The organism is Streptomyces sp. CB00455 (genome assembly GCF_001905445.1).
Lineage (GTDB): Bacteria > Actinomycetota > Actinomycetes > Streptomycetales > Streptomycetaceae > Streptomyces.
Genome location: NZ_LIVQ01000006.1, coordinates 57,672 through 287,164, shown reverse-complemented (window position 1 = coordinate 287,164; position 229,493 = coordinate 57,672). Strand labels below are relative to the sequence as shown.

General features: G+C 73.0%; 190 protein-coding genes, 4 tRNA genes, 2 pseudogenes and 1 riboswitch (1 of these 197 only partly in view). Of the genes and pseudogenes, 113 read left to right on the top strand and 83 right to left on the bottom strand.

Going from position 1 to position 229,493, the window contains the following annotated elements; translation table 11 throughout:
* Both AMK16_RS24755 and AMK16_RS24750 read left to right on the top strand, forming a co-directional pair.
* On the top strand, positions 1-304 hold the 3' portion of the coding sequence (locus AMK16_RS24755) for a DoxX family membrane protein (protein ID WP_073919479.1). 149 nt of this gene lie to the left of the window's left edge; only the last 304 of its 453 coding nucleotides appear in the window; its start codon lies beyond the left edge, outside the window; its stop codon occupies positions 302-304.
* Positions 301-768 carry a Zn-ribbon domain-containing OB-fold protein gene (locus AMK16_RS24750; protein ID WP_073919476.1) on the top strand — a complete coding sequence of 156 codons (468 nt, stop codon included), beginning with the start codon at positions 301-303 and terminating at the stop codon, positions 766-768. Before AMK16_RS24755 ends, AMK16_RS24750 begins: the two co-directional genes overlap by 4 nt.
* On the opposite strand, the gene AMK16_RS24745 is transcribed toward AMK16_RS24750, so the two are convergent.
* Positions 717-1,391, bottom strand: coding sequence for a pyridoxine/pyridoxamine 5'-phosphate oxidase (locus AMK16_RS24745; protein WP_073919473.1), 675 nt, complete (start codon positions 1,389-1,391; stop codon positions 717-719). The two genes, AMK16_RS24750 and AMK16_RS24745, sit on opposite strands and share 52 nt — an antisense overlap.
* A gap of 202 nt (positions 1,392-1,593) precedes the next feature.
* A complete protein-coding gene (locus AMK16_RS24740) occupies positions 1,594-2,817 on the bottom strand; it encodes a thiolase C-terminal domain-containing protein (RefSeq protein ID WP_073919647.1) in 1,224 nt (407 codons plus the stop codon).
* 213 nt (positions 2,818-3,030) lie between these two features.
* Here AMK16_RS24740 and AMK16_RS24735 point away from each other — a divergent pair, with 213 nt between their 5' ends.
* Entirely contained in the window at positions 3,031-4,365 is a 1,335-nt protein-coding gene (locus AMK16_RS24735) for an acyl-CoA dehydrogenase family protein (protein WP_073919471.1), read from the top strand.
* 146 nt (positions 4,366-4,511) lie between these two features.
* On the top strand, positions 4,512-4,964 hold the full coding sequence (locus AMK16_RS24730) for a nitroreductase family deazaflavin-dependent oxidoreductase (protein ID WP_073919469.1): 453 nt from the start codon (positions 4,512-4,514) through the stop codon (positions 4,962-4,964).
* A gap of 75 nt (positions 4,965-5,039) precedes the next feature.
* On the opposite strand, the gene AMK16_RS24725 is transcribed toward AMK16_RS24730, so the two are convergent.
* Positions 5,040-5,687, bottom strand: a complete 648-nt coding sequence (locus AMK16_RS24725) for a TetR family transcriptional regulator (protein WP_073919467.1) — start codon at positions 5,685-5,687, stop codon at positions 5,040-5,042.
* Between the two features lie 487 nt (positions 5,688-6,174).
* On the opposite strand from AMK16_RS24725, the gene AMK16_RS24720 reads away from it, so the two are divergent.
* From AMK16_RS24720 to AMK16_RS24710, 3 genes are all read left to right on the top strand, one after another.
* On the top strand, positions 6,175-6,972 hold the full coding sequence (locus AMK16_RS24720; RefSeq protein WP_073919465.1) for a VOC family protein: 798 nt from the start codon (positions 6,175-6,177) through the stop codon (positions 6,970-6,972).
* Positions 6,973-7,195: 223 nt separating this feature from the next.
* On the top strand, positions 7,196-9,607 hold the full coding sequence (locus AMK16_RS24715; RefSeq protein WP_073919462.1) for a serine/threonine-protein kinase: 2,412 nt from the start codon (positions 7,196-7,198) through the stop codon (positions 9,605-9,607).
* 68 nt (positions 9,608-9,675) lie between these two features.
* Positions 9,676-10,173: a peptidylprolyl isomerase gene (locus tag AMK16_RS24710; protein WP_073919646.1), complete on the top strand. Its 498-nt coding sequence runs from the start codon at positions 9,676-9,678 to the stop codon at positions 10,171-10,173.
* Between the two features lie 85 nt (positions 10,174-10,258).
* On the opposite strand, the gene AMK16_RS24705 is transcribed toward AMK16_RS24710, so the two are convergent.
* From AMK16_RS24705 to AMK16_RS24695, 3 genes are all read right to left on the bottom strand, one after another.
* A complete protein-coding gene (locus AMK16_RS24705; RefSeq protein WP_073919460.1) occupies positions 10,259-10,630 on the bottom strand; it encodes a DUF6193 family natural product biosynthesis protein in 372 nt (123 codons plus the stop codon).
* 9 nt (positions 10,631-10,639) lie between these two features.
* On the bottom strand, positions 10,640-15,496 hold the full coding sequence (locus AMK16_RS24700) for an RHS repeat-associated core domain-containing protein (RefSeq protein WP_073919457.1): 4,857 nt from the start codon (positions 15,494-15,496) through the stop codon (positions 10,640-10,642).
* 78 nt (positions 15,497-15,574) lie between these two features.
* Positions 15,575-15,997: a hypothetical protein gene (locus tag AMK16_RS24695; RefSeq protein ID WP_143196859.1), complete on the bottom strand. Its 423-nt coding sequence runs from the start codon at positions 15,995-15,997 to the stop codon at positions 15,575-15,577.
* Between AMK16_RS24695 and AMK16_RS24690 the strand changes: the two genes are divergently transcribed.
* Positions 15,990-16,361, top strand: coding sequence for a hypothetical protein (locus AMK16_RS24690; RefSeq protein WP_073919451.1), 372 nt, complete (start codon positions 15,990-15,992; stop codon positions 16,359-16,361). The genes AMK16_RS24695 and AMK16_RS24690 overlap by 8 nt on opposite strands.
* Before the next feature lie 210 nt (positions 16,362-16,571).
* On the opposite strand, the gene AMK16_RS24685 is transcribed toward AMK16_RS24690, so the two are convergent.
* Genes AMK16_RS24685 through AMK16_RS24675 form a run of 3 tightly spaced genes read right to left on the bottom strand, consistent with a single transcriptional unit; the run spans position 16,572 to position 18,974 of the window.
* Positions 16,572-17,348 carry an enoyl-CoA hydratase/isomerase family protein gene (locus AMK16_RS24685; protein ID WP_073919449.1) on the bottom strand — a complete coding sequence of 259 codons (777 nt, stop codon included), beginning with the start codon at positions 17,346-17,348 and terminating at the stop codon, positions 16,572-16,574.
* Entirely contained in the window at positions 17,345-17,809 is a 465-nt protein-coding gene (locus AMK16_RS24680) for a Zn-ribbon domain-containing OB-fold protein (protein ID WP_073919446.1), read from the bottom strand. The genes AMK16_RS24685 and AMK16_RS24680 overlap by 4 nt, the downstream gene beginning before the upstream one ends.
* Before the next feature lie 13 nt (positions 17,810-17,822).
* Positions 17,823-18,974 (bottom strand): lipid-transfer protein, encoded by a 1,152-nt coding sequence (locus AMK16_RS24675; protein ID WP_073919443.1) that lies wholly within the window; start codon positions 18,972-18,974, stop codon positions 17,823-17,825.
* Positions 18,975-19,076: 102 nt separating this feature from the next.
* Between AMK16_RS24675 and AMK16_RS24670 the strand changes: the two genes are divergently transcribed.
* Positions 19,077-20,939: a FadD3 family acyl-CoA ligase gene (locus AMK16_RS24670; RefSeq protein WP_242438884.1), complete on the top strand. Its 1,863-nt coding sequence runs from the start codon at positions 19,077-19,079 to the stop codon at positions 20,937-20,939.
* Here the strand turns inward: AMK16_RS24670 and AMK16_RS24665 are convergent.
* The 3 genes from AMK16_RS24665 to AMK16_RS24655 all read right to left on the bottom strand — a co-directional run bounded on the left by AMK16_RS24665 (position 20,936) and on the right by AMK16_RS24655 (position 25,467).
* Positions 20,936-21,754 (bottom strand): class I SAM-dependent methyltransferase, encoded by an 819-nt coding sequence (locus tag AMK16_RS24665; protein WP_079191697.1) that lies wholly within the window; start codon positions 21,752-21,754, stop codon positions 20,936-20,938. The genes AMK16_RS24670 and AMK16_RS24665 overlap by 4 nt on opposite strands.
* A gap of 274 nt (positions 21,755-22,028) precedes the next feature.
* A complete protein-coding gene (locus AMK16_RS24660) occupies positions 22,029-22,217 on the bottom strand; it encodes a hypothetical protein (RefSeq protein WP_073919441.1) in 189 nt (62 codons plus the stop codon).
* A gap of 175 nt (positions 22,218-22,392) precedes the next feature.
* Positions 22,393-25,467, bottom strand: coding sequence for an AfsR/SARP family transcriptional regulator (locus AMK16_RS24655; RefSeq protein ID WP_073919439.1), 3,075 nt, complete (start codon positions 25,465-25,467; stop codon positions 22,393-22,395).
* 132 nt (positions 25,468-25,599) lie between these two features.
* Here AMK16_RS24655 and AMK16_RS24650 point away from each other — a divergent pair, with 132 nt between their 5' ends.
* Positions 25,600-26,886, top strand: coding sequence for an amidohydrolase family protein (locus AMK16_RS24650; RefSeq protein WP_073919436.1), 1,287 nt, complete (start codon positions 25,600-25,602; stop codon positions 26,884-26,886).
* 130 nt (positions 26,887-27,016) lie between these two features.
* Here AMK16_RS24650 and AMK16_RS24645 read toward each other — a convergent pair whose 3' ends face one another.
* From AMK16_RS24645 to AMK16_RS36730, 7 genes and pseudogenes are all read right to left on the bottom strand, one after another.
* Positions 27,017-27,607, bottom strand: coding sequence for a hypothetical protein (locus AMK16_RS24645; RefSeq protein ID WP_073919434.1), 591 nt, complete (start codon positions 27,605-27,607; stop codon positions 27,017-27,019).
* Positions 27,604-28,863: a DUF7224 domain-containing protein gene (locus AMK16_RS24640; protein WP_073919431.1), complete on the bottom strand. Its 1,260-nt coding sequence runs from the start codon at positions 28,861-28,863 to the stop codon at positions 27,604-27,606. The genes AMK16_RS24645 and AMK16_RS24640 overlap by 4 nt, the downstream gene beginning before the upstream one ends.
* Before the next feature lie 3 nt (positions 28,864-28,866).
* Positions 28,867-29,607 carry an ATP-binding cassette domain-containing protein gene (locus AMK16_RS24635; protein WP_073919428.1) on the bottom strand — a complete coding sequence of 247 codons (741 nt, stop codon included), beginning with the start codon at positions 29,605-29,607 and terminating at the stop codon, positions 28,867-28,869.
* Positions 29,608-29,730: 123 nt separating this feature from the next.
* Complete coding sequence (locus tag AMK16_RS24630; RefSeq protein WP_073919426.1) at positions 29,731-30,150, bottom strand: hypothetical protein; 420 nt, start codon at positions 30,148-30,150, stop codon at positions 29,731-29,733.
* 86 nt (positions 30,151-30,236) lie between these two features.
* Entirely contained in the window at positions 30,237-30,659 is a 423-nt protein-coding gene (locus AMK16_RS24625; protein ID WP_073919424.1) for a hypothetical protein, read from the bottom strand.
* A gap of 446 nt (positions 30,660-31,105) precedes the next feature.
* Positions 31,106-31,417 (bottom strand): annotated as a pseudogene (gene tpg, locus AMK16_RS37455) (telomere-protecting terminal protein Tpg); the annotation flags it as partial.
* Between the two features lie 13 nt (positions 31,418-31,430).
* Positions 31,431-31,748, bottom strand: coding sequence for a hypothetical protein (locus AMK16_RS36730; protein WP_199885556.1), 318 nt, complete (start codon positions 31,746-31,748; stop codon positions 31,431-31,433).
* Between AMK16_RS36730 and AMK16_RS36725 the strand changes: the two genes are divergently transcribed.
* A complete protein-coding gene (locus tag AMK16_RS36725) occupies positions 31,741-31,890 on the top strand; it encodes a hypothetical protein (RefSeq protein WP_206780522.1) in 150 nt (49 codons plus the stop codon). The two genes, AMK16_RS36730 and AMK16_RS36725, sit on opposite strands and share 8 nt — an antisense overlap.
* 1,456 nt (positions 31,891-33,346) lie before the next feature.
* Positions 33,347-33,976, top strand: a complete 630-nt coding sequence (locus tag AMK16_RS24610; RefSeq protein ID WP_242438883.1) for a trypsin-like serine peptidase — start codon at positions 33,347-33,349, stop codon at positions 33,974-33,976.
* Positions 33,977-34,014: 38 nt separating this feature from the next.
* On the opposite strand, the gene AMK16_RS24605 is transcribed toward AMK16_RS24610, so the two are convergent.
* On the bottom strand, positions 34,015-34,455 hold the full coding sequence (locus AMK16_RS24605; protein WP_073919415.1) for an NUDIX hydrolase: 441 nt from the start codon (positions 34,453-34,455) through the stop codon (positions 34,015-34,017).
* Positions 34,456-36,017: 1,562 nt separating this feature from the next.
* Between AMK16_RS24605 and AMK16_RS24600 the strand changes: the two genes are divergently transcribed.
* On the top strand, positions 36,018-36,833 hold the full coding sequence (locus AMK16_RS24600) for a L,D-transpeptidase family protein (protein WP_073919412.1): 816 nt from the start codon (positions 36,018-36,020) through the stop codon (positions 36,831-36,833).
* Here AMK16_RS24600 and AMK16_RS24590 read toward each other — a convergent pair.
* Entirely contained in the window at positions 36,805-37,587 is a 783-nt protein-coding gene (locus AMK16_RS24590; protein ID WP_242438882.1) for a transmembrane-type terpene cyclase, read from the bottom strand. The two genes, AMK16_RS24600 and AMK16_RS24590, sit on opposite strands and share 29 nt — an antisense overlap.
* Positions 37,588-38,028: 441 nt before the next feature.
* Between AMK16_RS24590 and AMK16_RS24585 the strand changes: the two genes are divergently transcribed.
* The 7 genes from AMK16_RS24585 (at position 38,029) to AMK16_RS24555 (ending at position 47,044) form a co-directional block, all read left to right on the top strand.
* Positions 38,029-38,937 carry an LLM class F420-dependent oxidoreductase gene (locus tag AMK16_RS24585; RefSeq protein ID WP_242438881.1) on the top strand — a complete coding sequence of 303 codons (909 nt, stop codon included), beginning with the start codon at positions 38,029-38,031 and terminating at the stop codon, positions 38,935-38,937.
* Between the two features lie 10 nt (positions 38,938-38,947).
* Positions 38,948-39,733: an SDR family NAD(P)-dependent oxidoreductase gene (locus AMK16_RS24580; protein WP_073919410.1), complete on the top strand. Its 786-nt coding sequence runs from the start codon at positions 38,948-38,950 to the stop codon at positions 39,731-39,733.
* 120 nt (positions 39,734-39,853) lie between these two features.
* A complete protein-coding gene (locus AMK16_RS24575; protein WP_073919408.1) occupies positions 39,854-40,975 on the top strand; it encodes an LLM class flavin-dependent oxidoreductase in 1,122 nt (373 codons plus the stop codon).
* A 537-nt stretch (positions 40,976-41,512) separates the two neighbouring features.
* Positions 41,513-43,252, top strand: a complete 1,740-nt coding sequence (locus tag AMK16_RS24570) for an N-acyl-D-amino-acid deacylase family protein (RefSeq protein WP_073919405.1) — start codon at positions 41,513-41,515, stop codon at positions 43,250-43,252.
* Positions 43,249-44,742 (top strand): aldehyde dehydrogenase family protein, encoded by a 1,494-nt coding sequence (locus AMK16_RS24565; protein ID WP_073919403.1) that lies wholly within the window; start codon positions 43,249-43,251, stop codon positions 44,740-44,742. The genes AMK16_RS24570 and AMK16_RS24565 overlap by 4 nt, the downstream gene beginning before the upstream one ends.
* A 281-nt stretch (positions 44,743-45,023) precedes the next feature.
* Complete coding sequence (locus tag AMK16_RS24560) at positions 45,024-46,589, top strand: APC family permease (RefSeq protein ID WP_073919400.1); 1,566 nt, start codon at positions 45,024-45,026, stop codon at positions 46,587-46,589.
* A gap of 173 nt (positions 46,590-46,762) precedes the next feature.
* Positions 46,763-47,044 carry a hypothetical protein gene (locus AMK16_RS24555; RefSeq protein WP_242438880.1) on the top strand — a complete coding sequence of 94 codons (282 nt, stop codon included), beginning with the start codon at positions 46,763-46,765 and terminating at the stop codon, positions 47,042-47,044.
* An 89-nt stretch (positions 47,045-47,133) separates the two neighbouring features.
* Here the strand turns inward: AMK16_RS24555 and AMK16_RS24550 are convergent, their stop codons facing one another.
* From AMK16_RS24550 to AMK16_RS24540, 3 genes are all read right to left on the bottom strand, one after another.
* The gene (locus tag AMK16_RS24550) at positions 47,134-47,703 is read right to left on the bottom strand and encodes a hypothetical protein (protein ID WP_073919394.1); all 570 of its coding nucleotides are present in this window, start codon (positions 47,701-47,703) and stop codon (positions 47,134-47,136) included.
* A 274-nt stretch (positions 47,704-47,977) separates the two neighbouring features.
* Complete coding sequence (locus tag AMK16_RS24545; protein WP_073919392.1) at positions 47,978-48,226, bottom strand: DUF397 domain-containing protein; 249 nt, start codon at positions 48,224-48,226, stop codon at positions 47,978-47,980.
* On the bottom strand, positions 48,223-49,059 hold the full coding sequence (locus tag AMK16_RS24540) for a helix-turn-helix domain-containing protein (protein ID WP_073919390.1): 837 nt from the start codon (positions 49,057-49,059) through the stop codon (positions 48,223-48,225). Before AMK16_RS24540 ends, AMK16_RS24545 begins: the two co-directional genes overlap by 4 nt.
* Before the next feature lie 129 nt (positions 49,060-49,188).
* On the opposite strand from AMK16_RS24540, the gene AMK16_RS24535 reads away from it, so the two are divergent.
* Positions 49,189-49,617, top strand: coding sequence for an ATP-binding protein (locus AMK16_RS24535; RefSeq protein ID WP_073919387.1), 429 nt, complete (start codon positions 49,189-49,191; stop codon positions 49,615-49,617).
* Between the two features lie 4 nt (positions 49,618-49,621).
* On the opposite strand, the gene AMK16_RS24530 is transcribed toward AMK16_RS24535, so the two are convergent.
* The 4 genes from AMK16_RS24530 to AMK16_RS24515 form a co-directional block, all read right to left on the bottom strand.
* Complete coding sequence (locus AMK16_RS24530; protein ID WP_073919384.1) at positions 49,622-50,482, bottom strand: TIGR03619 family F420-dependent LLM class oxidoreductase; 861 nt, start codon at positions 50,480-50,482, stop codon at positions 49,622-49,624.
* A 105-nt stretch (positions 50,483-50,587) separates the two neighbouring features.
* Complete coding sequence (locus AMK16_RS24525; protein WP_073919643.1) at positions 50,588-51,715, bottom strand: ADP-ribosylglycohydrolase family protein; 1,128 nt, start codon at positions 51,713-51,715, stop codon at positions 50,588-50,590.
* A gap of 439 nt (positions 51,716-52,154) precedes the next feature.
* Complete coding sequence (locus AMK16_RS24520; RefSeq protein WP_073919382.1) at positions 52,155-54,752, bottom strand: bifunctional FO biosynthesis protein CofGH; 2,598 nt, start codon at positions 54,750-54,752, stop codon at positions 52,155-52,157.
* Between the two features lie 40 nt (positions 54,753-54,792).
* Positions 54,793-55,575: an SDR family oxidoreductase gene (locus AMK16_RS24515; RefSeq protein WP_073919379.1), complete on the bottom strand. Its 783-nt coding sequence runs from the start codon at positions 55,573-55,575 to the stop codon at positions 54,793-54,795.
* A gap of 939 nt (positions 55,576-56,514) precedes the next feature.
* On the opposite strand from AMK16_RS24515, the gene AMK16_RS24510 reads away from it, so the two are divergent.
* A complete protein-coding gene (locus AMK16_RS24510; protein WP_073919376.1) occupies positions 56,515-57,375 on the top strand; it encodes a hypothetical protein in 861 nt (286 codons plus the stop codon).
* A 240-nt stretch (positions 57,376-57,615) separates the two neighbouring features.
* Here the strand turns inward: AMK16_RS24510 and AMK16_RS24505 are convergent, their stop codons facing one another.
* From AMK16_RS24505 to AMK16_RS24495, 3 genes are all read right to left on the bottom strand, one after another.
* Complete coding sequence (locus AMK16_RS24505) at positions 57,616-57,825, bottom strand: DUF397 domain-containing protein (protein ID WP_073919373.1); 210 nt, start codon at positions 57,823-57,825, stop codon at positions 57,616-57,618.
* A 201-nt stretch (positions 57,826-58,026) separates the two neighbouring features.
* Positions 58,027-58,911 (bottom strand): helix-turn-helix domain-containing protein, encoded by an 885-nt coding sequence (locus tag AMK16_RS24500; RefSeq protein ID WP_073919370.1) that lies wholly within the window; start codon positions 58,909-58,911, stop codon positions 58,027-58,029.
* Positions 58,912-59,258: 347 nt separating this feature from the next.
* A complete protein-coding gene (locus tag AMK16_RS24495; RefSeq protein WP_073919367.1) occupies positions 59,259-59,993 on the bottom strand; it encodes a GOLPH3/VPS74 family protein in 735 nt (244 codons plus the stop codon).
* 1,228 nt (positions 59,994-61,221) lie between these two features.
* On the opposite strand from AMK16_RS24495, the gene AMK16_RS37450 reads away from it, so the two are divergent.
* The 3 genes from AMK16_RS37450 (at position 61,222) to AMK16_RS24480 (ending at position 65,182) form a co-directional block, all read left to right on the top strand.
* Positions 61,222-62,820: a D-alanyl-D-alanine carboxypeptidase family protein gene (locus AMK16_RS37450; RefSeq protein ID WP_242438879.1), complete on the top strand. Its 1,599-nt coding sequence runs from the start codon at positions 61,222-61,224 to the stop codon at positions 62,818-62,820.
* Between the two features lie 85 nt (positions 62,821-62,905).
* The gene (locus tag AMK16_RS24485) at positions 62,906-64,867 is read left to right on the top strand and encodes an MFS transporter (RefSeq protein WP_443333602.1); all 1,962 of its coding nucleotides are present in this window, start codon (positions 62,906-62,908) and stop codon (positions 64,865-64,867) included.
* 114 nt (positions 64,868-64,981) lie between these two features.
* Positions 64,982-65,182, top strand: a complete 201-nt coding sequence (locus tag AMK16_RS24480; protein WP_242438878.1) for a hypothetical protein — start codon at positions 64,982-64,984, stop codon at positions 65,180-65,182.
* 126 nt (positions 65,183-65,308) lie between these two features.
* Here AMK16_RS24480 and AMK16_RS35885 read toward each other — a convergent pair whose 3' ends face one another.
* From AMK16_RS35885 to AMK16_RS24465, 4 genes are all read right to left on the bottom strand, one after another.
* Entirely contained in the window at positions 65,309-65,539 is a 231-nt protein-coding gene (locus AMK16_RS35885) for a hypothetical protein (protein ID WP_143196858.1), read from the bottom strand.
* Positions 65,510-65,582: transfer RNA gene (locus AMK16_RS24475), tRNA-Arg, on the bottom strand. Before AMK16_RS24475 ends, AMK16_RS35885 begins: the two co-directional genes overlap by 30 nt.
* 489 nt (positions 65,583-66,071) lie before the next feature.
* Positions 66,072-66,467: a TOBE domain-containing protein gene (locus AMK16_RS24470; protein ID WP_073919361.1), complete on the bottom strand. Its 396-nt coding sequence runs from the start codon at positions 66,465-66,467 to the stop codon at positions 66,072-66,074.
* 166 nt (positions 66,468-66,633) lie between these two features.
* Positions 66,634-67,911: a M6 family metalloprotease domain-containing protein gene (locus tag AMK16_RS24465; RefSeq protein WP_073919359.1), complete on the bottom strand. Its 1,278-nt coding sequence runs from the start codon at positions 67,909-67,911 to the stop codon at positions 66,634-66,636.
* A 403-nt stretch (positions 67,912-68,314) separates the two neighbouring features.
* On the opposite strand from AMK16_RS24465, the gene AMK16_RS24460 reads away from it, so the two are divergent.
* The 4 genes from AMK16_RS24460 to AMK16_RS24445 all read left to right on the top strand — a co-directional run bounded on the left by AMK16_RS24460 (position 68,315) and on the right by AMK16_RS24445 (position 73,113).
* Entirely contained in the window at positions 68,315-69,058 is a 744-nt protein-coding gene (locus AMK16_RS24460) for a TetR/AcrR family transcriptional regulator (RefSeq protein ID WP_079191695.1), read from the top strand.
* Between the two features lie 71 nt (positions 69,059-69,129).
* Positions 69,130-70,674: an MFS transporter gene (locus AMK16_RS24455; RefSeq protein ID WP_073919356.1), complete on the top strand. Its 1,545-nt coding sequence runs from the start codon at positions 69,130-69,132 to the stop codon at positions 70,672-70,674.
* 108 nt (positions 70,675-70,782) lie between these two features.
* Positions 70,783-71,601 (top strand): dioxygenase family protein, encoded by an 819-nt coding sequence (locus AMK16_RS24450; RefSeq protein WP_073919353.1) that lies wholly within the window; start codon positions 70,783-70,785, stop codon positions 71,599-71,601.
* Positions 71,602-72,126: 525 nt separating this feature from the next.
* Complete coding sequence (locus tag AMK16_RS24445; protein ID WP_073919351.1) at positions 72,127-73,113, top strand: sigma-70 family RNA polymerase sigma factor; 987 nt, start codon at positions 72,127-72,129, stop codon at positions 73,111-73,113.
* Positions 73,114-73,360: 247 nt separating this feature from the next.
* Here the strand turns inward: AMK16_RS24445 and AMK16_RS24440 are convergent, their stop codons facing one another.
* Positions 73,361-74,359, bottom strand: coding sequence for a helix-turn-helix transcriptional regulator (locus tag AMK16_RS24440; protein ID WP_073919639.1), 999 nt, complete (start codon positions 74,357-74,359; stop codon positions 73,361-73,363).
* 63 nt (positions 74,360-74,422) lie between these two features.
* On the opposite strand from AMK16_RS24440, the gene AMK16_RS24435 reads away from it, so the two are divergent.
* From AMK16_RS24435 to AMK16_RS24420, 4 genes are all read left to right on the top strand, one after another.
* Positions 74,423-76,075 (top strand): MFS transporter, encoded by a 1,653-nt coding sequence (locus AMK16_RS24435; RefSeq protein WP_073919349.1) that lies wholly within the window; start codon positions 74,423-74,425, stop codon positions 76,073-76,075.
* Between the two features lie 132 nt (positions 76,076-76,207).
* Entirely contained in the window at positions 76,208-76,969 is a 762-nt protein-coding gene (locus AMK16_RS24430; RefSeq protein ID WP_073919346.1) for a DeoR/GlpR family DNA-binding transcription regulator, read from the top strand.
* Positions 76,966-77,916 carry a 1-phosphofructokinase gene (pfkB, locus tag AMK16_RS24425; protein ID WP_073919344.1) on the top strand — a complete coding sequence of 317 codons (951 nt, stop codon included), beginning with the start codon at positions 76,966-76,968 and terminating at the stop codon, positions 77,914-77,916. Before AMK16_RS24430 ends, pfkB begins: the two co-directional genes overlap by 4 nt.
* A 20-nt stretch (positions 77,917-77,936) precedes the next feature.
* Positions 77,937-80,165, top strand: coding sequence for a PTS fructose transporter subunit IIABC (locus tag AMK16_RS24420; RefSeq protein WP_073919342.1), 2,229 nt, complete (start codon positions 77,937-77,939; stop codon positions 80,163-80,165).
* A 178-nt stretch (positions 80,166-80,343) separates the two neighbouring features.
* On the opposite strand, the gene AMK16_RS24415 is transcribed toward AMK16_RS24420, so the two are convergent.
* Entirely contained in the window at positions 80,344-81,117 is a 774-nt protein-coding gene (locus AMK16_RS24415) for a DUF6227 family protein (RefSeq protein WP_073919339.1), read from the bottom strand.
* A gap of 192 nt (positions 81,118-81,309) precedes the next feature.
* On the opposite strand from AMK16_RS24415, the gene AMK16_RS24410 reads away from it, so the two are divergent.
* Positions 81,310-81,951, top strand: a complete 642-nt coding sequence (locus AMK16_RS24410; RefSeq protein WP_073919638.1) for a vitamin K epoxide reductase family protein — start codon at positions 81,310-81,312, stop codon at positions 81,949-81,951.
* A gap of 105 nt (positions 81,952-82,056) precedes the next feature.
* On the opposite strand, the gene AMK16_RS24405 is transcribed toward AMK16_RS24410, so the two are convergent.
* Positions 82,057-82,467, bottom strand: coding sequence for a rodlin (locus AMK16_RS24405; RefSeq protein WP_073919336.1), 411 nt, complete (start codon positions 82,465-82,467; stop codon positions 82,057-82,059).
* A 271-nt stretch (positions 82,468-82,738) separates the two neighbouring features.
* Here AMK16_RS24405 and AMK16_RS24400 point away from each other — a divergent pair, with 271 nt between their 5' ends.
* Together AMK16_RS24400 and AMK16_RS24395 are read left to right on the top strand one after the other, a co-directional pair.
* Positions 82,739-83,182, top strand: coding sequence for a hypothetical protein (locus AMK16_RS24400; protein WP_073919333.1), 444 nt, complete (start codon positions 82,739-82,741; stop codon positions 83,180-83,182).
* 160 nt (positions 83,183-83,342) lie between these two features.
* Entirely contained in the window at positions 83,343-83,582 is a 240-nt protein-coding gene (locus AMK16_RS24395; protein ID WP_073919331.1) for a chaplin, read from the top strand.
* A 103-nt stretch (positions 83,583-83,685) separates the two neighbouring features.
* On the opposite strand, the gene AMK16_RS24390 is transcribed toward AMK16_RS24395, so the two are convergent.
* From AMK16_RS24390 to AMK16_RS24375, 4 genes are all read right to left on the bottom strand, one after another.
* A complete protein-coding gene (locus AMK16_RS24390) occupies positions 83,686-84,039 on the bottom strand; it encodes a hypothetical protein (protein WP_073919328.1) in 354 nt (117 codons plus the stop codon).
* A gap of 178 nt (positions 84,040-84,217) precedes the next feature.
* Positions 84,218-85,258 (bottom strand): chaplin, encoded by a 1,041-nt coding sequence (locus tag AMK16_RS38160; protein ID WP_073919325.1) that lies wholly within the window; start codon positions 85,256-85,258, stop codon positions 84,218-84,220.
* 120 nt (positions 85,259-85,378) lie between these two features.
* Entirely contained in the window at positions 85,379-85,612 is a 234-nt protein-coding gene (locus AMK16_RS24380) for a chaplin (RefSeq protein WP_073919322.1), read from the bottom strand.
* A gap of 238 nt (positions 85,613-85,850) precedes the next feature.
* Positions 85,851-86,261: a rodlin gene (locus tag AMK16_RS24375; protein WP_073919319.1), complete on the bottom strand. Its 411-nt coding sequence runs from the start codon at positions 86,259-86,261 to the stop codon at positions 85,851-85,853.
* 287 nt (positions 86,262-86,548) lie between these two features.
* Here AMK16_RS24375 and AMK16_RS24370 point away from each other — a divergent pair, with 287 nt between their 5' ends.
* From AMK16_RS24370 to AMK16_RS24325, 9 genes and pseudogenes are all read left to right on the top strand, one after another.
* The gene (locus tag AMK16_RS24370; protein ID WP_073919317.1) at positions 86,549-87,640 is read left to right on the top strand and encodes a DUF3344 domain-containing protein; all 1,092 of its coding nucleotides are present in this window, start codon (positions 86,549-86,551) and stop codon (positions 87,638-87,640) included.
* A gap of 19 nt (positions 87,641-87,659) precedes the next feature.
* The gene (locus tag AMK16_RS24365) at positions 87,660-88,850 is read left to right on the top strand and encodes a glycosyltransferase (RefSeq protein ID WP_073919315.1); all 1,191 of its coding nucleotides are present in this window, start codon (positions 87,660-87,662) and stop codon (positions 88,848-88,850) included.
* Complete coding sequence (locus tag AMK16_RS24360; RefSeq protein ID WP_073919312.1) at positions 88,847-90,397, top strand: exopolysaccharide biosynthesis polyprenyl glycosylphosphotransferase; 1,551 nt, start codon at positions 88,847-88,849, stop codon at positions 90,395-90,397. The genes AMK16_RS24365 and AMK16_RS24360 overlap by 4 nt, the downstream gene beginning before the upstream one ends.
* A complete protein-coding gene (locus AMK16_RS24355; RefSeq protein ID WP_079191693.1) occupies positions 90,397-91,791 on the top strand; it encodes an O-antigen ligase family protein in 1,395 nt (464 codons plus the stop codon). Before AMK16_RS24360 ends, AMK16_RS24355 begins: the two co-directional genes overlap by 1 nt.
* Positions 91,792-92,375: 584 nt before the next feature.
* Positions 92,376-94,097 carry a murein biosynthesis integral membrane protein MurJ gene (murJ, locus tag AMK16_RS24345; RefSeq protein WP_443333601.1) on the top strand — a complete coding sequence of 574 codons (1,722 nt, stop codon included), beginning with the start codon at positions 92,376-92,378 and terminating at the stop codon, positions 94,095-94,097.
* Positions 94,087-94,863: a polysaccharide deacetylase family protein gene (locus AMK16_RS24340; protein ID WP_073919306.1), complete on the top strand. Its 777-nt coding sequence runs from the start codon at positions 94,087-94,089 to the stop codon at positions 94,861-94,863. Before murJ ends, AMK16_RS24340 begins: the two co-directional genes overlap by 11 nt.
* Positions 94,860-95,981 (top strand): annotated as a pseudogene (locus tag AMK16_RS24335) (glycosyltransferase); the annotation flags it as partial. The gene AMK16_RS24340 and the pseudogene AMK16_RS24335, both read left to right, overlap by 4 nt.
* 391 nt (positions 95,982-96,372) lie before the next feature.
* Positions 96,373-97,128: a lipopolysaccharide biosynthesis protein gene (locus tag AMK16_RS24330; protein ID WP_073919303.1), complete on the top strand. Its 756-nt coding sequence runs from the start codon at positions 96,373-96,375 to the stop codon at positions 97,126-97,128.
* Positions 97,125-98,267, top strand: a complete 1,143-nt coding sequence (locus AMK16_RS24325) for a GNAT family N-acetyltransferase (RefSeq protein WP_073919300.1) — start codon at positions 97,125-97,127, stop codon at positions 98,265-98,267. Before AMK16_RS24330 ends, AMK16_RS24325 begins: the two co-directional genes overlap by 4 nt.
* A 5-nt stretch (positions 98,268-98,272) precedes the next feature.
* Here AMK16_RS24325 and AMK16_RS24320 read toward each other — a convergent pair whose 3' ends face one another.
* Together AMK16_RS24320 and AMK16_RS37430 are read right to left on the bottom strand one after the other, a co-directional pair.
* Positions 98,273-99,844, bottom strand: coding sequence for a glycosyl hydrolase (locus AMK16_RS24320; protein WP_073919297.1), 1,572 nt, complete (start codon positions 99,842-99,844; stop codon positions 98,273-98,275).
* 51 nt (positions 99,845-99,895) lie between these two features.
* Positions 99,896-100,111, bottom strand: coding sequence for a hypothetical protein (locus AMK16_RS37430; RefSeq protein ID WP_242438877.1), 216 nt, complete (start codon positions 100,109-100,111; stop codon positions 99,896-99,898).
* Between the two features lie 27 nt (positions 100,112-100,138).
* Here AMK16_RS37430 and AMK16_RS24315 point away from each other — a divergent pair, with 27 nt between their 5' ends.
* The 5 genes from AMK16_RS24315 (at position 100,139) to AMK16_RS36720 (ending at position 105,529) form a co-directional block, all read left to right on the top strand.
* Positions 100,139-101,458 (top strand): carboxylate--amine ligase, encoded by a 1,320-nt coding sequence (locus AMK16_RS24315; protein WP_242438876.1) that lies wholly within the window; start codon positions 100,139-100,141, stop codon positions 101,456-101,458.
* Between the two features lie 178 nt (positions 101,459-101,636).
* Positions 101,637-102,911, top strand: coding sequence for an NAD(P)-binding domain-containing protein (locus AMK16_RS24310; RefSeq protein WP_073919292.1), 1,275 nt, complete (start codon positions 101,637-101,639; stop codon positions 102,909-102,911).
* 24 nt (positions 102,912-102,935) lie between these two features.
* Positions 102,936-103,181, top strand: coding sequence for a hypothetical protein (locus AMK16_RS24305; protein ID WP_073919289.1), 246 nt, complete (start codon positions 102,936-102,938; stop codon positions 103,179-103,181).
* Positions 103,182-103,193: 12 nt separating this feature from the next.
* Positions 103,194-105,281: a SpoIIE family protein phosphatase gene (locus AMK16_RS24300; RefSeq protein WP_107417232.1), complete on the top strand. Its 2,088-nt coding sequence runs from the start codon at positions 103,194-103,196 to the stop codon at positions 105,279-105,281.
* A 71-nt stretch (positions 105,282-105,352) separates the two neighbouring features.
* Entirely contained in the window at positions 105,353-105,529 is a 177-nt protein-coding gene (locus AMK16_RS36720) for a hypothetical protein (protein ID WP_199885549.1), read from the top strand.
* A 111-nt stretch (positions 105,530-105,640) separates the two neighbouring features.
* On the opposite strand, the gene AMK16_RS35270 is transcribed toward AMK16_RS36720, so the two are convergent.
* Positions 105,641-106,063 (bottom strand): DUF6299 family protein, encoded by a 423-nt coding sequence (locus AMK16_RS35270; protein ID WP_107417231.1) that lies wholly within the window; start codon positions 106,061-106,063, stop codon positions 105,641-105,643.
* A gap of 173 nt (positions 106,064-106,236) precedes the next feature.
* Here AMK16_RS35270 and AMK16_RS24290 point away from each other — a divergent pair, with 173 nt between their 5' ends.
* Positions 106,237-106,878 (top strand): DUF4352 domain-containing protein, encoded by a 642-nt coding sequence (locus tag AMK16_RS24290; RefSeq protein ID WP_073919281.1) that lies wholly within the window; start codon positions 106,237-106,239, stop codon positions 106,876-106,878.
* A gap of 56 nt (positions 106,879-106,934) precedes the next feature.
* Complete coding sequence (locus AMK16_RS24285; RefSeq protein WP_073919278.1) at positions 106,935-107,429, top strand: DUF5949 family protein; 495 nt, start codon at positions 106,935-106,937, stop codon at positions 107,427-107,429.
* A gap of 103 nt (positions 107,430-107,532) precedes the next feature.
* On the opposite strand, the gene AMK16_RS24280 is transcribed toward AMK16_RS24285, so the two are convergent.
* Positions 107,533-108,798 carry a cytochrome P450 gene (locus AMK16_RS24280; RefSeq protein WP_073919275.1) on the bottom strand — a complete coding sequence of 422 codons (1,266 nt, stop codon included), beginning with the start codon at positions 108,796-108,798 and terminating at the stop codon, positions 107,533-107,535.
* 114 nt (positions 108,799-108,912) lie between these two features.
* Complete coding sequence (locus AMK16_RS24275) at positions 108,913-110,097, bottom strand: low temperature requirement protein A (protein ID WP_073919272.1); 1,185 nt, start codon at positions 110,095-110,097, stop codon at positions 108,913-108,915.
* A 212-nt stretch (positions 110,098-110,309) separates the two neighbouring features.
* Between AMK16_RS24275 and AMK16_RS24270 the strand changes: the two genes are divergently transcribed.
* The gene (locus AMK16_RS24270; RefSeq protein ID WP_073919269.1) at positions 110,310-110,534 is read left to right on the top strand and encodes a hypothetical protein; all 225 of its coding nucleotides are present in this window, start codon (positions 110,310-110,312) and stop codon (positions 110,532-110,534) included.
* Between the two features lie 22 nt (positions 110,535-110,556).
* On the opposite strand, the gene mscL is transcribed toward AMK16_RS24270, so the two are convergent.
* The 6 genes from mscL to AMK16_RS24240 all read right to left on the bottom strand — a co-directional run bounded on the left by mscL (position 110,557) and on the right by AMK16_RS24240 (position 116,666).
* Positions 110,557-111,057, bottom strand: coding sequence for a large conductance mechanosensitive channel protein MscL (mscL, locus tag AMK16_RS24265; RefSeq protein WP_199885548.1), 501 nt, complete (start codon positions 111,055-111,057; stop codon positions 110,557-110,559).
* Positions 111,058-111,180: 123 nt separating this feature from the next.
* Positions 111,181-111,426 (bottom strand): hypothetical protein, encoded by a 246-nt coding sequence (locus AMK16_RS38340; RefSeq protein WP_338014470.1) that lies wholly within the window; start codon positions 111,424-111,426, stop codon positions 111,181-111,183.
* A 660-nt stretch (positions 111,427-112,086) separates the two neighbouring features.
* A complete protein-coding gene (locus AMK16_RS24255) occupies positions 112,087-112,920 on the bottom strand; it encodes an S-methyl-5'-thioadenosine phosphorylase (RefSeq protein ID WP_073919260.1) in 834 nt (277 codons plus the stop codon).
* 71 nt (positions 112,921-112,991) lie between these two features.
* Positions 112,992-113,300: an FmdB family zinc ribbon protein gene (locus AMK16_RS24250; RefSeq protein WP_073919257.1), complete on the bottom strand. Its 309-nt coding sequence runs from the start codon at positions 113,298-113,300 to the stop codon at positions 112,992-112,994.
* A 67-nt stretch (positions 113,301-113,367) separates the two neighbouring features.
* On the bottom strand, positions 113,368-114,702 hold the full coding sequence (locus AMK16_RS24245) for an MFS transporter (RefSeq protein WP_073919254.1): 1,335 nt from the start codon (positions 114,700-114,702) through the stop codon (positions 113,368-113,370).
* A 425-nt stretch (positions 114,703-115,127) separates the two neighbouring features.
* Positions 115,128-116,666: a potassium/proton antiporter gene (locus AMK16_RS24240; protein WP_242438875.1), complete on the bottom strand. Its 1,539-nt coding sequence runs from the start codon at positions 116,664-116,666 to the stop codon at positions 115,128-115,130.
* 215 nt (positions 116,667-116,881) lie between these two features.
* Between AMK16_RS24240 and AMK16_RS24235 the strand changes: the two genes are divergently transcribed.
* On the top strand, positions 116,882-119,734 hold the full coding sequence (locus AMK16_RS24235) for a penicillin acylase family protein (RefSeq protein ID WP_073919252.1): 2,853 nt from the start codon (positions 116,882-116,884) through the stop codon (positions 119,732-119,734).
* Positions 119,735-119,736: 2 nt separating this feature from the next.
* Here the strand turns inward: AMK16_RS24235 and AMK16_RS24230 are convergent, their stop codons facing one another.
* Positions 119,737-120,351 (bottom strand): 5-formyltetrahydrofolate cyclo-ligase, encoded by a 615-nt coding sequence (locus AMK16_RS24230; protein WP_443333600.1) that lies wholly within the window; start codon positions 120,349-120,351, stop codon positions 119,737-119,739.
* 95 nt (positions 120,352-120,446) lie between these two features.
* On the opposite strand from AMK16_RS24230, the gene galU reads away from it, so the two are divergent.
* From galU to AMK16_RS24190, 8 genes are all read left to right on the top strand, one after another.
* Positions 120,447-121,349 (top strand): UTP--glucose-1-phosphate uridylyltransferase GalU, encoded by a 903-nt coding sequence (gene galU / locus AMK16_RS24225; RefSeq protein ID WP_073919247.1) that lies wholly within the window; start codon positions 120,447-120,449, stop codon positions 121,347-121,349.
* 4 nt (positions 121,350-121,353) lie between these two features.
* Entirely contained in the window at positions 121,354-122,739 is a 1,386-nt protein-coding gene (glp, locus tag AMK16_RS24220) for a molybdotransferase-like divisome protein Glp (RefSeq protein ID WP_073919244.1), read from the top strand.
* A gap of 74 nt (positions 122,740-122,813) precedes the next feature.
* On the top strand, positions 122,814-123,293 hold the full coding sequence (gene moaC / locus AMK16_RS24215) for a cyclic pyranopterin monophosphate synthase MoaC (protein ID WP_073919241.1): 480 nt from the start codon (positions 122,814-122,816) through the stop codon (positions 123,291-123,293).
* A gap of 149 nt (positions 123,294-123,442) precedes the next feature.
* Positions 123,443-123,934, top strand: coding sequence for a MogA/MoaB family molybdenum cofactor biosynthesis protein (locus AMK16_RS24210; protein WP_073919634.1), 492 nt, complete (start codon positions 123,443-123,445; stop codon positions 123,932-123,934).
* 17 nt (positions 123,935-123,951) lie between these two features.
* A complete protein-coding gene (locus AMK16_RS24205; RefSeq protein ID WP_073919238.1) occupies positions 123,952-124,581 on the top strand; it encodes a GNAT family N-acetyltransferase in 630 nt (209 codons plus the stop codon).
* Positions 124,582-124,777: 196 nt separating this feature from the next.
* Positions 124,778-125,824: a divisome protein SepX/GlpR gene (sepX, locus tag AMK16_RS24200; protein ID WP_073919235.1), complete on the top strand. Its 1,047-nt coding sequence runs from the start codon at positions 124,778-124,780 to the stop codon at positions 125,822-125,824.
* A 79-nt stretch (positions 125,825-125,903) separates the two neighbouring features.
* Positions 125,904-125,977: transfer RNA gene (locus AMK16_RS24195), tRNA-Ala, on the top strand.
* Between the two features lie 298 nt (positions 125,978-126,275).
* Complete coding sequence (locus AMK16_RS24190) at positions 126,276-127,616, top strand: CoA transferase (protein ID WP_073919233.1); 1,341 nt, start codon at positions 126,276-126,278, stop codon at positions 127,614-127,616.
* A 74-nt stretch (positions 127,617-127,690) separates the two neighbouring features.
* Here AMK16_RS24190 and AMK16_RS24185 read toward each other — a convergent pair whose 3' ends face one another.
* Positions 127,691-128,185, bottom strand: a complete 495-nt coding sequence (locus tag AMK16_RS24185) for a GNAT family N-acetyltransferase (protein WP_073919230.1) — start codon at positions 128,183-128,185, stop codon at positions 127,691-127,693.
* A 148-nt stretch (positions 128,186-128,333) separates the two neighbouring features.
* On the opposite strand from AMK16_RS24185, the gene AMK16_RS24180 reads away from it, so the two are divergent.
* Complete coding sequence (locus AMK16_RS24180) at positions 128,334-129,137, top strand: exodeoxyribonuclease III (protein ID WP_073919227.1); 804 nt, start codon at positions 128,334-128,336, stop codon at positions 129,135-129,137.
* On the opposite strand, the gene AMK16_RS24175 is transcribed toward AMK16_RS24180, so the two are convergent.
* The gene (locus AMK16_RS24175; RefSeq protein ID WP_242438874.1) at positions 129,119-129,916 is read right to left on the bottom strand and encodes a MerR family transcriptional regulator; all 798 of its coding nucleotides are present in this window, start codon (positions 129,914-129,916) and stop codon (positions 129,119-129,121) included. The two genes, AMK16_RS24180 and AMK16_RS24175, sit on opposite strands and share 19 nt — an antisense overlap.
* A gap of 195 nt (positions 129,917-130,111) precedes the next feature.
* Between AMK16_RS24175 and AMK16_RS24170 the strand changes: the two genes are divergently transcribed.
* From AMK16_RS24170 to AMK16_RS24155, 4 genes are all read left to right on the top strand, one after another.
* Positions 130,112-131,725, top strand: coding sequence for a flavin-containing monooxygenase (locus AMK16_RS24170; RefSeq protein WP_073919633.1), 1,614 nt, complete (start codon positions 130,112-130,114; stop codon positions 131,723-131,725).
* Positions 131,722-132,660, top strand: a complete 939-nt coding sequence (locus AMK16_RS24165) for an alpha/beta fold hydrolase (protein WP_073919224.1) — start codon at positions 131,722-131,724, stop codon at positions 132,658-132,660. The genes AMK16_RS24170 and AMK16_RS24165 overlap by 4 nt, the downstream gene beginning before the upstream one ends.
* Positions 132,657-133,541, top strand: coding sequence for an SDR family oxidoreductase (locus AMK16_RS24160; RefSeq protein ID WP_073919221.1), 885 nt, complete (start codon positions 132,657-132,659; stop codon positions 133,539-133,541). Before AMK16_RS24165 ends, AMK16_RS24160 begins: the two co-directional genes overlap by 4 nt.
* Before the next feature lie 85 nt (positions 133,542-133,626).
* The gene (locus AMK16_RS24155) at positions 133,627-133,815 is read left to right on the top strand and encodes a hypothetical protein (protein ID WP_073919218.1); all 189 of its coding nucleotides are present in this window, start codon (positions 133,627-133,629) and stop codon (positions 133,813-133,815) included.
* 144 nt (positions 133,816-133,959) lie between these two features.
* On the opposite strand, the gene AMK16_RS24150 is transcribed toward AMK16_RS24155, so the two are convergent.
* Complete coding sequence (locus AMK16_RS24150; RefSeq protein ID WP_073919215.1) at positions 133,960-137,238, bottom strand: S41 family peptidase; 3,279 nt, start codon at positions 137,236-137,238, stop codon at positions 133,960-133,962.
* Between the two features lie 167 nt (positions 137,239-137,405).
* Between AMK16_RS24150 and AMK16_RS24145 the strand changes: the two genes are divergently transcribed.
* Both AMK16_RS24145 and AMK16_RS24140 read left to right on the top strand, forming a co-directional pair.
* On the top strand, positions 137,406-137,996 hold the full coding sequence (locus AMK16_RS24145) for a TetR/AcrR family transcriptional regulator (RefSeq protein ID WP_073919212.1): 591 nt from the start codon (positions 137,406-137,408) through the stop codon (positions 137,994-137,996).
* Between the two features lie 140 nt (positions 137,997-138,136).
* Entirely contained in the window at positions 138,137-140,395 is a 2,259-nt protein-coding gene (locus tag AMK16_RS24140; RefSeq protein ID WP_073919209.1) for an MMPL family transporter, read from the top strand.
* An 82-nt stretch (positions 140,396-140,477) separates the two neighbouring features.
* Here the strand turns inward: AMK16_RS24140 and AMK16_RS24135 are convergent, their stop codons facing one another.
* Complete coding sequence (locus AMK16_RS24135; RefSeq protein WP_073919207.1) at positions 140,478-140,921, bottom strand: SsgA family sporulation/cell division regulator; 444 nt, start codon at positions 140,919-140,921, stop codon at positions 140,478-140,480.
* Between the two features lie 170 nt (positions 140,922-141,091).
* Between AMK16_RS24135 and AMK16_RS24130 the strand changes: the two genes are divergently transcribed.
* Genes AMK16_RS24130 through AMK16_RS24115 form a run of 4 tightly spaced genes read left to right on the top strand, consistent with a single transcriptional unit; the run spans position 141,092 to position 144,917 of the window.
* Positions 141,092-142,141 (top strand): energy-coupling factor ABC transporter permease, encoded by a 1,050-nt coding sequence (locus AMK16_RS24130; RefSeq protein WP_073919204.1) that lies wholly within the window; start codon positions 141,092-141,094, stop codon positions 142,139-142,141.
* 1 nt (position 142,142) lies between these two features.
* A complete protein-coding gene (gene cbiQ, locus AMK16_RS24125) occupies positions 142,143-142,904 on the top strand; it encodes a cobalt ECF transporter T component CbiQ (RefSeq protein ID WP_073919201.1) in 762 nt (253 codons plus the stop codon).
* Positions 142,892-143,707, top strand: coding sequence for an energy-coupling factor ABC transporter ATP-binding protein (locus AMK16_RS24120; protein WP_073919198.1), 816 nt, complete (start codon positions 142,892-142,894; stop codon positions 143,705-143,707). Before cbiQ ends, AMK16_RS24120 begins: the two co-directional genes overlap by 13 nt.
* A gap of 28 nt (positions 143,708-143,735) precedes the next feature.
* Positions 143,736-144,917 (top strand): serine hydrolase domain-containing protein, encoded by a 1,182-nt coding sequence (locus tag AMK16_RS24115; protein WP_199885544.1) that lies wholly within the window; start codon positions 143,736-143,738, stop codon positions 144,915-144,917.
* A gap of 116 nt (positions 144,918-145,033) precedes the next feature.
* Here the strand turns inward: AMK16_RS24115 and AMK16_RS24110 are convergent, their stop codons facing one another.
* Positions 145,034-146,671 (bottom strand): penicillin-binding transpeptidase domain-containing protein, encoded by a 1,638-nt coding sequence (locus tag AMK16_RS24110; RefSeq protein WP_107417230.1) that lies wholly within the window; start codon positions 146,669-146,671, stop codon positions 145,034-145,036.
* A gap of 175 nt (positions 146,672-146,846) precedes the next feature.
* The gene (locus AMK16_RS24105; protein WP_073919193.1) at positions 146,847-148,613 is read right to left on the bottom strand and encodes a dolichyl-phosphate-mannose--protein mannosyltransferase; all 1,767 of its coding nucleotides are present in this window, start codon (positions 148,611-148,613) and stop codon (positions 146,847-146,849) included.
* A 78-nt stretch (positions 148,614-148,691) separates the two neighbouring features.
* On the opposite strand from AMK16_RS24105, the gene rsmI reads away from it, so the two are divergent.
* The 13 genes from rsmI to AMK16_RS24040 all read left to right on the top strand — a co-directional run bounded on the left by rsmI (position 148,692) and on the right by AMK16_RS24040 (position 165,401).
* Positions 148,692-149,600, top strand: a complete 909-nt coding sequence (gene rsmI, locus AMK16_RS24100) for a 16S rRNA (cytidine(1402)-2'-O)-methyltransferase (protein ID WP_073919190.1) — start codon at positions 148,692-148,694, stop codon at positions 149,598-149,600.
* Positions 149,601-149,760: 160 nt separating this feature from the next.
* Positions 149,761-150,270, top strand: a complete 510-nt coding sequence (locus AMK16_RS24095; RefSeq protein WP_107417229.1) for a hypothetical protein — start codon at positions 149,761-149,763, stop codon at positions 150,268-150,270.
* 10 nt (positions 150,271-150,280) lie between these two features.
* Positions 150,281-151,168 carry a TatD family hydrolase gene (locus tag AMK16_RS24090; RefSeq protein ID WP_073919188.1) on the top strand — a complete coding sequence of 296 codons (888 nt, stop codon included), beginning with the start codon at positions 150,281-150,283 and terminating at the stop codon, positions 151,166-151,168.
* 969 nt (positions 151,169-152,137) lie between these two features.
* Positions 152,138-153,475 (top strand): resuscitation-promoting factor, encoded by a 1,338-nt coding sequence (locus AMK16_RS34360; RefSeq protein WP_242438892.1) that lies wholly within the window; start codon positions 152,138-152,140, stop codon positions 153,473-153,475.
* Positions 153,472-154,374, top strand: a complete 903-nt coding sequence (gene rsmA, locus AMK16_RS24080; RefSeq protein ID WP_073919630.1) for a 16S rRNA (adenine(1518)-N(6)/adenine(1519)-N(6))-dimethyltransferase RsmA — start codon at positions 153,472-153,474, stop codon at positions 154,372-154,374. The genes AMK16_RS34360 and rsmA overlap by 4 nt, the downstream gene beginning before the upstream one ends.
* Positions 154,371-155,282: a 4-(cytidine 5'-diphospho)-2-C-methyl-D-erythritol kinase gene (locus AMK16_RS24075; protein ID WP_073919185.1), complete on the top strand. Its 912-nt coding sequence runs from the start codon at positions 154,371-154,373 to the stop codon at positions 155,280-155,282. Before rsmA ends, AMK16_RS24075 begins: the two co-directional genes overlap by 4 nt.
* 217 nt (positions 155,283-155,499) lie before the next feature.
* Complete coding sequence (locus tag AMK16_RS24070) at positions 155,500-156,834, top strand: acyltransferase family protein (RefSeq protein ID WP_073919182.1); 1,335 nt, start codon at positions 155,500-155,502, stop codon at positions 156,832-156,834.
* A gap of 28 nt (positions 156,835-156,862) precedes the next feature.
* A complete protein-coding gene (locus AMK16_RS24065) occupies positions 156,863-158,665 on the top strand; it encodes an ABC-F family ATP-binding cassette domain-containing protein (protein WP_073919179.1) in 1,803 nt (600 codons plus the stop codon).
* A 154-nt stretch (positions 158,666-158,819) separates the two neighbouring features.
* Positions 158,820-160,475 carry an outer membrane protein assembly factor BamB family protein gene (locus tag AMK16_RS24060; RefSeq protein WP_073919176.1) on the top strand — a complete coding sequence of 552 codons (1,656 nt, stop codon included), beginning with the start codon at positions 158,820-158,822 and terminating at the stop codon, positions 160,473-160,475.
* A 43-nt stretch (positions 160,476-160,518) separates the two neighbouring features.
* Complete coding sequence (locus tag AMK16_RS24055; protein WP_073919173.1) at positions 160,519-162,231, top strand: outer membrane protein assembly factor BamB family protein; 1,713 nt, start codon at positions 160,519-160,521, stop codon at positions 162,229-162,231.
* Positions 162,232-162,358: 127 nt separating this feature from the next.
* Positions 162,359-163,048, top strand: coding sequence for a response regulator transcription factor (locus tag AMK16_RS24050; RefSeq protein ID WP_073919171.1), 690 nt, complete (start codon positions 162,359-162,361; stop codon positions 163,046-163,048).
* 124 nt (positions 163,049-163,172) lie between these two features.
* Positions 163,173-164,132, top strand: a complete 960-nt coding sequence (galE, locus tag AMK16_RS24045; protein WP_073919168.1) for a UDP-glucose 4-epimerase GalE — start codon at positions 163,173-163,175, stop codon at positions 164,130-164,132.
* Positions 164,133-164,630: 498 nt separating this feature from the next.
* On the top strand, positions 164,631-165,401 hold the full coding sequence (locus tag AMK16_RS24040; protein ID WP_073919164.1) for a LuxR C-terminal-related transcriptional regulator: 771 nt from the start codon (positions 164,631-164,633) through the stop codon (positions 165,399-165,401).
* Here AMK16_RS24040 and AMK16_RS24035 read toward each other — a convergent pair.
* Complete coding sequence (locus AMK16_RS24035; protein WP_073919162.1) at positions 165,360-165,857, bottom strand: MarR family winged helix-turn-helix transcriptional regulator; 498 nt, start codon at positions 165,855-165,857, stop codon at positions 165,360-165,362. The genes AMK16_RS24040 and AMK16_RS24035 overlap by 42 nt on opposite strands.
* Before the next feature lie 160 nt (positions 165,858-166,017).
* On the opposite strand from AMK16_RS24035, the gene AMK16_RS24030 reads away from it, so the two are divergent.
* On the top strand, positions 166,018-166,884 hold the full coding sequence (locus AMK16_RS24030; protein ID WP_073919160.1) for a trans-aconitate 2-methyltransferase: 867 nt from the start codon (positions 166,018-166,020) through the stop codon (positions 166,882-166,884).
* A 71-nt stretch (positions 166,885-166,955) separates the two neighbouring features.
* On the opposite strand, the gene AMK16_RS24025 is transcribed toward AMK16_RS24030, so the two are convergent.
* A complete protein-coding gene (locus AMK16_RS24025) occupies positions 166,956-167,624 on the bottom strand; it encodes a TetR/AcrR family transcriptional regulator (RefSeq protein ID WP_242438891.1) in 669 nt (222 codons plus the stop codon).
* On the bottom strand, positions 167,624-168,604 hold the full coding sequence (locus AMK16_RS24020; protein WP_073919156.1) for an acyl-CoA desaturase: 981 nt from the start codon (positions 168,602-168,604) through the stop codon (positions 167,624-167,626). The genes AMK16_RS24025 and AMK16_RS24020 overlap by 1 nt, the downstream gene beginning before the upstream one ends.
* Before the next feature lie 469 nt (positions 168,605-169,073).
* On the opposite strand from AMK16_RS24020, the gene ppc reads away from it, so the two are divergent.
* Complete coding sequence (gene ppc, locus AMK16_RS24015) at positions 169,074-171,821, top strand: phosphoenolpyruvate carboxylase (RefSeq protein ID WP_073919629.1); 2,748 nt, start codon at positions 169,074-169,076, stop codon at positions 171,819-171,821.
* A 78-nt stretch (positions 171,822-171,899) separates the two neighbouring features.
* Here the strand turns inward: ppc and pth are convergent, their stop codons facing one another.
* The 5 genes from pth to AMK16_RS23990 all read right to left on the bottom strand — a co-directional run bounded on the left by pth (position 171,900) and on the right by AMK16_RS23990 (position 176,142).
* Positions 171,900-172,490, bottom strand: a complete 591-nt coding sequence (gene pth / locus AMK16_RS24010; protein WP_073919154.1) for an aminoacyl-tRNA hydrolase — start codon at positions 172,488-172,490, stop codon at positions 171,900-171,902.
* Positions 172,491-172,588: 98 nt separating this feature from the next.
* A complete protein-coding gene (locus AMK16_RS24005) occupies positions 172,589-173,173 on the bottom strand; it encodes a 50S ribosomal protein L25/general stress protein Ctc (protein ID WP_073919151.1) in 585 nt (194 codons plus the stop codon).
* A 182-nt stretch (positions 173,174-173,355) separates the two neighbouring features.
* The gene (locus tag AMK16_RS24000) at positions 173,356-174,333 is read right to left on the bottom strand and encodes a ribose-phosphate diphosphokinase (protein ID WP_073919148.1); all 978 of its coding nucleotides are present in this window, start codon (positions 174,331-174,333) and stop codon (positions 173,356-173,358) included.
* A gap of 134 nt (positions 174,334-174,467) precedes the next feature.
* A complete protein-coding gene (gene glmU / locus AMK16_RS23995; RefSeq protein WP_073919145.1) occupies positions 174,468-175,913 on the bottom strand; it encodes a bifunctional UDP-N-acetylglucosamine diphosphorylase/glucosamine-1-phosphate N-acetyltransferase GlmU in 1,446 nt (481 codons plus the stop codon).
* Positions 175,914-176,070: 157 nt separating this feature from the next.
* A tRNA-Gln gene (locus AMK16_RS23990) sits at positions 176,071-176,142 on the bottom strand.
* 159 nt (positions 176,143-176,301) lie between these two features.
* Here AMK16_RS23990 and AMK16_RS23985 point away from each other — a divergent pair.
* Entirely contained in the window at positions 176,302-177,648 is a 1,347-nt protein-coding gene (locus tag AMK16_RS23985) for a sensor histidine kinase (RefSeq protein ID WP_073919142.1), read from the top strand.
* A gap of 430 nt (positions 177,649-178,078) precedes the next feature.
* On the opposite strand, the gene AMK16_RS23980 is transcribed toward AMK16_RS23985, so the two are convergent.
* Together AMK16_RS23980 and AMK16_RS23975 are read right to left on the bottom strand one after the other, a co-directional pair.
* Positions 178,079-178,588 carry an SUKH-3 domain-containing protein gene (locus tag AMK16_RS23980; RefSeq protein WP_073919140.1) on the bottom strand — a complete coding sequence of 170 codons (510 nt, stop codon included), beginning with the start codon at positions 178,586-178,588 and terminating at the stop codon, positions 178,079-178,081.
* Between the two features lie 2 nt (positions 178,589-178,590).
* Positions 178,591-179,163 carry a YwqJ-related putative deaminase gene (locus AMK16_RS23975; RefSeq protein ID WP_079191688.1) on the bottom strand — a complete coding sequence of 191 codons (573 nt, stop codon included), beginning with the start codon at positions 179,161-179,163 and terminating at the stop codon, positions 178,591-178,593.
* A gap of 230 nt (positions 179,164-179,393) precedes the next feature.
* Between AMK16_RS23975 and AMK16_RS23970 the strand changes: the two genes are divergently transcribed.
* The 3 genes from AMK16_RS23970 (at position 179,394) to AMK16_RS23960 (ending at position 184,055) form a co-directional block, all read left to right on the top strand.
* Positions 179,394-180,425 carry an SMI1/KNR4 family protein gene (locus tag AMK16_RS23970; protein ID WP_073919138.1) on the top strand — a complete coding sequence of 344 codons (1,032 nt, stop codon included), beginning with the start codon at positions 179,394-179,396 and terminating at the stop codon, positions 180,423-180,425.
* Between the two features lie 7 nt (positions 180,426-180,432).
* Complete coding sequence (locus AMK16_RS23965; RefSeq protein ID WP_073919136.1) at positions 180,433-183,030, top strand: SUKH-4 family immunity protein; 2,598 nt, start codon at positions 180,433-180,435, stop codon at positions 183,028-183,030.
* A gap of 122 nt (positions 183,031-183,152) precedes the next feature.
* Positions 183,153-184,055: a DivIVA domain-containing protein gene (locus tag AMK16_RS23960; protein ID WP_073919134.1), complete on the top strand. Its 903-nt coding sequence runs from the start codon at positions 183,153-183,155 to the stop codon at positions 184,053-184,055.
* Positions 184,056-184,070: 15 nt separating this feature from the next.
* Here the strand turns inward: AMK16_RS23960 and AMK16_RS23955 are convergent, their stop codons facing one another.
* A complete protein-coding gene (locus tag AMK16_RS23955) occupies positions 184,071-184,931 on the bottom strand; it encodes a hypothetical protein (protein ID WP_242438873.1) in 861 nt (286 codons plus the stop codon).
* Positions 184,932-185,007: 76 nt separating this feature from the next.
* Positions 185,008-186,474, bottom strand: coding sequence for an MFS transporter (locus tag AMK16_RS23950; protein ID WP_073919626.1), 1,467 nt, complete (start codon positions 186,472-186,474; stop codon positions 185,008-185,010).
* Between the two features lie 574 nt (positions 186,475-187,048).
* On the opposite strand from AMK16_RS23950, the gene AMK16_RS23945 reads away from it, so the two are divergent.
* Both AMK16_RS23945 and AMK16_RS23940 read left to right on the top strand, forming a co-directional pair.
* Positions 187,049-187,825 carry an ABC transporter ATP-binding protein gene (locus tag AMK16_RS23945; RefSeq protein ID WP_443333599.1) on the top strand — a complete coding sequence of 259 codons (777 nt, stop codon included), beginning with the start codon at positions 187,049-187,051 and terminating at the stop codon, positions 187,823-187,825.
* Positions 187,822-190,407, top strand: a complete 2,586-nt coding sequence (locus tag AMK16_RS23940) for an ABC transporter permease (RefSeq protein WP_073919128.1) — start codon at positions 187,822-187,824, stop codon at positions 190,405-190,407. The genes AMK16_RS23945 and AMK16_RS23940 overlap by 4 nt, the downstream gene beginning before the upstream one ends.
* Before the next feature lie 68 nt (positions 190,408-190,475).
* Here AMK16_RS23940 and AMK16_RS23935 read toward each other — a convergent pair whose 3' ends face one another.
* Complete coding sequence (locus AMK16_RS23935) at positions 190,476-191,897, bottom strand: DUF2079 domain-containing protein (RefSeq protein ID WP_443333598.1); 1,422 nt, start codon at positions 191,895-191,897, stop codon at positions 190,476-190,478.
* Positions 191,898-192,206: 309 nt separating this feature from the next.
* On the opposite strand from AMK16_RS23935, the gene mfd reads away from it, so the two are divergent.
* From mfd to AMK16_RS23920, 3 genes are all read left to right on the top strand, one after another.
* Positions 192,207-195,743: a transcription-repair coupling factor gene (gene mfd / locus AMK16_RS23930; RefSeq protein WP_073919122.1), complete on the top strand. Its 3,537-nt coding sequence runs from the start codon at positions 192,207-192,209 to the stop codon at positions 195,741-195,743.
* 319 nt (positions 195,744-196,062) lie between these two features.
* Positions 196,063-196,680 (top strand): hypothetical protein, encoded by a 618-nt coding sequence (locus AMK16_RS23925; RefSeq protein ID WP_073919119.1) that lies wholly within the window; start codon positions 196,063-196,065, stop codon positions 196,678-196,680.
* The gene (locus AMK16_RS23920) at positions 196,677-198,182 is read left to right on the top strand and encodes a serine/threonine-protein kinase (protein ID WP_073919116.1); all 1,506 of its coding nucleotides are present in this window, start codon (positions 196,677-196,679) and stop codon (positions 198,180-198,182) included. Before AMK16_RS23925 ends, AMK16_RS23920 begins: the two co-directional genes overlap by 4 nt.
* Here the strand turns inward: AMK16_RS23920 and AMK16_RS34355 are convergent.
* A complete protein-coding gene (locus tag AMK16_RS34355) occupies positions 198,179-200,776 on the bottom strand; it encodes a YfhO family protein (RefSeq protein WP_079191687.1) in 2,598 nt (865 codons plus the stop codon). The genes AMK16_RS23920 and AMK16_RS34355 overlap by 4 nt on opposite strands.
* 179 nt (positions 200,777-200,955) lie before the next feature.
* Between AMK16_RS34355 and AMK16_RS23910 the strand changes: the two genes are divergently transcribed.
* Positions 200,956-201,579: a SurA N-terminal domain-containing protein gene (locus AMK16_RS23910; RefSeq protein WP_073919114.1), complete on the top strand. Its 624-nt coding sequence runs from the start codon at positions 200,956-200,958 to the stop codon at positions 201,577-201,579.
* A 55-nt stretch (positions 201,580-201,634) separates the two neighbouring features.
* Entirely contained in the window at positions 201,635-202,690 is a 1,056-nt protein-coding gene (locus tag AMK16_RS23905) for a MazG family protein (protein ID WP_073919113.1), read from the top strand.
* Between the two features lie 28 nt (positions 202,691-202,718).
* On the opposite strand, the gene AMK16_RS23900 is transcribed toward AMK16_RS23905, so the two are convergent.
* The gene (locus AMK16_RS23900; protein WP_242438872.1) at positions 202,719-203,930 is read right to left on the bottom strand and encodes a globin domain-containing protein; all 1,212 of its coding nucleotides are present in this window, start codon (positions 203,928-203,930) and stop codon (positions 202,719-202,721) included.
* 121 nt (positions 203,931-204,051) lie between these two features.
* Here AMK16_RS23900 and AMK16_RS23895 point away from each other — a divergent pair, with 121 nt between their 5' ends.
* From AMK16_RS23895 to AMK16_RS23855, 9 genes are all read left to right on the top strand, one after another.
* A complete protein-coding gene (locus AMK16_RS23895; RefSeq protein WP_073919108.1) occupies positions 204,052-205,326 on the top strand; it encodes a cytochrome P450 family protein in 1,275 nt (424 codons plus the stop codon).
* Positions 205,327-205,429: 103 nt separating this feature from the next.
* Entirely contained in the window at positions 205,430-206,500 is a 1,071-nt protein-coding gene (locus AMK16_RS23890; protein ID WP_073919105.1) for a LysM peptidoglycan-binding domain-containing protein, read from the top strand.
* Between the two features lie 282 nt (positions 206,501-206,782).
* Positions 206,783-206,955: riboswitch (cyclic di-AMP (ydaO/yuaA leader) on the top strand.
* Positions 206,956-206,958: 3 nt separating this feature from the next.
* On the top strand, positions 206,959-207,663 hold the full coding sequence (locus AMK16_RS23885; RefSeq protein WP_073919102.1) for a LysM peptidoglycan-binding domain-containing protein: 705 nt from the start codon (positions 206,959-206,961) through the stop codon (positions 207,661-207,663).
* Between the two features lie 279 nt (positions 207,664-207,942).
* Positions 207,943-209,229 carry a phosphopyruvate hydratase gene (eno, locus tag AMK16_RS23880; RefSeq protein ID WP_073919099.1) on the top strand — a complete coding sequence of 429 codons (1,287 nt, stop codon included), beginning with the start codon at positions 207,943-207,945 and terminating at the stop codon, positions 209,227-209,229.
* A gap of 100 nt (positions 209,230-209,329) precedes the next feature.
* Complete coding sequence (locus tag AMK16_RS23875; protein ID WP_073919096.1) at positions 209,330-209,818, top strand: FtsB family cell division protein; 489 nt, start codon at positions 209,330-209,332, stop codon at positions 209,816-209,818.
* Positions 209,819-209,877: 59 nt separating this feature from the next.
* Positions 209,878-210,432 (top strand): DUF501 domain-containing protein, encoded by a 555-nt coding sequence (locus AMK16_RS23870; RefSeq protein ID WP_073919093.1) that lies wholly within the window; start codon positions 209,878-209,880, stop codon positions 210,430-210,432.
* Positions 210,429-211,418, top strand: a complete 990-nt coding sequence (locus tag AMK16_RS23865; protein WP_073919090.1) for a Ppx/GppA phosphatase family protein — start codon at positions 210,429-210,431, stop codon at positions 211,416-211,418. The genes AMK16_RS23870 and AMK16_RS23865 overlap by 4 nt, the downstream gene beginning before the upstream one ends.
* 454 nt (positions 211,419-211,872) lie before the next feature.
* Positions 211,873-213,258 (top strand): NAD(P)/FAD-dependent oxidoreductase, encoded by a 1,386-nt coding sequence (locus AMK16_RS23860; protein ID WP_073919088.1) that lies wholly within the window; start codon positions 211,873-211,875, stop codon positions 213,256-213,258.
* Between the two features lie 291 nt (positions 213,259-213,549).
* Positions 213,550-214,938, top strand: a complete 1,389-nt coding sequence (locus AMK16_RS23855; RefSeq protein ID WP_073919085.1) for an SAM-dependent methyltransferase — start codon at positions 213,550-213,552, stop codon at positions 214,936-214,938.
* A gap of 125 nt (positions 214,939-215,063) precedes the next feature.
* Here the strand turns inward: AMK16_RS23855 and AMK16_RS23850 are convergent, their stop codons facing one another.
* Both AMK16_RS23850 and AMK16_RS23845 read right to left on the bottom strand, forming a co-directional pair.
* A complete protein-coding gene (locus AMK16_RS23850) occupies positions 215,064-217,616 on the bottom strand; it encodes an ABC transporter permease (protein WP_073919082.1) in 2,553 nt (850 codons plus the stop codon).
* A 92-nt stretch (positions 217,617-217,708) separates the two neighbouring features.
* Positions 217,709-218,473, bottom strand: a complete 765-nt coding sequence (locus tag AMK16_RS23845) for an ABC transporter ATP-binding protein (RefSeq protein WP_107417243.1) — start codon at positions 218,471-218,473, stop codon at positions 217,709-217,711.
* 439 nt (positions 218,474-218,912) lie between these two features.
* Here AMK16_RS23845 and AMK16_RS23840 point away from each other — a divergent pair.
* Positions 218,913-218,994, top strand: a tRNA-Leu gene (locus AMK16_RS23840).
* A 157-nt stretch (positions 218,995-219,151) separates the two neighbouring features.
* Positions 219,152-220,009: a Bax inhibitor-1/YccA family protein gene (locus AMK16_RS23835; protein WP_073919076.1), complete on the top strand. Its 858-nt coding sequence runs from the start codon at positions 219,152-219,154 to the stop codon at positions 220,007-220,009.
* 125 nt (positions 220,010-220,134) lie between these two features.
* Here AMK16_RS23835 and AMK16_RS23830 read toward each other — a convergent pair whose 3' ends face one another.
* Positions 220,135-220,365, bottom strand: a complete 231-nt coding sequence (locus AMK16_RS23830; RefSeq protein WP_073919074.1) for a DUF4287 domain-containing protein — start codon at positions 220,363-220,365, stop codon at positions 220,135-220,137.
* Positions 220,366-220,466: 101 nt separating this feature from the next.
* Between AMK16_RS23830 and AMK16_RS23825 the strand changes: the two genes are divergently transcribed.
* A complete protein-coding gene (locus AMK16_RS23825; RefSeq protein ID WP_073919072.1) occupies positions 220,467-220,829 on the top strand; it encodes a hypothetical protein in 363 nt (120 codons plus the stop codon).
* On the opposite strand, the gene AMK16_RS23820 is transcribed toward AMK16_RS23825, so the two are convergent.
* The 3 genes from AMK16_RS23820 to AMK16_RS23810 form a co-directional block, all read right to left on the bottom strand.
* On the bottom strand, positions 220,813-221,646 hold the full coding sequence (locus AMK16_RS23820) for a hypothetical protein (RefSeq protein WP_199885567.1): 834 nt from the start codon (positions 221,644-221,646) through the stop codon (positions 220,813-220,815). The genes AMK16_RS23825 and AMK16_RS23820 overlap by 17 nt on opposite strands.
* A gap of 628 nt (positions 221,647-222,274) precedes the next feature.
* Entirely contained in the window at positions 222,275-223,495 is a 1,221-nt protein-coding gene (locus AMK16_RS23815; protein WP_073919066.1) for an acetyl-CoA C-acetyltransferase, read from the bottom strand.
* 280 nt (positions 223,496-223,775) lie between these two features.
* The gene (locus AMK16_RS23810; RefSeq protein WP_073919064.1) at positions 223,776-224,813 is read right to left on the bottom strand and encodes an SGNH/GDSL hydrolase family protein; all 1,038 of its coding nucleotides are present in this window, start codon (positions 224,811-224,813) and stop codon (positions 223,776-223,778) included.
* Positions 224,814-224,946: 133 nt separating this feature from the next.
* On the opposite strand from AMK16_RS23810, the gene AMK16_RS23805 reads away from it, so the two are divergent.
* Positions 224,947-226,332: a cystathionine beta-synthase gene (locus AMK16_RS23805; protein WP_073919625.1), complete on the top strand. Its 1,386-nt coding sequence runs from the start codon at positions 224,947-224,949 to the stop codon at positions 226,330-226,332.
* 401 nt (positions 226,333-226,733) lie between these two features.
* On the opposite strand, the gene AMK16_RS23800 is transcribed toward AMK16_RS23805, so the two are convergent.
* On the bottom strand, positions 226,734-227,114 hold the full coding sequence (locus AMK16_RS23800; RefSeq protein ID WP_073919061.1) for a hypothetical protein: 381 nt from the start codon (positions 227,112-227,114) through the stop codon (positions 226,734-226,736).
* A gap of 148 nt (positions 227,115-227,262) precedes the next feature.
* On the opposite strand from AMK16_RS23800, the gene AMK16_RS23795 reads away from it, so the two are divergent.
* Positions 227,263-228,105 (top strand): MurR/RpiR family transcriptional regulator, encoded by an 843-nt coding sequence (locus AMK16_RS23795; protein WP_073919058.1) that lies wholly within the window; start codon positions 227,263-227,265, stop codon positions 228,103-228,105.
* 3 nt (positions 228,106-228,108) lie between these two features.
* On the opposite strand, the gene AMK16_RS23790 is transcribed toward AMK16_RS23795, so the two are convergent.
* Positions 228,109-229,470 carry a diaminopimelate decarboxylase gene (locus AMK16_RS23790; RefSeq protein WP_073919055.1) on the bottom strand — a complete coding sequence of 454 codons (1,362 nt, stop codon included), beginning with the start codon at positions 229,468-229,470 and terminating at the stop codon, positions 228,109-228,111.
* Positions 229,471-229,493 lie beyond the last annotated feature (23 nt).

Here is a 229,493-nt window from a genome sequence, read left to right as displayed (position 1 = left end):
CAAACACCGCTGGGCCTTCGTCAAGGGCGGCTTCGAACGGGTCGTGACACCGCGGCCCAGGCTGATGGCGTACGTCGTCGTCTACGCCGAACTCGCCCTGGGAATAGGTTTGGTCGCCGGCTTCCTCACCCCGGTCGCCCTCGTGGGCGGCCTGCTCCTGAACCTGCTCTACCTGGTGCTGATGATCCACGACTGGGCCGAGCAGGGGCAGAACGCGATGATGGCGCTCATCTCGCTCGTCGCGTTCTTCACCATGGCCTGGCAGACCTGGTCCCTCGACGCGGCGATCGGCCTCTTCCCGTGAGCGGCCCCGCACGCCACGACCTCCCGGAGGCGGACGATTTCACCCGCCCCTACTGGGACGCGGCGGCCGAGGGCCGCCTCCTGCTGCGCCGCTGCGCGCAGTGCGGGCGGGCGCACCACTACCCGCGGGAGTTCTGCCCGCACTGCTGGGCCGGCGAGGACCGGGTCCTGTGGGAGACGGCGAGCGGGCGCGCGACCCTCTACACCTGGTCGGTCGTCCACCGCAACGACCTCCCGCCGTTCGGTGCGCGCGTCCCCTACACCGCGGCGGTCGTCGACCTGGCCGAGGGCCCCCGGATGATGACGCAGGTCGTCGACTGCCCGGCCCCGCAGCTGCGCATCGGCATGCCCCTGGAGGTCGGCTTCGGGCAGCTCGCCGACGGGGTGTGGATCCCGGTCTTCCGGCCCGCGTCTCAGGGCCAGAGCAGCTCACGGACCCAGGAGCCGTTGGCGCGGCGGCGGTAACGCAGCCGGACGTGGCGGCGCGCGGCGTCGCCCTGGAAGAACTCCACCTCCACGGGGTCGAGCACGTACCGCGTCCACGTCGGCGCCGGAGCCTGCGGCTCGGCCCCGGCCCGCTCCCAGGCGGCCGCCGAAGCGCGCGCCAGCTCCTCCACCGAGCCCAGCACCTCGCTCTGCCGGCCGGTGAGCGCGGCGGCCAGCGCCCCGCGGGAACGCACGGCCAGATCGGCCCGGCTCTCCTCGGCGCCGCAGGCGGTGACGGACCCGCGGACGCGTACCTGCCGGCCCACCGACGGCCAGTAGAAGCCGAGCGCGGCCTGCGGCCGGCCGGCCAGCTGCGCGCCCTTGGCGCTGGTGGCGTGGGAGGCGAAGTGCCAGCCGCGCTCGTCGGCGTCGTGCAGCAGCAGCACGCGCACGTCGGGCCGCCCCTCGCCGTCCACCGTCGCCAAGCTCATGGCGTGCGGCTCGGGCTGCCCGGCCGCCGCAGCGTGAACGAACCACTCCCGGAACAGCGCGAGCGGCTCCCCGGGGGCGTCCCCGGTATCGAAGCCGGGAAGCGGCGAGTCCCACACGCGCAGGGCATGCAGGACCTCACGGAACTGGGGGGCGCGGATCTCACGGGTCATGGGGGCCAGGGTAGGGGGCGGGGGCTTCGGGGGGCGGGGGTGGTGCTGGGCGGGTCCGTGACCCCGACCGGCACCACCCCCGCCCCCCGAAGCCCCGCCCCGCCACCCGATCCCGACCACCACAGCCCCCGCCCCCCGAAGCCACCCCAAGCCTCACGTGATGCCGACCGCCGTAGCCCCCGCCCCCTCACCCCCGCCCCCCTCACCCCCGCCCCAGGATCACCGTTCCCGATGAGCAGAACCAGCCGCCCGTGCCCGAGGCCAGGGCTACCTCCGGGAGGCGGCCGCCGGGTTTGGTGACCTGCCCCGGGCCTGCCTCGCCCCGTAGCTGGCGGACGGCCTCGACCAGGAGGAACAGGCCCCGCATTCCGGGATGGCAGGCCGAGAGGCCGCCGCCGTCGGTGTTGACCGGGAGTTCCCCCTCGCGCAACAGGCGGCCCTTCTCCACGAAGGCGCCGCCTTCGCCCTTGGCGCAGAAACCGAGGTCCTCCAGGGTCACCAGGGTCATGTAGGTGAAGGCGTCGTAGATCTCCGCCAGGTCCACGTCCGCCGGGCCCAGGCCCGCCCGCTCGAAGGCCAGGCGGCCCGAGACGGCCGCCGGGGAGACCGTGAAGTCCTCCCACTCCGACATGGTGGTGTGGGAGACGGACGTACCTGCCCCCAGGACCCACACCGGGGTCTTGGCGGTGTCGGGGACGTAGTCCTGCGCCGCCAGGAGGACCGCGCAGCCGCCGTCCGAGCGGATGCAGCAGTGCAGCTTCGTGAAGGGGTCCGCGATCATCTCGGAGGACAGCACCTCCTCCACGGTCAGCGGATCGCGGAACATCGCGCCGGGGTTGGTGGCCGCGTTCGCCCGGGCCTGTACGGCCACCGAGGCGAGCTGCTCCAGGGTCGTCCCGTACTCGTGCATGTGGCGGCGGGCGGCCATGGCGTACTTGGCGATCAGTGTGTGCCCGTAGGGGACTTCGAACTGCAACGGCCCGCGCGCCCCGAAGGAGAGGTTCGAGGTCCGGCGGCGCGCCTTGATGTCCGCACGGGCCGTGGATCCGTAGACCAGCAGCACGGCGTTGGCGTGCCCGGCAGCGATCGCGTCCGCCGCGTGGGCGGCCATGACCTCCCAGGTCGAGCCGCCCACGGAGGTGGAGTCGACCCAGGTGGGGCGCAGCCCCAGGTACTCGGCCACCTCGGCCGGCGCCAGCGTGCCGAGGCCGGCCGAGGCGAAGCCGTCGATGACCGCGCGGTCGAGGCCGGAGTCGGCCAGGGCGCGCCGGGCGGCCTGCGCATGCAGCGCGTAGGGGGTGGGGCCGTCGACCCAGCCGCAGTCCGAGAGCGCGACGCCGACCACCGCGACCTTCCGGCGGGGGGCGGGTGGGCGTGTGGGCGCGGGTGTGGGTGCGGGTCCGGGCGTGAGTCCAGGTCCAGGCATGAGGGGACGGTACATCTGACGTTACGTCAGATGCTAGCCCCTCCGGTAGCGCCCTCCCGCAGCTCCCGCAGCTCCCGCAGGCGCGCTCCGTCGGCGCTCCCGCCGGGCGCCCGCCCGCGCCCCCGCCCGCCAAGCCCCCCGGCCCGCCCCCTGGGCATCTGGTGTCCCCGGCCCTAACATGACGCCCCGTCAGATACGGGGAGGAGCCCGACGATGGATGCCGCCTTCACCACGGAGCAGGACGAGATGCGCCGTACCCTGCGCGAGATCCTGGGCAAACGCTGCGGTCCGGACCAGGTCAAGGCCGCCGTCCGTACCGAGGCCGGGTACGACCGCGAGCTGTGGCAGCAGCTCGCCCAGCGGCTGGGGCTGCCCGGACTCGCCGTCGCCGAGGAGTACGGCGGTGTCGGCTGCGCCTCCGCCGATCTGGCCCTCGCCTGCGAAGAGACCGGGCGGGCGTTGCTGCCCTCGCCGCTGCTGGCCACCGCCGCGCTGTGCGTGCCCCTCATCACCGCCCTCGGTACCCCCGCCCAGCGCGCGGCCCTGCTTCCGCCGCTGGCCGCCGGAGGGCTCACCGCCGCCCTGGCCGTCCCCGGCCCCGCCCTGGCCACCGCCCTTGCGCTGACCGGCCACGACACCGCCGGGCAATGGTCCGGCGGCGGCCGTGCGGGCGGGGTGCAGGCCCGCGGCGACGGGGCCGGCGGCTGGCGGCTGTACGGCGAGGCCGCCCAGGTGCTCGACGGGCACAGCGCCTCGCTGCTGCTGGTCGCCGCCCACACCGGCGGCTTCGCCCGCAGCCGTACCCTGCTGTTCCTCGTGCGCGAGGACGCGCCCGGGCTCGTCCGGTCACGGCAGGCCGTACTGGACGAGACCCGTCCGCAGGCCAGGGTCCAGCTGCGCGACGTGCCCGCGGAGCTGCTGGGCGACGGGACCACGGCCGCCCCGGAAGGTGCGGGGGAGGCGGGAGGCGCGACTGCCCCGGAAGGGGCGGCGGGAGCGGACGGCGCCGCGGAGGGCTCCGGCGCCCACCGGACCCACCGGACCCACCGGGCGCACCCGGCCGGACCGCCCGGCGGCGACGCCGTGCCGGCCGCCCTCGCCGCCGCCGGCCGCACCGCCGCCACCGTGCTCGCGGCCGAGGCGGTCGGCGCGGCCGACCAGGCGCTCGCCCGCACCGTGCAGTACGTGCGCCAGCGCGAGCAGTTCGGCCGGACGATCGGTTCCTTCCAGGCGGTCAAGCACCGCCTCGCCGACCTGTACGTGCAGGTACAGGCGGCCCGCTCGGCGGCCTACTACGCCGCCTGGGACCCGCGCCAGGGCGGCCTCGCCCTCGCCCAGGCCCTGGAGGCCCTGCGGGTGACCGCCGGGGAGGCCATCCAGCTGCACGGCGGCATCGGCTTCACCTGGGAGCACGACGCGCACCTCTACTTCAAACGGGCGGCGGCCGACGAGCTGCTGTTCGGGCCGGTCCACCGGCTGCGGGCGCACGCCGCCGACGGCGCGGGCCTGTTCACCTCGCCCATACAGAGCCGGAAGGTGGCCGTCTGATGACTCGCGAGGCCCGGGAGAATCCCGAGGAGCATGTGGCCCGTGTGCCTCCGGTATCCCCTGCATCCCCTGCATCCCCCGCATCTCCTGCATGTCCCGCATCCCCAGCGTCCCGTGCGCCCCGTCCCGCTCCCGGCGTGAAGCTGATGCAAAAGGTCTCCTCGACCATGCTCTTCGCCAAGATCGCCCCGCATGTCATCCCCGCCCTGGACAAGGCGGTGCACAAGCTGACCCGCGGCAAGGTCATCCTCAGTGCCCGGATGCTGCCGGGCGTGATCCTCACCGCCAAGGGCGCCAAGACCGGCGCACCGCGCACCACCCCGCTCGCCTGCATGCCGGAGGGCGGCGGGGCGAGCTGGCTGCTGATCGGCTCCAACTTCGGCCGGCCCGGGCACCCGGCATGGACCGGGAACCTGCTCAAGCACCCGGACGCGTCCGTCAGTTGGAAAGGCCAGGACATCGCCGTACGCGCCCGTCTGCTGGCGGGGGAGGAGCGTGCGGCGGCGTGGCGGGCGGCGCTGGAGTTCTGGCCGCCGTACGCGGCGTACCAGGCGCGCATCGAGCGCGAGATCCGGTTGTTCCGCCTGGAGCGTCGCTGATCGCAGGCGCGCGAGGCGGGGGAGGCGTGAGGGCGCGAAGGCGCCCGGGGCGGCGGACCCTGGAAGGGTCCGCCGCTACTTGGACGGCTTCTTGCCGGTGATGCCGAGGTGGACGAGCAGCGCCAGGTTCGGCTTGAGCTCGGCCTGCTTGACGCCCCAGGTCTGGAAGCCCTTCTGGTGCGAGGCGACCGCGGCCAGCATGGCGACCAGCGATCCGGCGACCGCGGCAGGGCTGACGTCCTTGTCGACCTTGCCCTTGGTCTGGAGCTCCTTCATCGACTCCGTGAGGGAGTTGGTGACCGAGTTCAGGATCTTCATGCGGATCTTGTAGAAGCGCTTGTCGCCCTCGGCGGCGCCGAGGTCGACGACCCGCAGGATCGCGTCGTTGCGCCGCCAGAAGTCCAGGAAGCCCTCGACGAGTTCCTCGGCGGTGGCCCAGGCGGACTTGCCGACCCAGGTGCGGCCCTCGACGAGCGAGGTCAACTGCGCCCCCTCGGTGGCCATGTGTTCGGCGATCTCCAGGACGGCGCCCTCGACGTCCGGGAAGTACTGGTAGAAGGTCGCGGGGGAGGTCCCGGCCTTGCGGGCGACGTCGATCACCTTCACGTCGCGGTACGGCGAGGAGCTCAGCATCTCGCCGAGGCAGTCGAGCAGCTTCTGCCGCGTCGCCTGGCCGCGCCGGCCGGCGACACGCCCGTCGACGGTGCGTACTTGTCCTGTCATGCCGTCAGCTTACCGAGGGGTGATGGGCGCGCTATTCGGCCGCCTGCAAATGGGGTTACGGGGCCGCCGGCCTGGGCGGAAGCGGGTCCCGGAGGCCCGTGACGGCGGAATCCAGCCGCTCACCGGCCCCCGCCCGGCCCGGCCGCCGACCCGGCCCCGACCCCGGCCCCGACCCCGGCCCTGACCCCGACCTCGGCCGTCGCCCCCGGCCGACCCTCGCCTCCGGCCCCGGCCCGGTCGCCGCCTGACGTCCCGGTCGGTCGGCCGGCGTCCCGGGCGTCCGGCCGGCGGCGGTTCGGGCCGCCGGGCCGCCGGGCCGCTGGGCGGCCTGCCCCCGGTCCGCCGGGCCGTCCCGGGCGCGTCGCCCGGTTCCTCGGACTTTCCCCCGAATAGTCTTATCAACAGGCTGTGGACAAGTTTTCGGGCGGACTATGGCTGGGAGAGGTGGGAAGGCGCATATTCCCGCACAACGGAAGGAACCGGGCTCATGGCCGCATTCGCGGAAGGCGCACCCTGCTGGGTGGACGCCCAGCTTCCGGACGTCGAGGCGGGCAAGCGCTTCTACGGTGAGCTCTTCGGGTGGACCTTCGCGGCCGGCGCGGGCGCCGAGTACGGGCACTACACGCAGGCCTACGGCCCCGGCGGCCGCAACGTCGCCGCCCTCGCCCCCAAGCCCGACGGCCGGATGCCCACCGTCTGGGGGGTCTACCTCTACACGACCGACGCCTACGCCTGCGCCCAGCGCATCCGCGCCGCCGGCGGCCAGATGGTGATGGACCCGATGCCCGTCGGCCCGTACGGAACCGCCGCCATGGCCGCCGACCCGGGCGGCGCCGTCTTCGGCCTGTGGCAACCGGGCACCCACCACGGCTTCGAGGCCCAGCAGGAGCCGTACGCCTACTGCTGGACCGAGGTCTACACGCGCGCCCGCGACGCCGTGGACGCCTTCTACGCCAAGGTCTTCGGCTACGTCCCGCAGGACCAGGACGACGCGGGCGTCGAGTACCGCACCTGGTCCCCGCCCGGCAGCGCGCCCGGCACCGCCACCGCCGTCCTGGGCCGCAGCCTGATCACCGACGCCTTCCCGGAGATCATGCCCGCGCACTTCCTCGTCTACTTCGCCGTTCCCGACTGCGACCGGTCCGCCGCCACGGTCCGGCGCCTGGGCGGCCGGGTGACCGCCGACCCCTTCGACACGCCGTACGGCAGGATCGCCGTCGTCGCCGACAACCAGGGAGCGGTCTTCGGACTGCTCTCGGAAGCCCGGACGGAGCCCGCCGGCTAGCCCTCGCGACGGCCGCCCCCGCTTCCCGGAGATCCGTACCGGTCTGCGGGCCCTGCGCCGTGCCGGGGCCGGACCGGGCGCGGGCCTGACAGAATCGGGGTTGCGCGACCCGGGCGGCCCCCGGAATGAGACGCTGCGCGGGGCAGGGCCCCGCGCCGGCTCGCACGCGCTGGCGGAAGCGGGTCCGGACGAGGACCCGTACGGGGAGGTGTGGAGGCGAGTGGTGGAGCAGCTGACGCAGCACGACCCGAGACGGATCGGCCCCTTCGAGGTGCTGGGACGGCTCGGCGCCGGCGGCATGGGGCTGGTCTATCTCGCGCGGTCCGCGTCCGGACGGCGGGTCGCGATCAAGACGGTGCGCACCGAGCTCGCCGAGGACCAGCTCTTCCGGGTCCGCTTCACCCGTGAGGTGGAGGCGGCCCGCGCCGTGTCCGGCTTCTACACCGCGGCCGTCGTCGATGCCGACCCGCGCGCCGCGGTGCCGTGGCTGGCCACCGCGTACGTCCCCGCGCCCTCCCTGGAGGAGATCGTCAACGAGTGCGGGCCCATGCCCGCCCAGGCCGTACGGTGGCTCGCGGCCGGGATCGCCGAGGCGCTGCAGTCCATCCACGGCGCCGGCCTCGTCCACCGCGACCTGAAGCCCTCCAACGTCCTCGTCGTCGAGGACGGTCCGCGCGTGATCGACTTCGGTATCGCCAGCGGCGTCTCCAACACCCGGCTGACCATGACGAACGTGGCCGTCGGCACGCCCGCGTACATGTCACCGGAGCAGGCGAAGGACTCGCGCAGCGTCAAGGGCGCCAGCGACGTCTTCTCCCTCGGCTCGACGCTGGTCTTCGCGGCGACCGGGCATCCGCCGTTCCACGGGGCCAACCCGGTGGAGACGGTCTTCATGCTGCTGCGCGAAGGCCCCAACCTGGAGGGGCTGCCCGAGGAGCTGCGGCCGCTCATCGAGTCCTGCATGCAGATGGACGCCACCCAGCGGCCGACCCCGGCCGACCTCCAGGCGCAACTGGCCCCTCACCTCTTCGACGGCGGGGACGACAGCGGCACCGCCTCGGCGTGGCTGCCCGGGCGGGCCGTCGCGATGATCGAGACCCGGCGCGCGGGGACCCGTACGCCCTCCGCGGCCGTGGTGCCCGCGCCGGGCGCCGGCCGGGACGGCGCCGCCGCCGCCCGCCGCGGGCCCGTCTCCGGTCCGGTCTCCGGGCCCGCCACGCACCGCCGCCAGCGCGGCGCGGACTCCTGGGTCGACCCGCGCACCGGACAGGCCGTGCCGCAGCGCCCGCACCACCCGCCGATGGCCCAGGTGCCCCCGGGGGAACCGGTCCGCCTGGGCGGCTCCGCCGTGCCCATCGGGCCCGGCCCGCGGGCCGCGGCCCCGGCTCCCGCCGCGCACGCCTCCGCGGACTCGGCGACCGGCTGGGTCCGGCCGCCCGGCGGGTCGGCGGTCGCGCCCCCGGTGGCGGGCACCGTGCCGGCGCCCGCCCCGGCCCCCGACAGCGGCCGCTGGCGCCCGTGGCGCTTCCGCATGTCGAACGAGGTCTGGGGCACCCCCTCCGTCGCCGGAGACCTGCTCTACGTCACCTCCTTCGAGGTCCACGCCCTGGACGTGGCGAGCGGCCGCCGCCAGTTCAAGACCCGCGACGTCGCCTGGTCCATGGCCGTCGCCGACGGCCGGATCCACGCCTCCGACGGCCCGTCCCTCTACGCACTGGACGCCACCGACGGCTCAGAGCGGTGGCGGCTGTCCGCCGACGCCTGGGTGTACGCGCTGCGCGCGGAGCACGGCACCGTCGTCTCCGCCACCCGTGGCGGCGGCGTACAGGGCTGGGAGGCGTCGAACGGCCAGAAGCTGTGGGAGCTGACCGGCGCCCAGACCGACTTCGAGACCCCGGAGGCGGCTCCCGTCCTGCACGACGGCACGGTGTACGTGTGGCAGGACGCCCGGCTGCGCGCGCTCGACGCCCGCAGCGGCCGCGAGGCCTGGTCCTACCCGGTCGGCGACGCGGCCTCCTGCGGCAATGTCCCCGTGCGCGTCACCCCGGCTCCGGACGGGAACGTCTACGTCTCGGCCGGCACCCGGGTGCTGTCGGTGGACCGGGCCTCGGGCCGGGTCCGCTGGCACTTCGAGGCCCCCGCGGTCTTCCTGGCGCCGCCGGCCTTCGCCCCGGGCGCCGCGGTCACCGGCGGCGGGGTCTACCTCGCGGACTACCTGGGGACCGTCTACGCCCTCGACGCGGCCACCGGCCAGGACCGCTGGCGGATCGCGACCGAGGCCAGGTCCTCCTCGGACCCGGTGCTGGTCGCGAACGGCAACGTCCACCTGGGCGCGGGCAGCGCGCTGTACACGCTCGACGCCGTCACCGGCACCCCGAAGTGGCGGTTCGCGGCGGGCGGCGAGATCACGGGCCTGCCCGCGGTCGCGGACGGCCGGGTGCACTTCGGCTCGGCCGACCACTGCCTCTACACGCTGGACGCGGCGGGTGGCCAGCTGCGCTGGAAGCTGGCCACGGGCGGCGAGATCACGGGCGCCCCGGTGGCGGAGGCGGGCGTGGTCTACGCGTGCAGCAAGGACCGCTGCGTGTACGCCCTGGACGCGGCCAAGGGGACGGGCACCCGGACGAGCGGCTGACCTGCCGGTAGGCGGGGCTGCGGCCCCGCCTGGCAGCGCACCGCACCGGGAGTGACAGGATGGACCCCATGAGCAACGTCTACTTCGACATCACCATCAACGACGAGCCCGCGGGCCGCATCGTCTTCAAGCTCTTCGACGACGTCGTCCCGAAGACCACGCAGAACTTCCGCGAGCTCGCCACCGGCGTGCACGGCTTCGGCTACGCGGGCTCGCCGTTCCACCGCGTCATCCCGCAGTTCATGCTGCAGGGTGGCGACTTCACCAACCAGAACGGCACCGGCGGCAAGAGCATCTACGGCGAGAAGTTCGCCGACGAGAACTTCCAGCTCAAGCACGACCGCCCGTTCCTGCTGTCGATGGCGAACGCCGGCCGCAACACCAACGGCTCGCAGTTCTTCATCACCACCGTCGCGACCCCGTGGCTGGACGGCAAGCACGTCGTCTTCGGCGAGGTCGTCGAGGGCTCGGACCTCGTCACCAAGATCGAGTCCCTGGGCTCCCAGTCCGGCGCCACCCGCGCCAAGATCGCCATCGCGGCCTCGGGCGTAGTCGACGCCGCCTGATACCCCACCGGCCGGCCGGCCCCGCCCCCACCGTGGGCCGGGGCCGCCGCCATGCGGGGCCGCGCCGCGGCGCGGCCCCGTGCGGTCAGAGGTCGTCCGGGGTCCCGTCAACGGCGGGCCCGCAGCCCTCGGGGAGGGTAGCGGCGATCAGCTGATAGGCCTCGTCGAGGGTTTCCGTCACACCGAGGAGCGTGTTGTCGGACTGCCGGCGCACTCGGTAGCCGCCGCTCGTTTGCGGGAACGCGGTGCCGACATCGTGGGTCCACGGATACCGGGTGCACCTGCTCAGGTACAGCACGCCGTGGCTGACCGCGGGAAACAGTTCCCTCAGGGCCGGGTGGTTGTACGCGGCCCGCGGCACGGCGGGGTCAACCCGCTCGGGACCGTAGGCCAGGATGGTTTGCCATTCCTTCGCCACGATCTCAGAGGCGGTCTGGGGAGTCTCGGCGTTCGTCATGTGGTGATGTCACCTCTTTTTCGGCAGGTTCGAAAGATCCGGCTGGATCTCCGGGATATCCGGCTTGGGGACGTGGATTCGCTGGTTCTCGGAATACCAGTGGATCTCCTCCCAGGGCCGTCCCGGACGCTCGTGGTCAGGATCGCCCCAGGCAGCGGCCCCGTCGTACTGGGTAACGGCCGCGGCCACCCGGCTCATCTCCCAGGCCGTGCCGTCACCGCGGCGCGGGTAATTGTCCTCGTGCAGCGTATTGAACGGGGCGCCGTGCCTGGCTGCCGTCTGGAACGCGTCAACGATGTCCTCCGGGGTGTTCCAATTGCCCACATGGCCGCTGCTGTTCGGCATGCCGTCCAAGGTGATCGACAAAGTTGTCCCCCGGTCGCCGATGGCGTCCATGACGTTGGTCATCCATACCGGACCGCCCGCCTCCTGCCCCGCGTAGGCAGGACCGTTGTATGTGTGGGCGCCGGGATCTCGCGGTCTGGTCGGGTCGTGGTAGTCCGGGTCGCCGGGATCGTTGCGCAGGTACCGCGCCAGCGTCTCGGAGGCATGCTGGGGAGCCACGTCGACTCCCAGCACCACGCTGTGCCGGTGCTCGCCGTTCTGGCGGTGCGGGCACATGGCCAGGCCCAGCGGGTCGGTCCACCGCGTCGGGTTGTCGACGTACGCGAACGCGTTCGGGGCCGGGGCCAGGCCCAGCGGGTCCGGCGAGACGTAGCGGCCCGAGGACGGGTCGTAGTGGCGGTGGCGGTTGTAATGGAGCCCCGACTCCGGGTCGAAGTACTGTCCGGGGAAGCGCAGGGGCGTGTAGGCGCCCGCGTCGCGGTTCCAGGTGGTGGAGCCCCAGAGCGTGGCCCGGGTGTACCAGGCCACCTCCCCCTGCTCGTCGACGAGCTCGCGCGGGGTCCCGATCAGGTCCGTGGCGATCGCGAAGAAGCGGCTGTCGACCTCCGACCGGCCCAGGAACCGCCGCTCCACCTGGGTGACCGGCGTCATGCCGTCGTGGTCCCACGTCAGCGCGACCGATTCCGGTGAGCCGGGTGTGCGGGTCACCTGTTCGACGAGGACGTCGCCGTCCCAGGTGAAGGACACCTCCTCGGCGACCGATGTCCCGTCCGCCGCCAGGCGCTGCTTGGCGATGCGGCGGCCCAGGGCGTCGTACAGGTACCGCCAGCGGGTGCCGTCCGGGGTCGTGACCGCCACCAGGCGGTCCTCCACGTCCCACTCGTACCGCCATGTGTCCGGCTTGCGCGAGAGACGCTGCTTCTGGCGGAGTACCACGCGGCCCTGTACGTCGTGCTCGTAGCGGACGGAGCCCGCTTGCGTCAGCCGGGTGCCCGCATAGGACCGCGCGCCCGTGGCGGAGTCGTCGTCCGCCGGCCAGACGGCCTCCGTCTGGTTGCCGGCGGCGTCGTAGGCGTACCGCTCGGTCCACTGCGCGGCGGACACGCCCGTGACGCGGCCCCCCGGCGTCAGGTCGAACCGGCGCCGTCCGGTGAGGCGGTCGCCGACCTCGGTGAGGTGTCCGTCCGGCCGGTAGGTGTACGAGCGCTCTTGGACGGTCCGGTCATCGGCCGCCCGGATCAGCTGACCGGTGAGGCGCCCCTGCTCGTCGTAGGCGTGGTCGATCGTCAGGGCTTCGCCGATGCGCCGCGTCGTCTCGCGGCCCGACTCGTCGAACCGGAACGTCACCTGCCGGCCCGAGGCATCGAGGCGCGCGCTGCGGTCACCGGGGAAGGCCCAGGTGCTGACGGCTCCGGTCGGCGTGACGCGACGCGTGCGCCGTCCGGCCTCGTCGTGGGTGTGGACGAGTTGCCGACCGTTGCACAGCTCGCGAAGAACCCGGCCCGAGGCGTCCCGTACGTAGGTGAGCTCCGCGTCGGGGCTCACGGCGCGGGTCAGGCGTCCGGAGTCGTCGTAGGTGAAGTGGGTGAGTGCGCCCCCGGCGTCCTTGACGACCACCCGTCCGGCGCTGTCGCGCTCGTAGCGGATCGTCTGGCCGAGCCCGTTGGTACGGCTGGTCAGCCGGCCGGACAGGTCGTGCGTGTAGTGCAGGCTGCGGCCGTCGAAGTCGGTCTCCGAAGTACGGCGGCCGACCGCGTCATAGGTGTAGCTCCACGTCTGGCCGGACGGGTTCGTGACCAGGGTGAGGCGCAGCTCGGTGTCGTAGGCGAAGGAGTGGCGGGCGCCCTCGGGCGTGGTGCGTGCTGCGATCAGGTCGAAGTGGGTGTACTCGAAGCGGGACTGCCCGCCTGCCGCATCCGTGTGCGTCAGGCAGTTCCCCTCGCCGTCATAGGTCCAGGCCTGCGTGGAGCCGCCCGGATCCGCCCGGCGGGCCAGCTTGCCCTCGACCGTCCACTCCAGCTCCGTGGCCCGCCCGTGCGGGTCGGTGATCAGGGTCGGGCGGCCGAAGGCGTCCCGCACGTAGCGGGTGACGCCGCCTTGTGCGGTGCGGATCGCGAGGGGCAGGCCCGCCGGGTCGCAGTGGATGCGTTCCGGTCCGTCGAGGGAGTCGTCCACACCCGTCAGGTGTCCCTGAGCGTCGTGGAAGAGCCGTGTCGTCGTGCCGTTCGGCCGGGTGAACAGGGTCGGATTGCCCCGCTCGTCGTATTCCTGCCGCGACGTCGCGCCGTCAGGGGTGCTGACGGCGGTGAGCTGGTGCCTGTCGTTGTACGCGACGGTGACCGCGCTGCCGTCCGGGTGGACGATGCCGACGAGGTCGCCGCTCCCGTCGTAGGTGTAGGTCGTGGTCCGGCCCTGGGGGTCGGTGTGCGCGAGCAACCGGTCGTACGGGTCCCAGAGCCGGCTGACCGTGTGCCCCAGCGGGTCGGTCTCGGAGATGACCTGGAGGTGGTCGTTGAACCGGAAAACGGTGGTCGCGCCCGTGGAGTCGGTGTAACGGGTGGTCCCGGCCGCCGTGTCGTAATCGAAGGTCGAGGAGAGGAAGCCGTCCGGACCGATCGTGCGCACGACGCGGCCGGCGGTGTCGTAGACATAGCGAAAGGTGGAGTTGTTGCGGTCGGTCCAGGACGTGACGCGGGCGTGCTCGTCATAGGTGAGGAGCTGTGGCAGGCCGGAGGAATTGGTGAGGGCGGTCAGGTTGCCGGGCTCGTCGTAGCCGTACGACATGACCGGGACGGGCCCGTCGGCAGCGCGGACCGCGAGCTCCGCGACCCGCTGGTCGCCTGTGGCGACGTCGACGGTGTAGCCGCCGCTGTGGGTGACGCCGGTGGGCGCGCCGTCGGCGGCCCGGGCGAAGGTGATGGCGTTGGCGTTGCGGTCTTCGATCGCGGTCAGCCAGTATGCCGTCGAGGCGCGGTAGGGGCTGCCCGTGAAGGACCTCTTCAGCCCGGTGCGGTCGTCGGTGACGGTGTACGTCGTCTCGCCGCCGTCGTCGCCGGCGTGAGCCAGGGCGAGCCGGGGGCCCTCGAGCGGCAGCACGGGCTCGTCGCCGGTGCGCGGCAGGCGCGGGTAGACGAGGAGGGAGCCGTCCTCGCGGGCCCAGACGGCGCCGAACCCGACCGGATCGGGCTCCAGGCGCTCGTCGAGGGTGGAGGCCCAGCTGCGGCCGAACCACTTGCCGTAGCGGTACCCGGACAGATGGGTACGCCTGAGGACCAGGGGCAGGGTGCCGGGCAGGGCGAGGTCGGTCTGCGGCAGGGTCATTTCGCCGGTGACCACGTCGATCGGGTCGTTTTCGCAGCGCTTCTTGTCCAGCGAGATGGCGTTGCGGCGCGGTTCGTCCTTGGCCCCGTGCAGGGCATCGGGCCTGGTGCGGCTGCTCGCCCCGCCGTTTCCGGCACTGCGGTCCGCCTTGCCGCTCCCGTCGCCGCCGTTCTTCTTCAGGCGGTTGAAGTCGTCGTGGATCGCCTGATCGTTCTTCTTGTGGTCCGTGGAGATCTGCTTGACGGCCTTGGGGAGGGTCTTTCCGACGTGGTCGCCCATGGCTTTGGTGGCTTTGGTGAGGGCGGCCATGGCCTTGTCGGCGACCGGGTCGATGGCCTGGGCGATGGAGTCGCGGCCGCGGGTGCGGCCGTGGTGGTGTTTGGCCTTGGCCAGTTTCGCGGTGGTCTTGCCGTGGATGCCGGTGCTGACGTGGGTCAGGTTGGTGCCCGCGCGGGTGTGCTCGGAGTGCTCGATGTGGAGGTCGACCAGGCCGGTCCCGCCGCCGGTCCCACCGCCGGCGCCCGCCGAGGCCAGGTGCAGGGATTCCTTGCCGGACTGGACGCCGTCGTGGAAGCCGTCCTTGCCGGCGGTCTTGGCCTGGTCGAGGTCGACGCCGTCCTGGAGACCCAGCGCCATCGAGCCGAGCTGGACGACGAGGTCGGCGGCCATGCCCTCCAGCGCGGCGACGGCGGGCTCGGTCATCGCCGAGACGATGTAGCCGACGGCCTCTTCGACGCACTCCTTGATGAGGCGCTTGATGACCTCCTGGGTCGCGCGCATGGCACCGGCGCCGATCAGCATCGACAGGCCGCCGGTGACCGGTATGAGGGAGAGCGCGATCCCCGCTTCGCTGGCGAGGTAGCCGAGCTGGACGAGGGCCGCGGTCTTCATGCCGACCACGGCTCCGGCGGCCAGGTCCATGGCTCCGGCGATGGTGCGCGCCGCGCTCGCGATGTCCTTGAAGTGGCGGCCCTTGACCTTGTTCCAGTGCTGGTTCAGCGCCTCGATCGACTCGCCCTTGCTGGCCGACAGCAGGCGCTCGACATGGTTGTTGGCGAGCTGGCCGTCATCCAGCAGGTCATCGGCGAATTCGCGGAGCGAGTCGGCCATCTCCCGGTAGGCGTCCTCGTCGACATTGGGCCAGGCCACGCCGATCAGGTCCAGCAGTGTGTCCGCCCAGTCGGGCACCGTGACCGACATGCCCCCACCCCCCGTACCTGTGAACGTTCCCCCGATGCTTGTGCGAACCCATCTTTCCATGACGGTCTGACAGTGCCGCTACGCAGGAGGGAAGTTGGCCGACACGCCCCTCGTGGTGGGCAGGAACCGGTGCCGGGGTGTGTTTGCGGGGGCGACCCAGGGGGTGGTGCGCAGGAAGACGGGGTCCGGGGGCGAGGGCGTGCGGGTGGGGGAGGGGGCTGGTAGCGTGACGCGCCGTTCGTCCGAGGGGGAGTGGTCGGTCATGGTGGCTGGACGTCGTATCAGGTTCACCGCGGTGCTGGTCGCCGTCGTCTTCGCGCTGACCGGGTTCTCGTCCACGGGCGGCAGCGGGAAGAGCAAGAGCAGCAGCAGTAGCGGAGGCGGCTGTTCCAGCTCCAAGTCCAAGAGGAAGAAGAGCCACAGCGGCAGCAGCGGCAGCACGGCGTCGTCCTCGCCGTCCGCGAGCCCGAGCGGCGACCCCGCCACGGCCGTGGTGGTCACCTGCACCAGCGGCGCCTCGCCCGTCACCACCGTCAGGGTCACCTCCCGGCTGAGCCGCAAGGCGACCTTCGAGGTCTCCCTCTCCCGGGAGGCGGCATCGGCCGCCGTCGTCGAAGCGTCCACCCTGGAGGTGACCCTCGACGCCCGCGAGTCCCGTTCGGTGGACGTGCCCCTCAAGGACCCCGTGCGCGCCGCGGACGTCCGGACCTGCCGGATAGGCGACGTCAGGCTCACCTCCGGCTCCGCCCCGGCGGCGAGCTCGCCCCCGACCGGCGGCTCCGGCTCCACGGGCGGCGGCTCCTCGGGCGGCTCCACGGGCGGCTCCACGTCGAAGCCCCTTCCGAAGCCCGCCAAGACCCGCTAGGCAGGCAGGCCCGGCCGAGGCCGGGCGTGACCTCTGGCCAGGCCGGCGCCGCGCCTATCCAGGCCCCGCGCCGCCCCCACGCAGGCCCCGCGCCGCCCCCACGCAGGCCCCGCGCCGCCCCTGCGCAGGCCCGGCCCAGGCTCCTGGCCGCCGCCCCCCGCGCCGCCCCCCGCCGGCCCGGCGTGACTCCCGCCAGAGCCCCGCGCCGGCTCAGCGCAGCCGGAAGTCCGTGCCCGGCCGGCGGGCACCGAACAGTTCCGCCTGGCGTTCCGGCGCCGCGTTGCCCAGCGCGATCAGCGCCGGGGCCTGCGCCAGCGCCTGCTGCAGGGCCGCCTGCTTCGCCGACCACAGGGCCCGTACGGTGCCCTGCACCGCCTCCGTCGGGAAGCCCGCCAGCGTCCGCGCCGCGCGCAGCGCCGCCGGCAGCAGCTGCGCGGGCTCGGCCAGCTCCGAGACGAGCCCGATCTCGTAGGCCCGCTGCGCGGAGAGCCGCTCCGCCGTGCCCATCAGGGACATCCGCGCGGCCTCCCCGAAGGGAATCCGCTGCGCCATGTAGACGGCTTCGTAGGCGCTGACCATGCCGTAGGCGGTGTGCGGGTCGAAGTACGTCGCCGCCGACGAGGAGATGATGAACTCCGCCTCGCCCAGCAGGTAGAACGCACCGCCGCACGCCATGCCGTTGACGGCGGCGACCACCGGCTTCCACAGGTCGCCCGCCTTGGGGCCGATCGCGGCCAGCGGATCGTCCACCGAGTACGGGGACGGCGGCTGCGGCACCTGCACGCCGCGGTCGATGCCGGTGCAGAAGGCTGCCGTACCGGAGCCCGTCAGCACCACCGCCCGGACGTCCGGGGCGGTGCGGAACTCCCGCCACACCGCTGTCAGCTCGCCGGCCGTCGCCAGGTCGATGGCGTTGTGCCGGTGCTCCCGGTCCAGTGTGACGACGGCGACCCCGCTGTCCCCGTCCCGCTCCACCCGCAGCGTCATGCCTTCTCCAGCGTCCAGCGCGGCACGGCCATCCCGCCCGTGTCGGTGAAGACCACCTGCACCCGTGCGCCGATGCGCAGCCGGGCCGGGTCCACCGAGTTCAGCGGGGCGTCGGCCGAGGTCACCAGGTTCCCGGCCAGCCGGATGTGCGGGGCTTCGGCGAGTTCCACGAGGATGACGTTGTACGGGGCCTGCGCCGCGTACGCGGGGAGCAGCGGCGGGTGGGGCAGGACGTAGGACCAGATGCGGCCGCGACCGCTCACCGGGCGCCACTCGCTGTCGAAGGACTGGCAGTGCGGGCAGCAGGGCCGGGGCGGGAAGCGCAGCCGGCCGCAGGCGGTGCAGGCCTGGATGCGCAGTTCGCCCCGGGCCGCGTGCTTCCAGAAGGGGGCGCCGTCCTCGTCGGGGACGGGCAGCAGGAGCGCTTCTGCGGCGGCGGCGTGCGCGGCGGTCGTCGTCATGGCGCGGTTCTCCTCAGGCTCGAAGCAGGATCGCGGACGTCGGGACGCCTTCGCCCGCCGTCACCAGGCAGGTCGCGGCGTCCGGCACCTGGGCGGTGGAGGTCCCCCGCAGCTGCTTGACCCCCTCGTTGATCAGGTTGAAACCGTGTACGTACGCCTCGCTCAGTCCGCCGCCCCCGGTGTTGATCGGGAGCCGGCCGCCCATCTCCAGGGCGCCGCCCTCGGTGAAGGCGGCGCCCTCGCCGCGGTCGCAGAAGCCGTAGCCCTCCAGCGAGAGCGGGATCAGCGGGGTGAAGGCGTCGTAGATCTGGGCGACGTCCACGTCCGGGGGGCCGAAGTCGGCCTGCTTCCACAGATGGCGGGCGGCCGTCCAGGCCGGCCCGGACAGCGGGTCGTCGTTCCAGTAGTTGACCATGCCGTGGTGCTGGGCGGGCAGGCCCTGGGCGACGGAGTGCACGTAGACGGGGCGTTGGCGGCAGTCCCGGGCCCGCTCGGCGGACACGATCACGCAGGCCAGGGCGCCGTCGGTCTCCAGGCAGTTGTCGAACAGGCAGAGCGGGTCGCTGATCATGCGGGAGGTCATGTACATCTCGCGGGTCAGCGGGCGCTCGTACATCATCGCGGCGGGGTTCTCGTTGGCCCGGTTGCGGCAGGCCATCGCCACGTTGAAGAGGTGGTCGCGCGTGGCGCCGTACTCGTGCATGTAGCGGCGGGCCAGCATGCCGATCTCATCGGCGGGTCGCAGCAGGCCGAAGGGGCGGGTCCACTGGCCGGGGGTGGGGAGCTGGACGGCGGTGTTCTTCCAGGGGCGCGGCCCGGACCCGCGTTTGCGCGAGCGCCACGCGACGCCAGCGGTGGCCTGGCCGGTGGCGACGGCGGCCGCGAGGTGGCCGACGGTGGCGCAGGAACCGCCACCGCCGTAGCCGACCTTGGAGAAGAAGGTCACGTCCCCGGCGCCCACGGCCTTGGCGACCTCGACCTCGTCGGTCTCCTCCATGGTGTAGGAGGCGAAGGCGTCGACCTCGCAGGGCTGGATGCCGGCGTCGGCGAGCGCCGCCAGGATGGCCCGGCAGGCCAGTTCCTTCTCGGACTGGGGGAGTCGTTTGGCGAAGGCGGTCTGCCCGATGCCGACTATCGCCGTAGCGTCTTTGAGCGTTGCCACCATCGCCCACCTCCGGTGTGCACCAGTGCTGACAGCCGCGAAGGGTACAGCTAATCTGACGGATAGTCAGCTACTGCGGTACCGGGTACGGGGGAGGAACGGGCCATGGACGAGGACGGACGCGGGGAGCCGGCCGGGAACGGGGACGGGGGCGGATCCCGGCACGGGGGCGGGGGCGCGGGACCGGGCGGGGGCGGGGGCGGGGGCGCGGGACCCGGCGGAGGCGGATACGGGGACGCGGGCCCCTGCCGGGACGAGCCCGCAGCCGGCCTCGCAGCCGGCCCCGCAGCCGGCCCCGCGGCCGGCCCCGGAGTCGATACCGGAGCCGGAGCCGGCGCCGACACCCCCGAGGACCCCCGGGGCGACCTCCGCTGGGGCAGCCTCGCCGGACTCGTCAGGGACGCGGCGGCCCGGTACGCGGAGCGCGAGGCCGTCGTCGACGGCCGCGTCCGCATCGACTACGCCCAGCTCGGCGCGCGCGTCGAGCGCGCCGCCGCCGCCTGCATCGCCGCCGGGATCGAACCGGGCGACCGGGTCGCCGTCTGGGCCCCCAACACCCTGGAGTGGATCGTCTCCGCCCTCGGTGCCGTCTCCGCCGGCGCGGTCCTGGTCCCCCTCAACACCCGCTTCAAGGGCGCCGAAGCCGTCTATGTCCTCCAGCGCAGCCGAGCCAGACTGCTCTTCGTCACCGGCACCTTCCTCGGCGCCTCCTACGTCGCCTCCCTGCGCCGCGCGGCCGCCGAAGGCCCCGGCTCCGGGCCGCTGCCGGGGCTCCCGTACCTGGAACACGTCGTCGTGCTCGCCGAGGACGCCCCCCACTCCTTCCGCACCTGGAAGGACTTCCTCGCGGGCGGGGACCGGATACCGGCCCGGACCGTCCGCGAACGGGCCGGGGCGATCCCCTCCGACGCCCCCTCCGACATCGTCTTCACCTCCGGCACCACCGGCAGCCCCAAGGGCGCCGTCATCACCCACGCCCAGTCCCTGCGCTGCTACGCCGTCTGGAGCGAGCTCGCCGGCCTGCGCGAAGGCGACCGCTACCTGATCGTGAACCCCTTCTTCCACACCTTCGGCTACAAGGCCGGGATCATCGCCTGCCTGATGCGCGGGGCCACGATGGTCCCCCAGCCCGTCTTCGACGTGGACACCGTCCTCGCGAACGTCGCCGCCGAACGGATCTCCGTCCTCCCCGGGCCGCCCACCCTCCACCAGTCCCTCCTCGACCATCCCCACCGCGACCACCACGACCTGTCCGCCCTGCGCCTGGTCGTCACCGGTGCGGCGATCGTCCCGCTGCGGCTCGTCGAACGGCTGCGCGGCGAGCTGCGCGTCGCCACCGTCCTCACCGCCTACGGCCTCTCCGAGGCCAGCGGCATCGTCACCATGTGCCGCCGCGGCGACCCGGCCGAGGTCATCGCGGCGACTTCGGGGCGCCCCGTACCCGGTACGGAGCTGCGCATCGCCGGCCCCGACGGGAACGCCCGGCCCGCCGGCACGGCCGGCGAGGTCTGGGTCCGCGGCCACCACGTCATGCAGGGCTACTTCGAGGACCCGGCCGAGACCGCCGCGGCCGTCACCCCCGAGGGCTGGCTGCGCACCGGGGACGTCGGGGTCCTCGACAGCGGCGGCAACCTGCGCATCACCGACCGGATCAAGGACATGTTCATCGTCGGCGGGTTCAACGCCTACCCCGCCGAGATCGAGCAGCTCCTCGGCCTCCACCCGGACGTCGCGGACGTGGCGGTCGTCGGCGTTCCCGACCCGCGCCTCGGAGAGGTCGGCAAGGCGTACGCCGTCCGGCGGCCCGGTTCCACCCTCACCGCCGACGGCCTGATCGCCTGGTCCCGCCGGGAGATGGCCAACTACAAGGTGCCGCGCGCGGTCGAGTTCGTCCCCGAGCTGCCGCGCAACGCGAGTGGAAAGGTGCTCAAACGCGAACTGCGGGCCCGCCCGGCGGCCCTGCCCTAGGGAGTGTCGGCCGGACGCTGCCCACCTGTGTCCGGGCAGTCGGCGTCGGGGCCTCCGGTGTCGGGGCCGCCTGCGTCCGGGCCGCCGGTCTTGCGGGCCAGGACCAGCCGCCAGCGCGGCGCGCCCCCGGGCAGCCGCCCGAAGTGCTCCAGCGCCACGGTCGTCACCGCGAAACCGGCGGCCCGCAGGTCGTCGCGGACCCCGCCCAGCGGGAAGGTCCGGTAGTACATGACGAAGGGAGGCCGCCACACCGCGTTGCGCACCCGCATCGCCGCGTCGAATCCGGCCAGCGCCCACCACACCGGGGCGGACGGCGAGAGCGGGGCGCCGATCGGGAAGGCGAAGAGGCCGCCCTCGCGCAGCGCGCAGTGCACGCCGCCGAAGACGGCAGGCCGCTCGGCCGGCAGGAAGTGGCCGAAGGCACCGAAGCTGACGGCCAGGTCGTAGGAGTCGCGCAGTGCCGACGGCAGGGCGCGCGCGTCGGCCCGTACGAAGTCCACCGGCGGCGAGCCGGGACCGTGCGCCCGCGCGGCCCGGGCCAGCATGCCCGCGCTGAGGTCCACCCCGGTCACGCGCTCCCGGCACAGCCGCCGCAGCATTCCGGTCGCGGCGCCCGTGCCGCAGCACAGGTCCAGGCCGGCTCCGAAGGAACCCTCCCGCTGGGCGAGGGTCTCCTCGACGGCGTCGAGGATGCGGTCCGGAGTGCGGAAGGGCGTGTGGTCGAACTTCGGCGCGAGCAGGTCGTAACCGCGCTCGACGGAGGAGAGGGCCTGCACGGCGAGTTCGCGGACGCTCGGCCCGTGGGAGGAGAACACGACCCCAGACTAGTGACCGGGCCGGCCCCGGCGGCGGGATCACGACGGCCGCACCTGCCGGAGCCGGAAGGACGGCGGCGCCCGACCCCCGCTGCCTGCGGGAGACCGCGGGCAGCGGACACACGGCGGCGGCCGCGGTGGCTTCCCCTCCAGGCCACCGCGGCCGCCGTTCCCCCGTACGTTCCCCCGTACGTTCCCCCGTACGTTCCCCCGTACGTTCCCCCGTACGTTCCCCCGTACGTTTCCCCCGTACGTTCGTGTACTGCGCCCGCTGCTACGGACGCGGGCCGGACGCGTGGTTGTCCAGCGTCTGGATCTCCTCGTCCGCCGCGTTGGTGTCCAGCGGCTTGATCCCGATGCCCGACGCGTGGTTGTCCAGCGTCTCGATCTCGACCCCCGAAGCGTGGTTGTCGAGCGGCCCGAGCGGGCTGTCGGTCGGCAGGGTGTTCTCGTTCGTCGTCATCGGTTCTCCTGATGGATGGGTAGGGCCCGTTCGGCGATTCCCCCGCGGACCGCCGAACGGGTAGTCCTCCAACCGACCCGGATGCCCCCCCGGCGCACCGGGTCGATGTCCTTATGGTGCCGCGAGACGATAAACGAACGATGAACGCCTCGTTCATCGCGCACCCGGCCGGGGCTCAGGCGGCGATTTCCGTGGCCAGCAGGGCCCGGACCTCGGCCAGTTCCGACGATCCCAGCTGCGCGAACACCGTCTCCGCGTCCCGCCAGCACGCCCGCGCCCGGTCCGTCTGGCCCAGCCGCCGCAGCGCCTTCCCCAGCACGGTCAGCACCGTCGCCCGGCGCCACTCGCCGCCGATGCCGCGCAGCGCGATGGCCTGCTCGGCGTGCGAGGCGGCCAGCGTGGGACGGCGCGCCGCCAGATGGGCCTCGGCGAGCCGGAAGTGGGTCACGCCCTCCCACAGGCGCTGGCGGTTGTCGTGGAACAGCGACAGCGCCTCGGCGAGCTGCGACAGCGCCTCGCCGAGCCGGCCCGCCTGGGTGAGGGCGATGCCCAGCGCGTAGCGGCCGTTGGCCAGGCGCAGGGTCAGCCCCATCCGGTCGTAGATGGCGATGCCCTGCTGGGCGAGGTCGATGGCGCTGGTGAGGCGGCCCAGCTCCACGTGGATGCGGGAGAGGTTGCACAGCGCGCTGGCCTCGCCGACGTTGTTGCCGTCGGCGCGGAAGTTGTCGATCGCCTCCAGCAGGTAGCGCTCGCCGTCCGTGTGGCGCCCCTGGTAGAGGGCGATGATGCCGCGGTCGTTGGGGGCCCAGCAGCTGGGCAGCGGGTCGGCGGCCGCGCGGGCGAGCGCCATGGCCTGGCGGGCCTCGTCGTCGGCTTCCGTGAAGCGGCCCGTGAAGAGGTGGACCATGGTCAGGGTGGTGCGCGCCCGGCCCTCGGCGCGGGGGTCCTCGGCGGCCCGGGCCGCGTCGCGCAGTGCCATCGCGGCCGACTCGTACTGCTTGGAGTTGGCCCCCGACTCGGCGAGGTCCTTCGCCGCCCACAGCAGGTCGACCGCCCGGCGCAGGACGTTCGTCCCGCCGGTGCCTTCGCCGATGCTGTCGCCGGTGCCCGTGCTGTCGTCGGGGCCGGTGCCCGTGCTGTCGTCGGTGCGGGCGGCTGCCTGCCGGACGCAGGCCAGCAAGGGGTCGGCCTCCGCGTACAGCCAGTCCAGGGCGGCCCGCGGATCGGCGAAGGCCAGCCCCGGGTAGTGGGTGTCGGACAGGTGCGCGGGGAGCCGGTCGCCGGGGCGCTCCAGGGCGTAGACCCCGGAGGCGGTGGCCAGGTAGAAGTCCAGCAGCCGGTCCAGGGCCGCGCCGCGCCGGCTCGGCGGCTGCTCGTCGCGCTCCGCGCACGCACGCGCGTAGAGGCGTACGAGGTCGTGGAAGCGGTAGCGGCCGGGGGCGGCGGATTCGAGGAGGGAGCAGTCGACCAGGGCCTCCAGGAGGTCCTCCGTGTCGTGCTCGGCTAGGTCGAGCACGGCGGCCGCCGCGGCCAGCGAGATGTCGGGGCCGTCGGCGAGGCCCAGCAGGCGGAAGGCGCGCTGCTGGGCAGGCTCCAGCTGCCCGTAGCCGAGCTCGAAGGTGGCCTTGACGGCGAGGTCGCCGGCCTGGAGCTCGTCCAGGCGGCGGCGCTCGTCGGCGAGCTTCGCGGCGAGGACGGAGACGGTCCAGGTGCGGCGCGCGGCGAGGCGGGAGGCGGCGATGCGGATGGCGAGCGGCAGGAAGCCGCAGGCGCCGACCACGTCGAGTGCGGCCTGGCGTTCGGCTCCGACCCGCTCGGCCCCGACGATCCGGGTGAAGAGCTGGAGGGCCTCCTCGGGGCTCATCACGTCGAGGTCGACGAGATGGGCGCCGGCCAGACCCGCCATGCGGACGCGGCTGGTGACCAGGGCGGCGCAGCCGGCGGTGCCCGGCAGCAGCGGGCGCACCTGGGCGGCGTCGCGGGCGTTGTCGAGCAGGACCAGGACGCGGCGGCCGTCCAAGGTGGAACGGTAGAGCGCGGCGCGGTCGGCGGGGGAGTCCGGGATGGCGCTGTCGGGGGTGCCGAGGGCGCGCAGGAAGGAGCCGAGGACGGCCTCGGGTTCGGCGGAGCCGGCGCCGGTGCCCTGGAGGTCGACGTAGAGCTGGCCGTCGGGGAAGTAGGGACGGGCTGCGTGCGCGACGTGCACGGCGAGGGTGGTCTTGCCGACGCCGCCGATGCCGGCCAGCGCGGAGACGGCCATGACCTGGCCCTCGGCGCCGCCGGAGAGGATGGCGCCGAGCTCGTCGACGAAGCCGGCGCGTCCCGTGAAGTCGGGCACGGTAGCGGGGAGTTGTGCGGGGCGCACGTGGACGGCGGCGGCTGCCGGCGCCGGGTCCTCGGCGCGGGCCAGGTCCGCGTCGGCGTTGAGGATGCGCTGCTGGAGGGCGGAGAGCTCGGGGCGCGGATCGACGCCGAGCTCGTCGGCCAGGAGCCGGCGGGTGTCGGCGTAGACGGCGAGCGCCTCTGCCTGCCGGCCGCTGCGGTAGAGGGCGAGCATCAGCAGCTCGCGCAGGCGCTCGCGCAGGGGGTGGGCGGCGGTGAGGGCCGTGAGTTCGGAGACGGCCTCGGCGTGGTGGCCGACCTCCAGGTCGAGGTCGAGGCGGGTCTCCAGCAGCTGCAGGCGCCACTCGTCGAGCCGGGTGCGCTCGGTGGCGGCGGCGGGTCCGGGGACTCCGGCGAGGGACTCGCCGTCCCACAGGTCCAGGGCGCGGGCCAGCAGCGTACGGGCGAGGGCGCGGTCGCCGGCTGCCCGGGCGGCCTCGGCGTCGGCGGCGAGGCTGCGGGCGACCCCGAGGTCGAGGGTGGCGGCGCTGCGCAGGCGGATGGCGTAACCGCCGGACTCGGTGACGAGCATCCCGGCGTCGAGGACCTTGCGCAGGCGGGAGGCGTAGGTGCGGATGGTGGCCAGCGCCTGCTGCGGCGGGTCCTCGCCCCAGATGGCGTCGATGAGTTCGGGCGCGGTGGCGGTGCGGCCGTCGCGCAGCAGGAGCGTGGCGAGCAGGGCGCGCTGCTGGGGGGTGCCGGAGGGCAGCGCGTCGGCGCCGCGCCAGGCGCGGATGGGTCCGAGGACGGCGAAACGGGACCCGCCGGAGGCGGCCGGCGCGGGAGCGGACGCGCTCGCGCGCTCGGAGTGGCTCCGGGATGCCTCGGGGTGGTTTCGCGGGTGCGGGATGGCCGGTACGCCGTCCATCTGTCGTCCCCCCTGCCTTCCGTCGGTGTCGTGGTCAGTCTGCCCTGTCTTGCGCGTACACGTCAGCCTGTCACGGACCGATCGATCCGCAACTAGCTGACGATGCGTCAGATCAGCGCTACCGTAAGGGCCATGGAGACCTTCCCGAAGATCATCTCGGTTGACGACCACACGGTGGAGCCCCCTCACGTCTGGCGGGACCGGCTCCCGTCCAAGTACAAGGACACCGGCCCCCGGGTCGTCCGCGCCCCCTTGAAGGAAATGACCTTCCTCGGCGGCAAGTTCGCCCCCGTCATGGGGGCCAAGGGCGACGACGGCCCGATCGGGGACTGGTGGGTGTACGAGGACCTGCACCGGCCGCTCACCCGGCTCGACACGGCTGTCGGGTACGACCGCGACGAGATCAAACTGGAAGTCATCACCTACGAGCAGATGCGCCCGGGGTCCTTCTCGGTTCCCGAGCGGCTCGCGGACATGGACGTCAACCACGTCCAGTCCGCCCTCTGCTTCCCCACCTTCCCGCGCTTCTGCGGCCAGACCTTCACCGAGGCGACGGACCGCGAGCTGGGGCTGCTGTGCGTACGGGCCTACAACGACTGGATGGTGGAGGAGTGGTGCGGCCCGGACGCCCGCGGCCGGCTGATCCCCCTGACCCTCATACCGCTGTGGGACGCCCAGCTGGCCGCAGCCGAGGTCCGGCGCAACGCGGCGCGCGGCGTCCGCGCCGTCGCCTTCTCGGAGATACCCCCGCACCTGGGCCTGCCGTCCATCCACACCGACGCGTGGGACCCCTTCCTCCAGGCGTGCGACGAGACCGGCACGGTCATCGCCATGCACATCGGCTCCTCGTCCCGCATGCCGTCCACCTCGGCGGACGCCCCGCCGGCGGTCGGCTCCACCATCACCTTCGCCAACTGCTGCTTCTCGATGGTCGACTGGCTCATGAGCGGCAAGTTCGAGCGCTTCCCCGCCCTGAAAATCATGTACGCGGAAGGCCAGATCGGCTGGATCCCGTACATCCTGGAGCGCGCCGACGTGGTCTGGGAGGAGAACCGCGGTTGGGGCGGCGTGGCGGACAAGGTCCACCGCCCGCCGTCGGAACTCTTCGCGGAGCACGTCTTCGGCTGCTTCTTCGACGACGCCTTCGGCCTGAGGAACCTGGACGCGATCGGCGCGGGCAACGTCCTCTACGAAACGGACTACCCCCACTCGGACTCGACCTGGCCCAAATCCCGCGAGGTCGGCGAAGCCCAGATGGGCCACCTCCCCCCGGACACGGTGGACCGCATAGTCCGCGCCAACGCGATCGCCTTGCTGGAGCTGACGGGGACGGGGCTGTGGGCGGGGTCGGGGTCGGGGTCGGGGGGCGGATCGGGGTCGGGGTCGGAGGGTGGGAGCCGGGCGGGCGGCATCACGTGAGGTGAAAAGTGAGGCACGTTGATGTCCCGATCGCCGACCGCCTGCGAGGTCCGTAGAGTGCGGACAGGCCGCCCCAGGTTGAGTGGGGCGGCCCGTCTTGTTGGTTGTGTGGTCAGTGGAGGTCGGTCTGTTAGAGGGCGCCGCGTGGCGGCCTGAGGCTGCTGAACGTCGCCCCGGCAACCAGGACCGCGACGCCCGCCAGGAGAGCGGGCATGCTGAGTGCGGGGTGCAGGACGACGGCCCATGGCTGCGCTCCGCGGCCGCCGCTCTTCCATCCTCCGACGGCGAGGACCAGGGGTATGGCGGTGACGACGGGGGCTGCGATCCGGGCGCCGGTGAGGGGGTTCAGGATGAGCGCCAGGCCTAGGTAAAAAGCAGTGTTCCGGCCGATCGCCAGGGCCACGGCGTCGGCGCCCGCGAAGTGTCCGAGAACGGCCATGCTCAGGGCGAGGGTCGCGCAGGCGGCGGCGAGGGCGGTATCGAAGCGGTGGACGGCCCGCACAGCGACCGTTTCAGTGGCATCGCGGGCGCGGCCGGTGAAGGCGAGCCATGTCACGGCGGGGATGACGGTGATCAGCGCGGCGAGAAGGAACTGTCCGGCCCCGCCGACCATCGCGGGTACGGGGATGCGGCTTTGTCCGAATGCCAGGCCTGCGCCGGCCGTCACTACGGTGACGGCGGCGAGGGTGAGGACGTTGCGAGATGCGGCCCACCAGTTCACCGACCTGCTCCTTCAGGGTTCAGGCTCGGCTTCTGGTCGCAGCCTGTGAGCGCGGCCCGGTTTGTTTCGTACCAGGCGTGCTGACGGTCGGAGGGCAGCGTGAGAACCTTCTGGGCGAGTTTCGCGTCGTCGGGTGAGACGCGACCCTGGACCGCCGCAGGGGGAGCTTCGGTGGTTATGGCGGTCAACCATGCGGTGAGCGGTCCCCGGGCGGGGAACGCCGGGTACTTGTGGCTGGTTCGGGCGCACTCGGGGATGGGGGGCAGAAGTGTGTTGGTGAGGTTGGCAGCGATGTCCTGCTCGCGGACCCGGCCTTTGCCTCCGAAGCCGGCCTGTCCGGGCCTGAGGTCACTGTTTTGGGTGAGGGAGGCGAGCACGGGAAGCCCGGCGTCCTTCAGGCGGCCGCTGTAGGTGCGGGTGGTCGCCACGATCCGGGAGCGTCCCGGGGTCTCGGGCCACAGGCACACTTCCGGTACGCCGGCGTTGTCGCAGACCAGAGCGTCGGGGTTCCGGTCGGCTACCGGGTCATAGCCCATGTCCACTACCAGGAACACCGAGGCTACAGACGCGGCAACCAGGGCGGCCAAAGGCTTCCAGCGGCCGGCCTGGGCGATCGCGAGGAGGCATGCGGTGATGATCCCGCCTGTGAACAGGAGCGGCGCCCACACGGCCACGGGGTCGATGACCGATCCGACCGAGCAGCAGCTGTCGTAGGCGCCGGCGACCAGGTGGCGGGGCCACGGGGTGTCCCAGGATCCGGGGAACGCGGTCAGGCAGAACCCGGCGACCATTGCCAACGGTGCGGCCGCAAGGTGCGGAAGACGGCCGCCCAGGAGGTATCCGGCCAGCGTGGCGGCCGCCATCAGCAGTGCGTACACCACGAACATGCCCAGGTGGGAGAACGGCGGAAGTGTTCCCGCGGCCGAGACCGCGACACCGACCGCTATGAGCATCCCGGCAACGCCCATCGCCCACACCGGGACCAGCAGCGGTAGCGCGATGGCGAGCCGGCTGCGGGAAGGAGCCTGCCCGAACACATTGCCCCGGCGCAATCGTGAGCTTTCCCACGCTCCGCTCGCCGCGCACGCGGCGGCGGCGAAGGGGATCGTGTAGGAGGCGTTGCCGAGGGCGGACGGCCCGTAACCGGGGACGGTGCCCGTGGTGATCGGTTCCGACAGGAGCAGTAGGACGTAGCCGGCGAGGAAGACGAGCATGAATCCGGCGGAGGAGGACCGCAGGAGGGTGGCGGTACGCATCGGTCAGATCTCCCGTCCGACGAGCATCACGTAGGCGGCTTCTGCCTGCTCGCGTCCGCGTGTGGCGGACGGTGCCAGGGCGTGGAAGTCGGCGGGGCTGCCCTGGAAGCAGATCTTGCCGTGGGCGAGGACCGCCACGTGCGTATACAGGTCGGCGAGGTCTTCGGTCTGGTGGGTGGAGACGATCACTTGCACGCTGCCGGCGAGGTCGGCGAGGAGCTCACGGAACACCAGGCGCTGTGTGGGGTCGAGGCCGGCGGTCGGCTCGTCCATCAAGATCAGCTCGCTGCGGTGGGTCAGTGCCCCGGCGATCCCCATGCGGCGGAGCTGCCCTCCGGACACCTGGTGGCTCTTACGCTCCGCGAGGCGGGTGAGGTCGACGCGGCGCAGCGCGTCCTCGGACGCTTTCCACGCCAAGTCTTTCGGCATCCCCTTGAGCCATCCTGCGTAGGCGACCTGTTCGCGCACGGTCAGCCCGGGCATGGGGGTGATCTGCTGGGGGATCCACGCCACGCCTTTGCGATAGGAGGCCAGTTGGCGGCCCTTTGCGGTGCCTCCGTTGAAGGTGACCGATCCGGAGGAGGGGGGCAGGTGGGAGGCGGCGATGGCCATCAGTGTGGACTTGCCGGCTCCGTTCGGGCCGAGGAGGACGGTCGCCCGCGCGTCAATCCGGAGACTGAAGTCATGGAAAACGGGTGTCTTCCGCCCGTACCGAAACGAAACATGATCAAAAATCAGAGCCATGGAGGAACGCACAATCCGCCACCCCACCGCCAGTGGGATGGCTTTGGTTGTGGGACAGTGGACAGGAGAGGGTCCCGGTGCTGAATCCACCGGGACCCTCGTATTACTTGTTCAACAACGGTACTACCAGGCGACCTTCACGTAATCGACGGAGATTATCGTGCCGTGAGACACGTCCGTCAGCGCGAAGTAGTAGTTACCCGCGTCGTTCGGGTCGCCGTAGTCCACCCACCCGCAGTAGTTCGTCCGGGTCCCCTTGGAACGGTCTGGGGAGGCAGGGACGTCCTTCCACAACTGCAGCCCGGCGAAGTTGAAGCCGCCACCGCCGTCCGCCTCACAGCCCGAGAAGTAGATACCCGTGTAGTCCGAGGTGTCGTTGTTGTCCCACCAGCGGCGGGACTCGTTACCCGCGCGCCACCCGCTGATGTGCGACTCGAACTGACCCTCCGCCGTCACGCCGGCGTGCGCCGGAATCACCGACACCGCACTCAGCAGGGCGGCTCCGGCCATCGTCCCGGACCACGACTTCAAACCGATCTTCACTTGATCCCTCTTCCGTGTTTCCGGCGCCGCCTCTGCCGGGCGGCACCCTCGCGGGTCGGAAGTCCGACCCATGATCCGGATTGCGACTACCAGGCGACCTTGACGTAGTCGATGTTGATGTAGTCGCCGTTACCGACGTCCGTCAGCGCGAAGTAGTAGTTACCCGCGTCGTTCGGATCGCCGTAGTCAACCCACCCGCAGTAGTTTTTCCGAGTGCCCTTGCTGCGGTCCGGGGCGCTGGAGATGTCCTTCCACAGAGTCAGTGACGCGTAGTCGTAGCCGTAGCGGTCGTCATCCGACTTGCATCCCTGGAAGTAGATGCCGGTGTAGTCCGAGGTGTCGTTGTTATCCCACCAGCGGCGGGACTCCGTCGGAGCCGTCCACCACGAGATGTGAGACTCGAACTGGCCTTCCGCGGTGACGCCCGCGTTCGCTGGCGTGATGCCGCCGATCCCGAGGAGCGCAACACCTGCCATCAGAGCGGCCGCTTGCTTGCGCCGTGTACTCATCGATTTCTCCTTCCCTTGCTCATTAGCCCTGGTGAGGGCATGACGGAGGGAAGAGACGTTGTATGCGGCCTCCCCCCCGAGGCGAACTGAACGCTAACCGCGGAACACTCCATTCTGCGAAAAATTTTTCAGGTATGGCTCAAATGCGCACCCACCTCTACTCCGCAAGGACAAGCCACATCCCTAGATCATCACTCATTCCGCCCCTCCCAGCCCCTGTGCAGCTTTGGCCGAGACTGATTGCCTCCTGGAACCCGTCTGCACCGCCGCCGACGAGACCCAAGCCCTCGGGACTGGCCGACTTCAGCGAGAAAGGGCAGGCCAATTACCCGGCGACAGTACGGGCATCGGAACGTGCCTGGAGCGAGACGGTGCCCGTCCTCGGCTTCCGCCCCGATCGGGATGATCATCTCGACCACCAACGCGGTCGAGCCCTTGAACACTGGCTACCACTGCTCGACCAACGCTTGCGGGCATTTCCTCAACGAGACCGCCGCTCTCAAGCTGCCTCTACCGGGCCACGCTCGCCAAACGTGCCTCGGCTCACATCGACGGCGGCCGTGATCCTTGAAGTAGATCTCTTGGACGCCCTCGGCGGCGATGTCGAGGAGCTGCTGCTCGGTGGCGCCCTGTTTCTGGGCTTCGAAGAGGCGGGCGGCGTAGGCCGGGGGCAGGGCCTGGGAGAGGTGGCGCATGCGGTCGTCGTCGGTGGTGCCGGTGGCGGTGTAGCCGAAACGGGCGCGGGTTTCGATGAGGAGACTGCCGACGGTGTCAGACGATCACCGACGCGGCGGCCGGTCCTGTCGCCGGGTCGGCCGCATCTGGGCCATTGCCGGATGACACCACCACGGCGCCGGTCTCGTCGGCGTGGCAGGCGGCGTATGGGCGAAGCCCGGATGTGGCGCGCGCGTACAGCGAGTCCATCAAGGCGGTCGAGTCCGCGGCGCATGCCGTTATACGGCCGAACAACGCGAAGGCGACCCGCGGCACGATGCTCGGGGAGATCGGGAACACTCGGCGCAAGCTGAGCACCACGATCTCCACGACGAGCGGTGACCCCATCGCCCCGGTGGAGGCGATGATGCGCATGCTGTGGGTGGGGCAGACCTCACGCTACGGCGCCCAGAGCGCGACCGTGCCCGAGACCCTGGAAGCCGCCAGGGCGGGAGTCCACCTTGCCGCTGCCCGGGCGCAGTGGTTCTTCTCAGGAGCAGTGATCCGCACGCCCTGAGCTGGTGCTCCCTGGCACAGTCATCGGCCCCGCCCGCCACCTCCAATAGAGGCAGGGCCACGCGTGAGCGGATGCGGAAGCGCAGCTCCCAGGCCGCGTGGCGGATGTCCTCGGCCTGCTCGGTGTCGTCGAGCAGCCCAAGGAGCATCATCATGGCCCGCGGCTCGTTTTCGCTGATCAGCTTCAGGCGCGGCTCGGCGGCCCCGTCGAGGAGCACGTCCAGCAAGTCGTCGTCCATGCCCGGAACAACGCCGGAGCTGACCCGAGCCTTGAACCACCGCGAATTACCATACGGGGCGAGGATATTTCCGTCGTGGCCACAACTAGCTCTGCACCTGTTCCCGGACACCTTCCGCGAGACACGCAGAGAGAGATGATTGACCCGTTCGGTATCACATGGGACCGAAAGGCCCTTGTCAGGAAACCGTAGCGGGAGAAATGGGGGTCGTGGGCCTAGGGCCGCACCCTGTCGGGATCGGCGCTGAAGTCGTAACCCTTTCAGTAGATGAGGCTTGGAGAGGCAAAAGCGCATCCGCATCCAGTGCAAGCAACACGCGCTCACGGAGTCATCATGACTCCCACGGCCCGGGGGCGAATCCCCCGGCTTATCTGCGCTTCCTGCATCAGCAGCGCACTACTCATATCCGCAGGCGCCACCACAGCCGTAGGGAAGCCGCCGGGGCCGTCGTACTCGTTTGCCACGGCTCTCATGCAGTCTCTGCCAATCCAGCACCGGCTGCAGCAGTCGCCCTTTCCTTTGCCTTCCTGACCCAACAACCCGCTGCCGGTAGAGGGATAGGTAAGGGCCGTGGGCGACTTGTGACGTTTATGTCCAGCCCCGAGCGAGTGGTAGTCGCTGAGCTGAGAGCAAGTGTGTAGTGATCTGATGCGCCTCCCGACCCGGAGCGTGCTTGCCTATGAGCCCCTGACGGGAATGTGCCCGCCGAAGCGGGCAGTCGCCTCCCTGATGCCCTGTGTCTATGTCTTACAGCCGGCCCGTTCCTTTGGGGGGTTCCCGGCAGTCTTCGTATGTCCGGGGCGGGACGGGCGGTCAAGGGTGGCCGAAGGCCATCGCGAAGCGACGCGACCGCAGGGAGCGCCCTTGAGGGCCCGGCCCGACACGGAGAGACGATGAGACTGACGGGAAACCCCCAACCCACCCCTCCCAGCCCCGCCCCCGGCCTTGCACCCGCCCCCGTGCCCGGGGCATGCTTCGCCGGGGCAAAGCGGAGGGGTGATCATGCCGGTGGACAAGCGGACCCTGGTGACGGTGGTGCTGTGTGCTGCGGCGGCTCTGGGGGCTTCCGCCGCCGTGGCCGAGCTGGTGCCGCCGCCAGAGGGGGCTCCGCCCGCGCGGGCGAAGGCCGCGCCGACGGGTTCGCCGGCCGGGCCGTCGCGTTCGCAAGCGGCGAAGCCTCAGCCCTCCACCCCGCCCGGCGGTACGCTGCCGCCCGCCGTGACCCCCAAGCCCGGCGGCCCCGCCGCCTTCACCGGGGCCCTCTTCACGAACGGTCTGGACAGTGACCACTTCTGCACCGCCACCGTCGTGCACAGCCCCGGCCGCAACCTGATCGTCACCGCCGGGCACTGTCTGCTCGAAGGGGATCGCGGCGGCGGCACTGCCGTCTTCGCTCCTGCATACGCCAATGGCGTCGCCCCGTACGGCACCTGGAAGATCGAGGAGGTCTTCGAGGACGACCGGTGGGCCGAAGGGACCGACGACGACTACGACCTCGCCTTCGCCCGCCTGGCCCCCGACGCGAAGGGCCGGGGCGCCGAGGACGTGACGGGCGCGGCCGTACTGGACACCACCGGCCGCGCGGGCGAGGAGGTCACCGTCACCGGCTACCCCGCGGACCGCAAGGTTCCGCGTACCTGCACGGCGGTCGCCGTCCGCGAGAGCGCGACCCGGCAGCGCTTCGACTGCGCCGACTTCCCCGGCGGCACCAGCGGAAGCGCCTGGATCGCCAAAGACGGGAAGATCGTCGGCATCCTCACGGGCGGCGATACGGACGACGTGTCGACCAGCACCGTCCTCGGCGACTACGCGGCCTCGCTGTACGCGAAGGCGACCGCCAAGCGGTAGGAGCCGGGCGCGCCGCGCCCGGCGCGTGCTGCGCCTGCCTACGCCAGCAGCCCCAAGTGCACCGGCTCCACCGGGGCGTTCGCCAGGAGGTCCGGCAGGCGCGGTGGCCACAGGGGCTCGCCGAGGGTGGCCAGGCGTTGCGGGGAGAGCCACTGCCAGTGGATGCCGGGGTACTCCAGCACGGGCTCGCGGCGGGGGCCGGTGGTGAGGTAGATGTGCTCGTGCTGGCGGACCGGGATCCCCTGGTGCGTGAAGTCGTGCTCCCAGGTGCACAGCAGCCGCCCGGGGTCCAGGTCGGTCCATCCCGTCTCCTCGCGCAGCTCGCGCCGGACGCAATCCTCGGGGCTCTCGCCGGGGTCCATGCCGCCGCCGGGCGGCAACCAGTGGATGCCCACCTCGACGTTGTTCTCGCGGAAGAGGAACACCGATCCGGAAGGGGACACGATGACAACGCGCGCTGCGTGACGTGGAGTTCGCATCGACTCAGCGTACGCCGGTGATCCCCGCCGGGGGATGGCCCGCACCTGGCCTTTCGCCGGGGGCCGGGAGCCGGGGGCAGGTCCCGGGGGCCGGGTCGGGCTCGCCTCCGGTGCCTGGCCCTCCGGTGCCTGGCCCCCGGCGCCCGGCTCCGGCACCTGGCGACCGCCGCCGCCACCCCTCGCCTCCGGCGCCTGGCCCCCGGCGCCCTGGCCCTCCGGTGCCTGCCCCCCCCCGGCGCCCGGCGCCCTGGCCCTCCGGTGCCTGCCCCCCCGGCGCCCGGCGCCCTGGCCCCCGGCGACCGCCGCCGCCACCCGCCGCCACTCGCAACCGTCCGTAGCCCGTCCCTGCTCTCGCACCCCGCACCCGCACCCCGCACCCTCGCCCGCCGCACCCCGCACGCGCACCCTCGCACCCCGCACGCGCACCCTCGCCCGCCGCACCCTCGCCCGCCGCACCTCGCCCGCCGCACCTCGCCCGCCGCACCCCCGCACCCCGCACCCTCGCCCGCCGCCCGCTACCGGCCACAGGCCGCCCGCCCCGGGCCGCCGCCCCGCGCCGCCGTCAGCGAGAGTCGGGCCGTGTGGGCCGCCGGGGGGATCGGTCGGCCGTCGTGCCGATCGCCGTCGTCACCGCATGGCGCGCTGCCCGCCAACGGCGAGCCCGGGCGGGGGAGGAGCCCCCTCACGGCCTCCGGTTGAACATGCCGTCGCGGGGGTCGACCGGTCGGGAACGGGGGCAGCGTCCAGCGGTGGTTCGCCGCCGACATGGTGCGCGAGTGGCCCCCGTACGTGTTGCGCACACGGTCCGGCCGCCGACCGGCCGCCGACCGGCCGCCGGTCGGCGGCCAGGGACCACTCTGGCCGGTCACCCGCCGCCGGAGCAGGGCCCGGATCCTCCGGATCCGGGCCCGCACTGCGTCGTCGCCGACACCCGCGAACACCTCATCGAGTCGCTATTGCTACTGCCGCTGCTGTTCGCGGTCCCGGATGCCAGGCCGGCATCGGCTCGCCCACAGCCCGCCACCGGCTGGCGGCGCCCGAGCCGGCAACCGGACCCGACGGCGAGCCCCGGACCGCCACCAGGGCCACGCCGGAACACGGCCTCGCTCCACCCGCCGTGACGGGTAATCGGACACTGACGGACACCACCGGAGCACCTCGTCCGGATCCCGCCGGGCCATGCCGTACGTCACAACCGACCAGCGGCCCGATCCACCCGGTCGCCGGCACCAGCACGACCACCACCGTGTGGGAACCCATGGGGTCGAACACCGGGCCGCCGGCCGACGCGGCGGATGTGCCGCGGCTCCCGCGGCCCTTCGGCGACGTGTCGGACCGAGCCACACCGCAGGTGAGGGCGCCGCGCCGAACCTCTCCACCGTCGCTCCCGGTCGCCCCCGGCGGCCCCCATCTCCCGCGCTCGCGGGCGCCGGCCCGGCGGCCTGCGTCAACCCGGCGCCGGACGGCGGCCTGACCGTACCCCTCCGCTTTTCCGCCGCGGACACCCGGCACCAGACCGGCGCTCAGCCGGACTGAAGACCGGCTGCTGTACGGTCGCTTCAATGAGCAAGCACGCCCGAGCCCGCTCCCGCACGCCCCGTACGTCCGCTCGCACGTCCGCGCGGCCCACGCGTCGTGTGGCCCTCGCCGCCACCCTCGGCCTGCTGACCTTCACGGCCGGCTGGGTGTACGTCGTCGACGAGAAGGCCTCCGGTACGGCGGCGCAGGCCCGGGCGGACTCCCGGCCGCCGGCCGCCGCCCGCGCCGCGCGCGATGCGCGGCGCGACGACCTCCAGGGCCTGCCCGGCATCAGTGAGCAGACGCGGGCGAAGATCCCGGCCGAATCCCGCCAGCTCATCCTGGTCACGGGCAAGGCGGCGGATTCCTCGGAGTCCACCGCCACGCTCTACACCCGGCCCGCCCCCGGAGCCGATTGGGTCCGGGCCGAGAGCTGGCCCGCGCGCAACGGCGCGAAGGGGTGGTCCACGGAGCGCACCTACGGGGACCTCACCTCCCCTCAGGGCGTCTTCGCGCTCACCGACGCGGGCGGTCTGCTGCCGAAGCCGCCCGGCACCCGCTTCCCGTACGACAAGGACCCCGCCTTCGTCGCCGGCGGGCGCGGGGTGAACGGCGAGTCCCTGGCCGGTTCCTTCGACTATGTCGTCGCCATCGACTTCAACCGCACGCCCGGCACCTCGCCGCTGGACCCGACGAAGCCGGAGGGCGAGGAGAAGGGCGGCAACATCTGGCTCCACGTGGACCACGACGGCCCCTCGCAGGGCTGCGTCGGCATCCCCAAGGAAGCGATGAAGAAGGTCCTGGAGACCCTCGACCCGGCGGCGAAGCCGGTCATCGTGATGGGTCCGGAGGGCTTCTGACGGGGGCCGGCGCCCCGCCCCCTCCACCGGCCTCGCCCCCTCCACCGGCCCCGCCCCCTCCACCGGCCCCGTCCGTGCCCCCGCTCCCGCCCCCGGCCCGGTTCCCGCTCCCGTCCGCGCCGCCGGAGCGTTCCAGGTCGCGACCCAGGCCCCGGCCCCCGGCCAGCAGCAGTCCGATGTAGACGAGATCGAAGACGCTGCACAGGACCCCGAGTCCGAGAATGAAGGGCGACTCCCCCAGCACTCCGAACAGCACCGTCGGCGCCAGCGTGCCCAGCCATTTGGCGACGGCGAGGGACAGCGACTGCCCGCGCGCTCCCCGCCGGGCCGCGTACATGCCGATGAACAGGCCGGACATCAGCAGGTTCTGCAGGAAGGCCGAGTAGCGGCTGGCGTCGTGCGCCCCGAAGTGGGCCAGGAACAGTCCCTGCACCGCGAACCCGGTGCCGAGCAGCAGCGCGGACCAGGCGGCGAAGAGCGGACGGGTCACGAACGACGGCAGCTCGGCCCGCCCGAAGCGCAGGTAGGTGGAGATGATCAGCACGTCGGCGGCCGCCCACACCACGTTCACCACGCCCTGGACGGAGAAGCCGGCCGTCACCTCGCGGACGGCGTAGAGCGATTCCCAGGCGAAGTTCAGCGCGAGCGCGGCGACCGGCATGGCGTACGTCCGGTCGCGCAGCCCGACGCGCACCGCCTCCACGTACACGACCGTCCAGGCGAGCCCGCTGATCAGCGTGAGCGTCAGGTCCATCCGCGCAGGCTAGCGACCGGCCGGGGAGCCGCCCACCCCCCGGACCCACCGGGATCCCCCTCGCTGCGGCGTCCCTTCGCCGGGACCCCGCATGGTGTCCCGCCCCTTGCCTGACGTACCGTCAGCTACGACGATGGCCCGGCACCGCTACGACGAACCGGGGGCGGGCCGACACCCAGCCCGGGGGCGCTCCCCGACCCCGGCAGACGAACCGCCCCGGCGAGTCGCCCTCCGGCACCGCCACACGGCATCGGCACCGCCAATATGCACCGCCGCACGGCACCGGCAACACGGCGCCGGCACCGCCCCACGGCACCGGCAACACAGGACCGGCACCCCCGCACGGCACCGGCAACACGGCACCGGCACACACATCGGCAGGCGAAAGCGAGGCGGACCCGTATGGCGCGCGTCTTTCCCGAAGGTCGGCTGGTTTACGGGATGCAGCTCCCGGTCCAGTCCCAGAGCACCATCTACGCCGAACCATGGGAGGCCTCGGGCGGCCCCGCCGATCTCGCCGAGATCGCCCGTACGGCCGACCGGGCCGGCTTCGGGTACGTCGCCACCTGCGACCACGTGGCGATCCCGCGGCGCCTCGCCGGCCCCATGAGCACGGTCTGGTACGACCCCGTGGCCACCCTGTCCTTCCTCGCCGGCACCACCGAACACGTGCGGCTGCTCAGCCACGTGGCCGTCCTCGGGCTGCGCCACCCGCTGATCAGCGCCAAGCAGTACGCCACGGTCGACCACCTCTCCGGCGGCCGGCTGGTCCTCGGCGTCGGTGCCGGGCACGTCCAGGAGGAGTTCGAGGTCCTCGGTGTGGACTTCGCCCGCCGCGGGGCCGTGCTCGACGAGACCCTCGACGCGCTGCGTGCGGCCCTCGGGCCCGAGGAGTACCCGGAGCACGAGGGGGAACTGTTCTCCTTCAAGGACCTCGGCCAGCTGCCCAGGCCCGTACAGGAGCGGATCCCCGTCTGGGTGGGCGGCTCCTCGCCCGCCGGCCTGCGCCGCGCGGCCCTGCGCGGGGACGGTTGGCTGCCGCAGGGCGACCCGCGCCACGAGCTCGCCGGGCAGATCACCCGCCTCCGGGAGCTGCGCGCCGCGGCCGGGATCGAGGAGCCGCTGGAGATCGGCGCGATCACCGAGCCGCTGTACGTCGGCGAGCCGGGCTGGGACACCGGCCGCCGCGCCCTCACCGGCAAGGCGGAGGTGCTCGCCGGGTCCCTGCGCGCGTACAAGGCGCTCGGCGTCGACCAGATCCAGGTCCGCTTCCGCAGTCGCGACCGGGCCGAACTCGTGGACCAGATGGCCGCTTTCGGGGCCGAGGTGGCCCCGCTTCTCAACGACTAGGAGCACGGGCATGGGCAAGCTGGACGGACGCGTGGTGATCATCACGGGCGCGGCACGCGGGCAGGGCGAGCAGGAGGCGCGCCTCTTCGCCGCCGAGGGCGCCCGGGTGCTCCTCGGTGACGTGCTGGACGAGCAGGGCGTCGCGGTGGCGAAGGAGATCGGCGAGGACCGCGCCCGGTACGTGCGGCTCGACGTGAGCCGCGAGGAGGACTGGGCGGCCGCGATCTCCGCGGCCAAGGAGGCGTTCGGGCCCGTCGACGGGCTGGTCAACAACGCGGGCATCCTGCGCTTCAACGAGCTGACCGCGACCCCGCTGGAGGAGTTCCAGCAGGTGGTCCAGGTCAACCAGGTGGGCGCCTTCCTCGGCATCAAGTCGGTGGCCCCCGAGATCGAGGCGGCCGGCGGCGGCACCATCGTCAACACCTCCTCCTACACGGGGCTGACGGGCATGGCGTACGTGGGCACCTACGCCGCCACCAAGGCGGCGATCCTCGGGCTGACCCGGGTGGCCGCGCTGGAGCTGGCGGCCAAGGGGATCCGGGTCAACGCGATGTGTCCGGGCGCGGTGGACACCCCGATGGCCAATCCCGGGCTGCTGGATCCGGCCGGGATCACGGACGAGGCCAGGGAGGCGATGGCCGAGCTGTACAGGCGGGTCGTGCCGATGGGGCGGGTGGGGCGGCCGGAGGAGATCGCCAGGCTGGCGCTCTTCCTGACCGGCGAGGACTCCTCCTACATCACCGGCCAGCCGTTCGTGATCGACGGCGGCTGGATGGCGGGCGTCAGCATCCTCTGACCCGATCTGATGACGCGTCAGGTGGTACCGCTCCGGGGCTTGACGCTCGCGGTCCGGCGGTGGAACAGTCGGGACATCGAATCTGACGGAACGTCAGAAATAGAAGGACGGTGAATCCCCTTGGAATTCGGGCTCTTTGTGCAGGGATACGTGGCCGAGTCTCGGTCCAAGGTCGACCCCGAGGCAGAGCACAAGGCGCTGATCGAGGAGACCGAGTACGTCATCCAGGCCGACAGGTCGGGCTTCAAGTACGCCTGGGCCTCCGAGCACCACTTCCTGGAGGAGTACTCGCACCTGTCGGCGAACGAGGTCTTCCTCGGCTACCTCGCGCACGCCACCGAGCGCATCCACCTCGGCTCCGGCATCTTCAACCCGCTCGCCCCGGTGAACCACCCGGTCAAGGTGGCCGAGAAGGTCGCCATGCTGGACCACCTCTCCAAGGGCCGCTTCGAATTCGGCACCGGTCGCGGCGCCGGCAGCCACGAGATCCTCGGGTTCCTGCCCGGCATCGAGGACATGAACGGCACCAAGGAGATCTGGGAGGAGACCATCGCCGAGTTCCCCAAGATGTTCCTCCAGGAGGAGTACGAAGGGTTCCAGGGCAAACACTGGTCGCTGCCGCCCCGCAAGATCTTCCCCAAGCCGTACGGCAAGGCGCACCCGGCCATGTGGTACGCCGCGGGCTCGCCCTCCTCGTACGCGATGGCGGCGAAGAAAGGGCTCGGGGTCCTCGGCTTCAGCGTCCAGAAGGTCGCGGACATGGAGTGGGTCCTCGAGCAGTACAAGACGGCGATCCAGGAGGCGAAGGCGATCGGCGCCTTCGTCAACGACAACGTCATGGTCACCTCGACCGCGATCTGTGCCGAGACGCACGACAAGGCAGTCGAGATCGCCGTCAACGCCAACCTGAACCGCTTCCAGTCGCTGGTCTTCCGCTACCACGACACCTTCCCGCGGCCGGAGGCGATCCCGCAGTGGCCGGAGCTGCTGCCGGAGTACAACGCGGAGATCATCGAGCTGCTGATCGCCGAGGAGCTGATGATCTGCGGGGACCCGTCGGAGGTGCGGGCCCAGTGCGAGCGGTGGGAACGGGCGGGCGCCGACCAGCTCTCCTTCGGCCTGCCGACGGGGGTGTCGTACGAGGACACGATGACCACGATCAGGTTGATCGGCGAGCACGTGATCCCGCACATCGACACGGACCCGGTCCACCGAACGACGCGCTTCCGCGAAGCCGCCTGACCTCCGGTCCGGACCGCCCGGATCGCATGGATCGCACGGACCGTGCGGACCGTACGGCTCCCCGTGCGGGAGCGGCGTCTTCCCGGACCGCCGCGTCCGCAGGGGGTACGGGGTCCCGCGGGACCCGGCGCCGACGGCCGGAGCGCGCGGCAGCGGCCTGCCGTCCGCTCCGGCCGCCCGTCCCCGCGGGCCACACAGCCGGTCCCCCCGGGTGGCTCCGCCCCGAGCCGGTCGCCCGGACGGTACGGCCCCGGGCTCCCGCCGACCGCCGACCGCCGACCGCCGACTGCCGACGGCGACCGCCGACCGTCGACCGCCGGCCGGGGCGGTCCGGGGGCGGTCCGGGGGCGGAGGTCACCGCCCCGGGACGTCGCCCCGCCCCGCCCGGCCGGCCGGAAGGGCGGGAACGGCGAGAACGGGGTTGCGTCCCGCCCCGCCCCGCCCCGCCCCGCCCCGTCCCGTCCCGTCCCGCCCGGTCCGGCCGGGTACGCCCGAGACCCCGCCCGGGGTACGGCAGATGATCTGGAGGGAACCGTCATGCTCGACCACCTCATCCGCGGGGCGACCGTCGTCGACGGGACCGGTGCGCCCGCCCGCGTCGCAGACGTCGGCATCCGCGAGGGGCGGATCGCCGTCATCGCCGCCCCCGGAAGCGTCACCGAGGACGCCCGCACCACCGAGGACGCCGCCGGCCTCGTCCTGACCCCCGGCTTCATCGACCCCCACACGCACTACGACGCCCAGCTCTTCTGGGACCCCTACGCCACCCCCTCCATGAACCACGGCGTCACCACCGTCGCCGGAGGCAACTGCGGCTTCACCCTGGCCCCCCTCAACCCGGCCCGCCCGGAAGACGCCGACTACACCCGCCGCATGATGAGCAAGGTGGAGGGCATGGCCCTCAAGGCCCTGGAGGAGGGCGTCGAGTGGACCTGGTCCACCTTCGGCGAGTACCTCGACGCCCTCGAAGGCCGGATCGCCGTCAACGCCGGCTTCATGGTCGGCCACTGCGCCCTGCGACGCCACGTCATGGGCGAGGACGCCGTCGGCGGCCGGCCCACGCCGGAGCAGATGCGGCAGATGCTCGACCTCCTGCACGACGCCATGAACGCCGGCGCCTGGGGCCTGTCCACCACCCAGTCCTCCACCCACTCCGACGGCGCGGGCGCCCCCGTCGCCTCCCGGCACGCCGAGCCGGCGGAGCTCCTCGCGCTCTCCCGGGCGGTCGGCGAACACGAGGGCACCCAGCTGGAGGCGATCGTCGCGGGCTGCCTCGACCAGTTCTCCGACGAGGAGATCGACCTCTTCGTGGAGATGAGCGCCGCCGCCGGGCGCCCGCTGAACTGGAACGTGCTGACCATCGACGCCTCCGTCCCCGAACGGGTCCCGCGCCAGCTCGTCCCCAGCGAACGCGCCCGCAAGGCCGGCGGCCGGATCGTCGCGCTCACGATGCCGATCCTCACCCCCATGAACATGTCGCTCGGCACCTTCTGCGCGCTCAACCTCATCCCCGGCTGGGGCGAGGTCCTCGGCCTGCCGGTCCCCGAGCGCATCGCGGAACTGCGCGACCCCGCCGTACGCGCCGAGATGCTGCGCCGCGCCGGCAGCAAGGAGGCCGGCGTCTTCCGGCGCCTGGCCGACTTCGGGCGCTACGTCATCGGCGACACGTACAGCGAGGAGAACGAGGGCCTCTCCGGCCGGGTCGTGGGCGACATCGCGGCCGAGCGCGGCCAGGACGCCTTCCACTGCCTGGTGGAGATCTGCGCCCACGACGACCTGCGGACGGTGCTCTGGCCGATGCCGACCGACAACGACCCGGCCAGCTGGGCGTTGCGCCAGGAGACCTGGCAGCACGAGGACGTCATGCTGGGCGGCTCCGACGCGGGCGCGCACCTGGACCGCATGTGCGGCGCCCCCTACACGACCCGCTTCCTCGGCGACTGCCTGCGCGGCCGCCGGCTGGTCCCGCTGGAGCAGGCGGTACGGATGCTCACCGACGACCCGGCGCAGCTGTTCGGGCTGCGCGAGCGCGGCCGGATCGCCGAGGGCTTCCACGCGGACCTGGTCCTCTTCGACCCGGAACGCATCGAGGCGGCCCCCGCGACGCTCGTCCACGACCTGCCCGGGAACAGTCCGCGGCTGGACGCGCGCGCCGTCGGGATCGTCTCGGTGCGGGTCAACGGGGTGGAGACCATCCGCGACGACGAGGTGACGGGCGCGGTGCCGGGCATCGTGCTCCGGTCCGGCCGGGACACGAGGACGGTGAGCACCCGATGAACAGCGGCGGCGGTACCCGCCCCGAGCGGGCGCAGCGGCTCTACATCGGCGGCGAGTGGGTGGAGCCGGCCGGCGGCCACTACGAGGTGGTCAACCCGGCGGACGAATCGGTGGTGGGCCTGGCCCCCGAGGCGTCGCCCGCCCAGGTCGAGGAGGCGGCGCGGGCCGCGGCCGCGGCGTTCGGGGCCTGGTCCCGTACGGAGCCGCGGGAGCGGGCGGCGATCCTGGACCGGGCCGCGGACATCATCCAGCGGGAATGCGAGCCGTGGGCGGCCCTGGCCCGCGCCGAGACGGGCGCCCCGACCGGGATCGCGCGCGGCATGCAGGTCGGCGTCGGGGTCTCGCGCTTCAGGCGGTACGCGACGGGCGCCCTGGAGCCGGTGGAGCGGGGCCTGCCGCCGCAGGTGACGGAGGCCGGCCCGATGGGGAGGGCCGCCGTGCTGGGCGCGCTGGAAGTGCGCCAGCCGGTCGGGGTGGTCACCTGCATCACCTCCTACAACAATCCGTGGGCGAACCCGGCGGGCAAGGTGGCCCCGGCCCTCGCCATGGGCAACACGGTGGTGGTCAAGCCGGCCCCGCAGGACCCGCTGTCGGTGTTCAAGATGGCGCAGGCGCTGGCGGAGGCCGGCGTCCCGGCGGGCGTGGTCAACGTCGTGGGCGGGCAGTCGGCCGGGGTCGGCGAGGCGGCGGTGGCCTCGCCCCACGTGGACATGGTCTCCTTCACCGGCTCCACGGCCGTCGGCCAGCGCATCGCGGAGGTCTGCGGCCGGACGATGAAGCGGCAGCTGATGGAGCTGGGCGGCAAGGGCGCGGCGGTCGTCCTGGAGGACGCCGACCTGGACGCGGCGGTGCTGGGGATCGGCACCACCTTCTCCTTCTACTCGGGACAGATCTGCACGGCTCCGACGCGGGTGATCGTGCACCGGTCGGTCTACGGGGAGCTGGTCGGGAAGCTCACCGGCTACCTGGCGCACATGAGGGTCGGTGATCCGGCGGAGCGGGGCACGGTGGTGGGTCCGGTGATCTCGGCGGCGCACCGGGACCGCGTCGAGTCGTACATCGAGCTGGGCCGCAAGGAGGGGGCGCGGATCGCGTACGGCGGCGAGCGCCCGGTGGTCGGCGGGTCGGGCAAGGGCTTCTACGTGGCACCGACGCTGCTCGTGGACTGCACGAACGACATGCGCGTGGTCCGGGAGGAGATCTTCGGCCCGGTGGTGGTGGTCGTCCCCTTCGACGGGGGCGAGGAGGAGGCGGTCGCGCTGGCGAACGACAGCGACTTCGGGCTGCTCAGCTACGTGTGGTCCGGGGACGTGGCGCGCGCGTTCCGGGTGGCGCGGCGGCTGCGGGCGGGCGGGGTCGGGGTCAACACGATCGGCCGGAACATGGAGGCGCCGTTCGGCGGTTTCAAGCGGTCGGGGGTGGGGCGGGACGTCGGGTCGTACGCGCTGCACGCCTACAGCGAGGTGCAGTCGATCGTCTGGCCGGGCTGAGCGGCAGGGGCAGCGCGGACAGGGCGAGGGGACGTGCCGCGGGGGAGTGACCGCCGTCACACGGGAAAGTTCATATCGGATCAAACCGGGCAACGCTGCGGTTTCCGCATAACGGAACCCTCTGTCCGACTCCTCCTGAACTACGGCCGCTCGGCAAAGTGAGCCTTGCATTGCGAGGTCGTGCACCATTTCGACCTCACCATTCGAAGGGATTTCCCGGTCACGATATCCGGACTGAAAGCCTCCAGATGTGGAAAACGCGGCGTCTAACGTCCTGACCCATGACACAGCTGGACGTCCGGCCGCGGGTCGGAGACACGGTAAGCGGCGTCGCCGAGGGCGATGTTCGCGGCAAAGGACTCGGCAAGGGGTCCGTCGGACTCGTGGGCAGCGCCGTCATCGGCATCTCCACCGTCGCCCCGGTCTACTGCCTCACCTCGACCCTCGGCTCCACCGCCGGCGAGGTCGGCGTCCAGATGCCCGCCGTCTTCCTGGCCGGCTTCCTGCCGATGCTCCTCGTCGCCTTCGCCTACCGCGAGCTCAACAAGGCCGTACCGGACTGCGGCACCTCCTTCACCTGGACCGTCAAGGCCTTCGGCCCGCGGATCGGCTGGATGTGCGGCTGGGGTCTGGTCATCGCCACGATCATCGTGCTCTCCAACCTGGCCGGCGTCGCCACCTCCTACTTCTGGCTGCTGGCCGGCGAGATCACGGGCAGTCCCGCGATCGCCGCCCTGGACGACCACAAGGCCGTCCACCTCGTCACCTGCCTCACCCTCATCGCCGCGGCCACCGCCATCAGCTACCGCGGCATGACCGCCACCAAGGGCGTCCAGTACGCCCTGGTCGGCCTCCAGCTCGCCGTCCTCGCCGTCTTCGTGACCATGGCCCTCCAGAAGGCGGCCGCCGGCACCTTCGACACCGGCCTGGACTTCTCCTGGTCCTGGATGAACCCCTTCGCGGTCGGGTCCATGGCGTCCTTCACCGCCGGACTCTCGCTCTCGATCTTCATGTACTGGGGCTGGGACGCCTGCCTGGCCACCAACGAGGAGACCACCGGCTCCGCCAAGACCCCCGGCCGCGCCTCGCTCATCGCCATGGCCGTCCTGGTCGGCTCCTACCTGGCCACCGGCGTCGCCGCCCAGCTGGCCGTCGGCTCCGGCGGCGAGGGCCCCGGCCTCGCCAACGAGGAGACCTCCGGCAACGTCTTCGCCGCCCTCGCCGGCCCCGTCATGGGCCCCGCGCTCGGCATCCTGCTGTTCGTCGCCGTCCTGGCCTCGGCCGCCGCCTCCCTGCAGACCACCTTCATCCCGGTGGCCCGCACGGTCCTCGCCATGTCGACCTACCAGGCGCTCCCGGCCTCCTACGCCAAGGTCCACGAGCGCTTCAAGACCCCCGGCCGCGCCACCGTCGTGGCGGGCGTCGCCACCGGCGCCTTCTACACGGTGATGACCCTGGTCAGCGAGAACGTCCTCACCGACACGATCTTCGCGCTCGGCCTGATGATCTGCTTCTACTACTCGCTGACGGCCTTCGCCTGCGCCTGGTACTTCCGGAGCGAGCTGCGCCGCTCCGCCCGCGACCTGCTGTTCAAGGGCCTCTTCCCCGTCCTGGGCGGCCTGCTGCTCGCCGCGGTCTTCTTCAAGACCCTGTACGACGCGTGGGACCCCGGCTACGGCTCCGGCTCCGGCATCCCCGGCCTCGGCGTCGGCAACGTCTTCGTCATCGGCGTCGGCCTGCTCCTCCTCGGGCTGGTCGTCATGTTCGTCACCGAACGCCGCAGCCCGGCCTTCTTCCGGGGCGAGGTCCTGACCAAGGCCACCCCGGCCCTGGTCGTCGAGGACTGACCCCGCGCCGCCTCCCCGCGCCTTCCACCCGCCCTTCCCCGCCTTCCACCCGCCCTTCCGCGGTGCCACCGCCCGCGACCCCGCAGCGTCCCCCGGTCCGGGTCCGCGGGCGCTTCGGCCGGCGCCGCAGTGACCCGGGCGGCGCCGGGGTCGTTGGGCGGGACATGAACGCCATGAAGCGCAGCCTTTCCGCCCTGGTCCTCACCGGCGGCGCCGCCCTCGCACTCACCCCCGTCGCCGCGCACGCGGACGAGTCCGCGGTCCAGGGCCCCCCGATCACCCAGCGCATCGGCGACATCGTCGACCACCCGGGCCAGGCCGTCCAGGACACCAAGACGGCGGTCGGCGTGACCGCATCGGCCGCCGGCTCCGCCACCAAGGCCACCGACGCCTCCCTCGCCAGCGCGGGCACGGCCCTGGCCGCCGGTCTGCCCAAGCCCCCGAAGGTCGGCTGACCCCGCCGGTACGCAAACACGGCGCCGGCCCTGCTACCGAGCTGCGGTAGCAGGGCACGAACCGGTCCGCCGGTGCGGACCTGCGGGGTTCAGCAGAACTTGTCGATCGCGGCCCTGAACGCGGTTTCGAAGGCCTTGTCGAAAGCGAGCTGGGCCTCCTGCTTGGCCGTCAGATTCCTGTTGTTTTTCTGCGGCGGCGCGGAGTCGCAGTTGTTGTCGCGAGCCGCCTGCGCTCCTGCCGCGAAGCCCTCCTTGGCGCCCCGCGCGCGCTCCTGGTCGACCAGCTTCTTCGTGGCGGCGTCCGTCGCCTCCTGACCGCCGAGGCAGGTGGCGCTCGCGCCGCCCTCGGCCTGCTGGAAGGCCTGCCACTTGCCGGCCGGGACGTCCCCGCTGGCGAACTTCCCGTCGGGACCCGCGATGGCGCTGCCCGCCCCCGCACCGTCCGTCTGGTCGAGGATCACCTTGAGGCCCGGCTTGTAGCCCTCGCCGGTGATCTTCACCTTGGTCGCGTCCGCAGGGTTCCCCTGCGCCAGACATGAGGCGGCGGCGGGCGCCGCGGGCGCCGTGGGCGCCGTGGCCCATGCGGCGGCTGAGGGGCCGAGGATGAAGGAGCCGGCCATGAGCGGGAGCACACAGAGGCGGGTGGTGCGTCGGTTCATTGGGTTTCACTCCCAGAGAAGGGGAGACAGGGGAAAGCGCGGATCACGGGTCCGTGGCAACGCCCGGGCATGGAATGCCCGGCCGGAGCCGGCTCGCGGTGGCGCTCACCGCCATCGGCGGCGGCGCATCGACACCGCCGTACGTGCGCCGCGGGCCCAGGGCCTCGCGTTCTCCGTTCCACCAGCCGTCAGGCAGGCGGCGGTCGGGGGACGCAGGGGTGTCCGTCGCTCCCATCGTCCCCCGCCCCGACCCCCGTGTCGACCGGACGCCCGCTCAGCGCCGGGGGACGACCCCGCCCAGGAAACCGGCCCAGGCGGCGGGCGCTACGGTCAGCTCGGGACCGGCCGTCACCTTCGAGTCCCTGATGTGGACGGAGTCGGCGCAGGCGGCCACCTCGACGCAGCTGTCGCCCTGGCTACCGCTGTAGGTGGACTTGTGCCAGGAGAGGGCGACCTCGACGCAGTCGTCGCCCTGGCTGCCGCTGTAGCTGCTCTTGAACCACCGCAACGGGGAGCTGTTCACAACGAACCTCGCATTCGCATCAACAGGCCCGCGCTGTCCGCAGGGTTGAGGGCCTGGATGCGAAGTTTGGCATACCGCTGGTGCAGCAGGCTGATGTCTTTCGGGTCGGAGATGACCTGACCCGTCTGCTGTCCCTCGCTGTACCCAAGCCACTCGTGTTCCTCGGTTTCCAGAAGCTGGAAGGGGCCGTCGGTGCCCGCGTGCACCGGCTGGACCGTCGGCATGATCTGGATGTCGACATTGGGCAGCTCCGCGCATTCCAGGAGTCGGTCGACCAGCTCCCGGGTCACCTCCAGGCCCCCCGTCCGCCGCTCGACCAGTGCCTGCTCGATGATGAAGCTGAACAGGATGTACGGGGTCCGGTGGAGCAGCTTCTGCCGTTCCGTCCGCGCCGAGACGCGGGCCTCGGCCTCCTCCGGGGTCACCACGGGCGGGACGTTGTCGATGAGCGCCCGGGCGTAGCACTCGGGCTGCAGCAGACCCGGTACGGACCGGCACTCGTACGTGTTGAGGGTGACCGCCCCCTCCTCCAGTTCCGCCCACCGGCGGAACCAGGACGCCAGCCCGCGCCGCCGTGTCAGCTGCTTCGCCGCGATGTCGATGACGCCGAAGGTGTCCAGTACGGACTCGGTCTTGTGGACGAACTTCTGCGAGGGGTGGCGGCGGCCCTGTTCCACCGAGCCGACGTACTGGACCGAGTACCCGATCAGCGGTGCCAGTTGCTCCTGGGTCAGGCCGGCCCGCTTGCGGGACGCCTTGACCGTCTCGCCGAAACTGCGCAGGTTGTCATCGGGCTCCACCTCGTCGTCACCACTGTCCCCGGCACTCGCCATGGCGGTCACCTCCCCGACAGGAATGTTCACGCGCCGTGACTCCGCGTGTCCAGGGCGGCCACTCGTACAGTTGGTTTGTACGAGTCGCGGTGTTGTCGAACTGCCCAGGCCGCGCGGGACGTTAGGTGCATGACCACATCCTCCGGGCCCGCCCCGGACCTCGTACGCGTGTTCACTCAGCGTTTCACCTCTACCCGGCGCGGCGCCCGCCTCGCCCGGCAGCTGGCCCTCGTGGAGCTGCACGACTGGGGCATCCCCGAATCCACCGCGCTCTCCGCCGACGCCGGCATCCTCGTCGCCGAACTCGCCGCCAACGCCGTCACCCACGGCCATCTCCCCGGGCGGGACTTCGAGCTCCGGATGACGCTGCTCGGCGCCGTCCTGCGCGTGGAGGTGTCCGACGCCCGCCGGGACCGCCGGCCAGTCCCGCGGCCGCACGGCGACCAGGCGGAATCCGGCAACGGACTGCGCATCGTCGAGGCCGTCGCCGCCGACTGGGGAGTCCGCGACCGGCTGGTCGGCAAGACCGTCTGGGCGGAGCTCCCGGCCGGCGGGTGACCGGTCAGAGGTACTGCGCGTACACGTCCAGGGCGCGCAGGATCTCCGCCTCCGGGGCCGACGGGAGCTGGAGGACGACCTCCTCGATACCGAGGTCGGCGTAGTGGCTCATCTTGCCCGGCGTGGGCTGGACGGCGTACGGGACCACCTGGAGGGCCTTCGGGTCGCGCCCGGCGGTCTCCCAGAGCCGGCGCAGCACCGGCAGGGACTCGGTGAGCCCGCCGCCGCCGATCGGGAGCCAGCCATCGGCGTGGTCGGCGATGGCGGTGAAGAGCTTCGGGCCGGCCGCCCCGCCGATGAGGGTGCGCGGGCCGTGCAGCGGGACGCCGGGGGCCAGCTCGCGCGGCGCCTGGACCGGCTTCGGGTGGGCCGAGCTGGCCTGGACGCAGGAGAACTCGCCGACGTACGCCACGGGCTCCGGGGCCCACAGGGCGCGCATCAGCGCCATCCGGTCGCGGACGAGCTCCCGGCGGGTGCGCCACTCGACGCCGTGGTCGGCGGCCTCCTCGACGTTCCAGCCGTAGCCGATGCCCAGGGTGAAGCGGCCTCCGGAGAGGTGGTCCAGAGTGGCGACCTGCTTCGCGAGGCCGATCGGGTCGTGCTGGGCGACGAGGGTGATGCCGGTGCCGAGGTGCAGCCGCCCGGTCACGGCGGCGGCCTGGGCGAGGGCCACGAAGGGGTCGAGGGTGCGCCCGTACATCTCCGGGAGTTCGCCCCCCATGGGAGCGGCGGTCTCGCGCGCGACGGGGATGTGGGTGTGCTCCGGCAGGTAGAGGCCGGCGAACCCCCGCTCCTCCAGGCTGCGGGCAAGACGCACGGGCGAGACGGTGCGGTCGGTGAGGAAGACGGTCGTGGCGATCCGCATGGCTTCTGGCACCTCCGAGACGTGGGACCCGCAAGATTACGGTCCGCGCGTCCGGATGGTGAGGGGATGTCAGGCCGATGGCGGCGGGCTGCCCGCGGCAGGCAGTCAGCCGCGCGGGTAGCGGGCCAGCCAGCCCGGGGAGGTGACGGCCGAACCGTGCAGGGTCGGCCCCTGGGTCATCTCCAGGGCGAAGTCGTCGCACAGCTCCAGCAGCGTGGCGCGGCCCTCCAGGTCGGCGAGCCAGGCGGCCGGCAGCGCCGTCTCGCCGTGGAGGGCGCCCAGCAGCGCCCCGCACAGCGCCCCGGCGGCGGCCGAGTCCCCGCCCTGGTTGACGGCCAGGCGCAGGCCGTGCGCGATGTCCTCGGCGACCAGGGCGCAGTACACGGCGGCCCCGAGGACGTCCTCCGCGCTGTGGCCCGCGCCGGGCGCCAGGCCCTCCACGGCCTCGGGGCCGGGCGCGCCCCGGGTGACGGCCGCGAGGGCCCGCTGGAGGGCGTCGGTGACGGGCTGGTGGCCGGGGCGGGCCCCCAGCAGCCCGAGGGCGCGCTGGACGGCGGAGTCGAGGGCGTCGCCGCGCGTCACGCCGTGGACGATGACGGCGAAGGCCCCGGCGGACAGGTAGGCGGCCGGGTGGCCGTGGCTCTGCGTGGCGCATTCCACGGCGAGTTGCAGCACCAGGGCGGGCTCCCAGCCGACCAGCAGCCCGAAGGGCGCCGAGCGGGCGGTGGCGGCCGCGTCGCGTGCGGCCGGGTTCTTCGGGTGGGCGAGGGTGCCGAGGACGTCGTCGGCGAAGCCGGTCATGCTGGCGCGGTCCGGGTCGCGGCGGGCGTAGAGCCACTCCTGCTGCGCCAGCCAGCCGTTGTCCGCGCGGCGCTCGTCGGGGCCCCAGTCGTACTGCGTGGCCGCCCAGCGCAGGTAGGCACGGTGGACGTCGGTCGGCGGGTGCCAGGCGCCGGTGTCCCGGCGTACGTGGGCCCGTATCAAACCGTCCACGGTGAAGAGGGTGAGCTGGGTGACGGCGGTGACCGCGCCGCGGCGGCCGTGGGCCGGAGCGGGGCCGGTCAGGCCGGCGCGGCCGTGGGCCTCGCGGATGGCGTCGAGGGACAGGCCGGTCAGGGGCGCGCCGAGGGCGTCGCCGAGGGCGCAGCCCAGCAGGGTGCCGCGGACGCGGCTGCGGAAGTCCTGCTGCTCGGTGCGGCCCCACAGGCCGGTCGTGGCGGAGGCCGTGCGCATGCCGCGGCCGTCGGTCGGCCCCGAGGGGCCCGACCGCCCGGCCGGGCTCACGACTCCCGCAGCTCTCGACGCGTCGGACGCGTCCGACGCTCCCGGCGGGAGGGGGGAGCGCAGGAGGCCGCCCGCGGAGCGGCCGTCGGGTGCGCCCGAACCGGCCACCGTGCCCTGAATGACCACTGCGCCCGAACCGGTTGTCGCGTCCACCGTGTCCACCGTCCCCCGCCCGTGCCTGCCGTCGCCCCCGCGACAGCGCTGGCGCGCACTGTAGTGGACAGCATCGATCGAATCCGGAAGCAGTCTGTCAGGCGGCCCGTTACCGGGCGCAGAACGGCCGGAACCCGAACAGTTCCAGCCGCGGGGCAGGCCGATGACCCGCTGTGCCGGTTGCCTCGCGTGCCCGTGCCCGTGTCCGTGTGCACGTCCGCGTCGGCCTCCCGGCTCAGTCCACTACGGGCAGCAGCTGTGGCAGGTGCCCGTCCGAGGCGCGGGCTGCCTCCTGGCGTTCCCGCGGCACCTCCCCGTACAGCGTCGTACGGGCCTTCGCCGGGCGCCCCGCCGCCTCCGCGACCGCGACCAGGTCCCGGACCGACTTGTACGAGCCGTAACTCGAACCGGCCATCCGCGAGATGGTCTCCTCCATCAGCGTCCCGCCCAGGTCGTTCGCCCCCGACCGGAGCATCTCGGCCGCACCCTGCGAGCCGAGCTTGACCCAGCTCGTCTGGATGTTCGGGATGTGCGGGTGCAGCAGGATCCGGGCCATCGCGGTGACCGCCCGGTTGTCGCGGACCGTCGGGCCCGGCCGGGCGATGCCCGCCAGGTACACGGGCGCGTTCGTGTGGATGAACGGCAGCGTCACGAACTCCGTGAAACCCGCCACGCCCTTCTCCAGCGCCGCCTGCTGGATCCGCACCAGCGTGCGGAAATGGCCGAGCCAGTGCCGCGGCTGGTCCACGTGCCCGTACATCATCGTGGACGAGGAACGGATCCCCAGCTCGTGCGCGGCGGTGATGACCTCGATCCAGTCCGCCGCCGGCAGCTTGCCCTTCGTCAGGATCCAGCGCACCTCGTCGTCCAGGATCTCCGCCGCCGTACCGGGGACGGAGTCCAGCCCCGCCTCCTTGGCCGCCGTCAGCCAGTCCCGTACGGACATCCCCGTGCGCGTCGCCCCGTTGACGACCTCCATCGGGGAGAAGGCGTGCACGTGCATGCCGGGGACGCGCTGCTTCACCGCGCGCGCGATGTCGAAGTACGCCGTCCCGGGCAGGTCGGGGTGGATGCCGCCCTGCATGCACACCTCCACCGCGCCCACCTCCCACGCCTGGGCCGCGCGGTCGGCGACCTGGTCCAGCGACAGCGTGTAGGCGTCGGCGTCCGTGCGTCGCTGCGCGAAGGCGCAGAAACGGCAGCCGGTGTAACAGACGTTCGTGAAATTGATGTTGCGGGTGACGATGTAGGTGACCTCGTCCCCGACGGCCGACTTCCGCAGGTCGTCCGCGATCCGGCAGAGCGCGTCCAGGGCCGGGCCGTCCGCGTGGAGCAGCGCGAGGGCCTGTGCGTCCGTGAGCCGCGTCGGGTCGTCGGCGGCCTGCGCCAGCGCCTCCCGCACGTCCGTGTCGATGCGCTCCGGCAGCATTCCGGGCGCGGCCGCCTCGCGCAGCGCCTCCCAGTCGCCGTAGACGAGGTCGAAGTCCCCGCGGCGGTCCCCGGTGCGGCCCTCGGTGTCGATGGCGGCGTGCAGATCGGTGCGGCCGTACGCCGTCGCCGTGAAGCCCTCGTCCGGCTCCTGCCACGGACGTCCCTCGACGCGCGCCGACACGTCCGCCAGCCCCGTCAGCGGATCGGCGAGCGCGCGCACGTGCGGCAGCAGCCGCGGATCGAGCCACGGCTCACCGCGCTGGACGAACTCCGGATACACGCACAGCCGCTCGCGCAGCTCGAAACCGGCCGCCGCGGACTGCTCGGCCAGCGCCTCGATCTGGGGCCAGGGGCGCTCGGGATTGACGTGGTCCGGGGTCAGCGGCGAGACGCCGCCCCAGTCGTCGATCCCGGCGCCGATCAGCCGGGCGTACTCCCCGTCGACGAGGTTCGGCGGCGCCTGGAGGCAGGCCGAGGGTCCCATGATGTGCCGGGCGACGGCGACCGTGGCCACGAGGTCGTCCAGCTCGGCATCCGGCATGCCGCGCATCGCCGTGTCCGGCTTGGCACGGAAGTTCTGGATGATCAGTTCCTGGATGCCGTGGTAGCTGCGCGCGACACGGCGCAGCGCGAAGAGCGACTCCGCGCGCTCCTCGTACGTCTCGCCGATGCCGATGAGCAGGCCGGAAGTGAAGGGGACGGAGGAGCGCCCGGCGTCCTCCAGGACGCGCAGCCGGACGGCCGGCTCCTTGTCGGGGGAGCCGTGGTGCGGGCCGCCCGGCTCGGACCACAGGCGGGTGGCCGTCGTCTCCAGCATCATGCCCATGGACGGGGCGACCGGCTTGAGCCGCTGGAAGTCGGCCCAGGACAGCACGCCCGGGTTGAGGTGCGGCAGGAGACCGGTCTCCTCGAGGATCCGGATGGAGATGGCCCGTACGTAGGAGATCGTGTCGTCGTAGCCGTGGGCCTCCAGCCACTCGCGCGCCTGCGGCCAGCGGTCCTCGGGCTTGTCGCCGAGGGTGATGAGCGCTTCCTTGCAGCCGAGCGCCGCGCCGCGGCGGGCGATGTCCAGGACCTCGTCCGGGGACATGTACATCCCGTGGCCGGCGCGGCGGAGCTTGCCGGGGACGGTGACGAAGGTGCAGTAGTGGCACTTGTCGCGGCACAGGCGGGTGAGGGGTATGAACACGCTCTTCGAGTAGGTGATGACACCGGGCCGGCCGGCGGCGGCGAGCCCGGAGTCCCTCACGCGCGCCGCGGACGCGGCGAGGTCCTCCAGGGCCTGTCCGCGCGCCTGGAGAAGTACGGCCGCCTCGGTCGCGTCGAGCGCGACGCCGTCGCGGGCCCGCCGGAGCGCACGGCGCATCGCGTTGTCGGTCGGGACGTCACTCGGAGTGGTCATGCCGTGAGCATACGATCCGCTCCCGGTGCGGCGGAGGACGTCATCGCATAAGCTCACCGGCGTTGACCAGCAGTGACTGGCCGGTTATCGACCGCGCCCGGTCGGAGGCGAGGAAGGCGGCGGCGTCGGCGACGTCCCCGTCGGTGGCGAGGTCGGGCAGCGCCATCCGCTCGGTGAGGCGGGCGCGGACTTCGGCTTCGGAGACGTTCTCGGTGTGCGCGGTGAAGGTGACGAAGGCCTGCACCGGCGGTCCCCACATCCAGCCCGGGAGCACGGTGTTGACCCGGATCCGATGCGGTCCGAGCTCGCGGGCCATCGAGTACATGGCGGAGGTCAGGGCCCCTTTGGAGGCGGCGTAGCCGGCCTGCTGGACCTCGTTGGGCGCGGCCACGGCGGACTGCGTCCCGATGATGACGACGGAGCCGCCGCGCTCCTTGAGGGCGGGCAGGCAGGCGCGGGTCATGCGCAGGGTCCCGAGCAGGTTCACGTCGAGGATCTGCCGCCAGGTGTCGAAGTCGGCGTCCTCTAGGCCGCCGAAGTAGGAGTCCCAGGCGGCGACGTGCACGACGGCGTCCACACCGCCGAAGCGCTCCTGCGCGAGCGCGGCGAGGGCCCGGCACTGCGCCTCGTCGCCGATGTCGGTGGGCAGGTAGGCGGTGTGCCCGCCGCCGGGATCGATCTCGGCGGCGGACTTCGCCAGATTGGCCTCGGTCCGCGCCCCGAGAACGGCGTTCCCGCCGTCCCGCACGACGGTGGCGGCCACCTGATGCCCGAGCCCGGCCCCGACGCCGGAGACGATGACGGTCTTCCCAAGCAGCAGCACGACGGCCTCCGGGGGGTGGGGGGGGTGGGTTGGGCTGGTGGGGTGTGGGGGTGTGCGGGTGATGGGGGTGGTCCGTACGGCGGAGATTGACGGTGCGTCAGGTTAGGGGAGCCGGGCGGGGTTGGGAAGGGGGGCGGGGCGGGGCGGGGGCTTCGGGGGTCGGGGTCTGCGCTGGTCGGTATCGGGGGTGGGTTGGGGGGTTCCCGTCAGTCTCATCGTCTCTCCGTGTCGGGCCGGGCCCTCAAGGGCGCTCCCTGCGGTCGCGTCGCTTCGCGATGGCCTTCGGCCACCCTTGACCGCCCGTCCCGCCCCGGACATACGAAGACTGCCGGGAACCCCCCAAAGGAACGGGCCGGGGGACAGAGAGACATTCGGGGAGATCAGAGAGCGGACTGTCCGCTTCGGCGGCCATGTTCCGGCCCGGGCCCGTAGGCAGGCACGTCCGGGTCGGGGGGCGCATCAGATCGCTACACAGTTCTCTCGCATGGCGGCTGCCACTCGCTTGTGCGCCGCCCGCCGTCTTCGACGACGTCTCCGACGCCTTGGCCCTCCCCGGGCCTAGGAGCAGGCCGGCAATGAGGCGGGGAGGAGCGGCAAGGGCGGAAGGGGGCGCTTGAGCGTCCTTCGGGCGGCTCAGCCAGCCCTTATCGGAGCCTGACGCTGAACTTTCCGCCGCCACACTCCGTCAGGCGGCTTTCCCGACCCCACTTGGGCGCCAAATGCAGACAAGCTGCCCACATTCGCCGTCCCGGAGACGTGTGCAGCGACCTGAGGCGGCTTACGTCCGGCCGCAAGCAAGTGGCAGCCGCCGAACAGGAGACGTGTGTAGGAATCTGTGGCGGCTTACACCCAGCCAAAGATGCAGACGACATCTATGTGTCACATGCTGAACCCGTCCCACCCCTCCCGATCTGACGTCACATCAGCTAGACCGGTGCCATGACGACAGGAGAGCAGGACCAGCAGCCGGACACCCGCGCGGCGGACTACGCCGAGCTCGCGGCCGTCGGCCCCTACGGTGTCCGCCCCGGCCATGCGCTGATCACCATGGTGGAGCCCCACCCGGGGCACGAGTACGCCTACAACCGCTGGTACGAGGACGACCACTACTACGCGGGCGCCATGGCCATGCCCTGGATGTACGCCGGCCGCCGCTGGGTCGCCACCCGGGAGCTCCAGGAGCTTCGCTACCCCGAGAAGTCGGCCGTCGCCCAGCCCGTCACCGCCGGCTGCTACCTGTCGACCTACTGGGTCACCCAGGGCCGCTACGACGAGCACATGAAGTGGACGGTCGGCATCAACAAGCGGCTGAACCGCGACGGGCGCGTCTACCAGGACCGCACCCACGTCTTCACGGCCTTCCAGGACCACGTCGCCACCGTCTACCGCGACGGTGCGGCCGGTCCGCGGGACTTCCACGCCCTCGACCACCCGTACGCCGGTCTCGTCCTTCAGGTCGTCGACGCCGAGGAGGCCGGGCAGCGGGCCGGACTGCTGGAGTGGCTGCGCACGCGCGCCCTGCCGAAGCGGCTGCACGGTTCTCCGTCGGCGATGGTCACCGTCTTCCGCCCCACCCCGCTCCCGGGCGACCGGATGACCTACGTCAAGCAGGTCGAGGGGGTCGAGACCCGTCTCACGCTGCTGTGGTTCCTGGAGCAGGACCCGAGGGAGTGCTGGGACCGTTTCCAGGGGATGGACACCGAGGTCGCGCAGGCGGGACTCGGGCGGGTCGAGCTCGTGGCGCCCTTCGTCCCCACGGTCCCGGGGACCGACCGGTACGTCGACCAGCTGCGGCACTGAGCGGGCCCGATCCGTGTGCCCGATCCGTGTGCCGGATCCGTAGGTCCGAGCCGTACGCGGACACGGCCGAGCCCCCTCGGCCAGGACGGCGGGCCGGACGAGAGGGCTCCAGTCAGTGGTGCTGATCGTGCGGGTCCTGCTGTTCGTACGAGTGCTGCTGTTCGCACGAGTACTGCTGTTCGTACGAGTACTGCGTCTGCGTCCTCGCATGCGAGTTGACCGGGGCGCATGCCGTGACGCTCAGGCGAGACGTCCCAGCCGGCCCTCGGTGACACCGTCGACGAAAGAGGTCCAGGAGCCGGGCGCGAAGGTGAGGGACGGGCCGTCCTGCACCTTCGAGTCGCGGACCGCGATGGCCTCCACGACGGGGGACTTGACCTCGACGCAGGCACCGTTGGCGGAATAGGAAGACTTGGTCCAGTTGTCCGTGGCGCCCTGACGAATAGCCATGTGTTTCTCCGGTTCGGGAGTAGTTCGTTGTCGTGTCGGCCACTTCTCCGGCTGACCTGATCGACGCTACCCGCAGCTCCCGACGGCTGAAGGAACCATTCACCCGACCGGGTGGCATATTCCATTGAGGGCTTCTGCGGCCGGGGAGTGACGGTGTACCGTACCGGCCCGCTCCGTCAAGCCCTCCGGATTCCGGAGTGTTTAACGGCTCTTGCCTGCATATTGGTCGATGATCTCGGAAATGAACTGCTGTGTCTGGTCGACATTGAGGGCCTGGGCGCGCAGGTGCTCGTACATCACGCTGTACTTCTGCACGTCGTTGGCCTTCTCCAGGTACAGGTCGCTCGTGACGCCCTCGATGTAGACCACGGTCGAGTCCGAGGCGTCCGGGAATTCGAGAATGGCGTACTGCCCGTTCACACCGGGGTGCGCCCCGAGCGCGAACGGCATCACCTGGACCGTGACGTGCGGCTGCTGGGACTGCTCTATCAAGTACTCCAGCTGCCGGATCATCAGTTCCGCATCGCCCACGCGCCGGCGCAGTGCGGCCTCGTCGATGACCGCCCACAGGCGCAGCGGCCCGAGTTCCGGGTTGTTGTTGTCCGTCTCGGAAAGCCGCTTCTGGCGGTGCATCCGGACCTGGACGCGCTTCTCCACGTCGGCCGGAGCCGTCTCGGGCCAGGCGCCGCGGACGAGCGACTGGGCGTACTCCGTGGTCTGGAGCAGCCCCGGGATCACCAGTGGCTCGTAGGTGCGCAGGCTGGCGGCGTCCGTTTCCAGACCGATGTAGACGCTGTACGGGATGTCGCCGAAGGCGTGCCACCAGCCCTGCTGGCGGGAGTCCTTCGCCATCTGCATGAGCGAGTCCACGAGCCGGGGGTCCTCCACCTCGTACACCTCGCACAGGTCGCGGACGTCGCGCTGGCTGATGGAGCGGCGGCCGTTCTCCAGCCTGCTGATCTTGGACTGGGAAACGAGAAGGCGCTCTGCGACCTGTTCGGCCGTCATGCCCTTGTCCTCGCGGAGCTTGCGCAACTCCATGCCCAGTCGGCGGCGTCGGACGGTGGGATTGACATTGGACGCCACGTGAACGGCACCTCCGCCTTCTTCTGTTGCTGTCTCTCCGCGTGTCTGATGTTGAGCAGACTGCCACCGAAATGTGCGGTGCCGCTGGGGAACGGCCCGGAAAAACAGACGCGCGGGGTGTCGGGACCGGCGGACCGGCCTCGTCACCCCGCGCGCTGGCGGATGGCCGGCCGCGCCTTCAGGGGCGTCGGTCGCGGCACTGGCGGTGCGTGGGCACCGTGTTGACGGGCACCGGCACTGCGCCGGCGTTGCGCACGCACTGCGTGGCGCTCGTGGAACTGATGGCGCTCGTGAAGCAGATGGAGCTGGTGGAGCTGGTGGAACGGTGGAACTGGTGGAGCGGTCGATCAGTGCGCGGCCGCGCGGGCCATCGCGCCCGTCCGGCGCGGCTGCAGCGGAAGGCTGCCGGCCGTGGCCCGGACCGGTGGTGCCGGTGCGCGGTCGCGGCGCGGCTGTGCAGCCACACCGTTCTGGACGTCCATCACGGCGTGCGCCACGAGTCCGCCCATCGGGTCGTGCCGGATCAGGTCCCTCAGCCGGGACCTGGACGACCGCCCCTCGTTGCCGGGGTACAGGTGCTTGCCGAGTCCGACCGCGTGGGCCAGTGCGGCGAGCGCCGCGGTCCGCGGGTCCGGCGGTACACCGGTGCGGATCGCACTGTCGAGCCGGGCACGGATCTCCCGGCTGATCGCCGTGTCCGTCGCCTGGTAGCGAGTCGTCGGCAGCACCCCGCACATCTGTCCCGCGACGGCATGCACCATGCCGCAACGCTCCAGGTGAGCGAGGTATATCTGGCGCAGCCCCAGTCGGGGTCCGCCTATCCAGTGGACGGCCCGTACCGGGCTGCCGCGCCTGCGCAGCAGTTCCAGTGCGGAGTCCAGAGTCGGATCTCCTGTCGGCCGTGGCATCACCACGGCGATACGATCCCCGTCAGGGGCTATCCGTCCTGCCAGAGCCAGCTCCACTAGCTGTGCCCCGGCCAGGCCGAGGTCGAGCGACTGCGGCTGCGCCGTGGTACCCGTGGCCGGGTCCAAGGCGAGCAGCAGAAGCTCCTCCGGAATTGTTCTGCGGCTCCTGCCCATCCATGCCTCCCCGCGTGGATGAGTGACAGGGTGACGCCTCTCACATTCATCTGTCGAGAGCGCCTGACCGCTTTGCGGGGGAACCCGCAGCTATGTCGTTCTCGTCTAGCGCGGGGGCGATGCCCCCGAGACGGGACACTGTTAGACATTCGGACAGCCGGACGTGGCGGCGATGGAGGAGGAACTGGTGGCGGGCGAGTCCCCCGACAAGTCGGTAGATGAAGGAACGCCGGGGGCGGCGGAGTCCTCCGCGGAGCGTGATCCGAGGCTTTCGGTGTTGCGGCCGCGAGGTCCTGAGGAAGGGTCGGGTGCCCCGGCCGATCGGGCGGCCACCGCCGGCTCCGGCGACCGGGACCCGCTGCGGGACGCGGTGGCGGCGTGGGTCGCGACGGCGGATGCGGAGCCCGGCGACGCCGGTGCGGATGCGGATGCGGATGCGGAGTCCGCCGACGCCGGTGCGGACGAGCCCGCTGCGGCCGAGGCGTCGAGTCCGGCCGAGGCCGCAGACCGCACGGAGGAGGCGAAGCCCGCTCCGGACGCGTCGAAGGACACTCCGGAACAGAAGTCCGGCGCCACCGGCCGCGACGGGGAGACCCCGGCGCGGAAGCCGGCTGCCGACGAGCGGCCGGCTGATTCCGCTTCTGTATCGGATCCTGCGTCGGAGCCGCCGAAGGACGGCGGGGGGAAGGAGCCGGGAAGCGGCGATCGCGCGGCTGCCTCCGACAAGCGTTCTGATGATTCCGGTTCGGATTCCGGTTCGGATTCCGATTCTGGTTCTGGTTCCGGTGCTGGCGCGGGTGCCCCTGTGCAGGGGTCGGCTGACAGCGAGCGCACTGCCGTTTTCCGTGCGGTGAAGCCCGCTGTCGCCGGGCGGCCTGATGGTTCCGCTTCTGCCACCGGCGCTGCCAAGGGTGCCTCCGGGCGGGAGGCCGGTGAGGCTGCCCGCAGCGACGGGTCCGGTGAGCGGTCCGGTGGTTCCGGTACTGGTTCCGCTTCCAGGTCGGAAGGCTCCACCGGGGAGTCGGCTGACAGTGAGCGCACTGCCGTTTTCCGTGCCGTGAAGCCCGAGGGCGACGAGCGGCCCAAGGGTGCCCCGTCCGATTCCGGTTCTGGCTCGGGGTCGCGCTCCGGGTCGGGGTCGCGTTCCGACGACGCCGCGGGAGCCGTCAAGGAGCCTGCCGCGCGCGAGCGGACCGGTGTGTTCCGGATTCCGAAGACGGATGCCGAGGTGGAAGCCGCCGACAGCGAGCGCACCGCCGTGTTCCGCGCCGTGAAGCCGCCGCCCGCCGCCGAGCCGCCGAAGGCCAGCACCTTCGTACCCCTGCGCACCGACGAGCCCGGTCAGCAGCCGAAGACGCCGCCGCCCGCCGCCAAGGCACCGGCCGCCAAGGCGCCGGTCACGGATCCGGCCAAGGCGCCGTCCTCCGCCGCGACACCGTCCAGCAAGGCCGCCCCTCCGGCGGCCCCGGCAGCCCCGGCGGCCCCGGCCAGGCCCGCCTCCCTGGACCGCGCCGAGCGGACCACCCAGCAGCCCCTGCCGCCCAAGCCGCCGCTCGACATGCTGGCGGACCTCACGAACAACCCGCCCCCGCCGCCGAGCCCGCTGCGCACCGCCATCCGGCGGTTCAAGATCTACTTCCCGCTCGTCGTGCTCCTCGCGATCATCCTGGCCGTCGTCCAGCTGGTGCGCCCCCTGCCCCAGCCGAAGCTCGTGATGACCTCGAAGTCCTCGTACACCTTCGGCGGCTCCAAGCCCGAGCTGCCCTGGCCGAGCGAGGGCCAGGCCTACATGGCCGCGGCCGGCCTCGGCTCGCTGGGGCAGTCCGGCGAGCAGAAACCCGTACCGATCGCCAGCGTCACCAAGTCGATGACTGCCTACATCATCCTGCGCGACCACCCCGTCAAAAAGGGTGACCAGGGTCAGATGATCGATGTCGACAAGACGGCCGAGACCGAGGGCAAGAAGAACAACTCGACCGACAACGAGTCCACCCTCGACACGGTGAAGGAGGGCGACAAGATCTCGGAGTACGACGCGATCGCCGCCCTCATGATCCCGTCGGCCAACAACATCGCGCGGCTGCTCGCGCGCTGGGACTCCGGTTCCCAGGAGGCGTTCGTCAAGAAGATGAACGACACCGCCAAGGAACTCGGCATGGCCAACACCACCTACACCGACCCCTCCGGCCTGGACGCGACCACGGTCAGCACCGCCGAGGACCAGGTGAAGCTGGGCCTGAAGCTCGTCGAGATCGAGACGCTGCTGGACATCACCAAGAAGCCCAGCTGGGTCGACCCCTCGGGCAAGAGCTGGCGGAACTGGAACGGCCTGGTGCCGTACAACGACTCCCTCGGCATCAAGACCGGTACGACGACGAAGGCCGGCGGAAACCTCCTTTTCGCCGCCCAGAAGAAGGTCGGCAACACCAACCAGCTGATCGTCGGAGCCGTCCTCGGCCAGCACAAGCCGCCGATCATCGACAGCGTGCTCGCCGCCAGCAAGCAGCTGATGATCGCCACCCAGAAGGCCCTCGAAGGCGCGCCCGTGGTGAAGAAGGGTGATGTCGTGGGGTACGTGGACGACGGTCTCGGCGGCAGGACGCCGGTCGTCGCCACCGCGGACGTGCAGGCGGTCGGCTGGGCCGCGCTGACCGTCGACGTGAAGCTGGTGGACGGCGGGGGCAAGATCCCGCAGACCGCCAAGGCCGGCACCGAGATCGGTGTCCTCACCGTCGGTGACGGCGCGAGCCAGGTCAAGGTGCCGGTGGCGCTGCAGAGCGACCTCGCCGCGCCGGGCATCGGCAGCAAGCTGACGCGCGTCGGCTGACAGCCGGTGAGAGCGTGGATCCGGTGCCCCGGGCAACCCCGGGGCACCGGATCGCGTCCCCCGTCCCGGGACGTGGACGGGTGCGATGCGCGTGCGTGTGCGCGTCGTGTGTGGATTCGGGTTGGGGAGTGCGGCAGTGACCACCGCTGAGCAGGAGCAGGACCGACACGGGGAAGCCGCTCCGTCCGCCGCTGACCGTGCCCGTCCGTCAGAGCCGTCAGAGCTGTCAGGGCCGTCAGGGCCGTCAGGATCGTCCGGGCTGTCGGATACGCCCTCCGGCGGTATCGGGAGGCGGGTCGTCGACCTGGCCCGCCGTCACCCCGTCGCCGTGGCCACGCTCCTCGCGGGCGTGCTCCACGTCGCCTGGTTCTTCAGCTTCGCCAACAGCGGCGGCGACCTGGCCGCCCAGGACGCCTGGGCCGAGTTCGTCGGACGCCACCCCGACTCCGCGTACAACCTCGCCTGGTACGGCGGCATGCATCCCGTCTCGTACAGCGTGGTCTCGCCCTACCTCATGCACATGCTCGGCGTGCGGACCACGATGATGATCGCGGGCACCGCTTCGGCCGCGCTGCTCGCCCTCGTCCTGACCCGTTGTCGCGGGGCCGTGCGCGAGCCCCTGTGGCCCGCCCTGGCCGGGGTGTACGGGCTGCTCTGCAACGCCTTGTCGGGCCGGGTCACCTTCGGTCTGGGCGTGATGTTCGCGCTCGGCGCGGTCGCCGCCGTCTTCTGCTGGCCGCGCAAATGGGCTGACCGGCGCTGGGCCAAGGCGGCCGCGGCGGCTCCGCTGGCCGGGCTCGCCACCGCCGCCAGTCCCGTCGCCGGGCTCTTCCTCGGGGTGATCGCGGCCGCGCTGTTCCTGAGCGGCAGGCGCCCCGGCGCGTACGCCCTGGGCCTGGCCCCGGTCGCCGTGGTCGGGTTGTCTGCCTGGCTGTTCCCCTTCTCCGGGACGCAGCCGATGAAGCTGGGCTCGGCGTGGCTGCCGTTCGTGTTCGCGCTGGCGATCTTCTTCCTCGTTCCCGGGCGCTGGAAGACGGTCCGGATCGCCTCGGCCGTCTACGCCTTCGGGGTCTACCTGACCTGGCAGATCGACTCCCAGGTCGGCTCGAACGTGACCCGGCTGGTCATGCTGTTCGGCGGGGCCGTACTGCTCGCGGCCCTCCCGTACTCCTCCCGGCGCTCGCGACACTGGTACGCGGTAGTGCTGGCCTTCGCCGGCCTGAACATCTGGATCACCACCAACAGCATCACGGACATCGTCCGCACCACCCCGGTGGCCGCCTGGAACCGGGAGCTGGCCCCGCTCGTCGACCAGCTCCAGAAGGCGGGCGCCGACCGCGGCCGGGTCGAGGTGGTCCCGGCCAGCAGCCACCGGGAGTCGTCCGCGTTCCCCTCGTACGTGAACCTGGCGCGCGGCTGGAACCGGCAGGCGGACCTGGAGCGCAATCCGCTCTTCTACGACGACACCCTGAGCGCCGACAGCTACCGGGCCTGGCTGGAGCGCTGGGCCGTGCACTACGTGGTGCTGCCCGCCGACAAACCCGACTCGGGCGGTGAGGACGAGGCGAAGCTGGTGCGCGGCGGCCTCCCGTACCTCCAGCAGGTGTGGGGCGACGCGAACTGGCAGCTCTTCAAGGTCCACGAGCCGACGGACCTGGTGAGGGGCCCGGCCACGGTGGTGCGGGCGGGCGCCGACCAGCTCGTCATCGACGTGAAGCGGGCCGGACGGGTGCTGGTGCGCATCCCGCACTCGCCGTGGCTGGGGCTGGTGGACGGGGCGGGCAAGGCGGTGGCGCCCCCGGAGGAGACCTTCGCGTCGAAGGCGCGGGGGACGGCCGTGAAGGAGTACGCGAACACGGCGGGCTGCCTGTTCAAGGCGGCTCCGGACGAGGCCGGGGACGTGTGGACGGAGCTGTTGGCCCCCGCGCCGGGGGAGTACCGGGTGGCGGCGAAGTACCAGCTGCCCCGGGGCACGCCCTGCCCGGAGGCGCTGGTCTACGGCGCACCGGGGGCGCCGGAGCGGCCGGCGCCGTCCCCCGGGCCCTGATCGCACGGCGGCGGTGAAAAATTCTTTACCGACCGGTCCGGGTGCGTTGGTCCGTATATCTGCATACGATCCCAGTAGTCCGATTGGGTGCTTCCCGAAGGAGTTGACCACGGGATGAGCAAAGAGCAGAAGCAGGACCTCCGAGCGGCCTTCGAGGCCCACGCGCCGGATCGGCCGCCACGTCCGGCGGGCCACGGCTTCGAGGGCCCGGTGCGGAGCAAGGTCAAGGGCGGTGCGCACACCAAGGCGGCCCTGAAGCGGGCCGGGACCCCGCAGGGCGACCGCATCGGTGAGCGGAGCAGAGGACTGAGCTGACCCGTCGGCAACGGTGCGCACACGAGCCCTCCCGGTCGCGCCGGGAGGGCCTTCGTGCACCCGGGGCGGGGCCGGGGCCGGCTCCGGGCCGGGGGCCGGCTCCCCTGGACCTGGCCCGGCCCGGTCTCAGGCACCCAGGGCCCGCAGCACGGCCGGCAACTGCTCCTCCTCGGCGTCCAGATGGGCCTCCAGCTCCCGACTCAGGCGCTCCACCCGCTCCCCGAACCCGGAACCGAACCCGAACCCGGAACCGGAGCCTGACGAGTCCAGCGCGCGCACCAGCACGCAGAGGACCCCCAGCCCTGATCGGCTGGGGGTCCTCGAAAGTGCCCTCGGCAGGATTCGAACCTGCGACACCGGCTTTAGGAGAGCCGTGCTCTATCCCCTGAGCTACGAAGGCGGGGGGCTGGACGAAAACCGCGCCTGACCCCGGCGGGGGTCCGGTGCGGGATGGGATGTCCGCACGGACATCTTCCCCCACACGCGCGCAGTAGCCGTCTGACCACCGACAGCCTAGCGGATCGCACTGCGTGACTGCGCCCCCATAGGACCTCCGGCTGTCCGAGACTGTCCCGGCGCCCTGACCGGCCCGGACTGGCGTCTGCGGCGGGTTCCCTCCGTGACGTACAACCTCTTCACCGTCGTCGCCGTCAGCCCCGGGACCATGGCCGTCGTCCTCCCCGGAAGCCTGGGTGTCGTGGTCGGTGAGGTGGGGGTGGCCGATCCTGAGGGTCGCTCGTCGGGGGCTCGCGGCCGGTCTTGGCCAAGCCGGCTCAGCCAGGTGTCCCTGCAACGACGTCCCCACCGCTTCCACTTGCCGGATGACCCGTTCCCATGCGACCGGGTTGTCCGTGGTGGACCTGTAGGGCTGGCGCTGGTGCGTCGGGCTTCAGGTGCGGTCGATGTGGACGCTGGTCGACTTCACGCGGGCCGTGGCGCGCATGCCCACCTCCAGGCCCAGTTCCTCGACGGCTTCGCGGGTCAGCAGGGACACCACGCGGTGCGGGCCGGCCTGGATGTCGACCTGAGCGGATACGTCGCCCAGTTTGATGCCGGTCACGATGCCGGGGAAGGCGTTGCGGGCGGAGGTGGTGGCGGACTCGGTGTTGTCCTCGGAGCCCTCCTGGGCGGCTTCCACGCAGAAGGCCGCGAGGTCCGGGCCGTCGACGATGCGGCGCTTGCCGTCCCGGCGGGTCGGGAAGCGTTCGGCGTCCGCCCACCGCCGGGCGGTGTCGACGCTCACGCCGAGCAGCCGGGCGGCCTGCCCGATGGTGTAGGTCTCCATGCGCCCCACCCTAAGCGGGCCGTGGTTCCTCGTCCGCGGGGTCGCCCCCGCGTCAGCCCCCGTCCCCGCGTCAGCCCCCGTCCCCGCCCCCGCTCCCGCTCCCGTTCCCGTTCCCGTCCCCGCCCCCGCTCCCGCGTCCGCCCCGGTCAGGGCCGGTCAAGGCCGGTCAGGGCCGGATGATCCGTACCTGGTAGCTGCCGTTGCGCAGCTCGCCCACCACCGAGACGCTGATGCCCGCCTTCTCGTCGGTGAAGGTCTCGCCCGGCCGGAACGGCGCGTCCGACAGCTCCGCGTGCACGTTGGGCCGCCTCGTGCAGCCGCCGCTTCCGCCCGCGCTGTCCGAGACCGTCACCGGTCCGCGCCCCGTGTCCACTTCGGAGTCCACCTTGTAGATGAGGACACCGGGACGGCAGACCGCCTCGTCGTTCCCGGCCTGCGTCCGCACCTCCACCGCGTAGCCGGAGCTTTCCGACAGGGGCACGAAGGCCAGCTTCGTGCCGCCCGCCACCGCCAGCGGGGACAGGATGTGGTCACTGACCCCCGATTTCGACGCGCAGCTGATCTGCTTGGCGTCCAGCCAGCCCAGCTTCCACTTGTGCCAGCCCAGCAGGTCGTTGTTGGCTCCCCAGTCCTCGCTCATGATGTCCCAGTGCCCGACGGTGCCGCCGCCGTCTGAGGTGTACAGGTCGGGCAGGCCGAAGACGTGCCCGTTCTCGTGCGGGAGCACCCGGTAGCCGGTCTCCCGGTAGGTGCCGGAGCCGTCGTCCTGCCGGCTGTAGATGAAGGACGTGTTGGCGAGCGGTACGCCGTCGGCCATCGGCGCCTCGGCGTTGCCCGAGAAGGTCACGGACAGGACGGTGTCCAGGGCGGACGGACCGGCGTTCGGGGTGACCAGGATGTTGATCAGGTCGTACTTGCTGAAGTCCACCTCGGCATCGGCGGCCTTAGCGATGTGCTCGACGAGCTGCCGGTAGCCCGGCTCGTACGCCGATCCGCGCTCGATCCCGTACGCCGCGAAGGGCATCGGCATGCGCAGCCAGTTCCGTATCGGCGCCTCGGCCCGATAGGTGAGCCGGCCGTAGGAGCTGGCGCGGAACCAGTCGGCGGTCTGGGGGAAGAACTCCGCCATCCGGTCCGCGGCCGCGCCCTCGCCCTTGGCGTCGGGGAAGTCGATCATCAGGTTCAGGGCCCTGATCTCGCCGGTCGAGCGGGAGTACCCGGGCGGCGTCGGCAGGCCCTCGGACATCTGGACGCCCATCGTGCCGGCGATCCGGCAGGGCGCGAGAGCCGACTCGGCGCTCGTGGCCCTCGCTCCGGCAGCCGAGTGGCCGCGGCCGGATATCCCCGTGCTCGCGGTGGCCGTGACGCCCAGGGCCAGTGCGGTCAGGCCGATGTACACGCCGGTGAGGCGTGGTCTGCATATCCACCGGCGGGTCTGCGGCATGGGGAGATCGCCTCCGGTTCCGCGGCAGCCGGCCCTGCCCGGTCTGCGCTCTGTCCGCTCACCCTCCGACGGCTGCGGCGCGCCCGCGCGCCGGGAGAGGCCAAACGATGACTGGCGCGGCTCGACCGTGTGACCTAGGTCACGCGGGCGGGTGAAATAACCGGGGAGCGGATCCCCGTTTGTACGTGAGTCGCGCAAAGCGGGGATCCGCTCCCCGGTTGAGTGACCACCCGCCGGCTCGGCACCCGCCGAGTGACCACCCCAGTGACCACCCGCCCAGTCGGCACCGCCCGAGTCGGCACCGCTCAGTCACCACCCGCCACGGCGCCGCCACCCGTGCGGTTGCCACCCGCCCAGGCAACACCCGCCAAGGCACCATCCACCGCGCCAGGAAGGCCCCGGAATGAAGCGCCCGTCCACGACCGCCGCCCCGGCGGCCCCGTCCGCCCCCGCGGCGGACGCCCGCCTGGCAATGCCCGCGTCCGCCCGGGGTTGCGGCCTGCACGCGGTCGCGGGCGTCCGTGCCTCGCGCGGGTCCCGCTCCGACGCCGTCCGCAACCGCGAGCGCATTCTGGCGGCTGCCCGCGGGGTGTTCGTCGAGTTCGGCTCCGGTGCCCCCTTCGACGAGATCGCGCGCCGGGCCGGCATCGGCAACGCCACGCTCTACCGGCACTTCCCCGACCGCCCCACGCTCGTCCACCACGTCGTGCTCTACGTCATGGACCGGGTCGGGGCGCAGGCCGCCGCCTCGCTGGCCGAGGAGCCCGATGCCTTCTCCGCGCTGTGCCGGTTCACGCACGCCGCCGCCGACGAGCGGATCGGCGCCCTGTGCCCGATGCTCGCCGACGACTTCGACGGCGACCACCCCGAACTCCTCGCGGCGCGCTCCGCCCTGGAGTCGGCCGTGGAGACCCTGCTGCACGCCGGCCAGGCTTCCGGGCTGGTGCGCACCGACATCGGCGTCGGCGATCTGATGGTCGCCCTCTCCCAGCTCAGCCGCCCGCTCCCGGGCACCGCCTGCCTCGATGTGGACCGCTTCATCCACCGTCACCTCCAGCTGTTCCTGGACGGGTTGCGGGCCCCGGCCCGCTCCGAACTGCCCGGCTCGGCCGCGACGCTGGATGACCTGAGGCAGAAAACCATGTGACGCACACCCAGCTTGTTCCATAGCCTTTTCCGGATATTTCAGTCATTCCGCACAGTGAAGTGGGTACCCCCATGTCCAAAACAGCCGCGACAGCGCCGCCGGCTGCTGATCCCAGCCGCTGGAAGGCACTCGTCTTCATAGCCCTGGCCCAGCTGATGGTCGTCCTCGACGCGACCATCGTGAACATCGCCCTCCCCTCCGCCCAGACCGACCTCGGCATCTCCGACGGCAACCGCCAGTGGGTCATCACCGCCTATGCGCTGGCCTTCGGCGGACTGCTCCTCTTCGGCGGCCGCATCGCCGACAAGTGGGGCCGCAAGAACGCCTTCGTCGTGGGTCTCATCGGCTTCGCCCTGGCCTCCGCCCTCGGCGGCGCAGCGAACGGCGAGGCCATGATGCTGGGCGCCCGCGCCCTCCAGGGTGCCTTCGGCGCGCTGCTCGCCCCGGCGGCCCTCTCCCTGCTCGCGGTGATGTTCACCGACGCCAAGGAGCGCGCCAAGGCCTTCGGCATCTACGGTGCGATCGCGGGCGGCGGCGGCGCCGTCGGCCTGATCCTCGGCGGCTTCCTCACCGAGTACCTCAACTGGCGCTGGACCTTCTTCGTCAACATCCCCTTCGCGATCATCGCGGCCCTGGGTGCCTGGCTGGTCATCCGCGAGCCCGCCGGTTCCCGCAACCGCGCGCGCCTCGACATCCCCGGCGTGGTCCTGTCCACCCTCGGTCTCGTCTCGCTGGTGTACGGCTTCACCCGCGCCGAGTCCGCCGGCTGGTCGGACGCGCTGACCGTGGGCATGTTCGTCGCCTCGGCGGTCCTGCTGTCGGCGTTCGTCTTCGTCGAGTCCAAGGTGAAGTCCCCGCTGCTGCCGCTGCGCGTCCTGCTGGAGCGCAACCGCGGCGGTGTCTACCTCTCGCTCGGCCTGGCCGTCATCGCCATGTTCGGCCTGTTCCTCTTCCTCACCTACTACCTCCAGGTCGTGAAGGGCTTCTCGCCCGTCAAGACCGGCTTCGCCTTCCTTCCGATGATCGCGGGCATGATCACGGGCTCCACCCAGATCGGCGCCCGCCTGATGACCCGGGTCCCGCCGCGCCTGCTGATGGGGCCGGGCTTCCTGCTCGCCGCCACCGGCATGCTGCTGCTGACCCAGCTGGAGGTCGGCTCCTCCTACCCGGCGCTGATCCTGCCGGCGCAGCTGCTCCTCGGCCTCGGCATGGGTACGGCGTTCATGCCGGCCATGTCCCTGGCCACCCACGGGGTGAACCCGGCCGACGCCGGCGTCGCCTCCGCCATGGTCAACACCTCGCAGCAGGTCGGCGGCGCCATCGGCACCGCGCTGCTGAACACCATCGCCGCCTCGGCGACCACCGCGTACCTGACCGACCACGCGGCCGAGGCGGCCGCCGGGGGCGCCGCGGCCAGGCTGGTCCAGGCGCAGGCCATGGTCGAGGGCTACTCCTCGGCCATCTGGTGGGCCGTCGGCATCCTGGTCGCGAGCTCGACCATCGCGCTGACCCTGATCAACACGGGCCGTCCGGGTGCGGGCGGGCCGGTGGCCTCCGGCTCCGGTTCCGGGGTCGGCGAGGACGCCGGGATCCAGGTTCCGGTGATCGCCCACTGACGGGGCCACCCGCACGGGAATGACTGACCGCCCCACTTCGTTCAAATTTGAACGAAGTGGGGTCAGTCTTTTCGGGCGGCCCCGAACCAAGCAAAGAGGAGCGCCCCGATGAGCTCTGCCCCGTCCTCGAACCCCGCCCCGTCCACCGCCCCGGGCCGTATGCCGGCCCTCTATCTCAGCCACGGAGCGCCGCCGCTCGCGGACGACCCGGTCTGGCCGGGCGAACTGGCCGCCTGGTCGGCCGGGCTGCCCCGCCCGAAGGCGATCCTGATGGTCTCCGCCCACTGGGAGGAGGCCCCCCTCGCCCTCGGCGCCACCGAGCGGGTGCCGCTGGTCTACGACTTCTGGGGCTTCCCCGAGCACTACTACCGCGTCCGCTACGACGCCCCGGGCGCCCCGCAGCTCGCCGCCTCGGTCCGGGCGCTCCTGAAGGCCCCCGGCGCCCCCGTCCAGGACATACCGGACCGCGGCCTGGACCACGGCGCGTACGTCCCGCTGGTGGAGATGTTCCCGGAAGCCGACGTCCCGGTCCTGCAGGTCTCCCTGCCGACGCTCGACCCGCGCCGCCTGATGGACATCGGACGCAGGCTGGCGCCCCTGCGCGACGAAGGGGTCCTGATCGTCGGCAGCGGCTTCTTCACCCACAACCTGGCCGCGCTGCGGCACACGGGCCCGGGCGTCCCCGCCTGGTCCGCCGAGTTCGACGCGTGGGGTCACGAGGCGCTCGCCGCGGGCGATCTCGACTCCCTGCTCGACTTCGAGGCCAAGTCCCCGTCGGGCCGCCTGGCCCACCCCCGTACGGAACACTTCGCCCCGCTGTTCGTCACCCTGGGCGCGGCCGAGGCGGCCGGGGACCTGGCCGCCCGCCGCGACACGGTGGACGGCTTCTGGATGGGCCTCTCGAAGCGCTCCGTCCAGTTCGGCTAGCCCGCGCTCGGGGCGGAGCCGGCGCGACCGGGCCCGGCGGGACCGGATGGGAGGGAAAGGGGGCGCTTGCCCGCGCATCCAGCGCATCCAGCCCATCCGGGGATTCGGCCGTCGGTCCGGGCAACCAGGAGGCGGCGGGGTCCGTCTTCAGGGTGGGAGGGCGGCCACGGGTGGCGCCGGCGGCGCCGGTGGCGTCCGGTCCGGGGTGAGGCGGCCGTGGCGCGTGTGACGGCGGTCTCACGGGCCCGGCGGTCGCACATCACCGCGGGGACTGCCGGACCGGCCTCCGATCCGGGGCCTGACCTGCACCTCTCCGGCATCCCGCAGTATTCGGCCACCCTTCGTGGCGGGGCAGGATACTGCAAGATCTGGCAGAAGACGGGACGGCGCGGGAATTCTGTCCCGATTCCAGTCGTTGTTTCCTTCGGAAGCGGGCACTCGGGAGAGTGTCCGGGGACGCACCACCGCACCGCCGGTGCCGTCCGGCAGCCGCACCGCGACCGAACTCATCGCAAGGGAGCACGCATGGCAACCCGCGCCGTCGCCCGTCGTCAGTCCACGAGCAGCGCCCGCGCTGGGGGCGGGGAGATCGCAGACCGCGACCTGGTCGGCATGTACCTGGACGAGATCGCGCGCACTCCGCTGCTCGACGCCGCCAAGGAAGTGGAGCTGTCCCAGATCATCGAGGCGGGCGTCTACGCCCAGCAGATCCTCGACGGCGTGATAGAGCGCGAAGCCGGCCTGGGCGGGAGCCCCGCCCGCGAGGAGCTGGAGGCGCTGGCCGCCGAAGGCGAGCGGGCCAAGGAAGTCTTCATCCGCTCCAACCTGCGCCTCGTGGTGGCGGTGGCCCGCCGCTACCCTCGCAGCGGTCTGCCGCTCCTCGACCTCATCCAGGAGGGCAATGCCGGCCTGGTCCGCGCGGTCGAGAAGTTCGACTACGCCAAGGGCTTCAAGTTCTCCACGTATGCGACCTGGTGGATCCGCCAGGCGATCACCCGCTCCATCGCGGACCAGTCCCGCACCATCCGCCTCCCCGTCCACCTGGTCGAGGAGCTCGGCCGGATCCGCCGCGTCCAGCGCGAGTTCAACCGCGAGAACGGCCGCGAGCCGGAGCACGCGGAGATCGCCGCCGAGCTGGACACCACGGAGAAGCGCGTCGGTGACGTTCTGGACTGGGCGCGCGACCCGGTCAGCCTCAACATGTCCGTCGACGACGACGGTGACACCCAGTTCGGTGACCTCCTGGAGGACACCTCCGCGATCTCGCCGGAGCAGTCGGTGCTGTCGCTGCTGCGCAGCGAGGAGCTGGAGGACCTGCTCGGCAAGCTCGACCAGCGCACCGCGTCGATCATCAAGATGCGGTACGGCATCGAGGACGGCCGCGAGCGGACGCTCACGGAGGTCGGCAAGCAGCACGGCCTGACCCGCGAGCGGATCCGCCAGATCGAGAAGCACGCCCTGCTGGAGCTGAAGCGGATGGCGCACGACACGGGCTTCGACGCCGTGGCCTGAACCGGCCCGCGCCACAGCCCCCATACGAGTCCCGGTGCCTACCCCCCCCCAGGCGCCGGGACTCCCCCTTGCCCGAGGCCCACAGTCACGTGCGCAGCGCACCCGCCGCCCCGGCCGCCGCGCCGCCCCGGGCCGTGCACCGTCCCGCCGTGCCCGCCGCCCCGGGCCGTGCACCGCCCCGCCGCACCCGCCGCCCCGGCCGCCCCGGTCGCCGTCGCGGCTGCCGCGAGGCGCGGGGCAGTGCCGCCTACGTGCCCGTGCCCGTGCCCGTGCCCGTGCCCGCGTCCGCGCCCGTGCCCGAGCCCGTGCCCGAGGCGGTCAGGCGGGTGCCCAGGGCGTGGGCCGCCGTAGACAGGGCCGGCGGGGTGTGCACGGTGAACGGCACTCCCGTCAGGGCCAGGCGCGCCGCCAGCCATTCGGGGGCGTCTGCGCTCTCGAAGCGGACCCGTGTGCCGGCGTCCGCCGCCGGCACGGCCGATGCCCGCAGCCACGCGGGCAGCTCCGCCGGGCCCGCCGCGAAGGTGACCTCCACCGGGTAGGTCTGCGCCCCCCGCAGCCCCCCGCGGACGAACTCCCGCGGGTCCATCGGCAGCTCCCGGGGCGCGAACCGGGCCCCCGTCGCGAACGCCTCGGCCACCCGGTCCACCCGGAAGGTCCGCCAGTCCTCGCGCTCCAGGTCGTAGGCGACCAGGTACCACCGGCTGCCCGTGCTCACCAGCCGGTACGGCTCCACCAGGCGCCGCGAGCGGGCCCCGTCCCCCGCCCGGTACGCGAACCGCAGCCGCTCCGGTCCCGCCACCGCCGACGCCATCGTCGTCAGCGTCCGCGGGTCCACGCTCGCCCCGTCGCCGCGGGTCAGAGCGGTCGTCGCCGACTGCAGCGCACCCACCCGGCGCCGCAGCCGCGACGGAAGCACCTGCTCCAGCTTGGCCAGGGCGCGTACGGATGCCTCCTCGACCCCCTCGATCGCGTGCCCGGCGCCCGCCCGCAGCCCGACCGCGATGGCCACCGCCTCCTCGTCGTCGAGGAGCAGCGGGGGCATCGCGGCCCCCGCGACCAGCCGGTACCCGCCCTCCGCACCCAGCGTGGCCTCCACCGGATAGCCGAGGTCGCGCAACCTCTCGATGTCGCGCCGGATCGTCCGGGAACTCACCCGCAGCCGCTCGGCCAGCTCGCTCCCCGGCCACTCGCGGGGAGTCTGGAGGAGGGACAGCAGGGAGAGCAGCCGTGCCGGGGTGTCGGTCATGCGCACCAGGTTGCCAGCGAAATAGGACACGCTCTGACCTACATGCCGTCTAGGTTTCTCTCCATGAGCACCGAGACGCCCAAGACATCGCCCGAAAGAAAGAACGGGCCCGTACCAGAAGAGCGGAACGCCGCAGCGGCCTCAGCCCCGCGCCCGGGCGCCCCGGACGCCGCTCCTCAGGACGCCCCCCGGCAGGACGCCCCCGCGCAGTCCGGCGGCGCGGCCGCCGACCGCCGCCGCTGGCTGGCGCTCGCCATCGTGATGACCGCGGCCTTCATGGACCTGGTCGACGTCACGATCGTCAACATCGCGATACCCGGTATGCGCCAGAACTTCGGCGTCTCCACCAGTGCCGTCCAGTGGATCACCGCGGGCTATGCCCTGGCCTTCGCCGCCGGTCTGATCACCGGCGGCCGTCTCGGTGACATCTACGGCCGCAAGCGCCTCTTCCTCATCGGCATCGCGGGCTTCACCGCCGCCTCGCTGCTCTGCGGCACCGCCGCGAACCCCTCCATGCTCGTCGCCTCCCGCATCCTTCAGGGCGGCATGGCGGCGATGATGGTCCCGCAGGTGCTCGCGATCATCCACGTCACCTTCCCGCCGCACGAGCGCGGCAAGGTCTTCGGCATGTTCGGCGCGATCGTGGGCCTCGGCGCCGTCTCGGGCCCGATGCTCGGCGCCCTGCTCACGGAGTGGAACCTCTTCGGTCTCGAATGGCGCCCCATCTTCCTGATCAACCTGCCGGTCGGCATCGCGGGCGTGATCCTGGGCCGCAAGTTCATCACCGAGTCCAAGGCCCCGCGCGCCCTGCGCCTCGACCTGGTCGGCGTCGCCCTCGCCACGCTCGGCCTGGTCATGCTGATCTTCCCGCTCACCCACGGCCGGGAGAACGACTGGCCGCTGTGGGGCTTCCTGTCCATGGGCGCGGTGCCGTTCCTGTTCGCCGGCTTCATCGCGTACGAGAAGTACAAGATCAAGAAGGACGGTTCCCCGCTCGTCGAGCTCTCCCTCTTCAAGGTCAAGAGCTTCGCCGGCGGCATCGCCGTCCAGCTGACCTTCGGCATCGCGACCGGCATCTTCTTCCTGGTGTGGACGCTCTACATGCAGATGGGCCTCGGCTGGAGCGCACTGCGCGCCGGCACCACCGGCATCCCCTTCTCCGTCGCCGTCTCGGTGGCGGCGGGCCTCTCGGTCCAAAAACTCGTCCCGCGTTTCGGCCGCAAGGTGCTCCAGGCGGGCGCGCTGACCATGGCCGCGGGCCTGCTCCTCTACATCTGGGAGTCGCAGCGCTACGGCATGGAGATCGCCTCCTGGCAGATGGCGGCTCCGCTGGTCGTCATGGGCCTCGGCATGGGGCTGATCGTGGCCCCGCTGACCGACACCGTGCTGTCCGAGGTGCCGCGCGAGCACGCCGGCTCCGCGTCCGGCCTCATCAACACCACCGGCCAGATGGGCAACGCGCTGGGCCTCGGTCTGACGTCCGTCGTCTTCTTCGGGCTGATCGACGACGACATGGTCCTCGGGACGCCGTACGTGGAGGCATTCCGCGGAGCGCTGTGGTGGGTCGTGGCCGTGCTGGTCGTGATCTTCGCTGTGATGTTCATGCTGCCGCGCAAGTCGATCCCGATGGAGCAGCGCGAGGGCGGCGCGGAACACCGGGTTCCCGGCCAGGCCCAGGACCCGGTCCCGGTCCCGGAGAAGGTCCCGGTCGTCTGAGTCCTCCGGCCACACTGCACGGACATGCCCGCCTTTATTGGCGGGCATGTCCGTTTCTCTTTGTTTTCCTTCATAGTCCGGCGTACGGTAGGAGTAACCACAAAGTCGGGCATCGAACGGACACAAAGTCACATGTACGCACCGGAGCGCCAGCAAGAGATCCTGCGCCTCGCCCGTGAAGCCGGCCGGGTCGACGTGCTCTCCCTCGCCGACCGGTTCCAGGTGACGGCCGAGACCGTACGCCGCGACCTCAAGGCCCTCGACCGGGCCGGCCTGGTCCGCCGCGTGCACGGCGGCGCCATACCGGCCGGCCGCCTGGACTTCGAGCCGGACCTCACCGAACGCGAGGCCACCGCCGCCGACGAGAAGGACCGCATCGCGGCCGCCGCGCTGGCCGAGCTCCCCGACGGCGGCAGCGTCGTCCTGGACGCCGGCAGCACCGTCGCCCGCCTCGCGGCCGCGATCCCGGTCGACACGGCGCTCACGGTCGTCACCCACGCACTGCCCGCCGCCGCCCGCCTCGCCGACCACACCGGCATCGACCTCCACCTCGTCGGCGGCCGGGTCCGCCACCGCACCCGCGCCGCCGTCGACGCATGGGCCCTGCGCGCCTACGGCGAGATCCGCGCCGACGTCGTCTTCCTGGCCACCAACGGCTTCACCGCGCAGGGCGGCCTGACCACCCCCGACCTGGCGGAGGCAGCCGTCAAGCGCGCCGCGATGGCCGCCGCCCGCCGCGTCGTCCTGCTCGCCGACTCGGCCAAGGCCGGACAGGAGCACTTCGCACGCTTCGGGTCCTTCGCGGACGTGGACCTCCTCATCACCGACACGGGGCTCGACCCCGCCCACAAGGCGGCGATCGAGGCCGCCGGTACGGAAGTTGTGCTCGTATGATCCTCACCGTCACGCCCAACCCCTCCCTCGACCGGACCTACGAGGTCCCCTCGCTGGACCGCGGAGAGGTACTGCGCGCCACCGGCGACCAGGTCGACCCCGGCGGCAAGGGCGTCAACGTCTCCCGAGCCGTCGCGGCGGCGGGCGTCGCCACGAACGCCGTCCTTCCGCTGGGCGGCGCCCCGGGCACCGTGCTCGCCGAACTCCTCCTGGCGCAGGGCGTCGACGTCACGGCCGTCTCGATCGCCGGCCAGACCCGCTCGAACATCTCCCTCGCCGAACCGGACGGCACCCTCACCAAGATCAACGCCCCGGGTCCGGAGCTCACCCCCGCCGAATCCGCGCTGCTCCTGGACACCGTGCGGTCCTGTTCGGCCGGCTCCGCCTGGATCGCCTGCTGCGGCAGCCTGCCGCGCGGCCTGCGCCCCGAGTGGTACGCCGACCTGGTCGAGCGCGCCCACGAGGCGGGCGCCCGGATCGCCCTGGACACCTCCGGACCCGCCCTGCTGGCGGCGCTGCCCGCCCGGCCCGACGTGATCAAGCCGAACGCACAGGAACTCGCCGAGGCGGTCGGCCGCCCCCTGGCCACCCTCGGCGACGTCGTCAAGGCCGCCGAGGAGCTGCGTTCGCTGGGCGCGGTGGCGGTCCTGGCCTCCCTCGGCGGGGACGGCCAGCTGCTGGTCTGCGAGGAGGGTGCCCACTACGGCACCGCAGCGGTCGGGGCGGTCCGCAGCAACGTCGGCGCGGGCGACGCCTCCCTGGCCGGTTTCCTGATCGCCGGCGGCACCGGCCCCGGTGCCCTCGCCTCGGCCCTGGCCCACGGCGCGGCCGCCGTCCAGCTGCCCGGCAGCGCCATGCCGACCCCCTCGGACCTGCGCCCCGAAGCGGTCCGGGTCACCCAGGACCTGCCCCTCGACCTCCCCCTGTCCGAACCCGCCGCGGTCTGACGCGCGCAAAGGAGCCCGCGATGAGCGAGATGATCACCCCGGAACTGGTCGACCTCGACCTGGCCGCCGACTCGAAGGAGGCGGCGGCGCGCGCCCTGGCACAGCGGATGGCGACGCTCGGACGCGTCACCGACCTGGACGGCTTCCTGGCGGACGTGGCGGCGCGCGAGGCCCAGATGCCCACCGGCCTCGAAGGCGGGATAGGCATCCCGCACTGCCGTTCGACCCACGTGAGCGCGCCGACCCTGGCCTTCGGGCGCGCCCCGGCCGGAGTGGACTTCGGCGCGCCGGACGGACCGGCGGACCTGATCTTTCTGATCGCCGCCCCGGCGGGCGCGGACGACGCCCACCTCTCGATCCTCTCCGAGCTGGCCCGCCGCCTGATGCGCCCGGAATTCACCGGGGCCCTGCGCACCGCCACCGATGCGGCCACCGCCGCCGCCCTGATCGCGGGCACCCCCACCCCCGCCGCCGACGCCACCGGCGCCCCCGCGCCGGCCACCCACGCTCCCGCGCCGAGCACTGGCGCCCCCGCCCCAGCCGCCGGGCCGACCGCCGCGTCGGCCACCCACGCCCCCGCGCCCGCCGCCGACGCCCCCGCGCCCGCCGCCGACGCCCCCGCGCCCGCCACTGGCGCCCCCGCGCCCGCCACTGGCGCCCCCGCGCCCGCCACTGGCGCCGCCGGGCCGACCGCCGCCGGCCCGGCCGCGCGGGGCCACGCCCCGGCACCGTCCCTCTCCGACACCGCCGCCTCCGCCCCCGACGCGCCGTCCCACGCCGGGCAGCCCTTCCGGGTGGTCGCGGTCACCTCCTGCCCCACCGGGATCGCGCACACCTACATGGCCGCCGAGGCACTCCAGCGGGCCGCCGCCGAAGCCGGCATCGACCTGCGCGTCGAGACGCAGGGCTCCGCCGGGTTCACCCGGCTGTCCGCCGAGGACATCGCCGCCGCCGACGCGGTCGTCTTCGCCCACGACGTCCCCGTACGCGAACGCGCCCGCTTCGCGGGCAAGCCGACCGTCGACACCGGGGTCAAGGCCGGCATCAACCGCTCCGCCGAACTCCTCGCGGAGGCCCGCGACAAGGCGGCCCGCGGCGAGGTGGGCGGCCACGCGCCGACCCCCGTCGAGCGCGGGGGAGAGGAATCCGACGGCTACGGGGCGCGGCTGCGCACCTGGCTCATGTCCGGCGTCAGCTACATGGTCCCCTTCGTCGCGGCGGGCGGACTGCTCATCGCCCTCGCCTTCGCCATCGGCGGGTACGAGATCAACACCGCCCCGTCCGTCGCCGACCACTTCGTCTGGACCGAAACGGCGAGCTGGGCCGCGCTCCTCTTCCAGACCGGCGGCCTCGCCTTCGGCTTCCTCGTCCCCGTCCTCGCCGGCTACATCGCCTACGGGATGGCCGACCGTCCCGGCCTCGTCCCCGGCTTCGTCGGCGGCGCGGTCGCCCTCACCATCCACGCCGGGTTCCTCGGCGGCCTGATCGCCGGCCTCATCGCCGGCGGCACCGTCCTGGCCCTCCAGCGGCTGAAGGTACCCACTGCGCTGCGTGGGATCATGCCCGTCGTCGTGCTGCCGCTCATCGGGTCCGCGGTCACCGCGTTCCTGATGTTCCTGGTCGTCGGCAAGCCCGTCGCCGCGCTCCAGCGGGCCCTCACCGACTGGCTGTCCGGGCTCTCCGGCGCCAACGCGATCATCCTCGGTGTGATCCTCGGCCTCATGATGTGCTTCGACCTCGGCGGCCCGCTCAACAAGGTCGCCTACGCCTTCGCCATCGGCGGCCTCGCCAACCCCAACGAGGGCAGCCTGAAGGTCATGGCCGCCGTCATGGCCGCGGGCATGGTGCCGCCGCTTGCGATGGCCCTGGCCACGACCGTCCGTGGCCGGCTCTTCTCCAAGACCGAACGGGAGAACGGCAAGGCCGCCTGGTTCCTCGGCGCGTCCTTCATCAGCGAGGGCGCCATCCCCTTCGCGGCGGCCGACCCGCTGCGCGTCATCCCCGCCGCGATGGCCGGCGGCGCCGTCACCGGCGCCCTGTCGATGGCTTTCGAGTGCACCCTGCGGGCCCCGCACGGCGGCATCTTCGTGATCCCGCTGATCGGCAACCCGCTGCTCTACCTGATCGCGATCGCCGCCGGTACGGTGACCACCGCCGGCCTGGTCATCCTCCTCAAGGGGATGCGCCGCACCCCCGAAGCCGGCCGGCCCCCGGCCGCCGAACCGTCCGAGGTGGCCACCGCGGCCTGACCGCCACCGCGACCCCCGCCCACACCGGCCGCTCCGGCCGCCCGCACCAGGACGGCCAGGGCGGCCGGTTCGGCTGTTCGACTCACCGGCCCCGCCAACTCACCGGCCCCGCGGACTCACCGGCCCCGCCAACTCACCGGCCCCGCGGACTCACCGGCCCGGGTTCACCGGCCCGGGTTCACCTGACCCGCGCGCGGAGCTCCATGGCCCCGCGCGCCGCCGCCTCGCTGTCGTACACCTCGCACATGTGCCGCCCGTCCGGCGTCGCCGTGTGCTCGACCTCCCACAGGCTGACCTCCGTCCCGTCCAGCAGGACGAACGCGTGCTCGTACAGGCTGAATCCCGCCTCCCGGCAGCGCTCCGCCGGGCTCGGCCGCCCGCCGAACGCCTGCGTGATCCGGTGCCCGTACGCGGACCGCAGCAGCGCCGCCACCGGCTCGCCCGGCCGGTCCGGGTTCTCCGCGCGGCGCAGCACCCGCCGGGCGTGGTCGGCGGAATCCTCCACCGCGTACTCCCGCTGCCGCGTCGCCGGCGTCGAGGCGGCGAAGAGCTCTCCCAGCGCCGCCACGTCGGCGTCCGGCTCCTCGTCCCCCCGCAGCAGCTCCGGGTCCAGGGCCGCCTCGGCCGGGGCCTCGCCGAACAGCCGGACCACGGCCAGGCAGGTCTCCGCCTTACCCGTGAAGACCTCGTGCCGGACGGTCCGGTCGCCCTCCAGCCGGTACACCAGCTCCCACAGCGATACCGCGCCGCCGTCGGCCAGCAGGTAGGTGTGCCGGTGGGTCTCCCGCCAGACGCCCGTCGCCGGACTGCGATGGGTCGTGTACAGCGAAGAACTGTGGGCGAGCGCCCCGCCGAGGCGCTCGACCAGCCCGTCCGGCAGGTCGAAGGAGTTCAGGGCGCGGCCGAGGAGCCGGCCGAGGTGCGCCTCGGTTGTCTCGTACGGATCGCTCAAGGTGGGTCTCCAGGCCGTCGCAGCTTGTGACTTAGCGGAAGCTCAACGTAGCCCCTGGGTCTGACATCACGTCCGGGCTTCGGTAAAACGTCCGGGAAGCATCAGGTGTTCCCGCCACACCTTCAGGTCAACTTGCGTATGTATGCGCATGGTTGGCCCGGCTCTGGGAGGGAGCGCGGGACTATGGACCGCATGGCAACGAATACAGTGGGCGTCCCCCGGCAACAGGGACGGCCCCGCACGCGACGGGACGATGAACCGGAAGCCGCGCCACGGAGGTTGGCCTGGCTGCTGGCCCTCACCGGCGCGGCCGGGGTCCTGGCCTCCTGGGTGATCACCCTGGACAAGTTCCTCCTGCTGGAGGACCCGGACTTCAAGCCGGCCTGCAGCCTCAATCCCGTGGTCTCCTGCGGCAGCGTGATGCAGAGCGACCAGGCGGCGGCCTTCGGCTTCCCCAACCCGATGCTGGGGCTGGTCGCCTACGGCGTCGTGGTGTGCGTCGGTGCGGGCCTGCTGGCGGGCGCCCGCTACCGCGGCTGGTTCTGGCTGGGTCTGAACGCGGGAACGCTCTTCGGTGTCGGCTTCTGCTCCTGGCTGATGACGCAGTCGCTCTACGAGATCAACGCGCTGTGCCTGTGGTGCTGCCTGGCCTGGGTGGCGACCCTGCTGATGTTCTGGGCGGTCACCGCGCACAACGCCCGCACGGGCGCGCTCCCCCTCCCCGGCCCGGTGCGGGGTTTCCTCACCGAGTTCGGGTGGGCGCCGCCCGCGCTGCACATCGGGGTGATCGCCATGCTCGTCCTCACGCGCTGGTGGGACTTCTGGACCGGCTGACGGCAGGGACGCGCCCCCTCCGGGAGGGGGCGCACGCGGGGGCCCCGGCAGCTGGACGCTGCCGGGGCCCTGCTCACATCGCTCCGCGGGCCCGGGGGCCGGGCATCAGCTGCCGATGGAGCCGTTGCCCGACAGCACCGGGATGTTGTCCAGGATGTGCGAGAGCGGCTCGTCGCCCTTGGCCTGGGTGGAGTTCTCGGTGCACTGCTGGTTCTGCGGGTTCGACAGGACGTTGATGTCCTGGACACCGATGTTGAGCGCGGCGATCAGGGACTGTGCGTTGACCTTGGCCGGCAGACCGATGCAGGGCTTGTTCAGGGTGCCCTGGACCAGGCTGAGCTGCGGGCTCATGGCGCCTTCGGTCTTCTGGTTGCCGTAGATCTGGGAGGCGCCGTTGCCGTTGACGGTGTTGACGCCGTTGTCGTTGCCGATGGCCATGGCCGGGGCGGCAGCAGCAGCGCCCGCGCCGACGGCGACGGCGGAGACCGCGGCGGCGGTCATGAACTTCTTGAACATCTTGATCCTTCTGTCGCACGAGTGCCCGCCAATGGAGCGCCCTGGTCAACGGTGGTGCCGAGGGTTGGTTCCGCTGCTTCACTCAAACGGCCTGCGTCCGGTGAGGTTTTCCCCGCCCCGGGTGACCGGTCTCCGGACGCCTGCGCGAAGCCCGTACGGAGCCGCTGCCGCCACGTTCCGGTTGCGGTGCGTAGCAGCTGTTCGCACGGTGGGTGAGGAATCGGATCGATCGGGTCCGCTTACGTGCTCCCCCCACCAGAAGGAAACATCCATGCATGTGACGAAACCCTCCCGCGCCCGCCGGGCCCGTCTCCTCGTCCCAGCGGCCCTGGCCGTCGTCATACTGTCCGGCGCGGCAGCCCCCGCGGGCGCCGTGGAGGGTGACAGCGGGGCCGCGCTGACCAAGCGGACGGCCGCGGTCCGCCAGCAGCTCGACAAGATCGAGAAGCGTGCGGCGGCCGGGCCGGTCGACGACCTGCTCGCCGGCCTCACCAAGACCCTCCAGGACCTCCTCAAGTCCCTGGAGGGCCTGCTGCCGGCCGGAGTGAAGCTGCCGCCGATCGAGCTGCCGAAGCTGCCGGCCCTGCCGGACCTCACGGTCCCCGAGGTCAAGCTGCCGGCGGTCGAGGTCCCGGCCCTGCCGGCGGCCCCGGTGGTCCTCACGCCCGAGATCCCCGCCATCCCCGAGATCCCAGAGATCCCCGACCTGCCGTAGGCCCTGAAGGTGGAGTACGCGCGAACGGGGCCCGTGGTTACGACCATTGAGCTGAACAGGTCTGATCACGGGGGAAACCGTGTCGTCTGGCAAGCTGGACCGTTTCGCTTCGTGTGAGCCCCGGTTCGGGGCAGAACATCGAACAGAAGGTGCACTTCCCATGAACTCTGCCAAGAAGGCCGCCCTGGTCCTGGCCACCGCTGGTCTCGCTGCGGCGGGTGCCGCCGGCTCCGCCGTCGCCGACTCGTCGGCCGAGGGCGCGGCCGTGGGTTCCCCCGGTGTCCTCTCGGGCAACCTGGCTCAGGTCCCCGTTCACATCCCGGTCAACGTCTGCGGCAACTCCATCAACGTGATCGGCCTGCTGAACCCCGCGTTCGGCAACGTCTGCGTCAACGACTGACGCCGACTGCACATCCGACTGTGGGCGCCCCGGCCTCGCCGGTGGCGCCCACAGTTGTGTGCCGGTGCTCCGGACCCGCGGCGTCCCGCGGCCGGAGGGGCGGTCATCCCTTGGCGCCGCCGCCGTTCAGCTTCACGCCGCCGAGGAGCTCGGGCGAGGACTGGGCGGCTCCGTTGGCGAGGCCGAGGACCTCGCCGGGTACGTCATTGCGCACCTTGTTGACCTTCTGGACGGTGCCCAGGACCTTGTTGACGCCCGCCCCCTGCTCGGCCAGCCCGTTGCCCACGGTCTGCGGGAGCGCCTCGGAGACGGGGTTCACGGCCTCCGTCACCGACGTCAGCCCGCTCGTCAGGCTCATCGGCACGGCGCCCGGCGCGTCGGCGGCGAACGCGGGGGCCGAGGCACCGAGTGCGGCCACGGAACCGGCCAGGACAGCGGCGACCTTCGAGAGCTTCATTATCGAAATCCTCTTCTTTCGTGAACAGAGGTGTCAGCGGCGACCGTCGCGCCGCTTTCGCCATGGGTAACGATTCCCCGCCGCTGCGGAAACGCGATCGCGCGAGTACATGACAGCGGCCGGAGAATCCGACATGGGATTCTCCGGCCGACATTTCTTCCGATTACCCGTATCGCCGTCAGGCGGTCCGCGAGCGCCGGTACACAATGGCGCCGCCCAGGATCAGCGCCGAGGCGAGCACCGCCGCGGCGGCCGGCTGCCCGGCGCCGGTCTCGGCGAGCACCGCGCCCACGTGGGCCGGTGCGGGCAGCGGCGCCGGAGCGGGCAGCGGCTGGGGAGCCTCGTCGACCGGACCGGGGGCGGGCGCCGGGGCGGGCGCGGGCGCGGGCGGCGGCGGCAGGTGGACCGGGAGGTCACCGGCGGGGGCGGCGGGCGGCTGGTCGCCCGGCCGGACGACCTCGGGCGCCGGGCGGCCGACGGGCTGGCTCCCGTGCGGCGGCCGGGGCGCGGGCGCGTCCTCCCCCACGGGGACCGGGCCGGGCGCCTCGTGCCGTACGGGAGCGGGGGCCGGGAGCGGTACGGGCTCCGCTTCGGCGGGAGCCGGCGCGGGAAGCGGATGCGGGGCCTCGTCGACCGGGGCCGGGGCCGGCAGCGGAGCCGGGTACTGCGCGACGGGCTCGGGCAGTGGGTGGGGCCGGTCGGCCGCGGGAGGCGCGTGGTGCGCGGGCGGGGACGCGGGGTGGTCGTCGCACTCCTCCTCGCCCTCCTGCCCGGCGGGAGCGCCGTGACCGCCCGCGTGGCGCGGCTGGTCGTGGCGCGGCTGCCCGTACCACGGCTCCTCGTGGCGCTGGTGCGCCGCCGTGCGTGGGCCGTCACGTTCGGCGAGGTAGTGCTGGAAGGCTTCGGCGTTCTCGGGACTGAGGTGGCGTCCGTAGTCGTAGCCGTCGGCGGTGTGCGAGCCGGGCGTGGTGGCACAGGTGTTGCCCATCGAGGGGTTCAGCGCCGCACCCCCGTCCACACTGTTGCCGCACACGTTCGGCGCGAAGGTGACCGGTACCGAGACGCTGTTGCCGGAGAGCACGCCCGGTGAGTGCGAGGCTTCGGCCGTCGCTCCCGGGTGTGCGCAGGCCGCGCCGGTCGCGATCGACAGCAGGCTCGAAGCGGCCGCGGCCGTGAGCATCCCCTTGCCCAGTGCCTGTCGGCTCAGTACCTGTCGCATGGGTCCTTCCCTGTCTTCCGGCCCAGCGGCCGGTACTGGATCGAAGGTGGCCCCGGAGTGCACCGCCGTGCACTCCGGGGCCACCCCGAGGAGGTTCGCCCTTGCGGGCGCGAGTCTTCGTCAGGCGTTGACGCAGGTGTTGCCGAACGCGGGGTTCAGCAGCGCGATCACGTTCACGGTGTTGCCGCAAAGGTTGACCGGGACGTTGACCGGGACCTGGATCAGGTTGCCGGACAGGACACCGGGGGAGCCCGCGGCGACGGCCGAGGCGTCGGCGTCGGCCATCGCGGGGGAGGCGGCACCTGCGGCCATGAGCACGCCCGCGGCCAGCACGACTGCCTTCTTGTACATCATTTGATTTAGATCCTTCCCTGCAGAGGCGTATCCACTGCAGAAACAACAACGAGCCGTAGCGGAAAAAGAAACCCGGACCTTCCGGTCTCTGGCGCTGAATTCGACCGATGTCCTGCGGGAATTCACAGCCGGGTCGGTCGTCTTTTCGCGCTTTTCGCAGGTACTGGAAGGCGGGTCCGACACGCGGCGAGGCCGCCGCGACCCGAAGGTACGGCGGCCTCGCCGGGGCGTTCTCCCGTCAGCTGCCGGCGGAGGCGTTGCCGGAGAGGACCGGGATGTTGTCCAGGATGTGCGAGAGGGCCTCGTCGCCCTTGGCCTGGGTGGAGTTCTCGGTGCACTGCTGGTTCTGCGGGCTGGACAGGACGGGGATGTCCTGGACGCCGACGTTGACCAGGGCGAGCACGGACTGCACGTTGGCCTTCGCGGGCAGGGCGATGCAGGGCTTGTTGAAGGAGCCCTGGATGAGCGCCATCTGCGGGCTCATGTTGCCGTAGGTGGCCTGGTTGCCGTAGATCTGCGAGGCGCCGTTGCCGTTCACGGTGTTGATGCCGTTGTCGTTCCCGATGGCCATCGCCTGCGGCGCCATGGCGGCGCCCATGCCCACGACCGAGGCCGCAACCGCTGCCGTGGCCATCATCTTCTTGATCATTGTCGTCCCTTTTTTGCAGGATTGCCTGGTGCAGGAGCACCCGGAACAACGCCCGGTCCCCCGCTCGGGGTGCGTGGCTTCACTCGTATGCCGCTGTTTCGCGCCGCGCGGTTGACGGCCGGGCGTTCACCTCGAACAAATGCCGCCCTCATGAACGACCTGCCCGCTTCCAGGGTGCGTGCCATCGCCCAAAAGGCCGTACGAGCGAGTCCGGCGTGATTTCCAGCCCGATTTCTGACAAAGTTCACTCCTGTTTTGTCCCCTTGATCGAATATGGAGACAGGGTCATGGGTTCCTCCCGAAGAATCCTCGGCACGCTCGGTCTGCTGTCCTGCCTCACACTTTCCGCGTACGTCCCGGCGGCCGGGGAGGCCGTTCCCGCGCCGGCGGAAATGCCCCGCCTCCCCTTCACCCAGCGTTACCAGGCCGTGCGGCACGGCGGGCTGGTACGGGCCTCCAACTCCGGTATCGGCTGCCGCCGGGAGGAGTCCCCGCAGGCCGAACCGTGCGCGGACGTCAAGCGGGGCGCAGCCGGCGTCAACGGCGACTTCGACATGTTCTACAGCGACGTCGACAGCGACCCGGACACCTACAACTCCACCCGGGCCGAGCTCAAGGTCCCGCAGGGTGCGGAGGTCTCGTACGCCCGGCTGTACTGGGGCGGGAACCTGCGGGTGGGCGAGCAGAAACCCCCGCAGGACAACGGCCGGGTGCTGGTCGCCGAACCGGGCGGTGCCTACAAGGAGGTGCTGGCCGACACGGTGATGGGCCACCGCACGGACGCGGGGAGCGACGCCTACCAGGCCTCCGCCGATGTGACCCCGCTGGTGCGCAAGGGTGGCGCGGGGATGTGGACGGTGGCGCAGCTCAACATCGCCATGGGCCACTCCGAGGTCGGGGCCTGGGGCGGCTGGACGCTGGTCGTCGCCTACGAGCACCCGCAGGAGCCGGTGCGCCGGATCTCCCTGTGGGACGGCTTTGAGGCGCTCTACGCCCGCGCCGGCGAAGGGCTGGTCGAACTCGACGGCCTGGACGCGCCGGCCGGCGCCGCGGGCAAGGTCGGCGTGGTGGCCTACGACGGGGACCGGGGCGTCCTCGGTGACTCACTCACCGTGACGGCCGGCAGTGGCCGAAGGGTCGGCATCAGTGATGCAGAAAATCCTTTTAATGATGTTATGAATTCCACGATCACGGAATTCGGACAGCAAACGTTCGTGCGACAGCCCGATCATGTGAACAATCTCGGATATGACGCGGACGTGTTCGACCTGAGCCCCGCTCTGTCCGGTGGCGCCCGCAGTCTGAGCTTCACGTTCACGGGCGAAAGTCAGGGTCATTTCCTCGGCGTGCTCTTCGTGCAGACAGACGCGCGCCGCTGAACGCAGGAGACCACTCCACGTGCCCACACAGCCTGGGGCAGCAGCACAGCCCACGACCGTCCTCCACCTCTCCCAGCCCGTAGACGGCGGTGTCGCCCGGGTCGTCGTCGACCTCGTCCGCGCCCAGCGGGCGGCCGGCCTGCGCGCCGTCGTCGGCTGTCCGCGCGGCGGTGTGCTCGCCGATGCCGCCCGGGAAGCGGGCGCCGAGGTGCTCACCTGGCGCGCCGGGCGCGCCCCCGGACCCGGGCTGCCCGCCGAAGTGCTCGGCGCCCGGCGGCTGCTGCGCCGGGTCCGGCCCGACCTGCTGCACGCCCACAGCGCCAAGGCCGGGCTGGCCGGCCGGCTCGCCGCGTGCGGGACCCTGCCCACCGTCTTCCAGCCCCACGCCTGGTCCTTCGACGCCGTCGGCGGGGCCACCGCAGCACTCGCGCTGCGCTGGGAGAGGTACGGCGCACGCTGGGCCGACCGGGTGCTCTGCGTCAGCGAGGCCGAACGCCGAGCGGGCGAGTCCGAAGGCATCACCGCCCGCTGGTCGGTCATCCGCAACGGCGTGGACCTGGACCACTTCCGGCCCGGCGGGGCCGACCCCGACCAGGACAAGGCCCGGGCGCGCGCCGGGCTGCCGCTGCCCACCGCCTTCCGGCGGGACGGGCCGCTCGCCGTCTGCGTGGGCCGGCTCTGCCCGCAGAAGGGCCAGGACGTCCTGCTGCGGGCCTGGCCGGAGCTGCTGGGCACCGTGCCCGGCGCGCGCCTCGCCCTCGTCGGCGACGGCCCCGACGCCGAACGGCTGCGGCGCACCGCCCCGCCCGGGGTGCTCTTCGCCGGCGCCGCCCCCGACATCCGACCGTGGCTTCGGGCCGCCGATCTCGTTGTACTGCCGTCGCGGTGGGAAGGCATGGCGCTCGCCCCGCTCGAAGCCATGGCCTGCGGCCGCCCGGTCCTGGTCTGCGACGTCAGCGGTGCCCGGGAGAGCCTGCCGCCCGGCCAGGGACGGCTGTGCCTGGTGCCGCCGGAGCAGCCGACGGCACTGGCCAAGGCCCTGGGACGGCTGCTCGCCGACCCGCGGCTGCTCGCCGAACTCGGGGAGCAGGCCCGCCAGCACGCCCGGACCGACTTCGACGTGCGGCGGACCACGGACGCGGTCACCGGCCTGTACCACGAACTGCTGGGCAGGCCCCGGCCCTTGAACCAGGAGCGCATCAGCCGATGACGATGGACAGCGCACCCGCCCGGCACACCGGGCAGGGCGGAACGGGGCCCGCCGGCGGCAGCGCCTTCGCACCCGCGCCCCCCGCAGCAGCCCGCCGTTCCGCGACCGCCATCCACCCGCCGCGCGGACCCCGGGCCGATCCGGCCCGGGCCGCGGTGCGCCCGGGGCGCAGCCGCCGCCACGGGAGTACGACGGGGGCGCTGCCGCTGCTCGCCGCCGACGCGCTGGCCGTCGTACTCACCGCGGCGGCCCTGCCGGAAGCGGGCGTGGGCGCAGCGGCGCTGCCGCTCCAGGCGACGGCGCCGATCGCCCTCCTGCTGACCGCACTCCACGCGCAGGCCGGCCTCTACCGGCCCCGGCTCGCCCCCTCGGCTCTGCTCGAACTGCCCGCGCTGGCCGCACGCTCCGCCGTCCTGTGGTGCGCCGCCGCCACGGTCGTCGCCGCCGCGGACCCCGCCGGGGCGCTGAGCTGGAGCGCGCTGCTCACCGCCGTCTGCCTACAGGCCGTACTGGTCTGCGCGGGACGCGGATGCGTCAACCAGCTCCGCCGCCGGAGCCGTCTGCGCAAGCCCGCCTCCGCCCTCGTCGTCGGTCCGGGCGCCGGGGCCGGGGTGGTCGCGGCGGCCCTGCACGGGCGCCCCGAATACGGGCTGCGGCCCGTCGGGCTCGCCGACACCGCGGACGCCGCCGACGGCGACCCCGGGCCGCTGCCGGTCCTCACGACCCACGAGGACGTCCGGCGCGCGGTCATCCAGAACTCCGTGCGGCACGCGGTCTTCACCCGCCCGCCCGAGGCCGACGAGCGCACCGCCTCCCTGGTCCGCCTCTTCCACGACCACGGCTGCCGGCTCTGGCTCGCCGACCCGGCCGGCACCGCCAAGATCACCGGCATGCGCGTGGCGAACCCCGCCGACCAGCTGTGGGGGTACGCCGTCCAGCCGCTGCTGCCCCGCCCCGCGCGGCCGCTGGAGCGCTGGGCCAAGCGCGGCATCGACACGGTGCTCGCGCTGGCCGCGCTGACCGCCGCCGCGCCCGTGCTGGGTGCCTGCGCACTGGCCGTACGGATCTGGGACGGTCCGGGGGTCGTCTTCCGGCAGGAGCGGGTGGGCCTGTACGGGCGCCCCTTCACCCTGCTGAAGTTCCGGACGCTGCGCGCCGACGAGCACGAGTCCGCCACCCGGTGGACGGTCGCCGGGGACCACGGGATGAGTCCCGTCGGCTCCTTCCTGCGCAAGTCCTCCCTGGACGAACTTCCGCAGCTGTGGAATGTCGTCCGGGGTGACATGAGCCTGGTCGGCCCGCGGCCCGAGCGGCCGTTCTTCGTCGCCAAGTTCTCCACCGTCCACCCCGGATACGAGGCGCGGCACCGGATGCCCGTCGGCATCACCGGCCTGGCACAGATCAACGGCCTGCGCGGTGACACCTCCATCGAGGACCGCGCCCGCTTCGACAACCACTACATCGACACCTGGTCGCTGTGGCAGGACCTGTGGATCCTCGCCCGCACCGCGGCCTCCTTCTTCCGCTTCCGGCTGGGGGGCAGCTGATGAGCCTCGCCCTGTCCCGGTACGTGCCGCGGCCGGACGTGGCGGGGCTGCTGCGCCGGCACTGGCCGCTGCTGCCGCTCGCCGCGACCGTGCTCCTGCTGCTGGCCCCCCTCCCGGCGGGGGACGCGACCGCCTCCGGGAAGGTGGGCCCGGCCGATGCGGCCTCGTTGCTGCTGGTCTTCGTCTGCGCGGTGCAGGCGCTGCGCGGGCGGGTGCGGACGCTGAGCCCGCTGGGCGTGCTCGTGCTCGGGGTGCCCGCCGTGGGGCTCGCCGTCGCGACGATGACGGCGGGGGACCCGTACGTGGCCCTGCCGGGCTTCGTGCGCTACCTCCAGGTCTTCGTGCTGGTCCCGGCGGCCGTGGTGCTGCTGGTGCGCGACGCGGCGGAGTTCCGGCTGGCCGCCGGGTGCTTCGTGGTCCTGGCCCTGGTGCAGGGCGCGGTGGGGGTCGTGCAGTTCGCGACCCACACAGGGGCCTCCTACCAGGGCGAGGACATCCGGGCCGTCGGCACCTTCGGGCCCGGCGACGTCATGGGCATGGCCACCGTCGTGGCGTACGGGCTGGTCGTGGCCACCGCCGCCGCGTTGGCGCCGGGGCTGTCGGGGCGGGTCCGGCGGGTGGCGGCGGGCGCGGCGCTGTCCCTGGTGCTGCCGCTGGTGCTGTCCTTCAGCCGGGGCGCCTGGATCGCCACCGCCGGTGCGGCGGTGCTGGTGATGGTGCTGTCCGGGATCCGGCGCGCCCTGACGGTGCTGGTCGCGCTGGGCGCCGCCGGGGTCGTCCTGGTGGGCGGGCTGGGAGTGGGCTCCGAGATGGTGGCGGAGCGGCTGACCTCCATCACCCAGGTTTCCAGCGCCCCCGACCAGTCGGTGACCGACCGCTACACCATGTGGGCCGCCGCGGAGTCGATGTGGCGTGAGCGGCCCGCGGTCGGGGTGGGCCTCAAGGGCTTCCCGGCCAACCGTGACGGGCACTCCTCGCTGGGGCTGTCCTCCGGCAGTGACACCGGCGGCGCGGGGCAGGCGTACCTGCGCCAGCCTCTGCTCTCCCCGCACAACATGTACCTGCTGATCCTGAGCGAGCAGGGCCTGATCGGCCTGACCGCACTGGTGGGCGGCTGGGCGGCGCTGCTGGTGGCGGGGGTGCGGCGGGTCGCCGCCGGCGCGGGGGCCCGGGACTGCGGGCTGATCGCCACCGGACTGTTCGTGTGGCAGCTGACCGACTTCCTCTACGCGGACATCGGCGGGCCGTCCACCGTCCTGACCGGGGTGATCATCGGACTGGCCGCCTGGTGGGCGCTGGTTCCCCCGCAGGACACCGGCGCGATCGGCTCCGGCGCGATCGGCTCCGGCGCCGCGCCGGGCCGGCGGGTCCACGACGGGCCGGCGGCCCGGTGACGGACACGACGCCCTGGCGGCGGCCCGTGGCCGCGGTGACCGACGTCGCCGCGGCTACGGGCCGTCCACCGCACTCACCACCCCCACCGCACCCACCCCGGCCGCCGCACACACCCCGGCCGCCCGATCCGCCGGGTCCGGCGGATCACGCGCCGCCGCCCGGCCCGACCGCCCAGACCGCCACGCCGGCCCACCCCGGCCCGGACACCCGGTCCGGCCACGCGGCTCCCGCCGGTCCGGAGCGTCCCGGTCCCGCGCCGGAGCCACGGGCGCCCTCCACCGCGGGGCCGGACTTCCCCGGCCGGGGGCGGGTGCTGCCCGGGGGCACGCCGGCCGTACACCTCCCGCGGCCCGGTGCCGCGGCTCCGGCCGGTCCCGGCGGCCCGCTCCGCGGACCGGTGCTTCCCGGCGCCGCCGCACCGGGCGGCGCCGGCGCGGAAGGTCCGCTGCGTGGGCCGGTGCTGGCCGGCGGCGGCGCCGGCCGTCCCGCACCGGCGGCCGGGCCGGGGTCCGGCTCCGCCGAGGCGCGGCCTCCGGGCCCCGGCGCGGGACGGCTCGCGCCGCCGGGACGGTCCGGGCGGCCGGTGGGCCGGCCCGGGGCCGCCCCGGCCGGACCCCCGTCTCCCCGGACGGGGGCGCACCGTACGGGCGGGCCGCCCCGGCCGCCCACCGTCCCCCGCGGCGGTGGCGGGCCGGCTCCGCTCGGACGGTTCCTCGCCAGGGCCGCCGCCGTCACCGCCGGACTGACCGCCGCCGGCGCGGTCTTCGGGCTCGTGCGGGACCAGACCATCGCGCACCTCTTCGGCGCCGGGCACGACAGCGACGCGTTCCTCATCGCCTGGACCGTCCCCGAGATGGCCTCGACGCTGCTCATCGAGGACGCGATGGCCCTGCTGATGGTGCCCGCCTTCAGCCAGGCCCTGGCCCGGCGGGCGGCCAGCCGGGCAGGGCGCACCCGCAAGGAGGCCCGGGCGCAGGACCCCGTACGGTTGCTGGTGGGGGCGACCCTGCCGCGGCTCTTCGTCCTGCTGGCCGCCGTGACCTCCGTGCTCATCGTGGCCGCTCCGCTGGTCGTCGCCGTCCTCGCACCGGGCCTGCCCGACCCGGAACTGGCCGTCCAGTGCACCCGGCTGACGGCGCTGACGGTGCTGTCCTTCGGCGTCGCCGGGTACTTCAGCGCCGCCCTGCGAGCGCACAGGTCCTTCCTCCCGCCCGCCGCGATCTACATCTCCTACAACGTCGGCATCATCGGCACCATGGTCGCCCTGCACGCGCTGTGGGGGGTGCGGGCCGCCGCCGCCGGGGTCGCCGCCGGCGGCCTGCTGATGGCCCTCGTCCAACTGCCCGCCTTCGTCCGCGACGTGGGCTTCGGCCCGCACCGGGCCAAGGGCGCCCCCCGCCGCCGGCGGGACCGGGACCGCCCCACCCTCATCGCCTTCGGCCTCATCGCCCCCGTCATCTTCTTCGCCGTCTTCCGGCAGTCGCAGGTCCTCGTCGAGAGGTTCCTCGCCGCCTCCCTGCCGCCCGGGGCGATCTCGCACCTCAACTACGCGCAGAAGGTCGCGCAGATGCCGATGGTGCTGTCCCTGATGATCTGCACCGTCACCTTCCCCGTCGTCGCCCAGGCCATGGCGGGGGGCGAGCTGGAGAAGGCCCGCCGCCGGGTCGAACGGGACCTCGCCCTCGCCTCCCTCGCCGTCCTGCTGGGCAGCGCCCTCGTCATCGGCTACGCGCCCCAGATCATCGAGGTCCTCTTCGAACGCGGCGCCTTCACCCACCAGGACACCCTCGCCACCGCCTCCGTCATGCGGGTCTACGGCATCGGGCTCCTCGGCCACTGCCTCGTCGGAGCACTGTCCCGGCCCTTCTTCTCGACCGCCCGGCCCACCTGGTTCCCGGCGCTCGCGATGGGTGCCGGACTGCTCGTCAACATCGGGGCCGGCGCCCTCGCCGTCGGCCGGTGGGGCACCTACGGCATCGCGGCCGCCAACGCCGCCGGCATCTCCACCACCGCCGTCCTGCTGCTCACCGGACTCGGCTCCCGCATCATCGCCATCCAGGTCCGCCGGGTCGCCGTCAGCATCGGCCGGCTCGCCGTCTCGGCCGGCGCCGCCTGTGCGACCGGCTGGCTCGCGGGCCCGATGATCCCCGACCCGGTGATCAGTGCCGCCCTCGGCTGTCTGCTGGTCCCGGCCATGTTCGGGGCCACCGGCATGGCCATACGCGCCCTGGAGATCACCGCTCTGCCCGGTCAGCTCGCCCCGTACTCCTCCCAGTTCACGCAGAGGTTCCGCAATGTCCGCTGACACCGACACGGCGCCCGCCGCCGTGGTGGCACCCGCCCGCCGGACCGCTTCGCCGTGGGTCCTGATGTACCACTCGGTCTCCGAGTTCACCGACCCCGCCGAGGACCCGTACGGGATCACCGTCACTCCCCGGACCCTGGAGGCGCAGCTGCTGTGGCTGCGCTCCCGCGGCCTGCGCGGGGTGTCGGTCGGCGAACTGCTCCGGGCCCGGGCGGCCGGACGCGCGGCCGGGATGGTCGGGCTGACCTTCGACGACGGCTACACCGACTTCCTGACCCAGGCGCTCCCGATGCTGCGCCGCCACGACTGCACCTGCACCCTCTTCGTGCTGCCCGGGCGGCTCGGTGTGGACAACGTGTGGGACCCGCTGGGGCCGCGCAAGTCCCTGCTGACCGCCGAGGGCATCCGCGAGGTCGCCGCCGCCGGGCAGGAGATCGGTTCGCACGGGCTGCTCCACCAGGACCTCACCGCGACCACCGACGAGACCCTCCAGCAGGAACTGCGGGGCAGCCGCGACCTGCTGCGCGAGCTGACCGGCACCCTCCCGGAAGGCTTCTGCTACCCCTACGGCCACCTCGACGCCCGCGTCGTCGCAGCCACCCGGGACGCCGGTTACGGGTACGCCTGCGCCATCGACCCCGGCCGGCTCGCGGGCCCCTACGCCCTGCCCCGTACGCACGTCAGCCAGGCCGACGGAGCCGCGCGACTGCGGATCAAGCACCTGCGCCACCAGGTCCGGCAGCTGGGCCGGGGGGTGCACCGGTGAAGGCGCTGCACGTCATCACGGGACTGGGCGTCGGCGGCGCCGAACAGCAACTGCGCCTGCTGCTGCGGCACATGCCGATGCGGTGCGACGTGCTGACGCTGACGAACCCAGGGCAGGTCGCCGAGGGGCTGCGCGCCGACGGCGTGCGCGTCGTGCACCTGGGGATGCGGGGCAACCGGGACCTGGGCGGGGTGCCGAGGCTGGTGACGTTCATCCGGCGCGGCCGCTACGACCTCGTGCACACCCACCTCTACCGGGCCTGCGTGTACGGGCGCCTCGCCGCGCGGCTCGCGGGCACCCGGGCGGCCGTGGCCACCGAACACTCCCTCGGCGAGACCGAGATCGAGGGCCGGCCGCTGACCGGCGGCGTGCGCGCCCTCTACCTCGCCAGCGAGCGCCTCGGGGCCGCGACCGTGGCCGTCTCCGACACGGTGGCCGCCCGCCTGGAGGGGTGGGGGGTGCCGGCCGCCCGGGTCCACGTCGTGCCGAACGGGATCGAGTCCGTACGTTTCCGCTTCGACGAGGGTGTACGGCGGGCCACGCGTACCCGGATCGGGCTGCCGGAGCGGGCCTTCGTGGTCGGCGGCGTCGGCCGGCTGGTGCCGGGCAAACGGTTCGACGTCCTGGTACGGGCCGTGGCCGCGCTGCCGGGCGCCCACCTGCTGCTGGCCGGGGACGGAGCCGAACGCGCCGCGCTGCGCCGGCTCGCGGCCGAGCTCGGTGCGCAGAGCCGGATCCACCTGCTGGGGGAGCGGGACCCACTGGGCGACAGCGCGGACGGCCGTACTCACGGGATCCCGGCGCTGCTGGCCGCCATGGACGTCTTCGTCTCCCCGTCGCGCGAGGAGACCTTCGGCCTCGCCGTGGTGGAGGCCCTCGCCGCCGGGCTGCCGGTGCTGCACGTGACCTGCCCGGCCATCGACGACCTGCCCACCGCCCAGGCCCCCGGGGCCCGGCGCATCGGACCCGGCACGGAGGAACTGGTCGCGGCGCTGCGCGGCCACATGGAGGCGGGCGCACGCCGGCTGCCCCCGCCGCCGGTGGTCCGCCACTACGACATCGCCCGCAGCGCGCGGCAGCTGCTCGACGTCTACGACCTCGCCCTCGGCGCCGCGCCGCGCTCCACCGCCGGAGCCGCCGGAGCCGCCGGAGCCGCCGGAACCGCCGGAGCCGCCGGAGCCGCCGGAACCGCCGGAGCCGCCGGGACCGCCGGGGCGGGGGCCCGTGCGTCGGGCCTCGCGTCTGCGCCCGGTCCCGCGTCTGCGCCGGGCCTCGTGTCCGCGCGCGGCCCCGCCTCCGCGCCCGGCCCCGCCTTCGGCGCGGTCTCCGCCCCGGGGGCGGGGCGCGGGTCCGGTCCGGCCGGCGAGCGCGCCGACGCCGGTTCGCCGGGCTCCCCGCCGGGAGCCGCGGCGGAGCCGGCCGGCGGCGCCGGCTGACCCGCACGCCCGATCACCGGGTCCCGGCCGGGACCCGACGGAACCCCCTTTCATCCAGGAAGCGAGCACGCCCATGGCCGACACCGCCGACCAGCACACGTCCGAGAAGAAGCCCGAGAGGAAGTCCCGGAGCGAGGCGGGGCCGAAGTCCGGCCGCCGCTCGGGGAAGCGGCCAGGGCGGCGGCTCGCGTCGCCGCCCGTGTGGTGGCCGCTGCCCGCCTGCGCCCTGCTCGGGCTGGCCGCAGGCGGAGCGTACGGGGTGCTGAAATCCCCCGAGTACGCGGCCACCAGCTACGTCGTCGCCGTGCCGGACGACACCACCGAACCTGCCACCGCCCTCGGCTTCGCGCAGGCCTACGCCCGCATCGCGACCAGCAACTCCACCCTCGCCTACGCCCAGCCCCGCGCCGGCGTCGATGCCCGCAGGCTGCGCACCCAGGTGCGGGCCGAGACCTCCCCCGAGTCACCGATGATCGCGATCACCGGGACCTCCAAGAGCCCCGCCGAGGCCGCCGAGATCGCCAACGCCGTCGCGGACGCACTGTCCCTGAGCAGCAATCAGGCCGCCAAGAACACCGGCGTCCAGCTGCTGCTGTTCAACCAGGCCGTCACGCCCACCGAGCCCGCCTCGCCGTCCGCTCCCCTCAGCGGAGCCGTCGGACTGTGCGCCGGCGGGCTGCTCGGCGGGCTGTGGCTCCTCGCCCGGCCCGGCCGCCGCAAGGGGAGGGAGGAGGCGCAGGCCGGCGTCGAGCCGGTGGTGGAGGGGTACCCCTCGCTCCCCGCCCAGAGCGAGCACACCGAAACCAAGGAGAAGGAGTCCGCGCGATGACCGCGGGCTCCGACGGGGCCCTGTCGGTGACGCTGTGCCGCGATCCCCGGCAGTTCGCAGCGCTGGAGGAGCCGTGGAACCGGCTCCTGCGCGCCTGCCCCACCGCCACCCCCTTCCAGAGCCACGCCTGGCTGCACTCCTGGTGGCTGTCGTACGGGAAGGACGGCCGGCTGCGGACCATCCTCGTGCGGCGCGGTGAGGAGCTGGTCGGGGCGGCCGCGCTGACGCTGGTCCACCGGCCGCTACCGCTGCTCGTGCCGCTCGGCGGACCCATCACCGACTACTTCGACGTGCTCGTCGACGCGCGGTGCGCCGACGAGGTCGTCCCGGCGCTGGCCCGGGGGCTGCACCGGGCCGCGCGGCGGGCGGTCGTCGACCTGCGCGAGGTGCGGCCCGGCGCCGCTGCCGAGGCGCTGTACCGGCACTGGCCCGGCGTCCGCAGCAAGCTCACCGACTCCACCTGCATGGAGTTGCCCACGCTGCCCTTCGACGAGCTGGTCAAGCGGATGCCGGCCTCCGGCGCCCAGCGGGTCCGGGCCAAACTCCGCAAGACCGACGCGACCGGGATCGAAGAGCACGAGGTCTCCGAGCAGGAGGTGCCGGGCGCGGTGCGCAATCTGCTGCGGCTGCACGAGAAGCAGTGGCGCGGGCGCGGGGTGACCCCGGAGCACCTCAGGCCGCGCTTCGCCGAGCACCTGACCCGGGCCACCCGGCGGATGGTGCGGGCCGGGGAGGGCCGGCTGACGGAGTTCCGACTCGACGGAGAAGTGGTGGCGGCCAACGTCACGCTGCTGTCCGCCGGACTGAGCGGCGGTTACCTGTACGGCGCCGATCCGGACCTGCGCACGCGCAAGGTGGACGTGGCGACGCTGCTGCTGCGCCACGAGGCCCGCCGGGCGCTCGCCGAGGGGCGCCCGGTGGTGAGCTTCCTGCGGGGCAGTGAGCCGTACAAGAACCACTGGCGGCCGCGGACGGTGGTCAACCAGCGGTTCCTGCTGTCCACCACCGCGCTCGCGCCCCTGCTGCGGCTGCACGAGTCGCAGGTGATGGGGCGCGGGCTGGCGGTGGACGCGCTGCGGGAGGCGTTGCCGGCCGCCAGGGACTGGCGGGCGCGGCTCAACGAACTGCGGGTGCGATGACCCGTCTAGAACGGCCAGAAGCCCGATGCCCTGCCCCAGTCGAGCTGGACGCAGACCGACTGCCTGCCGACCAGTCTGGAGAGCCATTCGCCGAAGTTGAGCGGGACACACCACTGCATGGTGTTGACCGCCGGCTTCGCCGGCTGCGGCGGCTGCGGCGGTGTGGGCTCGGGCTTCGGCACGGCCGGGCTCGGTACGGGGCTCGGCGCTGCCGGGCTCGGCGTGACCGGCGTGGGGACCGGGGCCGGGGTCGGGTCCGGCGCCTCGGGTGTGGGGAGCTGCGGTGTGGGCTCGGACGTCTGTACCGGAACCTGTGGCGTGGGGAGCTGCGGGCTGGGGGTGACCGGCACCGGGGTGGCGGGGAGCGGGACCCCGGGGCTCGGACTCACCGGGGCCGGGGACTGCGGCGACGGGACGAGCGGGCTCGGGGTTGTCGGAGCAGGGGCCTGCGGCGACGGCGTCACGGGCGAGGGCTTGGGGACCGGGGGCGTCGGGACCTGCGGGCTCGGGACCTGCGGTGTGGGCACGTGGGGCGTGGGGACGACCGGCGTGGGCACCACGGGCGTGGGCACCACCGGGGTCGGGATCACCGGGCCGGGCTTCTCCGGCGTCAGCGCGTCACGGAAGACCTTCGCGGACTGCGGGTTCTGCTTGCACTGCCACACGCCGTGCGGGCAGTAGTCGGTGATGGTGTGGTAGAGCGGCTTGTGCTGCTCGATCCACTTCAGCATGCGGCGGACGTATTCCGGATTGTCCCCCCGCCGGAACAGGCCCCACTCCGGGTAGGAGATCCGCTTGCCGTGTGCTTTCGCGAAGTCGACGTGCTCCTGGAGACCGTACGGCTGGGTGACCTGGTCGTCGAAGCTCCGGCCGGGACCCTGGTCGTAGGTGTCCATGCCGATGACGTCGACCACGTCGTCGCCGGGGTAGCACCTGGTCCAGCCGATGGCGTCCGTCCCCCTGTTCGGAGCGAAGTCGAAGGTGAACTCCTGTCCGGGCACCGAGCGCATCGTGGTGACGACGCGCCTCCAGTACGCCTTCCAGTTCTCCGGATCGGGGCCGCACCGGTGCGTGTAGGTGCTGCCGTTCATCTCCCAGCCGAGCACGATCACTGTGTCCGGTACGTCCAGCTCCACCAGCCGCTCGGCCAGCCGCTTGAAGTGCCGGTCGTACAGGCCCCCGGCGCCCGCCCTGATCAGCTGCGCCACCTGGTGGTCGGGCACGCGGCCCTCGTTGTGCTCCTGCATGGGCACGTTGAGGACGAACATCCGCTCGTCCTCGGCGCGCCGCCAGTCGGCCCAGTCCTGCAGGAAGCCGACGTTCCCCTCGATGCCCGCCCACCGGTCGCCGGGCAGGTAGGTGTGGCCGACCCGGATCTGTCTGCCGCCCAGCCAGCGCGACAGGTACGGGATGCGGGCCACACCGGACGGCCCGTAGTCGAGGTAGGCGCCCATGGCGATGTCCGAGCCCCCGGACTGGTCCTTCCCGGGTGCCGCGAGCGCGGCTCCGGTGGCGAGCAGTCCGGCCGCGACCGTACCGATGCAGGTGCTCGCCAGTCGGCGGCGTGGTCTGGGCATGGCGTCTCCCGAGCTTTCCTGAATCGGTGTGCTTACCAAAGACGTTAGACATCAGATCTGACGAATGGCCTGTTCGGTGACTGCCGCGTAGGCCATTCGCAGGTGCGCACCACCCCCGCTTGGTCCGACTAGGTGAAAGACACCGTTGCCATGCACGCGCATCTCAACCATGTGCCCGCTGTTCTGCTCAGACTCGATCGCAACCCGTTCCACCACGGAACCCTTGGCGCCGTCAGATCCCTTGGCCGCAAAGGCGTGGAGGTCCATGCCGTCGTCGAGGCCGGGGGAGGCCCCATGGGGCGTTCGCGGTACCTGCACGCCGTGCACGCGGGGCCGGCCGGCGGGCTGGACCCGGAGGCGCCGCAGGCGCTGCTGGACTGTCTGACCGGGGTGTCGGAGCGGATCGGCCGGCCGGCGGTGCTCGTCGCCATGGACGATCTGAGCGCGATCGCCGTGTCGCGCGCGGCCGCTGTCCTGACGGATCGTTTCCGGATCCCCCATCAGCCCGACAACCTGCCCGCCCGGGTCGCCGACAAGGCGGAGCTCGCCCGGCTCTGCGCACGCTGGGACATCCCCCACCCGGAGACGGTCGTCCCGGCGAGCGGGGCCGAAGCCGCGGAGGCCGCCTGGCGGCTCGGTTTGCCGGTGATCGCCAAGTGGAGCCGGCCCTGGCTGCTGCCGGCCGCGGCCGGTTTGCGGAGCACCACCCTGGTGCACACCACCGCCGAGGCGCGCCGGCTGTACGAGCGCTCCGCCGAGGCCGGGAGCCGGCTGCTGCTGCAGCGGTTCCTGCCGGCCGGAGCGGACACCGACTGGTTCTTCCACGGCGCCTTCACCCGGGGCGGCCACCCGCTGCTCACGGGGTCGGGCCGCAAGGAGCTGTCCTGGCCGGTGCGTACGGGCCTGACGGCGGTGGGGCGCTGGCTGCCGGATCCGGCCGTGGAGGAGGCGGGTCTGCGGCTCGCCGAACGCCTCGGCTACCAGGGGATCCTGGACCTGGACTTCCGCCGGGACGAGCGGGGCACCTTCCGGCTGGTGGACTTCAACCCCCGGCCGGGCGCGCAGTTCCGGCTGTTCACGGACGCGGCCGGGCTGGACGTCGTACAGGCCATGTACCTGGACCTGACCGGCCAGCAGGTGCCGACGCCCTCGGGCGGCCCGGGCCGGGTGTTCGTCGCCGAGAACTACGCGCTGCTGGCGGCGGTGCGCGGCCGCTCGCTGCCGCACCGCCCCGCCCCGGCCCGGCGGGGTGCGGCGGGTCCCACCGCGCAGGCGGCTGCGGCGGGCGCGGCGGCCGGCGCCGCCGGGAGCGCGTCCGCGCCGGCGCGGGAGTTGCCCGGGGCGGAACGGGGGCGCGTCGAGACGGCCTGGTTCGCCGGGGACGACCCGCTGCCCTTCCTGGCGATGGTGGGCGCCTTCCTGGGCCGCGGCCTCGGCAAGGGGGCGCGCGCCCTGCGCGGTGTTCCCGCGCAGGGGCGTCGCACGGCGCGCGCCGTGGCCCGCGCCCCGCGCCAGCGCGGCGGGGAGCAGCCGCCCGCCTCCCCGGGCGGGGGCGCCTCCCGTCCGGTACCGCCCGAGGCCCCGGCGGAGCCCGACGAGCTGGTGACCCGTTGACCACGCCCTGCGCCGGTCTGCCGGCCGCCCCCGGCCCGCCCCGCGCGGCGGCCGGGGGCCGGCGGGTGTGCGGGGCGGGCGGGGCGCGGCGGTCCCGGCCGCTGCCGGGCGGGTCCGGGCCGGCCGCTGCCCGGGCCGGTGCGGTGACCATCGAGCGGGAGGAACGGCCGTGAGGCGGATGGACGATCTCGTGGTGGTCGGCGCGGGCCCGTACGGGCTGTCGATCGCCGCGCACGCGGCGGCCGCGGGACTCGGCGTACGGCTGCTGGGGCGGCCCATGGCGTCCTGGCGCGACCACATGCCCGTCGGCATGTACCTGAAGTCGGAGCCCTGGTCCTCCAACCTGTCCGCTCCGGAAGGGCGATACACGCTGGCCGACTACTGCGCCACCCGCGGACTGTCCGCGGAACACGGCACTCCGCTGCCCATCGGCACGTTCAGCGCGTACGGGATGTGGTTCGCCCGCCGCGCCGCGCCGCAGGTGGAGGAGGCGACCGTCACGGAAGTGACCCCGCAGGGCGGCGGCTTCCTCGTCCGCACCGCCGAGGGACCGCCACTGCTCGCCCGTACGGTCGCCCTCGCGGTCGGGGTGATGCCCTTCGTCCACCATCCGCCGGCGCTGCGGGAGCTGCCCCCGGGCCACTACTCGCACAGCAGCGGCCACCGGGACCTCACCCGCTTCGCCGGCCGCGAGGTGGCCGTGCTGGGCGCGGGGCAGGCGGCCCTGGAGACCGCCACCCTGCTGGCGGAGGCCGGCGCCCGGCCGTGCCTGGTCGCCCGGCGCTCGCGGCTGAACTGGAACACCGTGCCGCAGCCGCTGAGCCGGCCCCCGCTGCGCGCCCTGCGCGAGCCGCACAGCGGGCTGGGCACCGGCTGGCGCAGCTGGGCGTGGTCGGAGCTGCCCTGGGCGGTGCGGCGGCTGCCCGCCCCCACCCGCGAGCGGATCGCGGCGACCGCGCTGGGCCCGGCCGGCGCCTGGTGGCTGCGGGACCGCTTCGAGCGGCGCGTTCCCGCGCTGCTCGGGCACCACCTGCACCGGGCGGTGGCGGTGGGCGAGCGGACCAGGCTGGGGCTGACCACCAGGTCGGGGGAGTCCGTGGTGCTGGACGCGGCGCACGTCATCGCCGCCACCGGCTTCACCCCGGACCTGGAGCGGCTGGGGCTGCTCGACGCGGGCCTGCGGGCCTCGCTGGCGACGGTGGGCGACGGCCGCACGCCGGAGCTGAGCCCCCGTTTCGAGTCCTCGTGGCCGGGTCTGTTCTTCGCGGGGCTGCTGACGGCTCCCTCATTCGGCCCTTCCATGCGATTCGTGCACGGCGCGGGCTTCACGGCGGGGAGACTGGTCGCAGGAGTCCGCAAGCGCCTCGGCGCCCGGGGCCCGCTGCCGGACGTCACCGGGGACGCGCGGCACGACCGGGCCGCAGCCGGGCATCCCAAGACGTATCTGCGGTGAGATCCGTGGTGAGAGGGGTCCGCGATGGACGCGGAGCGAGCACAGGGCCGTGGCTGGGTACGCATTCCCGCCAGCCGCGCGGAACAGCCCGCCGCGGCCAGGTCCGCCGGGTACGACCGTGCCCCGTACGCGACGGCCTCCCCCACCGGCCAGCCGCCGATCTACCTCTCCCTCGTCTCGCGCTGGCGGGAGGCCGGACGCACCCTTCCGGGGCATCCTGACGAGGAGTGGGAGCGGCTGATCTCCCAGCCGTGCTGGCCCGGCCGTTAGGTGGTGTGTCTGGTGGCAGCGGCGGAGCGCGACGGGCCCGGGCAGGGCCGGCAGTCCCCCGTGACGGGGCCGGGGGAACGGCTCGCGCTGAACGGCATGGGCAGTTTCGAATGGGACCTGGACGCCGGCACGCTGGCCCTGGACGAGGCCGGGATGGCCGTCTTCGACCTGGAGCCGGGAGAGTTCGACGGCACCCCCGAAGGACTCGGGCTGCGGATCCCGGCGAAGGACGGCACCCGGCTCGCCGACACCGTCGTCGCGGTCCTGGAGAACGGCGAGGAGACGTACGGCGCGTACTTCACGGTGCAGCGGCGCGACGGCCGCGACCAGTGGACGCACACGCAGGGCAGGGTGCTGCGCGACGGTACGGCGCACCCGTACCGGATCGTGGGGATCGTCCGGGACGCGACGGGGGAGCTGGCCCAGGCCACGCTGCTGCGCAAGCTGGAGACGGCCCGCGCCCAGCAGACGACGATCGTCCAGCGGACCACCGAGGCCCTCTCGCGGGCGGTGACGGTCGACGACGTCACGGCCGCCCTGACCGGGGCGGGGGCACTGGAGCGGCTGGGCGCGGACGGGCTGGCCCTGGGGCTCGTCGAGGGCGGCACCATCAAGATGATCGCGCTCAGCGGCGAAACGCTGGAGATCCTCGGCGAGCGGAACCTGACCCGGCTGGACGGCTCGCTGCCGCTGTCGCACGCGGTGCTCACCCGGCAGGCACGGTTCGTCACCTCGCTCACCGCACTCGGCGAGGAGTTCCCGCTGCTCCGGGAGTACCTGGCCCGCATCCAGTACGACGCGGCCGCCTACCTGCCGCTGATCGCGCAGGCCAAGGCCATCGGCGGGCTGGTGCTGTTCTACCGGCGGCGCAGCGAGTTCAGCCCGGAGGAGCGCAACCTGTGCCTGGGCCTGGCGGGCATCGTGGCGCAGTCGCTCCAGCGGGCGCTCCTCTTCGACCAGGAGCGGGAGTTCGCGACGGGCCTGCAGGCCGCCATGCTGCCGCGCCGCATCCCCGAGATCACCGGCGGGGAGATCGCGGTCCGCTACCACTCCGCCTGGAGCGGGCGGGAGGTCGGCGGGGACTGGTACGACGTGATCGCGCTGCCCCGCGACCGGGTCGGAATCGTGGTCGGCGACGTCCAGGGCCACGACACGCACGCGGCGGCCATCATGGGCCAGTTGCGGATCGCGCTGCGGGCGTACGCGGGGGAGGGCCATCCCCCGTCGACCGTGCTGGCCCGGGCCTCGCGGTTCCTGGCGGAACTGGACACCGAGCGCTTCGCGACGTGCATGTACGCCCAGGTGGACCTGGAGACCGGCGGCGTACGGGCCGTGCGCGCCGGGCACATCGGCCCGCTGATCCGGCACACGGACGGGCGGACGGGCTGGCCGAACGTGCGGGGCGGCCTGCCGCTGGGCCTGGCCTCGGTCTTCGCACAGGAGGAGTTCCCCGAGACCCGCCTGGACCTGGTCCCCGGGGAGACCCTGGTGCTGTGCACGGACGGCCTGGTGGAGGAGCCGGGGACGGCCATCACGCAGGGCATGGAAGCCCTCGCCCACGCGGTCCGCAGCGGCCCCCAGGGGGCGGGGGCGCTCGCCGATCACCTCCTGGACCGGCTCTGGGAGCGCTGGGGCTCCGGTGACGACGTGGCCCTGCTGGTGCTGCGGCGGGCCCCCGACCCGGGCACCCACCGGGCCCCCCGCATCCACCAGTACGTCCACCAGGCCGACCCGGAGGGGCTCTCCGAGGCCCGCTACGCGCTGCGGCAGGCCCTGCGCGACTGGGGCATGCCGGATCTGGCCGACGACGTGGAGCTGGCGGCGGGGGAGCTGCTGGTCAACGCCCTGCTGCACACGGACGGGGGAGCGGTGCTGACCATGGAGGTGCTGCCGGAGCCGGTCCGCAGGATCCGGCTGTGGGTCAAGGACCGCTCCAGCGTGTGGCCGCGGCGGCGCTCCCCGGGCGAGGCGGCCACCACGGGGCGCGGGCTGCTGCTGGTGGACGCGCTGGCCACGCACTGGGGCGTGGAGTCCCGGGGCGACGGCAAGGCGGTGTGGTGCGAGTTCGACGCCACGGGCGGCCCCCGGGGCGGGTGGTGAGCGGACGGTCACGCCGAGTTGTGGAGTGCGGACGGCCGGGTGATGATGCGGAGCATGAAACGGATCGTGACGTGCGCAGGCTGAGCAAGGGCGCCGCGACGGGCATCCTGGCCCTGCTCCTGCTTGGCGTATCCCTGCTGGGGCTGTCGGGGGCCGTGGACGGGACGACGGGGAGCCCGCACCCGGAGCCCGGGTGCGGGCCGGTCGCCTTCATGTCGATGACGGGCGTCGCGCCCGAGTGCCGGTAGCGGCGGCTACCGGCCGGGCGCGTCCGGGCCGCTGCGCGCGGGGGACGTCCTGCCGGTCGGGCCGGGGCCGGGGGCTGCTCCGCCCGATCGACGGGACACCTCGTCCTCGTCCTAGGACTGGGCGATCAGCCGGATGTCCCGGCGGTCCTCCGCGACCGTGTCGATCGAGCGCGGCATCAGACCCGAGAAGTGGATCTCGTTGAGCCGGGCCTCGGCCACCGCCGGGCCGGGGTGGACGTCCGGGGTGTAACGCAGCGAGCCGGTGGCCTCCCACGCGTGCTCCCGACCGTCGCACTCCGCCTCCCCGCCGCCGAAGGCCAGCCGCGTGCCGCCCTGGACGACGGCCGCCGCGATCTGCACCTTCCCCCTGGGGGACGGGGTGTTGCAGTGGTAGGTGCCGGAAACGGTGACCGCGCCGTCCTCTGAAATGTGACCGTACGACCGTACGGTAATTCCCTGGTCGAAAGAGGTGGCGCCGGCGGGCGCCGTGAACACCGCCGTGGCGGCCAGGGCCGCCAGTCCTGCGAGGGCCATGCGCGTTCCGTGAATACCCATCGTTCCTCCGGTGGATGCGGGGGCGGGATTCCGCCGGAACGCATTGTGCTGGCAGTTGGGCGGCAACCGGCTCCACGTGCTCGTGTCGGTGTGTGCAATTGCCCGCTCGGGCGCGTGAGACTGGCCGAAATACGTCCCCGGAGGGATCCCGCATGCGCCAGTCCGCCGCTTCCGCCCGCTTTCCCGGCTTCTTTCCCGTCCGCTTTCCCGCCCGTCTCCCCGTCCTCGCGGGCGCGCTCCTGCCGCTGCTGCTGTTCGGTGCCACGGCCTGCCAGGGCGCACCGGAGCAAGCCGCCCTCGCGCCCGCGGCGGCGCCGGCCGTGCCGGGGGACGACGGGGCGCCGGGGGCCGCCGGGGAGGACCCCGGGCGCGACGGGGTGAAGGTCGCCCGTGTGGGCGAGTCCGTTCGGGTGCACGGCGCCCAGGTCGGGCGGCACCTACAGGCCGAGCTGCGCGCGTACGTGGACCCGGCGGTCAGTGTGGAGAAGGACTTCGCGCCGCCGGCGGGGAAGCGCTGGGTGGCCGCCTCGATGTCCTTCGTCAACGTCGGCGGGTCCGCCTACGGGTCCCTCGGGCACATGTGGGCGCACGACAGCGCGGGGCAGCGCCACCCGGTGGTGCCCACCGGCGAACTGACGACCGGCAAACCGCTCGTCTTCGATTCCCTCGCGGTGGGTGAGCGGGCCGAAGGCTGGGTGGTGTTCGAAATCCCGGAAAACGTGCGCGTCGTGCGGCTCCAGTACCAGGACGCGAACGTGCAGGCGAATACCGGAGAGGGATTCTGGGCCGTCTAACCCGCCCGGGTGAAAGGCCGGAAAGGCACCCGGGAGATCCCACTAGGGTGCGGCGCATGACTTCTACTCAAGCCGAAATCGACCGGTCCCAGCTCGGCACCCTTTCGGTGCTCGCCTGGATCGGCGACCCCTCCGAGGCCCACGACATCCCCTACCTCCTCGCCTACAGCCTCGGTGACGGACCGCAGGGCCGGGAGGCCGGGGAGGCCGCGGCCCGGGGGCTGCTGGAGGAGATCGGCCTTCCCATCGGCGACGTCGTCATGGACGGCACCCGCAACCCGGCCGCCTTCCCCGTGCAGATCCTGCTGGAGGGCAACCAGATCGCGCTCACCCTGCCCGGGATGAACGCCCAGTGCACCGCCCCCGACGAGTGGGTCGCCGCCGCGGACGAGAGCGGGCAGGCGTACTTCCTCTTCGCCACGCGCGCCTGGCCCGAGGCGGTCCCCGGCCGGCCGGTCGACGCCAGGACCCTCCAGGAGTTCGCGGGCGACGAGTCGGTGCTGACCAGCAGCGCCCACTGCGTCCTCGCCGTGCGGCGCCTGCAGAAGTAGCCGCCGCACCGGATGCGTGACCCGAGGTCGCCCCCCGGACCTCGTCCGGGGGACCCCGCCGGGCTGCCGGCCCGCCCGGCGGCCGACCCCTCCGAGGGCGGGCTCAGGGCCGTTCGAAGGCGAACTTCAGCGAGCGGACCCGGTTGTCGAAGTTCGACCCCGCGAAGTCCGGCAGTCCGACCGCCCGCAGCCCGACCGGCCGGGTCAGCAACTGGCGGAACAGCGCCTTCATCTCGACCCTCGCCAGGTGTGCCCCCAGGCAGAAGTGCGGGCCGCCGCCGCCGAACCCCAGGTGCGGGTTGGGGGAACGGGTGATGTCGAAGGCGTCGGGGTCGGGGAAGACGGCCTCGTCGCGGTTGGCGGAGGCGTAGTAGAGGACCACCTTGTCGCCCGGGCGGAACAGGTGCCCGCCCAGGGTGTGTTCGGCGGCGACCGTCCGGCGGAACTGGATGATCGGGGTCGAGTGGCGGATCATCTCGTCCACCGCCCCGTCGGCGTACTTCTCGAAGTCCGACAGCAGCAGGTCCCGTTGGTCCGGATGGTCGGTCAGCAGGGTCAGGCCGTGCGTGATCGCGTTGCGCGTGGTCTCCACCCCCGCCACCATCAGCAGGGAGAAGAACGCGCCGAGCTGGCGGGTCCCGAGGGCCTGGCCGTCGACATTCGCGCACACCAGCGCCGAGATCAGGTCGTCCGTGGGGTTCTTGCGCCGCTCCCGTCCGATGCGGGCGACCATCCGCTGCATCCGGGCGAGCGCGCGCAGCCCGCGGCCGGGCATCCGCAGCCGGGCGGCCAGCCCGCGCTCCACGCCGATGTTCTCCGAGGCGTGGTCGACCCGGTCGGCGATCTCCGCCCGGTAGTGCTCCGGGATGCCCATCATGTTGCAGATGACCTCCAGGGGCAGCCGTGAGGCCACCGCCGAGACGAACTCGTCGGGCTGCCCGGTGAGGACGTCGTCCACGATGCGGGCGGCCACCGCGTGGATGTCCTCCTCGGCGGCCGCCAGCAGACGGGGCGTGAAGGCCCGCTGGACGATCTTGCGCAACTGGGCGTGGTCGGCGCCGTCCAGATTGACCATCGAGTCCCCGAACAGGGCCCGCACCCAGCGAGCCGGCTCGGGGGTGGTCACGCCGGGGGCGCTCGCGAAGACCTTGGGCAGACGGCTGGCCTCCTGGACCTGGGCGTGCCGCACGAGGGCCCAGTGGCCCGGCCCTTCGGGGACGAAGACGGGGGAGTCCAGGGCGCGCAGGCGGGCGAAGGCCGCCAGGCGGCGCTCCGGGGGGAGTTGCCAGAAACCCGGCTCGGCCAGCTCCCGTCCGGGGGCGGCGGGGTCGGCGGCGCCGGTGCCGTGTCGTGGTGCCGGGAGTGTCATGGCCTGCCTCCAGTGGTGACGCGTCGTCCTGCGCTGGAGAACGGCCGGGGGGCGCGGGGGTGACGGGTGCGGCGCCGCGAACGGCCCCGCGCCGCTGCCCGCGCGCCCTTCTCGTCAGCGCCGTGCCCCGACCGCCGGCGGGGTCGGGTGGTGCGCTGCGGGCCTCTCCGAGAGGGTCACGCCGACCGCCACCGTGGCGGTGGCGACCAGGCCCGCGTAGAGGACCGCGTACGTGCCCGACCAGGTGCAGGCGAGGACGGCGGCGGCGGAGAGCGGCAGGATCAGCTGCTGGGCCGGGCCGCGCTTGAAGTGCCGGGAGTGCAGCAGCCACACCATGATCAGGAACAGCGCGGTCGGGACGGTGACGGAGGCGTTCGCGGCGAGCTGGGAGATGTGCGCCTTCCCCACCGCGTGCTCGACGGCGACCTCGATGCCCGCGCCGATCGCCGCGCCCGAGGCGAAGATCAGCAGGTGGCCGTAACCCCACGGGATGGCCACCCGGTTGGAGATGAGCCGCTCGTGCATCGGCACCGCGAAGTAGATCCACCAAGCCGCGAAGACGATCAGCAGGCCGCCGGCGGCGAGGGGCAGCAACTCGCCAAGCGCCTCGTGCTCGTCGATCGCCGACTTCACCGCCACCGTGCTCGCGGCGATCGTCTCGCCGAGCACGATGATGGTGAACAGGCCGTACCGCTCCGCGATGTGGTGGGCGTGCCACGGCGTCTGGTGGCCGCGTTCGGCGACGACCGGGACCAGCAGCTCGCACACCACCAGCACCAGGAACAGCCAGCGCCGCCAGCCCTCGGGGGCGAACAGCAGCGCCACCCAGCCGGCCTGGCACAGGACCAGGCCCGCCGCGTACGTCAGCGCGGCCGTGCGGGCCGCTCCGCTCTCTCCTGCGGCGGCGCGCAGCCACTGCGCGGTGAGCGCCACGCGCATGATCAGGTAGCCGATGACGGCCACCCTCCAGTCGTTCCCGTCGAAGGCGCGACCCACCCCGGCCGCGTAGACCAGCACGCCGGCGATCTGGACGAGCGTGGCGATCCGGTAGGGGACGTCGTCGCAGTCGTAGGCGGAGGCGAACCACGTGAAGTTCATCCAGGCCCACCACACGCCGAAGAAGACCAAGAAATAGCCGGTGACCCCGGCGCCGGGATGCCCCTCGGCCAGCGCGTGCACCAATCGGGCACCGGCCTGCGCGATCGCGACGACGAAGCAGAGGTCGAAGAACAGCTCCAGCGGGGTGGACGCGCGGTGGTCCTCGGCGCGGTTGCGGGCGGTCATGCGGGTGTAGGACATACCCGCCAGCAGACCAGAGGAAGCGGGCGCCGGCGGCCCGGACGCGCGGCCCGGACCCGGGCGGTAGCCCGGGCGGACCGGTGCCGGTCCGCCCCGGCGGTGCGGACGCCGGCGGTCCCGGTGGCGGCGGTCCCGGCGGGGCTGACCGGCACCGGACACGGGGGCGGAGCCGGGCGGGGAAGGCGCGGCCGCCCCGGCCGTACCCTGGAGGCATGAGCACCGCCCCCGGCTCCGACCCGCAGCCCGCGCAGACCGGCGTCCCTCCCGTGCCCGAGACCGGCAAGCCCCGGCCCAAGGCACGGCTCGTCTTCGACGACCCGCTGGACCAGCAGTCCTCGGACGACACCGACCGGGGCTGGGGCGAGCGGCCGCCCTCCGGCGGGAGCGCGGCGGACCTGGCCCGCTTCCTCGACGAGAAGCCCCCGCACCACATCTGAACCGCCGGGGCGGCGGCCGCCGCTAGAACGCGTCGCGCGACCCCGGAGCGACGCTGCCCCCGCCATTCGCGGCGCGCTGGGCGACCAGCGTGTCCCGGATCTCCTTGAGCACCTCCAGCTCGGTGATCTCCATGGTCTCCTGCACGCCCTCCTTCGCCTTGCGGCGCGCCTCCATCTTCGCGAGGTACTTCGCCATCGGCAGCACCATCAGGAAGTACACGACGGCAGCGGTGATCAGGAAGGTGAGCGCCGCGTTGAGCACCGACCCCCAGAGGATCTCGACACCGGTGGGCTGACCGCTCGCGTCGAGGCCGCAGGGGTTCTTCAGGCAGGACTTGTAGACGTCCAGGTTCTTCGTCCCGATGGCTCCCACCAGCGGGCTGATGATCCCCTTGACGATGGAGTTCACGATGTTCGTGAACGCCGCGCCGATGACCACGGCGACCGCGAGGTCGACCACGTTGCCGCGCATCAGGAAGGCTTTGAAGCCCGCCAGGACGCTCTCCTGCTTCTTCTCGCTCACCACTGAGCCTTTCTTCACATATGCAGAACACGGAGCCAATGCCTCCGAAAGCTACGGCAGTCCGGGCGCGGCCTGTCCCCGCGAGGTCCGTTCCGTGGGGACTTGACCGCCCGCCCGTGCGCATCAGCACAACGTCACCGCCAGTCGGGCCGTCGTGCCCGCCCCCACGAGCTCCCGCGCGGTGTCCCGGGGCACCGACAGGACCACCAGCGCCCCGCCGTCCCGGGCGTCCTGCTCCGCAGGGGGAACGGCGGCGACGCGCGCCCCGGCCGCCACCAGCCGCGGCGGCCCCGCCCGCTCGGCCGCCACCACGTCGACCCGGTCGCCGGGGCGCAGCAGCCGCACCGTCGCCGCGTCCGCGATGCGCACCGGGGCCGACACCGTACGCACCGCCGCGGGCGACGGTTTCACTTCGGGCGGCGGCGCGGCCCGGGAGGCCTGGGCCTCCGTCCCGCCCACGGCCAGCGCCGCCGCCGCGACGGCCAGTCCCGCCGCGATGGCCCTGCGCCGCCGCCTCAGGGCCCGGCGCAGCCGGTCCCCGTCCCGCCCGACCCGCAGCGGCGGAAACGGCGGGACGGGCCGCGCGGGGGGACACGTGGAAGAGCAGGCACCCGGGAAGTCGCCGGGAGAGAACGCCACGGACGGGGCCGGCGCGGAGCCGGACGGAGAACCGGACGGAGAACCGGACGAAGGGCCGGGCGAAGAACCGGACGAAAAGCCCGGCGGGACGCCCTGGGACGAGCCCGCCGGGAAGCCTTGGGAGGTGCGCGCCGGGAGGCCCGGCGAGGAGGCTCGGGGCGAGCCCGGCACAGGGGCTGCGGGGGGCGGGTCGCAAGACGCCGAAAAGGGCACGGACGTACGGGACATGAGGGCCACCACCAGACGGATCGAGTCGCTGTGCCCGGACCCTGCGCCCGGACACCGCCCACGATCCGGCCTTCCGCCCGATCCCGCTCCGCCCTGTGGACGACCCCCGCCTTGTGGACAACCCCGTCACCCCCACGGGTCACCCCCGGGGCGGGCGGGGCCCTACGGCAGCTCGATCCCCAGGTCCCACCCGTCATGGGCGTGCGTGCACAGGCAGGCCCGGGATTCCGTCGCCGGGAGCGCGGCCACCGCGTCGAAGAGGACCTCGCGCAGCCGGCCGACATTCTCGCCGAAGACCTTGAGGACCTCCGTGTGGGAGACGCCCTCGCCCGTCTCTGCACCCGCGTCCAGGTCCGTGACCAGCGCCATCGAGGTGTAGCAGAGCCCCAGTTCCCGGGCTAGGACCGCCTCAGGGTGCCCGGTCATGCCGACCACGGACCAGCCCGCCGCCGCGTGCCAGCGCGACTCGGCGCGCGTCGAGAACCGCGGGCCCTCGATGACGACCATCGTGCCGCCGTCCACGGGTTCCCAGTCGCGGCCCCGCGCGGCCGCCAGCGCCACCCCGCGCCCCACCGGGCAGTACGGGTCCGCGAAGGTGGTGTGCACGACGTTCGGGACGCTGCCGTCGGGCAGTGGCTCCCCGTTGAAGAAGGTCTGTGCCCGCGACTTCGTACGGTCGACGAGCTGGTCGGGAACGAGGAGCGTGCCCGGGCCGTACTCGGCGCGCAGGCCGCCGACCGCGCACGGGCCCAGCACCTGGCGGACACCGACCGAGCGCAGCGCCCACAGGTTGGCCCGGTAGTTGATCCTGTGCGGCGGGACGGTGTGGCTGCGCCCGTGCCGCGGCAGGAAGGCCACCTGGCGGCCGGCCAGCTCACCGACGTACAGGCAGTCGCTGGGAGGCCCGTACGGGGTTTCCACCGGGACCTCGGAGACGTCCTCCAGGAAGGAGTAGAAGCCCGAGCCGCCGATGACACCGATCTCTGCGTTCACCATGGACCACACCCTAACCGGGCATGCCGAAGACCCCGCTGCCCGAAGGGGCGGCGGGGTCCGGCGCGGAGCGGTCAGGCAGCCGAGGTGGAGCTGCTGCTCGTGCCCGACGACGCCGAGGAGGACGAAGCGGCAGACGCGGCGGCGGGGGCCGACGTCGTCGACGACGGGGCGGGCTTCGAGGCGGGGGTGCTGCTCGACGAAGCGCCGCGGCTGTCGTTCCGGTAGAAACCGGATCCCTTGAAGACGATGCCGACCGCGGAGAACACCTTCTTCAGGCGTCCGTCACAGTTCGGGCACGCGGTCAGCGCGTCATCGGTGAACTTCTGCACGGCCTCAAGGCCCTCACCGCACTCGGTGCACTGGTACTGGTAGGTCGGCACGAATTTCCTCCTGGCACTCTCACTCAATGAGTGCTAACGACGCTCCATGGTGACGTATTCCGGCGGATCAGTCCACCGTCACCGGCCTGCGGTGACCCATCCCACGCTCGTTCACCCGGCCGCGCGCCTCCGCCGCGGGCTGCGACGGCGCGGCCGGCGCGGAGGTGTTCACGATCCGGCTCGGGGCCTTCGGCGCCAGCTTCGCGCGCAGGGCCAGCAGGGTGACCAGTGCGAGCGCGGTGGCCGCCATGGGGACCAGGAAGCCGTACGAGGAACCGTGCGCGTCCGTCAGGCGGCCGGCCAGCGTGACGGCGATGGCCTGGCCGAAGGCGATGGAACCGGTCAGCCAGGTGAAGGCCTCGGTCCGGGCGCCGGCCGGTACGAGCTGCTCGACCATCGTGTAACCGGTGATCAGGGCCGGGGCGATGAAGAGGCCGACGACCAGGCCGAGCGCGCCCAGCACGATCATCGAGTCGGCGGCCCACAGGACCGACGCCGCGGCGGTCAGGCCCAGGTAGCCGAGGATCAGCCGGCGGCGCGGGCCGATCTTCCAGGCGACCGCACCGCAGACGATGCCCGCGATCATGTTGCCGGCCGCGAAGACGCCGTAGAGCAGGCCGTTCGCGCCCGGGTTGCCGATCTCGTTGGAGAAGGCGGCGAGCGAGACCTGCATGCCGCCGAAGACGGCGCCGATCCCGAGGAAGGCGAAGATCAGGACGCGCAGGCCGGGGTAGGACAGCGCGAAGGCGCGCTTCTCACCGGTGGCCGACGGGGCGTGCGGCTTGGGCTGGGTGGCCCGGCGGGCCGCGAAGAGCAGGCCGCCGAGCAGCGTCAGCGTGGCCTCGGTGACCAGGCCGGCGGCCGGGTGGACGCCGGTGCACAGCGCGGTCGCCAGGACCGGGCCGACGACGAAGGTGAACTCGTCGGTGACGGACTCGAAGGCCGCGGCCGTCGGCAGCAGGGGCGAACCTTCGAGCCTGGCCGCCCAGCGGGCCCGGACCATCGGCCCGACCTGCGGCACCGAGGCGCCGGCCGGGACGGCCGCGAGCGCCAGGGCCCACACCGGCGCGCCCATCAGGGCGAGTGCGGCGAGGCCGCTGACGGCGGTGGCGTGCGTGAGGACCACCGGCACCAGGACGGCGCTCTGGCCGAGCCGGTCGGTGAAGATGCCCATCAGGGGGGCGGACAGCGCCATCGAGATGCCGGTGACGGCGGCGACGACGCCCGCGCTGCCGTAGGAGCCGGTGGTGTGCTGGATGAGCAGCAGGATGCTGATGGTCAGCATGCCGAAGGGGAGCCGGGCGGCGAAGCCGGGGAGTACGAAGCCGAGGGCGCCGGGAGTGCGCAGGAGCTGCCCGTAACCGGGGCGGGCGGACGTGTCGGTCGTGACCGCGGATGTCACGGCCTTGCCTTTCCGCTGCCTGGTAGAGCGTCCCCGTCTGCGGACGGTGCGCCGCCTCGTGAGCGACCGCACCCGTACATGTGGGAGCCCCGAGAGCTGTCCTCTTGCGCAGAACCGAGTGATACCTGGGCGCCCACTGCGGGAGGGTGCCACGGCCGCTTTGCGGTCGCGCCAGCTCTGCGTCAGGCAGAGTTGGTTCGATCTGGTGTGCCTTCATCGTACAGGGAAAGCCTCGGTCACGCCCTGTGATTACGGCGACAACGCCTACCCTCACCTGGGATTGACGCGGGCTTCGCGCGACGGACCGCCGTGCGCGGCCATACCGGGTCAAACGCCGGCGGAGACGGCGGAACGAGAACGGCGCTCCGACGTGCGGGGCGCTGCCCGCCCGCACCGGACCGGGCCACGGCCGCGGGGCCGTTCGATCACCGCCGCCCCGCGGGTCCGTGCCCGCCCGTCCCCAGCCACCCGGCCAGCTTGCCGCCCAGCGCCACCGCCCGCAGCCGCGCCTCGGCGGCGTCCCGCACCGGGTCGGTCGCGACGACCAGCAGTTCGTCCCCGCGCCGCAGCACCGTCGACGGCGCCGGTACGAAGCTCTTGGCGTCCCGGACCACGAGCGTCACCGACGCCCCCGACGGCAGGCGCAGCTCACCCACCTCGACCCCGTGCATCCGCGAGGCGGGCGGGATCGCGAAGGAGAGCAGGTGCCCGCGCAGCTTCTCCAGCGGCGCCGACTCGATGCCGAGATCCGAGGCGGACTCCTCCGAGTCCCCGAGCCGGAGCGTGCGCGCCAGCCACGGCAGGGTCGGCCCCTGCACCAGGGTGTAGACGACGACCAGCACGAAGACGATGTTGAAGACCCGGTCGCTGCCCTCGATCCCGGACACCATCGGGATCGTCGCCAGGATGATGGGCACGGCGCCGCGCAGGCCGGCCCACGACATCAGGACCTGCTCCTGCCACGGGATCCGGAAGGGCAGCAGGCTGACGAAGACCTCCAGCGGCCGCGCCACCATCGTCAGCACCAGCCCGATGACCACGGCCGGCCAGAAGTCGTGCACCAGCTCGTGCGGCGTGACCAGCAGGCCCAGCAGCACGAACATGCCGATCTGGGCGATCCAGCCGAGCCCGTCCGCGAACCCCCGCGTGGCCGGCCAGTGCGGGAGCTTCGCGTTCCCGAGCAGCATCGCGGCCAGGTAGACGGCGAGGAAGCCGGAACCGTGCGCCATCGCGCCGGCCGCGTACGCCGTCACGGCGATGGCCATCACGGCGATCGGGTAGAGGCCCGAGGCGGGCAGTGCCACGTGCCGCAGGCCGTACGCGCCGAGGAAACCGACCGTCAGGCCGATCGCGGCGCCGATCGCCAGCTCCAAGGCGATCGTTCCGAGGAGGACGTACCACTGGTCCACCGGCCCCACCGTCGAGAAGGCCACGACCAGGATGACGACGGGTGCGTCATTGAAGCCGGACTCCGCCTCCAGCACACCCGTGATCCGGGAGGGGAGCGGGACCTTGCGCAGGACCGAGAACACGGCCGCGGCATCGGTCGAGGAGACGACCGCGCCGATCAGAAGGGCCTGGCGCCACTCCAGGCCGACGAGGTAGTGCGCCCCCGCGGCCGTGATGCCCACACTGATCGCGACGCCCACCAGCGACAGCGTGACCGCCGCCGGGAGGGCCGGCTTGATCTCTTTCCACTTGGTGCCCAGACCACCCTCGGCGAGGATCACGACGAGCGCGGCATAACCGATGACCTGAGTCAGCTCGGCGTTGTCGAATACGACGTTGCCGATGCCGTCCTGGCCTATCGCGATGCCTATGCCGAGGTAGATGAGCAGGCTGGGAAGGCCGCTGCGTGAAGAGATGCGTACCGCCGCGACGGCGACGAGCAGCACGAGCGAGCAGACCAGCAGAAGCTCATTGAGCGTGTGGACAGTCAGCGGGCGGCCCTTTCCTCGTAGCACGCCCGGCGGATCGTTCCTCCCGGGCGGGCGCATCCGGCAAGTACTTCGTTACTTTACCTAATCTTTGACGGAGTCTTTACGTGATACCCACATTGTGAAACGGCGCTCCGCCCTTGTCCTCGGCAGCCCGACCCCTGGCGGATCAACGAGTACGGTCCTGCGCCTATGGTTGCTCCCAGCACTCCCAGGACCACCCTGCCCCTCTAAGGACAGCGATGCCCGCCAACGAATCCGCTCCTCCCGTCAAGAAGAAGGGACGACGCGCCCGTCTGATCGTGCTCGTTCTGGTCCTGGCTCTCTTCGCGGGCCTCGGCTACGGGGCGTACTGGAGCGTGGACAGCGTGCGCGCCTCCTTCCCCCAGACGACCGGATCCCTCAAGGTGCCGGGCCTCGCCGGGACCGTGGACGTCAAGCGCGACGAGCACGGGATCCCCCAGCTCTACGCCGACAGCGACGAAGACCTCTTCCGCGCGCAGGGCTTCGTGCACGCGCAGGACCGGTTCTGGGAAATGGACGTACGCCGTCACATGACCTCGGGCCGGCTCTCCGAGATGTTCGGCGCGGGCCAGGTGGAGACCGACGCCTTCCTGCGCACGCTGGGCTGGCGCCAGGTGGCCCAGGCCGAGTACGACACCAAGCTCTCGGAGCCCACGAAGAAGTACCTGCAGGCCTACGCCGACGGGGTCAACGCGTACCTGAAGGGGAAGTCCGGCAAGGACCTCTCCGTCGAGCACGCCGCCCTCAAGCTGAGCGACGGCTACCGGCCCGAGCAGTGGACGCCGGTGGACTCGGTGGCCTGGCTCAAGGCGATGGCCTGGGACCTGCGCGGCAACATGCAGGACGAGATCGACCGCGCGCTGATGGCGAGCAAGCTCACGCCGGCGCAGATCGACGAGCTCTACCCGCCGTACCCCTACGACCGGAACAGGCCGATCGTCGACGGCGGCAAGGTCGACGGCGGCAAGTACACGCCCCAGGGCGGCTCCGCCGGCGCCGGTTCCACGGGCGGCGGCTCCGCCGGCGGCTCGGGCTCCGGCAGCGCTCCCGCTTCGCCGGTCTCCGCGAACTCCGCCGCCGGATCGTCCACCGGGCTCGCCGACAACGCCACCGCGCAGGGCGCGACCGTGGGCCTGCGCACCCAGCTCACCTCGCTCGCCGAGACCCTGGACGAGATCCCCGCGATCCTCGGCCCCAACGGCAGCGGCATCGGTTCGAACTCCTGGGTCGTCTCGGGCCGCTACACGACCACCGGCAAGCCGCTGCTCGCGAACGACCCGCACCTGTCCCCGCAGCTGCCCTCGGTCTGGTACCAGATGGGCCTGCACTGCCGCGCGGCCTCGGAGCGCTGCCAGTACGACGTGGCCGGCTTCACCTTCTCCGGCATGCCCGGCGTCGTCATAGGCCACAACGCCGACATCGCCTGGGGCATGACCAACCTCGGCGCGGACGTCACCGACCTCTACCTGGAGCAGGTGAGGCCCGAGGGCTACGTCTACGACAACAAGGTGGTCCCCTTCGCCACCCGCGAAGAGGTCATCAAGATCGCGGGCGGCACAAGCAAGAAGATCACCGTCCGCACCACCAACAACGGTCCGCTGATCTCCGACCGCAGCGAGGAGCTCGCCTCGGTGGGCGACCGCGCTCCCGTCGCGAGCTCCGCCCCCGACCGCGGCGACGGCTACGCCGTGGCCCTGCGCTGGACCGCCCTGGACCCGGGCAAGTCGATGGACGCGGTCTTCAAGCTCGACAGGGCGAAGGACTTCGCGGCCTTCCGCCAGGCGGCAGCCGACTTCGAGGTCCCCTCGCAGAACATGATCTACGCCGACAACAAGGGCAACATCGGCTACCAGGCCCCGGGCCGGATCCCGGTCCGCGGCCAGGGCGACGGCCGCATGCCGGCCCCCGGCTGGGACTCCAAGTACGCCTGGAAGGCCGGCAAGGACGGCAAGGACGGCTACATCCCGCAGAACGAGCTGCCCTGGGACTTCAACCCCTCCCGCGGCTACATCGTCACCGCCAACCAGGCCGTGGCCGAGCCGGGCACCGGCGCGGGCAAGTACCCGAACCTGCTGACCACCGACTGGGGCTACGGCGCCCGCAGCCAGCGGATCAACGACCTCATCGAGGCGAAGATCAAGGACAGCGGCAAGATCTCGACCGACGACATGCGCACCATGCAGATGGACAACAGCAGCGAGATCGCCGCGCTGCTGACCCCGATGCTGGCCAAGATCGAGGTCTCGGATCCGGCCGTGCGCTCCGCGCAGAAGCTCCTCGACGGCTGGAACTACACCCAGGAGCCCGACTCCGCGGCCGCCGCCTACTTCAACGCGGTCTGGCGCAACATCCTCAAGCTGGCCTTCGGCGACAAGATGCCGAAGGAGCTGCGCATCGAGGGCAGTTGCATGAACGTGCGCAGCAACGGCACCGGTCCGGCCGACGACCTCGCCAAGACGGTCCGCGAATGCGGCACCCGCGGCTCCGACTCGGCGCAGCCCGACGGCGGCGACCGCTGGTTCGAGGTGGTCCGCCGCCTCGTCAAGGACGAGAAGTCCCCCTGGTGGAGCTCGCCGAAGAAGAGCATCACCGCCCCGGCGGTCACCACCCGCGACGAGCTGTTCGCACGGGCCATGGAGGACGCCCGCTGGGAGCTGACGGCCAAGCTCGGCAAGGACCAGTCCACCTGGAGCTGGGGCCGCCTGCACCAGCTGACGCTGAAGAACCAGACGATCGGCACCGAGGGCCCCGGCTACATGCAGTGGCTCCTCAACCGCGGCCCGTGGAACCTGGGCGGCGGCGAGGCCACCGTCAACGCGACCGGCTGGAACGCCTCCAGCGGCTACGGGGTCACCTGGGTGCCCTCCATGCGGATGGTCGTCAACCTCAACGACCTCGACAAGTCCCGCTACATCAACCTGACGGGCGCCTCCGGCCACGCGTACCACGGCAACTACACCGACCAGACGACGATGTGGGGCAAGGGCGAGCTGCTGGACTGGCCCTTCGGCAAGGAGGCGGTAGACAAGGCCACCGTCGACACCCTGACCCTCAAGCCCGAGGGCTCGTAGGGTCAGGGGCCGAAGCGGCGCACCCCCGAGGGGGTGGCCACCGCCTGGACGGGGTGGTCGTGCGGTTCCTCCGGGACCCGCGCGACCACCTCGTCGTCGTAGAGGAGCACGACCAGCGCGGGCCGGGCTCCGGCGCGTTCCAGCCGCTCCAGCACCCGGTCGTACGAGCCCCCGCCGCGGCCCAGGCGCATCCCGCGCCCGTCCACCGCGAGTCCGGGCAGCAGCACGGTGTCGGCCCCGGTCACCGCGTCCGGTCCGAGCGCCGGACCGGTCGGTTCCAGCAGCCGCATCCGGCCCGGGTGGGCGGCCGCGGCCAGCCCCTCCGGGCCGTCGTAGGCGGCCCAGTCGAGGTCGTTGTCGGGCAGCAGCAGGGGCAGCAGCACGCGCTTGCCGGCCGAACGCAGCGCGTCGAGCAGGGCGCGGGTGCCGGGCTCGGTACCGACGGAGACGTACGCCGCCACCGTGTGCGCACCGGCCAGTTCGGGCAGTTCCAGGGCCCTGACGGCGAGTGCGGCGGCCGCGGTGCTGCAGGTTTCGGGGGACAAGGCGCGGCGCGCGGCGAGCAGTTCCCGGCGCAGGCCGGCCTTGGCGGAAGCGGAGAGCGGGTTCTGTGTCACAGCGGATTCAAATATCCTCATGAAATCGTCATATAAGTGGACCTACTCACTGCGGTCTGGCCTGGCGTTCGACGGAAGCCACTATCGTTCGGGGCATGACTATGTTGCACCCCGTGATCAAGAAGGCCGTGATTCCGGCCGCGGGCCTCGGCACTCGCTTCCTTCCGGCGACCAAGGCGACCCCGAAGGAAATGCTCCCCGTCGTGGACAAGCCGGCCATCCAGTACGTGGTCGAGGAGGCCGTCGCGGCCGGGCTCGACGACGTACTGATGATCACAGGGCGTAACAAGCGTGCCCTCGAAGACCACTTCGACCGGAACTACGAGCTGGAGTCGGCCCTCATCGCCAAGGGCGACGACGACCGGCTGAAGAAGGTCCAGGAGTCCAGCGACCTGGCGACCATGCACTACGTCCGCCAGGGCGACCCGCGGGGCCTCGGTCACGCCGTGCTGTGCGCCGAGCCGCACGTGGGCCGCGAGCCCTTCGCCGTCCTGCTCGGCGACGACCTCATCGACCCCCGCGACCCGCTGCTGCGTCAGATGGCCGAGATCTACGCCCGCACCGGCGGCACCGTCATCGCGCTCATGGAGGTGGACCCGGCCAGCGTCCACCTCTACGGCTGCGCCGCCGTGGAGGCCACGGACGAGCAGGACGTGGTCCGGATCACGGGTCTCGTCGAGAAGCCCGACCCCGCGGACGCCCCCAGCAACTACGCGGTCATCGGACGGTACGTCCTCAATCCCGCGATCTTCGACATACTGCGGGAGACCGAGCCGGGCCGCGGTGGGGAGATCCAGCTCACCGACGCCCTGCAGAAGCTGGCGGCCGACGAGTCCGTCGGTGGTCCGGTGCACGGCGTGGTCTTCCGGGGCCGCCGCTACGACACCGGCGACCGCGGGGACTACCTGCGGGCCATCGTCCGTCTCGCCGCCGAGCGGGACGACCTCGGCCCGGAGTTCCGCACCTGGCTTCACCACTACGTCACGGAGGAGATGTAGGACCTTGAGCAGTTCCGCACCGCAGGACACCGGCCGGCCCACGGGCGAGCAGCGCCTCTGGTCGGTGGACGAGCACCTCGCGGACGTCCTCGCCACCGTCCGGCCGCTGGAGCCCATCGAGCTCCAGCTGCTGGACGCCCAGGGCTGTGTCCTGGTCGAGGACGTCACCGTGCCCGTCGCCCTCCCGCCCTTCGACAACAGCTCCATGGACGGCTACGCCGTCCGTACGGCCGACGTCCAGGGCGCGACCGAGGAGTTCCCCGCGGTGCTGACGGTCATCGGGGACGTCGCGGCCGGCAGCGGGGACCTGCCCGCCGTCGGCCCCGGCGAGGCTGCCCGCATCATGACCGGGGCCCCGCTGCCGCCCGGCGCGCAAGCCGTCGTACCGGTCGAATGGACCGACGGCGGTACGGGCGGGGGCGCCGCCTCCCGGATGGCCCCGGCCAGCGCCGCCCCCGAGGGAGCGGCCGGCGAGGTGCGCGTGTACCGCCCCGCCGGGGCGCGGGCCCACGTCCGCTCCCGCGGCAGCGACGTACAGGCCGGGGACCTGGCCCTGGCGGCCGGCACCGTCCTCGGGCCCCCGCAGATCGCGCTGCTGGCCGCCATCGGGCGCGGCACCGTACGGGTACGTCCGCGCCCTCGCGTCGTCGTCATGTCCACCGGCAGCGAGCTGGTCCAGCCGGGCGAGGCGCTGACCGCGGGGACGATCTACGACTCCAACAGCTTCGCGCTGGCCGCCGCCGCCCGGGACGCCGGGGCCATCGCCTACCGGGTCGGCGCCGTCGCGGACGACGCGGACACCCTGCGCGCCGCCATCGAGGACCAGCTGATCCGGGCCGACCTGCTGGTGACGACCGGCGGTGTGAGCGTCGGCGCGTACGACGTCGTCAAGGAGGCGCTGACCTCGCTCTCCGCCGGCGGCGGCGAGGACGGGGGCGAGGGGGAGGACGGGGCGCAGGACGTCGCGGGCGGCGGGATCGACTTCCGGGCGCTCGCCATGCAGCCGGGCAAGCCCCAGGGCTTCGGCACCATCGGACCGGACCACACCCCGCTGCTGGCCCTGCCCGGCAATCCGGTCTCCTCCTACGTCTCCTTCGAGCTGTTCGTCCGCCCCGCGATCCGCGCGCTCATGGGCCTGCCGCAGTCCGAGGTGTGCCGGCCGTCGGTGCGGGCGGTGCTCAAGGCCGACAAGGCGCTGGGATCCCCGGCCGGCCGCCGCCAGTTCCTGCGCGGCGCGTACGACCCCGAGAGCGGCACCGTCAGCCCGGTCGGCGGATCGGGCTCGCACCTGATCGCCGCCTTGGCGCACGCCGACTCGCTGATGGTCGTCCCGGAGGACGTCACCTCGGTGGAGCCCGGGGCCGAGCTCGAAGTGGTCCTGCTCGGCTGAGGAACGGTGGGTGCGGGTAGCGTGTTGCACCACACAGGCCCCCCGGGGGCCCGGACGGAAGCGGCACGCAGAGTATGAGTACGCAGAGCAGGCTGACCCACATCGACGAGGCCGGTGCGGCCCGGATGGTCGACGTCTCCGAGAAGGACGTCACCACCCGGACGGCCCGCGCCAGCGGACGCGTCCTCGTCTCCCCCCGGGTGATCGAGCTGCTGCGCGGTGAGGGCGTGCCCAAGGGTGACGCCCTCGCCACGGCGCGGATCGCCGGGATCATGGGCGCGAAGAAGACCCCCGACCTGATCCCGCTCTGCCACCCGCTGGCCGTGTCGGGCGTGAAGGTGGACCTGTCGGTCGCCGACGACGCCGTGGAGATCCTGGCCACCGTCCGGACGACGGACCGCACGGGTGTCGAGATGGAGGCCCTGACCGCCGTCGCGGTCGCCGGGCTCACCGTGATCGACATGGTGAAGGCCGTCGACAAGGGCGCGGTCATCACGGACGTCCGGGTGGAGGAGAAGACCGGCGGCAAGTCCGGCGACTGGGCGCGCTCGTGAACGCCCCGCGCGGTGGCGAGGTGCACAGCCACCTCCCGGCGCCCGGAGCCGACACCGGGGCCGACACAGGAGCCGACACCGGAGCAGACACAGGAGCCGGCACCGGGGCCGCCCCGTCCGCGGCCGGCGGCGCGCCCGCGCCGCGCGGCCTGGTGGTCACGGCCTCGAACCGGGCTTCGCGGGGCGTCTACGCCGACCGGGGCGGCCCGCTGCTCGCCGAGGCGCTGGAGCGGCTCGGCTTCGTGGTCGACGGCCCGCGGGTCGTGCCGGACGGGGACCCCGTCGAGCAGGCCCTGCGCGAGGGCGTGGCGGCCGGCTACGACGTCGTGCTGACCACCGGCGGCACCGGCATCTCGCCGACCGACCGCACCCCGGACGCCACGGCGCGGGTGCTGGACTACGAGATCCCGGGCATCCCCCAGGCCATCCGTGCCGAAGGCATGGCGAACGTGCCGACCGCCGCCCTGTCCCGGGGCCTGGCGGGCGTCGCCGGGCGCACCCTGATCGTCAATCTGCCGGGGTCGACGGGCGGGGTCCGCGACGGGATCGCCGTCCTCTCCCGCATCCTCCCGCACGCCGTGGACCAGATCCGCGGCGGCGACCACCCCGCAGCGGCCGGGCCTGCCGGGAGCGCGAGCTGAACGGCCCCACCTGGCCGGTGGTCCTGACGGACGGCGATGTCACGCTCCGGCCGATAAAGCTGCGCGACCAGAACGCCTGGCGCGAGGTCAACCGGCGCAACCGCGACTGGCTCCGCCCGTGGGAGGCCACGATCCCGCCGCCCGCCCCCTGGGGGCCGGCGGCCCAGCGGCCGACGTACCGGCAGATGGTCCGCCACCTGCGGGCGGAGGCGAACGCGGGCCGGATGCTGCCTTTCGTCATCGAGTACCAGGGCCGCCTCGTGGGACAGCTGACGGTCGCCGGGATCACCTGGGGCTCGATGTGCGCGGCCCACGTCGGCTACTGGGTGGACCGCGAGGTGGCGGGGCGCGGCGTGATGCCGACGGCGGTCGCCCTCGCGGTGGACCACTGCTTCGGGAAGGTCGGCCTGCACCGCATCGAGGTGTGCATCCGCCCGGAGAACCTGCCCAGCCGGCGGGTCGTGGAGAAGCTGGGCCTGCGCGAGGAGGGGCTGAGGCCGCGCTACCTGCACATCGACGGCGCCTGGCGCGACCACCTGGTGTACGCGGTGACGGTGGAGGAGGTCCCCGGGGGGCTGCTGCGCCGCTGGCAGCGGAGCCGCCGGCACTCCCCGCCGCAGGCCCCGCCGTCCTCCCCGACGCAATGACGGGGAGGACGGAAGGCGCGGAGGGCTCGCAAAAACAGAAAAGCGAATATCTGTTCGAATAGTCGCCTCGGGGAACCGATTCGCCCATAACCTGATCCGAAGAATCACAAAAAAAGTCCGTGATATCAGCGAGATCGTGCGACACACCGGCCCAATTGGCCGATCCCTCCGGCCGCGCCCCTCTACGGTGTGACGTGTGAGCAGCAGCGGCCTCATCTACGCAGTCATTGTCGGGGCCTGGGCCGCCTACTTGGTGCCCATGTGGCTCCGCAGGCAGGACGAGCTGAACGAAGCCCGTCCGACGGAACGCTTCTCCACTGCCATTCGGCTGCTTTCCGGCCGGGCGGGAATGGAGCGCCGTTACGCCAGGGGACTGCGTGAGCGCGGTGACGAGCAGGCGGAGCCCCAGCCCCACGCGGACCCGGACGCCGCGACGGAAAGGGTGAATTCCGTCGACGCCGACGCCCGGGCCTTTGTCGTGCCCCCGACCCGGGCGGAGCCGAGACCGGCCGCCGCCGAGCGGGAGCAGCGCGCCGAGCGGGCCCGGCGCGAACAGCGCCTCCAGGTCCTCGCCCGCCGCCGGCGCACCACGGCACTCCTCTTCCTGGTCTTCACCTGCGGCGCGGTCGTCGCGGCGGTGGGCGGGCTGGGCTACCTGTGGGCCCCGGCCGTGCCCGCGCTGCTGCTCAGCAGCTACATCGTGCATCTGCGGGTCCAGGAGCGGCGGCGCTACGAGTTCACGATGGACCGGCGGCGCGCCGAAGCGGCCGCCAGCCGACTCCGCGAGAACCGCCCGCGCCGCAGGCCCGCCGAATCCGCCGCCGGACCGGGCGAGGCCGTGGGCGCCGAACCGGACCCCGCTCCACCGGTCTCCCCGCAGGAGGCCGGGCGCCGCGCGCTGGTCGAGCAGACCGACCACGCCGAGTGGGTGGACCAGCAGCGCGAACGCGAGCGCGGCCCGGCCCGCGGTGACAGCTGGGAACCGGTCCCGGTCCCGCTGCCCACCTACGTGACGGCCCCCGTCGCTCCCCGCGCCACCGGTCCGGCCTCCCCGGACGGCTGGAGCGCGACCCGCTCCAGCGCGGCCGAGCCGACCGAACCGCGGCTGCGCGCCCAGCCCGGCGCCCCCGCGCCCGAGGCGAAGGCCCCGGGCCCGCCGCGCCCGCGCGGGCGCGAGACCGGCCGCACCCCGTTGTTCGACCAGTACGAGAGCGACGGGCGGCCGCGCGCCGCGAACGAGTGAGTAGGTGACCTGCGCGGACGCTCCCCGGTATCGGTTTTGGAGCACCCGCGCGGGGATGCTAATGTTTCACACGTCGCAAGGGCCTGTGGCGCAGTCTGGTAGCGCACCTCGTTCGCATCGAGGGGGTCTGGGGTTCAAATCCCCACAGGTCCACAAACGGCAGTTCGCGAGTAGCTCTCGGGAACGGTGACGAGATCCCGTCCGATCGAAAGATCGGGCGGGATCTTCGTCGTTTCAGGGGTCCGTTCGGGAGGGCGCGACGAAGGGCCACCGAGTCGAGCTTCGCGCGCTGTTGCGGCGTCAGGTCGAGCTCCACCGGGCCGAGGTTCTCCTCCAGCTGGGCGACGGGGGCGGCGCCGACCAGGGGCGGGACCGGGATGTCGCCGCCCAACCGCGGCGGCCGTCGCCCTGAGTGCGGCCCGCTGACCGGGCGCCGGGGGACACTGTCCCCATGACGATCACGGGTGAATCGGACGAGGGGACGGCGCGGGCCTGGGCCGCACTCGGCGGGGCGCCGCAGCTCGCGGCGTGCGTGGGCTACCGCGGGGCGCCCGGTCTGGGCGAAGGGCCACTGCCGGTACGGGAGTTGGCGCGGGCGACGGTCGGGGTGTGCGCGCTGGCCGCAGCGGAGCTGGGCGCGGTGCGGGCCGGGGGCGGGGCCGCGGACGTGGCCCCGCTGGTCGTGGACGAGGGCGCGGTGGCGACGGCGTTCGTGAGCGAGCGGCACCTGCGGATCGCGGGGCGGCGGCCGTCGGGCTTCGCGCCCCTGTCCGGTTTCTGGCGGGCGGCGGACGGCTGGGTGCGCACCCACGCCAACTACCCGCACCACCGCGCCGCGCTAGTAAGGGCGTTGGAGCTGCCGTCCGCGACGCCGCGGGACCTGCGGGCCGCGGTGGCGGCCCGGCCGGCCGCCGGGGTGCAGGAACTTGCTTACGCGCAGGGCGCCCTCGCGGTGGCCGTCGCCCCGGCCTACGGCGCCCGGCAGCCGCTGGTCGAGGCCGCCGGCGGGCCCGGGGGGACGGGCCGCCCCCTCGGGCCGGCGCCGGCCGCGCTGCCCGCGGCCGGGGTGCGGGTGCTGGACCTGACCCGGGTCATCGCCGGGCCGGTCGCCACGCGCACGCTCGGACTGCTGGGCGCGGACGTGCTGCGGATCGACGCGCCGGGGCTGCCGGAGGCGGACGACACCTACGCGGACACCGGCTTCGGGAAGCGCTCCGCGCTGCTGGACCTGGCGGACGCCGCGGACCGGGAGGTGTTCGAGGGGCTGCTGGCCAGCGCGGACGTGGTGGTGAGCGGCTACCGGCCGGGCGCCCTGGAGCGGTTCGGACTCGGCGCGGCGGACCTGCTGGAGCGCAGGCCGGGGCTGGTGGTGGCCCAGCTGTGCGCGTGGGGCCGGCACGGGCCGTGGGCCGGCCGGCGCGGCTTCGACTCCCTGGTGCAGGCGGGCTACGGGATCGCCGCGCGGTACGCGTCGGCGGACGGGACGCCGGGAGCGCTGCCGGCGCAGGCGCTGGACCACGGCACCGGGTACCTCATGGCGGCGGCGGTGCTTCGGGCGCTGGCGGACGGGGGCGGTCGCGCGCTGCGGTTCTCCCTCGCAGGCACGGCCTCCTGGCTGGTCCACGACCTCGCGGCGGTGCAACCGGGCGCCCCGGGCTACGCGCCGGGGCCGTGGCTGCGGGAGGGCGACTCGGGCTACGGACCCCTGCGCCACGCCGTCAGCCCCCTCGGCGACTGGCCGGCCGGTCCCTCCCGCTGGGGCACGGGCCGGCCCGTGTGGCTGCCCCGTTAGGGGCCGCGCGCCGGGCCGCGCCGGGCCGCGCTCCGGCCCCGGCGCCGGGCCGCGCCGGGGGTGGAGGCGGTGGATCAGGGGCGCAGCGCCTTGGCCATGCAGCGGCTGGAGTCGTGGAAGCGGTAGTGGCCGAACTTGGCGGACATCGCGTACCCCGAGGAGAGGTAGAGGGCGATCGCCTCCGGCTGCTGGTCGCCCGTCTCCAGGACCATCCGGTTCCGGCCGGCGGCCCGTGCGTCGGCCTCCAGCTCCGCCAGCATCCGCCGCGCCAGGCCGAGCCCGCGGGCCTGCGGTATGACGTACATCCGCTTCAGCTCGGCGTCGCCGTCCGCGTACCCCTCGTCGTTGCGGTCCTGACGTCGCCATCCGCCACTGGCGACCGCGGAGCCCGAGGCGTCGTACGCCAGCAGGTAGAGCCCCTGCGGCGGAACGAACATGGCCGGGTCGAGGAAGGTGGCATCACCCTCACCGCCGTACCGCTGCTGGTATTCGATCTGGACCTCGTCGTTGAGCTTGACCGCGTCCGGATGGTCGTAGGCGATGGCCCGGAGCTGTATCCCGTGAGACATCCGCACATCGTACGGAGCCCTCCCGCCGGGCTGCGGGGCCGCCTGCCGGGGACTGCCGCCGTGCCCGCCCGGGCGCTGAGACGCCCGGGCCCGGGGGGAGGCCGTACGAGTAGGCTGCTCCCGTTTTGAGCGATGTGGGGAGCAAGTTTTGATCACCGTGACGTCCGTGAACGTGAATGGCATCCGCGCCGCCGCCAGGAAGGGCTTCGGGGCGTGGCTGCGGGGTTCGGATGCCGATGTGGTGTGCCTGCAGGAGGTGCGGGCCGAGGAGGGGCAGATCCCCGACGAGGTCCGGAGCCCGGAGGGCTGGCACACCGTGTTCGCGCCGGCCGCCGTCAAGGGGCGGGCCGGGGTCGCGCTCTACACGCGGCGGGCGCCGGAGCGGGTGCAGGTCGGCTTCGGCAGCGCGGAGTTCGACGCCTCCGGCCGGTACCTGGAGGTCGACCTGCCCGGCGTGACGGTCGCCAGCCTCTACCTGCCCTCCGGCGAGGCGGGCACCGAGCGGCAGGACGAGAAGTACCGGTTCATGGAGGAGTTCCACGCGTACCTCACGGCGCTGAAGGGGCGGGCCGCAGCGGACGGGCGCGAGGTCGTCGTGTGCGGCGACTGGAACATCTGCCACCGGGAAGCGGACCTGAAGAACTGGAAGACCAACCGCAAGAACGCCGGCTTCCTGCCCGAGGAGCGGGAATGGCTGGGGAGGGTGTACGGCGAGGCGGGCTACGTCGACGTGGTGCGGGAGCTGCACCCCGACACCGAGGGCCCCTATTCCTGGTGGTCCTACCGGGGCCGGGCCTTCGACAACGACGCCGGCTGGCGGATCGACCTCCAGGTGGCGACTCCCGGGCTGGCCGCGAGGGCCGTGAAGGCGTTCGTGGAGCGAGCCGAGACGCACCCCGAGCGGTGGTCCGACCACGCGCCGGTGACGGTCGTCTACGACCTCGGGGTCTGACCCGGCGGGGCTGCCGGGCCGGGTGCTGCCGGGCCGGGTCCGGTCGCCGGGCCGGGTCCGGTCGCCGGGCCGGGTGCGGCTGCCGGGCCGGGTCCGGTCGCCGGGCCGGACGGGTTCGCGGCCAGCAGGCGGTCCATCGCCATCGTCAGCTCGGCCTCGACCACGCTCTTGGCCAGCGGGCGCAGCCTGGGGAGCGCGTCCTGCGGCATGTGGGCCGAGATCAGCTCGGTGAACAGGGCCGCCATCGCGTCCGCGTGTTCCCGTACGCGCCGGCCCGTCTCCAGGACGGCCGCCAGCGGGACGCCCTCGCGCACCAGCGCCGAGGAGACGTCCAGCAGGCGCCGGCTGACGTGCACGATCGCGTCGCCGTCGGTGGCGAGGTAGCCGAGTTCCAGCGAGGCTGCCAGGTTCTCCGGGGTGACCTCGCCCTCGAAGTAGTCGGCGAGTGCCTCCGGGGACAGCCGGACGGGGGTTTCCTGCGACCAGCCGATGCCGAGCAGTTCGCCCAGCTGGCCGACGTCGCGGCCGCTCTCGAAGGCGGCGGTCAGCTCCGCGATGCCACCGAGGGTGTGGCCGCGCTCCAGCAGGGCGGCGATGGTGCGCAGCCGGGCCAGGTGGTGGTCGTCGTACCAGGCGATACGGCCCTCGCGGCGCGGGGGCGGAAGCAGCTTGCGTTCGCGGTAGAAACGCAGGGTGCGGACCGGGATCCCGGCCGCCTCGGCCAGTTCCTCCGTGCGGTACTCGCCCACCGTCTTCGCTTCCGTCTCTTCCTTCGCCACAGCCGCACCCTAAGCCGTACCGGCGGTAACTTTCCGGGCTCCACCCCTACCCATGAGTACGGGCCTGCTCTAGTCTCCCGATTGTGCCAGTGATTGCTGGCAGCGTTGCGACGGTGTGATGTGTGCGGCACGGCACGGCACGGCACGGCACGGCTGGGACTGCGGACGATGCGGAAGGCGGCGGGCATGGGCGGCATGGGCGAACGTGAGCACGTACGTGTGGCAGTGATCGGGTCGGGATTCGGCGGGCTCGGCGCTGCCGTGCGGCTGCGGCGCGAGGGGATCACGGACTTCGTCGTACTGGAACGGGCCGGATCCGTCGGCGGGACCTGGCGCGACAACAGTTATCCGGGCTGTGCGTGCGACGTCCCCTCGCACCTGTACTCCTTCTCCTTCGCGCCCAACCCGGACTGGCCCCGCACCTTCTCCGGCCAGCCCGCGATCAGGCAGTACCTGGAGCACGTCGCCGACACCTTCGGCCTGCGCCGGCACATCCGCCTCGACTCCGAGGTCCGGCTGATGCGCTGGGACGCGGACGAACTGCGCTGGGAGATCGAGACCTCTGCCGGAGCGCTGACCGCCGACGTGGTGGTGTCGGCGACCGGGCCGCTGTCCGACCCGAAGATGCCGCAGGTCCCGGGGCTCGCCGAGTTCCCGGGCAAGGTCTTCCACTCCGCGCGCTGGGACCACGACTACGACCTCGCCGGCAAGCGCGTCGCCATGATCGGTACGGGCGCCTCCGCCATCCAGATCGTGCCCGCCATCGCCCCGGACGTGCAGCGGCTGACGCTCTTCCAGCGGACCGCGCCGTGGGTGATGCCGCGCACCGACCGGGCGATCTCGTCCGCCGAGCGCTGGCTGCACCGTCAGCTGCCCTTCACCCGGGCCGCACGGCGCGGACTCCTCTGGGGCATCCGTGAACTCCAGGTCAGCGCCTTCACCAAGCGTCCCAACCAGCTCGGGCTCATCGAGTCGCTCGCCAAGGCCAACATGGCACGCGCGATCAAGGACCCGGCCCTGCGCGCCAAGCTGACCCCCTCCTACCGGATCGGCTGCAAGCGGATCCTGCTCTCCAGCGAGTACTACCCGGCGCTCGCCCGGCCCAACGTGGACCTGGTCGCCTCCGGGCTGAAGGAGATCCGGGGCTCGGTGCTGGTCGCGGCCGACGGCACGGAGACCGAGGTCGACGCGATCATCTTCGGCACCGGCTTCCACGTCACCGACATGCCGATCGCCGACCGGGTGGTGGGCGCGGAGGGCAAGACCCTCGCGGAGGAGTGGAAGGACGGGATGCAGGCCCTGCGCGGGGCGACCGCGGCCGGCTTCCCCAACTGGATGACGATCATCGGCCCCAACACCGGGCTGGGGAACAGCTCGATGATCCTGATGATCGAGTCGCAGCTCAATTACATGGCCGACTACCTGCGCCAGCTGTCCCTCCTCGACGACGGCGGCCGGGGCAACCGGGTCGCGCTCGCGGCCAGGCCCTCCGCCGTGAACCGGTGGAACCGGCACGTGCAGACCCGGATGGAGCGCACGGTGTGGAACACCGGCGGCTGCACCAGCTGGTACCTGGACGCCCAGGGGCGCAACACCACCGTCTGGCCGGGCACCACCGGCGAATTCCGCCGCGAGACGCGGAGCGTGGACCTCGCCGAGTACGAAGTCGTACGGCGCCGCGAGCCCGAACCGGCCCAGGCGGCCGCCCTGGAGGCGGCCGGCACCGGCGCCGCGGCCGAGGCCGGCCCGGGCCGGCCCGCACCGTTCGCGGCCGCGGCCCTGGCTTCCGCCGAGGAGGGCGCCGCGTGAGCCGGCTCCTGCACGTCGTCTCCGGGCCCTACGCACCGCCCGCCGCCCGGCGCGAACTGGTCGCCGTCTCCGCCGACGGGGCCCGCCTGCACGTCGAGGTCCACGGACAGGAGGGTGCGCCGGCCGTCGTGCTGGCGCACGGCTGGACCTGCTCCACCGCCTTCTGGGCCGCCCAGATACGGGAGCTGGCCAAGGACCACCGGGTCATCGCCTACGACCAGCGGGGCCACGGACGCAGTCCCGCCGCCCGGGTGCACAGCACCGCCGCCCTCGCCGACGACCTGGTGGCCGTCCTGAAGGCGACCCTCGCCCCCGGCGAACGCGCCGTCGTCGCCGGGCACTCCATGGGCGGCATGACGGTCATGGCGGCCGCGGGGCGCCCGGAGTTCGCCGAGCACGTCGCCGCCGCGCTGCTGTGCAGCACCGGCAGCGCCCGGCTCGTCGCGGAGGCGCTGGTCCTGCCACTGCGCGCCGGGCGCCTGCGGACCCGGGCCACCGGCGCGGTCCTCGGGTCCCGGGCCCCGCTCGGCCCGGTCACGCCCGTCGCGAGGAAGGTCCTCAAGTACGCCACCATGGGCCCCGGTACCGCGCCCGACCGCGTCGAGGCGTGCGCCCGCATCGTGCACGCCTGCCCCACCGGGGTCCGGCACGCCTGGTCCCGGGTGCTGGCCGGGCTCGACCTCGGCGCGGACGTGGCCCGCCTGACGGTGCCCACCGCCGTCATCACCGGCAAGAACGACCGGCTCACCCCCGTCGTGCACGCCCGTGAGCTGGCGGCCGCGCTCCCGGACTGCGTGGGCCTCACCGAGCTCACCGGCATGGGGCACATGACGCCGATCGAGGCCCCGGAGGCCGTGACGGCAGCCGTGCGCGAGCTGACCGCGCACCACCTCGGCGCCGGGCCCGCCCCCACCCAGAAGGAGAAGACGCCGTGAGTGCTCACAGGAGTCTGGAAGGCCAGGTCGCCGTCGTCACCGGCGCCGCCCGCGGCGTCGGCGAGCTGCTCGCCCGCAAACTCTCCGCGCGCGGCGCCCGGATCGCGCTCGTCGGACTGGAGCCGGAGGTCCTGAAAGAGGTCTCCGAGCGGCTGCGCACCGACAGCGACCACTGGCACGCCGACGTCACCGACCACGAGGCCATGGCCCGCGTCGCCCGCGAGGTCGAGCAGCGCTTCGGCCGGGTCGACATCGTCGTCGCCAACGCGGGCGTGGCCTCCGGCGGTCCCTTCGCCGACTCCGACCCCGCCGCCTGGCGCCGGGTGATCGAGGTCAACCTCGTCGGCGGAGCCGTCACCGCCCGGGCCTTCCTGCCCGCCCTGACGCAGAGCTGCGGCTACTTCCTCCAGATCGCCTCGCTCGCCGCGATCACCCCCGCGCCGATGATGAGCGCCTACTGCGCCTCCAAGTCCGGCGTCGAGGCCTTCGCCTACTGCCTGCGCGCCGAGGTCGGCTACAAGGGCGTCAAGGTCGGCGTGGGCTACCTCTCCTGGACCGACACGGACATGGTGCGGGGGGCCGACCAGGACGAGGTCATGCGGGAGCTGCGCGGGCGGCTGCCGTGGCCGGCGAACCGCACCTACCCGCTGGGCCCGGCCGTCGACCGGATCGTCGCGGGCATCGAGCGGCGCTCGCCCCACGTGTACGCGCAGTGGTGGCTGCGCGGGATGCAGGGGATGCGCGGCTACCTGCCCGGGATCATCGCGACCGTCGGGCAGCGCGAGATGAAGCGGTTCGAGCCCCGACTGGCCGGTGTGTCCAAGGGGCTTGTGGGAGCGGGCGGCGCCGCGGACGAGCAGGGGCGCTCCGAGCGGCACTGAGAGTCACATGTCGGATGTGCGAGGTTCGTCCCGTCATGCCACGCTGGTCGCACCCGAGCCCCGACACCCCTACGGGAGGAACCCCATGGGCCTGCGAGACCAGTTCCACGAAAAGGCGAGGCAATTGGCCGAGCGCGCCGGCGCGGAGGCGCGCGAGGCCCGCGAGGACGTGCGGGAGGGCTCGGCGCGCCGCGCGCCGGACGCCCCGGGCACGCCCGGCCGGCCCGCGCGGAACCGGCCCGCCGGGGCCCTCGACGACAGCGTCGACGCGTAGCGGCGGGCAGGGACGCGAAGGACGCGCACCCCGGCGCAGGGCCGCGGCGACGCGGACGCACGGCGACGCGCACCACGGAAGGGAAGGGGTGCGGCCCGCGGGCCGCACCCCTTCCCCGTGCACCTACCGCCGCGCACCGACCGCCTACGGCCTCGGCGGCAGCTTCGGCCGTCGCAGGTCCGGCACGTCCGTGTAGCCGGGCGGCACCACGGCCGGGTCCTGCTCCAGCAGCTCCAGCGCCAGGTGCACCGCGTCGTCCAGCTGGGCGTGGCGCCCCTCCGCCCAGTCCAGGGGGGTGCGCAGGACCGCGAGGTCCGGCTCCACGCCCTGGTTCTCCACCGACCAGCCGTACTCGGTGAACCAGGCCGCGTTCATCGGCACCGTGATCACCGTGCCGTCGCCGAGTGTGTGGCGGCCCGTCATGCCCACCACCCCGCCCCAGGTCCGCTGACCCACGACCGGCCCCAGCCCCAGCAGTTTGAACGCCGCGGTGATCATGTCGCCGTCCGAGGAGGTCGCCTCGTCGGCCAGCGCCACGATCGGGCCCCGGGGCGCGTTGGAGGCGTAACTCACCGGCTGGGCGCCCCGCGTCAGGTCCCAGCCGATGATCGAGCGGGTCAGCTTCTCCACCACCAGCTCGCTGATGTGGCCGCCCGCGTTGCCGCGTACGTCGACGATCAGCGCGGGCCGCGACATCTCCATCCGCAGGTCGCGGTTGAACTGCGCCCAGCCCGATCCGCCCATGTCCGGGATGTGGAGGTAGCCGCACCGGCCGCCGCTGATCTCCCGGACCACCGCGCGCCGCTTGGCGACCCAGTCCTGGTAGCGCAGCGGCCGCTCGTCGATCAGCGGCACGATCGCCACCCGCCGGGCCCGGTCCTCGCCCGCCGCCGGCCGGAAGGTCAGCTCCACCGTCGTGCCGCCCGCGCCCGCGAGCAGCGGGTAGGGCCCGGTCACCGGGTCCACCGGCCGGCCGTCCACGTGGGTGAGCACCGCGCCCTCCCTGATGCCGGTGCCGGCGAGCGGGGAGCGGGCCTTGGAGTCCGAGGACTCGCCGGGCAGGATCCGGCGCAGGACCCACTCCCCGTCCCGCGGGACCAGGTTGGCGCCGAGCAGCCCGATCGCCCGCTGGTAGTGCGGCGGGCCTTCGTTGCGGCGGGCGGGGGAGACGTAGGCGTGCGAGGTGCCCAGCTCGCCGAGGACCTCGCGCAGCAGGTCGGCGAACTCGTCCGGCGAGGCCACCCGTTCGACCAGGGACCGGTACTGGGCCAGCACCCCGTCCCAGTCGATCCCGCACATGCGCGGCTCCCAGAAGTACGCGCGGATGATCCGCCCGGCCTCCTCGTACGCCTGGCGCCACTCGGCCGCCGGGTCCACCTCGTGCAGGATGCGCCGCAGGTCCAGGTAGACGGTCGAGTCGCTGTCGCCCGACTCGGTGGACGGGACCGCCCGCAGGTCGCCGTCGTCGTTGACCACGAGCCGGGTGCCGTCCCCGCTGACGGCGAACCAGTCCAGCCCCGAGGCCAGTTCGCTCTTGCGGGCCTTGGTCATGTCGAAGTGCTCCAGCGCCGGCTTGCCGCTGGTGTCGGCCGGATTGGCGAAGGTCTCGCCGAGCGCGCCGGAGATCGGCCAGCGCAGCCAGACCAGCCCGCCGCCGCTGACCGGGTACAGCGCCGAGTACTTCGAGGCCGAGACCGGGAACGGCGTCACCCGGCTCTCCAGTCCCTCGACCTCCACCGTCACCGTGCCGTCGCCTTCCGTGTCCCCCTCGACCGGGTCGAGGCCCCCCGCCGCCGGCCGTCCGTCGGGGGAGAACGCGAAGGGCGAGGGGGTCGCGGAGGAGAGCGGGACCAGGTAGGGGCGACAGCCCAGCGGGAAGGACAGGTCCCCGGTGTGCACGTCGTAGACCGGGTCGAAGCCGCGCCACGACAGGAAGGCCAGGTAGCGCCCGTCCCGGGTGAAGACGGGACTCTCGTCCTCGAAGCGGCCGTTGGTGACGTCCACGACGGTCCGCGCGCCGGGACCGGAGATCCGGGCCATCTTGATCTGCCGCAGCGAACGCCCGATGCCCGGGTGCGACCAGGTCAGCCAGCACCCGTCGGGTGAGAAGGCCAGGTCGGTGACGGGCCCGTTGGCCGACCGGATCAGCTCGGTGACCTCGCCGCCGGACCCCTCGGTCGCGTCGAGCAGCAGCAGCCGCCCGTCGTGGGAGGCGACGGCGAGCCGCTCCCCGTCCGGGTCCGCCAGCAGTTCCGTCACGCGTCCCAGCTCGCCCGAGGCCAGTCGTCGCGGCTCCTGCTCGCCGGACGCCCGCGGCAGGTAGGCGATCTCGATCGCGTCCTCGCCCTCGGCGTCCGTGACGTAGGCGACCTGTCCGCCGCTGCCGAGCATCTCGGGCAGCCGCACCCGCACCCCCGGGGTGTCGGCGATCGTCCGGGCCGGGCCGTCGCGGTGGGTGAGCCAGTACAGGCTGCCGCGCACCACGACCGCGCTGGCCCGCCCGGTGGCGTCCACGGACAGCGAGTCGACGTGGTGGGCGGCCGGCACCTGGTAGCTGCGCCGCCCCGCGCGCGGGCCACCGGCGCGGACCCGCAGCCGGCGCGGGACGGCGTCGGGAGCCAGGGAGTCCACGAGCCAGATGTCCCCGGCGCACTGGTAGACCACCCGGGAGCCGTCGCTGGAGGCGTGCCGGGCGTAGAACTCCTCGTGGTCGGTGTGCCGGCGCAGGCCGGTGCCGTCGGGCAGGCAGGAGTAGAGGTTGCCGATGCCCTCGTGGTCGGAGAGGAAGGCGATCCGGCCCCCTACGAACATCGGCGAGTCGAGGTGGCCCTCGATGTCCTCCAGCAGGCGTTCGCCGTGCAGCCACAGTCGGCCGGTGGCGCCGCCGCGGTAGCGCTTCCAGGCGGCGGGCTCGTGCGGGGGCTTGCCGGTCAGCAGCAGGGAGCGCCGCTCGCCCGACTCCTCGGCACGGACCTGGATGTCGGAGACCGGCCCCCAGGGCAGGCGCCCCCCGGGGCTGCCGTCCGTGGGCAGGCAGTAGGCCCAGGCGAAGTAGGAGAAGGGCTGCCCGTGCGAGGAGACGGCCAGGATGTCGCTGCGGCCGTCCTCGTCGGGCGGGGTCCAGCCGCAGACGCGGGTGTCGGTGGCGCCCCAGTAGCTGAGCTGGCGGGCCGGGCCGCCGTCGACGGGGACGAGGTGGATCTCCGGGTCGAGGCTGCGCCAGGTGGTGAAGGCGATGTGCCTGCCGTCGGGGGAAAAGCGCGGGTGGCTGACGCGGGTCCGGTCGACGGTGATGCGCCAGGCCCGGCCGGGGGCCTGTCCGTCGGGGACCAGCGGGGCGACCCACAGGTCGTCCTCGGTGGCGAAGCACAGCAGGTCGTCGTGCAGGTGCGGGAAGCGGAGGTACGCGCCGTCGTGACTCACCCCCCAATGCTTTCCGCGCGGGAGGGGCCTGGCAACTCGTACAAGTGATCCACGCCACCCGCACAAGCGAAACGGAACGGTTTCGTTTCGTTGGCTGCGGAGGTATCGTCGTACGCGTACGGAACGCTTTCGTTTCGACAGGGACCCGACCGGAGGGAGACGCGGAGATGACCGAGCCGATCACGGCCCGGCGCAGCCGGATCACCCCCGAACGGGAAGCCGAACTGCACGGAGCGGTCCTGGACCTGCTCCGCGAGGTGGGCTACGAGGCGCTGACCATGGACGCGGTCGCCGCCCGCACCAAGTCCAGCAAGGCCACCCTCTACCGCCAGTGGGGGAGCAAGCCCGAACTGGTCGCCAGGGCCCTGCGGTGTACCCAGCCCGTCTCGCTGGGGGAGATCGACACGGGCAGCCTGCGCGCGGACTTCGCGCGCATGGTGGAGCACTCCGACGATGCGCAGATGGCCAAGGACACCGCACTGATGCGGGGTCTGGCGCATGCCGTCCACGAGAGCCCGGAGCTCCACAAGGCGTTGCGCGACCTGCTGGTCGACCCGGAGATCAACGGCCTTCAGCTGATGCTCCAGCGCGCGGTCGACCGGGGGGAGATCCGCCCGGACTGTCCGGCGCTCGGCTTCGTACCGCACATGCTCATCGGGGCGTTCATCGCGCTCCCGCTGATCGAGGACCGCTCGGTGGACCGGGCTTTCCTCGCCGACTTCATCGACGCCGTGGTCTTCCCCGCCCTCGGCGTCTGACCCCTTCCCGTCCGACCTGCTCCGCCCGTCCCCGCTGCTCGTCCCGCTGCTCCTGACACGCCGCTCTCGTCGTCGGGCCGGCTCTCCATGCCCTGATCCCTCGCGGATCCATCCCACGACCCGAACGGGAGAACCACGACGTGGCCACCTTCCTCTACCGACTCGGCCGGGGCGCCTTCCGGCGCCGCGGGCTCGTCGCCCTCGTCTGGGTGGCGCTGCTGTTCGCCGCCGGCTTCGGCGCGGCCTCGGCCTCCGCCCCCACCTCGGGGTCCTTCTCGATACCCGGCACGGAGGCCCAGCGGGCCTTCGACCTGCTGGACGAGAAGTTCCCGGCCATGGCCGCCGACGGCGCCACCGCCCGCATCGTCGTCAAGGCGCCGGACGGCGCCAAGGTCACCGACCCGGCCCCCAAGGCCCAGGTCGAGAAGATCGCCGAAGACCTGAAGTCCGGTCCGGGCAAGGACCAGATCGCCTCGGTCACCGACCCGTACCAGGGCAAGGCCGTGAGCCAGGACGGCTCCACCGCCTACCTCAGCGCCAAGTACAAGGTCAGCGGCATGGAGCTGACCGACGCCACCCGTGACGCGCTGAAGGAGTCCGGCAAGGACGCCCAGGCGCAGGGGCTCACCGTCGAGATCGGCGGCGACGCGCTGATGGCGGCGCCCGAGACCGGTTCCGGTGAGGTCGTCGGCATCCTGATCGCGGCGATCGTGCTCGTCATCACCTTCGGCTCGCTGATCGCGGCCGGTCTGCCGCTGCTGACCGCACTGATCGGCGTGGGCATCGGCGTCTCCTCCATCACCGCGCTCGCCAACGTGCTGGACCTCGGCTCCACCACCTCCACCCTCGCGATGATGATCGGCCTCGCGGTCGGCATCGACTACGCCCTCTTCATCGTCTCCCGCTACCGCGCGGAGCTCGCCGAGGGCCGCGAGCGCGACGAGGCTGCCGGGCGAGCTGTCGGAACCGCTGGTTCCGCCGTCGTCTTCGCCGGTCTGACCGTGGTCATCGCCCTGGTCGGCCTGGCCGTCGTCAACATCCCGATGCTGACCAAGATGGGCTTCGCGGCCGCCGGAACCGTCGTCATCGCGGTGCTCGTCGCCCTGACGCTGGTCCCGGCCATCCTGGGCTACGCCGGGAGGAAGGTCCTGCCGGCGGGCGAGAAGAGCCGGCTGTTCGGCAAGGGCAAGGGCAAGGGCGCTGCCAAGGACAAGACCGAGGCGGGCACGGGCGGGACGGGCACGGAGCCGGCCGCCCCCGCCCGGAAGCCCAACGGCGGCACCCGCTGGGCCCGCTTCGTCCTGCGCCGCCCGGTCGTGGTCCTGCTCGTCGGCGTGATCGGCCTCGGCGTCGTCGCGATCCCGGCGAGCAAGCTGGAGATGGGTCTGCCGGACGACGGCGCCCAGCCGGTCTCCACCACCCAGCGCCGTGCGTACGACCTGCTGTCCGACGGATTCGGCCCGGGCTTCAACGGCCCGCTGATGGTGGTCGTGGACGGCGACAAGGCACTCGCCGACAAGACCGCCGACCGGATCAAGGCCCTGGACGGGGTCGCCGCGGTCGTCCCGCCCGCCCCGAACGAGGCCGGCGACGCCGCGGTGATCACGGTCGTCCCGAAGGACCGCCCGTCCTCCGCCCAGACCGAGGACCTGGTCCACGCGATCCGCGCGGACAACGGGAACGACGTCCTGGTCACCGGCGCCACCGCCATGAACATCGACTTCTCGCAGAAGATGAACGACGCGCTGCTGCCCTACCTGGCTCTCGTGGTCGGCCTCGCCTTCCTGCTGCTGATGCTGGTGTTCCGTTCGGTCCTGGTCCCGCTCAAGGCGGCCCTCGGGTTCCTGCTGTCGGTCGTCGCCGCCCTCGGCGCGGTCGTCGCGGTCTTCCAGTGGGGCTGGCTCGGCTCGCTCTTCGGCGTGGAGCAGACCGGTCCGATCATGTCGATGATGCCGATCTTCATGGTGGGCGTCGTCTTCGGCCTCGCCATGGACTACGAGGTCTTCCTCGTCACCCGGATGCGGGAGGCGTACGTCCACGGCGAGCGTCCCGGCCAGGCCGTGGTGACCGGCTTCCGGTACAGCGCCCGGGTGGTCGTGGCCGCCGCAGTGATCATGATCGCGGTGTTCGCGGGCTTCATCGGGGCCAGCGAGCAGATGGTCAAGATGATCGGCTTCGGTCTGGCCGTGGCGGTCTTCTTCGACGCCTTCGTGGTCCGGATGGCCATCGTCCCGGCGGTGCTCGCGCTGCTCGGGCACAAGGCCTGGTGGCTGCCGCGCTGGCTGGACCGGCTGCTGCCGGACGTCGACGTGGAGGGGGAGAGCCTGCGCCGGCACCTCGGCGACATCTCGGACTCCCCGGAGGACCCGGGCAAGGACCGCGAGCTGGTCAACGCCTGACGCCGCCCCGCCCGCCCCGTAGGACAACAGCCCGGCCCCGTACCGCCTGACAGCAGGCGGTACGGGGCCGGGCCCGTTGCGCCTAACGGGTGGCGGCGGGGGCGGCGATGGGGGCGGGAGCGGCAGGGGCGGCGGCCGCGGACCGCGTCCGGCGCAGGAAACGGCGCAGGGCGGTGGTGTCGAACTGGATCACGGCGACACCCTCGGGGGAGTGGAACTCGACGATCGCCAGTACGCGGCCGCAGGGCCAGACGCGCACGTCCCCGGTTCCCGAAGGGGCCTGGAGGCCCGCTTCCAGCAGCGCGAGCGGGAAGACCCATTCGTTGTCGGTGCCTTCGGGGGACAGGTCCGCCGGGAAGACGATCCGCACGGCCAGCGGCTCGGCCGGGTTGAAGCGCAGCAAGACCGGGATCGCCCGGTAGAGGGGGTCGTCGGTGATCACCCGGGCCCGGACGTGTTCCTCGACGAGCGCGGCGGTCGCGGTGGCCCCGGAGGCGGTGGGCGGATTCTCGGCGGTGGCTGACATCGACCAGACTCCTCGTAATCGGAACATATGAGTCCGTTTGTCCCGTGTCCAGCCTCGCACACTCCGGCGAAAGCGCGAGGCGCTTTTTGTCGCGCATACGCTGTTGCCAACCATTTGCAACTGGGCACTATTCTTGAACGGTTCAAGACTGCGAGAAGCGGAGCCCTTCCATGCACGTGCCCGACGGATTCATCAACGCACCCGTGTCGGTGGCCGCCGGAGCGGTCGCCGCCGCCGCGGTGGCCGTCAGCCTCCGCGGCGCGCGCAGGGAGCTCGACGAACGCACCGCGCCGCTCGCGGGCCTCGTCGCCGCCTTCATCTTCGCCGTCCAGATGCTGAACTTCCCGGTCGCCGCCGGCACCAGCGGACACCTGCTGGGCGGGGCGCTCGCCGCGATACTCGTCGGCCCCTACACGGGCGTGCTCTGCGTGTCCGTCGTCCTGCTCATGCAGGGCATCCTCTTCGCCGACGGCGGCCTGACCGCACTGGGCGTGAACATCACCGTCATGGGCGTCGTCACCGTCGTCCTTTCCTACGCCGTCTTCCGGGGGCTGCTCGGGGTGCTGCCGCGCACCCGCCGTTCCGTGACCGCCGCCGCCTTCGCCGGAGCCCTCCTCTCGGTACCGGGCGCCGCCACGGCCTTCACCGCCATCTACGCGATCGGCGGCACCACGGAGGTGTCCATCGGCAAGGTGTTCACGGCCATGGTCGGCGTGCACGTGCTCATCGGACTCGGCGAGGCCGCCATCACCGCGGCCACCGTGGGCGCCGTGATCGCCGTACGGCCCGACCTGGTGCACGGGGCGCGCGCTCTGGCCGCGCCCCTGAAGCTGCGGGTCGGCGGCGAACTCGTCGACGCGCCGGCCGCGCCGGCCGCCGCTCCCGCCGCCGCCCGCTCCACGCGCACGGTGTGGGCCACCGGCCTGGTCACCGCCCTCGTCCTCGCCGGGTTCGTCTCCTTCTACGCCTCCGCCAGCCCCGACGGCCTGGAGAAGGTCGCCGCCGACAAGGGCATCGACCGCAAGGCCGAGGAGCACGCGGCCGCCGGATCCCCGCTCGCCGACTACGGCGTCAAGGACGTGGACGACGCCCGGCTCTCCGGCGGCCTCGCCGGCGTGATCGGCGTCGGCGCCACCGTCGTCGTCGGCACGGGCGTCTTCGGGGTGGTGCGCCGCCGCCGGTCGGACCAGCGGGCTGCGGCCGCGCCGTCGGCGGTCTGAGATGGGCGCGGGCCACGCCCACCGGCTCTACCGGCACGGGCACTCGCCGGTGCACGCGCTGCCGCCGCACTGCAAGCTCGCCGCGACCTTCGCCTTCGTGGTGGTCGTGGTGTCCACCCCGCGCGAGGCGGTATGGGCCTTCGGGCTCTACGCCGTCCTGCTCGCCGGGGTCGCGGCCGCCGCCCGGGTCCCGGCCGGCTTCCTGCTGCGGCGGCTGCTGATCGAGGTCCCCTTCGTGGCCTTCGCCTTCCTCATGCCCTTCGTGGCCGAGGGCGAGCGGGTGGACGTCCTCGGCCTCTCACTCAGCGTCTCCGGACTGTGGGGCGCCTGGAACGTCCTGGCCAAGGGCACGCTCGGGGTGGCCGCCTCCGTACTGCTCGCCTCCACCACGGAACTGCGGGCGCTGCTGCTGGGCCTGCAGCGCCTCAAGCTGCCGCCGCTGCTGGTGCAGATCGCCTCCTTCATGATCCGGTACGGCGACGTGATCGGCGGCGAGCTGCGCCGGATGTCCGTCGCCCGGCGCTCGCGCGGGTTCGAGGCGCGCGGGATCCGGCACTGGGGCGTGCTGGCCAAGACGGCGGGCGCGCTGTTCATCCGCTCCTACGAGCGCGGCGAGCGGGTGTACCTGGCGATGGTCAGCCGAGGCTACGCCGGCTCCATGCCGGTGATCGACGAGGTGTCGGCCACGCGCGCGCAGTGGGCGTACGCGGCCGTGCTCCCGCTGACGGCGCTCGCCGTCTGTCTGATGGGATGGACCCTGTGACCCGTACCCCTTCGCCGGAAGCCGTCCCGCCGCCCAAGATCCCTCCGTCGCCGGAAGCCGTCCCCTCGCTGGAAGTCACCGGCCTCGCCTACGCCTACCCCGACGGGCACCAAGCCCTCTTCGGGGTCGACCTGACCGTCGCCCCGGGCGAACGGGTCGCCCTGCTCGGCCCCAACGGCGCCGGCAAGACCACCCTGGTCCTGCACCTCAACGGCATCCTGTCCGGCGGGGTCGGATCGGTGGCCGTGGCCGGACTCGCGGTGGAGAAGCGCAACCTCGCGGAGATCAGGCGCCGGGTCGGGATCGTCTTCCAGGACCCCGACGACCAGCTGTTCATGCCGACCGTCCGCGAGGACGTGGCATTCGGCCCGGCCGCCGCCGGCCTGCGCGGCGCGGAGCTCGCGCAGCGGGTCCAGGAGGCGCTGGAGCAGGTGGGCATGGCCGGCTTCGCCGACCGGCCCCCGCACCACCTGTCCTTCGGCCAGCGCCGCCGGGTCGCGGTGGCGACCGTGCTGGCCATGCGGCCCGAGATCCTGGTCCTGGACGAACCCTCGTCCAACCTGGACCCGGCCTCCCGCCGCGAGCTCGCGGAGATCCTGCGCTCGCTCGACGTGACGGTGCTGATGGTGACCCACGACCTGCCGTACGCGCTGGAGCTGTGCTCGCGCTCGGTCGTCCTGAGCGAGGGTGTGATCGCCGCCGACGGCCGCACCCAGGACCTCCTGTGCGACGACGCGCTCATGCGGGCCCACCGCCTGGAGCTCCCCTTCGGCTTCGACCCCCGCTCGGTCACGGTGGCATAAGCGCAGGTCGCCGGTTGTTGGACTGCGCGTGGACATCCAGGGTGTGGTGGCGGAGGGCTTCGAGCCCGTCAGAGACGCGTTCGTACGCAACTTCCAGGCGCTCGGCGACCGCGGCGCGGCGGTGGCCGTCTACCGCGACGGCCGCAAGGTCGTGGACCTGTGGGGCGGCACCAAGGACGCGAACGGCACCGAGCCGTGGACCGGGGACACCGCCCAGATCGTCCGCTCCGCCACCAAGGGCGTGGCCGCCGCCGTACCCCTGCTGCTGCACCAGCGCGGCCTGCTCGACCTGGACGCGCCGGTCGGTTCCTACTGGCCGGAGTTCAAGGCGGGCGGCAAGGACCGGAGCCGTGTCCGCGACCTGCTCGCGCACCGCGCGGGCGTCCCGGCCCTGGACCGTTCACTGACGCCCGCCGAGGCGGCCGACGGGGTCAGCGGACCGCTCGCCGTCGCCGCGCAGCGCGCCTTCTGGGAGCCCGGGACCGCGCACGGCTACCACGCGCAGACCTTCAGCTGGCTCCTGTCGGAACTGGTGCTGCGGGCGACCGGCCGCACGCTGGGCGCGATCCTGGCCGAGGAGATAGCCGAACCGCTGGGCCTGGACTTCTGGATCGGGCTGCCGGACACCGAGATCCACCGGGTGGGCCGGGTGGCGCCGGTCGAGCCGCCGCAGGACGCGCCCGGGCTCAGGATCCGGCCCAGGCGCAACGTCGCCGAGGCATACGCCGACCCCGGCTCCCTGACCCGCCGGGCCTTCGCGGCCATCGAGGCGCCCCCCGCCGCCGAGGGCGACAGGCCCTGGGACGAGAACGACCCCGCCTACCGGGCCGCCGAGCTGCCGGCCTCGAACGGCATCGGCACGGCCCGCGCCCTGGCCCGCTTCTACGCGGCCACCATCGGCGTGGTGGAGGACGGCGCGCGGATCTTCACTCCCGCCACCACCGCCCTCGCCGCCCGGGAGTTCTCGGCGGGCCCCGACCGCGTCCTCGTGGTGAATACCCGCTTCGGCCCCGGCTACATGCTGCACGGCCCGGCCTCGCCCCTGCTCTCCCCCGCCTCCTTCGGGCACCCGGGCCGCGGCGGCTCCCTGGCCTTCGCGGACCCGGAGGCGGGAATCGGCTTCGGCTACGTCACCAACGCCCACGCCAAGTCGGTCACCGCCGACCCGCGCGCGCAGGCGCTCGTACGGGCCCTGCGCTCCGTGCCGTAGCCGCGCGGTCCGTGCCGTAGCTGCGCGGTCCGTGCCGTAGCCCACGCTCTGTGTCCAGCCGCGCGACCCGGCCCGTAGTCGCGCGACGGGGGGCGCGGCCGTGCGGGCGGCGGGTGTCAGGAGGACAGCACCGCGGCCACGATCGGTCCCGCCGCGTCGCCGCCGTGGCCGCCGGCCTCGACCATGGCCGCCGCGGCCATGTCGCCGCTGTAGCCCGTGAACCAGCTGTCCGGGCTGCCCGCGCCGTCGACCTCGGCGGAGCCGGTCTTGGCGCCCTTGTCCCCGCCGACCGACCTCATCGCGGCCGCGCCCGTCCCGCTCGTCGCCGTCAGCCGCATCATCGACACCAGCTGCTGCTGCACCGAGGACTTCATGCGGCGCGGCGCGGTGGCGACCGTACGGCCGTCGATCTCCGGGGAGACCAGCAGCGGCTGGCGGAACACGCCGGTGCGGGCGGTCGCCGTGATGGAGGCGACGTTCAGCGGATTCATGGTGATCTGGCCCTGCCCGATGTACGCGGCGGCCGCTCCCGCCCCCGTGGCCGCCGGGACCTTGCCGTCGGTCGACTTGACGCCGGTCTTCCAGTCCAGGCCGATGCCGAAGACCTCCGACGCTTCCTTCGAGAGCGCGGTGTCGTCGGCCACGTCGTCGATCTGCTTGATGAAGGCGGTGTTGCAGGACTTGGCGAAGCTCGTCGCGAAGGTCGCGCCCGGCAGCTCGAAGCCGTTCAGGTTGTGGAAGGTGCGCCCGCCCCACTCCGCCTCCTTCACGCATTCGGCGGGCTTGTCGGCGGCGGCCTTGCCGCGGTCCAGCAGCATGGCCGCCGTCACGATCTTCATGGTGGAGCCGGGGGCCCGGTTCCCCGTCATCGCCGCGTCGTAGCCGTCCTTGCGGTGGTTGGCGACGGCCAGGATGTGCCCGTTGCTGGGCTGGACGGCGACCACCGAAGCCTCGGGGAACCGGGCGACCGCCTGCTCGGCCGCCGCCTGCACCTTCGCGTCCAGGTACGTTTCCAGCGTGCTCGGCTCCCCCTCGGCCAGCGTCAGCAGCGTGCGCCGCGGGCCGCCCCCGCCGGACGGTTCGATCCACAGCTCGGCCCCCGGCTTGCCGCCCGCCTTGCCGCCGTACGTCGCGCGCAGCTGGTCGAGGACCGGACGCAGCGAGGGGTACTTCTGTGCGCTCAGCTCCTCGCCGTTGCGGTCGACGGCCTTGACCGGCGGGCTCGCCGGGGCGCCGGCGCGCAGCGTGTCGTACTGCCCCAGCTGCGGGTGCAGGACCGAGGGCCGCCAGTCGACCAGCGGCTTCCCGCTGGTCAGCCCGCGCACCACGGTCAGCTGCGAGTCGTAGGCCAGGGGCTTGGTCACCCCTTCGTACGTGATCTCCGCGGCGACCTTGAAGGGCACGACGGCCCCGGTCGGCGTGCCCGGGGTGATCACGGCCTTGGACACGTACGCCTTCGTCCTGAAGTCCCCCACCGCGCTCTGCGCGGCCGCCGCGTTGTTCGTGAGGTCGGCGGCCAGGCGGTTGTCACCGGCGGCCCACGCTTCCAGGAAGGCCTTGGCCGTCGCCGCGGTCTCCTCCTCGGTGACGGGCCCGCTGCCCTTCTCCGCCCGGACGGAGGCGCCGTCGGCGCCCCCGCCCCCCTTGCCGTCGCCGCCCCCGGCCCCGACGAGGCTGTACACCCCGTATCCGGCCCCGCCGACCATCGCGAGGAAAACCCCGCCGATGACGGCCCCCTTCGCTGCTCCGTGCACTGGAGTCAGTCCCTCCCCCGTGAACCACAGTTCTCTGAACGCGTTCAAAGAACCCCCTGGTGCCAGACCATACGCTGCGCATGCGCTCCGTACCGGACCGGTCACCGGACTCGTTACCGGACCGGAACCTCGGGGGGCCGGAACCTCGGGGGCCGGAGCCTCAGGGGAGGGGCGCTCAGACCCAGGTGTCCAGCCACATCCGGCCCCGCCAGGAGTCCATGGGGATCGACTGGCCGGTATAGAGGGGCCAGAAGTAGATGAAGTTCCACACGATCAGCAGGACCAGCACCCCCGCCCCGATCGCCCCCAGCGTGCGGCGCCGCTCGCTCGAACCGGCCGGGCCCAGCAGGGCCCCGATCATCATCGCCACCGCCAGGCACAGGTAGGGGACGAAGACCACGGCGTAGAAGTAGAAGATGGTCCGCTCCTGGTAGTTGAACCAGGGCAGCAGGCCCGCGGCCAGGGCGCAGGCGATCGCGCCCGCCCGCCAGTCGCGCCGCAGCAGCCACCGCCACAGCACGTACAGCAGCGCGAAACAGCCCGCCCACCACAGCAGCGGAGTACCCAGCGCCAGCACCTCGCGCGCGCACTTGCCGGCCTGCGTCGCCGGGCAGCCGTCGGCGCCGGGCTCGGGGGACTCGTAGAAGAAGGAGACGGGCCGGCCCAGGACCAGCCAGCTCCACGGGTTGGACTCGTAGGTGTGCCCCGAGGTCAGACCGACGTGGAACTTGTAGACCTCGGTCTCGTAGTGCCACAGGCTGCGCAGCCACTCCGGCAGGAACGACAGCGCACTGCCCCGGTCGTTCTTGGCCGCCCAGTCGCGCAGGTAGCCGCCCTTGCCGTCGTCGGAGCTGAGGAGCCATCCCGACCAGGAAGCCACGTACGTCACCACCGCGACCGGGACCGTCGACAGGAAGCCGGGCAGCGCGTCACGGCGCAGCATCGCCGCATACGGCGAGCCGGCGCCCGCCGTGCGACGGGCGGCCGCGTCCCACAGCACGGTGAGGACACCGAAGAAGGCCAGCACCACGAAGCCGTTCCACTTCGTGCCCGCGGCCAGCCCCAGGCAGACCCCGGCCGCGATCCGGTACGGGCGCAACCCCAGCCGGAGCGTCTCGGCGGTCCTGCGGTCCGGCCGCGCCCTGCCCTCGTCGTCCAGCGGGAGCGCGTCCGCCAGCCGGGCCCGGGCCCGGTCCCGGTCGATGAGCAGCGCCCCGAAAGCGGCGAGGACGAAGAACATCAGCACCAGGTCGAGCAGCGCGGTGCGGCTCATCACGAGGTGCAGGCCGTCCACCGCGAGCAGCGCGCCGGCCAGACAGCCCAGGAACGTCGAGCGGAACAGCCGGCGGCCGATCCGGCACAGCATCAGCACCGAGAGGGTGCCGAGCGCGGCGGTCATGAACCGCCAGCCGAAGGGTGTGAGGCCGAACATCCACTCGCCGAGCCCGATCACCCATTTGCCGACCGGGGGGTGCACCACGTAGCCCGGGTCGAGCGGGAGCGGGACCGACTGCGGGTCGGCGAGGATCGACTTGTCGATGTCCTTGGGCCAGTTCGCCTCGTACCCCTGCCTGATCGTGGCCCAGGCGTCCTTCACGTAGTACGTCTCGTCGAATATCACCGCCTTCGGGCTGCCCAGGTGCACGAATCGCAGCACCCCGGCGACCAGCGCCACCAGCAGCGGCCCGGCCCAGGACAGGACGCGCTGCCAGGTCCCCCACACCTGCGGCGGCAGACCGAAGGTCATCCACAGCTGCGGGGACGGCTGGGCGTACGGGGGCACCAGCCGGGTGCGCACGTCCGTGCGCGGCGCGGCGCCGCGCGGCGCGTAGCCGAAGGCGCGCAGGCGGCGCAGCCAGATGGGCGGCTCTTCATCCCGCCCCGCCGACGGGGCGGGAGGGGCCCCCGCGGGGCTGGGCGGAGGCGTCGCGGTACTGGTCACCGGGTCATCGTAGGGAACCGATCGGTGTGCACCCCAGTGGCGGGGAGGGTCCGGGTGCGGGACTGAGAGGATGGGCGGGTGACAACTGACCAGCCCCGCGGTACCGACCCCGCCTCCCGCACCGCCGGCCCGACGGGCACCCTCGTCCTCGCCGGCACCCCCATCGGCGACCTCGCGGACGCCCCGCCGAGGCTCGCGGCCGAGCTGGAACGGGCCGACGTGATCGCCGCCGAGGACACCCGGCGGCTGCGCCGGCTGACCCAGGGGCTCGGCGTGCACACCACCGGGCGCGTGCTGTCGTACTTCGAAGGCAACGAATCCGCGCGCACCCCGGAACTGGTCGAGGCCCTGACCGGCGGGGCGCGCGTGCTGCTGGTGACCGACGCCGGAATGCCCTCGGTCTCCGACCCCGGCTACCGGCTGGTCGCCGCCGCCGTGGAGAAGGACATCCGGGTCACCGCCGTGCCCGGGCCGTCCGCGGTGCTCACCGCGCTCGCCCTGTCCGGCCTGCCCGTGGACCGCTTCTGCTTCGAGGGCTTCCTGCCGCGCAAGGCGGGCGAACGCCTCGGCCGGCTGCGCGAGGTCGAGGGCGAGCGGCGCACCCTGGTCTACTTCGAAGCCCCGCACCGCCTCGACGACACCCTGGCGGCCATGGCCGAGGTCTTCGGCGCAGAGCGCCGCGCCGCCGTGTGCCGCGAACTGACCAAGACGTACGAGGAGGTCAGGCGCGGCGGCCTCGGCGAGCTCGCCGCGTGGGCCGCCGAGGGCGTCCGCGGCGAGATCACCGTCGTCGTGGAGGGCGCGCCCGCGGCCGCGCCCGGCGACGTGGACGACGAGGAACTGGTGCGCCGGGTGCGGGTGCGCGAGGAGGCGGGGGAGCGGCGCAAGGAGGCCATCGCGGCGGTGGCGGCCGAGGCCGGACTACCCAAGCGGGACGTCTTCGACGCGGTCGTGGCGGCAAAGAATGCGGCACAAAAGGCGCCGTGAGTCGGTAAAGAGCTAGCCTGAAAGGCAAAGCCCAGGCCGCGCACCGGGCGCTTTGGGCATGAGTGGCCCAAAGACGGTCCAACACTGGACAGGGCCTGATGCGCTCCCGCCCGAAGAGGCGTCCACTGGCAATGGCACCAGTGGAACAAGAGGAGCTGGCATGAGTGAGATCGCTGAAACCCCGGTACCCGTACCCGCCGCCGTACCCACCGCTCTGTCCACACCCCCCGTGCACACCGTGCACGAGGCGTACTCCTTCGCGTGCATGAAGTGCGGGTACGGCTGGGAGCAGGCGTACGAGATAGAGCACCGCGTCGACGGCAAGGGCCAGCCGTTCATCGTCTACACGGCGAACCGGGAGCGTGTGCCCTCACCGCTGTCCAACCCCACCTGCCTGAACTGCGACGGCCACGTCGTGCGCATCATGCGGGCCGGACAGGTCTCCTCGGTGCTCGGCATGCTCGACCAGCTCTACCACCACCCCGTCGCCCCCGGGATCGCCGGGCCCGTCCCCGCCGGCGCGGACGTGCCCCGCACCCCGAAGCCGCGCAGGTCGCCCTCCCGGGCGCACGCCGCCCCCGGGCCCGTCGCCGTCGGCGACGCGGTCGCCGGCGCCGAGGAGCACCGGGGCGTGCTCTCCCGTCTGCTGGGACGCCTGCGCCGGTCATAAGATCGGCCGTATGACTCGCGCTGACACACAGGCGGCCAAGGACGCGCCGCCGCCGCTGCCCGAACCCCTGCGGGTGGCGGTGGCGGACTCGCACACCCACCTCGACATGCAGTCCGGCACCGTCGAGGAGGGCCTGGCGAAGGCCGCCTCGGTGGGCGTCACCACGGTCGTCCAGGTGGGCTGCGACGTGAAGGGCTCCCGGTGGGCCGCCGAGACGGCAGCCGCCTACGCCAATGTCCACGCGGCCGTGGCCCTGCACCCGAACGAGGCCCCCCGGATCGTCCACGGGGACCCCGACGGCTGGTCCCGCCAGGGCGCGCGGGCCGGCGGCGGCCAGGCGGCCCTGGACGACGCGCTGGCCGAGATCGAGGCGCTGGCGTCGCTGGCGCACGTCAAGGCCGTCGGCGAGACCGGGCTGGACTACTTCCGCACCGGGCCGGAGGGCGCGGCCGCGCAGGAGCGCTCCTTCCGCGCACACATCGAGATCGCCAAGCGGCAGGGCAAGGCGCTGGTCATCCACGACCGCGACGCCCACGCGGACGTCCTGCGCGTCCTGCGCGAGGAGGGCGCCCCCGAGCGGACCGTCTTCCACTGCTACTCCGGGGACGCCGCGATGGCGCGGGAGTGCGCCGCCGCCGGCTACTACATGTCCTTCGCCGGCACGGTCACCTTCAAGAACGCGGCCGCGCTGCGCGAGGCGCTGGCCGTTGCCCCGCTGGAGCTGGTGCTCGTCGAGACGGACGCCCCGTACCTGACGCCGGCGCCCTACCGCGGACGGCCCAACGCGCCGTACCTCGTTCCGCTGACGGTGCGGGCGATGGCGGCGGTCCGTGGCATCGACGAGGACGCCATGGCCACCGCGCTGGCCGCGAACACGGCTCGCGCCTTCGACTACTGAGATCCGGGCCGGACGGCACGCTGCGTAGTCGTCCGGCTTTGGTGTGTGACGACTCCTCCGCTAGGGTGCCGTGCCCGAACCAGCGGGTGCCGGACCACCAGTGGAGCGAGCGTCGTGAGCGATACGCAGGGCAGTCACCGCCATGGCGGTCCCGTCCCGGGGTCGTACGAGGCCCACACCGTCCCGGCCTGGCCCCCGGCCCCGTGGCCCCCGGCCCCCCCGCCCCCCACCCCGTTCCCCCGTCCCGCCCGGCTGCCGGACCCGGCGGCCGGGACCTGGACCCCGCCGCCGCACCCCGACGGACCCCGGCCCCCGGCATCGCCGGACCCGAACGCCACGACCTGGACCCCGATGCCGTACCCCGAACCGCGGGCCTGGTCGGCGGCGCCGGAGGATTCCGAACCTCGTGCCTGGTCGGCGGCGCCGGGGGATCCCGGCGGTCGGGACCGGTCCGCGCAGGCGCCTGACTCCGGCGCGGCGCCCCCGACTCCGACCCCACCGGACTGCGCCGGTCCCGCCCGGGGCTGGGCGGAGTCCGAAGCCGCGTACGCCGGAGCCCCGGGGGAGCCCGGGAGCGGGGTAGCGGCTCCGCGGGCCTCGCGCCGGCGGGCGCGCGGCGGGGAGATCACGACGGTCGTCGCCGCGAGCGCGCCGGGCACCGGTCGCCGGCGCGGCGGGGACGGGGCCGGCGGTCGGCTCCCCGCTCCGGTCCACGCCGGAGAGCCGGGCCCGTCCGCATCCGGGGGACCGGGCCGGCGCCGGGGCGCCGCGGCCGACGCCGGGGCCCTCGCCACCGCGGACACCCTCACCGCCGTCGCCCCCGGCACCGGCCGACGCCGGGGCGGACCCCGGCCGGGCGAACCGGCCGGGGGGCCCGCCGCGGGATCTGCTGCCGTCCCCCCGCCCGCGGGGCCCGGTCGCCGCCGGAGCGGAGCCGGGGCCGCCGCCGCCACCGCTCCCGCTGCGGAGCTGCCCCTCGCTCCCGGCACCGGCCGACGCCGGGGCGGACCCCGGCCGGGCGAACCGGCCGGGGGGCCCGCCGCGGGATCTGCTGCCGTCCCCCCGCCCGCGGGGCCCGGTCGCCGCCGGGGCGGCGCCGGGGCCGCCACCGCCACCGAACCCGCCCTCGCCCCCGGCGGCCGCGCCCACCGCCGCGCGGCCGCCGCCGGAGGGGCCGCACGGAGCGCCGCCCCACCCACCGCACCCCCCGCCCCGGGAGGGACCTGGCGGCGGATCGTGCCCCAGGCGCTCGTCGTCGCCTTCCTCGCGGGCGGCACCACCGCCTTCGTCGCCGCCGACAAATCGGTTCGCCTCACCGTGGACGGCGTCCCGAGGGACCTGCACACCTTCGCCGGCGACATCGACGAACTGCTCGTCGCCGAGGGCGTCGACGTCGGCCCCCACGACCTGGTCGCCCCCGCCCCCGGCGAACCCCTGGACGACGGGGAGCAGGTCGTCGTCCGCTACGGCCGCCCCCTGCGCCTGACCCTCGACGGACAGCAGCGCCAGGTGTGGACCACGGCCGACACCGTCGAGGGCGCACTGCGCCAGTTCGGCATCCGCGCCGAGGGCGCCTACCTCTCCGCCCCGCGCACCGCCCCCGTCCCCCGCGCCGGCCTCGCCCTCAGCGTCCGCACCGAGCGCACCGTCACCTTCATGGCCGACGGCCGCGAACGCACCATCCGCACCAACGCCGCCACCGTCCAGGAGGCCCTGGACCAGTCCGGCATCACCCTCCGCGGCCAGGACACCACCTCCGTGCCCCCCACGGCCTTCCCGCGCGACGGCCTGACCGTCACCGTGCTGCGCATCACCGGCACGCGCGAGGTCCGCGAGGAGCGCCTCCCGTACGGGACGGAACGGGTCCCGGACGACACCCTCTTCGCCGGCACCGAGGTCGTCGAACGCGCCGGGACGCCCGGGGCGCGCCGGGTCACCTACAGCCTGCGCACCGTCAACGGAGTCCGCCAAAAGCCCCGCCGCATCGCGGAGGAGACCGTTCGCGAGCCCGTCACCCAGCTCGTCAGGGTCGGCACGAAGCCGCTGCCGCCCTCCGTCGCCGGCGCCGACGGCCTCGACTGGGCGTCCCTGGCCCGCTGCGAGTCCGGCGGCCGCCCCACGGCCACCGACGCCTCGGGCACCTACGGCGGCCTCTACCAGTTCGACGTCCGCACCTGGCAGGCCCTGGGCGGCAGCGGCCGCCCCCAGGACGCGCCGGCCGCGGAGCAGACGTACCGGGCCAAGAAGCTCTACGTCCAAAGGGGGGCGGCCCCGTGGCCGCACTGCGGCCGTACGCTTTACCGGTGAGCACCGCAGAGCAGCAGCCCAACGAAACCCCTTCTGACGCCCTCCTCGGACCGGCCGACATCCGAGAACTGGCAGCCGCCCTCGGCGTGCGCCCCACGAAGCAGAAGGGGCAGAACTTCGTCATCGACGCCAACACCGTGCGCCGGATCGTGCGGACCGCCGAGGTGCGCCCGGACGACGTCGTCGTCGAGGTCGGTCCCGGACTGGGCTCGCTGACGCTCGCGCTGCTGGAGGCCGCGGACCGGGTCACCGCCGTCGAGATCGACGACATCCTGGCGGCGGCGCTCCCCGCCACCATCGAGGCGCGGATGCCCGGCCGCAAGGACCGCTTCGCGCTGGTGCACTCCGACGCGATGCTGGTGACCGAGCTGCCCGGACCGGCCCCGACCGCGCTCGTCGCCAACCTTCCGTACAACGTGGCCGTGCCCGTCCTCTTGACCATGCTCGACCGCTTCCCGACCATCGAGCGGACCCTGGTGATGGTCCAGGCCGAGGTCGCCGACCGGCTCGCCGCCGAGCCCGGCAACAAGGTGTACGGGGTCCCCTCGGTCAAGGCCAACTGGTACGCGCACGTCAAGCGGGCCGGCTCGATCGGCCGCAAGGTCTTCTGGCCCGCCCCGAACGTCGACTCCGGCCTCGTCTCGCTGGTGCGGCGCGCCGAGCCCGTCAAGACGACCGCCTCGAAGGCCGAGGTCTTCGCCGTCGTGGACGCCGCCTTCGCGCAGCGCCGCAAGACGCTGCGTGCCGCGCTGGCCGGCTGGGCCGGCTCGGCGGCGGGAGCCGAGGCGGCGCTGGTCGCCGCGGGCGTCTCGCCGCAGGCGCGCGGCGAGTCGCTCACCGTCGAGGAGTTCGCCGCGATCGCCGAGCACAAGCCCGCGACGCAGAGGCCCGCCCTGTGAGCGTCCCCCGCACGCCGGTGACCGTACGGGTCCCCGCGAAGGTCAACGTCCGGCTGGCAGTGGGCGCGGCGCGGCCCGACGGCTTCCACGACCTGGCCAATGTCTTCCTCGCCGTCTCCCTGTTCGACGAGGTCACCGCGAGCCCCGCCGACGGGCTGACCGTGACCTGCGCGGGGCCGGATGCCGACCAGGTCCCCCTGGACCGCACCAACCTGGCGGCGCGCGCCGCCGAGATCCTGGCGCGGCGGGCCGGCATCGAGCCCGCCGTCCACCTCCACATCGCGAAGCGCATCCCGGTCGCGGGCGGCATGGCGGGCGGCAGCGCGGACGGGGCGGCCGCCCTGCTGGCCTGTGACGCCCTGTGGGGCCTGGACACCCCGCGCGCCGAACTCCTCGACATCTGCGCGGTACTGGGCAGCGACGTCCCCTTCAGCCTGGTCGGCGGCGCCGCGCTCGGCACCGGCCGCGGCGAGCTGCTGACCCCGGTGGAGGCCGGCGCCTTCCACTGGGTGTTCGCGGTGGCCGACGGGGGACTGTCCACTCCGGCGGTCTTCCGCGAGTTCGACCGCCTCACCGCCGGTACGCCGGTCCCGCCCCCCGTGGCCCCGCCGGCCCTGCTCACGGCCCTGGCCTCGGGGGACCCGCAGGCGCTGGCGCCCCTCCTGGCGAACGACCTCCAGGCGGCGGCGCTGTCGCTGCGGCCGCAGCTGGCCGCGACGCTGGCCGCGGGCACCGAAGCCGGGGCGCTCGCCGCGCTGGTGTCCGGCTCCGGACCGACCACGGCGTTCCTCGTCCGGGACCAGGAGGCCGCCGGGAAGGTGGCGGCCGCCCTCGAAGCCTCCGGCACGTGCCGCACCACCCGCACGGCATCGTCCCCGGCCCCGGGGGCCACGGTTCGACAGCGGTAGCGCGCCCCGTCGCGGGTCCTTCCCCGGGCCGGCCGGCCGCGCCGGCCCGAGCGGTCCGGGAGCCGGTTGGGGAGGGGCGGATCGCGGGCGCCGCGGCCGGCCGTTCCGCGTGGGGTCCCCGCCGCCGGGGCCCCTCCCCGGCCGTGGGGGCGGTACTCAGGCGCGGATGAGTATCCGGGCCCTGTCAGGAGAGGGCCAACGCGGCGACCGTGGGGCCATGACAGTCACCGCCGGCGCCCTGGCCGCCGCCACCCCCGCCACGCGGGACCGGTACGTCGACCTGCTGCGGGTCGCCTCCCTCGGCACCGTCATCGCCGGGCACTGGCTGATGGCCGCCGTCAGCCGCGACGGCATGGGCAACCTGCTCGCCCTCGTGCCCGGGCTCCAGTGGCTCACCTGGGTGTTCCAGATCATGCCCGTCTTCTTCTTCGTCGGCGGGTTCTCCCACGCCCTGTCCTACCGGTCCCTCGCCCGCCGCTGCGACGGCCCCGTCCACGCAGCCTTCCTCCGGGCCCGGCTGCGGCGCCTGCTGCGGCCCACCCTCGTCTTCGTCCTCCTGTGGGCCGCCGCCGCGCTCGCCGTCCAGCTCGCCGGCCGCGGCGCGGGCGGACTGACCGCGGCCGCGCTCCGGCTGGTCACGCAGCCGCTCTGGTTCATCGGGATCTACCTCGCGATGGTCCTCCTCACCCCGCCGCTGCTGAAGCTGCACGAGCGCTACGGCTGGGCGGCCTTCGCCGGGCTCGCGGGCGCCGCCGCCCTGGTCGACGTCCTGCGCTTCGCGCTCGCGGTCCCCTACGCCCAGTTCCTGAACTTCGCCTTCGTCTGGCTCGCCGTCCACCAGCTGGGCTTCCTGCGCGCCGACGGCCGGATCCGCCGTCCGGCCGCCCTCGCCCTCGCCGGCGCCGGCCTGGCCTCGGCGCTGCTGCTGGTCGCCGTCGGTCCCTATCCGCTGTCCATGGTCGGGATGCCGGGCGAGAAGGTGTCGAACATGGCGCCGCCCACCCTCGCCCTGCTCTGCCACGGCATGTGGCTGGTCGGCGCCGTCCAGCTCCTGGCCCGCCCCGCCACCGCCTGGCTCGCCCGCCCCCGCGTCTGGCGCGGCGTCGTCGCGGCCAACGGGGTCGCCATGACCGCCTTCCTCTGGCACCTGACCGCCATGCTCGGCGTGTACGGGCTCCAGCTCGCGCTCGGCCCGGACCTCCCGGCCCCCGCCACCGCCGCCTGGTGGGCGCAGGTCCCGGTGCGGATCCTGCTCGCCACCGCCCTGACCGCGCTGCTCGTCGGCGTCTTCCGCCGCTTCGAGGCCCCGGGCCGGCCCGCCGGCCCCGGCGCCGCCCCCGGGAACGGCCCCCTCGCCGCCGCCGGGACCGTCCTGTGCCTGCTGGGTGTCCTCGGGCTGTCCACGACCGGGCTCGGCGGGCTCCTCGACGGCCACAGCGCCACCCTGATCGCCTTCCCCGTCACCGCACCGGCCGCGATCGGCATGGCCGTCGCGGGCGCCCTGCTGGTGGAACGTTCCGGCCCGGCCCGGAGGGTTAGGCTGAGGGGCTGATCCACACCCCTTCCCTGGAGCGCGTCTGATGGCCGTCAATCTGGTCAATGTCGAGGCAGTCAGCAAGGTGTACGGCACACGTACTCTGCTCGACGGCATCTCCCTCGGCGTGTCCGAGGGAGACCGGATCGGCGTGGTCGGCCGCAACGGCGACGGAAAGACCACCCTCATCCGCATGCTCGCCAAACTGGAGGAGCCCGACACCGGCCGGGTCACCCAGAACAGCGGCCTGCGCATGGGCGTCCTCACCCAGCACGACTCCCTCGATCCCGCGGCCACGGTCCGCCACGAGATCATCCGGGACATGGCCGACCACGAATGGGCCGGCAACGCCAAGATCCGCGACGTCCTCACCGGCCTCTTCGGCGGACTCGGCCTCCCCGGCTTCGAGCAGGGCCTCGACACCGTCATCGGCCCGCTCTCCGGCGGCGAGCGCCGCCGCATCGCCCTCGCCAAGCTGCTCATCGCCGACCAGGACCTCCTCGTCCTCGACGAGCCCACCAACCACCTCGACGTCGAAGGCATCGCCTGGCTCGCCAAGCACCTCCAGGAGCGCCGCTCCGCCCTCGTCTGCGTCACCCACGACCGCTGGTTCCTCGACCAGGTCTGCACCCGCATGTGGGACGTGCAGCGCGGCGACGTGCACGAGTACGAGGGCGGCTACAGCGACTACGTCTTCGCCCGCGCCGAGCGCGAGCGCATCGCCGCCACCGAGGAGTCCAAGCGGCAGAACCTGATGCGCAAGGAGCTGGCGTGGCTGCGCCGCGGCGCCCCCGCCCGCACCTCCAAGCCCCGCTACCGCATCGAGGCGGCCAACGAGCTGATCGCCGACGTGCCGCCGCCGCGCGACCGCTCCGAGCTGATGCGCTTCGCCAACGCCCGCCTCGGCAAGACCGTCTTCGAGCTGGAGGACGTCACCGTCCAGGCCGGCCCGAAGACCCTCCTCAAGCACCTCACCTGGCACCTGGGCCCCGGCGACCGCATCGGCCTCGTCGGTGTCAACGGCGCCGGCAAGACCTCCCTGCTGCGCGCCCTCGCCGAGGCCGCCCGCACCCAGGGCGAGGCCCAGCCCGCCGCCGGCAAGGTCAGCGTCGGCAGGACCGTGAAGCTGGCCTACCTCTCCCAGGAGGTCGGCGAACTCGACCCGTCGCTGCGCGTCCTGGAGGCCGTCCAGCGCGTCCGCGACCGCGTCGACCTCGGCAAGGGCCGCGAGATGACGGCGGGCCAGCTGTGCGAGCAGTTCGGCTTCACCAAGGAGAAGCAGTGGACGCCCGTCGGCGACCTCTCCGGTGGCGAGCGCCGGCGGCTGCAGATCCTGCGCCTGCTGATGGACGAGCCCAACGTCCTCTTCCTCGACGAGCCCACCAACGACCTCGACATCGAGACCCTGACGCAGCTGGAGGACCTCCTCGACGGCTGGCCCGGCTCGATGATCGTGATCTCCCACGACCGGTTCTTCATCGAGCGCACCACCGACACCGTGATGGCGCTGCTCGGCGACGCGAGCCTGCGCATGCTGCCGCGCGGCCTGGACGAGTACCTGGAGCGCCGGCAGCGGATGATCGAGGCGGCAGCCCCGGCGCCCGCCCCGGCCGCCGCCGCCGCGAAGTCCACCGCCTCGGGGGACTCGCGCGCCGCGAAGAAGGAGCTCCAGAAGATCGAGCGGCAGCTGAACAAGCTGTCCGACCGCGAGGGCAGCCTGCACCGGCAGATCGCCGAGAACTCCACCGACTACGACAAGGTGGCCAAGCTCGACGGCGAGCTGAGGGAACTGCTCGCCGCGCGGGACGACTTGGAGATGCGCTGGCTGGAGCTGGCCGAGGACGCGTAGCCGCCGGGCCCCCGCGCGGGCAACTGGCCGGATAACGACGGCATCACGGGCCGGTCCGCCCTTGGGAACAGGGGGCGGACCGGCCCGGCGTAAGGACGGTGTCAGTGATAGAAAGGTCATCCTCCCCGACCCCTGACACCGAAGGTACGCGCTGATGACCGAGCCGCCACAGCCGCCGAACCAGCCGCCGACTCCTTCCGGTTACGGTCACCTGCCCGGGCCGCCGCAGCCCGGTTACGGCTACCCGCAGCAGGGCCAGAACCCGTACGCCCAGCAGCCGTCCGGCCCGCCGCAGCCCCCCACCGTGCAGCAGCAGCCCGGTCCCGGCTACGGTTTCCCGCCACCGCCCCCCGGCGCGCCCACCATGGCGACGGGCGCCGCGGGCGCCCCGCGCAAGAAGAAGACCACCCTGCTGATCGCCGCCTCGGTCGCCGCGGTCCTCGTCGCCGGCACCGTCGCGTACGTGGGCTTCTTCCGCGGCGACGGCAAGGACCCCCAGCCGCCCGTCGCCCAGGGCTCCCCGCCCGCCGATGCCAAGCCCTCCGGCTCCCCTTCCGTCGACAAGGGCGACGGCAGCGGCAACGGCGCCGCGGAGGCCGACCTCAACTCCGGCCGCAAGCAGGGCGAGGACAAGGTCCTGTGGCTCAAGACGGCCAGGATCGACGGTCCCGGCATGGGCGTCGAGGCCACGGGCCAGTGGGTCGTCGGCGACACCGTCGTCAAGGGCGTGTGGAAGTCCCTCACCGGCTACGCGGTCACCGACGGCAAGGAGAAGTGGACCCTGCCCTTCCCGGCCGCCATCTGTGCCGTCACCCCGCAGACCACCGCCGAGGGCAAGACCGTCGTCATGTACCGGGACGGCGAGTCGGACAGCGCCTCCTGCACCCAGATGCGCGTCGTCGACCTCAAGACCGGCAAGGAGGTCTGGTCCAAGGAGGTGCCCAAGGAGCAGCTCTTCGACATCTTCACCAGCCCCACCGTGGCCATCACCGGCGACACCGTGGCCATCAGCCGCGGCGGCACCGCCAGCGCCTTCAAGGTCGGCACCGGGGACAAGCTCTTCGCCAGCACCCAGGCCGGCGAGGGCTGCAAGCCCGACTCCTACGTGACCGGCAACAACAAGATGATCGCCCTCGCCACCTGCCTGGACGAAGACAAGACCGCCGAGGTACAGGGCACCGACCCGGTCTCCGGCAAGAAGACCTGGACCTTCCGGGCCCCCAAGGGGTTCAAGGTCACCAGCATCTACTCGGTGGACCCGCTCGTCGTGGACCTCGGCAACGAGACCTCGAAGGAACGCTCCATCATCGTCATCGGCCCCGACGGCAAGCGGAGCGCCACCGTCACCGGCGAGGGCAAGTTCGCCACCGGCTGCGGCGACACCGGCATCTTCCGGTCCCTCTCCACCTGCTCCAAGTCCGTCGTCGACGCGGGCACCCTCTACCTGCCCACCTCGCCGGGCGCCGGCCAGGGCAACGAGATCGTCGCCTTCGACCTGGCGGGCGGCAAGGTCAAGTGGCGCACCCCGGCCGGGGACAAGCGCACCCTCACCCCGGTCAAGGCCGCCGGCGGGCAGCTGATCGTCTACCGCAAGGCCGAGGAGGACAAGGGCGGCGAGATCCTCTCGATCCCGGCCGCCGGCGGCGCCCCCACCGCGCTGCTGCGCCACCCCTCGGGCCCGGCCGCCCCGGTGGAGAGCTCCTTCCGCACCCCCGAAGTCGACTACGTGGACGGGCGGTTCTTCCTCTCCTCCACCCGGCTGACCGCCAAGGGCACGGACGAGAAGCTCCTGATGGTCTTCGGCAAGTGAACGCGTCGTCCCCGAGCCGCCCAGCGAGAGGCAGTAGCACACCATGAGCACCCCGCCGCCCCCCAGCCAGCCGCCGTCCGGCGGCTTCGGAGCGCCGCAGGACCCCCCGCCGGGCGGGTTCGGCGCCCCGCCGCCCGTACCCCCGGCGCCCCCGGCCCCGCCGCAGCAGCCGCCGACGCAGCCCGCCTACGGGTACCCGCAGACGGCACCCGGCTACGGCTACCCGCAGCAGCCCGGGACCCCGCCGCCCTTCGGGCCGCCGACCACGCCGATGCAGGCCCCGCCGCCTCCGGCCGCCGGCGGCAACAACGACAAGCGCAACCAGCTGATGATCGTCGGCGCGGCCCTCCTGGCCATCGTGCTCATCGTCGGCGGTGGCCTCTGGTACGTCTCCGGCGACGGCGGCAGCGGCAACAAGCGCGACACCTCGGCGGACGGCGCCCCCGGCGCCGGCCCCGGCGGCGACAAGCCCCAGGGCGTCCCGGGCAGCGAGAAGGCGCCCGCCAACCCCAAGTCGAAGGTGCTGTTCAACCAGCCGAGCCCGCAGCCGGCCGAGGTCGTCGGTGTCATGGGTTCCTGGCTCACCGACTCCACCTACGTCAAGACGGACGTGGCGAAGGTCGTCGGCTACAACCTCGTCGACGGCGGCAAGAAGTGGGAGCTGCCCTTCCCGGGCGAGCTCTGCGGCGCGACCAGGCACGTCAGCGGCGGCAAGACGGCGGTCCTGTTCAAGCCCGCCCTGCCCACCGCCGAGAACAAGTACCCGCGCTGCTCCGAGGTCGGCGTCATCGACCTGGAGACCGGCAAGCTCGCCTGGTCCGGCAACGCCAAGAGCGCCAACGGCGGCGACCGGCCCGTGGACTACTACGAGGTCACCCTCAGCGGCCAGACCGTCGCCGCCGCGGGCGTCTCCGGCGGCGGCGCCGCCTGGAACCTCGCCGACGGCAAGGCCCTGTGGACGCCCAAGGTCGACGGCGAAGGCTGCCGCGACACCGGCTACGCGGGCGGCGAGGCCCTCGCCGTGATCCGCAAGTGCGGCCAGAGCCCCAACTACACGCTGTACGCGCAGGTCCTGGATCCGGCCACCGGCGCCCCCACCGCCTCCTACAAGCTCTCCCCGGGCATCGACTACGCCGGGATCGTCTCCACCAAGCCCCTCATCGTCGCCGCCGACGTCGGCAAGACCGCCAAGAACGCCACCGGCGTCAGCGACCTCTTCGTCGTCGACCCCAAGGGCGAGCTGAAGACGCGCATCTCGCTCGCCTCCGGCAACTTCGCCGGCAAGTGCGCGGCCACCGAGGTCGAGAAGTGCTCGGGCATGCTCGTCGGCAACGGCAAGCTGTACCTGCCCTCGTACGAGCACCAGGGCGCGGACTCCGGCGGCGGGCGCACGAACGAGCTGCTCTCCTTCGACCTGGAGACGGGCAAGCAGACCACCGACCGCGCCGACGCGGGCGAGCGCTACACCATCTTCCCGCTCCGCATGGACGGGTCGAACATCATCGCCTACAAGGAGCCCCCGTATGACAAGGGCGGCCAGATCGTCAGCATCGACGGCAAGACGATGAAGGAGACCCTCCTCATGGAGAACCCGGCGGACAAGGCGACGCAGCGCGTCGAAACCGCCTTCTCCCCCGAGTACTCCGAGTACCGCTACCACAACGGCAAGCTCTTCATCTCCCGCACCAACGTCCGCAAGCCGTCCTCGGACCGGGGCGACCCGGAGTACCTCTTCGTGTCCTTCACCGCGAGCTGACCGCTCCGCACCACCGCGCGCCCCCGGAAGCTCCGCCCTTCCGGGGGCTTTCGCACGGTAACCGCCGCGCACCGTCGAACAAGCGTGTAGCTTGCCGGGTCACAAGAGTCGGGGGGTGGGTACGGCAATGGGCGTACGGGTCGTGGTGGTCGACGAGCACCGCCTGCTGGCCGAGGCGCTCGCCTCTGCCCTGAAACTGCGCGGTCACCGGGTACTCGCCGCCGCCGCCCCGGCCGCCGGCGCCGCCGAACTGGTCATCGGCCGCGCCCCCGAGGTCTGCCTCCTCGGCACCGCCACCCCCGCCGAGCCCGGGGTCTTCGAACCCGTCGTCCGCATCAAGCGGGAACGCCCCCAGATCGCCGTCGTCGTGCTGGGCCCGGTGCCCAGCCCGCGCGGGATCGCCGCCGCCTTCGCCGCCGGCGCCTCCGGCTACGTACGCCACGACGAACGCATCGAGGGCGTGGAGCGGGCCCTGGCCAAGGCCAGGGCGGGCGAGGTGGCGATCGCCCCGCAACTCCTCCAGGGAGCCTTCGCGGAGCTGCTCAATCCGGCGGCCCAGCCCGATGACGAGGGCAGCCGGCTGCTGCGCCTGCTCACCCCGCGCGAGGTGGAGGTGCTGGTCCGCGTCGCCGAGGGCGAGGACACCCGGCTCATCGCCGCCGGCATGGCCATCGCGCCGAGCACCGCCCGTACGCACGTGCAGCGGGTGCTGATGAAGCTCGGCGTGGGTTCGCGGCTGGAGGCGGCCGCCCTGGCCGCCCGTACCGGACTGCTGGACCGGGCGGTGCCCGCGCAGCGTTCCGCCACGCTCGGCTGACGGGGCGGCGTCCCGGTGCGGTGCCCCGGCCGCCGATTTCCCCACGGGGCGGCTCATCGGGTAAGCCAGGGACTCAGCACGCGCACGCACCGGCGTGCGTTCCCCCGCGAGAGGCAGTAGGCAAGTGAGCAAGTACCTGGTAACCGGTGGCGCCGGATACGTCGGCAGCGTGGTCGCGGCGCACCTCCTGGAGGCGGGCCACGAGGTCACCGTCCTCGACGACCTCAGCACCGGCTTCCGCGCCGGCGTCCCGCAGGGCGCCGGCTTCATCGAGGGCCGCATCCAGGACGCCGCCTCGTACCTGGACCCCTCCTACGACGCGGTGCTGCACTTCGCGGCGTTCTCGCAGGTCGGCGAGTCCGTGGTGAACCCGGGCAAGTACTGGGAGAACAACGTCGGCGGCACCCTCGCCCTGCTCGGCGCCATGCGCGGGGCGGGCGTGCGCAAGCTGGTGTTCTCCTCCACCGCCGCCACCTACGGGGAGCCGGCCGAAGGACCGCTGACCGAGTCCTCGGTGACCGCGCCGACCAACCCGTACGGGGCTTCGAAGCTGGCGGTCGACCACATGATCGCGGGGGAGTGCGTGGCGCACGGCCTGGCGGCTGTCTCCCTGCGCTACTTCAACGTGGCGGGCGCCTACGGGCAGTTCGGCGAGCGGCACAGCCCCGAGACCCACCTGATCCCGCTGGTCCTCCAGGTCGCGCTCGGCGAGCGGGAGTCGATCTCGGTGTTCGGCGATGACTACCCCACCCCGGACGGCACCTGCGTCCGCGACTACATCCACGTCGCGGACCTGGCGCAGGCCCATCTGGCCGCGCTGGAGGCGGCGAGCGCCGGGGAGCACCTGATCTGCAACCTCGGCAACGGCAGCGGGTTCTCGGTCCGTGAGGTCGTCGAGACGGTGCGCAAGGTGACCGGGCGCGAGATCCCCGAGGTCCTCGCTCCGCGCCGGGCCGGCGATCCGGCGACGCTCGTCGCCTCCGCGCGGACGGCCCACGAGCGCCTGGGCTGGACCCCGAGCCGCCCCGACCTCACCGGCATCATCACGGACGCGTGGAACTTCGCGCGCACGCACGCCTCCTGAACCACCATCGCCCGCCCGGGACCACGGCCCTCTCCGCGCGCCCCCGCACCCGCCCCCGCCGATCAGGGGGCTGCGGTGCGGGGGCGCGCGCGTGCCCGGAACGCGCGGGGACGGCGCACCACGCGCGGGCGCCCTGCGCGCACACGCCGGGTGAAAGGCGCACCGTGCAACTGCCCGTGGCACACGCCCGTCGGGAAGCCGCCATCCGGACCTTCAGGACAGTCGAAATCAAGCCACCACAAAGGCCGTTCCCCGGCGTCCCGCTGGAAAATCGCGGGGAAAACTTCTGCTATTCGGCCAACCGCGGACCACGCCGCCCCCTACGCTGATGCGTGACACCGGTGGGGGCCGGTGTTGATTCAGGGGTCGAGACAAGTCGGGTACGGCGTCCGCTCCGGGGTAGTGCAGAGATGTCACGGCGGCGGCCGGGACAGCTGAGGATCACCCGGTCCGGGCGCCGTACCCGCCGTCGTCCGTTCCCCGACCCTTGGGGGTTTTGTGGTTCGTATCCGGGTCCTCGTCGTCGACGACCACCGCATCTTCGCCGAATCTCTCGCGGCCGCCCTCGCGGCCGAGCCGGACGTGGACGTCTCCGCGGCCGGCAGCGGCCCCGCCGCGCTGCGCTGCCTCGAACGCGCGGTGGCCGAGGGCCGCCGCTTCGACGTCGTGCTGGTCGACGCCGACCTCGGCGCCGCCGCCGGGACCGTGCCCGCCCAGCGGGAGCCGGGGTCCGGCTCCGGGCCGCCGCCCGCCCCGGACGGCATCGCGCTGGTCGCCGGGGTGCGGGTGACCCACCCCGGGGTGCGCGCGGTGGTCCTCGCCGAGCGCGACGATCCCAGACGGGCGGCCCAGGCCCTGCAGGCCGGGGCCTCGGGCTGGGTGGCGAAGGACTGCTCGCTCTCGCGGCTGCTCGCCGTCATCCGGGGGGTCCTGCGCGAGGAGACCCACCTGCCGCCCGCGCTGCTCACCGGGGTGCTGCGCGAACTGACCGCGGCGCGCAAGCACCGGACGGACAGCGAGCGGCTCGTGGAGTCCCTCACCCCCCGTGAACACGAGGTGCTGCGCTGCATGGTGGCGGGGCTGGGCCGCAAGGACGTGGCGGCGCGGCTGTTCCTGTCCCCGCACACCGTCCGCACGCACATGCAGAACGTGCTGGGCAAGCTGGGGGTCCACTCGACCCTCGCCGCGGTGGCGCTGGCCCGGCGGGCCGGCGTGCGACCGGCCGACCTAGCCGGGGATGTTGTCGAACGGAGCGGTCAACTGGCGTAGCAGCCCGGCGAGATCACCGCGCTGGCCCTGCGAGAGCTGGGCGAGGATGGCCCGTTCCTGGGCCAGCAGCCCGGCGAGCGCCTGGTCGGCGCGGTCCCGGCCCTCCGGCGTCAGCCGCACCAGGACCCCGCGGCGGTCGCTGGGGTCCGGCAGGCGCTCGACGAGGCCCTTCTTGGCGAGCCGGTCGATGCGGTTGGTCATGGTGCCGGAGGTGACCAGGGTCTGGGTCAGCAGCTGGCCGGGGGAGAGCTGGTAGGGCGCTCCGGCGCGGCGCAGGGACGTCAGGACGTCGAACTCCCAGGGCTCCAGGCCGTGCTCGGAGAAGGCCAGCCTGCGGGCACGGTCGAGGTGGCGGGCGAGCCTGCTGACGCGGCTGAGAACCTCGAGCGGTTCCACGTCGAGGTCAGGGCGTTCCCGCCGCCATGCCGCTACCAGTCGGTCGACCTCGTCCTCCATGCCGATCAGTGTACGGGGTCTGTCGACATGAAGTCTCTTCACGTCATGTATCTCGCCGCCAAGTATCTTGGTGTCGAGATATAAACGCGGCCGGTGTGGGGCAGGGACGGGCCGGAACGGATTCCGCTTCCGACCGACCCGCCAGCAGGGAGGCTCGAACATGCATTCCGACACCGCGCAGGCCGCGGTCCCCCCGCCCACCGCCCCCTCCGTCCCCGTCTGGGACCCCCAGCAGTACCTGCGGCACTCCGGCCACCGCACGCGCCCCTTCCTGGACCTCCTGCACCGCATACCCGAGCTCCCCACCGCCCGCGCCCGCATCGCCGACCTCGGCTGTGGCCCCGGCAACGTCACCGCCCTGCTCGCCCGCCGCTGGCCCGCGGCGCGCATCACCGGCTTCGACCTCTCGCCGCAGATGCTCCGGCGCGCGGCCGAGGACCACGCGGGCCCCACCCCCGGCGGCGGCAGCCTCGACTTCCGGCCCGCGGACCTCACCACCTGGCTGCCCGACGAGCCCTACGACCTCATCGTGTCCAGCGCGGCCCTGCAGTGGGTGCCCGGCCACCCCGGCTCCTTCGCCGCCTGGATCAACGCCCTGCGCCCCGGCGGAACCTTCGCCTTCCAGGTTCCCGACAACGTCCGCGCCCCCAGCCACGCGCTCCTCGCCGAGCTCTGCGACGCCCCGCGCCGGCGGCATCGGCTCGGCGGCCTCGGGGCCCGTTACACCCACCTGCTGGAGCCCGCCGAATATCTCGCCCGCCTCACCGAGCTGGGCTGCGCCGCGGACGTCTGGGAGACCGGCTACCACCAGTTGCTGCAAGGCCCCGACCCGGTGTTCGAGTGGGTCAAGGGCACCGCCCTGCGGCCCGTCCTCACCGCCCTCGGCGACGACCGGGAGGCGATCGACGCCCTGCTGACCGAATACCGCGACCTGCTCCGCGCGGCCTACCCGCCCGGGCCGCGCGGCACCGTCTTCCCCTTCCGGCGCATCTTCGCCGTGGCCCGCAAGGAACACCTGCCGTGCTGACGCGGGTACGGCGGCGCCCCGCCACCGGATCTCCCGGTGGCGGGGCGCCCGCCGTACCCGCGCGGACGGGCTCAGCTCTTGCGGCGGCCCACCAGCTGCGGCTTCGACTCCAGCCCGTCCAGCCCGTGCCAGGCCAGGTTCACCAGGTGCGCGGCGACCTCCGCCTTCTTCGGGCGGCGCACGTCCAGCCACCACTGCCCGGTCAGCGCCACCATTCCCACCAGCGCCTGCGCGTACAGCGGGGCCAGCTTCGGGTCGAAGCCCCGGGCCTTGAACTCCAGACCCAGGATGTCCTCGACCTGCGTGGCGATGTCGCTGATCAGCGAGGCGAAGGTGCCCGTCGACTGGGCGACCGGGGAGTCGCGCACCAGGATCCGGAAACCATCCGTATAGGACTCGATGTAGTCCAGCAGCGCGAAGGCCGCCTGTTCCAGCAGCTCCCGCGGGTGCCCGGCCGTCAGGGCGCCCGTCACCCCGTCCAGCAGCTGGCGCATCTCCCGGTCCACGACGACCGCGTACAGGCCCTCTTTGCCGCCGAAGTGCTCGTACACCACCGGCTTGGACACCCCGGCCTTCGCCGCGATCTCCTCCACCGACGTGCCCTCGAAGCCCTTCTCCGCGAAGAGGGCCCGCCCGATGTCCAGCAGTTGCTGACGGCGCTCCGCGCCCGTCATCCGGACCCGGCGACCGCGCCTGGGCTTGTCGCTGCTGGAACTGCCGTCGATCGCCACGCCCCCCATCATGCCGGGTTCGGGGCGTCTTCCCTGCGCCGGGCGTCCAGGCGGGCCTCGGAGGGCCAGCGCACGTCCGTGGCCCAGCCCAGCTGTTCGAACCAGCGGATCAGCCGTGCGCTGGAGTCGACCTGGCCGCGCAGCACGCCGTGCCGGGCCGAGGTCGGATCGGCGTGGTGCAGGTTGTGCCAGGACTCCCCGCAGGAGAGCACCGCCAGCCACCACACGTTGCCCGAGCGGTCCCGGGACTTGAAGGGACGCTTGCCCACCGCGTGGCAGATCGAATTGATCGACCACGTCACGTGGTGCAGCAGCGCCACGCGCACCAGGGACCCCCAGAAGAACGCGGTGAAGGCGCCCCACCAGGACATCGTCACCAGACCGCCCACCAGCGGCGGGATCGCCAGCGAGAGCATCGTCCAGTAGATGAAGTCGCGCGAGATCCGCCGGAGCGCCGGATCCCTGATCAGGTCCGGGGCGTACTTCTGCTGATCGGTCTGCTCCTCGTCGAAGAGCCAGCCGATGTGCGCCCACCACAGGCCCTTCATCAGGGCCGGCAGCGTCTCGCCGAAGCGCCACGGCGAATGCGGGTCGCCCTCGTGGTCGGAGTACTTGTGGTGCTTGCGGTGGTCCGCCACCCAGCGCACCAGCGGGCCCTCCACCGCCATCGAGCCCATCACGGCCAGGGCGATCCGCAGGGGCCGCTTCGCCTTGAAGGAGCCGTGCGTGAAGTAGCGGTGGAAGCCGATGGTGATCCCGTGGCAGGCCAGGAAGTACATGAAGACCATCAGGCCGAGGTCCAGCCAGCTCACCCCCCAGCCCCACACCAGCGGCACCGCCGCCAGCAGCGCCAGGAAGGGAACGATGATGAACAGCAGGAGGGCGATCTGCTCGACGGACCGCTTGCTCTCGCCGCCGAGGGTGGCGGAGGGGTCGGGAGTGTCCGAGCGCGCGGACGCTTTCTCGGTCAGATCGGGACTGGTGGTCATGGGGTTCCCCTGGGGGTGAGGAGTCGGCAGATGCCCCGGTCACGGACCCTACGGACCCGTAACCTACGGCATCGTAAGTATGGCAAAACCGGAGGCCGGGGCAACAGGAGCACGGCCGGGGCGGACGGGCGACGGCGCGGACGACGAGACGGGCAACGACACGAGAGACGGCACGGGCAACGGCACGGGCAACGACACGGCGACGACACGGGCGGCCCGCAGCCGCCCGCCCGGGGCCGGTCCCGAGCCGCCTGCTGAGACGTTTGCCCAGGCACACGCAACGGACACCTATCCTGGTGTCGTCGGACAGCGCGGTCCGCCCGGGCAGCCCGAGCTGCGCGCCAGCCGGGGGTCCCTCCCAGACGGAGTCTGGGGGAGGCACCGCCGCGCGCCGCCGGGAGCCCACCGCCCAGTAGCGCTCGAAACACTGCAAGGAGCCGCACCTGTGAGCAGTGCTGACCAGGTCCCCCTGGCCCCCCAGCCGGCCGCCCCCCTCACCCCGGCCGCCACCGCCAACGCAGAGCTGCGCGCGGACATCCGCCGCCTCGGCGACCTCCTCGGGGAAACCCTCGTACGCCAGGAAGGCCAGGACCTCCTCGACCTCGTCGAACGCGTCCGCGCCCTCACCCGCACCGACGGCGAGGCCGCCGCCGCGCTGCTCGGCGACACCGACCTGGAGACCGCGGCCAAGCTGGTCCGCGCCTTCTCCACCTACTTCCACCTCGCGAACGTCACCGAGCAGGTCCACCGCGGCAAGGAGCTGCGCGCCCACCGCGCCGCCGAAGGCGGGCTCCTCGCCCGCACCGCCGACATGCTCAAGGACGCCGACCCCGCACACCTGCGCGAGACGGTCAGGAACCTCAACGTCCGCCCCGTCTTCACCGCACACCCCACCGAGGCGGCCCGCCGCAGCGTCCTCAACAAGCTGCGCCGCATCGCCGCCCTGCTGGAGGAGCCCGTCACCGGCGCCGGTGACCGCCGCCGCCACGACCTGCGCCTCGCCGAGAACATCGACCTCGTCTGGCAGACCGACGAGCTGCGCGTGGTCCGCCCCGAACCCGCCGACGAGGCCCGAAACGCCATCTACTACCTCGACGAGCTGCACGCCGGAGCCGTCGGCGACGTCCTGGAGGACCTCGCCGCCGAGCTCCAGCGCGTCGGCGTCGAGCTGCCCCCCGGCACCCGCCCGCTCACCTTCGGCACCTGGATCGGCGGCGACCGCGACGGCAACCCCAACGTCACCCCCGACGTCACCCGCGACGTCCTGATCCTCCAGCACGAGCACGGCATCAGCGACGCCCTCGAACTCGTCGACTTCCTGCGCGGCCTGCTGTCCAACTCCATCCGCTACACCGGCGCCACCGAGGAACTCCTCGCCTCCCTCCAGGCCGACCTCGAACGCCTCCCCGAGATCAGCCCGCGCTACAAGCGGCTGAACGCCGAGGAGCCCTACCGCCTCAAGGCCACCTGCATCCGCCAGAAGCTCGTCAACACCCGCGAGCGCCTCGCCAAGGGCACCCCCCACGAGGAGGGCCGCGACTACCTCGGCACCGCCGAGCTGCTCACCGACCTCACCCTCATCCAGACCTCCCTGCGCGAACACCGCGGCGCGCTCTTCGCCGACGGCCGCATGGACCGCACCATCCGCACCCTGGCCGCCTTCGGCCTCCAGCTGGCGACCATGGACGTGCGCGAGCACGCGGACGCCCACCACCACGCCCTCGGGCAGCTCTTCGACCGGCTCGGCGAGGAGTCCTGGCGCTACGCCGACATGCCGCGTGAGTACCGGGGCAAGCTCCTCGCCAAGGAGCTGCGCTCCCGCCGCCCGCTGGCCCCCACCCCGGCCCCGCTCGACGCCGCCGGTCAAAAGACCCTCGGTGTCTTCTTCGCGATCAAGGACGCCTTCGAGAAGTTCGGCCCCGAGGTCATCGAGTCCTACATCATCTCGATGTGCCAGGGCGCCGACGACGTCTTCGCGGCCGCCGTCCTCGCCCGCGAAGCCGGACTCCTCGACCTCCACGGCGGCTGGGCCAAGATCGGCATCGTCCCGCTGCTGGAGACCACCGACGAGCTCCGCGCCGCCGACGTGATCCTCGACGAGATGCTGGCCGACCCCTCCTACCGGCGCCTGGTCTCCCTGCGAGGCGACGTCCAGGAAGTCATGCTGGGCTACTCCGACTCCAGCAAGTTCGGCGGCATCACCACCTCCCAGTGGGAGATCCACCGCGCCCAGCGCCGCCTGCGCGACGTCGCACACCGCTACGGCGTACGGCTGCGCCTCTTCCACGGCCGCGGCGGCACCGTCGGCCGCGGCGGCGGCCCCTCCCACGACGCGATCCTGGCCCAGCCCTGGGGCACCCTGGAAGGCGAGATCAAGGTCACCGAGCAGGGCGAGGTCATCTCCGACAAGTACCTCATCCCCTCCCTGGCCCGCGAGAACCTCGAACTGACCGTCGCGGCGACCCTCCAGGCATCCGCCCTGCACACCGCCCCCCGACAGTCCGACGCAGCCCTCGCCCGCTGGGACGCGGCCATGGACACCGTCTCCGACGCCGCGCACGCCGCGTACCGCGCACTCGTCGAGGACCCGGACCTGCCCGCGTACTTCTTCGCCGCCACCCCCGTCGACCAGCTCGCCGACCTCCACCTGGGCTCGCGCCCCTCGCGCCGCCCCGACTCCGGCGCCGGCCTCGACGGCCTGCGCGCCATCCCGTGGGTCTTCGGCTGGACGCAGTCCCGCCAGATCGTCCCCGGCTGGTACGGCGTCGGCTCGGGCCTCAAGGCCCTGCGCGAGGCCGGCGGGGACGACGTCCTCGCCGAGATGGGCGAGCGCTGGCACTTCTTCCGCAACTTCCTGTCCAACGTCGAGATGACGCTGGCCAAGACCGACCTGCGGATCGCCCGCCACTACGTCGACACCCTCGTGCCCGACGACCTCAAGCACGTCTTCAGCCGCATCGAGGCCGAACACGAGCTCACCGTCCGCGAGGTCCTGCGCGTCACCGGCGGTGAGAAGCTCCTGGACTCCCACCCGGTCCTCCAGCAGACCTTCTCCGTCCGCGACGCCTACCTGGACCCCATCTCCTACCTCCAGGTCTCCCTGCTGGCCCGCCAGCGCGCCGCCGCCGCCCGGGGCGAGACGCCGGACCCGCTGCTCGCCCGCGCCCTGCTGCTCACCGTCAACGGTGTCGCCGCGGGCCTGCGCAACACCGGCTGACCGGCCCCGCGCACGATGAAGCCCCCGCACCGGTGCGGGGGCTTCGTCGTGCGCGGGCGGGTGCTCACGGGCGGGCGCTCACGCGTTGTACGTGGACTGCGCGCGCTCCAGGCCCTCGGTGACCAGGCACTCCACGGAGTCGGCGGCCCGGTCCACGAACCAGTCCAGCTCCTTGCGCTCCGTCGAGGAGAAGTCCTTCAGCACGAAGTCGGCGACCTGCATCCGGCCCGGCGGCCGGCCGATGCCGCAGCGCACCCGGTGGTAGTCCGGGCCCATCGACTTCGTCATCGACTTGAGCCCGTTGTGGCCGTTGTCCCCGCCGCCCAGCTTCAGGCGCAGCGTCGGGTAGTCGATGTCGAGCTCGTCGTGGACCGCCACGATCCGCTCCAGCGGCACCTTGTAGAAGTCGCGCAGCGCCGTCACCGGCCCGCCGGACAGGTTCATGTACGTCATCGGCTTGGCCAGCACCACGCGGCGCCCGGCCGGCCCCGGCGGACCGATGCGGCCCTCGACCACCTGGGCCCGGGCCTTGTGCGCCTTGAACTTCCCGCGGATCCGGTCCGCCAGCAGGTCGGCCACCATGAAACCGATGTTGTGGCGGTTGCCCGCGTACTCCGGTCCCGGGTTCCCCAGGCCCACGATCAGCCAGGGCGCCGCGTCGTCCGACATCAAAAGCTCCTAGGTTCCGCTACGAAGACGACCGCCGTCCCGCTCCAGTGGAGCCGGACGGCGGTCGGTCAGCAACTGCTGAGGGGTGAGGGGGAGGCTCAGGCCTCGTCGCCCTCGGCACCCTCGGCGGACGGCTCCTCGGCCTGCGGGGCGACGACCTGGATGACGGCGATGTCGCCGTCGACGGCCAGGGTGGTGCCCTTCGGGAGGACCAGGTCCTTGGCGTGGATGGTGGCGCCGGCCTCGAGGCCCTCGATGGAGACGGTGACCTCGGTCGGGATGTGCGTGGCCTCGGCCTCGACGGAGATGGTGTTCTGGAGGGTCTCCAGCATGTTGCCGCCGGCGGCCAGCTCGCCCTCGGTGACGATCGCGACGTCGACGGTGACCTTCTCGCCCTTCTTGACGATCAGGAAGTCGACGTGGGAGATCGAGCGCTTCAGCGGGTGCTTCTGCACGGCCTTCGGGATGACCAGCTCGGTGCCGCCGCCCTTGATGTCCAGGGAGAGCAGGACGTTCGGGGTGCGCAGGGCCAGCTGCAGGGCGTGGGCGTCGACGTTGACGTGCTTCGGCTCCGTGCCGTGGCCGTAGATGACGGCGGGGGTCAGGGCGTCACGACGGGCCTGACGGGCAGCGCCCTTGCCGAAGTCGGTGCGGGACTCGGCGGCAAGCTTGATCTCGGACATGTTCACTCCTCGTGGGGTGACGAAAGACGGACGACAGTCACCCGGCCGAAACGGCCTGCTACGAAGAGCGCGTCGATAACGGAGCATCCGTACCGGAAAACAGGTACGGCCTCCCTCGCCGAGCAACTCATGGAGTGTACCCGGCGAAAGAGGCCGCACCAAAAGGATCTACCGCGGAGCGGCTACTGCTGCTCCTCGAAGAGGCTGGTCACCGAGCCGTCCTCGAAGACCTCGCGCACCGCGCGCGCGACCATCGGGGCGATCGACAGCACGGTGATCTTGTCGAGCTCCAGATCCGACGGGTCCGGCAGGGTGTTGGTGAAGACGAACTCGCTCACCTTGGAGTTCTTCAGGCGGTCGGCGGCCGGACCGGAGAGGATGCCGTGCGTGGCCGTCACGATGACGTCCTCCGCGCCGTGCGCGAACAGCGCGTCGGCCGCGGCGCAGATCGTGCCACCGGTGTCGATCATGTCATCGACCAGGACGCACACGCGGCCCCTGACCTCACCGACCACCTCGTGGACGGTCACCTGGTTGGCGACGTCCTTGTCCCGGCGCTTGTGGACGATGGCCAGCGGCGCGTCCAGACGGTCGCACCAGCGGTCCGCCACCCGCACGCGGCCGGCGTCCGGGGAGACGATCGTCAGCTTGGAGCGGTCCACCTTGGCGCCGACGTAGTCCGCGAGGACCGACAGGGCCGAGAGGTGGTCCACCGGGCCGTCGAAGAAGCCCTGGATCTGGTCCGTGTGCAGGTCGACCGTGAGGATGCGGTCGGCACCCGCGGTCTTCAGCAGGTCGGCGACCAGACGGGCCGAGATCGGCTCGCGGCCCTTGTGCTTCTTGTCCTGGCGGGCGTACCCGTAGGACGGGATGATCACGGTGATGGAGCGTGCCGACGCGCGCTTCAGCGCGTCGATCATGATCAGCTGCTCCATGATCCACTTGTTGATCGGAGCCGTGTGGCTCTGGATCAGGAAGCAGTCCGCGCCGCGCGCCGACTCCTGGAAGCGGACGTAGATCTCACCGTTCGCGAAGTCGAAGGCCTTCGTCGGCACGAGGCCGACTCCCAGCTGGTGCGCGACCTCCTCGGCCAGCTCGGGGTGGGCGCGGCCGGAGAAGAGCATCAGCTTCTTCTCGCCGGTCGTCTTGATCCCGGTCACAGCACTGTCTCCTCAGACGTGTTGAAAGCTGCTCGCCCCCGTGCGCGTCCGTCCCGCACACGGTGAGCCAGCCGAATTGCGTGCACCTATCACGGTACGCCGTCCCCGGCGCACCCGTTTCCGGTCAGTTCACCTCAACGGCCGTCGGAGTCCACCTGGACCGCCGACTGGGCCGCCGTCGCGGCAGCGCTTCCCGGACGCTTCCGGGCCACCCATCCCTCGATATTCCGCTGCTGGCCGCGGGCCACGGCCAGGGCGCCGGGCGGCACGTCCTTCGTGATCACGGAACCGGCGGCCGTGTAGGCGCCGTCCCCGATGGTGACGGGCGCCACAAACATGTTGTCCGAGCCCGTCTTGCAGTGCGAGCCGACCGTCGTGTGGTGCTTGTGCTCGCCGTCGTAGTTCACGAAGACGCTCGCCGCGCCGATGTTGGTGTACTCGCCGATCGTCGCGTCACCCACGTAGGACAGGTGGGGCACCTTGGTGCCCTCGCCGATCGTCGCGTTCTTCATCTCCACGTACGTGCCGGCCTTGGCCTTCGCACCGAGGTCCGTCCCCGGGCGCAGGTAGGCGAAGGGCCCCACGGTGGCCTGGGGACCCACGACCGCGCTCTCCGCGACCGTGTTGTCCACGCGGGCGCCCGCGCCCACCCGGGTGTCCTTCAACCGGGTGTTGGGGCCGACCTCGGCCCCCTCGGCGACGTGCGTGCTGCCGAGGAGCTGCGTACCCGGGTGGATCAGGGCGTCCTGCCCGAAGGTGACCGTCACGTCCACGAACGTGCTGGCGGGATCGACGACCGTCACGCCCGCGAGCATGGCCCCTTCCAGCAGGCGCGCGTTGAGCAGCGCCCGCGCCTCGGCCAGCTGTACCCGGTTGTTGATGCCGAGGATCTGCCGGTGGTCCGCGCCGACCGCGGCGCCCACCCGGTGCCCGGCCTCGCGCAGGATGCCGAGCACGTCGGTCAGGTACTCCTCGCCCTGGCTGTTGTCGGTGCGCACCTTGCCGAGCGCGTCGGCGAGCAGCGCGCCGTCGAAGGCGAAGACACCGGAGTTGATCTCGCGGATGGCGCGCTGGGAGTCGCTGGCGTCCTTGTGTTCGACGATGGCCGTCACGGCGCCGCCGGCGTCACGGACGATCCGCCCGTACCCGGTGGAGTCCGGCACCTCGGCGGTGAGCACGGTGACGGCATTGCCGTCGGCGTCGTGCGTCAGCGCGAGCTGCCGGAGCGTCTCGCCGGTCAGCAGCGGGGTGTCGCCGCAGACGACGATGACGGTGCCGTCGACGACGCCCCCCAGCTCCTCCAGGGCCATCCGGACGGCGTGCCCGGTGCCCTTCTGCTCGTGCTGGACGGCGGTGCGGACCGCGGGGTCGATGTCCGCCAGGTGCGCGCCGACCTGCTCCCGCGCGTGCCCGACGACCACGACGAGGTGTGCGGGGTCCAGCTCACGGGAGGCGGCGACGACATGACCGACGAGCGAGCGCCCGCAGATCTCGTGCAGGACCTTGGGAGTGGCCGACTTCATGCGGGTGCCTTCACCCGCTGCGAGTACGACGACGGCTGCCGGGCGGTTGGCGCTCACGGGTGTGCCCTTCGGCTTCGGGGGTGGACCCGTGCAGGATACCGGTGCCCGAAGTGGCCCCGGTCTGGCGGCCGGGGGTGGCGCGGAGCGCATGGGCAGGGGGGCGGGGAACGGAAAAGGGCCCCGACCGGAGGTCAGGACCCGAATTCTGGCGGAGCTCCCCTGTCAGGACTCGAACCCGAACATAAGGCACCAAAAGCCTCAGTGCTGCCAATTACACCACAGGGGATAGTGAATACTGCTAGATCGGACATTTCATTGCGCCGATCAAGCTGGCGATCCCTACTATGCCGTACCACCCGCCCTTACCGCGACGGTACTCGTCCCCGCCGCTGCGGCGCCGGATATCCCCGGAGCCGCAACGGGGGCGCTGGCTAGGGTGGGCGGTATGACCAGTACGGGGGAAGTGGAAGGCCGCGCTGGGCCGCCTTTGTGGTGGACGCGGCGGCGCGATGTCGTGGTGGACGGCGTGTTCGGCGGGGTGTCCGCCGTCGAGTGCGCGTGGGAGGGGGTCTCCTTCGCCCGAGAGGCCGGGTTCCCGGTGGCCTTCGGGGTGTTGTCCGGGCTCGTGGTGGGGGCCGTGCTCGTGCTGCGGCGGCGCTGGCCGATCGCCGTGGTGCTCGTCGGGATCGCCGTGGCGCCGGCCGCGATGGGGTTCCTGCTCGGGGTGGTGGGCCTGTACTCCCTGGCCTCCTCCGAAGTGCCCCGGCGGATCATCGCCACCCTGGCCTCCATGTCCCTCGCCGCGACCTTCGTGGTGATGTACCTGCGCACCCGCGGGGACGTGGAGGCCGACGCGACGCTGGTGGTCGTGCTGTCCGTGTTCGTGGCGGTGGCGCTGACCGTGCCGCCGGTGCTGTTCGGCCTGTACGTCGGGGCGCGGCGGCGGCTGATGGAGAGCCTGCGGGAGCGGGCGGACTCGCTGGAGCGGGAGCTGTCGCTGCTGGCCGACCGGGCGGAGGAGCGGGCCGAGTGGGCCCGGACCGAGGAGCGCACCCGCATCGCGCGCGAGATGCACGACGTCGTGGCGCACCGGGTGTCGCTGATGGTGGTGCACGCGGCCGCGCTGGAGGCGATAGCGGTCAAGGACCCGGCGCGGGCCGCGAAGAACGCGGCGCTCGTGGGGGACATGGGCCGGCAGGCGCTGACGGAGCTGCGCGAGATGCTCGGCGTGCTGCGGGCCGGGAAGCCGTCGGAGTTGGCCGCGCGCGCCGGGGCCGCCACGACTGCCGCGGCCGCGGCGGTTGCGCCGACGGCCACGGCCGCCACGGCCGCCCTGGCCGTCGCGCTCGTGGGGGGCTTCGACGACGGGCCCTCGATCGGCGAGCTGGAGGCGCTGGTCGGGCAGTCGCGGGCGGCCGGGATGGCCGTGGAGATGCTGGTGCAGGGCGAGGGGGCGGCGTACGCGGCGGAGGTGGAGCAGACGGCGTACCGGGTGGTGCAGGAAGCGCTGACCAATTGCCACAAGCACGCTCCCGGCGCGCGGGTCGTGGTGCGCCTCGCGCACCGGGGCGGCGAGGTGGCGATGCAGGTGGAGAACGGACCGTGCGACGGGACCTCCGCCGAGCCGGGGCTGCCCAGCGGGGGCAACGGGCTGGTCGGCATGCGCGAGCGCGTGCTGGGGCTGGGCGGGGTGTTCGTGGCCGGTCCGACGGACGCGGGCGGGTTCAAGGTCTCCGCGGTCCTGCCGGCGCCCGCGACGGCGGCGGCGACGGCGGCAGCGGCGAGGAGTTAGGCCGGGCTGGACGCGCCCCCCTCGGGCGGTGGATCCCGGCCCGCCCGCCGTCCGGGACACGAGCCCGGCGGCTCCGTCGACCTGCAAACCCGTGGGCGCATCGGCGCGCAGGCCGGCAGGCCGACTGGCCCGCAGGCGCGTCGGCCCCTCGGCGTGACTGCCCGTCGGGCTTCGGCCCGTGGGCATATCGGCCCGTCGGCCCGGCGGCCCGTGGGCGCATCGGCGCGCAGGCCGGCAGGCCCGCAGGGGCGTCGGCTCCCGGGCGGGTTCTGCCCGGGCGTACGTCGGCCCGTCTGCTTTGGACCCGTAGGCCCGTGGGACATCGGCGCGTAAGTCGGCAGGGCGCACGCGCGTTCGCTCGTGGACCGGTCGGCCCGGCGGTCCCTCCGCGGGCCCGGCCCCCGGCGGTCCCGGCGGTCCCGGCGGGGCGTCAGGACGTCGTCAGGCGGGTGGGCTGGAGGCCCGTGAGGAGGAGGGTGAGGGCCTCGTCCAGGCCGCCGCCGAGGTACCAGTCGCCGGTGTGGTCGATCCCGTAGACGCGACCCTCGCGGTCGATGGCGAGGTGTGAACTCCCGTCGGCCTCGACCCCGAGGGGGCACAGCTGGGTGGACAGCGCCCGGCCGAGGTCGGCGAAGGTGCGGGCGAGGTGCAGGCCGGTGAGCGGGTCCAGCCGGAGCGTGGTGGGCGCTATCTGGCGGCCCGGGCCGGGGGCGCCGACCGTCAGGCCGCCGAATTCGGCCCAGGCTTCGACGGCCGCGGGGAAGACGGTGTGCCGGTGCCCGGCGGGCGTGGTGTGGTCCCGGAGGGCGTCGGCCCAGAACTCGGCCTGCTTGATGTCCCAGCGGCCGGGCTCCCAGCCGGCGGTGCGCAGGGCGGAGTTCACGGCGGCGGGGAAGCGGGTGGCCGCGGAGCGGTCGTAGGACGCTGAGGCGGTGGTCATGGCTACTCGGAGGGGGTGAGGTCGACGGGTCGTACGCCGAAGTGGGCGAGGAGTGCTTCGCAGGAGCGGCAGGGTGGTGCATAGCTGCCGTGGAGGGGGTCGCCGTCCTCGCGGATGCGGCGAGCGGTGATCTTGGCGTGTTTCAGGGAGCGGCGGGCCTCGCTCGGGGAGAGCGGTTTGCGGGAGGCGCGCCGGGACCGGGCGCCTTCGACCGCGGCCAGGTGCCGGGAGAGCAGGATGGCCTCCGGACACCGGCCGGTGAACCGTTCGCGCTGGCCGCTGGTGAGGGTGTCGAGGAAGTCCTGGACGAGCGGGTGGAGCGCGGGCGGCTGGTCGGCCTTGCCCGCGGTGCCGGTGAGGGTTTCGCCGCGTACGGAGAGGGCTGCCGCGACGGTGGGGAGGATGCCGTCGCGCCGGAAGCGCAGGACGGGTGCGGCGGGCCGGCCGTCGGTGCTGCTCCAGCGCAGGCGGGGATCGCCTGCGGGGCCGCCCGGTTCGGCGGCTGCGGGGTCCGACGGTCCGGGGGGTCCCGGGGTTGCGTCGGCCGGATCTGTACGTGTTGCCGTGTTCTGCATGGTCGTGCATTCCCTCCCGTGGCGGCGGTGGTGGCCGCTGTCGCGCACGCCCCCGTGCTGCGGGGACAGCCTGCCAAATGTCACCTGTCATGCGGAAGCGGGGTCGAATATTCGTATCAATTCGGATGTTCCCGGCCCCGGGTGGGGTGCGCCGGTCGCGGGCGGGTGAGGCCCTTGCCCCAGCGCATAGGCTGTGGTGAACCAGCCAGATCCAGCAGGGGGCTACCGCCATGACGACAGGCCGGCTCGGGCAGCAGGCCGCGCCACCCAACGCCGCTTACTCGGGGCAGGTCGTGCACTTCCCGGACCCGGTCCGGGCAGCTCGGCATCCCCACGGGGTGCGGATGGACGGCAACGGGCATCCGGACTTCTCCGCCTACGCGCGCGCGGCGGTGGAGATCGCCGAGCCCCCAGAGGGCTTCGGGGTGGACGAGCTGCGGCTGACGGACTACGTGTCCGCGAACGCGGCGATGCGGGCGGCCGGCCACGAGCTGTGGGACACCGTGGGCCCCGTCGCGACCCCGCACGGCTGGACCTGGCACCACGTCGCGGGTTCGCGGCGCATGGAGCTGGTCCCGGTCGAGGTGAAGGCGCTGCTGCGGCACCACGCGGGCCTGACGACGGCGCCGGTGGACCACGACAAGCGCGGGACGCGGCCGTTGCAGGAGGTGCGTCCGGCGCACCTGGAGCTGCCGAAGTCCGTGGTGTCGGTCTCCGAGGAGCAGGTGCAGGGCGTCGAGGAGGACCTCGGCTACCGGCTGCCGGAGGCGTACCGCTCCTTCCTCAAGGCGGCGGGCGGCTGTGCGCCGGTCGGCGCGGGGCTGGACGTGGACCTCGGGGTGCTGGTGGACCAGCCGTTCTTCACCGTGCGCGAGGAGGCGGCGGTCAATGACCTGGTGTACGTCAACAAGTGCCTGCGGGACCACCTGACGAAGGACTACCTGTGTGTGGCCTTCGCGCAGGGCGGCCTGCTCGCGGTGAAGGTGAAGGGCGAGGGCGTCGGGACGGTGTGGTTCTCCCCGTACGACGACGCCCGCGACCGGGACGGCTGGTCGGTCCAGGAGCGCGTGGAGCGGCTGTTGCTGCCGTGCGGCGGTGATTTCGACGCCTTTCTGGAGCGGTTGGCGGGCAACCCGCCGGAGCTGGAGACGGTGGCCGGTCTGATGGTGGACGGCGGATTCGCGCGCTCGGTTCCCGTGGCGGGTGCGGTTGCCGCCGGGGGGCCGGTTCCCGTGGTGCGTGCCGGTTCGGATGAGGGGTGACGGCGCGGTGGTGACATTTGCGCAGGCGCAGGAGCGCGCCGAGGAGTGGATCAACGGCGACGTGCCCGCGTACCAGCACCGGGAGGTGCGGGTAAGGGAGTTCGGGCTCGGGTTCGTGGTGTGGGCGGAGGACCGCGCGGCCGGTCCGGTCTCCGGTGGTGGCCGGCATCGTCTGGTCATCGCACGGGACAGCGGGGAGGTGACGCTGTGGCCGGGCCTGCCGGTGGGTGAGGTGATCCGCCGGTACGAGGAGGATTACGGGGGGTCGGCGGCCGCGGTGGCTGCGGAGGCTTCCGTTCCGCCGCCGCGGATCGACTCGGAGCAGACCTCGTTCATGCTGAGCCCGCCGGAGTGGCTCCAGGAGGCCGCGGACCGTGCGGGAATTCCGCGGGGCGCGGGCTCCGGTGCGACCCCGGCGGCTTCCGGACAGTCGGCTCCGGCCCCGGCCCCGGCCCCGGTTTCGGCCCCCGCTCCGGGTTCGTCTTCCTCGGGCTCGGCTTCGGGCTCGGCCTCGGGCTCCTCTTCTTCTTCGGATTCCGTTCCCGCCGCGCCGGAGTCGGCGCCGGAGCCGGTTCCGGCCGCCGCCGGGTCCGCGCAGGGCCGCGTGGATGTGGATGCGGTACCGCTGCGGCGCGGGGGTGAGATCCCCTACGAGCCGACCGCCAACGACGGTGTGCCGGCCGATGCCACGCCGTGGGCCGGGACCGATGTGAACCCCGGTACGGACGACGTGTCCGTGCCGCTGCCCGCGACCGTGTTCGCGCCGCCGCTGTCCGGGTCGGACCTGGACGACGCCCCGTCGTCCGGCGTGGCCCCCGAGGCGCAGACCACCCTGATGCCCGGCGGCAGCGGGCTGCCGAGGACAGCGGTCGTGCCGGCGATCGGCACGGAGGCGAGTGACATCGCCGACGCGCCCACCAGCAAGGCCCAGCTCTCCCGCCCGGCCGCTCGGGGCGCCTCGGCGCAGCCGCCGACGCCGCCGGGCCCGCCCGGGGTGCCGGGTGGCTCCGCCGGTCCGGGCTCCGGGGAGCAGCCGTCGTCGCCGGGCGGGCAGGCCGCCCGGCCGGCCGGGGCTCCCGGTACGCCGGCGGGTGGGATCGACCATGCCGCGACGATGCTGGCGGGGCCCGCGGTGGGTCAGCCGCCGGCTCCTCCCGGTCCGCCCGGTGCGCCGGGTGGCGCGGCCCATCACGCGGCCACCATGCTCGCGGGTCCCGGCGTACCGCAGCCTCCCGGCCCGCCGGGTGCGCCCGGTACTTCGGGTGCGAACCAGCCTCCCGGTCCTCCCGGTCCTCCCGGTCCGCCCGGGGCTCCCGGTACGCCGGCGGGTGCGATCGACCATGCCGCGACGATGCTGGCGGGGCCCGCGGTGGGTCAGCCGCCGGCTCCTCCCGGTCCGCCCGGTGCGCCGGGTGGCGGGGCCCATCACGCGGCCACCATGCTCGCGGGTCCCGGCGTACCGCAGCCCCCCGGCCCGCCCGGCGCGCCCGGGGCTCCCGGTACGCCGGCGGGTGGGATCGACCACGCCGCGACGATGCTGGCCGGCCCCTCCGTCGGCGGGCCGCCGGCGCCCCCCGGCCCGCCGCCGGGCGGCCCGGTCGCCCAGCAGCCCCCGGCGCCCACCGGCGTGCCCACGGTCGGCCCCGGCTACCAGGCCGTGCTCCGCTACCGCGCCCCCGACGGCTCCGAGCAGCAGCTCATCCGCCGTTCCGCCCCCGGCACCCCGCACCCCGAATGGCAGATCCTGTACGAGCTGCGCGCCATGAACGTGCCGCCGCAGCAGGTGCTGGAGCTGCACACCGAGCTGGAGTCCTGTGAGCTGCCCGGCGGTTACTGCGCCCGGATGATCCGGGAGACCTGGCCGCAGGTGCGGATCACCAGCGTGGCGCCGTACGGCAAGGACCACGCGGGACGCCGGCAGGGCATGCGCCACCTGCTCACCCACCAGGGCGAGCTGCACCAGGTGGCCGACGGACCGGCGCGCCCCGCGCCGGTGCGGGCACCCCTGCCGCAGGTGCAGCTGCAGCCGGCGATCCCGCTGGACGCGATCGCGCAGGAGCTGGCGGGGGCGTTCGGGCCGCAGGGCGTGTTCCGCTTCGACCAGCGGGCGGTGTCCCGTCAGGGCGTGCCGGAGATCGTGGCGCAGACGCTGATGTGGTCGGGCCTGCCCGTCGACTTCGGGCCGTTCTTCTGGGCGCAGGCGGTGCCGGGCCAGCCGGTGCCGACGCTGGCCGAGCTGGCCGCGCAGCGGCAGGTGCAGCCGGCGTCCGACGCGGGTTCGTACCTGGTCGTCGGCAGTGACTTCGGCAAGGCGCTGTGCGTGCAGTACGGCACGGCGCACATCGTGGCGGTGCCCGTCGAGGGTGGTCCTGGCGGCGCGCCGGTGCCGCCGCAGTTCGTGAACTCCAGCCTGCCGCAGTTCGTGCGGTCCCTCGCGATGCTGGGCCACATGTGGCGGCTGCGCCAGCACCTGACGCCGGAGCAGGCGGGACGCTGGACGGTCGATTTCCAGACGAACCTTGCGGGCCTGGACACCGGGGCACTGGCTTCGCCGGAGAGCTGGTGGTCGGTGCTGCTGGAACAGATGTGGGACGGACTGCTCTGATCGGATGATCGGTTCATGGCCGGGCCGAGCCCCTCGAACAGGGTCTCGGCCCGGCCATTCCGGCTTCTGGGAGCAAATGACGCATCCTTGGCAGGAATCCCCGCGAGAGAGGCGCTTCCCGGATGAGTGCACCCATTGCGACCGTGCGCGGCCGTGGTTACCGCAAGGAAGAGGTCGACCGGTATCTCGCCCGGCTCTCCGGCAGCCGTGACGAGGCATGGGAACGCGTCGCACGCCTGACCGTCCTGGCCAAGCAGATGGAGGCGGAGGCGGCGCGGCTGCGCGAGGCGGTCGCCACGCTGGCTCCGCAGACGTACGAGGACCTGAGCGAGCGGGCCCGCCGGATCCTGTTGCTCGCGCAGGAAGAGGCGGACTGCGTACGGGCGGACGCGCGCGCGGACGTGTTCACGACGCAGGGCGCGGCCGAGGCGCACGCGGACCGGGTGGCGGAGCTGGCGCGCCAGGACGCGGAGTCGGTGCGCGAGCAGACGGAGGTCCGGGCCCGGCAGGGGCTGTTGCGGGCGCAGCAGGAGGCGGACGCGGCGCGGGCGGAGGCGCGGGACGACGCGGAGGCGTGGCGCGGCGAGGCGCAGGCGGCGCTGGACGAGATGCGGCGGCGGTCGCAGGCGCTGCTGGCGGAGCGCGAGCAGGAGCAGGCGGAGCGCTGGGAGGCGGCCGAGCGGGAGCTGGCGACGCGCGAGGCGGAGCTGGAGGCACGCCACACGGAGCTGGAGCGGGCGGCACAGGCACGGCTGGCGCAGGCCCGGCGCGACTTCGCCGAGGCGGAGGAATCGGCGCGGCACGGGCAGGAGGACGCGGAGGCCGCCGCCGGCGAGGTGATCGCGGCGGCCAGGGTGCAAGAGGAGCGGATCGGCCGGGAGACGGAGCGGATCCTGCGGGAGCACGCCGAGTCCCAGGAGGAGATGCGGGCGCACATGAACCACGTCCGCTCCAGCCTGGCAGCCCTGACGGGCCGCACCCCGGCCTGGGAGGGTCCTGCCGATCAGGCCGGGCCCGGGGCGTGATCGGCAGGACCTTCCCTAAGAGGTGCGCTGTGCCGGTACCGCGGGCGCGGGGGTGTCGTAGCGGTACGGGTCGCTGCGCAGGCCTCTGGCCGTGACGACCACCGTGAAGGGCGGCGCCAGCGGCGTCGGCAGCGGGGCCCTGAGGGCGCCGGTCAGCGGGTCGGGCGCGGCAGGGAGGGGCGTGTCGTCGACGGTGACGTGGGTCGTGGCGCCCACCGGGTCCCGGGTGAAGCCGCCGCCCTCGACCGTGAGCAGGCCGCCGGAGAGGGAGACGTCGGTGATCACCGGGTTGGCGCGGGTGGCCAGCTTGTTCAACAGGTACGCCCCCGCCGGAGCCCCCGTCAGGGCCCATATCTCGGTGGGCAGGGGCGGCAGGCCGCCGGCCACGTCCGAGAGGAAGAACAGCACGACGTAGAGCATCGTGACCGCGCTCAGGACGACGTACTGCAGGTCGACCAGGTCCGTCCGGCCGCTGTCGTTCGCGATCAGCTCCCGCAGCGGCCGGCGCCCCGAATCCGCGTGCCTGGGGGCCGGCTTGGCCAGGGTGCCCTTCTCCACCCGCATGCCGACGACCGTCTTCGCCCCGATCAGGGCCGCGTACGGGCCTCCGAGCAGCGGCAGGTACACCGTCGTCAGCGCGGACAGCGGGCCGTGGCCGCCCCGGAAGTAGCCGGCGGCTCCGCCCGCGGTCAGCCCGTAGCCCAGCGTGGTGAGCAGCAGCCAGACGAGGATCACCGTCCAGGCCAGGGCCAGCGCCGTCGAGGTGGACAGCCGGCCGTCGCGGCCCGTGATGAAGGCCGGGTGCCGGCGCAGCCGCACGGCGAGCGGTACGGTCAGCGCGGCCAGGAGCGCCAGTGCGCAGAGTGCGGAAGCCATGTGTCGTCGTCCCCCCGGAAAACGGTCTCGGGCAAGGCTTACCTGTTGGCCCCGGGCATGACAAGTCGCTCCGGTGTCAGGCCCGTTGCTCCTCGCCCTGCTCCGGCAGGACCGGGAACCGGCGCGGCGCCAGCAGCAGCAGCGCCAGCAGCGAGGCCACGGCCGCGCCCGTCGCGCCGAGGAAGATGTGGTCCACGGCGGCGGCCACGGTGTCGCGCAGGTAGCCGGCGGCGGCCGGGGCGAGCAGGTCCGGCTGGTCCAGGGCCTTCGACACGCCGTCCAGGTGGTCCGGCAGTCCGGGTACGGGCGCCCGTGCCAGGCGGGCGGCGACGGTGGCGTTGGCGACGGCCCCCAGCAGGGCCGCGCCGACGCTCTGGCCGACCTGCCGCGAGAACAGCACCGAGGCCGTCGCGGTCCCCCGCTCGGCCCAGCCCACGGTGGACTGCACCCCGACGATCAGCGGCAGCTGGAACAGGCCGAGGGCGCCGCCCAGCAGCAGCATGATCAGCGCCGGCTGCCAGGGCCGCGCGGGGTGGGGGAGCAGGGTGAAGGAGTACAGGATCACCGCGGCCAGAGCGATTCCGACGGCTGCGGTGTTCCGGAAGCCGATGCGCCGGTAGACGTGCTGGCTCAGGGCGGCGCTGATGGGCCAGCTCAGGGTCATCACGGACATCACCAGCCCCGCGCTGACCGGTCCGAGGCCGAGGACGGACTGGGCGTACGTCGGCATGAACACCATCGGGGCCACCATCAGCAGCCCGAGCGCCGCCATGGCCAGGTTGACGGCGGCGATGGTGCGCCGGCGCCACACCCAGCCGGGCAGGATCGGTTCCTCGGCCCGGCGTTCGATCCGGACCACCACCGCGGCCAGTACCGCGGTCGCGGCCAGCAGCCCGAGCGAGGGCGCGGACAGCCAGGGCCAGGCGACCCCGCCCTGGACCAGCGCGAAGAGCAGCAGGCCGCCGCAGGCGAAGACCCCCAGCGCCCCCGCCCAGTCCACCGGGCCCCGGCGGTCCGGGGACCGTACGGGCTCCACCAGGTGACGGGTGATCATCCACAGGGCGAGGGCGGCCAGCGGCAGGTTGATCAGGAAGATCCAGCGCCAGTGCGCGTACGAGGCGAGCAGCCCGCCGAGCGCCGGACCGGCCACGGCCGAGGTGGCCCAGACGGTGGACATCCGGGCCTGGATCCTCGGCCGCTCCTTCAGCGGGTAGAGGTCGCCGGCCAGGGTCTGGATCGTGCCCTGCAGGGCGCCGCCGCCCAGGCCCTGGACGATCCGGAAGGCGATCAGGGCGGCCATGTTCCAGGCCAGCGCGCACAGCAGCGAGCCGACGAGGAAGAGGCCTATGCCGAAGAGCAGGACGGGCTTGCGGCCGAAGGTGTCGGACAGTTTGCCGTAGACGGGGAGGGTGACGGTGACGGCCAGCAGGTAGCCGGAGAAGAGCCAGGAGAAGACCGCGAAGCCGCCGAGGTCGCCCACGATCTGGGGGACGGCGGTGGAGACGATCGTGCTGTCGAGGGCGACGAGCGCCATGCCGAGCATCAGGGAGGCGACCACGGGGGCCGGCGGCCGCCCCGGCGCCCGCGCGGCGCCCCGAGCCGCGCCCCCGCGCCCGCCCTGGTCGCTGCGTCCGTCCCGCTCCCCGTCCCCGTCCCCGCGCCCCGCCCCGTCCCCGAGCCCCGCCCCGGGACCGCCGCCGGAGGCGACCCCCGTCCCGGCCGGGCCGTCCGGTACGGGGTCGGCACGTGCGTCCGTACTCTTCCTCTCCCTCTCCCCTGACCCCACCGAGATTCCTTCCCCCTGCACGTATCTCCGGGGGACACCTTCTCACCGCGCCCCATCCGGCGGTATCCCCCAGGACGCCTCCCCCGCAAGGCGGAGATCCCCTAAGGGACCCTCCGCACAAATAGCGAGGGGCCTTTCGTCCCGGCGGAGGAGGAGAGGGGCCCCTGCGCGTCCTTACCTTGTTCACATGGGCCGTTGACCCCACGGGGGGTGGGGTTAACCCCCGGCCCGATACGGCGACCGGCACCAGCGCGCCGGACCCCGGTGCGCCACAGACTTCATGACGGCGACGCACGCACACCGAACAAGGAGAAACACCGTGACAACGGCTATGACCGAAACCAGGCACGGGGGTACTGGAGGGCATGACGCCGTCGCGGCCCGGGCACGCAAGGTCGTCAAGTCCTACGGCTCAGGAGAGACACGCGTCGTCGCCCTCGACGAGGTGGACGTGGACATCCACCGCGGACAGTTCACCGCGATCATGGGCCCGTCGGGCTCCGGCAAGTCCACGCTGATGCACTGCCTCGCCGGCCTCGACACGGTGACCAGCGGGCAGATCCACCTCGACGACACCGAGATCACCGGGCTCAAGGACAAGAAGCTCACCCAGCTGCGCCGCGACCGGATCGGCTTCATCTTCCAGGCGTTCAACCTGCTGCCCACGCTCAACGCCCTGGAGAACATCACGCTCCCCATGGACATAGCGGGCCGCAAGCCCGACGCGGAGTGGCTGAACCGGGTCGTGGAGACCGTGGGCCTGGCCGGCCGCCTGAAGCACCGCCCCACCGAGCTCTCCGGCGGTCAGCAGCAGCGCGTGGCCGTGGCCCGCGCCCTCGCCGCCCGCCCCCAGATCATCTTCGGCGACGAGCCCACCGGAAACCTCGACTCCCGGGCCGGCGCCGAGGTCCTGGGCTTCCTGCGCCGCTCCGTGGACGAACTCGGCCAGACCATCGTCATGGTCACCCACGACCCGGTCGCCGCCTCCTACGCGGACCGCGTCATCTTCCTCGCCGACGGCCGGATCGTCGACGAGATGTACGGGCCCACCGCCGAGCAGGTACTCGACCGCATGAAGGACTTCGACGCGCGCGGGCGGACCTCATGAGCAACACCGTCCTGAAGACCTCGCGGCGCAACTTCATCGCCCACAAGGGGCGGATGGCGCTCTCCGCCGTCGCGGTCCTGCTCTCCGTCGCCTTCGTCTGCGGCACCCTGGTGTTCACCGACACCATGAACACCACCTTCGACAAGCTGTTCGCCGTCACCGGTTCCGACGTGACCGTCAGCCCCAAGGCGGCGAAGGACGGGGACGACACCCCGGACCGCGGCCGCCCCGAGACGCTGGACGGCTCGGTCGTCGAGCGGGTCAGGCAGGCCGAAGGCGTCAAGAGCGCCGAGGGCGGCGTCGTCTCGATGTCCGTCACCGTGGTCGACTCCAAGAACGAGAACATGGGCTCGACCACCGGCGCCCCCACCGTGGCGGGCAACTGGAACGACAACGAGCTCAAGTCCATGAAGATCACCGCCGGTCACGCCCCGCGCGGCCCGACCGAGGTGATGGTCGACTCCGACACCGCCGCAAAGCACCACCTCAAGCTCGGCGACCAGCTGCGCACCATCGCCATCACCGGCGACATCCGCGCCACCATCACCGGCATCGCCGCCTTCACCGTGACCAACCCGGGCGCGGCCGTCGTCTACTTCGACACCGCCACCGCGCAGCAGCAGCTGCTCGGGGCCCCCGGGGCCTTCACGCACGTCAGCGTCACCGCGAAGGAGGGCGTCAGCGACGAGCAGCTCAAGCAGCACGTCGCGGCGGCCGTCGGCGCGGACACCTACAAGCTCCAGACCGCCAAGGAGTCCGCTGACGCCAACCGCAAGGACGTCGGCTCCTTCCTCGACGTCATGAAGTACGTGATGCTCGGCTTCGCCGGGATCGCCTTCCTGGTCGGCATCTTCCTCATCTTCAACACCTTCTCCATGCTGGTCGCCCAGCGGACCCGCGAGATCGGCCTGATGCGCGCCATCGGCGCCGACAGCGGCCAGGTCCTGAAGTCCGTCGTCGTCGAGGCGTTCCTGCTCGGTGTCGTCGGCTCGGCCCTGGGCGTCGGAGCGGGCGTGGGCCTCGCCGTCGGACTCATGAAGCTCATGGGCCAGATGGGCATGCACCTGTCCACCGACGACCTCACCGTCGCCTGGACCACCCCGGTCACCGGCGTCCTCCTGGGCGTCGTCGTCACCGTCGTCGCCGCCTTCGTGCCGGCCCGCCGGGCCGGCAAGGTCTCCCCGATGGCCGCCCTGCGCGAGTCGGGCACCCCGGGCGACCGCAAGGCCGGCGCCGTCCGCGCCGTCCTCGGCCTGGTCCTCACGGGCATCGGCGGCGCCGGGCTCTTCCTCGCGGCGGCCGCCGACGAGGCCGGACCGGGATCGCTCTGGCTGGGCCTGGGCGTCGTCCTCACCCTCATCGGCTTCATCGTGATCGGCCCGCTGCTCGCCGCAGGCGTGGTCCGCGTCCTGTCCGGTGTCGTACTGCGGCCCTTCGGCTCCGTCGGCCGACTGGCCGAGCGCAACGCCCTGCGTAACCCGCGCCGCACCGGCGCCACCGCCGCCGCGCTGATGATCGGCCTCGCGCTGGTCGCCTGCCTGTCGGTCGTCGGCTCCTCCATGGTGGCCTCCGCCACCGACGAGCTCGACAAGTCGGTCGGCGCCGACTACATCGTCGACTCCTCGACGGGACAGCCCGTCATGCCGCAGGCCGAGCAGGCGCTGCGCTCCGCCCCGGGCCTGGACCACGTCACCGCCTACCGTGAGGTGGCGGCCAAGGTGACCGCGCCCGACGGCTCCACCGAGGAGGACGGGCTGGGCGCCACCGACCCGACGTACGCCGGGGACCTCCGCCGCAAGATGATCGCCGGCGAGCACGCGGCGGCGTACGGCAAGGACTCCATGTCGGTCGGATCGCTGTACGCCGCCGCCCACGGGGTCAAGCTCGGCGACGAGCTGACGGTCGCCTTCACCGGGGGCAGGACGGTCCGGCTGAAGGTCGCCGCGATCACCAGCGACGAGGGCAACCTCGACAAGGGCATGAAGTACGTCAGCACCGCCACCGCGGAGGCCGCCATCCCGGCCGACCGGCTGCCGCGCCCCTTCATGCTGCTGGCCAGCGCCAAGGACGGGCAGTCCGCGGACGCCGCCTACACCGCGGTCAAGGCGGCGCTGGCGCAGTACCCCCAGTACAAGGTCCGCAACCAGACCGATTACAAGCAGTCCCTCAAGGACCAGGTCGGCCAGCTGCTGAACATGGTCTACGGCCTGCTCGCCCTCGCCATCATCGTCGCGGTCCTGGGCGTCGTGAACACCCTGGCCCTCTCGGTGGTGGAGCGGACCCGCGAGATCGGCCTGATGCGCGCCATCGGCCTCTCCCGCCGCCAGCTGCGCCGCATGATCCGCCTGGAGTCGGTGGTCATCGCCCTCTTCGGCGCGCTGCTGGGCCTCGGGCTGGGCATGGGCTGGGGGGCGAGCGCGCAGCGGCTGCTCGCGCTCCAGGGCCTGAAGGTGCTGGAGATTCCCTGGCCGACGATCCTCGGGGTGTTCGCCGCCTCGGCCTTCGTGGGCCTGTTCGCCGCGCTGGTCCCGGCCTTCCGGGCGGGGCGGATGAACGTCCTGAACGCGATCGCGAGCGAGTAGGGACCACCGCGGCTCTGCGGGGGGGCGCCGGTCCGGGACACCCGAGGGGGTCCCGGACCGGCGCCGTGTCAGCTCCGGCGCAGCAGGACGACGCCCTCGGCCTCGCCCACGAGCACGAAGCGTTCACCCGGGTGCAGCCGGGCGGCGTAGGCGGTGGGGTCCTCGCCGGCCCACCCCGAGGAGTTGTCGAAGGCGAACCAGTCGGGGACCGCGCCCTTGCTGCCGCCGATCCACAGGACGCGGCAGCGGGAGGTCAGCCGGGTCAGCGGCACGGTGTCGGCCTCCACCGTCGCCCCGTCGGGGATCCGGGCCAGGAGCCGCTCGACGGCGGTGACGCGGGCCGGCTTCTCGTACGTACCGGCCCGGGCGAGCTTCTCGGTCGGCAGGCTGGTCGCGCCGAGGGCGAGGCCGGCCGCGAGGACGGCGGTGGGCAGCTGCAGGGCGTACGCGCGAAGCCAGGGCCGCTCGCCGCGCCGGACGGTGTCGATGGCGTCGACGAGCGCGAGGAAGACGACCGGCATGAGCACGGCGCTGTAGTGCCAGTCGGTGGACCAGTAGTGCTCGTCCCCCGACAGGAACCGCCAGCCGAGGGTGGGCACGGCGACCAGCAGCAGCGGCGAGCGCAGCGCGAGCAGCCCGGAGGTCGGGACCAGCACCCAGGACAGGGTGGTGAGCTTGGTGCCGAGGCCGTCGAAGGGGCCCCCGCCCTGGATCTTGTCCCAGTAGCCGTAGCCCGCCGTGGCGAAGGCCGGTATGACGACGGTGAACACCAGGGCGGCGAGGACCGCGGCCCCGGCGGCGACGCCGAGGGCGGCCCACGCCGTCCGCCGGTCGGTGTGCCGGGCCCGCCAGGCCACGACCACGGCCAGGGCGGCCAGGGTGAAGCCCAGGTCCTCCTTGACCAGGAGCAGCGGCAGCCCCCACAGCAGGGCGGCGCGCCGGCGCCCCGCGAGCAGTGCCTCCAGCGCGAAGGCGAGCAGGGGAACGGCGAAGGCGATCTCGTGGAAGTCGAACTCGACGGCCCGCTGGACGCCCCAGGACAGCCCGTACGCGATCCCGACGGCCAGCCCGCGGGGCCGGCCGAGGAGCCGCGCGGCCGCCCGGGTGACGGGTACGGCGGAGAGCGCGAAGAGCGCGGCCTGCGCGACCAGCAGCGTCACCGGGCCCGGGAAGACCCGGTAGACGGGGGCGAGGAGCGCGATGACCGGGCTGAAGTGGTCTCCGAGGATGTTGGCCCCGGGTCCCTTCAGGTCGGCGACGGGCTCCCGCAGGTGCGCGTACGCGCGGATGGCCTGCTCGAAGATCCCCAGGTCCCAGGAGGCCCACTCCATCCGCCGGAACCGGCCGACGGACAGCACGAGGTAGACGAGGAACATCCCGCAGGCGACCGCCCAGGGGCCGGGCCGCCAGGCCCGCCACCAGGTCTTCCCCACGGGTACCCGGGCGGGCCCGGGCGCGGGAGCCGCGCGGGCTATGGCATCGCTCGTCACGGACTGGTGCCCCTTCGGCCGCTGGCGTGAACTCCGCGGAAGCGACGCGACGAGCTCAGACGGTCAGTACTGCGTCCACATCGTAGAGCGGGACGGGCCCGGGACGGGTGACGCGGGCCGGTCCCGCGCTTCCGCGCCCGGCCGAGGGGCATGCGGGCGCAAGGGGTCCGCGCGGGGACGCGTATCCCCCGCGCGTGGGAGGGGCGGGCGTCGTAGGGTGGGAGCCCCCGGCCCGTGCGACGTGTCGGGTCCTTCGCGTTGCCCCTTCACGACCTTCAGCACGACCTCCACCGGACGGAAAGCTTCCAGATGAGCCTGCACGGACTGCTCGACGCCGTCACCCGGGACCCGGCCCTCGCCGAGGCGGTCACCGCGGCCGGGGACGGCACCCGCATGCACGTGGACCTCGTCGGGCCCCCTGCCGCGCGGCCCTTCGCGATCGCCGCGCTGGCCCGGGAGACCGGGCGGACCGTCCTCGCGGTCACCGCCACCGGGCGCGAAGCCGAGGACCTGGCCGCCGCGCTGCGCTCGCTCGTGGCGTCGCCCGACCAGGTGGTGGACTACCCGTCCTGGGAGACGCTCCCGCACGAACGGCTCAGCCCGCGCAGCGACACCGTGGGCCGCCGGATCGCCGTACTGCGCCGCCTGGCGCACCCGAGCACGGACGACCCGGCCGCCGGTCCCGTCTCCGTGGTCGTCGCACCGATCCGCTCCGTGCTCCAGCCGCAGGTCAAGGGCCTGGGCGACCTGGTGCCCGTGGCTCTGCGCCAGGGTCAGAGCGTCGACCTGGGCGAGGTGACCCAGGCCCTGGCCGCCGCCGCGTACGCGCGCGTCGAGCTCGTCGAGAAGCGCGGCGAGTTCGCCGTGCGCGGCGGCATCCTCGACGTCTTCCCGCCCACCGAGGAACACCCCCTGCGCGTCGAGTTCTGGGGCGACGAGGTCGAGGAGATCCGCTACTTCAAGGTCGCCGACCAGCGGTCGCTGGAGATCGCCGAGCACGGCCTGTGGGCCCCGCCCTGCCGGGAGCTGCTGCTGACCGACGAGGTCCGGGAGCGGGCCGCGGCCCTGGCCGAGGCCCACCCCGAGCTCGGCGAACTGCTGAACAAGATCGCCGAGGGGATCGCCGTCGAGGGCATGGAGTCCCTGGCGCCGGTCCTCGTCGACGACATGGAACTGCTGATCGACGTGCTGCCCGCCGGGGCGATGGCCGTCGTCTGCGACCCCGAGCGGGTCCGCACCCGCGCCGCCGACCTGGTCGCCACCTCGCAGGAGTTCCTGATGGCCTCCTGGGCGGCCACCGCCGGCGGCGGCCAGGCCCCCATCGATGTCGGGGCCGCCTCGCTGCGCGGGATCGCCGAGGTCCGCGACCGGGCCCGCGAGCTCGGCATGATGTGGTGGTCGGTCTCGCCCTTCGCCGCCGACGAGGAGGCGCCCGGCGGGGACACGCTGGGGCTCGGCATGCGCGCCCCCGAGGCATACCGCGGCGACACCGCCCGCGCGCTCGCCGACACCAAGGGCTGGATCGCCGACGGCTGGCACACCGTCTACCTCACCGAGGGCCACGGCCCCGCCGCCCGCACCGTCGAGGTGCTCGGCGGCGAGGGCATCCCGGCCCGCCTGGAAGCGGACCTGCGCACCCTGGAACCCTCCCTGGTGCACGTCGCCTGCGGCAGCATCGACAACGGCTTCGTCGACCCGCAGCTGCGGCTCGCCGTCCTCACCGAGACCGACCTCACCGGGCAGCGCACCGCCAGCAAGGACCTGGGGCGGATGCCGACCCGGCGCCGCAAGACGATCGACCCGCTGACCCTGGAGGCCGGCGACTACATCGTCCACGAGCAGCACGGCGTCGGCCGCTACGTCGAGATGGTGCAGCGCACCGTCCAGGGCGCGACCCGCGAGTACCTCCTCGTCGAGTACGCCCCCGCCAAGCGCGGACAGCCCGGTGACCGCCTCTACATCCCCACCGACCAGCTGGAACAGGTCACCAAGTACGTCGGCGGGGAGGCCCCGACCCTGCACCGGCTCGGCGGCGCCGACTGGACCAAGACCAAGGCGCGGGCGAAGAAGGCGGTCAAGGAGATCGCCGCCGACCTCATCAAGCTGTACAGCGCCCGCATGGCCGCGCCCGGCCACGTCTTCGGCCCGGACACCCCCTGGCAGCGCGAGCTGGAGGACGCCTTCCCGTACGCGGAGACGCCCGACCAGCTCACCACCATCGCCGAGGTCAAGGAAGACATGGAGAAGTCGGTCCCGATGGACCGGCTGATCTGCGGCGACGTCGGCTACGGCAAGACCGAGATCGCCGTGCGCGCCGCTTTCAAGGCGGTCCAGGACGGCAAGCAGGTCGCGGTCCTGGTGCCCACGACCCTCCTCGTGCAGCAGCACTTCGGCACCTTCTCCGAGCGCTACAGCCAGTTCCCCGTCAAGGTGAAGGCGCTGTCCCGCTTCCAGGGCGAGGCGGAGTCCAAGGCCACCCTGGAGGGCCTGCGCGAGGGCTCGGTGGATGTGGTCATCGGTACCCACCGGCTCTTCTCCCAGGAGACGAAGTTCAAGGACCTGGGCCTGGTCATCGTCGACGAGGAGCAGCGCTTCGGCGTCGAGCACAAGGAGCAGCTGAAGAAGCTGCGCGCCAACGTCGACGTCCTGACCATGTCCGCGACCCCGATCCCGCGCACCCTGGAGATGGCGGTGACCGGCATCCGCGAGATGTCGACGATCACCACCCCGCCGGAGGAGCGGCACCCGGTGCTCACCTTCGTCGGCCCGTACGAGGAGAAGCAGATCGGCGCGGCCGTCCGCCGTGAACTGCTGCGCGAAGGCCAGTGCTTCTACATCCACAACCGGGTCGAGTCCATCGACCGGGCGGCCGCCAAGCTGCGCGAGATCGTGCCGGAGGCGCGCATCGCGACCGCCCACGGCCAGATGTCGGAACAGGCCCTGGAGCAGGTCGTCGTGGACTTCTGGGAGAAGAAGTTCGACGTGCTGGTGTCGACCACGATCGTCGAGTCGGGCATCGACATCTCCAACGCCAACACCCTCATCGTGGAGCGCGGCGACAACTTCGGCCTCTCGCAGCTGCACCAGCTGCGCGGCCGCGTGGGGCGCGGCCGCGAGCGCGGCTACGCGTACTTCCTGTACCCGCCGGAGAAGCCGCTGACCGAGACCGCGCACGAGCGGCTCGCGACGATCGCCCAGCACACCGAGATGGGCGCCGGCATGTACGTGGCGATGAAGGACCTGGAGATCCGCGGCGCGGGCAACCTGCTCGGAGGCGAGCAGTCCGGTCACATCGCGGGCGTCGGCTTCGACCTGTACATCCGCATGGTCGGCGAAGCGGTGGCCGACTACCGGGCCGCGGTCGACGGAGCGGTGGAGGAGGAGCCGCCGCTGGAGGTCAAGATCGAGCTGCCGGTCGACGCGCACGTCCCGCACGACTACGCGCCCGGCGAGCGGCTGCGGCTCCAGGCCTACCGGGCCATCGCCGCCGCCAACTCCGAGGCGGACGTCAAGGCCGTACGGGAAGAACTCACCGACCGCTACGGCAAGCTGCCGGAGCCCGTGGAGAACCTGCTGCTGGTGGCCGGGCTGCGGATGCTCGCCCGTGCCTGCGGGGTCGGCGACATCACCCTCCAGGGACCGAACATCCGCTTCGGGCCGGTCGAACTGCGCGAATCGCAGGAGCTGCGGCTCAAGCGGCTCTACCCGGGAGCGGTGCTCAAGCCCGTCACCTCGCAAGTGCTGATCCCGCGCCCCAAGACCGCCAAGGTCGGCGGCAAGCCGCTCGTCGGACGGGAACTGCTGGCCTGGACGGGAGAGTTCCTGGCCACGATCCTCGGCTCGTGACGACCCGGGGCCCGGCGGCCCCGCGGCGCGCGCGGTGACGGAGCGACGGCCGTGGCGGGGACCTCACTGGTCCCCGGCCACGGCCGTCGCGCGCCGCGGTGGACCCGGGGGAGCGCGCCGCGCGGCGGGCCCGGCCGCCCGTCTGGTTCGTGGCGGTACGCCCGTTTGGGGGGAGTCGCTCACCAGAGCGTGGAACGCGCTGGTCAGACCGCATCGGCTGCGACCGTGCAACGGTTGGGCGCATCCCCTCACCATGGCCGGAATCGCTGTATACGCTCAGACGCGAAAACCCATTCCGCACGGCCCGTCAGGAGCACCGATGCACGCCCCCGGCATCCCGCCGCAGCACGGACACCAGCCCAGTACCGGGGGCGTGGTGACCCTGCGCGTGCTGTTCACGCTGCTGCCCATCCTGAGCTGCGGCTTCCTGGCCTGGGCCACGATGCTGCGGCTCGCGCTGGTCACCCGGGCCACCCGCGACTGGACGCTGCTGGCCGTCAGCTGCCTGCTCTCCGTCGGCTGGATCGTGCTGATCGGCGCCGACCCGACCCCCAAGACGGACGGCTGGCAGGGCAACACCGGCGCCGGCGGCACCATCCTCACCGGCTTCGCGACCTGCGTGTACTTCCTCGTCGCCGACATCCGCCACCACGAGGCCAGGGCGTCGCTGCGGCCCGCGCACTGGTACGCCGCACAGGCGGCCCCCTACCCGGGCCCCCGGCAGGACGCCCCCGCCTACGGCTACCCGCCCGCCCAGGTACAGCCCACCGTGCCCGCCCCGCCCCACGTCCCGCCGCAGCCCACCCCGCCGCCGCGCCTCGGGCAGGTCCGCGCCGAACTCGACGAGCTCAGCGAGCTGCTGCGCAAGCAGACCCCGCCGCCGGGCGGCCCCTACCAGGACCCGAACCGGACCGTGGTCCAGGACCCGGATCAGTGACCGACCGGCTCATCGCAGACCGCTACCAGCTGGCGAGCGTCCTGGGACAGGGCGGCATGGGCCAGGTCTGGACCGCCTACGACCAGCGCCTGGACCGGCGCGTCGCCGTCAAGCTGCTGCGCCCCGACAAGGTCGCCGGCCCCGGCACGGTCGCCGAGGAACTGCGCCGCCGCTTCGTGCGCGAGTGCCGGGTCACGGCGCAGGTGGACCACCCCGGCCTGGTCACCGTGCACGACGCCGGCAACGACGGCGACGAGCTCTTCCTCGTCATGGGCTACGTCGAGGGCGCCGACCTCGCCGACCACCTCGCCGAGCACGACCCCTACCCCTGGCAGTGGGCGGTCGCGGTCGTCGCGCAGCTCTGCTCGGTCCTCTCGGCCGTGCACGCGGTGCCGATCGTCCACCGGGACCTGAAGCCGCGCAACGTGATGATCCGCCCCGACGGCACGGTCCTGGTCCTGGACCTCGGTGTCGCCTCGGTGATGGACACCGACACCACCCGCCTCACCAGCACCGGCACGCCGATCGGCAGCCCCGCGTACATGGCCCCCGAACAGGCCATGGGCGGCGCCGTCGGTCCGTACACCGACCTGTACGCGCTGGGCGTGCTGCTGTACGAACTCCTCAGCGGCAACGTCCCCTTCGCGGGCTCCACCGCCCTGGGCGTGCTGCACCGGCACCTCTACGAGCCGCCCGTCCCACCGCGCCGGCTGCGCCCGGAGATCCCGGCGGAGCTGGAGGCGCTCCTGCTGCACCTGCTCGCCAAGGATCCGCAGGACCGGCCGGCCTCCGCGCAGAAGGTCTACGAGGCACTCCTGCCGCTGCTGCCCGCCGGCGGCAGCCGCGCCCCCTCGGGCCCGCTCGACCCGACCCGCCCCTTCCTGCGCCCGCACGCCCCCTGGCCGGACCGGGCCACCGTCATCCCTCCCCAGCCGACCTCCCCGCCGACGCCGCGGCCCGACATCCCCGGCGCCGTGGACGAGGCGCGCAAACTGCTGGACCAGGGACAGCTGACGCAGGCCGTCGACATCCTCGGCGGCATCCTCCCGGCCGCCGCCGCCGAGCACGGCGAGCATTCGCCGGTGGTGCGCTCCCTGCGCAAGCAGTACGCCGCCACCTTGATGGACGACGGCCAGTACCGCCGGGCCCTGCCCGAACTGCGCCGCCTCGCCGACCAGTTCCCGGCCGGCGCCCCGCAGTCGCTGCGCTTCCGCTACGACTCGGCCCAGTGCCTGGAGCAGCTCGGCGAACCGGCCGCGGCCCTGGCGGAGTACCGCTCGCTGCTCCCGCTGTTCGAGAACCACTACGCCAACCCGGACCCCGGACTGCCGCTGGAGGTCCGCCGCAGGATCGGGCACCTGCTGCTCTCCCTCGGCGACCGTCAGGCCGCCCACGACACCCTGGCCCGGCTGCTGTTCGACGCCGAGCGCCTGCACGGCCCGGCCCACCCCTTCCCGGCGGAGGTCCGCCGGACCCTGCACTGGCTGAGCCAGGTCCGCTAGGCGCGGGGCCTGGTCCGCGGGGCGTGGGGCGGCCTGATCCGCGAGATTCCCGGAACGAGCAGGGTGTCGTGCGGTCCCGGCCGGGCCCGCCGGCGCCGGACCGCCGCCAGGCCGAGCAGGATCGCGAGGGCGGCTCCGGCGACGGCCGTGCCCGGCAGGAGGCCCGGAGGCCGGAAGGTGCAGTCGAGGCGGGTGGTGCGGCCGTCCAGGGGCAGGGCCACCAGACCGAGGTGCGCGGTGGCCGGGCGGCCGTTGCAGCTCCAGCCCGCGATCGCGGGGACGGACAGGACCGCAGTCCCCGTACTGCCCGCGGGCAGCTCCGCCCGGACCCCGGTGGAGCCGACCCGCACCGAGGTCGCCGCCGAGGCCCGCAGGGAGTCCACCGCCGCCCCCAGCCGGTCGCGGTCCAGGCAGGACAAGACCCACCGGGCGGGCGGCGCCGCGTCGAAGACCAGCACCGAGGAGGGGCCGCGGGAGACGCCCATCGGCTGGAGGGCCGCCCGGTTGCGCGGGGCGGCGCCGTTCAGCCGGAAGGCGGGCCCGTCCGCGAGGCGGGCCGTCGCGTCGTACTGCGGAGCCCACAGGTAGGCCCCGGTACCCGCCCGGCAGACGCCCGGGGCGACCGGATCCTCGTACACCCGTGCGCCCAGCAGCAGTTCCTGATTGCGGAAGGGGGACTCGCCGTACGCGACCGGTGCGCCGGGCGGGGCGGACGCACCCGGCGGCGCCGAGGTGCCGCCGCTGTCGACCGCGCCCGTCGCGCCCGCCCCTGCCACCGTGCCCGCCACCGGCGCCGTGCCTGCCGTACCTGCCGTACCGGCTGTGGCCAGGGGGCGGATCGTGACCAGCGGGGGGACCTGCGCCCGGGCGATCGTGCCGTCCGGCCGCAGCCGTGCGCCCACCGCGAAGACCGCGTCCACCACCGGGTTGTCGAGGCTCTGCACGTTGCGCCCGCGCGAGGTCCAGCCCGACCCGAGGGCGGCCATCGTGTCCGTCAACACGGCCGGCGTGTGGCTGCTGTAGTACGAGCCGCCCTCTCCGCCCAGCAGCATCGGGTCGTTGCCGGTCAGGGCCGGCCGGCCCGGATCGGTGCGGTACGCCGGCCAGCCCTCGGCGCCCGCCAGCGCACCGGCCCGCGCGGTGTGCGCCGCGGACCAGGACGGGTAGTCGTCGAGTCCGCCCAGCTTGCCCCGGTGGCCGTAGGCGGTCGTGGCCGCCGCCTGGCCGACGAGGACGGCGGCCAGCACCGCCGCCGCCGGCAGCGCGAGCCGGCGGCGGCGCAGCGCCCACCAGGCCGCGGCCGCCGCGACCAGGCCGCCGCAGAAGAACACGTACCCCCAGCTCGTCGCCAGCGTGCTCCCGCGCGCCCACAGCGCCGTCGCCGCCAGCAGCCCCGCCCCCGCCGCCAGCGGCCGCGGGCCCGGCGGCCCGGCCGCCACCCCCGCCCAGGCGGCGATCACGGCGATGCCGGCCAGGACGAAGGTCTGCCGGTACGGACTGCCGTTCGGGGTGGCGAAGAGGTGCCAGACCAGGTGCGCCGGGGCCCACTGGAGGGACAGCGCCACGGCCGTCGTCAGCCCCGCCCACGCCAGCCGGGCGCGCACGGGCACACCCCGGTGGAAGGGGAGCGCGGCCACCAGCAGCAGCGTCCCGGTCCCGAGGAAGACGGCGGGGGAGGAGAAGGAGTACGTCGCCGGCTCCAGGCGGGCGAAGACATCCGCCCAGGACACGGGCCTGAACTCCCGGACCCAGCCCGGGTACGCCTGCCGGGAGCTGAGGAAGAGCGGGACCAGCACCGGCGCCGCGAGCGCGATCCCGAGCACGGTCGTCACGGCCGCCCGGCCGACGGGCCGCAGCCGCTGCGCCGCGCCCTCCCGCGTCAGCACCACCCGTACCAGCAGCACCAGCCCCGCGCCCAGCGTGGCCATGTACGCCGTGTAGAAGTTCGCCGTCCAGCAGACGGCCACCACCAGCGCCCCCGCCACGGGCCGGCGCCCGCGCAGGGCCCACTCCCCGGTCAGGCACAGCAGCGGGAAGGCGATCAGGCCGTCCAGCCACATCGGGTTGTAGGCGGCCTCGATCACCGACCAGCCGCACAGCGCGTACGAGGCGCCCAGCAGCCCCGCGGCCCACCAGGCACCGCGGCGGTGCGTCCGCAGCAGCCAGGCCATGGCCGCCCCGGCGGCCGCCGTCTTCAGCACGGTGACGACGTACACGGCCAGGTCGATGTCCGCGCGCGGGAACAGGGCGACGAGCACCGACAGCGGGCTGGTCAGGTAGGTGCCCAGGTCCGGAAGGAAGCTGGTGCCGTATCCGGACTGCCAGTTGAAGAGCAGGCCGCCGCGCGCGCGGCCGTGCAGGAGGTCCCACAGGTGCGCGTGGAAGGGCACGAACTGGTTGCCGAGGTCGTTGACGCTGCGGTGGCGCGGTCCGTAGGGGAAGACGCGGGCGGCGGCGTCCCCGGCGCACACGGCCACCGCCGCGAGCAGGGCGGCGAGGGCCGCGCCGTACAGGCTCCGGCGGCGCGGCGTGCGCGGCGTGCGCCGCGGGCGGTCGTGCGGCGTGCGGTGCCGCGAGCGGTGCGGTGTCGACATGGTGGGCCGACCTTGGCAGTGCCGGAGGACCGAAGGGTGGCCGGGGAGTGAACACGCACCCCGACAGCCCGGGAATCGTTGGTCGAACCGGTGGCTCGGACCACCCTGACTGCATACCATCGATCACCGCACGGCCCCTTTGTGCACCGACGCACAATCTCCCGGCCCTGGAGGCTCCTTTGCACCGTCGCACAGCGCTCTCCGTCTCCACCGCCCTGCTCCTGGCGGCCCCCCTGCTGTCCGCCTGCTCGGGGCAGGCCCGACCCGGCACCGCGGCCGTCGTCGGCGGTGAACGCATCACCACCTCCGCGGTCCAGGCCCAGGTGAACGAGGTCCGGGCCGCGCAGAACCGTTCCGGGCAGTCCGCCTCCGAGCTCGTCGCCAGCACGCCCAACCTGGAGCGCCAGAAGCTCGACTCGATCCTCCAGAGCCGGATCATCGACAAGATGGCCGACACCGCGGGCGTCACGGTCTCCGCGAAGGAGATCCAGGAGGAGCGCAAGGGGTACGTCGACGACAGCAAGGGCTCCGCGCAGTTCGAGGCGCTGTTCCTGCAGAAGGGGGCGATGGCGCCCGGCCAGATCGACCGTTTCCTCCGGGACCGGGTGCTGGTCACCAAGCTGACCGCCAAGTACGGCAACGGGAAGCTGGAGGAGCCGGCCCGGGCCGCCGCGAAGGCGCTGCACATCGAGGTCAACCCGCGCTACGGCGCCTGGGACGTCAAGCAGATCAAGCTGGGCGCCGGGGACACCCCCTGGATCACCCAGCGGACCCGTCCCGAGCAGGCGCCCGCCGGGGCCTGACGCTCTCGCCGCAGGGCCGGGAACGGACCCCCGGGCAGGGAGGTAGGTTCGAAGGGTGACCGACCACGAACCCGCCGGGCCCACCGGCCGCATCGTCCTGCTGACCACCAGCCACCGGGTCGCCCCCGGCGTGCTGTCCTGGCCGGCCTGGCAGACCCTGCACGCCGCGGACCGGGTGGTCTGCGCCGACCCCGCGCACCCGCAGCTGCCGTACCTGCGGGAGGCGGGCGTCGAGGTCGTCCACGAGGCTCCCGACGCGCAGGCGCTGGTCGAGGCGTGCGCCGGGGGCCGTACGGTCGTGGTGCTCCCCGGCGGCGAGGGCGACCAGCGGCTCACCGACGGGCTGGCCCGGCTGGCCGGTTCGGGCCGGGTCTCCATGCCCGGCCTGGAGCTGCTGCCCGGTTCCTACGACCTGCCCGGTGCCCGCCTGCTCGACCTGGTCCAGGTGATGGACCGGGTCCGGCGCGAGTGCCCGTGGACCTCCACCCAGACCCACCGGGGACTGGCCAAGTACGCGATCGAGGAGGCGTACGAGCTGGTCGAGGCCATCGAGGACGGGGACCGCGAGGAGCTGCGCGAGGAGCTCGGCGACGTCCTGCTCCAGGTGGTCTTCCACGCGCGGATCGCGGAGGAGGGCGCCGCGCACCCCGGGGCCGCGGACGCCGGGGACGCCGCAGGCGCCGGGGATGCCGGGGACGCCGCGGAGTCAGGGGAAGGCGTCGGGGCGTTCTCCATCGACGACGTGGCCGGGGCCCTCGTGGAGAAGCTGATCCACCGCCACCCCCACGTCTTCGGCGACGCGCAGGCGAAGACCCCGCAGGACGTCAGCGCCCACTGGCAGCGCACCAAGGCGGTCGAGAAGCGGCGGGAGTCCGTCACGGACGGGATCCCGGTGGGCCAGCCCGGCCTGGCGCTCGCGGCCAAGCTCGCGGGGCGGGCCCGCGCGGGCGGCGTGGCCGTGGAACTGCCCCGCGGCGAGGGCATCGGGTACGAGCTGCTGGAGCTGGCGGCGCGGGCCGAGGCGGCGGGGATCGACCCCGAGACGGCCCTGCGCGCGGCGGCACGCGTCTACCGGGACGCGATCCGGGCGGCCGAGGGCGTCGGCGGGTAGTGCGCGGCGGCGCTCCGGCCCCGCGGGGTCACCGGTCCCCGGGCGCGCGGGCCGAGGGATCGTGCCAGTGCGGCGCCGGGCGGCTGAGGAACCACTCCCCGTGGCCGAGGGGACGGCCGTTCGGCCCGTGCCCGCTCGCGGCGGCGGGCACGGTGTCGTGGAAGATCCGGCCGGGGCGCGCCCCCAGCCCCTCCAGCACACCGGCGGTCTCCTCCATGAACGGCGGCGGTCCGCTGAGATAGACGTCCTGGTCGGGCCACAGGCCCCGGGTGCCGAGCGCGGTGGTGAGCCGGGCGGTGGCCTGGTTGCGGTGCTGCCCGGGGGCGGGCGTGATGTAGGTGACGGCGAAGCGGCGGGAGCCGGCGGCGTACGCGTCGATGAGCGGGCGGTCGTAGAGGTGGGCGGCGTCCCGCGCGACCACGAAGAGCCGTACGTCCTGATCGGGAGGGTGATCGGCGAGGTCTTCCAGGATCGCCCGGATCGGCGCCCAGCCGGTTCCGGCCGCGATCAGGCTGACCGGCCGGCCCTCGCGGCGGAAGGTCAGCCGCCCGCCGGCGGCGCCCAGGCGCAGGGCGTCGCCCGGCCGGGTCCCGCGGACCAGGGCGGTGCTGAGCCGGCCCCGCTCGATCCGGCTGACGTGCAGGTCGAGGGTGCCGTCGGGGCGGGGGGCGTTGCCGATGGAGTAGGTGCGCCAGGTCGTCGGGATCCGCTCGCTGCTCACGCTCGCGTACTGGCCGGGGAGGTAGGGGAAGGGGGCGTGGGGCCGCAGGGTCAGGACGCCGATGTCCTGTCCGTACCTCAGGTGGCGCACGACCTCCGCGTCCCACCATGGCGGGCCCTCGCTCGCGGCGGCGCCGGCCGTCATCGCGTCGGCGATCACCTGGTAGGCCTCGCTCCATGCCTTCTCCACCGCGGGGGTCCAGGCAGCGCCGGAGGTCTCGGCGAGCGCGGCGAGGAGGCTGGCGCCGACGGCCGCGTAGTGCTCGGGACCGGCCCGGAACTTGCGGTGGTCCCTGCCCAGGTCGCGGAGGTAGGGCAGGAGGGCCTCGTCCTCGAAGTGGACGATCACGTGGGTGAGGGCGGCGAAGAGGCGGTCCCGCTGGCGCTCCATCTCTTCTGCGGAGACCGGGAAGAGCTCACGGATGCCGGGGTTGTGCCAGAAGAGGTGGGAGTAGAAGTACTTGGCCGCGTGCTCGGCCCTTCTCTCCACCACCGCGAAGCTGCTTTTCAAGATCCTCACATCCACAAAACCGAAAGTAGGAACGGCCGGCGATGTGAGGTCAAGCGATGGAGCATCCACGGACAGCCGCGACGAACCCCCCATATCGGATGACAGGTGGCCGCCGGGATACGGTCGTCGGGTGCACGAGCAGATCCCCGCAGACCCCGCCGCGTCCCCTCCGACCCAGGGCCCGACCCTGTTCGACTGGGCGTTCGCCACCGACCCCTACCCGGCCTACGCCTGGCTGCGCGAGCACTCCCCGGTGCACCGCACCACGCTCCCCAGCGGGGTCGAGGCGTGGCTGGTCACCCGGTACGCCGACGCCCGCCAGGCCCTCGCCGACCAGCGGCTCAGCAAGAATCCGGCGCACCACGCGGAGCCGGCGCACGCCAAGGGCAAGACCGGGATCCCGGGGGAGCGCAAGGCGGAGCTGATGACGCACCTGCTCAACATCGACCCGCCGGACCACACCCGGTTGCGGCGGCTGGTGTCGAAGGCCTTCACTCCCCGCAGGGTCGCCGAGTTCACCCCGCGCGTGCAGGAGCTCACCGACCACCTCATCGACCGGTTCGCGGCGAAGGGCGAGGCGGACCTCATCCACGAGTTCGCCTTCCCGCTCCCCATCTACGCCATCTGCGAGATGCTGGGCGTGCCGCGCGAGGACCAGGACGACTTCCGGGACTGGGCGGGGATGATGATCCGCCACGGCGGCGGCCCGCGCGGCGGCGTCGCGCGCGCCGTGAAGCAGATGCGGACCTACCTCGGCGAACTCATCCACCGCAAAAGGGATGATCTCGGCAATGACCTCATCTCGGATTTGATCCGCGCGAGCGATCACGGCGACCACCTCACCGAGGCCGAGGCCACGGCCATGGCCTTCATCCTGCTCTTCGCGGGGTTCGAGACGACCGTGAACCTCATCGGCAACGGCGTCCACTCCCTCTTCGCCAACCCGGACCAGCGCGCGCTCCTCCAGGCCTCCCTCGCGGCCGGCGAAAGGGGACTGCTGGAGACCGGGGTCGAGGAACTACTGCGCTACGACGGCCCCGTGGAGCTGGCCACCTGGCGCTTCGCCACCGAACCGCTGACCCTCGGCGGGCGGTCGGTGGCGGCCGGCGACCCGGTCCTGGTGGTCCTGGCAGCCGCCGACCGGGACCCGGAACGCTTCGCCGAACCGGACACCCTGGACCTCTCCCGCACCGACAACCAGCACCTCGGATACGGGCACGGCATCCACTACTGCCTGGGCGCCCCGCTCGCGCGACTTGAAGGTCAGACCGCGCTTGCGACTTTGCTCACGCGTCTGCCGGATCTGGAACTCGCCGTTCCACCCGGGGACCTGCGCTGGCGCGGCGGACTGATCATGCGTGGCCTGCGCACCCTTCCCGTGCACTTCACACCCCGAAACATCTGAAGCGCGACTGATTGGCTGTCAGTTTCCGACCGGAGTTGTGACAATCGTTCGAAGGCCGCTAGGTTCTGCCGTTACCCCGCCGTTATGCGAAAGGTGCAGCCTCATGCGTTCCGGGAACGGCCGCCACAGACGGCCCCGTCAGGTGCCCGCGATAGTCGTCACTGCCGGAGTCACCGGCTCCGCACTGGCCCTGCCGCTGCTCGCCGCCACGAGCGCGAGCGCGGCGGACACCGCCACCTGGGACAAGGTCGCCGAATGCGAGAGCGGCGGCAGCTGGAGTGCCAACTTCGGCAGCGGCCAGTACGGCGGCCTCCAGTTCACCCAGGAGCAGTGGAAGAGCGCCGGCGGTCTCGACTTCGCAGAGCGGGCCGACCTGGCGAGCAGGTCCCAGCAGATCGCCGTGGCCGAGCGGGTGCTGGCCTCCCAGGGCCCGCAGGCGTGGCCGCTGTGCGCCGCCTCGGCCGGACTGGACCGACAGGGCCCCGCCGCCGATGTCGACCCCGGCCTGCCTGGCGGCTCCGGCGCCGCCGGCGCCACACCGTCCCGCCCGGACGACACTGTGCCCACCATCGGGGGCGGCAAACCCTCCACGGACTTCGGCGCGCCCACCCAAGCCGCCCCGAGCCCCTCCGGCAGCCCCTCCCTCGTGCTTCCCGACGGCCCGCTCGCGCCGTCCCTCGGACTGCCCGTCATGCCCGCGCCCGACGAGCCGACGACGTCCCCCACCCCTCCGGTGGTCCCGGCGGACCCGGCCGCGCCGACCCTTCCCGCGGATCCGGGCGCGCCCACCGTGCCGCCCGCCACCGGCACCACCCCGGGCGCGCCGTCGGCGGACCCGACGGCCCCCACGGCTCCCACGGCTCCCACGGCTCCCGGCGCCACGACGCAGCCGTCGGCGCCGGTCACCCCGGAGCCCTCCGCCGATCCTGCGACCCTGCCGGCCACGGCCTCGGAGGGCAACGGCAAACACCGCGGTGCGCCCGCCGAGGAGCCCGCGCCGTCTGATGCCGCGTCGGACCCCACGTACACCGTGAAGGCGGGCGACAGCCTGGCGACCATCGCGGACGCCAACGACCTCAAGGGCGGCTGGAACGCGCTCTACCAGGCCAACGAGCAGGTCATCGGCAATGACGCCGATCTGATCAAGCCCGGCCAGAACTTGGATCTAACCTAGCAATAGGGGCACTTCGGGCGGCCGGTAAGACCTGATTGTCCGTTTCCTGCAAGTGAGACATGTGTCTCTTCAGGTCAACTGGCGTGTCCCGCCCCGGCGCTTCCGCAAACCCCGTCCTCACCTGCGCAAACACCACCTCGGGGTGGGCAAGTAGGGGCCGTTCCTCCCCGATGTGGCTCGTTGAACATCGGGGAGGGACCTGTCTACCTTCTGAATCGCCCGCCAAAGCGGGCTCCTTCGACCGCATCGCCGAATCCTGCCGGCGGACGGAGGGAACAGTCGTCGCGTCAAGCGCCGAAGGCAGGAGCGGGGGAACCAAGGTAAGTGCCGGGAGCGGCCGTTGAGAGACGGTCACGCCACCGGCTAGGGGTTAAGCCGTGCGCTAGGTCGCACGACCGGGCAACTCACTCGCCCGAACCCGACAGCTCACCTCGCAGGCGTCGGTGAGGAGAAACTCCATGCTGCTTTCCGGCAAGGGCAAGCACCGCCGCGGTTCCAAGGCCGTCCGCATCGTCACGCTCGCCGGTGTCGCCGGTGTGGCCGTCGCCGCCCCCCTGATGGCCGCGGGCTCCGCGAGCGCCGCCACGGCGTCCGAGTGGGACCGGGTCGCCTCCTGCGAGTCGGGTGGCAACTGGGCCATCAACACCGGCAACGGCTACTACGGCGGACTGCAGTTCTCGTCCTCCACGTGGGCCGCGTACGGCGGCAAGTCGTACGCCGCGCAGGCCAACCAGGCCTCGAAGTCCCAGCAGATAGCCGTCGCCGAGAAGGTCCTCAAGAGCCAGGGCAAGGGTGCCTGGCCGTCCTGTGGCGTCGGCCTGTCGAACTCGTCCTACTCCGGTGGCGGCTCCGAGACCCCGGCCAAGCCGAAGGCCGAGCCGAAGAAGACCGAGCAGAAGGTCACGCCGAAGAAGGAGACCAAGCGCTCCGAGGTGCCGACCACCCGCTCTGAGCGTTCCCAGGCCCCGGCTCCGGCCAAGCCGAAGTCCGAGGCCCCCAAGACCGGCAACGGCTCCTACGAGGTCAAGTCCGGCGACACCCTGGGCACCATCGCCGATGCCAACGGCGTCACGGGCGGCTGGGAGAAGCTCTTCGAGCTGAACAAGGACATCGTCCCGGACGCCGACCTGATCTTCCCGGGTCAGAAGCTGAAGCTCAGCTGACCGCTGCGGCCGCGGCCGCACGCGTGATCGTCGTACGCATGTACGCACATCCCCACCGCCCGGCGCGTATCCCCCCACGCGCCGGGCGGCGGCGTGTGCGCCACCGGAACCGCGGCAGCCAAGAGCCCTATGTCCCACAAGAGGGGTATTCGGCCCCTTTTTCGTCCCAGGGGCCGGGCGGTCGGCAGGCCGACTGCCCGGATCCGGTTAGGCTCTAGGCGGCAAGGCCATCCCACGGCCTGACGCCACCGCACACCCAGCGTCACATCCCAGAAGGAGATGCTCGTGCCGTCCATCGACGTCGTCGTAGCCCGGGAAATCCTGGACTCCCGAGGCAACCCCACGGTCGAGGTCGAGGTGGGCCTCGACGATGGCAGCACCGGCCGTGCTGCAGTCCCGTCCGGCGCCTCCACCGGTGCATTCGAGGCCATCGAGCTCCGTGACGGTGACCCCAACCGTTACTTCGGCAAGGGTGTCGAGAAGGCCGTCCTCGCCGTCATCGAGCAGATCGGCCCGGAGCTCGTCGGCTACGACGCCACCGAGCAGCGCCTGATCGACCAGGCCATGTTCGACCTGGACGCCACCGACAACAAGGGCTCCCTCGGCGCCAACGCCATCCTCGGCGTGTCCCTCGCCGTCGCGCACGCCGCGTCCGAGGCCTCGGACCTTCCGCTCTTCCGCTACCTCGGCGGCCCGAACGCGCACCTGCTGCCCGTTCCGATGATGAACATCCTCAACGGTGGGTCGCACGCCGACTCCAACGTGGACATCCAGGAGTTCATGATCGCCCCGATCGGCGCGGAGTCCTTCTCCGAGGCGCTGCGCTGGGGCGCGGAGGTCTACCACACCCTCAAGAAGGTCCTCCACACCAAGGGCCTGTCCACCGGCCTCGGTGACGAGGGCGGCTTCGCCCCGAACCTGGAGTCCAACCGCGCCGCGCTCGACCTCATCGTCGAGGCCATCAAGCAGGCCGGCTACACCCCGGGCAAGGACATCGCGCTCGCGCTCGACGTCGCCGCGTCCGAGTTCTACAAGGACGGCAAGTACGAGTTCGAGGGCCAGTCCCGCTCGGCCGCCGAGATGACCGAGTACTACGAGGAGCTCGTCTCCGCGTATCCGATGGTCTCCATCGAGGACCCGCTGTACGAGGACGACTGGGCCGGCTGGAAGACCCTCACCGACAAGCTGGGCTCCAAGGTCCAGATCGTCGGCGACGACCTCTTCGTCACCAACCCCGAGCGCCTGGCCCGCGGCATCGAGGAGGGCTCCGCGAACGCCCTGCTCGTGAAGGTGAACCAGATCGGTTCGCTGACCGAGACCCTCGACGCCGTCGAGATGGCCCAGCGCAACGGCTTCAAGTGCATGATGTCCCACCGCTCCGGCGAGACCGAGGACGTCACCATCGCCGACCTCGCCGTCGCCGTGAACTGCGGTCAGATCAAGACCGGCGCCCCGGCACGTTCGGACCGCGTCGCCAAGTACAACCAGCTGCTGCGCATCGAGGAGATCCTCGACGACGCCGCCGTGTACGCGGGCCGCTCCGCCTTCCCGCGCTTCAAGGGCTGACCACCGCGGCCAGGGTCCAGCCTCCGTACGTCCCCGCACTCGGTCCCGTACCGTGTGCGGGGACGTAGTGCGTAGGGCGTACACAGGGGAGGCGGGATCAATGGCCGGGAACCGGGATCGGTTCTCCACCTTCTCGACCGCGACCAGGCTCAAGCAGCTCGGCGAGCGGACCGCGGCCCATGTGTACCGGTCGCAGTCGCGCCGGCAGGTCCACCGCAGCCGGCTGACCGGCCGCGCCGCGCTCCTGGTGCTCGTGCTCTGTACCCTGGTCGTCGCCCTCGCGTATCCCATGCGCCAGTACGTCTCCCAGCGTTCGGAGATCGCGGAGCAGCAGCGGGCCGCCACGGCCGCCCGGGACCGCCTGGAGCGGCTGCGCGACGAGAAGGCCCGCTGGCAGGACAACGCCTACGCGGAACAGCAGGCGCGCAAGCACCTGCACTTCCTGCGCCCGGGGGAGATCGGCTACATCATGACCGACCCCGCCGCCGAGGGCTCCGAGCGCCACCGGACCGGCCAGGCGGGCTCCGACCGCCCCTGGTACTCCAACGTCTGGGACGGCGTCGACAAGGCCGACCGCCCCGGCGAGTGAGTCCGTACCACCCGTCATAGCACCGTACAGAACCGCGAACGAAGAGACTTCCTCCAGGCATGCAGACGCCCCCGCCCCAGACCGACCGGACCGAGCCGACCGACGCGGACATCGAGGCGTTCGAGCAGCAGCTCGGACGCCCCCCGCGCGGGCTGCGCGCCATCGCCCACCGCTGCCCCTGCGGCCAGCCGGACGTGGTGGAGACCGCCCCCCGGCTCCCCGACGGCACCCCCTTCCCGACGCTGTACTACCTGACGTGTCCCCGCGCGGCCTCCGCGATCGGCACGCTGGAGGCCAACGGGGTCATGAAGGAGATGCAGGCCCGGCTCGCCGAGGACCCCGAACTCGCCGCCGCCTACCGGGCCGCGCACGAGGACTACATCCGGCGCCGCGACGCCATCGAAGTGCTCCAGGGCTTCCCGAGCGCCGGCGGCATGCCCGACCGGGTGAAGTGCCTGCACGTGCTGGTGGGCCACTCCCTGGCTGCGGGCCCGGGCGTGAACCCCTTCGGCGACGAGGCGCTGGCCATGCTGCCCGAGTGGTGGGCCAAGGGCGCCTGCGTCACCCCGTGCGGGGGCCCGCAGGCCGCCGGCGGCGAGGAGGCGGGCGCATGACCAGGGTCGCGGCCATCGACTGCGGGACGAACTCCATCCGCCTGCTGGTGGCCGACTTCACCGCGCCGGGCGGCGCCCCGGGCGCGGCCGGCGAGCTGGTCGAGCTGGACCGGCGGATGGTCGTCGTCCGGCTGGGCGAGGGCGTGGACCGGACCGGGCGCCTCGCCCCGGAGGCGCTGGAGCGGACCTTCGCCGCCTGCCGCGAGTACGCGGCCGTCATCAAGGAACTCGGAGCGGAGCGGGTGCGCTTCGTGGCGACCTCCGCCTCCCGGGACGCCGAGAACCGGGACGAGTTCGTCCGGGGGGTGCTGGACATCCTGGGCGTCGAGCCCGAGGTGATCTCCGGGGACCAGGAGGCGGAGTTCTCCTTCACCGGCGCGACCGAGGAGCTGACCGGCCGCGACGACCTCGCCAAGCCGTACCTGGTCGTGGACATCGGCGGCGGCTCGACCGAGTTCGTCGTCGGCGAGGACCACGTCCGGGCCGCCCGGTCCGTGGACGTGGGCTGCGTCCGCATGACGGAGCGCCACCTGGTGGTGGACGGCCGGGTCACCGACCCGCCGACCGAGGCGCAGGTGGCCGCCATGAGGGCCGACATCGAAGCGGCCCTGGACCTGGCCGCCGAGGCCGTCCCGCTGGGCGAGGCCCGCACCCTGGTGGGTCTGGCCGGTTCGGTGACCACGATCGCCGCGATCGCGCTCGGGCTGCCCGCGTACGACAGCGCGGCCATCCACCACGCGCGCGTCTCCCGCGACCAGGTCCGTGCGATCACCGAGCGGATGCTGACGTCGACCCACGCGGAGCGCGCCGCGATCCCCGTGATGCACCCCGGGCGGGTGGACGTGATCGGCGCCGGCGCGCTGGTCCTTCTGGCGATCATGGAGCGCATCGGGGCCGCGGAGGTGGTCGTCTCGGAGCACGACATCCTCGACGGGATCGCGATCAGGACCGCGGAAGAGGCCGAGGCCGGCAAGCAGCGCTCCTGACGCGCGAACCGCTCCGAAGCGGCGCTCCGGTCGCCCGACCGGAGCGCCGTGAAACGCCGCCGGCGGGCCCTAGTTGGGGTCCGCCGGGCCTGTTTCACGGGGGGCTCAGGAGAAACTTCGTGAAGTTCTTCACAAGGAAAAGAAGCCTGAGACGGCCTCCGAAGGTGCTTTCGGCGGGTTCCCGGGCCCCGAAGGCGTCGATTGGCCGGGTCATGGAGGGAACCGGGGAGGTTCGGGCGCCTCGTCGGCAGGTGTCCGCGAACCCGGTGGTCCAGTCCGCCGGAGGGCCTACGGGCCAGTTCAGGACGGGTGAACAACGACTCCGGCCACACCGTGGTTCCCGGTGCGCGCCATGACCTCCGTCACGTGGGCGGCGGAGTGTAGCAGAGGCACCCCGACACCTTGTGAAGGGGCTCACGAGCGTCCCCCCATCGGGTGCTGGATACTCGTTTCCATGAGCACCACGGAGCGTCCCAGGATCCTCGTTGTAGGAGGTGGGTACGTAGGCCTGTACGCAGCCAAGCGCATCATGAAGAAGATGCGCTACGGCGAGGCGACCGTCACGGTCGTCGACCCGCGCTCGTACATGACCTACCAGCCCTTCCTCCCCGAAGTGGCCGCAGGCAGCATCTCGCCTCGGCACGTCGTCGTCCCGCTGCGACGCGTGCTGCCCAAGGCAGAGGTCCTCACCGGCCGCGTCACCAGCATCGACCAGGACCGCAAGGTCGCCGTCGTCACGCCGCTGGTCGGCGAGGCGTACGAGCTGCCCTTCGACTACCTCGTGGTCGCGCTGGGCGCCGTTTCCCGCACCTTCCCGATCCCCGGCCTGGCCGAACAGGGCATCGGTATGAAGGGTGTGGAAGAGGGCATCGGCCTGCGCAACCACGTCCTCGAACAGCTCGACAAGGCCGAGTCCACGACGGACGAGAACGTCCGCCGCAAGGCCCTCACCTTCGTCTTCGTCGGCGGCGGCTTCGCCGGTGCGGAGACCATCGGCGAGGTCGAGGACATGGCCCGCGACGCCGCGAAGTACTACTCCACGATCAAGCGCGAGGACATGCGCTTCATCCTGGTCGACGCGGCCGACAAGATCCTTCCCGAGGTCGGGCCCAAGCTCGGCACCTGGGGCAAGGAGCACCTCGAGTCCCGCGGCATCGAGATCTACCTGAGCACCTCCATGGACTCCTGCGTGGACGGCCACGTCGTGCTGAAGAACGGCCTCGAGGTCGACTCCAGCACCATCGTGTGGACCGCCGGCGTCAAGCCGAACCCGGTGCTGGCCCGCTACGGCCTGCCGCTGGGCCCGCGCGGCCACGTCGACGCCGAGCCGACCCTCCAGGTCAAGGGCACGGACTACATCTGGACCGCGGGCGACAACGCCCAGGTCCCGGACGTCGCCGCCCGCAAGGCCGGCGTCGAGAACGCCTGGTGCCCGCCGAACGCCCAGCACGCGCTGCGCCAGGCCAAGGTCCTCGGCGACAACGTCATCTCGGGCATGCGGGGCTTCCCGCAGGCCGAGTACTCGCACTCCAACAAGGGTGCGGTGGCGGGCCTCGGCCTCCACAAGGGCGTCGCGATGATCGTCGTGGGCAAGACGAAGATCAAGCTCAAGGGCCGGCTCGCCTGGTACATGCACCGTGGCTACCACGGCATGGCCATGCCGACCTGGAACCGCAAGATCCGCGTCTTCGCCGACTGGACCCTCGCCATGTTCCTCAAGCGCGAGGTCGTCTCCCTCGGTGCGCTGGAGACCCCCCGCGAGGAGTTCTACGAGGCCGCCAAGCCGGCCCCGGCTCCGGCCGCCGCCACGGCTCCGGCCCAGAAGGCCAAGGCGTCCTGACCCGGCGCCGCCGGCAGGGCCCCGGGGCCCTGCCGCAGGACCGGCAGGACCGCAGGACCGGCAGGACCGCAGGACCAGCAGTACGCAGGACCAGCAGTAGGCAAGGCCGCAGCGAGCAAGGCCGGCAGCAAGCAGGACCGGCAACGCCGGCAAGGCCAGTACGACCCCGAAGGGGCCTCCCGCCATCCGTGGTGCGGGCGGCCCCTTCGGGCGTGCCAGGGGCGCTCCCGGCTTATCCGGACCCCGTAGTGGGTAGAGGGCTTCGTCGGATTCCCTCTGGAGGTGTGCGCCATGACCGACGCCGCGCCGCGGCTGGCTGCTCTTGCCGAGACCCTGCTGCACGCCCCGCTGCCCGTGCGCATCCGGGCGTGGGACGGCAGCGAAGCCGGCCCGTCCGGCGGCCCCGTGCTCGTCTTCCGCGACCGCCGGGCGGTGCGCAGGATGCTGTGGAAGCCCGGCGAACTGGGCCTGGCCCGTGCCTGGGTCGCGGGTGACCTGACCGTCGAAGGCGACCTGTTCGAGCTGCTGGACCGGGTGGCGGGCCTCCTATGGGAACGGCCGCCCGCGGCCGCCGCGCCGCCGACCGGCCCTTCCCGCCGGTGGCTCGCCGCGCCCCGTCCCGCGGGGCTGCGCCCCCGCCTGCCACAGAGGGCCGCCGCACTGGCGGCCACCGCCGGCCGGCTGCGCGAACCGGGCGCGCGGGCCGCCGTACGGGACCTCGTCGCCCTGGCCCGGCCGTGGCCCGCGCCCCCGCCGCCGCCGGAGGAGGCCGCCCGCGAGCGCGGCGGGCCCCGGCACACCAGGAGCAGCGACCGCGAGGCCATCAGCCACCACTACGACGTCGGCAACGACTTCTACGCCCGTGTGCTCGGGCCCTCCATGGTGTACTCGTGCGCCTACTGGAGCCCCGGCTCCACGCTGGAGGAGGCCCAGCGGGACAAGCTCGACCTGGTCTGCCGCAAGCTCGCCCTCGCCCCCGGCACCCGGCTGCTCGACGTCGGCTGCGGCTGGGGATCGATGGCCCTGCACGCGGCCCGGGAGTACGGCGTCCGGGTCACCGGGATCACGCTCTCGCGCGAGCAGGCCGTCTACGCCCGCAAACGGGTCGCGGAGGAGGGACTGGCCGACCGGGTCGAGATCCGCGTCCAGGACTACCGGGACGTCAAGGACGGCCCGTACGGGGCCATTTCGTCGATCGGCATGGCCGAACACGTGGGCGCCGACCGCTACCGCGAGTACGCCCGCACGCTCTACCTCTTGCTGGGCCCCGGCGGCCGCCTGTTGAACCACCAGATCGCCCGGCGGCCCGAGCCCGACGAAGACGCCTACCGCATCGACGAGTTCATCGACGCCTACGTCTTCCCGGACGGGGAGCTGTCACCGCTCGGGACCACCGTCGGCGAGCTGGAGCGGGCCGGTTTCGAGGTCCGTGACGTGGAGGCGCTGCGCGAGCACTACGCGCTGACCCTGCGGGCCTGGGTGGCGCGCCTGGAGGAGCACTGGGAGGAGGCCGTGCGCCACACGTCGCCGGGCCGGGCGCGGGTCTGGCTGCTGTACATGGCGGCCTCCGCGCTGGGCTTCGAGCACGGCCGGCTCGGCGTCAACCAGGTCCTCGCGGTGCGGCCGGGGGAGGGCGGGGACTCCGGCCTGCCGCTGCGGCTGCGCACCTGGGGCGCGTAGCCCCGGCCCGGTGGGAGCACGGAAGGGCCCCGGGGCGTGCCCCGGGGCCCTTCCATTCCGTGTGCCGTGTGCCGTGTGCCGTGTGCCGTGTTCCCGTGTGCCGTGCCGGCGCCCGGGACCGGCCGCTACTCGGTCTTGATGGCCGTCAGCATGTTCAGCCGGGCGGCGCTGCGGGCCGGCCACATGGCGGCCAGGACCCCGACCACGGCGGCCAGCAGGAGGAAGACGCCGATCCGGTCCCACGGCAGGACCAGCTGGTAGTCCGGAACGGACTTGGCGAAGGTGGTGCCCAGCGACCAGGCGAGGAAGACGCCGATGGCGACACCGAGGACCGCGCCGAAGAGGGAGATGACCACGGCCTCCAGGCGGATCATGTTCTTGACCCGGCCCCGGTCGAGGCCGATCGCCCGCAGCATGCCGATCTCCTGGGTCCGCTCGAAGACGGACATCGCCAGGGTGTTGACCACGCCGAGGACGGAGATGATCAGCGCCATGCCGAGCAGGCCGTACATGATGTTCAGCGCCATGTTGATGAGGCCGCCCATCTCGTTGCGCATGTCCTGCTGGGTGGCGACCGTCATCGCCGGGTTGTTGCCGAGCGCGTCGACGACGGCCTTCTCGGCCGCCTTGGACTCGCCGCCCGTGGTGTTGACGTACACCTCGCGGATGGAGGGCTCGTCGCTGTGGGCGTTCAGGACCTTCTCGTCGACGACGTAGGGGGAGAGCAGGCCCTCCATGTCCTTGTAGAGCGCGCCGACCTTCAGCGTGCCCTTCTGGCCGTCGTCGAACTGGACCTGGAGGGTGGAGCCGACCGAGAGCTTCTGCTCCTTGGCCGTCTTCTCCGCGACCGCGACCTCGCCCTTGCCGAGAGCGTCCAGCGAGCCGCCGAGGACCTCGATGTTCAGCAGGTCGCCGATGGTGCCCGGGGTGACGCCGGAGACGGAGCGGAACTCCTCGCCCATCCGGAAGTAGCCGGCGACCTGCGGGGAGACGGCCTTGATGCCGGGCGCCTTGGCCAGGGTCTCGGCCACCGACTTGTCGAGGTAGCCGATGTCGCCGGACATGGAGACCTTGTAGTCGGCCTTGAGCTTGTCCGTGCTCATCCGGTCCACGGCCTTGCCCATGGTGACTCCGAGCACCGACAGGGCCGTGACCAGGGTCAGCCCGATGGCCAGGGAGGCGGCCGTGACGGCGGTGCGGCGCGGGTTGCGCACCGCGTTCTGCGCGGCCAGCTTGCCGGGCACGCCGAACAGCTTCTGCAGCGCCGGGCGGACGGCCGAGATGAACGGCCCGCAGAGCAGCGGCAGCAGCACGATCAGGCCGATGAGCAGGGAGAACGCGCCGCCGCCGATCAGGGTCCGGCCGCTCTCGCCGCCGGACTTCACACCGAGCAGGACGAGGCCGACGCCGAGCGCGCCGATGATGCAGCCGAGGACGTTGCGCAGCACCAGGGACTTCGCACTGGCCGGCAGGTGGGCGCTGCCCATGGCGGCGACGGGGGCGATCCGGCCGGTGCGCCAGGCGGGCACCAGGGCGGCGAGCGTGGTCACGAGGACACCGATGACCAGGGCCGCGATGATCGTGCCGGGGGCGATCACGAGGTCACCGGCCGGGATCCGGGCGCCCAGGGAGTCCATCAGCGAGCGCATGCCGACCGCGAGGCCGATGCCGCCGAGCAGGCCGATGGCGGCGGAGAGGACGCCGACGACCAGGGCCTCGGCGAGGACCGAGCGCACGACCTGGCCGCGGTTGGCGCCGACGGCGCGCAGCAGGGCCAGTTCCCTGGTGCGCTGGGTGACCAGCATCGTGAAGGTGTTGTAGATCAGGAAGACGCCGACGAAGAGGGAGATGCCGGCGAAGGCGAGCAGCATGGTGCTCATGCCGCTCATCTCCCGCTCGATGGAAGCGGCCTGCTCCGCGGCCAGCGCCTTGCCGGTCTGGGCCTTGGTGCTCTTGCCGTCGAGCAGCGGCTCGATGTCGGCGAGCAACCGGTCGGCGGAGGCGCCGGCCTTGGCGCTGACGGAGAGCTCGTCGAAGAAGCCGGGCTTGAGGTAGAGCTGCTGGGCGACGGCGGTGTCGAAGAGGACCAGGCTGCCGCCGGCGTTGACGGCGCCGTCCTCGGTGGTGAAGACACCGGTGAGGGAGTACTCCTTCACCGGGCCGTTGGTGGCGACGCGGACCTTGTCGCCGACCTTGTACCTGCCCGTGCTCGCGCTCTCCTTGTCGAGGGCGATCTCGTCGGCGCCGGCCGGCCCGGTGCCCTCGGTGAAGTGGTAGCGCGGGTCCTTGCCGTCCTTGGCGGGGGCGTAGTTGGAGCCCTTGTTGGCCCAGCCGGAGCCGATCAGCCTGCCGTCCTCGTCGCCGACTCCGGCGAAGCCGGTGACCCGGCCGGAGACGGTGTCGACGCCGTTCACCTTGGCGACCTTGTCGAGGGTCTGCCGGCTGATGCCGGGCTCGCCCTGCTTGTTGCCGTCGTCGTCGCGGGTCTGGCCGTACGAGGTGACGGAGACGGCGACGCCGTCGTAGCTCTTCGCGGACTGCCCGGAAAGGGCCTTGCCGAGGGTGTCGGTGAAGACGAGGGTGCCGGAGACGAAGGCGACGCCGAGGGTGACGGCGAGCACCGTCATCAGCAGCCTGGCCTTGTGCGCGAGGACGTTGCGCAGGGCGGTACGGAACATGGGGGTCTCAGTCCTGGGGCTGGAAGTCTGGAGGAGGGCGGGGCTGTGGTGGATGGCGGTCCGCCGGACACCACCGAGGGGGGAACCCCGGGTCAGCTGGTACGGCCCTTGGCGTCGAACGCCTTCATGCGGTCCAGCACGCCGTCGGCGGTGGGGCTGAGCATCTCGTCGACGATGCGGCCGTCGGCGAGGAAGATGACGCGGTCCGCGTAGGAGGCGGCGACCGGGTCGTGGGTGACCATTACGACGGTCTGGCCGAGCTCGCGCACCGAGTTGCGCAGGAAGCCGAGGACCTCGGCGCCGGAGCGCGAGTCGAGGTTCCCGGTGGGCTCGTCGCCGAAGATGATCTCGGGACGGGAGGCCAGGGCGCGGGCGACGGCCACGCGCTGCTGCTGGCCGCCGGAGAGCTGGGTGGGGCGGTGGCCGAGCCGGTCGGCGAGGCCGACCATGCCGATCACGGAGTCCAGCCACTGCTTGTCGGGCTTGCGGCCGGCGATGTCCATGGGCAGCGTGATGTTCTCCAGGGCCGTCAGCGTCGGCAGCAGGTTGAAGGCCTGGAAGATGAAGCCGATCTTGTCCCGGCGCAGCTGGGTGAGCTGCTTGTCCTTGAGGGAGCCCAGCTCGGTCTCACCGATGCGCACGGAGCCGGAGGAGAAGGTGTCCAGGCCGGCGACGCAGTGCATGAGCGTGGACTTGCCGGAGCCCGAGGGGCCCATGATCGCGGTGAACTGTGCCTGGGCGAAGTCCACGGAGACGTTCTCCAGGGCGACCACCTGGGTCTCGCCCTGGCCGTACACCTTGGAGAGGCCGGTGGCGCGGGCGGCCACGGCCTGAGCGGTGGGCGGGGCGTAGTTCATGGTGGTCACGGGAGCGACTCCTGTCGGGGGGCGGGGCTGCGGACCGGCTCCGGTCCGTTCATCGGCGGGACCCTTCCATCCTCGCCGCGCCCGCCGCGCCGCGGATCAGCCGAGGTGCCCGTTCCCGGGCCCACTGGAGTCTGACCGGAGCCCCGCCCGGCTCCTCCTCTGGTATGACAGGACCCCTGACGCGGGACGGACGCGCGGGCCGGCCGCAGGGGGTGGCGCGCGGGGTGGCGCGGGCCATCGAAATCCCGTCATTCCCGTACCGGTCGTGATCGTCGCCGAGGGCGGGCGGACCGCGTGTTCTCGCGTCTGACGACCCCTCAAGCGCCAATAAAATCAGACAACATCGGAGAGACGGCCCGCGGGCGGCGATGCCGTTCCCGATAGGCTCGGCCCAGCGTTCACGGCTTTTTCACGGGGGCCCGCTACGCCTGCCCGGATGGTGGAATGCAGACACGGCGAGCTTAAACCTCGCTGGCCTTCGGGCCGTGCCGGTTCAAGTCCGGCTCCGGGCACTCGGCAGGTCCGCGAGGCCACCCCTCCTCACCCTCTCCTCACCCCCTGCGCTCCGTCGCGCCTCCTCCTAAGATCCTCCTCCAGCAGTAGGGTGCTTTCTTTGCGAGCGCATTACTCTTGAGGCAAGGCCGCGCCCGGTGGCCACGGAGGAGTGAGATGAGGAGCAGTAACCCGGTCTTCTCGCGACGGGGGTTCAGCCGCGACAACGGTGGCTACGCGGGTTTCGACGCGCAGCAGCACCAGCAGGCCGGGACCGCGACCAACCCGTACGCGACCAACCCGTATGCGACCGACCCGGCCACGGGCATGCCCCAGGCGCCGGCGCGGGCGAACACGATGACCATGGACGACGTCGTGAGCCGTACGGCCATGACGCTCGGCACGCTCATCGTGACGGCGACGCTGTCCTGGGTCCTGCTGCCGGTCGACCCGGCCAACCTCGGCAAGTCGTACGCCATCGGCATCGGCGCGGCCCTCGTCGCGTTCGTGCTGGCGATGGTCCAGTCCTTCAAGCGCAAGCCCGTCCCGGCCCTGATCCTCGGGTACGCGGCGCTGGAGGGCGTCTTCCTCGGCGTCATCAGCGCGGCGACCAGCACCTACCTGGGTCCGGGCGTCGTCATCCAGGCCGTCATGGGCACGATGTGCGTCTTCGCCGCCGTGCTCTTCGCGTACAAGATGCGCTGGATCCGGGTGAACCGGCGCTTCACCGGCTTCGTGATGGCCGCCGCCATGGGCTTCATCCTGCTCATGGTCGCCAACTCGCTGTTCGCCCTCTTCGGCGGCGGTGACGGCCTCGGCTTCCGCAGCGGCGGCCTCGGCCTGCTGTTCGGCGCCATCGGCGTCATCCTCGGCGCGTGCTTCCTCGCCATGGACTTCAAGCAGGTCGAGGACGGCATCGCCTACGGCGCCCCGCGCGAGGAGTCCTGGCTGGCGGCCTTCGGCCTCACCCTGACCCTCGTGTGGATCTACCTGGAGATGCTCCGCATCTTCCAGATCCTCTCCGGCAACGACTAGCCGGACCGGCGGGCCCGCCCGCCACGGCACGGGGAAGGCCCCGCGAGCTACAGCTCGCGGGGCCTTCCCGCGTCCGGCGCCCGTCGGGGGCGGCGGAAGGGATGGAGGGCGAAGGGATGCCGGGGTCAGCCGAACCGGCGGGCGGCTCTGCGCAGGTCGTACTCGTGGATGATCGCCTTCGCCTGGCCGTACGACAGATCGTGTGCGCCGAGCAGCCAGCTGACCTTCTCCTCGAACCGGACGAGCGAGGGGCCGTCGTCGACGGTGCGGAGCCAGTCGGAGAGCTCACGACCGGTGGTCTGCGGGATTCTGTCGATCATGTTGCGGTGGGTCTGTTCGGAGAACTCTACGGACATGGGCGCCTCCGGAGGTATCGCCGTGCTGTTCTCTTCACGCCACCGTGCCGGAGAGTTCGCCCGTTGGCAATGGTGCCGGGACGGCGCGTAAGGTCGGCCGGGTGCTTGATACTTCGCCCCTGACCGCCGTTGTGGAACGGTTCGCCGACCGCCTGCGGGCCGCGCCGCAGAGCCGCCTCCAGCAGGGCGCCGCGGCCACCGCGCTGGAGCTGGCCCGCGAGCTCGCCACCCGGGCACAGCGCCTCGAGGGCGCCGGCGCCGTACGGGAGATGCCGGACGCGGGGATCTTCGCCGTCGGCGACCAGGTGGCGGTGGCCGGGCTCGACCTCGCCGAGGCGCTGCGCGCCGCGGCCGCCGGGGGCGGCGCCGCCGCGGGGGGCCCGGACGGCGCGAAGGCCCCGTCCGAGGTGCTGGACGAGGCCGTGCGGCTGGTGGAGCGGGCAGAGGTCAGAGCGATGCGATGACGCGGTCCGCGAGGATGTAGACGTTGCTGTCCGGGTCCTCGGTGTCTCCGCAGGAGAACGTGAGCGCGTAGGCGCCGGAGATGCCGGAGCCGCCCAGCAGGACCGGCGCGGTGCCCGCGCGCAGGGCCTCGGCGAGGCGCTCCGCGGTCTCGCGGTGGCCCGGGGTCATGCACAGCGTGGTCCCGTCGGTGAAGACGTAGACGTCCAGCGTGCCGAGGGGGCCGGGGCGGACGTCCGCGAGGGCCGTACGGGCCTCCGCGAGCTCCTCCAGGCGGCTGACGGTGCGCTCGTGGTCGGCGCCGGGGTGCGGGGCCTGGACCGGCACGAAGTCGGGGTGCGAGGGGTGGCGCCGGCGGGCCGCGGCCAGCTCGGCCGAGTCCTCCGGGTATTCGTCGAGGACGTCCTCGCCGAGCACCGCCTCCAGACCCACCAGATCGGCCTGGCGGGGCAGGAACAGCGGGCTTTCCTCGCCGAGCCCGGGCAGGCCGCCCAGCAGCGAGCCCGGGGTCTCCCCGGCGAACCGGGGCGACGCGTCGGCGGCGTCGCGGGCCTCCTGCGCGGCCCAGAAGGCACGCGCCTCGGCGAGCTCGCGCTCCCGCTCCTCGGCGAGGGCTTCGGCCACCGCCGCTCGTATCTCCGCGGCGGGGGACGCCACGGCGCTGCGGGCGTGGGGGACGGCTGCACCGCGGGGGTGGGCCGGCGCTGCCAGCTCACCGCGCAGGGCCGTGACCTGCTTGCGCAGACCATGGACGGCGTGCAGCGCAGCAGCGCCCACGGCCGTGGCAGCGGCCGTGGTCAGCAGCAGGGCAAGAGACATGGCGCTCACTGACTAACTCCCGTTGTGATTCGGTCCCCCGACTTCCTACATCAGAGTGTCCTGACCTGGGAATGGCGTGCAGTGCATTACGTCACGAATTGGACAGGGCTTTGGTCACACCCGTCTCCTGTGTATCGGCGCTGACCTGCGCACATGCCGAACCCCCAGGACATAGGTCACATCCTGGGGGAGATTCGGTCACGGATGGGCTGCGACGGGGTTGGATCCGGCGCCGCCCCGCAGGTCGGAAGCGCAGCGCCGACAAGACCCTTACGCAGAGCGACCGTACGGCTTCAGTCGCACCGTGCCGCGCGGCGCACGGCGCTCGGCTCAGCCGCCGTTTCGTCGGTCGCGCTGAGCTTCGCCACCGCTGCGGGCAGGTGCCGCCCTTCGTTCCTCGGGGCGACCCCTACCCTCCGCTCCGGCTCGGCTCAGCCGCCGTTTCGTCGGTCGCGCTGAGCTTCGCCACCGCTGCGGGCAGGTGCCGCCCCTCGTTCCTCGGGGCGACCCCTACCCTCCGCTCCGGCTCAGCTCAGCCGCCGTTTTGTCGGTCGCGCTGAGCTTCGCCACCGCTGCGGGCAGGTGCCGCCCCTCGTTCCTCGGGGCGACCCCTACCCTCCGCTCCGGCTCAGCTCAGCCGCTCGATGACCATGGCCATGCCCTGGCCGCCGCCCACGCACATCGTTTCCAGGCCGAACTGCTTGTCGTGGAACTGGAGGCTGTTGATCAGGGTGCCGGTGATGCGGGCGCCGGTCATCCCGAAGGGGTGACCGACGGCGATGGCGCCGCCGTTGACGTTCAGCTTCTCCAGCGGGATGTCCAGGTCCCGGTAGGACGGGATGACCTGCGCCGCGAACGCCTCGTTGATCTCGAACAGGTCGATGTCGCCCACGGTCAGACCGGCCCGCTTCAGGGCCTGCTTCGACGCCTCGACCGGGCCCAGGCCCATGATTTCGGGGGAGAGGCCGGTCACGCCGGTGGAGACGATCCGCGCCAGCGGGGTCAGACCCACCTCGCGGGCCTTGGTGTCGCTCATGATGACCAGGGCGGCGGCGCCGTCGTTCAGCGGGCAGCAGTTGGCCGCCGTGACGAGGCCGTCGGGGCGGAAGACGGGCTTGAGGCCCTGGACGGCCTCCAGGGTCACCCCGGCGCGCGGGCCGTCGTCGGTGGAGACGACCGTGCCGTCCGGAGTGGTGACGGGCGTGATCTCGCGGGCCCAGAAGCCGTTCTTGATGGCTTCCTCGGCCAGGTTCTGCGAGCGGACGCCGAACTCGTCCATGTCCTGGCGGGTCACGCCCTTGAGGCGGGCCAGGTTCTCGGCGGTCTGCCCCATCGCGATGTACGCGTCGGGGATCAGGCCGTCCTCGCGCGGGTCGTGCCAGGAGGCGCCCTCGCTCTGCGCGACGGCGGCCGTACGGGCCTCCGCGTCCGCGAAGAGCGGGTTGTGGGTGTCCGGCATTCCGTCGGAGGAGCCCTTCGCGGACCGGGAGACCATCTCCACGCCCGCGGAGATGAAGACGTCGCCCTCGCCGGCCTTGATGGCGTGCAGCGCCATGCGGGAGGTCTGCAGCGAGGAGGAGCAGTAACGGGTGATCGTGGTGCCGGGCAGGTAGTCCATGCCCATCTGCACGGCGACGATCCGGCCGAGGTTGTGGCCCTGCTCGCCGCCGGGGAGGCCACAGCCGAGCATCAGGTCGTCGATCTGGCGCGGGTCCAGCTCGGGGATCTTGGCGAGGGCGGCCTGGATGATCGTGGCGGTCAGGTCGTCCGGGCGGACGTCCTTGAGGGACCCCTTGAAGGCGCGCCCGATGGGTGAGCGGGCGGTGGAAACGATGACGGCTTCGGGCATCGGGGCTCCAAGGGTGTGTTGCGGCTCTAAGCGGGACCGCAAGCGAAGTTACCGCCCCGTACGGTCGAGGTCACCGGCCTTGCGGTGTGATGCCGGTCGCTCCGGCGCGACGGGCGGGGGGCACGGGGCTCGCCGGGCGGGGTCGCGGGCCCGCGCACGCGGCCGCCCGCACGCGGACCCGCCCGCCCCGTGCCGTCCTGCCCCCGCCTCCCGAGGCGGCCGTACGGGCGGCGGCCGTACGGGGCGGCTGCGGGACGGTGCGGGCGGGCGCGTCGCCGGGTCATGCCGGGCCGGCGACCTCGGCCGGCGGGGGGCCGGTGCCCGTGGAGGACGCGGCCGCCGGGTCCTCGCCCGGCACCCGGCGCCGCCGCCGGTGCTTGAGGAGGGCCCAGGGCCCGCGGGCGGGGGTGACCTCCGTGCCCGCCTCGCCGGCCGCGGCCGAGGCCGCCTGGGCCACCGGCAGCATGTCCTCGTCCCGGGACACGTCCAGCCGGTCGGACTCGGGCCACACGCCGAGCGCCGCGCACAGGGTCGGCAGCACGGCCATCGCCGCGGTCGCGTACCCCTCCGCCGAGGGGTGGTAGGAGTCCGGGCCGAACATCTCCCGCGGGTTCGCGGCGAACTCGGGGCCCAGCAGGTCCCCCATCGACACCGTACGGGCGCCGAGCGCGACCACGCCTATGGTCTGCGCGGCGGCCAGCTGCCGTGAGACCCGCCGGGCCAGCCACCGCAGCGGCTGGTAGACCGGCTCGATCGTGCCCAGGTCCGGGCAGGTGCCGACGACGACCTCGGAGCCCGCCAGGCGCAGCCGGCGTACGGCCGAGGTCAGCAGCCGCACCGACTGCGTCGGCGGCATCCGGCGGGTCACGTCGTTCGCGCCGATCATGATCACGCACACGTCGGGGACGGGCCGTCCGTCGTCCAGCAGCAGGCCCACCTGGCGGTCCAGGTCGTCCGACATGGCTCCCGAGAGCGCCACGTTGCGCAGCTCCACGGGTCGCTCGGCCACCGACGCCAGCCCGGACGCCAGCAGGGCGGCGGGAGTCTGCCGGGCCCGCCGTACGCCCAGCCCCGCGGCCGTGGAGTCGCCCAGCATGCCCAGCCGCAGCGGCCCCGGGCTCTGCTCGGGCCCGCCGAATTCGCTCCCGTACAGCCCGTCGGCGCGCGGCGGATCCGGCAGTCCGGTCCCGACCGTGCGCTTGGCGAACTGCACCTCGGCCAGCACCAGACCCACGGTGGCGACCCCGACCAGCCCGAGGCCGCCCCCGCCGTACGCTGCCCCCGCCGCGATCCGGCGGGCCGTTCTCGCCCTGGACACCCTTGCGGCCACCTCGCTTCCTGTCCGGCCCCGATGACCTTCCTGCCCCGTACGGACGGTTCGCCAATCCCTTTCGGCATACCCTGGCCAGACCTCCCGGAGAACCCGTGGAGTCCCCTCCTTGGAGAACATGGTGCAATTCCACGACTCGATGATCAGCCTCGTCGGCAACACCCCGCTGGTGAAGCTCAACCGTGTGACCGAAGGCCTGCAGGCCACCGTCCTTGCGAAGGTCGAGTACTTCAATCCCGGTGGATCCGTGAAGGACCGGATCGCCGTCCGGATGATCGAGGCCGCCGAGCAGAGCGGAGCCCTCAGGCCGGGCGGCACCATCGTGGAGCCGACCAGCGGCAACACGGGTGTAGGACTCGCCATCGTGGCCCAGCAGAAGGGCTACAAGTGCATCTTCGTCTGCCCTGACAAGGTGTCCCTGGACAAGATCAACGTGTTGCGGGCCTACGGCGCCGAGGTGGTGGTCTGCCCGACCGCCGTCGACCCCGAGCACCCGGACTCGTACTACAACGTCTCCGACCGCCTCGTGCGCGAGACGCCGGGCGCCTGGAAGCCCGACCAGTACAGCAACCCGAACAACCCCCGTTCGCACTACGAGACCACCGGTCCCGAGCTCTGGGAGCAGACGGACGGGAAGATCACCCACTTCGTCGCGGGCGTCGGCACCGGCGGCACGATCTCGGGCACGGGCAACTACCTCAAGGAGGTCTCCGGCGGCGCGGTCAAGATCATCGGAGCCGACCCCGAGGGCTCGGTGTACTCCGGCGGCAGCGGCCGCCCGTACCTGGTCGAGGGCGTCGGCGAGGACTTCTGGCCGACCGCCTACGACCCGAAGGTGACCGACGAGATCATCGCGGTGTCCGACAAGGACTCCTTCCAGATGACCCGCCGCCTCGCCAAGGAGGAGGGCCTGCTCGTCGGCGGCTCCTGCGGCATGGCGGTCGTCGCCGCGCTGCGCGCCGCCGAGGGCCTCGGCCCGGACGACGTGGTCGTCGTCCTGCTGCCCGACAGCGGCCGCGGCTACATGAGCAAGATCTTCAGCGATGAGTGGATGGCCGGACACGGTTTCCTGGAGGAGGCCGGCCCCGCCGCGCGCATCGGCGCCGTGCTGGACGACAAGGAGGGCGGCATCCCCTCCCTCGTCCACATGCACCCCGAGGAGACCGTGGGCCAGGCCATCGAGGTCCTGCGCGAGTACGGCGTCTCGCAGATGCCGATCGTCAAGCCGGGCGCCGGGCACCCGGACGTGATGGCCGCCGAGGTCATCGGTTCCGTCGTCGAGAAGGAACTGCTGGCGGCGCTGTTCGCGCAGCGGGCCTCGCTGGGCGACCCGCTGGAGAAGCACATGAGCGCCCCGCTCCCGCAGGTCGGCTCCGGCGAACCGGTGTCCGAGCTGATGGCGGTGCTCGGCGAGGCGGACGCGGCGATCGTGCTGGTCGAGGGCAAGCCGACCGGCGTCGTCAGCCGGCAGGACCTGCTCGCGTTCCTGGCCAAGGGACCGAAGTAGCCGTACGGGCCGTGCGCCGTCCGTCGCGCAAACGGTACGGGCCCGACACGTGACGGCAGCACCGGCTTAACACGGCTGCGGCACAGTGGTGGTCGTCGGCGGGGAAGACCGGGTAACCGGACGGACCCGCCGGCGCCACCGAACGGCGTCCACGCACCTCCGGAGCGGCTCCCGGACCGCGCGGACGCCACGGACGCGGACGGCCCTGACCCGGCCCGTGTCCTTCGCGGGGACCGCCGTCGTCCCGCCCCCGGGCAACCGGGGTGCGGCGGTCCCCGCCCGAAACTTCCCCGCCCGAAACCTCCGCGGCCGGGCGCCTTGCGCCGGGCCTCCGCGGCACGGCGTCCGCCGGGGCGCAGGGCCCGCCGGCCCGGCGCCGGCCGGTCGGTGCCGCGCCCGGTTCAGGCGGAGGCGTCCCGGTTCCGCCGGCGCAGCCCGCCCGCGTGGATGAAGTTCACGCCCACGATGCCCGCCCAGGCCACCAGCAGACCGGCCAGGTGCGCCTGCGCCGCGGCGATCGCGGAGAGCGGGACCGCCAGGACCAGCGTGATGATGGCGAAGCCGAAGCGCTCGCCGAAGCTCCCGTCCCCCGCCCCGGGACCGCCCCGGCCGCCGTCGCGGGCGGCGAGGAGGCGTTCCTCCGCGAGCCGCCGCCGGACCTGCGTGTCGACCTTCTCGACGAACGAGTCCACCAGTGCGGCCTCGTACTCCGGACCCAGCTCCCGCCGGGCGTCCAGCGTGGCGTCGAGTTCCTTCTTCAGCTCTCGGGCGTGGGCGTCCATCCCCCTACCGTAGGAACCGCCCCCGGGCGCCCGCACTGGGGCTACCCCCCGTATCCCCGCGGCCGCACCGCCCTCGGCGCTTGCCGTGCTGCATAACCACATGCAGAGTGCTCGGTGACTGAATAATCCACCGGGACGAGGGGACGGCATGAGCGACAGCCCGGCCGCGCGGCTGCAGAAGCTGTTCGAGGGGCACCGGCTGACGCCGACCCAGCGGCGGATCGCGCACTGCATGGTGCGCGGAGCGGCGGAGGTGCCCTTCCTGTCGAGCGTGGAGCTCGCCGAGCTGGCCGGGGTCAGCCAGCCCTCGGTGACCCGGTTCGCGGTGGCGCTCGGCTTCGACGGCTACCCCGCGCTGCGCCGGCACCTGCGCGAAGTGGCCCCGGCCGAGCGTACGGTCACCCCGCACGAGGACGCGTACAACGAGTACCAGCAGGCCGTGCAGGGCGAGATCGAGAACCTGCGGCAGCTCTCGGCGATGCTCGCCGATCCCACCCCGGTCCGCCAGGCGGGCCGGCTGCTGGCCGCCTCGACGCCGTTGCCGGTGCTGGGGCTGCGGGCGGCGTCCTCGCAGGCGCGCGGGTTCGCGTACTTCGCCGCCAAGGTGCACCCGGACGTACGGCTCCTCGACGAGGGCGGCTCGATGATGGAGGACCGCATCGACGCCGCCCGCTACGAGGGGGCCACCGCGCTGCTCTGCTTCGCCCTGCCCCGCCACCCGCGGGAGGTCGTGGACACCCTGGAGCGCTCCCGGCGGGCCGGCCTGACCGTGGTGACCGTCGCGGACTCGGCCTTCGCGCCGGTGGCCCGCCACTCGGACCTGCTGATCCCGGCGCCGGTCGGGACGGGGCTGGCCTTCGACACGGCCTGCGCGCCGATGCTGCTGGGCCGGGTGCTGCTGGAATCGATGGCGGACGCGCTGCCGGACGCGCAGGCGCGGCTGGAGACCTTCGACGCACGGGCCGCGGCGCGGGGCCTGTTCGTGGAGTAGGCGCTAGAGCAGCGCGTCGCGCCGTGCTGCGCCCGCCTCCGCCACGATCTGCGCGAGGGACTGCGCCGGGCGGACCTGCGCGAAGCGGACCTCGCCGCCCGTGCCGACCGTGAAGCCGTGCACCGCGGGGCGCGGGAGGCTGTTGTAGCCGTAGTGGGCGGTGAAGAAGTACGCGCCCGTGTCCGGGACGCCGATCAGGTCGCCGGGGTGCAGCGGCGGCAGGTCCCGCGCCGTGGCGAGGAGGTCCCCGGCGAAGCAGGCCGGGCCCGCGACGTCTTGGGCGGTGGGCGCGCCGCTCTTGGGGGCGCCCTGCGCGTCGTACGGCAGGATCCGCACCGGCCAGGACGCCGGGGCGTAGACCGTGCGGGTCGCCAGCTGGACGCCCGCGTGCGTGAGGGCGATGGGGCGGCCCCCGGTGGTCTTGGTGTACTCCACCCGGGCGAGGACCAGCCCGTGCTTGGCCAGCAGGGACCGCCCGAACTCCGTGACCAGGCCGTACGAGCCGTCGAAGAGGGCGGGCACCGCCTCGCGCAGGGCCTCGACGTACTGGGCGTACGTCGGGGTCTGCTCGTCCGAGGTGAAGTCGACGGGCAGCCCGCCGCCGATGTCGAGGGTGTCGACCTGGCGGCGCCCCACGGCCCCGTTGATCTCCTCGGCCAGCGCGTGCAGGTCCCGCACGCCCTGCGCGATCAGCGGCAGCGGGACGCCCTGCGAGCCCGAGTGGATGTGCAGCCGGGTCAGCCAGGGGCGGTCCGCGAAGGCCCGTACGAGCCACTCGCGCGCGCCTGGGTCGCGCAGCGCGATCCCGAACTTCGACGTCTGCGTGGCGGTGGACAGGGCGTCGATCGCGCCCGCGCCCGTCTGCGGGTTGATCCGCACGCCGAGCGGCCCGTGGGGCAGGGCGCCGGCGCCGGGGCCGACGAGGGCGTCGAGGCGCTCCAGCTCCTGGCGGTTGTCGGCGTTCAGGGCGATGCCGAGGGCCAGGGCCTCGCGCAGTTCGGCCGCCGTCTTGGCGGGGGAGTCGAGGACGATGTGGCGCGGTTCCACGCCCGCGGCCCGGGCCAGCGCCAGTTCCCCGGCGCCCGCCACCTCGCAGCCGAGACCGGCGTCGGCGAGCAGCCGCAGGACCGGGACCAGCGGGGCGGCCTTGACGGCGAAGGCGTGCAGGACGGGGGTGCCGGCCGGCACGGCGGCGGCGAAAGCGGCGGTCAGGGCGGCGGCACAGGCCCGGATCCCGGCCACGTCCAGCAGGCAGACCAGGGGCTCCGCGCCGTCCGCTCCGCCCACCAGCCCCTGTTCGACCGCGGCGCGTACCGCCAGGTTCCGGCGCCCGGTGAGGCCCTGCGCGTGCGTGTCGGCTGCCATGGGGCCATCCCATCATCCGAAGG

What these genes read in the sequence shown, in the direction of transcription:
- eno (WP_073919099.1), top strand. Translation starts at nt 207,943, where the DNA reads ATGCTCGTGCCGTCCATCGACGTCGTCGTAGCCCGGGAAATCCTGGAC.
- AMK16_RS24520 (WP_073919382.1), bottom strand. Translation starts at nt 54,752, where the DNA reads ATGACCACTCCGAGTGACGTCCCGACCGACAACGCGATGCGCCGTGCG.
- AMK16_RS24585 (WP_242438881.1), top strand. Translation starts at nt 38,029, where the DNA reads ATGCAGCTCCCGGTCCAGTCCCAGAGCACCATCTACGCCGAACCATGG.
- AMK16_RS24380 (WP_073919322.1), bottom strand. Translation starts at nt 85,612, where the DNA reads ATGATGTACAAGAAGGCAGTCGTGCTGGCCGCGGGCGTGCTCATGGCC.
- AMK16_RS24705 (WP_073919460.1), bottom strand. Translation starts at nt 10,630, where the DNA reads ATGACGAACGCCGAGACTCCCCAGACCGCCTCTGAGATCGTGGCGAAG.
- AMK16_RS24480 (WP_242438878.1), top strand. Translation starts at nt 64,982, where the DNA reads ATGAGCAAAGAGCAGAAGCAGGACCTCCGAGCGGCCTTCGAGGCCCAC.
- AMK16_RS24550 (WP_073919394.1), bottom strand. Translation starts at nt 47,703, where the DNA reads ATGAACCGACGCACCACCCGCCTCTGTGTGCTCCCGCTCATGGCCGGC.
- AMK16_RS23790 (WP_073919055.1), bottom strand. Translation starts at nt 229,470, where the DNA reads ATGGCAGCCGACACGCACGCGCAGGGCCTCACCGGGCGCCGGAACCTG.
- AMK16_RS24675 (WP_073919443.1), bottom strand. Translation starts at nt 18,974, where the DNA reads ATGGTGGCAACGCTCAAAGACGCTACGGCGATAGTCGGCATCGGGCAG.
- AMK16_RS24680 (WP_073919446.1), bottom strand. Translation starts at nt 17,809, where the DNA reads ATGACGACGACCGCCGCGCACGCCGCCGCCGCAGAAGCGCTCCTGCTG.
- AMK16_RS23830 (WP_073919074.1), bottom strand. Translation starts at nt 220,365, where the DNA reads ATGTCCGTAGAGTTCTCCGAACAGACCCACCGCAACATGATCGACAGA.
- AMK16_RS24525 (WP_073919643.1), bottom strand. Translation starts at nt 51,715, where the DNA reads ATGCGCACGGCCTCCGCCACGACCGGCCTGTGGGGCCGCACCGAGCAG.
- AMK16_RS24030 (WP_073919160.1), top strand. Translation starts at nt 166,018, where the DNA reads ATGCATTCCGACACCGCGCAGGCCGCGGTCCCCCCGCCCACCGCCCCC.
- AMK16_RS24405 (WP_073919336.1), bottom strand. Translation starts at nt 82,467, where the DNA reads ATGTTCAAGAAGTTCATGACCGCCGCCGCGGTCTCCGCCGTCGCCGTC.
- AMK16_RS24275 (WP_073919272.1), bottom strand. Translation starts at nt 110,097, where the DNA reads ATGTCCTACACCCGCATGACCGCCCGCAACCGCGCCGAGGACCACCGC.
- AMK16_RS24430 (WP_073919346.1), top strand. Translation starts at nt 76,208, where the DNA reads ATGTACGCACCGGAGCGCCAGCAAGAGATCCTGCGCCTCGCCCGTGAA.
- AMK16_RS24510 (WP_073919376.1), top strand. Translation starts at nt 56,515, where the DNA reads ATGACGACAGGAGAGCAGGACCAGCAGCCGGACACCCGCGCGGCGGAC.
- AMK16_RS23940 (WP_073919128.1), top strand. Translation starts at nt 187,822, where the DNA reads ATGAGCAACACCGTCCTGAAGACCTCGCGGCGCAACTTCATCGCCCAC.
- AMK16_RS24730 (WP_073919469.1), top strand. Translation starts at nt 4,512, where the DNA reads ATGCAAAAGGTCTCCTCGACCATGCTCTTCGCCAAGATCGCCCCGCAT.
- AMK16_RS24650 (WP_073919436.1), top strand. Translation starts at nt 25,600, where the DNA reads ATGGAGACCTTCCCGAAGATCATCTCGGTTGACGACCACACGGTGGAG.
- AMK16_RS24465 (WP_073919359.1), bottom strand. Translation starts at nt 67,911, where the DNA reads ATGCCGCAGACCCGCCGGTGGATATGCAGACCACGCCTCACCGGCGTG.
- AMK16_RS24685 (WP_073919449.1), bottom strand. Translation starts at nt 17,348, where the DNA reads ATGACGCTGCGGGTGGAGCGGGACGGGGACAGCGGGGTCGCCGTCGTC.
- AMK16_RS23870 (WP_073919093.1), top strand. Translation starts at nt 209,878, where the DNA reads ATGCAGACGCCCCCGCCCCAGACCGACCGGACCGAGCCGACCGACGCG.
- AMK16_RS24720 (WP_073919465.1), top strand. Translation starts at nt 6,175, where the DNA reads ATGGCCGCATTCGCGGAAGGCGCACCCTGCTGGGTGGACGCCCAGCTT.
- AMK16_RS24095 (WP_107417229.1), top strand. Translation starts at nt 149,761, where the DNA reads ATGAGTGAGATCGCTGAAACCCCGGTACCCGTACCCGCCGCCGTACCC.
- AMK16_RS24375 (WP_073919319.1), bottom strand. Translation starts at nt 86,261, where the DNA reads ATGATCAAGAAGATGATGGCCACGGCAGCGGTTGCGGCCTCGGTCGTG.
- AMK16_RS24070 (WP_073919182.1), top strand. Translation starts at nt 155,500, where the DNA reads ATGACAGTCACCGCCGGCGCCCTGGCCGCCGCCACCCCCGCCACGCGG.
- AMK16_RS24390 (WP_073919328.1), bottom strand. Translation starts at nt 84,039, where the DNA reads ATGAAGCTCTCGAAGGTCGCCGCTGTCCTGGCCGGTTCCGTGGCCGCA.
- AMK16_RS24725 (WP_073919467.1), bottom strand. Translation starts at nt 5,687, where the DNA reads ATGACAGGACAAGTACGCACCGTCGACGGGCGTGTCGCCGGCCGGCGC.
- AMK16_RS23875 (WP_073919096.1), top strand. Translation starts at nt 209,330, where the DNA reads ATGGCCGGGAACCGGGATCGGTTCTCCACCTTCTCGACCGCGACCAGG.
- AMK16_RS23950 (WP_073919626.1), bottom strand. Translation starts at nt 186,474, where the DNA reads ATGCTCGGCATGGCGCTCGTCGCCCTCGACAGCACGATCGTCTCCACC.
- AMK16_RS24660 (WP_073919441.1), bottom strand. Translation starts at nt 22,217, where the DNA reads ATGACGACGAACGAGAACACCCTGCCGACCGACAGCCCGCTCGGGCCG.
- AMK16_RS37430 (WP_242438877.1), bottom strand. Translation starts at nt 100,111, where the DNA reads ATGGACCTCCACGCCTTTGCGGCCAAGGGATCTGACGGCGCCAAGGGT.
- AMK16_RS23850 (WP_073919082.1), bottom strand. Translation starts at nt 217,616, where the DNA reads ATGTTCCGTACCGCCCTGCGCAACGTCCTCGCGCACAAGGCCAGGCTG.
- AMK16_RS24020 (WP_073919156.1), bottom strand. Translation starts at nt 168,604, where the DNA reads ATGACCACCAGTCCCGATCTGACCGAGAAAGCGTCCGCGCGCTCGGAC.
- AMK16_RS24270 (WP_073919269.1), top strand. Translation starts at nt 110,310, where the DNA reads ATGAGCACCGCCCCCGGCTCCGACCCGCAGCCCGCGCAGACCGGCGTC.
- AMK16_RS35270 (WP_107417231.1), bottom strand. Translation starts at nt 106,063, where the DNA reads ATGGCCCTCGCAGGACTGGCGGCCCTGGCCGCCACGGCGGTGTTCACG.
- AMK16_RS24485 (WP_443333602.1), top strand. Translation starts at nt 62,906, where the DNA reads ATGCGCGTGCGTGTGCGCGTCGTGTGTGGATTCGGGTTGGGGAGTGCG.
- AMK16_RS24470 (WP_073919361.1), bottom strand. Translation starts at nt 66,467, where the DNA reads ATGGAGACCTACACCATCGGGCAGGCCGCCCGGCTGCTCGGCGTGAGC.
- AMK16_RS23855 (WP_073919085.1), top strand. Translation starts at nt 213,550, where the DNA reads ATGACCGACGCCGCGCCGCGGCTGGCTGCTCTTGCCGAGACCCTGCTG.
- AMK16_RS24460 (WP_079191695.1), top strand. Translation starts at nt 68,315, where the DNA reads ATGAAGCGCCCGTCCACGACCGCCGCCCCGGCGGCCCCGTCCGCCCCC.
- AMK16_RS24340 (WP_073919306.1), top strand. Translation starts at nt 94,087, where the DNA reads ATGTCCGCTGACACCGACACGGCGCCCGCCGCCGTGGTGGCACCCGCC.
- AMK16_RS24005 (WP_073919151.1), bottom strand. Translation starts at nt 173,173, where the DNA reads ATGTCCGAGATCAAGCTTGCCGCCGAGTCCCGCACCGACTTCGGCAAG.
- AMK16_RS24740 (WP_073919647.1), bottom strand. Translation starts at nt 2,817, where the DNA reads ATGCCTGGACCTGGACTCACGCCCGGACCCGCACCCACACCCGCGCCC.
- AMK16_RS24590 (WP_242438882.1), bottom strand. Translation starts at nt 37,587, where the DNA reads ATGGACCTGACGCTCACGCTGATCAGCGGGCTCGCCTGGACGGTCGTG.
- AMK16_RS24280 (WP_073919275.1), bottom strand. Translation starts at nt 108,798, where the DNA reads ATGACACTCCCGGCACCACGACACGGCACCGGCGCCGCCGACCCCGCC.
- AMK16_RS23835 (WP_073919076.1), top strand. Translation starts at nt 219,152, where the DNA reads ATGAGGAGCAGTAACCCGGTCTTCTCGCGACGGGGGTTCAGCCGCGAC.
- AMK16_RS23945 (WP_443333599.1), top strand. Translation starts at nt 187,049, where the DNA reads ATGACCGAAACCAGGCACGGGGGTACTGGAGGGCATGACGCCGTCGCG.
- AMK16_RS24410 (WP_073919638.1), top strand. Translation starts at nt 81,310, where the DNA reads ATGGCAACGAATACAGTGGGCGTCCCCCGGCAACAGGGACGGCCCCGC.
- pth (WP_073919154.1), bottom strand. Translation starts at nt 172,490, where the DNA reads ATGTCGGACGACGCGGCGCCCTGGCTGATCGTGGGCCTGGGGAACCCG.
- AMK16_RS24540 (WP_073919390.1), bottom strand. Translation starts at nt 49,059, where the DNA reads ATGGCGAGTGCCGGGGACAGTGGTGACGACGAGGTGGAGCCCGATGAC.
- AMK16_RS24370 (WP_073919317.1), top strand. Translation starts at nt 86,549, where the DNA reads ATGGGTTCCTCCCGAAGAATCCTCGGCACGCTCGGTCTGCTGTCCTGC.
- AMK16_RS24735 (WP_073919471.1), top strand. Translation starts at nt 3,031, where the DNA reads ATGGATGCCGCCTTCACCACGGAGCAGGACGAGATGCGCCGTACCCTG.
- AMK16_RS24255 (WP_073919260.1), bottom strand. Translation starts at nt 112,920, where the DNA reads ATGGTGAACGCAGAGATCGGTGTCATCGGCGGCTCGGGCTTCTACTCC.
- AMK16_RS24060 (WP_073919176.1), top strand. Translation starts at nt 158,820, where the DNA reads ATGACCGAGCCGCCACAGCCGCCGAACCAGCCGCCGACTCCTTCCGGT.
- AMK16_RS24625 (WP_073919424.1), bottom strand. Translation starts at nt 30,659, where the DNA reads ATGAGTACACGGCGCAAGCAAGCGGCCGCTCTGATGGCAGGTGTTGCG.
- AMK16_RS23960 (WP_073919134.1), top strand. Translation starts at nt 183,153, where the DNA reads ATGAGTGCACCCATTGCGACCGTGCGCGGCCGTGGTTACCGCAAGGAA.
- AMK16_RS24400 (WP_073919333.1), top strand. Translation starts at nt 82,739, where the DNA reads ATGCATGTGACGAAACCCTCCCGCGCCCGCCGGGCCCGTCTCCTCGTC.
- AMK16_RS23815 (WP_073919066.1), bottom strand. Translation starts at nt 223,495, where the DNA reads ATGCCCGAAGCCGTCATCGTTTCCACCGCCCGCTCACCCATCGGGCGC.
- AMK16_RS24455 (WP_073919356.1), top strand. Translation starts at nt 69,130, where the DNA reads ATGTCCAAAACAGCCGCGACAGCGCCGCCGGCTGCTGATCCCAGCCGC.
- AMK16_RS24505 (WP_073919373.1), bottom strand. Translation starts at nt 57,825, where the DNA reads ATGGCTATTCGTCAGGGCGCCACGGACAACTGGACCAAGTCTTCCTAT.
- AMK16_RS24145 (WP_073919212.1), top strand. Translation starts at nt 137,406, where the DNA reads ATGACCGAGCCGATCACGGCCCGGCGCAGCCGGATCACCCCCGAACGG.
- AMK16_RS23860 (WP_073919088.1), top strand. Translation starts at nt 211,873, where the DNA reads ATGAGCACCACGGAGCGTCCCAGGATCCTCGTTGTAGGAGGTGGGTAC.
- AMK16_RS24440 (WP_073919639.1), bottom strand. Translation starts at nt 74,359, where the DNA reads ATGACCGACACCCCGGCACGGCTGCTCTCCCTGCTGTCCCTCCTCCAG.
- AMK16_RS24025 (WP_242438891.1), bottom strand. Translation starts at nt 167,624, where the DNA reads ATGGGGGGCGTGGCGATCGACGGCAGTTCCAGCAGCGACAAGCCCAGG.
- AMK16_RS24055 (WP_073919173.1), top strand. Translation starts at nt 160,519, where the DNA reads ATGAGCACCCCGCCGCCCCCCAGCCAGCCGCCGTCCGGCGGCTTCGGA.
- AMK16_RS24035 (WP_073919162.1), bottom strand. Translation starts at nt 165,857, where the DNA reads ATGGAGGACGAGGTCGACCGACTGGTAGCGGCATGGCGGCGGGAACGC.
- AMK16_RS24065 (WP_073919179.1), top strand. Translation starts at nt 156,863, where the DNA reads ATGGCCGTCAATCTGGTCAATGTCGAGGCAGTCAGCAAGGTGTACGGC.
- AMK16_RS24495 (WP_073919367.1), bottom strand. Translation starts at nt 59,993, where the DNA reads ATGGGCAGGAGCCGCAGAACAATTCCGGAGGAGCTTCTGCTGCTCGCC.
- AMK16_RS24435 (WP_073919349.1), top strand. Translation starts at nt 74,423, where the DNA reads ATGAGCACCGAGACGCCCAAGACATCGCCCGAAAGAAAGAACGGGCCC.
- AMK16_RS24360 (WP_073919312.1), top strand. Translation starts at nt 88,847, where the DNA reads ATGACGATGGACAGCGCACCCGCCCGGCACACCGGGCAGGGCGGAACG.
- AMK16_RS23885 (WP_073919102.1), top strand. Translation starts at nt 206,959, where the DNA reads ATGCTGCTTTCCGGCAAGGGCAAGCACCGCCGCGGTTCCAAGGCCGTC.
- AMK16_RS24285 (WP_073919278.1), top strand. Translation starts at nt 106,935, where the DNA reads ATGACTTCTACTCAAGCCGAAATCGACCGGTCCCAGCTCGGCACCCTT.
- AMK16_RS24700 (WP_073919457.1), bottom strand. Translation starts at nt 15,496, where the DNA reads ATGTCGGTCACGGTGCCCGACTGGGCGGACACACTGCTGGACCTGATC.
- AMK16_RS24155 (WP_073919218.1), top strand. Translation starts at nt 133,627, where the DNA reads ATGGGCCTGCGAGACCAGTTCCACGAAAAGGCGAGGCAATTGGCCGAG.
- AMK16_RS24185 (WP_073919230.1), bottom strand. Translation starts at nt 128,185, where the DNA reads ATGTCTCACGGGATACAGCTCCGGGCCATCGCCTACGACCATCCGGAC.
- AMK16_RS23820 (WP_199885567.1), bottom strand. Translation starts at nt 221,646, where the DNA reads ATGTCTCTTGCCCTGCTGCTGACCACGGCCGCTGCCACGGCCGTGGGC.
- AMK16_RS24560 (WP_073919400.1), top strand. Translation starts at nt 45,024, where the DNA reads ATGACACAGCTGGACGTCCGGCCGCGGGTCGGAGACACGGTAAGCGGC.
- AMK16_RS24530 (WP_073919384.1), bottom strand. Translation starts at nt 50,482, where the DNA reads ATGCGGATCGCCACGACCGTCTTCCTCACCGACCGCACCGTCTCGCCC.
- pfkB (WP_073919344.1), top strand. Translation starts at nt 76,966, where the DNA reads ATGATCCTCACCGTCACGCCCAACCCCTCCCTCGACCGGACCTACGAG.
- AMK16_RS24420 (WP_073919342.1), top strand. Translation starts at nt 77,937, where the DNA reads ATGAGCGAGATGATCACCCCGGAACTGGTCGACCTCGACCTGGCCGCC.
- AMK16_RS24090 (WP_073919188.1), top strand. Translation starts at nt 150,281, where the DNA reads ATGACTCGCGCTGACACACAGGCGGCCAAGGACGCGCCGCCGCCGCTG.
- AMK16_RS24745 (WP_073919473.1), bottom strand. Translation starts at nt 1,391, where the DNA reads ATGACCCGTGAGATCCGCGCCCCCCAGTTCCGTGAGGTCCTGCATGCC.
- AMK16_RS24170 (WP_073919633.1), top strand. Translation starts at nt 130,112, where the DNA reads ATGGGCGAACGTGAGCACGTACGTGTGGCAGTGATCGGGTCGGGATTC.
- AMK16_RS24580 (WP_073919410.1), top strand. Translation starts at nt 38,948, where the DNA reads ATGGGCAAGCTGGACGGACGCGTGGTGATCATCACGGGCGCGGCACGC.
- mfd (WP_073919122.1), top strand. Translation starts at nt 192,207, where the DNA reads ATGAGCCTGCACGGACTGCTCGACGCCGTCACCCGGGACCCGGCCCTC.
- AMK16_RS23890 (WP_073919105.1), top strand. Translation starts at nt 205,430, where the DNA reads ATGCGTTCCGGGAACGGCCGCCACAGACGGCCCCGTCAGGTGCCCGCG.
- AMK16_RS24305 (WP_073919289.1), top strand. Translation starts at nt 102,936, where the DNA reads ATGGACGCGGAGCGAGCACAGGGCCGTGGCTGGGTACGCATTCCCGCC.
- AMK16_RS24600 (WP_073919412.1), top strand. Translation starts at nt 36,018, where the DNA reads ATGAGCAAGCACGCCCGAGCCCGCTCCCGCACGCCCCGTACGTCCGCT.
- AMK16_RS23925 (WP_073919119.1), top strand. Translation starts at nt 196,063, where the DNA reads ATGCACGCCCCCGGCATCCCGCCGCAGCACGGACACCAGCCCAGTACC.
- AMK16_RS24535 (WP_073919387.1), top strand. Translation starts at nt 49,189, where the DNA reads ATGACCACATCCTCCGGGCCCGCCCCGGACCTCGTACGCGTGTTCACT.
- AMK16_RS23865 (WP_073919090.1), top strand. Translation starts at nt 210,429, where the DNA reads ATGACCAGGGTCGCGGCCATCGACTGCGGGACGAACTCCATCCGCCTG.
- AMK16_RS23985 (WP_073919142.1), top strand. Translation starts at nt 176,302, where the DNA reads ATGACCAGTACGGGGGAAGTGGAAGGCCGCGCTGGGCCGCCTTTGTGG.
- AMK16_RS24710 (WP_073919646.1), top strand. Translation starts at nt 9,676, where the DNA reads ATGAGCAACGTCTACTTCGACATCACCATCAACGACGAGCCCGCGGGC.
- AMK16_RS24605 (WP_073919415.1), bottom strand. Translation starts at nt 34,455, where the DNA reads ATGCGAACTCCACGTCACGCAGCGCGCGTTGTCATCGTGTCCCCTTCC.
- AMK16_RS24555 (WP_242438880.1), top strand. Translation starts at nt 46,763, where the DNA reads ATGAAGCGCAGCCTTTCCGCCCTGGTCCTCACCGGCGGCGCCGCCCTC.
- AMK16_RS24135 (WP_073919207.1), bottom strand. Translation starts at nt 140,921, where the DNA reads ATGTCAGCCACCGCCGAGAATCCGCCCACCGCCTCCGGGGCCACCGCG.
- AMK16_RS24320 (WP_073919297.1), bottom strand. Translation starts at nt 99,844, where the DNA reads ATGCCCAGACCACGCCGCCGACTGGCGAGCACCTGCATCGGTACGGTC.
- AMK16_RS36730 (WP_199885556.1), bottom strand. Translation starts at nt 31,748, where the DNA reads ATGCGCATCATCGCCTCCACCGGGGCGATGGGGTCACCGCTCGTCGTG.
- AMK16_RS24670 (WP_242438884.1), top strand. Translation starts at nt 19,077, where the DNA reads ATGGACGAGGACGGACGCGGGGAGCCGGCCGGGAACGGGGACGGGGGC.
- AMK16_RS23980 (WP_073919140.1), bottom strand. Translation starts at nt 178,588, where the DNA reads ATGACCACCGCCTCAGCGTCCTACGACCGCTCCGCGGCCACCCGCTTC.
- AMK16_RS23975 (WP_079191688.1), bottom strand. Translation starts at nt 179,163, where the DNA reads ATGCAGAACACGGCAACACGTACAGATCCGGCCGACGCAACCCCGGGA.
- AMK16_RS23845 (WP_107417243.1), bottom strand. Translation starts at nt 218,473, where the DNA reads ATGAACTACGCCCCGCCCACCGCTCAGGCCGTGGCCGCCCGCGCCACC.
- AMK16_RS24290 (WP_073919281.1), top strand. Translation starts at nt 106,237, where the DNA reads ATGCGCCAGTCCGCCGCTTCCGCCCGCTTTCCCGGCTTCTTTCCCGTC.
- AMK16_RS36725 (WP_206780522.1), top strand. Translation starts at nt 31,741, where the DNA reads ATGCGCATGCTGTGGGTGGGGCAGACCTCACGCTACGGCGCCCAGAGC.
- AMK16_RS24445 (WP_073919351.1), top strand. Translation starts at nt 72,127, where the DNA reads ATGGCAACCCGCGCCGTCGCCCGTCGTCAGTCCACGAGCAGCGCCCGC.
- AMK16_RS24325 (WP_073919300.1), top strand. Translation starts at nt 97,125, where the DNA reads ATGACCGCGGGCTCCGACGGGGCCCTGTCGGTGACGCTGTGCCGCGAT.
- cbiQ (WP_073919201.1), top strand. Translation starts at nt 142,143, where the DNA reads ATGGGCGCGGGCCACGCCCACCGGCTCTACCGGCACGGGCACTCGCCG.
- AMK16_RS24330 (WP_073919303.1), top strand. Translation starts at nt 96,373, where the DNA reads ATGGCCGACACCGCCGACCAGCACACGTCCGAGAAGAAGCCCGAGAGG.
- AMK16_RS24635 (WP_073919428.1), bottom strand. Translation starts at nt 29,607, where the DNA reads ATGGCTCTGATTTTTGATCATGTTTCGTTTCGGTACGGGCGGAAGACA.
- AMK16_RS24450 (WP_073919353.1), top strand. Translation starts at nt 70,783, where the DNA reads ATGAGCTCTGCCCCGTCCTCGAACCCCGCCCCGTCCACCGCCCCGGGC.
- galU (WP_073919247.1), top strand. Translation starts at nt 120,447, where the DNA reads ATGACTATGTTGCACCCCGTGATCAAGAAGGCCGTGATTCCGGCCGCG.
- AMK16_RS38160 (WP_073919325.1), bottom strand. Translation starts at nt 85,258, where the DNA reads ATGCGACAGGTACTGAGCCGACAGGCACTGGGCAAGGGGATGCTCACG.
- AMK16_RS24050 (WP_073919171.1), top strand. Translation starts at nt 162,359, where the DNA reads ATGGGCGTACGGGTCGTGGTGGTCGACGAGCACCGCCTGCTGGCCGAG.
- moaC (WP_073919241.1), top strand. Translation starts at nt 122,814, where the DNA reads ATGAGTACGCAGAGCAGGCTGACCCACATCGACGAGGCCGGTGCGGCC.
- AMK16_RS24395 (WP_073919331.1), top strand. Translation starts at nt 83,343, where the DNA reads ATGAACTCTGCCAAGAAGGCCGCCCTGGTCCTGGCCACCGCTGGTCTC.
- AMK16_RS23795 (WP_073919058.1), top strand. Translation starts at nt 227,263, where the DNA reads ATGAGCGACAGCCCGGCCGCGCGGCTGCAGAAGCTGTTCGAGGGGCAC.
- AMK16_RS24310 (WP_073919292.1), top strand. Translation starts at nt 101,637, where the DNA reads ATGGACGATCTCGTGGTGGTCGGCGCGGGCCCGTACGGGCTGTCGATC.
- AMK16_RS24640 (WP_073919431.1), bottom strand. Translation starts at nt 28,863, where the DNA reads ATGCGTACCGCCACCCTCCTGCGGTCCTCCTCCGCCGGATTCATGCTC.
- AMK16_RS24355 (WP_079191693.1), top strand. Translation starts at nt 90,397, where the DNA reads ATGAGCCTCGCCCTGTCCCGGTACGTGCCGCGGCCGGACGTGGCGGGG.
- AMK16_RS24655 (WP_073919439.1), bottom strand. Translation starts at nt 25,467, where the DNA reads ATGGACGGCGTACCGGCCATCCCGCACCCGCGAAACCACCCCGAGGCA.
- AMK16_RS24565 (WP_073919403.1), top strand. Translation starts at nt 43,249, where the DNA reads ATGAACAGCGGCGGCGGTACCCGCCCCGAGCGGGCGCAGCGGCTCTAC.
- AMK16_RS23970 (WP_073919138.1), top strand. Translation starts at nt 179,394, where the DNA reads ATGACGACAGGCCGGCTCGGGCAGCAGGCCGCGCCACCCAACGCCGCT.
- AMK16_RS23955 (WP_242438873.1), bottom strand. Translation starts at nt 184,931, where the DNA reads ATGGCTTCCGCACTCTGCGCACTGGCGCTCCTGGCCGCGCTGACCGTA.
- AMK16_RS24570 (WP_073919405.1), top strand. Translation starts at nt 41,513, where the DNA reads ATGCTCGACCACCTCATCCGCGGGGCGACCGTCGTCGACGGGACCGGT.
- AMK16_RS24120 (WP_073919198.1), top strand. Translation starts at nt 142,892, where the DNA reads ATGGACCCTGTGACCCGTACCCCTTCGCCGGAAGCCGTCCCGCCGCCC.
- AMK16_RS23800 (WP_073919061.1), bottom strand. Translation starts at nt 227,114, where the DNA reads ATGGACGCCCACGCCCGAGAGCTGAAGAAGGAACTCGACGCCACGCTG.
- AMK16_RS24315 (WP_242438876.1), top strand. Translation starts at nt 100,139, where the DNA reads ATGGGGCGTTCGCGGTACCTGCACGCCGTGCACGCGGGGCCGGCCGGC.
- AMK16_RS24235 (WP_073919252.1), top strand. Translation starts at nt 116,882, where the DNA reads ATGCCCGCCAACGAATCCGCTCCTCCCGTCAAGAAGAAGGGACGACGC.
- AMK16_RS24190 (WP_073919233.1), top strand. Translation starts at nt 126,276, where the DNA reads ATGACGATCACGGGTGAATCGGACGAGGGGACGGCGCGGGCCTGGGCC.
- AMK16_RS24130 (WP_073919204.1), top strand. Translation starts at nt 141,092, where the DNA reads ATGCACGTGCCCGACGGATTCATCAACGCACCCGTGTCGGTGGCCGCC.
- AMK16_RS34355 (WP_079191687.1), bottom strand. Translation starts at nt 200,776, where the DNA reads ATGTCGACACCGCACCGCTCGCGGCACCGCACGCCGCACGACCGCCCG.